We start from the raw sequence: 230,686 nt of genomic DNA, 5'->3' as shown, positions 1-230,686 counted from the left end.
TCCACAACCGGTCAATGATGAGGGGATTCTCTGGTTAGGAATTATTGCGATTACTATCAATGTGCTAGCGAGTCTCGTCATTCGCAAAGGACAAACCAAGAACGAATCCATTCTCAGCCTGCACTTTCTGGAAGATACCTTGGGTTGGGTGACTGTCATCCTGATGGGCATTGTTCTTCGATTTACCGATTGGTATATCTTGGATCCGCTCTTGTCTCTTGTTATTTCCTTCTTTATTCTGTCAAAAGCCCTTCCACGTTTTTGGAGAACGCTCAAGATATTCCTCGATGCAGTGCCAGAAGGAGTAGATATCCAGAAGATCAAGACGGATTTAGCAGAATTGGACCATGTCGCTAGTATCAATCAGCTTAATCTCTGGACTATGGATGGTTTGGAAAAAAATGCCATTGTCCATGTTTGTTTAAAAGAGATGGAGCATATGGAAACTTGTAAAGAATCTATTCGAATTTTCCTCAAAGATTGTGGCTTTCAAAATATTACCATTGAAGTTGATGCAGACCTAGAAAGTCACCAAGCACATAAGCGAAAGGTGTGAGTTGGAGCGGAATCATAGAGATTATTAGAGAAACAGCCTTGCTAAAGGTCGTTTTGTAATTCTAATCATTTTTTGTACTCTCTCTTAAAGTCAGTCTGGTTCCCAACATGGTCAGGCTAGGTATTTTGCGACCGTGGAGTACTTCCTTGTTAAGAATATCCATACCTGCTCGGCCCATTTCTTCAGTATAAACCGTGATGCTAGAAAGGGGAGGATAGACCTGCTTGGTTAGACTAGTGTCGTTAAAGGAAATGAGGCTGACGCGGTCTGGCAGGCTGATTCCAGCTTCTTGGAGGGCACGGAGGGCACCGATGGCTAAACTATCGCTGGCTGCAAAAAAGGCAGGTGGCAGTTGGTCTCCCAAACTCTGAATAGCCTCTTTCATTAAGTCATAGCCAGACTGGGCAGTAAAGCTTCCTTGAAAGACTAATTCATCATGATAGATTCCCTTCGCTTGACTGTAGTTTCTGAAATTTTCCAGCCGCTTGTCCTCAATGATTTCTTCTTGGTCGGTTGTTTCTTCAAGACCTGTTAGAATCCCAATGCGGTCCATCCCTTGACTGAGAAAATAATCGACAACCTGTTTCATGGCAGTGTAAAAATCCGTGATAATACAGGTATGCCCCAGGGAAAGTGTATCACTGTCTAGAAAGACAAGAGGCTTTTGGTATTCCTCAAAGGCAGAAATCTGAGCTCGGCTAAATTTTCCGATGCAGAGAATCCCAATGACTTCCTCGCTCAGAGTAAAAGGATGGTCGTTGAAATAGCGCAAGATATCATAGTCCAACTCTTGGGCTCTTTTTTCTATGCCTAGGCGAATCTGGTAGTAGTAGAGGTCGTCCAGCTCCCCTTGTTCGCTGACCCATTGGATAATGGCAATCTTTTGCTTGGGTTTGTGGGACTCGCCTGTCTTGAGGTGCTTGGTGTAGCCCAGCTCTTCAGCAACGGTTAAAATACGGTGTCTGGTTTCTTCTGTAACAGATAGGCTCTGGTCGCGGTTGAGGACACGGGATACGGTCGCGATAGAGACAGAGGCTAGCTGTGCAATGTCTTTTAAGGTAGCCATAAATCCTCCTCCTTTTAGGTTAGTATATCATATTTTTCTTCTTTTTACCGATTGTTTAGTAAAACTTTAGTAAAAAGGATTGACCTTGGTAAAAGCCTTGGATACAATAGAAGAAAACGATTACACGTTAAGGTGGCTTAACGGACAGTCAAAGGAGAATTCATATGACACAACATCTTACTGCTGAAGCCCTTCGTAAAGACTTTCTTGCCGTTTTTGGTCAAGAAGCAGACCAAACCTTCTTTTCACCAGGTCGTATCAATTTGATTGGTGAACACACGGACTACAATGGCGGGCACGTTTTTCCTGCTGCTATTTCCTTGGGAACTTACGGTGCAGCGCGCAAGCGTGACGACCAAGTCTTGCGTTTCTACTCAGCTAACTTTGAGGACAAAGGCATCATCGAAGTTCCTCTTGCTGATCTCAAGTTTGAAAAAGAGCACAGCTGGACTAACTATCCAAAAGGGGTTCTTCATTTCTTGCAAGAAGCTGGGCACGTGATTGATAAAGGTTTTGATTTTTATGTTTATGGGAATATCCCAAATGGTGCTGGTTTGTCTTCTTCAGCATCCTTGGAACTCTTGACAGGGGTCGTGGCAGAGCATCTCTTTGATTTAAAATTAGAGCGTCTCGATTTGGTTAAAATCGGAAAACAAACAGAAAACAACTTTATCGGAGTCAACTCTGGCATTATGGACCAATTTGCTATTGGTATGGGAGCTGACCAACGTGCAATTTACCTAGATACCAATACTTTAGAATACGACTTGGTGCCACTTGATTTGAAGGACAATGTCGTTGTTATCATGAACACTAACAAACGCCGTGAATTGGCGGACTCTAAATACAATGAACGCCGTGCTGAGTGTGAAAAGGCAGTGGAAGAATTGCAAGCAGCTTTAGATATTCAGACCTTGGGTGAATTGGATGAGTGGGCCTTTGACCAATACAGCTATCTGATTAAAGATGAAAATCGTTTGAAACGTGCTCGCCATGCTGTGCTTGAAAACCAACGTACCCTTAAAGCTCAATCAGCCCTTCAAGCAGGAGATTTGGAAACATTTGGTCGCTTGATGAATGCGTCTCACATTTCTCTGGAGCATGATTATGAAGTAACTGGTTTGGAATTGGATACTCTTGTTCACACAGCTTGGGCACAAGAAGGTGTTCTCGGTGCTCGTATGACAGGGGCAGGTTTTGGCGGATGTGCCATTGCTTTGGTGCAAAAAGATGCTGTTGATGCCTTTAAAGAAGCTGTAGGCAAGCATTACGAAGAAGTAGTTGGCTACGCTCCAAGCTTCTATATCGCTGAAGTTGCAGGTGGCACTCGCGTCCTTGACTAGTCAAAAGGAGGCTCTATAGTGACCTTAGTAGATAAATTTGTAACACACGTTATTGCTGAAAGTTCATTTGAGGAAATGGATCGAATCTATCTGACCAATCGTGTTTTGGCTCGAGTGGGAGAAGGTGTTTTGGAAGTTGAGACCAATCTGGATAAATTGATTGACCTCAAGGACCAGCTGGTTGAGGAAGCCGTTCGATTAGAGACGATTGAGGATAGTCAGACTGCGCGTGAAATCCTTGGTGCTGAACTGATGGACTTGGTGACCCCTTGTCCAAGTCAGGTCAATCGTGACTTTTGGGCAACCTATGCCCAGTCACCAGAGCAGGCGATAGAGGATTTTTACCAACTCAGTCAGAAAAATGACTACATTAAACTTAAGGCCATTGCAAAAAATATTGCTTATCGTGTTCCATCTGATTACGGTGAACTTGAAATTACCATCAACCTCTCTAAGCCTGAAAAGGATCCCAAAGAGATTGCGGCAGCCAAGTTGGTGCAAGCTAGTAATTATCCTCAGTGTCAACTTTGTTTAGAGAATGAGGGTTACCATGGTCGGGTCAACCACCCAGCTCGCAGCAATCACCGTATTATCCGTTTTGAAATGGCTGGTCAGGAGTGGGGGTTCCAGTATTCGCCCTATGCTTATTTTAATGAGCATTGTATCTTTTTAGATGGCCAGCATCGTCCCATGGCCATTAGTCGTCAGAGCTTTGAACGCCTGCTGGCTATCGTAGAGCAGTTTCCAGGATATTTTGCTGGATCTAATGCCGACCTGCCGATTGTGGGGGGCTCTATTCTAACTCATGATCACTATCAGGGAGGTCGTCACGTATTTCCTATGGAATTGGCTCCCTTGCAAAAGACTTTCTCTTTTACTGGTTTTGAGCAGGTCAAGGCTGGGATTGTCAAGTGGCCAATGTCAGTGTTGCGTTTGACTTCGGATTCCAAAGAGGATTTGATCAACTTGGCTGATAAGATTTTGCAGGAATGGCGTCAGTATTCAGATCTTGCAGTGCAGATTTTGGCAGAAACAGACGGGACACCGCATCATACCATCACACCTATAGCCCGTAAACGCGATGGCCAGTTTGAGTTGGACTTGGTTTTACGAGATAATCAAACATCACCAGAACATCCTGATGGCATCTATCATCCTCACAAGGATGTCCAACATATCAAGAAGGAAAATATCGGCTTGATTGAGGTCATGGGCTTGGCAATCTTGCCACCACGTTTGAAAGAAGAAGTAGAGCAAGTCGCTAGCTATCTTGTGGGAGAAGCTGTTACAGTTGCTGATTATCATCAGGAATGGGCAGACCAACTTAGAGCTCAATATCCAGACCTAACAGATAAAGAAAAAGCCCTTAAAATCGTCAAGGACTCTGTTGGGGCTATCTTTGCACGTGTGCTTGAGGATGCAGGAGTCTATAAGCAGACAGAACAAGGACAGACAGCCTTTATGCGCTTTGTGGAGCAGGTCGGAATTTTACCAGACTAGGAGCTTTCTCCTTGCACAGTCCTATAAAAAGTAGTATCATAGTGTCGTTTGAAATATCAGGAGGAAACGATGAAAGATTTTCATTTTGACGCTATATCTGCCTTTGAAAATTACGAAATTGAACAAATGAGAGATGGTCACGTTGTGGTGACGACGAAAGTAGTGAACTCGTCGCTCAACTACTATGGCTATGCCCATGGTGGCTATCTCTTTACCCTTTGCGACCAGATTAGTGGTTTGGTGCTCATATCTCTGGGACTTGATGGAGTGACACTCCAATCTTCTATCAACTACCTCAAGGCAGGAAAACTTGATGATGTATTGACAATAAAAGGAGAATGTGTCCATCAAGGTCGCACAACTTGTGTCGTGGATGTCGATATCACTAATCAAGATGGCAGAAATGTCTGTAAAGCAACCTTTACCATGTTTGTCACAGGCCAGAGGTCAGAAGAAAGACAGGTGAGGATATAGAGAGTAATTTAATAGAGTGAGGTTAATTTTGGAATTTATAAAATTTGCCTTACTCATTTTTTGGTATTGATATGATTTAATTCTAAAATAGAAAATTTAGTAATGTGGTAGAAAATACAAGAGTTGTGTTTTAATTTCTATGGTATAATTAAAAGCATGAAGATAAAAGAAATGAAGGAAGTTGCTTTACAACCGTTCACGAAATGGACAGGGGGTAAAAGACAATTATTGCCTGTTATTAGAGAATTAATGCCTAAAAAATATAACCGGTATTTTGAACCTTTTGTTGGAGGCGGAGCTTTATTTTTTGATTTAGCTCCTAAAGATGCAGTTATTAATGATTTTAACGCTGAACTAATAAATTGCTATCAACAAATTAAGGACAATCCTCAAGAATTGATTGAAATTTTGAAAGTTCATCAGGAATATAATTCAAAAGAATATTATTTAGATTTACGTTCTGCTGATCGTGATGAAAGAATAGATATGATGTCTGAAGTACAAAGGGCAGCACGTATACTCTATATGTTGAGAGTAGACTTTAATGGTTTATATCGTGTGAATTCTAAGAATCAGTTTAATGTACCTTATGGTCGTTATAAAAATCCTAAAATTGTTGATGAGAATTTGGTATCTGCTATTTCAACTTATCTGAATAATAATCAAATAGAAATTAAAAAAGGAGATTTTGAAAAGGCTGTTTTGGATGTTCAACCAGGGGATTTTGTATATTTTGATCCCCCGTATATTCCATTGTCAGAGACAAGTGCCTTTACTTCCTACACTCATGAGGGGTTTTCATATGATGATCAAGTAAGATTAAGAGATACCTTCAAGAAATTGAGTGATGCAGGGGCTTATGTTATGTTGTCAAACTCCTCTAGTTTTTTGGTAGAGGAGTTGTATCGAGATTTTAATATCCATTATGTTGAAGCTACCCGAACTAATGGAGCAAAATCTTCGAGTCGAGGAAAAATTTCTGAAATTATAGTCACAAATTATGAAAAATAACGAATATAAGTATGGAGGTGTTTTAATGACAAAACCATACTATAATAAAGATAAAATGATTCTTGTTCATGCAGATACGTTTAAGTTATTATCGAAAATGAAACCAGAAAGCATGGACATGATTTTTGCTGATCCTCCATATTTTTTGAGTAACGGTGGTATATCAAATTCTGGGGGACAGGTTGTATCTGTAGATAAAGGTGACTGGGATAAGATTTCTTCCTTTGAGGAAAAGCACGAATTCAATCGTAAATGGATTCGTTTAGCAAAAGAAGTTTTGAAGCCTAATGGGACTATTTGGATTTCAGGGAGTTTGCACAACATATACTCAGTTGGAATGGCATTAGAGCAAGAAGGTTTTAAAATTCTGAATAATATTACTTGGCAGAAAACAAACCCTGCCCCCAATTTATCTTGTCGTTATTTTACCCATTCTACTGAAACCATTTTATGGGCCAGAAAAAATGATAAAAAAGCTCGTCATTATTACAATTATGATTTAATGAAAGAATTGAATGATGGAAAACAAATGAAAGATGTCTGGACCGGTTCTTTAACAAAGAAAGTTGAAAAATGGGCTGGGAAACATCCAACTCAAAAACCAGAGTATTTGTTAGAACGCATTATTTTAGCCTCCACTAAAGAGGGTGACTATATTCTAGACCCATTTGTCGGTAGTGGCACTACGGGTGTTGTTGCGAAGCGATTAGGTAGAAGATTTATAGGTATCGATGCTGAAAAAGAATATTTGAAGATAGCTAGAAGAAGATTAGAGGAGGAAAACTATGGCTAGAAAACCAAATAAACATGGAGGAGGAGCCAAAACGACAACTAATGGTTTGAAATTTGAAAGAGATACTGATTTTTCGGAATTAGTAGATTCCCTTCCAGGATATGAAGTTAAAGAAATAGATTTCAAAGATAGAAAAGCAACAAAAGGCTTTGAAGTTTTTAGAGTTGGGGAAGAAGAAATCATTGGTAAAATTATGCCTCAATATAGATTTTATGATTTTTTGAAAGAATTGGGTATTAAGAATACCAATTCTAAACAATGGAAACCAGATGAAGTATTTATAAATTTTGAAAATCATACAGTTTATATAGTTGAGAAAAAATGGCAGGAAAGCGAAGGAAGTGTTGATGAAAAACTACTGGGCTTTGGCAATAAAAGACGTATTTATCAACGTTTGTTAGATAGTGTGCAAGAGGGTGAACCATTTTCTGTGCAATTCATATTTGTTGGAAATAAAAGTTTTTTTGGTCAAGATAAATATCGTGATACTTTTGAAATGTTACGAGGGGATGGCATCAAAATAATGCTTGATGAATACGACATGACATTTTTTGGTTTATTTTAATTACAAGGTGAATTATGGATTTTAATAGTTACATTTCTTCATCATCAGAAGATAGATTACAAAATTTTTTAAATACTCTCTCAATTACCAACAGAACTCCTGAGTATTATGTAAATTGGGAGAAAGTTGATCGTGAGACAAAGAAGTATGAACTAGAGTTGAATACTTTAAACTACTTAATTGGTAAAGATGATATCTATTCAGATGCATTATACCTATTCACTAAACAACCTAATTTGTTAAAAGCAATTCCTAGCTTGATTGCAAGTCGTGATAAAGTTTTAGATGTTTTAACAATAGATGAAAACGATAATATGTCTTTTGAACAATTGGATTTCAAAACGATAGACACTAGTAGAATAGATGATTACATGAAATTTATTGAGCAATCCGGCTTATTAAATTTTTTACAACAACATGCTAATCGTTCATTAGTTGATTATGTTTATGGAGTGGAGACTGGATTAGATAGCAATGCACGAAAAAACCGAAGTGGAACAACGATGGAGGGGATTTTAGAGAGACATGTAGCAAAAATTTCTCAGGAACAAAGATTAGAATGGAAAGCTCAAGCTACAGCTCAATATATTAAAGATAAGTGGGGGATTAAAGTACCTGTTGATAAGTCTGAAAGAAGATTTGATGTTGCAGTTTATTCCCGAGAAAAACATAAGGTTTGGTTGATTGAAACAAATTATTATGGCGGCGGAGGAAGTAAATTAAAAGCGGTTGCTGGAGAGTTTACTGAACTCAGTCAATTTGTTGTTACTTCAGATGACAATGTTGAATTTGTTTGGGTTACTGATGGTCAAGGATGGAAAACAGCACACTTACCACTAGCAGAAGCATTTAGTCACATTACGAATGTATTCAATTTAGAGATGTTAAGAGAAGGATTTTTAGCTGATTTATTTTTACAATAATTGTTCATTAGCTATAAACAAAAAAGAGGCTCACACCTCTTTTTCTTATTTCTTTTTATGATTTAATACTGCATTGAGAACAATGGCAAGTAGGCTGGCTACGACGATTCCGTTTGAGAAGAACATTTGGAAGGCTGTCGGCATGCTGACAAAGAGATTACTGTTATTTAGACCGACACCTGCAGCGATGGAGACTGCTGCGATAAGGAAGTTATGTTCATTGTTAGCAAAGTCAACACGGGCGAGGATTTGCATCCCTTGAATAGATACAAAACCAAACATCACCAGCATGGCACCACCGAGGACAGGGCTTGGAATGATTTGAGCAAGGGCGCCAAACTTAGGAAGGAGTCCAAGGAGAACCAGGAAACCAGCAGCGTAGTAGATTGGCAGGCGAGTCTTGATACCTGACAGTTTAACCAAACCAACGTTTTGTGAAAATCCTGTGTAAGGGAAGGTGTTAAAGATTCCTCCGAGAAGTACGGCCAAACCTTCTGCGCGGTAACCGTTGCGCAGGCGTGTGCTGTCGATCGGATCTTTTGTGATGTCAGACAAGGCTAGATAAACACCAGTAGACTCAACCATAGACACTGTTGCGATGATACACATCATGACAATAGATGAGATTTCAAAGGTTGGCATCCCAAAGTAGAGTGGAGTTGGGACATGGACAAGTGGTGCTGCCGCAACTGGAGAGAAGTCAACCAAGCCCATGCTAGCAGCAATGGCAGTTCCAACAACCAGACCAATCAAAATAGAGATAGACTTGATAAATCCTTTGGTAAAGATGTTAATCAAGAGGATAATCACAACGGTAATAGCGGCAAGCAAGAGACTTTGACCAGTTGGCTCTGGAACGTTATTTCCCATATTTCCAATAGCGACAGGAATCAAGGTTAAACCAATCGTGGTAATTACAGAACCTGTTACGATAGATGGGAAGAGATTGGCCACTTTTGAAAAGATGCCTGAAACAAGAACCACGTAAATACCAGATGCGATAAGGGCACCAAACATAGCGCCACTACCATGGCTTTGCCCAATCATAATCAAGGGAGCGACCGACTGGAAAGCAACTCCTAGAACGACTGGGAGTCCAATACCAAAGTATTTGTTGAGTTGGAGTTGTAGGAAGGTTGCCACCCCACACATGAAGATATCTGTAGAAATCAGGTAGGTCAACTGCTCAGCTGAATAGCCAAGGGCTGTCGCAATCATGATGGGAACCAGGATGGATCCTGAGTACATGGCTAGTAAGTGTTGCAAGCCAAGAACGGCTGCTTGCGAATGTTTTTCTTGAGTTTGCATTAGAGATCTGCCTCCTTAAATACGACTTGACCATTTTCAAAACGATCCAAACGAGCGAGTGATAGAACAGGGTAGCCTGCTTTTTCAAGCAAATCACGGCCATCTTGGAAGGATTTTTCAATCACAATACCGATAGCTTCGACTGTGGCTCCAGCTTGTTCGATGATTTGAATCAAGCCTTTAGCAGCTTGGCCATTAGCAAGGAAATCGTCGATAATCAAGACCTTGTCCTCTGGTGAGAGGAATTTTCCAGCGATAGAAACAGTGCTGGTCACTTGCTTGGTAAAGGAGTAAACTTGGGCAGTTAAGATACCTTCGTTCATAGTGATGTTTTTAGCTTTTTTAGCGAAAATCATGGGAACGTTTAAGGCTTCAGCTGTAAAAACGGCTGGAGCAATACCTGACGCTTCAATGGTTACGACCTTGGTAATGCCAGCAGCAGCGAATTTTTCCGCAAAAACCTTACCAATCTCTCGCATCAAGCTAAAGTCAACTTGGTGGGTTAAGAAGGAATCCACCTTTAGGATGTTATCACCCAAGATATGCCCATCCTTGAGGATGCGCTCTTCTAATAATTTCATAAGACCTCCTAAAGTCTAAAAGCCAATCCATTTGCTTGTTTATAGTTTCTAGCAAGAAATAGAAAAAGGACCTACTTAATCTCTAAGTAAGTCCCCAAAATAGGCATGGCAAAAACGACCATACCTCACTGCTGACTTACTTATTGTTAGGTGTTCCGGCACCTTGTAGAAACGTCGTGCCAATTCACGACATAAACAAGTAAAATGATATTCAATTTCAAATAGGCTTGAGCCAATGTTTTTATTTTACACTAAATAACTTTAGAAATCAAATATTTTATCAGTGTTTTGAAATAAAAAAACGAACAAAATGAAGAAAAATGGACGAATTCTCAATTATAAGCTAACCTTTAGAAGGTTTTTCCATCATAAAAGGCATATTATCAAGATTTTTCAAGATCTGCCAATATACCTTTCTCTAACTTTAAAGACTTTTTCCCAATCTTTATTATTCTACTCGCTAAATCTTAAAAAATAGCCATCTGGATCCAAAATCGCAAATTCATGAGGATAGATATAGTGATCCCCAACACGAAACTTTCTTTTGGTTAAGGGACGGTAAATAGGATAGTTTGCCTCCATCACTTTTTGATAGAGTTTTGGAACATCCTTTATGCCAAAGGAAATATTGACACCACGGCCGAAAGGATAGGTCAGCTGAGCTAATTCTTCTGCGCTGCCTTCTTCTAGCATAAGCTGGCAATCTTCAAGTGAGAGGAAGAGAAATTTCTCCTCTGGACGCTCGTATTCGACAGAAAATCCCAGCAAGTCGCAGTAGAAGTGGCGTGACTTTTCGAGGTCAGATACTACAAATTCAGGAATGACAGATTGATAGTCCATTAGCTTTCTCCTTAGAGCTCAATCTCCATGACAATCGGTGTATGGTCTTGGCGAGCTCCTGAGTCAATCATATCAGATTTAGTGACCTTGTCTGCGAGACGGTTACTTGTGAGCCAGTAGTCGATTCTCCAGCCTGTATTGTTGATTTTAGAAGTCTTGCTGCGCTGTGCCCACCAAGTGTAGTGTTCTGGAACATCGCCATGAATATGGCGGAAGGTGTCGGTAAATCCAGTTGCCAAAAGGTTGGTAAATCCAGCACGTTCTTCGTCGGTAAATCCAGGTGAACGGCGGTTGCTAGCAGGATTTGCAAGGTCGATTTCATTGTGGGCTACGTTGTAGTCACCGGTCGCAAGGACTGGTTTTTCTTTGTCTAGTTCAGCCAAATACTCCGCATATTTGACATCCCAGACTTGACGTTCTTCCAAGCGTTTGAGGCCGTCGCCAGCGTTTGGAGTGTAAACTTGGGTCACGAAAAATTTATCAAATTCCAAGGTGATGATGCGGCCTTCCAAGTCCATGGTAGAAGGGGCACCGATTTCTGGGAAAGTGACAGTGGGTGTGAGTTCTTTCTTATATAGGAACATGGTTCCAGCATAGCCTTTACGGGCAGGTTCTTGGGAAGAGCGCCACGTATTTTCGTAGCCTGGGAAGAGTTCTTCTAAAATTTCCAAGTGTTTCTTTGTAGGCCCCTTGGTAGAAAGTTTGGTTTCTTGGATAGCAATGATATCAGCATTTTCAGCGACCAAGGTTTGTAGGACTTCTTGGGACAATTTCGCGCGAGCTGAGTCACTAGTTAGGGCAGCATTGAGGGAATCAATATTCCATGAGATAAGTTTCATAAAGTTACCTTTTTCATTCAGATTATAGATTTTATTATACCAAAAAAAGGTCTATTTCCCCAACGTATGGTTTGAAAAATCACTCTTTAGACTTTATCATGAGAAAATAAAAATCCCCCAAACTATTTAGAAAAAAATCTAAATAGTTCTTGTGTTTAGAATAGAAAGGTGTATAATGTTATTTAGAAAAACATCTAAATAGAAAGTGAAGTTACATATATGTCAAATAAGAGAACAATCCTTCTTTTTGTGGTCTTGGCTTATGCCCTTGCTTGGATAATATGGTTGGCACTATGGATAGGTGGTGTTGGTCTAAATTCTCCATGGAGTCAACTTGCTAGTATTGTAGCCATGTGGATGCCTGCACTTGCAGTCTTTATTTTAGGGAAAATCACGAATCAACCTAGTGGAATCAAATCTAAATTAGTCGTGAATCTCAAGAGCAACTGGCGCTTTTACTTACTAGCTATCTGGTTACCAGCAGTCATCAGTTTTTTAGGAGCGGGACTTTATTTTCTTGTATTCCCTAGTAATTTCAGCCTTGGTTTTGAATCTATTCAAGCTATTTTACAAGAAAAAGGAGTCCTTCAATCAGCCATTCCCTTATCTTTCTTGGCTTTGATTCAAATCCTATCTAGTTTGACCTACGCTCCTTTTCTTAATAGTTTCTTTGCATTGGGAGAGGAAATTGGTTGGCGTGGCTATCTTTACCCAGTGCTAAGAGAACGCTTTTCACTAGTCCAGACTCATGTCTTACTTGCTCTCATTTGGAGTCTATGGCATTTACCAATCAATTTGCAAGGATATAATTATGGCCTTACTTATTTTGCTTATCCCGTTTTGGGAGTTGTTGCTATGTTTCTATCTTGTTTTAGCCTAGGAATATTGTTGAGCTGGTTGTTGGAAAAGACAGGTTCTATCTGGGCTTCTGCCCTATTTCATGGGGCAATCAATGCAACTGCAGGTATTGGGTTACTCTTCCAATTACCAGGAGAAAAAGTTTCAAGCCTCTTGATTTTAGGCCCATCACCGACCGGAATGCTATCAGTTCTACCTTGCTTATTCCTAGCCCTACTAATATTACAAAGGGAAAGGAGTCATTATGAGTTTTGCAAATAGTTTTAAAGCCTTATCTCATCCAGTTAGGAGAGAGATTTTGAATTTACTCAAAACAGGTAGATTATCTGCAGGAGAAATTGCCAGTTATTTCGAGTTGACAGGTGCAACGATTTCACACCATCTCACGATTTTGAAAGCAGCGGATTTAATTCATGAAATGAAAGAAAAAAACTTTATTTATTATGAGTTAAATACATCGGTTTTAGAGGATATAATGGTTTGGTTAGCAGAACTGAAAGGAGATCATTTTGATGAAGATAAAAATCAATAAGAAATTGGTATTATTTACGAGCATTCTCATCCTACTACCTTCCCTTGTAGGTTGTGTTTTCTGGAATCAATTACCAGAGGAGATACCCACTCATTTTAATCTACTGGGTCAAGCAGATGGCTACAATCATAAAATGTCTGCTATCTTTGGATTACCGACTCTCATGCTTTTGATGCATTGGTTGCTTCTATTTTTAATGATTAAGGATCCTAAATCTAGCAATATCAGTTCAAAAATACAAGTTTTGATTTACTGGATTATTCCTTTTGTATCTTGTCTATCAATGATTTCTATATACGGAGAATCTTTGGGTTATTCCATGATGAGTGGGCTACTAGCTCAGATTTTTATGGGAATCGTGATGATCGTAATTGGAAATTATCTACCAAAAACACACCGAAATTATATAATCGGTATTCGACTTCCGTGGACCTTGGAGAATGATGGAAACTGGAGAAAAACGCATCGCCTAGCTGGAAAAATTTGGGTATTAGGAGGATTGTTATTGTTTCTAAATTCCTTTGTGCAACTGTATGTTTACTGGGTATTCTTCTTGACACTTTTCTTTGTAGTGATAATTCCTAGTGTCTATTCTTATCAATTATCAAAATCAGAATCAGAATCTTGAAATAGCTACTGGAGTCATTAGTTTGAGAAGTTGGTCTGATATGTCTATTTCCCCAACGTATGGTTTGAAAAATCACCCTTTTTCGTTTATAATGAAGAATGATTTTATGAAAGGGAGTGGAAATAAATGAAATTTTACTCATATGACTATGTGCTAAGCCAAATCAGTCAGCAAAATGGCATCATGATTGGCTTTGGGATTGTTCTCCTAGCTATCACAGGTTTTTTTGCTTTTAAGGCTTATCGTGATAAAAAGGGGACTAAGTTTCGGGAATTGGTCATGATTTTGGCCTTGACCTTGGTAGCCATGCTTTTGGTGACAATTTCAAAATACCAGACCAATCAAGCCTCTAACAATCAATTTCAAACCTCCCTTCATTTTATAGAGGTTGTTTCCAAAGACTTGGGAGTAGATAAATCAGAAGTTTATGTCAATACTTCTGCAGCCACTGATGGAGCGCTAATCAAGGTAGGTTCAAATTTCTATCGCGCTTTGAACGGGAGCCAACCAGACAAGTATCTTTTAGAAAAATTAGAATTCAATCAAACAGACGCTATTGAATTGGTGGAGGTAAACAAATGACACTCAACTATATGGAAATTTTAATCAAACTGGCCTTGGGTCTTTTCTCGCTTGTTTTTGTTATCAATGTGACAGGAAAGGGAAATCTGGCGCCTAACTCTGCGACAGACCAAATTCAGAACTATGTTCTCGGTGGTATTCTCGGTGGGGTGATTTACAATAGTTCTATTAGCATTCTCCAGTACGCAGTGATTTTGATGATGTGGACGATTTTGGTTTTGACCCTCAAATGGCTTAATAACAATGTTCGTTTTGTCAAACACTTGATTGATGGAAAACCGACTCTCCTCATCAAAAATGGGCAGATTGATCCAGAAGCCTGTCGTTCAGTTGGTTTGTCTGCAGCGGATGTAGCCCTCAAGCTTCGTAGTCAAGGGATTTTCCAGATGAAGCAGGTCAAACGCGCTGTGCAGGAGCAAAATGGCCAACTCATCGTGGTACAAATAGGAGATGAAAATCCTAAGTATCCAGTTGTGACTGACGGTGTGATCCAAGTGGACGTCTTGGAATCGATTGGTCGTAGCGAAGAATGGCTGCTTGATAACCTCAGCAAACAAGGGCATGACAATGTAGCCAATATCTTTATCGCTGAGTATGACAAGGGTGCTGTTACAGTTGTAACCTATGAATAAGAAAAACCTGGGGTCTTGTACTCTTCGAAAATCTCTTCAAACCGCGTTAACGTCGCCTTGCCGTATGTATGGTTACTGACTTCGTCAGTTCTATCTGCAACCTCAAAACAGTGTTTTGAGCTGACTTCGTCAGTTCTATCTACAACCTCAAAGCAGTGCTTTGAGCAACCTGCGGCTAGTTTCCTGGTTTGATCTTTGATTTTCATTGAGTATTGGCCTCAGGTTTCCATTTGCAACCAGAAAGGGATTTTATGTCCATTATTCAAAAACTTTGGTGTTTTTTCAAGTTAGAAAAACGCCGTTATCTAGTCGGGATTGTGGCCTTGGTCTTGGTTTCCGTCCTCAATCTTATTCCACCTATGGTTATGGGGCGGGTCATTGATGCCATCACATCGGAGCAATTAACCCAGCAGGACCTTCTTCTTGACCTATTTTACTTGCTACTTGCGGCCTTTGGGATGTATTATCTGCGTTATGTTTGGCGCATGTATATCCTCGGGACTTCCTACCGTTTGGGACAGATTATGCGTTCTCGCTTGTTTGAGCATTTCACAAAAATGTCTCCAGCCTTTTATCAAACCTATCGGACGGGGGACTTGATGGCACACGCAACCAACGATATCAACGCCTTAACTCGTCTGGCAGGGGGCGGTGTTATGTCTGCGGTGGATGCTTCTATCACGGCGCTGGTGACCTTGCTGACCATGCTCTTTAGCATCTCATGGCAAATGACCTTGGTTGCTATTTTGCCCCTGCCTTTCATGGCTTATGCGACCAGTCGTCTAGGGAGAAAGACCCACAAGGCCTTTGGCGAATCCCAAGCTGCTTTTTCTGAACTCAATAACAAGGTGCAGGAGTCGGTATCGGGTATCAAAGTGACCAAGTCTTTCGGTTACCAGGCAGACGAGTTGAAGTCTTTTCAGGCAGTCAATGAATTAACCTTCCAAAAGAATCTCCAAACCATGAAATACGATAGTCTCTTTGACCCCATGGTTCTCTTATTTGTTGGTTCAGCCTATGTTCTAACGCTTTTGGTAGGCTCTTTGATGGTTCAGAAAGGGCAAATCACCGTTGGGAATCTAGTCACCTTTATCAGCTACTTGGATATGTTGGTCTGGCCTCTTATGGCTATTGGTTTCCTTTTTAATATCACTCAGCGAGGGAAGGTTTCTTACCAACGGATTGAGGAACTTTTATCTCAGGAATCACCTGTACAAGATCCAGAGTTTCCTTTAGAGGGTATTGAAAATGGGCGTTTGGAATATGCCATTGACAGCTTTGCCTTTGAAAATGAGAAAACACTGACAAATGTTCACTTTAGTTTGGAAAAAGGGCAAACATTGGGCTTGGTTGGTCAAACAGGCTCTGGAAAAACGTCCTTGATTAAACTCCTCTTGCGTGAATACGATGTAGATAAGGGAGCCATTTATCTGAATGACCACAATATTCGTGACTATCGTCTGACAGATCTTCGTAGTCTTATGGGCTATGTTCCTCAGGACCAGTTCCTCTTTGCGACTTCAATCTTAGACAATATCCGCTTTGGAAATCCTGATTTGCCTCTTTCAGCAGTAGAGGAGGCAACGAAGTTAGCCCAAGTTTACCAAGACATTCTAGCCATGCCCCAAGGATTTGATACGTTGATTGGTGAAAAGGGAGTCAGTCTTTCTGGTGGTCAAAAGCAGCGTCTAGCTATGAGTCGGGCTATGATTTTAGACCCTGATATCTTGATTTTGGATGATTCTTTGTCAGCCGTGGATGCCAAGACAGAGTATGCAATTATCGACAACCTCAAGGAGACGCGAAAGGAAAAGACAACCATTATTACGGCCCATCGCCTCAGTGCAGTTGTCCATGCAGATTTGATTTTGGTTCTGCAAAATGGTCAAATCATCGAACGAGGCAGGCACGAAGACCTGCTAGCTTTGAATGGCTGGTATGCCCAAACCTACCAGTCTCAGCAGTTGGAAATGAAAGGAGAAGAAGATGCAGAATAAACAAGAACAATGGGCTGTATTGAAGCGCTTGATGTCCTATCTCAAGCCTTATGGACTCCTTACCTTTTTGGCACTCAGTTTTCTCCTAGCGACGACGGTCATCAAAAGTGTCATTCCCCTTGTCGCTTCCCACTTTATTGACCAGTATCTCAGCAATCTCAACCAACTCGCTGTGACCGTTTTGCTGGTCTACTATGGTCTTTATATCATTCAAACTCTAGTTCAGTATGTCGGCAATCTTCTCTTTGCGCGCGTGTCTTACAGTATTGTTAGGGATATTCGTCGGGATGCCTTTGCCAATATGGAAAAGCTGGGCATGTCTTATTTTGACAAGACGCCAGCAGGCTCTATCGTCTCTCGTTTGACCAATGATACTGAGACCATCAGTGAGATGTTTTCGGGGATTCTCTCCAGCTTTATCTCAGCAGTTTTCATTTTTCTGACAACCCTTTATACCATGTTGGTGTTGGATTTTCGTTTGACAGCTTTGGTCTTGCTCTTTCTCCCCTTGATTTTCCTTTTGGTCAATCTCTATCGAAAAAAATCAGTGAAAATCATTGAGAAAACCAGAAGTCTCTTGTCCGATATCAATAGCAAGCTGGCTGAAAACATCGAGGGAATCAGAATAATCCAGGCCTTTAATCAAGAGAAGCGCCTGCAAGCGGAATTTGATGAGATCAACCGAGAACACTTGATCTATGCCAACCGTTCTGTAGCCTTGGATGCCCTCTTTTTGCGTCCTGCCATGAGTTTGCTGAAACTTCTAGGCTATGCTGTCTTGATGGCCTATTTTGGCTACCGTGGGCTTTATCTGGGAATAACGGCAGGAACCATGTATGCCTTTATCCAGTATATCAATCGTCTTTTTGACCCTTTGATTGAAGTAACGCAAAACTTTTCAACCCTTCAAACTTCCATGGTGTCTGCAGGCCGTGTCTTTGCCTTGATTGACGAGACGACCTATGAGCCCCTTCAAGAAAATGGCCAGTCTGAGGTCAAAGAAGGCAATATCCGTTTTGAACATGTGTGCTTCTCATATGATGGCAAACACCCGATTCTGGATGACATTTCTTTCTCCGTTAATAAGGGTGAAACCATTGCCTTTGTTGGTCATACAGGTTCTGGGAAATCTTCGATTATCAATGTTCTCATGCGCTTTTATGAATTCCAGTCAGGGCGAGTTCTCTTAGATGGTGTGGATATTAGGGCCTACAGTCAGGAAGAACTGAGAAAAAATATCGGGCTGGTCTTGCAGGAGCCCTTCCTCTATCATGGAACCATCAAGTCCAATATCGCCATGTACCAAGAAATCAGTGATGAGCAGGTTCAGGCTGCGGCAGCCTTCGTGGATGCAGATTCCTTTATTCAAGAACTTCCTTTAGGCTATGATGCACCCGTTTCCGAGCGTGGTTCGAGCTTTTCTACTGGTCAGCGTCAACTTCTTGCCTTTGCTAGAACAGTCGCCAGTCAGCCTAAAATCTTGATTTTGGATGAAGCGACAGCCAATATTGACTCTGAAACAGAAAGTCTGGTTCAAGCTTCTCTGGCTAAGATGAGACAGGGACGAACAACCATTGCCATCGCTCACCGCCTTTCTACCATCCAAGACGCCAACTGTATCTACGTATTGGACAAGGGGCGCATTATCGAGAGCGGAACCCATGAGGAACTCTTGGCCCTAGGAGGAACCTATCATAAGATGTATAGCTTGCAGGCAGGGGCCATGTCTTAATGATCTTTGATTTTCGTTGAGCATAAGAAGGAAATCCTTCAAATTACAGATTTCTTTCACCGCCTTTTCTATTTTGTGGTATAATGAAAAATGTTGACAAATAGTATAATAAAAACAAAGGAGAAACAGCATGCTGAAATGGGAAGACTTGCCCGTGGGAATGAAATCAAGCGAGGTTGAGTCTTACTACCAGCTTGTCTCTAAAAGGAAGGGTTCGCTGATTTTCAAGCGTTGTTTGGACTGGGTTTTGGCCTTGGTTGTACTGGTTCTGACCTCTCCCATCTTTCTCATTTTGAGCATTTGGATCAAGTTGGATAGCAAGGGGCCAGTGATTTACAAGCAAGAGCGCGTGACCCAGTACAATCGACCTTTCAAGATTTGGAAGTTCCGTACCATGGTGACGGATGCAGACAAAAAAGGAAGTTTGGTGACTTCTGCTAACGATAGTCGCATTACCAAGGTTGGCAATTTTATCCGCCGTGTCCGTTTGGATGAACTGCCTCAGCTGGTCAATGTCCTGAAAGGCGAAATGTCCTTTGTCGGTACGCGACCTGAAGTGCCTCGTTACACAGAGCAGTATAGCCCTGAAATGATGGCGACCTTGCTCTTACCAGCAGGGATTACCTCTCCAGCCAGCATCAACTACAAGGATGAGGACACCATCATCAGTCAAATGACGGAGAAAGGTCTGTCAGTTGACCAGGCCTATGTCGAACATGTCCTTCCTGAAAAGATGCGCTATAACCTCGCCTATCTCCGAGAGTTTAGTTTCCTTGGAGACATCAAAATCATGTTTCAAACCGTGTTTGAAGTGCTAAAATAAAGTAGTCATGAGAAAATGAGTACAGATAAAAGGAGCAAATCAATGCCAAATTACAATATTCCATTTTCACCACCCGATATTACAGAAGCAGAAATTGCTGAAGTAGCGGATACCCTGCGTTCTGGTTGGATCACAACAGGTCCTAAGACAAAAGAACTGGAGCGTCGCTTGTCTCAATATACACAGACGCCTAAGACTGTCTGTCTTAACTCTGCAACTGCCGCTCTTGAGTTGATTTTGCGTGTTTTGGAAGTGGGTCCTGGAGATGAAGTCATCGTTCCAGCCATGACTTACACAGCTTCATGTAGTGTCATCACGCACGTAGGAGCAACCTCTGTCATGGTGGATATCCAAGCAGATACGTTTGAGATGGACTATGACCTGCTTGAGCAAGCTATCACTGAAAAAACCAAGGTGATCATCCCAGTAGAGCTTGCAGGGATTGTTTGTGACTATGACCGTTTGTTCCAAGTTGTGGAAAAGAAACGTGACCTCTTTACTGCTTCAAGCAAGTGGCAAAAAGCCTTTAACCGTATCGTGATTGTTTCTGATAGTGCTCATGCTTTGGGGTCTACTTATAAAGGACAGCCAGCTGGTTCTATTGCTGACTTTACTTCCTTCTCATTCCACGCCGTTAAGAACTTTACAACGGCCGAAGGTGGGAGTGCGACTTGGAAAGCCAATCCAGCGATTGACGACGAAGAAATGTACAAGGAATTCCAAATTCTTTCCCTTCACGGGCAAACTAAGGATGCCCTTGCCAAGATGCAACTGGGGTCATGGGAATACGATATCGTTACACCAGCCTACAAGTGCAATATGACAGATATCATGGCTTCACTTGGTTTGGTACAATTGGACCGCTATCCAAGTTTGTTGCAACGTCGTAAGGACATCGTGGACCGCTATGATCGTGGTTTTGCAGGTTCTCGTATCCATCCATTGGCACACAAGAATGAAACTGTCGAATCTTCACGCCACCTCTACATCACCCATGTAGAAGGAGCGAGCTTAGAAGAACGCAATCTTATTATCCAAGAATTAGCTAAAGCAGGAATTGCCAGTAACGTCCACTACAAACCACTTCCTCTTTTGACAGCCTATAAGAATCTTGGTTTTGATATGGCGAACTATCCTAAGGCCTATGCCTTCTTTGAAAATGAAATTACACTCCCTCTTCACACTAAATTAAGCGATGAAGAAGTGGACTATATCATTGAGACTTTCAAAACAGTTTCTGAAAAAGTACTAGCTTCATCAAAAAAATTGTAAAAAAGTCTTGACAAAGAAAAAACAAAGTATTAAAATAAGTTCAACAAATCAGAAAAGTAACTATTTTTGATCTTCAGGGAGCCTGTGGTGATTGTGAACAGGTGGTTGGAAGTAGTGAAAGTGGGCTGATTTTAAAAATGAATTTGAAACAATGAAAATTCGGTGCGCACACCTTACAGTGCAACTTGTTGTTAGACAAGGCAGAGATGTAAAGGGGAATAGTCCCTTTATAATTGAGGTGGCACCGCGTTACCAACGCCCTCACATGGAAGTTTATTCTGTGTGTGGGCTTTTTTCTATCCGTCATTTTGTTTATCTTTTATTAGGGCGTTAAGTCGCTTTGATGAACTTATACTCAATGAAAATCAAAGAGCAAACTAGGAAACTAGCCGCAGGTTGCTCAAAACACTGTTTTGAGGTTGTGGATAGAACTGACGAAGTCAGTAACCGCACTACGATAAGGCGACGTTGACGCGGTTTGAAGAGATTTTCGAAGAGTATGAAGGTGTACCGAAATGAACATCTCATCATCAATGTCTCTGGTCGTGGAGACAAGGACGTAGCTGCGATTGCAGACTACCTAGAAGCTAAAAAATAAAAGATGGAAAAATTACAGTCCTTTCTCTCACAGAGAGCTTGTGGTTGCTGGAAACAAGCAGAGAAAGCTGTAAGGTTGGGTCCATCTGAAACGAGAGAAGAAAACATAATTCTCAAGGGAGTGCCCTTTATCGCACAGCCTGTTACAGGAGGTATCTGAGACAGGAATGAGAGATAGGAGAAATCCTATAATTGAGGTGGCACCGCGAATCTCGTCCTCACGCAAGTTGTTTTGCGTGGGGATTTTTATATGTTTATTATAGGTTCAGCTGTTTAGTTTTAAATTATTGCTCATTATTAAATAGATTGCTACAAAAAATTTGCGAACGAAGTGAGCTTTTAAAAGATATTTCCCGCATAGTGGTATCCTATGGAAGCAAATATGCTTCTATAGGATGGAATTTTTGAGAGTAAAATAGTTCGGGGAACTATTTTAGCCTGAGCCTAGAAATGAATGAGCGAGGAGCTCAAAAATTAGGTCTTTCATTTCTTGGATTGCTAAAATCATCCACTGGATAATTTTACCTCCCGTCCGCACTATTTAAGGGAAATAGAAAAAAATAATAAATTAACACTAAAAGTCTATAAAGAAAAGAATCGAAAGGGAAATTACAATGGAACGAATCATTCATGGAGATGTCTTATCACCAATCTTGGCTTATATGCGCCTAAAGGGGCAACACAAGGTTATCTTAGAGAGTATTCCGAGAGACAAGGAAACAGCTCGTTTTTCTATCTTAGCCTATAATCCAGTTTTTGAGATTAAGTTTGAAAATGGAGTCCTTTATCAAAATGGTCAAGTGATTGATCGGGATCCCTTGGATTTCCTTTATGAAGTGACTCATAAGAGCCAGCACCATTCAGATCTACCTTTTGGTGGTGGGGCAATTGGTTTTGTTGGTTACGATATGATTTCGCTTTATGAAGAAATTGGTCAAATCCCTCAAGATACGATTGGAACGCCAGACATGCATTTCTTCGTCTATGAGAGTTACATGGTCTTTGATCACAAGAAGGAAAAAATCCATGTCATCGAGGATGCTCTCTATAGTGAGCGTAGTCAAGAAGACTTGGAGGAAGCCTTGAACCAAGTGCTTGAGGAATTACGCATTCCTGCTCCAAATGAATTTGAAGATTTGGATTTATCACCACTTGACTTCAAACCCCATATCGCTCCTCAGAAGTTTGAGGAAATGGTGGAAACCGCTCGTGATTTGATTCGTAATGGAGATATGTTCCAATGCGTGCTCAGTCAGCGCTTCTCAGCAGAAGTTACTGGAAATCCATTTGATTTCTACAGAAATCTCCGCGTGACTAATCCTTCTAATTACCTTTATTTCTATGATTTTGGTGATTATCAAATCATCGGTGCCAGTCCAGAAAGTTTGGTTTCTGTCAAAAATGGCATCGTAACAACCAATCCGATTGCAGGGACACGACCAAGAGGAGCTACGGATGAAGAAGACAAGGCTTTGGCGACAGACCTGCTTTCGGATGAGAAGGAAACAGCAGAGCATCGAATGTTAGTAGACTTGGGTCGTAATGATATTGGCCGCATCTCTGAAACGGCCAGTGTCCAAGTCACCAAGTATATGGAAGTGGAGCTCTTCCGTTATGTTATGCATTTGACCAGTGTGGTCAAGGGGCGTTTGCTTCCAGAACTCACTGCTATGGATGCCTTGAAAGCAACACTTCCTGCTGGAACTGTTTCTGGAGCACCAAAAATTCGCGCGATGAGACGCATCTATGAACTGGAAACGGAAAAACGGGGCGTATACGCAGGAGCAATCGGCTACTTGTCTGCGACGGGTGATATGGATTTCGCCATTGCCATCCGAACCATGATTCTCAAAAATCAAACAGCCTATGTGCAGGCTGGGGCAGGGATTGTCTACGATTCTATCGCCCAAAACGAATACCAAGAAACCATTAATAAGGCTAAATCTATGACTAGAATTGGAGAACTAAGACCATGATTTTATTGATTGACAACTATGATTCTTTTACCTATAACTTGGCCCAATACATTGGGAATTTTGCAGAAGTACAGGTCTTGAGAAATGATGTTCCCAAGCTGTATGAAGAAGCTGACAAAGCAGATGGTCTGGTCTTTTCTCCTGGTCCTGGTTGGCCAGTTGATGCTGGAAAGATGGAAGACATGATTCGTGATTTTGCAGGTAAGAAGCCGATTTTAGGGATTTGTTTGGGCCACCAAGCCATTGCAGAAGTCTTTGGTGGTAAGTTAGGTTTGGCTCCAAAAGTCATGCATGGGAAACAGAGCAATATCCGCTTTGAAGCGCCATCTGTTCTCTATCAAGGTATTGAGGACGGCCGTGCGGTCATGCGTTACCACAGTATTTTAATTGAAGAAATGCCAGAAAACTTTGAAGTGACAGCTCGTTCGACTGATGACCAAGTCATCATGGGGATTCAACACAAAACACTTCCAATTTATGGCTTCCAGTACCATCCAGAGAGTATCGGAACGCCAGACGGCTTGTCTTCTATTCGGAATTTTATCGAGAAGGTTGTAAAGTGAGGAAACTAGGATGAAAGAGATTATTGAAAAACTGGCAAAATTTGAAAATTTATCAGGTGTGGAAATGACGGACGTCATTGAGCGTATCGTAACTGGGCGTGTAACGGAGGCGCAGATTGCTTCTCTCCTTTTAGCTCTTAAGATGAAGGGGGAAACACCTGAAGAACGCACAGCCATTGCCCAAGTTATGAGAGGACATGCCCAACACATTCCAACTGAGATTCATGATGCCATGGACAACTGTGGTACAGGTGGGGACAAGTCTTTCAGCTTTAACATCTCCACAACTGCAGCCTTTGTCTTGGCTGGTGGCGGTGTTCACATGGCCAAGCATGGTAACCGCTCGATTTCTTCTAAATCTGGTTCTGCAGATGTCCTAGAAGCCTTGGGCATCAACCTAGACCTCAAACCAGCTGAACTAGGTAAGGTCTTTGATAAAACTGGCATCGTCTTTCTCTTTGCTAAAAATATGCACCCAGCAATGAAATACATCATGCCAGCTCGTTTGGAATTGGGAATTCCAACGATTATGAACTTGACTGGTCCACTGATTCACCCAATGGCCTTGGAAACACAGCTTCTTGGAATTAGTCGTCCAGAACTGCTAGAAAGTACAGCTCAGGTATTGAAAAATATGGGTCGCAAACGTGCCATCGTGGTTGCTGGGCCAGAAGGATTGGATGAAGCTGGTTTGAATGGAACAACCAAGATAGCTCTTCTTGAAAATGGCGAAATCACCTTGTCAAGCTTTACTCCAGAGGATTTGGGAATGGAGCGCTACGCTATCGAAGATATTCGTGGAGGGAATGCTCAGGAAAATGCAGAAATTTTGCTCAGCGTTCTTAAAAATGAACCAAGTCCATTCTTGGAAACGACAGTTTTAAATGCTGGTCTTGGTTTCTATGCTAATGGTAAGGTTGATAGCATCAAGGAAGGAGTTGCTTTAGCTCGTCAAGTCATTGCTAGTGGCAAGGCCCTTGAAAAACTCAGACTGTTACAGGAGTACCAAAAATGAGTCAGGAATTTTTAGCACGAATTTTGGAGCAGAAGGCGCGTGAGGTTGAGCAGATGGAGCTGGAGGAAATCCAGCCCCTGCGCCAGACCTATCGCTTGGCAGAATTTTTGAAGAATCATCAGGACCGCTTGCAGGTAATCGCTGAGGTCAAGAAGGCTAGCCCTAGTTTGGGAGATATCAATCTCGATGTGGATATTGTGCAACAGGCCCAGACTTATGAAGCGAACGGAGCAGTGATGATTTCTGTTCTGACAGATGAAGTTTTCTTTAAAGGACATTTGGATTATCTACGGGAGATTTCCAGTCAGGTAAACATTCCGACGCTTAACAAGGACTTTATTATCGATGAAAAGCAAATCATCCGCGCTCGCAATGCAGGTGCAACAGTTATCTTACTCATTGTGGCTGCCTTGTCAGAAGAACGTCTTAAGGAACTGTATGACTATGCGACGGAACTTGGTCTGGAAGTTTTAGTGGAGACTCACAATCTTGCTGAACTAGAGGTGGCTCATAGACTTGGTGCGGAGATTATCGGGGTCAACAACCGCAACTTGACAACCTTTGAAGTTGACTTGCAGACCAGTGTAGCTTTGGCTAAACATTTCAAAGATGATTGCTTGTACATTTCTGAATCTGCTATTTTCACAGGGCAGGATGCGGAACGAGTAGCGCCATACTTTAACGGAATTTTAGTAGGGACAGCTCTCATGCAGGCAGAAGATGTGGCCCAGAGAATCAAGGAGTTGCAGATTGACAAAGATTAAAATTTGCGGACTATCTACCAAAGAAGCGGTGGAAACAGCTGTATCAGCAGGAGCAGACTACATCGGTTTTGTCTTCGCACCTAGTAAAAGACAGGTGACTTTGGAAGAGGCTGCTGAGCTGGCAAAGCTTATTCCTGCAGATGTCAAAAAGGTTGGTGTATTTGTTTCACCAAGTCGGGCAGAACTGCTAGAAGCGATTGACAAAGTTGGCTTGGACTTGGTTCAAGTTCACGGTCAGGTGGCAGATGATTTGTTTGAGAATTTGCCTTGTGCCAGTATTCAGGCTGTGCAGGTGGATGGAGAGGGACATGTACCCAATTCTCAGGCAAACTATCTACTCTTTGATGCCCCTGTGGCTGGGAGTGGCCAGACCTTTGACTGGGGCCAACTGGATACGACAGAACTAGCTCAGCCATTTTTCATCGCAGGTGGGCTTGACGAAGACAATGTAGTAAAAGCAATTCAACACTTTACTCCCTATGCAGTAGATGTATCAAGCGGAGTGGAGACAGATGGACAAAAAGATCATGAAAAGATTAGAAGATTTATAGAGAGGGTAAAGAATGGCATATCAAGAACCAAATAAAGATGGATTTTACGGAAAATTCGGCGGACGTTTTGTCCCAGAAACATTGATGACAGCAGTTTTGGAGTTGGAGAAGGCCTACCGTGAAAGTCAGGCTGACCCAAGTTTCCAAGAGGAATTAAACCAACTTTTGCGCCAGTATGTGGGACGTGAAACTCCTCTTTACTACGCAAAAAACTTGACCCAGCATATCGGCGGAGCCAAGATTTATCTCAAACGTGAAGACCTTAACCATACAGGGGCCCACAAGATTAACAATGCCTTGGGACAAGTTCTTCTGGCTAAACGCATGGGCAAAAAGAAAATTATTGCTGAAACAGGTGCTGGTCAGCACGGTGTGGCAACTGCAACTGCTGCATCCCTCTTTAACATGGAATGTACTATCTACATGGGTGAGGAAGATGTTAAACGCCAAGCACTCAATGTGTTCCGTATGGAGCTTTTGGGAGCTAAGGTCGAGGCAGTGACAGACGGTTCGCGCGTGCTCAAGGATGCGGTCAATGCAGCTCTTCGTTCATGGGTGGCAAATATCGACGACACCCACTATATCCTTGGTTCTGCCTTGGGGCCTCATCCATTCCCAGAAATCGTTCGTGACTTCCAAAGTGTCATTGGTCGAGAAGCTAAACAACAGTATCGCGATATGACAGGTCAAGATCTGCCAGATGCCCTAGTAGCTTGTGTTGGTGGTGGGTCGAATGCCATCGGTCTCTTCCATCCCTTTGTAGAAGATGAGTCAGTAGCTATGTATGGAGCTGAAGCAGCAGGACTTGGTGTGGATACAGAGCACCACGCAGCTACCTTGACCAAGGGTCGTCCGGGTGTCCTTCACGGTTCCCTCATGGATGTGCTCCAAGATGCCCATGGTCAAATTCTTGAAGCCTTCTCTATCTCAGCAGGTTTGGACTATCCTGGTATCGGTCCAGAACATTCTCACTACCACGATATTAAACGTGCCAGCTATGTCCCTGTGACAGACGAAGAAGCCTTGGAAGGATTCCAACTCTTGTCTCGTGTGGAAGGGATTATCCCAGCCTTGGAATCTAGCCACGCTATTACCTTTGCGGTGAAATTGGCCAAAGAACTTGGACCAGACAAGTCCATGATTGTCTGCCTATCGGGTCGTGGGGACAAGGATGTGGTTCAAGTCAAGGACCGCTTGGAAGCAGATGCAGCAAAGAAGGGAGAAGCTCATGCCTAAGACACTAACAGAAAAATTGAATGCTATAAAAGCAACTGGAAAAGGAATTTTCGTTCCCTATATCATGGCTGGAGACCACGAAAAAGGTTTGGATGGACTAGGAGAAACAATCCACTTTTTAGAAGATTTGGGTGTTTCGGCTATTGAAGTGGGTATTCCCTTTTCAGACCCAGTTGCAGATGGGCCTGTTATCGAAGAAGCTGGCTTGCGCAGTTTAGCCCACAGGACCTCTACCCAGGCTTTGGTCGAAACCTTGAAAACCATTGAAACAGAGATCCCGCTGGTCATCATGACCTACTTCAACCCCCTCTTTCAGTACGGTGTTGAGAACTTTGTCAAAGATTTGGCAGATACAGCGGTTAAGGGTTTGATTATTCCAGACCTGCCTCATGAGCATGTCAACTTTGTGGAGCCATTTTTGGCAGATACAGACATTGCTTTGATTCCTCTAGTTAGTTTGACAACAGGCCTTGACCGCCAAAAAGAGTTGATCAAGGGAGCAGAAGGCTTCGTCTATGCCGTTGCCATCAATGGGGTGACAGGGAAGTCAGGCAATTACCGTGCAGACTTGGACAAGCACTTGGCACAACTTCATCAAGTGGCTGACATTCCAGTCTTGACAGGATTTGGCGTATCTAGTCAAGACGATGTAGAACGTTTCAATGCGGTATCAGATGGCGTTATCGTTGGTTCGAAAATTGTAAAAGCTCTCCACCAAGGAGAGCAGATTGAGGACTTTATCAAACAAGCAGTAGCTTACCAAAAATAATCACACAAGTAGCGAGTAAGAGGAAAGGCACGAAAGGAAGTCTTTCCTTTTTCTTTTGCAGGAGAAAGGCTAGAATTCCCGTTGCAGAAGCAAACTGAATCAAGATGAGTAATTCGGTTGCGCTAAAGACGAGAGAGCAGGAAGCTAAAAAGAGAAAATCCCCTGCGCCCATGCGGATATCGATAAAATGAGCCACAATTCCAAGAGCAAGGAAGAAGACCATGACTAGATTCCAGCCAGAGGAAGCCATGAGGATTAGGTGGAAAGTCATCCAGACCAGTAAGGGATATTCCTGATGGCGAAAGTCGTAGATGCCCAAGGTCAAACCAGCGGTGATTAGGACGACTTGCCCCAAGGAAAGCAATTCCCAAGACCAAGCCAGAAAGAGGAGCCCTAAGCCTAGTTCCAAAAGGGCATACCAGACTGGATAAGGAGACTTGCAGTAGCGACAGCGAAAGCGATTAAAAACCTGCGAGAGAATCGGAATCAAATCTAAGGAGCGCAAGCGAGTCTGACAGGAATCGCAGTGACTAGCAGGTTGGATAATGGATTGCTCTGGAAAACGGTCAATGACTAAACCAAGAAAGGAAGCGAGAATGCTCCCAACAAGAAAAAAATAAAAATCAATCATACTTATCTATTCGTAAAAAATGGGAGAAGTAGTATAATGGAGAAACATAGATAAGATGGTGAGGCAAAGATGATAATTCGTTTTGAAGAAAAGGTGAGCACAGAAAACGCTCGGCTTGTATGCCAATGGTCCAACTCCCTTGGCAAATCCTTTCAAGAACAATGGATGGGACCAAGGATTTCTTTTCCCTTGACCATTCAAGTTTTGCAAGAGTTGGAAGGGATCTTTTCAATCTTTGAAGGACAAGAGTTTGTGGGGCTTATCCAGAAAATCAGGCTAGAAGACAGTAATCTTCATATTGGAAGATTTTTTATCAACCCCCAGAAACAGGGGCAAGGCTTAGGTAGCCAGGCTTTAAGGAAATTTATTAGTTTGGTCTTTGAAAATGGAGACATAGATAGTATTTCTTTAAAGGTCTTCGAGGCAAATCAAAGAGCTCAGAATCTTTACCAAAAAGAAGGATTTGAGATCGTTCAAACCATTGATGAACCAGAACGAAAATACATCATGAAAAAGAGGAGATAGAAAGCAAACAAAGTCTTTTCCTGTGGTTGGTAGATTCCTATATATGAAATTGATGGGATTTTAGAAAGCCGATTGGAGTGATTTTATTCATGATAGGAAAAAGGATCTGGACAAAAATGATTGAGAAATAGTTGCTTAAAAAGCGTTTGCATGATACTATATATTGAAAGGAGGTGATAATATGGTAGAACAAAGAAAATCAATTACCATGAAAGATGTTGCTTTAGAAGCAGGAGTTAGTGTTGGAACAGTTTCACGTGTGATTAATAAAGAAAAAGGCATTAAAGAAGTAACTTTGAAAAAAGTGGAACAAGCGATTAAAACTTTGAATTACATTCCAGATTACTATGCTAGAGGAATGAAAAAAAATCGAACAGAAACGATTGCAATCATTGTACCAAGTATCTGGCATCCTTTTTTTTCAGAATTTGCTATGCATGTGGAAAATGAAGTCTATAAGAGAAATAACAAATTACTCTTATGTTCTATAAATGGTACAAATAGAGAGCAAGACTACCTGGATATGTTGCGTCATAATAAAGTTGATGGAGTGGTTGCCATTACCTATAGTCCAATTGAACATTACTTGACGTCAGGAATTCCCTTTGTCAGTATTGACCGTACATACTCAGATATTGCCATTCCTTGTGTTTCATCAGATAATGATGCAGGTGGAAGAGAAGCAGCTAAACAATTAATTAGTAAAGGATGTCAGCATTTAGCCTTTGTGGGCGGACATAATACAACCATTAATGAAACCAAACGTCGTAGAATTTCCTTTGAAAAGTATGTCCAAGAGCATAAAATACCTCTTAGTATTTTTGATTTGGATGAGACAGTTACTGACTATCATGGAAAGCTAGAGAGTTTCTTGGAAGAAAATCCTTCTATAGATGGAATTTTTACAATTAACGACTTTGCAGCTTTAGATGTTATTGATATACTAGAAAAAAATGGCAAACATATTCCTCATGATGTCCAAATTATTGGATACGATGGAATTAAAATGGCTGGAGATAGAGATTATCTACTTTCAACAATTGAGCAACCCCTGGAGGAAATGGCTAGAGAAGCTGTACGAATCCTATTTGATATCATAGAAGGAAAGGCTGTTAATTTGCAGACAATCCTACCAGTAAAATTTGTTGAAGGAAAAACAACAAAAAATGAAAATAAGTCTTGACAGAAAACGCTAACAATGTTAGAATGAATTCAGATAAAAAAAGATTTATTTTTTTAAAACAAAAATGAAACGTTTCAAAAATAAAATAAATAGACAGCGCCAAGCGCTATCTTTTCCAAGCAAAAATGAAACGTTTCAAAAAAAGGAGGTTGCTATGAATAGCAAAGCGAAGCAAGTTTCTCTTTGGGAAAGAATCAAGAAACAAAAACTCTTGTTATTGATGACTGTCCCTGGTTTAGTTTTAACCTTTATCTTTAAATATATCCCTATGTATGGGGTTTTAATCGCATTTAAAGATTATAATCCCTTAAAAGGAATTTTGGGGAGTGATTGGATTGGTTTTTCTGAGTTTACAAAATTCATATCCTCTCCCAACTTTGGTATCTTGTTAGCCAATACCTTAAAATTAAGTATCTATGGTTTATTGCTTGGCTTTTTACCACCAATCATTCTTGCTATTATGCTCAATCAACTCTTGAGTGAAAAAGTCAAAAAACGAATTCAGCTCATTTTATACGCACCAAACTTTATCTCAGTCGTTGTTATTGTCGGTATGATTTTCCTCTTCTTTTCAGTGGGAGGACCAATTAACAATTTTCTCTCTATGTTTGGAATGAAGGCTGACTTCTTGACAAATCCAGACTTCTTTAGACCTTTATACATCTTTAGTGGTATCTGGCAAGGAATGGGCTGGGCTTCAACGCTCTACACAGCAACATTGGTAAATGTAGATCCAGCCTTAGTAGAAGCAGCCCGATTGGATGGAGCTAATATCTTCCAACGAATCTGGCACATTGATATTCCAGCTCTTAAGCCTATTATGGTTATCCAATTTGTTTTAGCTGCAGGTGGAATTATGAATGTCGGATATGAAAAAGCATTCTTGATGCAGACATCGTTGAACTTGCCAACGTCTGAAATTATCTCTACATATGTCTATAAAGTTGGTCTTGTATCAGGAGACTATTCTTACTCAACAGCGGTTGGTTTGTTTAATGCAGTGATTAACGTAGTATTGCTTGTTGCAGTTAACCAAATCGTTAAACGCATGAATAATGGTGAAGGAATTTAAGGAGGAAAGTATGAAAAATTCGATTATGGATACAAAATTTGATAGACGTATCTTACTCTTAAATAAAATCATTATTGTCTTTATCGTTTTGATAACCTTACTTCCTTTACTTTATATCGTCGTAGCATCCTTTATGGATCCTAAAGTTCTAGTTAGTAGAGGGATTAGCTTTAATCCAGCCGATTGGACGGTAGAAGGTTACCAGCGTGTATTCAGTGACCAATCTATTCTAAGAGGCTTTATCAATTCTCTACTATACTCTTTTGGCTTTGCGGCTTTAACAGTATTGCTATCTGTGTTTACAGCTTATCCTCTTTCTAAGAAAGACTTGGTAGGGCGCCGTTGGATTAACTACTTCTTGATTGTAACCATGTTCTTTGGTGGTGGTTTAGTCCCAACTTACTTGCTGGTAAAAGATTTGGGAATGCTGAATACTCCATGGGCAATCATCGTTCCAGGTGCTGTCAATGTTTGGAATATTATTCTTGCTAGGGCCTATTTCCAAGGATTGCCTGAAGAATTGGTAGAAGCAGCCGTCATTGATGGTGCAAATGATTTGCAGATTTTCTTCAAAATCATGCTTCCTCTTGCAAAACCAATTATGTTTGTTCTCTTTCTCTATGCTTTTGTAGGACAGTGGAACTCATACTTTGATGCAATGATTTATATCAAGGATCCAAACTTGGAACCATTGCAACTTGTACTTCGTAAAATTCTCATTCAGAGCCAACCAGGTCAAGACATGATTGGAGCACAAGCGGCTATGAATGAAATGAAACGTTTAGCTGAATTGATTAAATACGCAACTATCGTCATTTCCAGCTTGCCATTGATTGTTATGTATCCATTCTTCCAAAAATACTTTGATAAAGGAATTATGGCTGGTTCACTTAAAGGATAAAAAAAGAAAAAATAAAAGGAGTTTTCTCATGAAATTCAAAACATTCACAAAATCAGCAGTTTTGTTGACAGCTAGTTTAGCAGTACTTGCAGCCTGTGGCTCAAAAAATACAGCTTCAAGTCCAGATTATAAGTTGGAAGGTGTAACATTCCCGCTTCAAGAAAAGAAAACATTGAAGTTTATGACAGCCAGTTCACCGTTAGCACCCAAAGACCCAAATGAAAAATTGATTTTGCAACGTTTGGAGAAGGAAACTGGCGTTCATATTGACTGGACCAACTACCAATCCGACTTTGCAGAAAAACGTAACTTGGATATTTCTAGTGGTGATTTACCAGATGCTATCCACAACGACGGAGCTTCAGATGTGGACTTGATGAACTGGGCTAAAAAAGGTGTTATCATTCCAGTTGAAGATTTGATTGATAAATACATGCCAAATCTTAAGAAAATTTTGGATGAGAAACCAGAATACAAGGCCTTGATGACAGCACCTGATGGACACATCTATTCATTCCCATGGATTGAGGAGCTTGGAGAAGGCAAAGAATCTATCCATAGTGTCAACGATATGGCTTGGATTAACAAAGATTGGCTTAAGAAACTTGGTCTTGAAATGCCAAAAACTACTGATGATCTGATTAAAGTCCTAGAAGCTTTCAAAAACGGGGATCCAAATGGAAATGGAGAGGCTGATGAAATTCCATTTACATTTATTAGTGGTAACGGAAACGAAGATTTTAAATTCCTATTTGCTGCATTTGGTATAGGGGATAACGATGATCATTTAGTAGTTGGAAATGATGGCAAAGTTGACTTCACAGCAGATAATGATAACTATAAAGAAGGTGTCAAATTTATCCGTCAATTGCAAGAAAAAGGCTTGATTGATAAAGAAGCTTTCGAACATGATTGGAATAGTTACATTGCTAAAGGTCATGATCAGAAATTTGGTGTTTACTTTACATGGGATAAGAGTAATGTTACTGGAAGTAATGAAAGTTATGATGTTTTACCAGTACTTGCTGGGCCAAGTGGTCAAAAACACGTAGCTCGTACAAACGGTATGGGATTTGCGCGTGACAAGATGGTTATTACTAGTGTAAACAAAAACCTAGAATTGACAGCTAAATGGATTGATGCACAATACGCTCCACTCCAATCTGTGCAAAATAACTGGGGAACTTACGGAGATGACAAACAACAAAACATCTTTGAATTTGACCAAGCAACTAACAGCCTCAAACACTTACCACTAAACGGAACTGCACCAGCAGAACTTCGTCAAAAGACTGAAGTAGGAGGACCACTAGCTATCCTAGATTCATACTATGGTAAAGTGACAACTATGCCTGACGATGCCAAATGGCGTTTGGATCTTATCAAAGAATATTATGTTCCTTACATGAGCAATGACAATAACTATCCAAGAGTCTTTATGACACAGGAAGATTTGGACAAGATTGCCCATATCGAGGCAGATATGAATGACTATATCTACCGTAAACGTGCTGAATGGATTGTAAATGGCAATATTGATGCTGAGTGGGATGATTACAAGAAAGAGCTTGAAAAATACGGACTTTCAGATTACCTCGCTATTAAACAAAAATATTACGACCAATACCAAGCAAACAAAAACTAGAGGTTGATTATGGGAGATAAGAAATACACAGTAGAAAAAGCCAATCGTTTTATAGCAGAAAATAAACATCTCGTAAATACTCAATATAAGCCTAAAGAACATTTTTCAGCTGAGATTGGTTGGATCAATGATCCAAATGGATTTGTCTATTTTCGTGGAGAATACCATCTCTTTTATCAATTCTATCCATATGATAGTGTTTGGGGGCCTATGCACTGGGGTCATGCTAAAAGTAAGGACTTGGTGACTTGGGAGCACTTGCCTGTGGCACTTGCTCCTGACCAAGACTACGACCGCAATGGTTGCTTCTCAGGATCAGCTATCGTCAAAGACGATCGCCTCTGGCTCATGTATACTGGGCATATCGAAGAAGAAACCGGTGTTCGTCAAGTGCAAAATATAGCATTTTCAGACGACGGGATTCACTTTGAAAAGATTGAACAAAATCCAGTTGCAACTGGAGCAGACTTGCCAGATGAGTTGATTGCTGCTGATTTCCGTGATCCAAAACTCTTTGAAAAAGATGGACGCTATTACTCCGTAGTAGCTGCCAAACACAAGGATAATGTAGGCTGTATCGTTCTACTAGGGTCCGATAACCTAGTAGAATGGCAGTTCGAATCCATCTTTTTAAAAGGGGTAGAACACCAAGGCTTTATGTGGGAATGCCCAGATTACTTTGAGTTAGATGGGAAGGATTGCCTTATTATGTCACCCATGCGTTATCAGCGTGAGGGAGACTCATATCATAACATCAACTCATCGGTTTTGTTCACGGGTAAGGTAGATTGGGGAGAAAAACGTTTTATCCCAGAATCAGTTCAAGAAATTGATCATGGACAAGACTTCTATGCGCCTCAAACATTGTTGGACGATCAAAATCGTCGTATCCTGATTGCTTGGATGCAGACATGGGGGCGTACCCTTCCAACCCATGACCAAGAACACAAGTGGGCATGTGCCATGACTTTACCTAGAATTCTAAGGTTGGAAGATGGCAAACTAAGACAATTCCCTGTTAAAAAAGGCCAATATCACATCCAAATAGATAAAGATTGTCATTACCATTTAGGAAATGATACAGATTATCTTGAATTTGGTTATGACAGTAATGCGCAGCAAGTTTACATTGATCGTAGCCATCTTGTTCAAAAAATTCTAGGTGAAGAAGAACAGGACACTAGTCGACGGTATGTAGATATTGAAGCTAAAGAATTGGATGTTATTTTAGATAAAAATTCCATCGAGATTTTTGTCAATCAAGGTGAAGCAAGCTTGACGGCAACTTATTACTTAACGGTGCCAGCTGAGCTATCACGAATCGATTAAAAATTAAGTTATTTCTCCTAAAGAAAAAGTTCTCTTTCTAGCAAAATGGAAAGAGAACTTTTTTCTAATTAAGCAGAGCAGATTTCTGTTTGAATAACTTAATTTTATCATTACAGTAAGTGATTAAATCTCGAGCTTTCTCAAAAGTATAGGCTTTTTCAGATACAGATTTCACTTTCTTCTCATCAAAATAGTAGCCAGTCAAACCAGTGATTTCTTCTGATAAGGTGAGGTAGTAGCCTGTTTTAATTCCCTCGTTTAAATTCTTAGAGAGTGACTTCATCAAGCGTCCGAAGAGAGACTTTTTCGCCTTTTCATCACTGGAATCATTCCCTAAGTTGGTTGAAATCAAACCTGGATGATAGGCATTGATGGTGATGCTTGAATCTTTTAGAAAGAATTCTCTGGCCAGATAGCGTGTCATCCAAATAGTGTAAAGTTTGGAATTATTGTAGGCCAATCCTGGATTATAGCTGTTCTCAAATCCAAAGTCTAAATCCTTAACCTTGGCAAAATGATGCATATAGGAAGAAGTATTGATAACACGGCCGTCAGCCGCTTTTTCTAACAAGGAACTTAGCTCAGTTGTTAATATATAGGGAACGAGAACGGATAACATAAAAGTCAACTCGACATTTTCAGCACTCGCTTTTCGTTCTTTTCCAGCATACAGGCCTGCATTGTTAAATAAGACATCGATACTTTGAAAGTCTCGCTTGATTTCCTCTACAAATCGATAAACATCGTCTAATTTGGAAAAATCGGCAAGGTAGTTAGAAACTCTGCCTATCAAGGAAACTGCCCGAACCTCTTGAAGCGCCAGCTCAAGTTTTTGAGGATTGCGACCATGGAGGATGACATGATGCCCTTCACTGGCCAATTTCTTTGCCAAATGTTTACCGATACCGTCAGTAGCACCTGTAATCAGAATGGTTTTGACCATATTAGTCCTCCAAGAAAGCTATTAGTTCTGTTGAAAATTCGTCTGCATATTGGAAGATCGAACCGTGGCCAGCATTTGGATAGATAATCAGTTTACTATCTTTTATTTTTTCATGCATATCATAAGAATTTTCCGTTGGAACCTGCATATCCTTATCCCCGTTGACGATTAAGGTTGGTTGAGTGATAAATCTTAGGTCGTCCTGAGGATCTTTCCCCCACCGTTTAATAGCTTTGAGTTGAGTTAGGAATCCTGATAGGTTCATGTCTTTATCCGCAAATTCCTTTGTTCTCATCCCCATTCGTCCTAGGACTTTCAAGGCTTCAATTTTCCCTTGTTTATCATGATTATAGAAGATATAGCGTTTAGGATCGATGAGCTCGAGTCCCGCTTTAAACATATAGTTAAAGGTTTTCCCTGTTACCTTATCGACCTCTTTTCCACCTCGAGGTCCTGTTCCAGCCAAGATCAAACGATTGACTAGAGTAGGATTTATTCGGATGATTTCTTGGGCAATCATACCTCCCATAGAAAGGCCAAGAAGATTGATTTTATCGTAACCAAGCGCTTTTACAAAGTCAATTGTCTGCTCAGCCATTCCAGGAATAGTCGGAGCAACTTTGCCCTGACTAGCTCCAACACCAGGAAGATCGACTACAATGATATGGTGCTTTTCAGTAATCAGGTCTAAGAGTTTAGGATCCCAGTTATCGAGAGTTGCTGCCAAATGGACTAGCATCAGAAGAGGTAGTTTTGATTTGCCTTTACTAAGTTCGCGATAAGAGATTTTGTTCCCGTCGACTGTGATGTATTGATTTTTTGTTGTAATATATGACATGATTTTTTCCTTTTTTATTTCTTAAAGCTGAGAACTGTTTTACCACGAGAGCGACCGTTAGCAACCTTGTCCAAAGCGCTATTTACCTCTTCAAATGGATAAACTGTATCGATAGAGGGTTTGATTTCTAATTTGCTAAAGAGGTCAGCTACCTCTTGTAATTGAGCGCCATTGCTTCCTACAAAGATAAAATGGTAGTGGACGCCATATTTTTTCGCTATTTTATCAAATTTGCGACCTGCTAAGCCAAGAATCATCTGTTTCCATTTTGGTAGATTCATGCGTTTGGCAAAGGCACCGTTTGGCATAGCACGAAGGGAAACAAGCTGACCATCTTTTTTCATGATAGACATTTGTTTTTCAGTTTCAGCTCCACCGAGAGTATCGAGAACATAATCAACCTGGCTAACGGTTTTTGTGTAATCCTCTGTTTTGTAATCGATAAATCTATCTGCTCCTAGTTTCAAGACACGCTCAGCGTTATCTCCAGCTCCATTGGTGATGACCTTCAAACCTTTGGCCTTGGCAATCGGAATGGCCATTCCACCGACACCTCCAGTACCACCAGAAATAAAGATCGTTTTCCCAGCTTGAGCGCCCATGAGGTCAAGAGCCTGCATGATAGTCAAGGCAGTAAGAGGAACAGCAGCTGCTTCCTCGTCTGATAGATAGTCTGGAACCTTGGCTAAGGCTTGGCTATTGACAGCTACGTATTCTGCAAAGGCGCCGATATGATCAAGTGGCAGACGGCCAAAGACACGATCTCCTACCTGAAAGTTGTTAACTTTCTTGCCAATGCTTTCAACGATACCAACCACTTCGTTACCTGCAGTTTGAGGAAGTTTGCAGGGAACAATCATCTTAACCTCACCACGAGAGATCATGTTATCGAGAGGATTAACACCAGCTGCGGTGACTTTAACTAAAACTTCTTTGTCTGTAATACTTGGTTTAGCGATTTCTGTGATGTTCAGTGTGATATTATTTTTGTTATAAGTAGTGTGTTGTGCGGCTTTCATTGTCTTATCTTTTCTTTTTTAATACGACTATGTATACTTGAATTAGATACAAGTACATGTTGTTTTTAGTAAAAACTGATTTGTAAGCAAATCAGTTTCGGACTTGTTTGGCTTGTTTATATAGATTGTCAATGACATCTTCTAAAGTTTGATTTGCTAATTCCTTCTCTAATTGAGATTCGGCACTAGCGAAAAGCGGCGAAACTGCTCCTTGGATATGTTTTCCAACGGGACAATCGGGATTACTATTTTGATGAACAGGGAATAAACTAATGTGATTGATTTCTTGAGTAGCATAGTAGATCTCTAGTAAAGTCATTTTCTTTGGAGACTTACTGAGTTGATAGCCTGTTTTTCCTTGCTGGGAATGAATCAAATCTGCATTTTTCAACAAGGCGATCACTTTTCGAATGTAACTAGCATTGGTCCCGACACTAGTAGCTAGTGCTTGAGAACTTAAGGTTTCCTTGCTTTCACTAATCATTGTTAAGATATGCAAAGCAACTGAGAATTTTGTATCCATCTGAACTCCTCTTTTGATAAACTTGTATCAGGCGCAAGAACAAGTATAGCATAAATTAAAAGAAAAGCAAGACTTTTGTTTTAAATTTTTTAAAATTTTAAGTGCAATCAGATTAGAGCTATCTGGAAAGGGTGTTTACAAAATTATATCTTTAATATCCATTGGTTGACCAAAAGTAGAACAGATACGAAAAAAAGCCTTTACTCAAGGCTTTTCCTGTTGTATGTAGATGCCCCCTACAGGGATCGAACCTGTGACCCACGGATTAAGAGTCCGCTGCTCTGCCAGCTGAGCTAAGGAGGCAAATAAAAAAGCTGTATTGGTGCCGAAACTTCACGGTTTGTATTGAACCCGCGCAATTAAGCAGGTGGGCAACTCGCTCTAACTGAAGCTGTTTCCGTGTGAGACGGCCTACATGCTGTTAGAAGACTTTTGTTTCCCTAATAATACAAAAAATAGTCGGTCAACACTTAAGTGTGAAGTCGTACACCACAGCGTTTCTATGTTTATATGATACCACTTTTTCAAAAAAAATCAAGAGGAAAGTGCAATTTTTTGAAAAGGATTTCAGATTTTTCGCAAACGGTCGATAGCTTCCTTTCTTTGAGACAAAGCCCGTTCATATTTACCAGTATCTTCTGCTTGGAAATAGTGATGATTACGAATTTTTTCTGGCAGATAGTCTTGCTTGACCCAATTTCCAGGATAGTTGTGTGGATAGAGATAGTCTTGGGCATTCCCCAGTTCCTTGCTACCGCTGTAGTGCCCATCACGCAGGTGTCGCGGAATAGGCAAGTGCCCTGATGTTTTGAGGTCAGCAAGTGCCTTGTCCATAGCTACATAGGCTGAGTTGGATTTCGGAGAAAGGGCTAAATCAATGACGACATTGGCAATGAGAATGCGGGCTTCTGGGAAACCAATCTTTTGAGCAGCATCCAGAGCAGTCATGGTATGAATCTGGGCTTCAGGATTGGCCAAACCGATATCTTCATAAGCGATAACAGTCAAACGACGAGCGAGACTTGGCAAATCACCAGCCTCAATCAAGCGAGCAGCATAGTGAAGACTGGCATCGACATCCGAACCTCGTATGGACTTTTGCAGGGCTGAGAGTACGTCATAATGTCCATCCCCATCCTTATCCATGGTAATGTAGCTCCTCTGCAGGCTATTTTCCATGATGTCTAGAGTGATATGGCGGATGCCCTCGTCATTCTCAGGGGTAGAAAGAACAGCCAAGTCCAGTGAGTTAAAGGCAGAGCGAAGGTCTCCGTTTGTAGAGGTAGCAATGAAATCCAGCGCATCCTCATCTAGTTCTACTGGAAAATCAAAACCACGCTCAGGGTTATTTAGAGCTATCTGAAGAGCCTCTTTGACGTCTTGGTTAGACAGAGGTTCCAACTCAAAAATTTGAACACGGCTACGAATGGCAGGAGTGACAGAAAAGAAAGGATTTTCAGTCGTTGCTCCAATCATGATGACCAGTCCACTTTCCAAGAGTGGCAAGAGGAAGTCTTGTTTAGTCTTGTCAAGACGATGAATCTCGTCTAGCAATAGGACGAGACCACCAGAAAATTTAGCCTCTTCCGCGATTTCTTGCAGTCGTTTTTTACTATCTACTGTCGCATTGAAAGTTCGAAAGGCATACTTGGTCGTCCCTGCGATGGCAGAGGCAATACTGGTTTTGCCGATTCCAGGAGGGCCATAGAGAATCATGGAGGACAGGCGGTTGGCTTCCACCATGCGGCGGATGATTTTTCCTTGTCCGACCAGATGTTCCTGACCAATGACCTGGTCGATGGTTTTAGGGCGCATACGAAGCGCGAGATTGTCTGGCATAGCAGTCCTTTCTAGCGTGGATTTTCTGATGTATATGTGGTAAGATGGTAGTATCTATTTTAGCATATTTCCGAGCAATCGGGGCGATTTAAGAGTCGCATAGAAAGAGGACAAAATGGCAACATATGGATTTTTAGATGTTTTAGAGGAAGAGTTGGAGAAGAATTTTCCCTTTGACTTTGAGATTAGTTGGGACAAGCGCAATCACGCGGTAGAAGTGAGTTTTCTATTGGAAGCGCAAAATGCTGCAGGTGTGGAGATGGTGGATGAAGATGGAGAGGTTTCATCAGATGACATTCTCTTTGAAGAAGCAGTGCTTTTTTACAATCCTGCCAAATCAACAGTCAATGCAGAAGACTATTTGACGGTCATTCCTTACCTACCTAAAAAAGGATTTTCTCGTGAGTTTTTAGCTTATTTTGCGCTATTCCTCAAAGATACTGCTGAGGTTGGACTAGACGCCCTTATGGACTTTTTGGAAGACCCAGAAGCAGAAGAGTTCGTCATGGAATGGAACCAAGAAGTCTTTGAAGAAGGAAAAGTAGGCTTGGAAGAGGGAGAGTTTTATCCTTATCCGAGATACTAGGAGTTGAATGGAGATTTTATGAAGAAAATTGGGATTTATTTGGTTTATGTGCTAGCTGTTGTCTTTATTATACTGGCTTGTGCTTGTGGAACAATCGCATTTGCAGAGTTGGGGTATTCTGCAGTTTTAGTCTTTACTTTTGGTTATGCCTTCGCTCTTCTAAGTATGTATTTAATCTTGATTCTTCATGAGCTGGGACATGCTTTTTGTGGCTACTTGACAGGCTATCGGCTGGTGGCTTTTGGGTTAGGACATTTTATTTTGACCAAAAAGTCAGGCAGGTTTCATCTTAGTAGAACAGCCATTCTGAAAAATGTTGGTGCTCAATACATTGGTTTAAAAGAGGATGAAAGCGATCAAAGAATCATCCTGATGCTTTCAGGAGGCTTGATGGTTCATCTCAGCTTGATATTATTGGCGATAGTGTTTGGATTTTTGACAAGAAGCTGGTATTTTGCAGGGACTTGGATTTTTCTTAATTTGTCTTTCTTCCTAAATAACATTTTGCCAGTCGGCATCACCGATGGAGCAAAAATTTGGGAATTGCTACAACACCCTGAAAATACGAAATACGCCTACCTGATGTTGAGGCATTCTGCCCAGACCTTGCTAGCTCCTCAAGAATATGATTTAAAAGACTTTATCATGCCTGTTGATGAGGAGGCGAGAGGGAGTTTTGCAGAAAGTGTTCAGACTCTTCAGGGGTTGGTATTCATATTGGATGATAATATAGAACTTGCAAAGCAACAGTTTCAGTCTGTGCTAGAGAAAACAGATAATCCAATGTCTAAAACTAGTTCTCAATTATACCTTCTTCAAATTGCTCTGATGGAAGGAGATAATAAGAAAGCGGAAGAATATGCAAGTATTCGAGGGGTCAAATCCTTTTTATCTCTAAAAACAGCAGATATGCAGGTCATTCAAGCTTGGTATCAATTTAAGGTAAAGAAAGATGTAGTTCAAACTCACAAGGCTATGAAGATTGCTAGACAGAAAATGAATAGCAGCCGGATGTTACGGGATGAGAAAAGCTATTATCAAAACTGGTTATCCGAGCTGGAAAAGGAATTAACCGAAGGAGTCTAACATGGAAGTAGAGATTTCTGATTTCACAGGCTGCAAGATTGCTTTGTTTTGTGGAAATAAGCTCTTGACTATCTTACGCGATGATAAGGCAAGCATTCCCTGGCCCAATATGTGGGAACTGTCCGGTGGTGGACGTGAAGGCGATGAAAGTCCTTTTGAGTGTGTGGCGCGTGAAGTTTATGAAGAACTGGGCATTCATCTGACAGAGGATTGTCTGCTTTGGGCGAAGGTTTATCCAAGCATGCTTTTTGCGGATAAACAATCTGTATTTCTAGTCGGTCAGTTGACACAGGAGCAGTTTGACAGTATCGTATTTGGTGATGAAGGACAGGGTTATCAGCTCATGAATGTGGAGGAGTTTCTTAGTTCCAGTCAAGTTGTACCTCAGTTGCAAGAGAGACTAAAAGATTATTTAAAAGTAAGTGATTAGAAAGGATGGTTCGGTTAAATTTTTAAACTGAACCCGCCCTAAACACTGTGCCAAAAAGATAAACTTCTCTTAGACACAAGCGTCTTCAGAGAATTTCCTATTTTGGATTTGTGTTTTACGGGCTTGGTATCTTAAATATGGAAACATGGCAAGAGTTAAAAGTTACAGTTAAGCGTGAGGGAGAGGAGTTGGTTTCCAATCTCTTGATCGAGCTGGGAGCGCAAGGCGTTGCGATTGAAGACAGTATGGATTATGTGGGAAATGTGGATCGCTTCGGTGAAATTTTCCCAGAGGTCGAACAACAAGAAGAAATCGTAGTGACAGCCTACTACCCTGATACGGTTGATATAGCAACGGTTGAGGCAAATTTGCAGGCTCGCTTAGCAGAATTGACAGATTTTATGGATTTGGGAGAGGTCAAAATGGGGACGACTGCCTTGGCTGAGGAAGACTGGGCAGACAACTGGAAGAAATACTATGAGCCAGCTCGTATTACACATGACTTGACCATCGTGCCGTCTTGGACAGACTATGAGGCGACTGCGGGAGAAAAAATTATCAAGCTAGACCCTGGTATGGCCTTTGGAACGGGAACCCATCCAACCACTAAGATGAGCCTCTTTGCCTTGGAACAGGTCCTTCGTGGTGGCGAAACGGTGCTGGATGTGGGTACTGGATCAGGCGTCCTCTCCATTGCTAGCTCGCTACTTGGAGCTAAGGAAATTTTCGCCTATGACCTAGATGATGTGGCGGTTCGTGTTGCTCAGGAAAATATTGAGCTCAACCCTGGTATGGAAAATATCCATGTTGCTGCTGGAGACTTGCTTAAGGGAGTTGAGATTGAGGCAGATGTGATTGTGGCTAATATCTTGGCGGATATTCTCATTCATCTGACGGATGATGCTTATCGCTTGGTCAAGGATGAAGGCTACCTCATCATGAGTGGCATTATCAAGGACAAGTGGGATATGGTGCGCGAGTCGGCTGAGTCAGCTGGATTTTTCCTCGAAACTCACATGGTTCAAGGGGAATGGAATGCCTGTGTCTTTAAGAAAACCAAGGATATTTCAGGGGTGATTGGAGGCTAGCATGCAGCAGTATTTTGTAAAAGGCAGTGCTATCTCTCCTGTCACCATCGAGGACAAGGAAACCAGCAAGCATATGTTTCAGGTTATGCGCTTGAAAGAAGACGATGAGGTGACTTTAGTCTTTGATGATGGCATTAAACGTTTGGCGCGCGTGCTGGATGTGGAAACTCGTCAGTTTGAGTTGGTCCAAGAATTAACTGACAATGTAGAACTACCAATCCAAGTGACCATAGCATCAGGTTTTCCCAAGGGAGACAAGCTGGAGTTTATTACTCAGAAAGTAACAGAACTAGGCGCTAGCCAAATCTGGGCCTTTCCTGCCGATTGGTCCGTTGCTAAGTGGGATGGCAAGAAATTGGGTAAAAAGGTTGAAAAACTAGAAAAAATTGCCCTTGGAGCAGCAGAACAAAGCAAGCGTAATGTTGTTCCAAGTATCAAGCTTTTCGAGAAAAAATCAGACTTTCTAGTCCAACTAGACCAATTTGACTCTATCATAGTAGCCTATGAAGAGTCGGCCAAAGAAGGAGAAACTGCTGCGCTCTTACAAGCGGTCTCTGGTCTTGAAAAAGGAGCCAAACTGCTCTTTATCTTTGGTCCAGAAGGTGGTCTGTCACCTGCAGAAATTGAGAGTTTTGAAGCTAAGGGAGCAGTCTTGGCAGGACTTGGCCCTCGTATCTTGCGAGCAGAAACAGCACCACTTTACGCCTTATCAGCCCTTAGTGTTTTATTAGAATTAGAGAAAATAAGAGGAAGAAAATGGAACAAAAACACCGTTCAGAATTTCCAGAGAAGGAACTTTGGGATTTAACGGCCCTATACCAAGATCGTGAAGATTTCTTGCGTGCGATCGAGAAGGCTCGAGAAGACATCAATCAATTTAGCCGTGATCACAAGGGTAATCTTCATACTTTTGAGGATTTTGAAAAAGCCTTTGCGGAATTGGAACAAATCTACATTCAGATGAGCCATATTGGAAACTATGGCTTTATGCCTCAGACGACAGATTATAGCAATGACGAATTTGCTAATATCGCCCAAGCTGGGATGGAATTTGAAACAGATGCCAGTGTAGCTCTTACCTTCTTTGACGATGCCTTGGTGGCAGCAGATGAGGAAGTCTTGGATCGTTTGGGTGAGCTGCCACATTTGACTGCAGCCATTCGTCAGGCAAAAATCAAAAAAGCCCACTATCTAGGGGCTGATGTGGAGAAGTCCTTGACCAATCTTGGTGAAGTTTTCTACAGTCCGCAGGATATTTACACTAAGATGCGAGCTGGGGATTTCGAAATGGCTGACTTTGAAGCTCATGGCAAGACCTACAAAAACAGCTTTGTGACCTATGAGAATTTCTACCAAAACCATGAGGACGCTGAGGTTCGTGAGAAATCTTTCCGTTCCTTCTCAGAAGGTCTTCGTAAGCACCAAAATACGGCTGCAGCAGCCTATCTAGCCCAAGTCAAGTCTGAAAAACTACTGGCAGATATGAAGGGTTACGACTCAGTCTTTGATTATCTTCTGGCTGAACAAGAAGTGGACCGTGCCATGTTTGACCGCCAGATTGACCTCATCATGAAGGATTTTGCGCCCGTTGCTCAGAGATACCTCAAGCATGTTGCCAAGGTAAATGGTCTTGAAAAGATGACCTTTGCAGACTGGAAATTGGATTTGGATAGTGCCCTCAATCCTGAAGTGACCATTGACGACGCCTATGATTTGGTCATGAAGTCAGTAGAACCTTTGGGGCAAGAATATTGTCAGGAAGTTGCTCGCTATCAAGAAGAGCGCTGGGTGGACTTTGCTGCCAATAGTGGTAAGGATTCTGGTGGTTATGCGGCGGACCCATATCGCGTGCATCCTTATGTCCTCATGAGCTGGACAGGTCGTTTGAGCGATGTCTATACCTTGATTCATGAAATCGGTCATTCTGGTCAATTCATCTTTTCAGATAATCACCAGAGCTACTTTAATGCCCACATGTCGACCTACTATGTTGAAGCGCCTTCGACCTTCAATGAATTGCTTCTCAGTGATTACTTGGAGCACCAGTCTGACGACCCTCGTCAAAAACGCTTCGCTCTTGCTCACCGCTTGACAGACACCTACTTCCATAACTTTATCACTCACCTTTTGGAAGCAGCCTTCCAGCGTAAGGTTTATACATTGATTGAAGAAGGAGAAACCTTTGGGGCAAGCAAACTCAACAGCATTATGAAGGAAGTTTTGACGGATTTCTGGGGAGATGCTATTGAAATCGACGACGATGCAGCTCTGACTTGGATGCGCCAAGCTCACTACTACATGGGCTTGTATAGTTACACTTACTCAGCAGGACTAGTTATCTCGACAGCTGGTTACCTCCATCTTAAAAACTCTGAGAATGGAGCTGAAGACTGGCTCAATCTCCTCAAATCAGGTGGTAGCAAGACACCGCTTGAGTCAGCCATGATTATCGGAGCCGATATTTCAACAGACAAACCACTCCGTGATACCATTCAATTCTTGTCAGACACGGTTGACCAGATTATCGCCTACAGTGCCCAGTTGGGAGAGTAAATTAAAAGAGTCTGGGACAAAAGTTTAACTTTAAATATAAAAAGCGAACAAAACGAGTTATCTGACACTCAGAATTCTGTCTTGTTAGCTTTTTTTCTAATCTATCGATTTTAAAAATTTATAATAAAGAATTCCTAAAATCAAAATTTTTTGTCCTGGCCTCTTTAATTATCCCCAAAAGCTATCTTCTTCAGCTTGATCTGAAGAGAAGAGCCAAACTTCTTTGATTTTTCCGTCTTCAATACGGAAGAGGTCAATCCCGTTCATATTGAGTTCAGTACCATCAGCACGTGTTCCAAGAAAAGTAACATTAGCTGCGACAAAATCCTTATTGTCAGAAACCCAATTTGTTACCACCTTAAAGGTTCCATTAGTTTTCTCAGCAAATGTAGCCAAGTGAGGTCCTAGCTTGTCCTTACCAACAACTGTACCAGATATACTATGAGTACCAGGTTGATGCCAGATAATATCGTCTGCCATCGTTTCAAAGACACCAGGAAAGTCACCAGCAATTAAAGCTTGGTTATAAGCGTTGAAAATTTCTAAGTTTGTTGACATATCTATTCTCCATTTCTTTTTTATGATATAATTGTAACAGTTACAATCTAAAAAACAAGTAGACACTTTTTCGATAGCTAGTATCAAAAGTGGTACTTTTATTGATACTAAAAGATAAATTTTTTAAAAAAATAGAAAGAAGATATTTTATGACAAATAAAGTGAGTGAGTATGGTATTTGTCCATTTGCGACAACGCAGAGGGTTTTAACGGGGAAATGGGCACTGGTAATCATTTATCAGTTGAGTACGGGTACTAAACGATTTAAAGAATTGCAGAGATTATTGCCTGGGATTACTCAAACTATTTTGACCCGTCATCTCCGTCAATTAGAAAAGGATAAGATTGTTCAACGAAAGGTCTATGCCGAAGTTCCCCCACGAGTTGAGTACAGCTTAACTGAAATGGGGCAGGAATTCAGAATTGTTTTAGATGCTGTCGAGAAATGGGGTCTAGATTATATCAAGTTGCTAGAAATGTAGAGGTATTGACCATGTATCAAGAGTTACTTAGAAAAATAGCAGAAGAAAAACCAAGTTATCATCAGGAGGAAATCCAGTGGTTACTTGATTATTTGGGAGATCCTTCTCCAGAAATTCGTGATGACCTTGTTTTTACAACCTTTGCTAGGGGGATTCAGGAAGAGCTATTTACACAGGAACAATTTCATTTCATTGCTGAGGTTGTCTTAGCTGATGGAGGACTAGACAAAGAGATTGATAAGGTAGGCTTGTCAACACTTGAACGTTCTTTTAGGGCGCTTATTTATGCAAATCTCTTGTCTGCAGATGCCAACCAGCAATCGATTTTCTATCAGAGACTAAAAGCAGAAATTCGTAATGTCCTTTTAAATCAAGGTTTGTACTATCTTTCAAAAGAAAAGGACACGACAGGTTTTTCAAGTCAGTATGGTTGGGTTCACTCTTTTGCACATGGAGCTGATTTACTGACAGAGGTAGTTTGTCATCCAGACTTTCCTAAAAACAGAATTCATGAAGTATTTGAGATACTTGGCCAACTATTTAAAAGAATTTCGATTCGCTTTACAGATGATGAGGATTGGCGTTTAGCCAGAGTGATCTATGAACCTATTTTACAAGGGAAGTTGGAGCAAGCGACACTAGCCTCTTGGATAAAGTCACTTGATTTCCCGATAGAAGAAAGAGAAGATTTTTATAAACTTTCCAACTTCAGATCCTGTCTGTTGGAAGTCTATGTCCAACTTGACCAGAGAAATAGTTTACAAGATGACTTGAAAGAAGCTATCCAGTCTTTTCAATACTAGGGATAAGCTAATATTGCCTATTGAGAGAGTTTCTATTGTATCCTTCTAACTAATAATGAAGACTAATAAAAGAGGTTGAATCATTTTCCAACCTCTTTTTGTGTATCTTAATGGAATTGCATACCACCATCAACGATAATGGTTTGTCCTGTAATGTAGTTTGAATCTGGTCCTGCAAGGAAGCTGACAGCAGCAGCCACATCTTCTGGTTCAGATAGACGTTTTAGAGTAATATCTTTTGCAAATGTCTGCATACCCCACTCGTCATCTTTTCCTGCATTTTTACCAACTTCATGAGCGATGTCGTACATCATTGGTGTTTTCACAATACCTGGTGCGTAGGCGTTAACAGTGATTCCTGAGTCTGCTAGATCACGTGCTAATGTTTGCGTAATTCCACGAACAGCAAATTTGGTTCCACCATAAACAGTTAGATTTGGATTGCCGACTACACCGGCTTGAGAAGTTGCGTTGATAATTTTACCTCCGTGGCCAAGTGCTTTAAATTGCGCTTGTGCAGCTTGTGAACCCCAAATGACACCACCAACGTTGATACCGAAAGTGCGTGTAAATTGTTCCTCAGTAATTGTATCAAGAGGAGTAGTTGGAGCAACACCAGCGTTATTTACGACAACATTCAAATCACCAAAATGGTCAACAACCTTTTGAAATGCTTGTGAAACTTCGGCCTGTTTCGAAACATCGGCCACGACAGCGAAGGCATTTTCAGCTGATAATTCTGCAACAGCTTTTTCAGCTGTTTCTGGATTGTAGTCTAAGACTCCTACCTTAAATCCATCTTGAACCAATCGTTTTGCGATTGCAAAACCGATTCCTTGACCTGCACCTGTGACAATAGCAACTTTAGACATATGATTCCTCCTTGGTATCCACGATACCATTCAAACGTTCATAAAAGAACAGCAAAGTTGTAAAAATTAGTTCAAATTAGGGACTGAATAACATATCTGAACTATGTTAATAGTATATACCTTTAGAAAAAATGTTTCAAATAAACACTACCGTTTTTATAGAATTTTATCCTGAAAATTTCCAAACAATTTTCTTGAAACCCTTTCCTTCTTTTGATAGACTAGTATCTAGTTTTTAAAAAAGGAGAAAGAAAATGAAAAAATTTGTTGCTGAGTTAATCGGTACTTTCATGCTTGTGTTCGTTGGGACTGGAGCTGTTGTTTTTGGAAATGGTCTTGAAGGTCTTGGTCACCTTGGAATTGCCTTTGCCTTTGGTCTGGCAATCGTAGTTGCAGCCTACTCAATCGGAACTGTTTCAGGTGCTCACTTGAACCCAGCGGTTTCGATTGCTATGTTTGTAAACAAACGTTTGTCATCTTCAGAGCTTGTAAACTACATCCTTGGACAAGTAGTTGGAGCTTTCATCGCTTCTGGTGCTGTCTTCTTCCTCTTGGCTAATTCAGGTATGTCAACTGCTAGTCTTGGTGAAAATGCCTTGGCAAACGGTGTCACTGTCTTTGGTGGATTCTTGTTTGAAGTCATCGCAACTTTCTTGTTTGTCTTGGTTATCATGACTGTGACTTCAGCAAGCAAGGGAAATGGCGCGATTGCTGGTTTGGTAATCGGTTTGTCCTTGATGGCTATGATTCTTGTTGGATTGAACATTACTGGACTTTCAGTAAACCCAGCTCGTAGCTTGGCACCAGCTGTCTTGGTAGGTGGCGCAGCCCTTCAACAAGTTTGGATTTTCATCCTTGCGCCCATCGTTGGTGGTGTTCTTGCAGCTCTTGTTGCGAAAAACTTCCTTGGAACAGAAGAATAATTGAAACTCAAAAAGCCTTGCTCCTCATCTCGAGGAACAGGGCTTTTTTCGTATTATACTCTTCGAAAATCTCTTCAAACCACGTCAGCTTCCATCTGAAACCTCAAAATAGTATTTTGAGCTGACTTCGTCGGTCTTATCTACAACCTCAAAGCAGTGCTTTGAGCAGCCTGCAGCTAGCTTCCTAGTTTGCTTTTTGATTTTCATTGAGTATGAGTTTAACGGTTGTCAATTTTCTCTGGATAAAGGTCGTGTTGGAAGAGGCGTTGTTCTGCCAAGCCTTCATACTTAGTTCCAGGCTTACCGTAGTTGTAGTAGGGATCGATTGAGATGCCACCGCGCGGAGTGAATTTTCCCCAGACCTCTAAATAGCGAGGGTCTAGCAAGTTGACCAAGTCTTTCCCGATGGTGTTGATACAGTTTTCGTGGAAATCTCCGTGGTTTCGGTAACTAAAGAGGTAGAGTTTGAGGGATTTTGACTCGACACAGAGCTTGTCAGGTATGTAGGAAATATAGATAGTTGCAAAGTCTGGCTGAGCAGTGATTGGGCAAAGTGAGGTAAATTCAGGACAGTTAAATTTGATGAAATAGTCATTTTCCACATGACGATTGTCAAAGGATTCGAGGACTTCTGGTTGATACTCGAAAATGTAGTTGGTTTCTTTGTTGCCGAGGAGGCTTAGGTTTTTCATTTCTTCTTGTTGTGACATGATTTTTTCTTTCTAATCTTAAACACCACGTTGATTATCGTAGAGGAGGGTATGGAGTTGAGGAAGGACGCGGACATTGCCCCAGCTATCGTCAGTAGCGATGCGTTCCCAGAGTTCTTTGAGGCGGTCCAGTTGGTCTTGGACAATATTGCCTCTAGCCTTGGGCTCAGGATTTCCAGCTGATAAGAAAAGGACATCTGGTTGGTAGCGTTCTTGAATCCCTTTGGCAAAGGCCAAATCGGCATCATCAAAGACAGGGATTTTAAAGGTGACCTTATCTGGATCCAGTTGAGAAACGATAAAGTCCAAGGTCTCAAAGTTGACTTCCATCTTGGATGAAGGAGGTTTTGGACTCAGAGTAACCTGGTCGATGTCTTTTAACCAATTTTGCCAGCGGGAGCCTTGGGTTTCAACAGCTAGAGTGACACCGCGTTCCTTGAGTTTGGTGACCAGTTCAGCCATGTTGGCTGCTAGGATAGCAGGATTTCCCCCAGATAGGGTTACATAATCGTAGCTCCCTAATTTATCCAAGGCAGCAATGACTTCGTCAGCAGTCATACGAGTTGGCTTTTCAGAACCATCCCAAGTAAAGGCAGAATCGCACCAGTCGCAGTGGTAGTCGCAACCAGCAGTGCGGACAAACATGGTTTTCTGCCCAATAGCACGACCTTCACCTTGAAAGGTCGGACCAAAAATTTCCAGAACTGGTAGTTTAAGGACACGTTCCCTAGTCATCTAACCACTCCCGTCTAAACTCCGCAAAGGCAGTCGGAGTCTCATAGAGGCGAACGTATTCCAAACGGAGACCGCGTTCGTCTGGCAACTCTTGGTTCATGGTTTGGAAAATCCAGTAAACCATATTTTCAGCAGTCGTATTCATATAGGGCAGGGTCTCATTGAGATAGCGATGATCCAAGTGGGGCTCTAAGTAGTTCTTGTAGATAGCTTTGATGTCTCCAAAATCGTAGGTCATGCCACGTTCATCTAAAAATCCACTGACAGCAATCTGCAGATGATAGGTGTGGCCATGAAGGGATTTGCATTTTCCCTCGTAGTGAAAAAGGTGGTGGGCAGCGTCAAAGGTAAATTCTTTTGATACCAAGGTTCTGTGAGGATTGTAGACAAGAGACTCCCCGGTTTCCTGTTTGATTTCTTTGGGTGCAAAAAACATTAGTCCCCTCCTTTCTGTGAGAGATAAACATCTAGGCCATGTTGACGTAGGTGGCAGGCTGGGCAATCTCCACAGCCGCTTCCGATAATTCCATTGTAGCAGGTTAAGGTCTTCTCACGAACATAGTCAAAGGCACCGAGTTGGTCGGCTAATTCCCAAGTTTCAGCCTTGTCCAGCCACATGAGAGGTGTTTGGATAACGAAGTCGTAATCCATGGCAAGGTTGAGGGTAACATTAAGGGATTTGACAAAGACATCTCGACAATCGGGGTAGCCTGAGAAGTCTGTCTCGCAGACACCTGTCACGATATCTTTAATACCTCGTTGCTTAGCAAGGACTGCCGCAAAGGATAGAAAGAGGTGGTTGCGACCGTCAACAAAGGTATTAGGCACCTCTCCCTCTTTTTGCTCAATCTCTAGATCAGAAGTCAAGGCATTTTCAGTGATTTGCCCCAGCAGAGACATATCTAGTATATGATGACGAATCCCCTGTTCCTTAGCGATTTCTCTAGCAACTTGAATTTCGATATGGTGGCGTTGGCCGTAGGCAAAGGTGACAGCTTCGACTGTTTCATAGTGTTCTTTAGCCCAAAAGAGGCAGGTTGTAGAATCTTGACCGCCACTAAAGACGACCAAGGCTGATTGACGTTTCATAGTACTCCTTCCAAAATGGGAAATGTTCAGAGCACGCAAAAAGCTCCCATGAGGGAGCTAAAAAATACCAAATCGAGGTTTTTTTTAGCGATGGCATGTCCCAAACATCGTAATATTCTACTTACAGTCTAGCATATTTTTTGAAAAATGGCAAAGGCCAAGAAAAAAGAGACCAAAGTAAATACTTGGTCTCTAGTGTGATTAGCTCAATTCAGCAACGATGGCCTTGATTTGTTCTGCTGTGTGAACACCAGCAACTTGTTTGACTACTTGGCCGTCTTTTTTGAAGAGAAGAGTTGGGATAGACATGATTCCAAAAGCACGAGCTGTGTTTGGATTTTCATCAACGTCCATTTTAACGATTTTCAAAACATCTTCTGAAAGTTCTTCAGACAATTTGTCCAAGATTGGACCTTGCATACGACATGGACCACACCAAGTTGCCCAGAAGTCTACTAAGACCAAACCGTCTTTTGTTTCTTGTTCGAATGTTGCATCTGTAATTGCTTTTGCCATTGTATTTCTCCTTTTTTAGTTATATTGGCTTAAATCTTGTTTCATGAGATAGAAAAAGACATCTCCATAAGTCCCATGGTAGTCCAAATCATGACCATTGTAGGTTAATTTTTGGACGGGGTAGTAGTCTGCGACGCCGATAAGGCAAGCTTGTTGTGAACGATCAAAGTCTTCATAAGATTCGAAAGTTACAGTTCTTTCGTTCTTGCTGGCATCTAGATAGGTAATTTCAATCATGTTTAAAACTCCTTTGTTTAATGATGACTTTATTTTACTCCTTGTAAAAGAGAATGTCAAGAAAAATGATTGCGCACGCAACTTTTTTAAAAAATCATCTTAAATCAAGAAATCCAAACTAGTTTCCAAGCTTTCTTCGACAGCTTTCTGTAGAGAGGCCAGTGTCTTTTGCCCATCACCTGTCAGGCAGATAAAACTAGAGCGTCTATCTTGATCACAACACCTGCGACTAAGTAGACCGCAATTTTTGGCTTCCAAGCGAGCCACCATCCGAGAAACAGCGCTCGGACTCAGGTGAAGTTTATCTGGCAGATCAATCTGGCGTAGAGATTTTTCTTGGGCCAAGTCCAGATAGTAGAGCAGGTAGAACTCTTTCAAGGTCAGACTTTGCTCGCTCTGCTGGGCAATAGTCTCTTCCAAGCGAGTCTCGATTTCTTTCTGACGCCGATTGAAGTCAAACCATTTTTCCAAATAGGTCATAGTATCTCCTTTCTTTTTAGAGTTGTAAATAGAAGAAAGTCCATTTACGGACAGTCTCTGCATCACAAGATGATTGCGCATGCAATAATTATACTACTTTTAAATCAAGCTGGCAAGAAGGACGCTGGAATATTTTATCCTAAATCATGCCTGTTTTCACAAGTCAAGAATTGTTTGTATCCCCTTTCCATATCTAATTTTCATTATCCCTTGTGCATTTCCTTGAAATTTTCTGAAAAAAGAGTAAACTGGTATGCAAGAAGTCTATTTCGTGGAGTATAGGATGAAATTATATGTTCAATTAATGATTCTCTTTGTGATTTCTCTAATCGGAGAGGGGATCTCTAGTTTCTTTCATTTGCCCATACCAGGCAGTATTATCGGTTTGATTATTCTTTTTCTAGCCCTACAATTCAAGTGGCTGAGAACTAGGCATGTCAACATGGTTGGGAATTTCTTGCTGGCCAATATGACCATTCTCTTTTTGCCGCCAGCAGTGGGAATTATGGAGAAGTTTGATGTGATTGCTCCCTATCTTTTGCCAATTGTTTTGATTATCTTTTTTGCAGCTGTTATCAATATTATCCTCATAGCCTTGGTAGTTCAGTTTATCAAACGACGGTTTGAGGGAGATTATGAGAAAGGAGATGCCAAATGAGTGAATTTGTTTCCAATCCCCTGTTTGGACTTGCCCTATCAATCCTAGCTTATCTAGTAGGAATGCTGATTTACAGACGTTTTCCCCATCCATTGACAACGCCCTTGCTTTTGTCAGCTGTTTTCATTATCATCTTTCTAAAAGTGACGGGTATTTCTTACCAAGATTACTACCAAGGTGGGGTTTATCTGAACAACTTGATTGTCCCATCGACCGTGGCTCTAGGGATTCCGCTTTATAAGAGTTTTCACTTGATGAAGCACCATGCTCGGAGTATTCTCTTTGGTAGTTTGTTAGCGGTAGTGGTCAATACATCTTTCACGGCCCTTGTGGCGAAAATATTTGGCATGGACTTTTTCCTAGCCATTTCTCTCTTTCCTAAGTCAGTGACAACCGCCATGGCAGTAGGAATTACAGAAAAATTGCAAGGTCTGACCACTGTGACCTTGGTGGTAGTAGTGGCAACTGGGATTTTAACCAGTGTCATCGGACCAACACTTTTGAAGTGGTTGAAAATAGATGATCCAGTAGCTGTTGGTCTTTCTCTTGGAGGAACAGGCCACGCAGTCGGAACGGGAACAGCCTTTCGATATGGCTCTGTAGCAGGAGCCATGGGTGGTTTGGCTATCGGTGTCACCGGTATTCTCTATGTCTTTGTCAGCCCTATTGTAGCCAGTTTAATATTGAGTTAATACTCTTCGAAAATCTCTTCAAACCGCGTCAACTTCCATCTGCAACCTCAAAACAGTATTTTGAGCTGACTTCGTCAGTTCTATCCACAACCTCAAAACTCTGTTTTGAGCAACCTGCGGCTAGTTTTCTAGTTTGCTCTTTGATTTTCATTGAGTATAAAAAGCAAGGAATTCGGGTTCCTTGCTTTTTCAAATCGTATGTTATAGACTATCACTTTTCTTTGCTTAAGTGAATGACTTGGTCATAGTGTTTTAAGTCTTCTTCCGTGTAGTGGTGAATGACTTCAATGACTGTTTGAGGTAGGGAGAAGAGCAAGTCGCTAATTTTTCTGCTATTTTCCAAGTCAAGATTGGCCTTAATCTCATCGGCTAAGATGAGTTGGCTATCATGGTAGAGGGCGCGAGCGATTTCTAGGCGTTGTTTCTCGCCACCAGACAGACTATCATTGCTGAGCGTTCGATTTTTCAAATGTTCTAATCCTGTTTTTTTGAGGATATGATTTAAAGTATCTGGATTTTTATCCAGTCCTAGAAGGATATTGTCGTCCAGAGATAGCGTGTCAAAGTAATGGCTATCTTGGAGGATATAGGAACTAAAGCTTGTGATTTCTTGACGTGACAGGTTTTGACCAGCAAAGCTAATCTGTCCACTTGTTGGTGTCTCTTCTCCATGGATGATATTGAGCAGGGTTGTTTTACCAGAGCCACTTTCCCCGATAATGGCGATTTTTTCTCCTTGCTTGATGTGTATGGAAATCGGAGATAAGAGGATATTCCCATCTTTTTCTAAGGAGATGCTGTTAAGTTGGATAGGGAAAATGTTTTCTATACTTCTAGGCGAGATGGAGTCAGACTGGTTCAGGAGTTTTTGGTATTTGTTGAGAAGAGTTCGATTCGCTTTTCGGGTGTTGGTAAAGTAAGCCAACTCTTGGAATTGATAGCCGATATTATGGGAAACTAGATAGATGGCCACAAAACTCGCCGCATCTAAATAATTATAGTAGGTCATAAAGCCACCGATGACGATTGGTGTGACAGAACAAAAGGCATCGATGCTATTGATCAAGAGACTGTTTAAAGTTCGTTGTTTTTCATAGTTGATTTCGGCATCCAAACTGGTTTGTAATTGCTTTTGATAGCGAGCAAAAAAGTAGTCTTGCCCCTGATAATGGCGAATTTGTTGGCTACCGCCAATAAAATTTGTCAAGCTTGCTAAGTAGTTTTGGTTAACAGTGGACCGCTTTTCAGAAAGTGAGTCCAAACGCTTTGATCCGATAGCACTACAGAGGACAGGAAAGGAGTAGAAGATGATGAAAATCAAGCCCAGGTAAAAATTGGTCCATAAGGCATAGAGAATGGACACAGTTGTGAAGCCAAGAGAAGAAATGATGATGACCGTTGGCTCAATATAGCTTTCTTCTACTTGCTTGACGTCGTTTTCTAGGTCAGACAAAATATCCTTTTCATCAATCTCATAACTGTTTAAAAATCGCTTGAAAATAGCACTCTTGATTCCATATTTGAAATCAGTAATCAAACGAGCGTAGTAATAGCGTTTCCCAGCCAAGCCTAGTAAGAGGATAAGATTACCAAGGATTCCTAGAATCAATACTTTCCAAAGAAGGCCTAGTTCTTGATTGGTAAAACTGGCAACAATATTCTGAACAAGGGCTGGCGTGATAATTGCTTCCAGCCAAGTAATGGTAATAGAAAAGAAGTAAAGTACGAGGTGCTTCTTGGTAACAAATCTTCTCAGCATAAAGAGTTGCCCTCCTTATCGATATACATGTAATTAGTTTTAAAGTCATTATACTCCTTTTTATTAAATACTTCATATAAAAATGTAAGTCCTGAGAACGAAAAAAGTCTAGCGAGTTATTGTCGCTAGACTTTAAAACTATTGCAAATTAACCTTGTTTCTCAAGATGTAGTAGGTTCCGAGGTAAAAGATAGCTATGAAAATGAGTTCTTCAACAATGGCTATACCTGCTCCCATATAGAAATGGTCATTGAGTCCTACAAGTGAATTGACATAGAAATTAGAACTAAGATTGAAGAAAAGTTCAATAAATCCAATGACGATTTGGATACCAATGTAGGCTGCAACAGCGAGTGCTGTACGGTATTCATTGAAAAGCTGTCCAATGGAAATAGCCAAGTAGATGCAGAGGATACTGGAAATGGTATTTAGTAGGAAGGATATACCTGTAAGAAAGATCTGAGGGAGATGTGTTTCTACAAATGTAATCACATAAGAAAGAGGGATCCATTCTGGAACCGTTATGGTCACAATAATAACAGCACTTAGAGCTAGGACAGCAGTGCTAATCATCGACCAGATAAAGGCACCGACTAGTTTGGCTGTGATGATATGGTGTTCAGAAACTGGCAAGGTCAAAGTCAGATAGCCTTGGCGGTCATAGACACTACCTTTGAAGCGTTTAATGATTAAGAAAAGAGTTGAAATCCCAAGTGTAATCATCAAACCACCAAAGACAGTAGCTAGAAAAACAAGTAAAACAGGTTGACTTTCTTTGACAGGTAGATTGTTATAGGTCTGTGCTTGAAGCCCGATAAGGGCAGAAAGGAAGAGCACGGCAGCGTAAAGGGCTAAATACCACTTGTTAACATTTTTAAATTCGTAGCGAACTAAATTCCAAAACATAAATAATCTCCTTTGCTTAAGCCTTAAATTCCTGACGGAAGAGTTGGTCAATGGATTCACCCGACTCATAGCGAATATCGTCTACATTGCCTTGACGAACGACTTTTCCGTCTTTGAGGAAGACAATTTCATCCAAGATTGGCTCGATATCTGAAATCAAGTGGGTAGAAATCAAAACGGTAGAAGTTGGGGAGTAGTTGTTGATAATGGTATTGAGGATATAATCACGGGCTGCTGGATCCACCCCACCAATGGGTTCGTCTAAAACGTAGAGACGAGCATCACGGCTCATAACCAAAATCAGTTGTACCTTTTCTTTGTTCCCTTTTGATAGTTTCTTGAGACGGCTATTTTCATCAATGCCCAGGTCTGCAAGTAGATGATGGGCGCGTTCAAGATTGAAATCTTTATAGAAGGTCTTGAAGTAGGTTAGGGCTTCTTTGACCTTCATTTGCTCATTGAGATAGGTCGTATCTGGCAAATAAGCTACGATGGCCTTGGTTGCTGGGCTTGGGTCCATATCGTTGATAAGGACGCGTCCTTGATCTGGTTGCAAGAGGCCATTGATTAGTTTAATCAGGGTTGTTTTCCCTGAGCCGTTTGGACCAAGAAGACCAACGATTTTTCCAGCTGGGATCTCAAGGGAAACATTTTCAAGGGCTGGTGTTGCTCCATATGATTTGGATACATTTTCAAATGCTAGTAATGACATAGGCTTAAACTCCTTTAATATAATCGCCGACTACGCCTGGTAGTTCTTCTTTTTCATAGCCAAAATGGGTCATGGAGGAAACGAAGTGTTCCAATTCTTCTTCGGATAATTGTTTGCGTGATTGGGCGATTAGCTCCTTATCCTCAGTCACAAATCGTCCAGTTGTGCGCTTACTGTAGACAAATCCTTCTCGTTCGAGGTCTGACAAGGCTCTTTGGATGGTGTTTGGATTGACCCCCGCCTCGCTAGCCAGCTCTCGCACGGTTGGAAGTTGTTGATTGGCTTCCAGTGTATGGGAAACAATCTGAAGCTTGATTTTCTCCATAATCTGTAAATAGATGGGTTTTTTGTTGTCAAATGTCCAGGACATCTTGTTCTCCTTTCTTTTATCTTTTTGTCTTAATTAAATAATACAACAAAACAAAAAACTTGTCAAGCAAAAAGAAGAATTGTTTTGGGAATCGTTTAAAAAATGGTATAATGAAAAGAAAACGATAAGGAGGGAAAGGATGCGTTGTCCAAAATGTGGGGCTACCAAGTCAAGTGTTATCGATAGTCGCCAAGCAGAAGAAGGGAACACCATTCGTAGAAGACGTGAGTGCGACGAATGCCAACACCGTTTTACAACCTACGAACGAGTAGAAGAAAGAACCTTAGTGGTTGTTAAAAAAGATGGCACACGGGAACAGTTCTCCAGAGATAAAATCTTTAATGGGATTATCCGCTCAGCCCAGAAACGTCCTGTGTCAAGTGATGAAATCAACATGGTAGTCAATCGTATCGAACAGAAACTCCGTGGTCGAAATGAAAATGAAATTCAAAGTGAGGACATTGGTTCACTCGTCATGGAGGAGTTAGCTGAGTTAGATGAGATTACTTATGTACGTTTTGCCAGTGTCTATCGTAGTTTTAAGGATGTGAGTGAGTTAGAGAGCCTGCTCCAACAAATCACCCAGTCCTCTAAAAAGAAAAAGGAAAGATAAATGAAGCCAATTGACCGTTTTTCTTATCTAAAGAATAATCGGGTGTCGCAAGATACCTCATCTCTGGTACAGTGCTACCTCCCGATTATCGGTCAGGAGGCACTGAGCCTTTATCTTTATACAATTAGTTTTTGGGATAATGGTAGAAAGGAATATCTTTTTTCAAGCATTCTTAACCATCTCAACTTTGGGATGGATAGACTGATAAAATCCCTGAAAATCCTATCTGCTTTCAATCTTTTGACTCTCTATCAAAAGGGGGATGTTTATCAGATAGTTATCCATGCTCCTCTTTCAAGTCAAGATTTCTTGAAGCATCCTGTTTATCGCAGACTTTTGGAGAAAAAGATTGGCGATGCAGCGGTGGAGGATTTGAAAGTTGAGAGTGCTGAGGGAGAAGAAATACCTGTCTCACTCAATCAAGTCTTTCCAGACTTGGCAGAACTAGGAAGTCAAGAAGACCTTGGTCTCAAGAAGAAAGTGGCCAACGATTTTGACTTAGACCATTTTCGTCAGCTTATGGCTCGAGATGGGCTTCGCTTTGCGGATGAGCAGTCCGATGTCTTAGACCTTTTTGTCATTGCTGGGGAGAAGAAATGGACTTGGTTTGAAACTTATCAATTGGCCAAGTCAACAGCCGTTTCCCAGGTTATTTCAACCAAACGCATGCGGGAAAAAATTGCTCAAAAACCTGTTTCCTCTGACTTTAGTCCTAAGGAAGCAACCATTATCAAAGAAGCTAAAAGTAAAACTGCTCTGCAGTTCTTGGCAGAAATCAAGCAGACACGCAAGGGAACTATTACCCAAACAGAAAGAGAACTCTTGCAACAGATGGCTGGCTTGGGCTTGCTGGACGAAGTCATCAATATCATTCTCTTGTTGACCTTTAATAAGGTGGATTCGGCAAACATCAATGAGAAATATGCCATGAAGGTGGCTAATGACTATGCCTATCAAAAGATACATTCAGCAGAAGAGGCAGTCTTGCGCATTCGTGAGCGTGGACAGAAGAATCAGACTCAAAAAAGCAGTAAACCCAGTCCTACCAAGTCCAATGTACCCAAGTGGAGTAACCCAGATTATAAGAATGAAACCAGCGAGGAAACTCGTCTGGAACTAGAACGTAAGAAACAAGAACTATTAGCTCGATTAGAAAAAGGAGGAGATTAGATGGAAAGTGTCGGAGACGTACTCAAACGTCAACCTAGCCGTTTTCATTATCAAGACTTGGTCCAGAAAATCATGAAGGATCCTGATGTTGCGGCTTTTATCCAGCAAGAATCCTTGACCCCAGAGGAATTAAATCGCAGTATCTCCAAGTTTAATCAGTACATCACCGAGCGTGACAAGTTTCTTCGTGGTGATACGGATTATATTGCCAAAGGCTACAAGCCGATTTTGGTTATGAATCATGGCTATGCGGATGTCTCATATGAAGAAACTCCTGAACTAATCGCAGCTGAAAAAGAAGCGGCTATTAAGAACCGCCTCAAGTTAATCAATCTGCCAGCTACTCTCAAGAAAGCTAGTTTAGCTCAAGTAGATTTGGATGATTTGGGGCGCTTGCCAGTTTTTGAAAAGCTATTAGCCTTCGTGGAGCAATATCCAGCTATTCAAAAAGGTCTTTACTTGTATGGAGACTTTGGTGTGGGTAAAAGTTTCATGGTGGCTGCCTTAGCCCATGATTTATCAGAAAAACGTGGTGTTTCATCCACTCTTCTCCACTATCCTAGCTTTGTCATTGATGTCAAAAATGCTATCGGTGATGGTAATGTCAAGACCTTGGTGGATGAGATTAAACTGTCTGAAGTTCTGATTTTAGATGACATTGGTGCCGAGCAATCAACAGCTTGGGTACGTGATGAAATCCTGCAGGTCATTCTTCAATATCGGATGCAGGAAAATTTACCGACCTTTTTTACCTCCAACTTCAACTTTGAAGAATTGGAACAGCATTTCGCTAAAGGGAAACATGGAAATGACGAAACCTGGGAAGCTAGACGGGTCATGGAACGCATCCGTTATTTGGCTGAGGAGACTCGTTTAGAAGGAGTAAACCGTCGATGACAGAAACGATTAAACTGATGAAAGCTCATAAGTCTGTTCGAAGATTTAAGGAACAAGTCCTTCCTCAAGAAGACTTGACTGAAATCCTGACAGCAGCCCAGATGGCCTCGTCTTGGAAGAATTTCCAATCCTACTCTGTGATTGTGGTACGAAGTCAAGAGAAGAAAGATGCCTTGTATGAATTGGTGCCTCAAGAAGCCATTCGCCAGTCAGCTGTTTTTCTTCTCTTTGTCGGGGATTTGAACCGAGCAGAAAAGGGAGCACGACTCCATACGGATACCTTCCAACCTCAAGGTGTAGAAGGTCTCTTGATTAGTTCGGTCGATGCGGCCCTTGCAGGTCAAAATGCCCTGCTTGCAGCTGAGAGCTTGGGCTATGGTGGTGTCATTATTGGCTTGGTGCGGTACAAGTCAGAAGAAGTAGCAGAACTCTTTAATTTGCCTGACTACACCTATCCTGTCTTTGGGATGGCACTAGGATTACCAAATGAAGAACATGAAGTCAAACCTCGCTTGCCATTGAATCAAGTGGTGTTTGAGGAAGAATATCAAGAACAGTCAACTGATGCAATCGAAGCTTATGACCGTGTACAGGCGGACTATGCTGGAGCGCGTGCAACCACAAGCTGGAGTCAGCGTCTAGCAGAACAGTTTGGTCAAGCAGAACCAAGCTCAACTAGAAAAAATCTTGAACAGAAGAAGTTATTGTAGAAAGTGAGAAATTATGGCCCTACCAACTATTGCCATTGTAGGACGTCCCAATGTTGGGAAATCAACCCTATTTAATCGGATCGCTGGTGAGCGAATCTCCATTGTAGAGGATGTCGAAGGCGTGACACGTGACCGTATCTATGCAACGGGTGAGTGGCTCAATCGTTCTTTTAGCATGATTGATACAGGAGGAATCGATGATGTCGATGCTCCTTTTATGGAACAAATCAAGCACCAGGCAGAAATTGCCATGGAAGAAGCAGATGTTATCGTCTTTGTCGTGTCTGGTAAGGAAGGGATTACCGATGCAGACGAATACGTAGCCCGCAAGCTTTATAAGACCCACAAACCAGTTATCCTCGCAGTCAACAAGGTGGACAACCCTGAGATGCGAAATGATATCTATGATTTCTATGCCCTCGGTTTGGGTGAACCACTGCCTATCTCATCTGTCCATGGTATCGGTACAGGGGATGTGCTAGATGCCATCGTAGAAAATCTTCCAAATGAATATGAAGAAGAAAATCCAGATGTCATTAAGTTTAGCTTGATTGGTCGTCCCAACGTTGGAAAATCAAGCTTGATTAACGCTATTTTGGGCGAAGACCGTGTCATTGCTAGTCCTGTTGCTGGAACAACGCGTGACGCTATTGATACCCACTTTACAGATACAGATGGTCAAGAGTTTACCATGATTGATACGGCTGGTATGCGTAAATCTGGTAAGGTTTATGAAAATACCGAGAAATACTCTGTCATGCGTGCCATGCGTGCTATTGACCGTTCAGATGTGGTCTTAATGGTCATCAATGCGGAAGAAGGAATCCGTGAATACGACAAGCGTATCGCAGGATTTGCCCATGAAGCTGGTAAAGGGATGATTATCGTGGTCAACAAGTGGGATACTCTTGAAAAAGACAACCATACTATGAAAAACTGGGAAGAAGATATTCGTGAGCAGTTCCAATACCTGCCTTACGCACCGATTATCTTTGTATCTGCTTTGACCAAGCAACGTCTCCACAAACTTCCTGAGATGATCAAGCAAATCAGCGAAAGTCAAAATACACGTATTCCATCAGCTGTCTTGAACGATGTGATTATGGATGCTATTGCTATCAACCCAACACCGACAGACAAAGGAAAACGCCTTAAGATTTTCTACGCGACCCAAGTGGCAACCAAACCACCAACCTTTGTCATCTTTGTCAATGAAGAAGAACTCATGCACTTTTCTTACCTACGTTTCTTGGAAAATCAAATCCGCAAGGCCTTTGTCTTTGAAGGAACACCAATCCATCTCATCGCAAGAAAGCGTAAATAAAGAAGTAGAATCTGGAATGACATTTCCAGATTTTTTTGATATAATAAAATAATAGAAAACGCTATCAAAAAGGAGGTGTCGATGAAACATTTGTTTAAATTTATAATCTTATTGCCCTGGTTTTACTTTTTCAGCTGGATTGAAAAGGATAATAGAGAAAGTAAATTTTTCCCAATTTTTTACTATTTTTACTGGTTTTACATTCCCCTCTATGCTCTTTTTAGCCTTGCTTGGACAGTTATTTCAGTTCTGTTTTTCAATATCGTCTTGAGAAATGTGACAGATATCAAGTTATGGGGCATTTGGTTTCTTTTTATTCTGCTAGCTATTGGTCTGAATGGGTTAACTTATTCCTGTTTCAAAAAAATGCTTAGACTAAGAAAGGAGTTAGGAAAGTCTAAGGGTGGAAGGCATTGATTTATATCGGTTTTTATTTGTAGGAGGTGGCTTATGGCATATCTAAAATCATTTATTACACGCTATTCTAAGGTCTATATTGGTTTAGTTCTGTTGATCTGGATTGCTTTCTTCTTTCTTCCTTGGGGCAGTCCGATTCTGGGGGGAAAGATTGACCTCTTCAGCATACAGAAAGTCTTGCTAGTTTTTGGTATTCTGTCTATTTTGATGGCCTTGCTGTCCAAGAAAGTCAGTCTCTTTGTTTTTGGATTGATCTGCTGTTTTTCTCTTTGGATAAATCTATTTATCCTATTTGCGATTTTGCCGATTTTTGTTGGCAATTAAAGCATCATAAAAGTCAGAGAGGTTAGCTTGGAAACTAGCCTCTTTTTCCTTTTCAAAATGGGGATTCTTCCTTGAAAATAATCAGTAATTGTGCTAAAATTAAAAGAACATTCTAAAATATTCGGAATTTAAAGTAAGGAAAAACATGGCTAATATTTTAAAAACAATTATCGAAAATGATAAAGGAGAAATCCGTCGTCTGGAAAAGATGGCTGACAAGGTTTTCAAATACGAAGACCAAATGGCTGCTTTGACTGACGACCAACTAAAAGCAAAAACAGTTGAATTTAAAGAACGTTATCAAAATGGAGAATCACTGGATTCATTGCTTTATGAAGCATTTGCGGTTGTCCGTGAGGGTGCCAAACGTGTCCTAGGTCTCTTCCCATATAAGGTTCAGGTCATGGGGGGAATCGTTCTTCACCATGGTGACGTGCCAGAGATGCGTACAGGGGAAGGGAAAACCTTGACTGCGACTATGCCGGTATACCTCAATGCCCTTTCAGGTAAAGGGGTTCACGTAGTTACGGTCAATGAATATCTATCAGAACGTGACGCGACTGAGATGGGTGAATTGTACTCATGGCTTGGCTTGTCAGTAGGAATCAACTTGGCTGCCAAATCTCCAATGGAGAAAAAAGAAGCCTATGAGTGTGATATTACCTACTCAACTAACTCAGAAATCGGATTTGACTACCTACGTGATAACATGGTCGTTCGTGCTGAAAACATGGTACAACGTCCGCTCAACTATGCCTTGGTCGATGAGGTTGACTCTATCTTGATTGACGAGGCTCGTACACCTTTGATCGTATCAGGTGCTAACGCGGTTGAAACCAGTCAGCTCTACCACATGGCAGACCACTATGTAAAATCTTTGGACAAAGACGACTACATTATCGATGTGCAGTCTAAAACTATTGGTTTGTCTGATTCAGGTATTGACAAGGCTGAAAGCTACTTCAAACTTGAAAACCTCTATGACATCGAAAACGTGGCTTTGACTCACTTTATCGATAACGCCCTTCGTGCCAACTACATCATGCTTCTTGATATTGACTATGTGGTGAGCGAAGAGCAAGAAATCTTGATCGTTGACCAATTTACAGGTCGTACCATGGAAGGTCGTCGTTATTCTGATGGATTGCACCAAGCTATTGAAGCTAAAGAAGGTGTGCCAATCCAGGATGAAACCAAGACATCTGCCTCAATCACTTACCAAAACCTTTTCCGTATGTACAAGAAATTGTCAGGTATGACGGGTACAGGTAAGACTGAGGAAGAAGAATTCCGTGAAATCTACAACATTCGTGTTATTCCAATCCCAACAAACCGCCCTGTTCAACGTATTGACCACTCAGACCTTCTTTATGCAAGTATCGAGGCCAAGTTTAAGGCGGTTGTCGAAGACGTTAAGGCTCGTTACCAAAAAGGTCAGCCTGTCTTGGTTGGTACAGTAGCGGTTGAAACTAGTGACTACATTTCTAAGAAATTAGTCGCAGCTGGCGTTCCTCACGAAGTCTTGAATGCCAAAAACCACTATAGAGAAGCCCAAATCATCATGAATGCTGGTCAACGTGGTGCTGTTACTATCGCAACCAACATGGCCGGTCGTGGTACCGACATCAAGCTTGGTGAAGGGGTTCGCGAATTAGGTGGACTTTGTGTGATTGGTACAGAACGTCATGAAAGTCGTCGTATCGATAACCAGCTTCGTGGACGTTCAGGTCGTCAAGGAGACCCAGGTGAGTCACAATTCTACCTCTCTCTTGAAGATGACTTGATGAAACGTTTTGGTTCTGAACGCTTGAAGGGAATCTTTGAACGTCTCAACATGTCTGAAGAGGCGATTGAGTCTCGTATGTTGACGCGTCAGGTTGAAGCAGCGCAAAAACGTGTCGAAGGAAATAACTACGATACCCGTAAACAAGTCCTTCAATACGATGACGTCATGCGTGAACAACGTGAGATTATCTATGCTCAACGTTACGATGTCATTACTGCAGACCGTGACTTGGCACCTGAAATTCAGTCTATGATCAAACGCACGATTGAACGTGTCGTTGATGGTCATGCGCGTGCCAAACAAGATGAAAAACTAGAAGCGATTTTGAACTTTGCTAAGTACAACTTGCTTCCAGAAGATTCTATTACGATGGAAGACTTGTCAGGTTTGTCTGATAAGGCTATTAAGGAAGAGCTTTTCCAACGTGCCTTGCAAGTTTACGATAGTCAGGTTTCAAAACTACGTGATGAAGAAGCAGTCAAAGAATTCCAAAAAGTCTTGATTCTACGAGTGGTAGATAACAAGTGGACAGATCATATCGATGCCCTCGATCAATTGCGTAATGCGGTTGGACTTCGTGGCTATGCTCAGAACAATCCTGTTGTTGAGTATCAGGCAGAAGGTTTCCGTATGTTTAATGACATGATTGGTTCGATTGAGTTTGATGTGACACGCTTGATGATGAAAGCACAAATTCATGAACAAGAAAGACCACAGGCAGAACGCCATATCAGTACAACAGCGACTCGTAATATTGCTGCCCACCAAGCAAGTATGCCAGAAGATTTGGATTTGAGCCAGATTGGACGCAATGAACTTTGCCCATGTGGTTCTGGTAAGAAGTTTAAAAACTGTCACGGTAAAAGACAATAAAATGAGATAGTTTAGAGGCGGATACCTTGTGAAAAGTAAATTTTTACTTGGTATCCGTTTGCTTTATAAGGAGATGAGTTATGGTATTTACAGCAAAAAGTCCTAAAATCAATATTGAAGAAGTTCGTGCCTTATCAAAATTAGAAGGTCGGGCTTTGGAGAGAAAATCACAGCGTGATCAAGAACTAGAAGCCATTATACGTGGAGAAGACCAGCGAATTCTCTTGGTAATCGGACCATGCTCATCTGACAATGAAGAAGCTGTCCTTGAATACGCTAAGCGTTTGGCAGTCCTACAAGAAGAAGTAGCAGACCGTATCTTTATGGTTATGCGTGTTTACACTGCCAAACCTCGTACCAACGGAGATGGTTACAAGGGCTTGATTCACCAGCCTAACGCGACAGAAGCGCCTAGTCTTATCAACGGAATCAAAGCTGTTCGCCATCTTCACTATCGTGTTATCACAGAAACAGGTATGACAACAGCTGATGAAATGCTTTATCCTGAAAATCTTCCTCTTGTGGATGATTTGATTTCTTACATGGCAGTTGGTGCCCGTTCAGTTGAAGACCAGCAACACCGCTTTGTGGCCAGTGGGGCAGATTTCGCAACTGGTTTTAAAAATCCAACCTCTGGAAATCTCAATGTCATGTTTAATGGGATTTATGCTGCTCAAAACAAACAAAGCTTCCTTTTCCTAGGAAAAGAAGTGGAAACAACTGGGAACCCGCTTTCACACGCCATTCTTCGTGGTGCTCTTAATGAGTATGGTAAGAATATTCCCAACTACTATTATGACAATTTAATTGACACCATTGCCCAGTATGAGAAAATGGGCTTGGAAAATCCTTTTATCATCATTGATACCAATCATGACAACTCTGGTAAGCAATACATGGACCAGATTCGAATTGTCCGCCAGACCTTGATTAACCGTGCTTGGAATGAAAAAATCAAGCAGTTCGTTCGTGGTTTTATGATTGAGTCTTATCTGGAAGATGGTCGACAAAATGAGCCAGAAGTATTTGGCAAGTCTATCACAGACCCTTGCCTGGGTTGGGATAACACAGAAACCCTTGTCAGAGAAATTTACAAAACGTTAGGAGAATAAGATGGCATTTATTGAAAAAGGTCAAGAAATCGATATGGAAGTCATCAAGGCTGAAACCCAATTGTCTGCGGAAGCCTTGCGACTTAAGGAAAGCCGTGATAGAGAATTGGCAGACATTATTTCAGGGGAAGATGACCGTATTCTCTTGGTAATTGGTCCTTGCTCTTCTGATAATGAAGAAGCGGTCTTGGAATATGCTCGCCGTTTATCCGCCTTGCAAAAGAAGGTAGCGGACAAGATTTTCATGGTTATGCGCGTTTATACTGCTAAGCCTCGTACCAACGGAGACGGCTATAAAGGGTTGGTTCACCAGCCAGACACTTCTAAGGCTCCAAGCCTGATTAACGGTTTGCAGGCTGTGCGCCAGTTGCACTACCGCGTGATTACAGAGACTGGTTTGACGACGGCAGATGAGATGCTTTATCCGTCAAATCTCATCTTGGTGGATGACTTGGTTAGCTACCATGCCGTTGGAGCTCGTTCTGTGGAAGACCAAGAGCACCGCTTTGTGGCTTCTGGGATTGATGCACCAGTAGGGATGAAAAATCCAACCTCAGGAAATTTGGGTGTTATGTTTAACGCCATCTATGCTGCTCAAAACAAGCAAACCTTCCTTTATCATGGGCAGGAAGTTGAGACTTCAGGTAATCCTTTGTCCCATGTCATCCTCCGTGGAGCAGTTAACGAGTATGGCAATTATATGCCGAATTACTACTATGAAAACTTACTCCAAGCCATTGAACGCTATGAAACCATGGGACTTGAAAATCCTTTTATCCTCATTGACACCAACCATGATAACTCAGGCAAGCAATATATGGAGCAGATTCGAATTGTTCGCCAGACCTTGCAAAATCGTGATTGGAATGAGAAGATTAAAAAGACGGTTCGAGGCTTTATGATTGAATCCTACCTAGCAGATGGTCGTCAAAACCAACCAGAGGTCTTTGGTTGCTCCATTACCGATCCTTGTCTAGGTTGGGAAAATACAGAGGCCTTGGTAGAAGAAATTTATGCTACCTTGACAAAATAAGTGAAAAGGATGGAGTTGGGGAATCTCAACTCCTTTTGATGAGAATGATAGTTGGACACGGAATTGACATCGAAGAATTGGCTTCGATAGAAAGCGCAGTTACACGACATGAAGGTTTTGCTAAGCGCGTGCTGACCGCTAAGGAAATGGAACGGTTTAACAGTCTTAAAGGGCGCAGGCAAATAGAATATTTGGCTGGTCGCTGGTCGGCTAAAGAAGCCTTTTCCAAGGCCATGGGAACTGGTATTGGCAAGCTCGGTTTTCAGGATTTGGAAGTCTTGAATAATGAACGTGGGGCGCCTTATTTTAGTCAGTCACCATTTTCAGGAAAGATTTGGCTGTCTATCAGCCACACAGATCAGTTTGTGACAGCCAGTGTCATTTTGGAGGAAAATCATGAAAGCTAGTCCGCATAGACCAACCAAGGCTCTGATTCATCTGGGAGCTATTCGACAAAATATTCAGCAAATGGGGGCTCATATCCCTGAAGGAACGCTCAAGTGGGCTGTGGTCAAGGCCAATGCCTATGGTCATGGGGCTGTTGCCGTTGCCAAGGCAATTCAAGATGATGTTGATGGCTTTTGCGTTTCCAATATTGATGAAGCTATTGAACTTCGTCAGGCTGGAGTTGGCAAGAAAATCCTTATCTTAGGAGTGTCTGAAATAGAAGCTATTGGCCTAGCTAAAGAATACGACATCACCTTGACTGTGGCTGGACTGGAGTGGCTTCAAGCACTCTTAGATAAGGAAGCGGACCTAACTGGATTGACAGTTCACCTCAAGATTGACTCAGGAATGGGACGGATTGGTTTTAGAGAGGCCAGTGAGGCTAATCAGGCTCAAGACTTGCTCCAACAACACGGTGTGCATGTTGAAGGGATTTTTACCCATTTTGCTACTGCTGATGAGGAATCAGATGACTATTTTAATGCCCAGTTAGAACGGTTTAAAACTATTTTGGCCAGTATGAAAGGTCTTCCAGACTTGGTTCATGCTAGCAATTCTGCAACGACTCTTTGGCATGCAGAGACTATTTTCAATGCGGTTCGTATGGGAGATGCTATGTATGGTCTTAATCCTAGTGGAGAGGCCTTGGATTTACCCTATGACTTGACACCAGCCTTGACCTTGGAGTCTGCTCTGGTCCATGTCAAGACAGTTCCAGCTGGAACTTGCATGGGCTATGGAGCGACCTATCAGGCGGATAGCGAGCAAGTCATCGCGACTGTTCCAATCGGCTATGCGGATGGTTGGACACGAGATATGCAGAATTTCTCCGTCTTGGTAGATGGGCAAGCTTGCCCAATCGTTGGACGAGTATCTATGGATCAAATCACCATTCGTCTGCCTAAGGTTTATCCGCTGGGAACAAAAGTCACACTAATTGGTATTAACGGAGATAAGGAAATCACAGCAACTCAGGTAGCGACCTACCGTGGGACTATTAACTATGAGGTGGTTTGTCTCCTTAGCGACCGCATTCCGAGAGAATATTATTAGAAAAGAAAGGAGTGGAGCATGAATCTACATCAACCCTTGCATGTCTTACCTGGTGTGGGACCAAAGTCAGCAGAGAAGTACGCCAAACTAGGAATTGAAAACTTGCAAGATCTCTTGCTCTACTTTCCTTTCCGTTATGAAGACTTCAAAACTAAGCAAGTGCTGGAACTGGAAGACGGGGAGAAGGCAGTCCTATCTGGTCAAGTCGTGACTCCTGCTAGTGTCCAGTATTATGGTTTCAAGCGCAATCGCCTGCGCTTTAGCCTCAAGCAGGGAGAAGTCGTTTTTGCGGTGAATTTCTTTAACCAGCCCTATCTGGCTGATAAGATAGAGTTGGGAGCAACTCTTGCTGTCTTTGGAAAATGGGACCGCGCTAAGGCTAGTCTGACTGGGATGAAGGTTCTGGCTCAGGTGGAAGATGACCTCCAACCTGTCTATCGCTTGGCTCAGGGAATCAGTCAGGTCAGTCTGGTCAAGGTTATCAAGACGGTCTTTGATCAGGGACTGGACCTCTTGATAGAGGAAAATCTTCCCCAGTCCTTGCTGGACAAATACAAACTCATGTCCCGTTGTCAGGCAGTCCGAGCTATGCATTTTCCAAAGGATTTGGCGGAATACAAGCAGGCCCTTCGCCGTATCAAATTTGAGGAACTCTTTTACTTCCAAATACAATTGCAGACGCTCAAGTCTGAAAATAGAGTTCAGGGAAGTGGTCTGGTTCTGAATTGGTCTCAGGAAAAAGTGACAGCTGTCGAAGAAAGACTGCCTTTTGCCCTGACCCCTGCTCAGGAAAAGAGTTTGCAGGAAATTTTGACCGACATGAGGTCGGACCACCACATGAATCGTCTCCTGCAAGGGGATGTGGGGAGCGGAAAAACGGTGGTTGCTGGCTTGGCCATGTTTGCGGCAGTGACAGCTGGCTACCAAGCAGCCCTCATGGTACCAACAGAAATCCTTGCAGAGCAACATTTTGAGAGTCTACAGAGTCTCTTCCCAGACCTAAAACTGGCTCTTTTGACAGGTTCCTTGAAAGCTGCAGAAAAGAGAGAAGTCTTGGAGACCATTGCCAAGGGTGAGGCTGATTTGATTATCGGAACCCATGCTCTGATACAGGATGGGGTGGATTATGATCGCCTTGGCTTGATTATCATCGATGAGCAGCACCGTTTTGGTGTGGGGCAAAGGCGTATTCTAAGGGAAAAAGGCGACAATCCTGACGTTCTCATGATGACAGCGACTCCCATTCCACGGACGCTGGCCATCACAGCCTTTGGCGATATGGATGTTTCCATTATTGACCAGATGCCAGCAGGGCGGAAGCCTATTGTGACTCGCTGGATCAAACATGAGCAACTACCTCAGGTCTTGACTTGGTTAGAGGGGGAAATCCAAAAAGGTTCTCAAGCCTATGTCATCTCTCCCTTGATTGAAGAATCAGAAGCTCTGGATTTGAAAAATGCCATTGCCTTATCAGAGGAGTTGACGGCTCATTTTGCAGGCAAGGCAGAGGTGGCTCTTCTGCATGGTAAGATGAAGAGTGACGAAAAAGACCAGATTATGCAGGAGTTCAAAGAGAGAAAAACGGATATTCTGGTTTCGACGACAGTTATCGAAGTCGGGGTCAACGTTCCAAATGCGACTGTCATGATTATCATGGATGCTGATCGTTTCGGTCTCAGCCAGCTTCACCAGCTTAGAGGTCGTGTCGGTCGGGGGGACAAGCAGTCTTATGCAGTTCTCGTTGCTAATCCTAAGACGGATTCTGGGAAAGATCGCATGCGCATCATGACAGAAACGACCAACGGATTTGTCCTTGCGGAGGAAGATTTGAAAATGCGTGGTTCAGGTGAAATTTTTGGAACCAGACAGTCAGGACTTCCAGAATTCCAAGTGGCTGATATTATCGAAGATTTTCCGATTTTAGAAGAAGCCAGAAAGGTTGCTAGCTACATTAGTTCGATAGAAGCTTGGCAAGAGGATCCAGAGTGGCGCATGATTGCCCTTCATTTGGAAAAGAAAGAACATTTAGATTAAGCTTTCTCTAAGGAAATCTTAAGCTAGCTTTCAGGTTTGGCCCTTATACTAGAGTCATCAAAAAGAAACGAGGACTCTCACATGACAGTAACGATTAAAGTAAATTACCAAACCACTTTCCAAAAGAAGGAAGCAACAAAATAAGATTGAAGAGAAGGAAGAAAGAGCGAAATGCTCTTTTTTCGTTAGCCATACTATGTACATAGAAGCTTGGCAAGAGGATCCAGAGTGGCGGATGATTGCCCTTCATTTGAAAAAGAAAGAACATTTAGCTTAAGCTTTCTCTAAGGAAAACTTAAGCTAGTTTTTAGGTTTGGCCCTTATACTAGAGTCATCAAAAAGAAACGAGGACTCTCACATGACAGTAACGATTAAAGTAAATTACCAAACCACTTTCCAAAAGAAGGAAGCAAAAAACTAGTATAAACAGAAGAAAGAGCGAAAATGCTCTTTTTTCGTTTCTAAAACTACTTTCAGTCAATAGGCTTGAAGGAAGAAAAGCTAAATTCACTTTCTATTTACCCTTCTTTCTTGCATTGCTTCCCTAGATATGCTACAGTTGTGGTAGCGATTACAAAAAAAGGAGCATGTTATGAAAAATTTAGATTTGTTAGAAGAGATTAAGACTTATCTAGGAAGGGATGAGGTTCCAGAGGACTTTGATGCTTTCTGGGATGAGGAAGTGAAAAAAGTTTCCACGCTTCCAGCCTACCAATTGGAGGAAAGAGATTTCCACATTCCGCAAGTCAAGTGCTATGAGTTAACGTTTGAAGGAACTAATGAAGGCAAGGTCTATGCACGAGTCGTTCTTCCAAAGAGTGAGAAGAAGGTTCCGATAATCTTCCATTTTCATGGTTATATGGGACGTGGTTGGGACTGGGCTGACATGCTGGCCTTCACCGTAGCTGGTTACGGTGTTGTTTCCATGGACGTTCGAGGTCAGTCGGGCTATTCACAAGACGGCTTGCGTTCCCCTCTTGGAAATACCGTTAAGGGACATATCATCCGTGGTGCTGTGGAAGGTCGTGACCACCTCTTTTATAAGGATGTCTATCTGGATATTTACCAGTTGGTTGAAATTGTTGCTAGTCTGTCTCAGGTTGATGAGAAGCATCTTTCTAGCTATGGTGCTTCACAAGGAGGGGCTCTAGCTCTAGTTGCGGCAGCGCTCAATCCTCGGATTCAGAAAACAGTTGCCATCTATCCCTTCTTGTCAGACTTCAGACGAGTGCTTGAGATTGGCAATACCAGTGAGGCTTACGACGAACTTTTCCGTTATTTCAAGTTTCACGATCCCTTCCATGAAACTGAGGAGGACATCATGGCGACCCTGGCCTATATCGATGTGAAAAATCTTGCCCATCGTATCAAGGGTGAGGTTAAGATGATTACGGGCTTGGACGACGATGTTTGCTATCCCATTACCCAGTTTGCGATTTACAACCGTCTGACCTGCGATAAGGCCTATCGCATCATGCCAGAGTATGCCCACGAAGCCATGAATGTATTTGTCAATGACCAAGTCTACAACTGGCTTTGTGGTAGTGAGATTCCTTTTAAATATCTAAAATAAGGAGTTGACTCTAAACACAAAATCTTAAAAATCACAAACACGCATAGTATCAGGTGTTGAATAAGCTTGATACTATGCGTTTTATAGTGCATTGAATCTATATTAGGACACTACAATTCTTAAATCATTATTAGAAATTGGTTTGAATTTGCCAATCAATTTGCTCAATTTTCATATTATACTGTTATATCACAAGATTATTTCCTTCATTTTCTCCTAAAATTGACTTTCTTGTTTTCTTATCTTGTCCACTCGAAACAGGTCTTGCAAGAAACCTGCTTATTTTTGAAAGTACTTTTAATGTAGTTGATATAGTTAAAAAGATTTGAAACTAAATTCCAAATTAGAAAAAGACTTGAAATGCTAAAAAAAAAAAGTATACTCTAATTGAAAACGGTAACAAAACTAATTTAGAGTATTTCTCTCTTAAAAGTTCTTGGTGAAACGAGATGTAGAAAGGAGATTTAGCCAAAGAGTCTATTAGTGCTAGAATAATAGATTAGAATTATTTTAGAAAAACTAATACTCAATGAAAATCAAAGAGCAAACTAGGAAACTAGCCGCAGGCTGTACTTGAGTACGGCAAGGCGACGTTGACGCAGTTTGAATTTGATTTTCGAAGAGTATAAGTGAGCAGCTTATAAATTCAATTTCCCAAATAGATTCATACTAGTATCTTTTGCAAAAAATAAAGGGCGACTTCCTTCATGAATATCAATTTCATCTATAAGGAAGGTAGCTAATTGAACTAACTCATTTATTCTGTTTGTCGCTAGAAAAATCAGATCTCCTTGTGAAGGTTGAGGAGATACTGAATGAAAATCAAAGAAGAAACTAGCAAGCTAGTAGCAGATTGCCCAAAACACCGCTTTGAGATTGTAGATAAGACTGACCTATATAATCCAAGGTGAAGCGACTGTGGTTTGAGGAGATTTTCAAAGAGTATAGGCTAGAGAGTGTTGTGTTTTTATGTCCTTCTAGTAGAAAATGCTAGACAGAAGAATGGGGAACTTGGATAGGAAAAAGAGATTGAGAAAGGAGGTTAGAAGAGATGATTATTACAAAAATTAGCCGTTTAGGAACTTATGTGGGAGTAAATCCACATTTTGCAACATTGATAGATTTTCTAGAAAAAACAGGACTAGAAAATTTAACAGAAGGTCCGATTGCTATCGATGGAGATCGATTGTTTGGGAATTGCTTTACTTATCTAGCAGATGGTCAAGCAGGGGCTTTCTTTGAAACACACCAAAAATATTTGGATATTCATTTAGTTTTGGAAAACGAAGAAGCCATGGCTGTTACGTCGCCGGAAAATGTAAGCGTTACCCAAGAGTATGATGAAGAGAAGGATATTGAATTATACACAGGGAAAGTGGAACAGTTGGTTCATTTGAGAGCTGGCGAATGTCTCATCACTTTTCCAGAAGATTTACATCAACCCAAGGTTCGTATAAATGATGAACCTGTGAAAAAAGTTGTCTTTAAAGTTGCGATTTCTTAATGTAGAAAGGGAAGAACGATGAAAAAAATGAGAAAGTTTTTATGTCTAGCTGGAGTTGCGCTAGCAGCCGTTGCCTTGGTAGCTTGTTCAGGAAAAAAAGAAGCTACAACTAGTACTGAACCACCGACAGAATTATCTGGTGAGATTACAATGTGGCACTCCTTTACTCAAGGACCCCGTTTAGAAAGTATTCAAAAATCAGCAGATGCCTTCATGCAAAAGCATCCGAAAACGAAAATTAAGATTGAAACATTCTCTTGGAATGACTTCTATACTAAATGGACTACAGGTTTAGCAAATGGGAATGTGCCAGATATCAGTACGGCTCTTCCTAACCAAGTAATGGAAATGGTCAACTCAGATGCTTTGGTTCCGTTAAACGATTCTATCAAGCGTATTGGACAGGATAAATTTAACGAAACTGCCTTAAATGAAGCAAAAATCGGAGATGATTACTACTCTGTTCCTCTTTATTCACATGCACAAGTCATGTGGGTTAGAACAGATTTGTTAAAAGAACATAATATTGAGGTTCCTAAAACTTGGGATCAACTCTATGAAGCTTCTAAAAAATTGAAAGAAGCTGGAGTTTATGGCTTGTCTGTTCCGTTTGGAACAAATGACTTGATGGCAACACGTTTCTTGAACTTCTACGTACGTAGTGGTGGAGGAAGCCTCTTGACAAAAGATCTTAAAGCAGATTTGACAAGTCAACTTGCTCAAGATGGTATTAAATACTGGGTTAAAATGTATAAAGAAATCTCACCTCAAGATTCTTTGAACTTTAATGTCCTTCAACAAGCTACCTTGTTCTATCAAGGAAAAACAGCATTTGACTTTAACTCTGGCTTCCATATTGGAGGAATCAATGCCAACAGTCCTCAATTGATTGATTCAATTGATGCTTATCCTATTCCAAAAATCAAAGAGTCTGATAAAGATCAAGGAATTGAAACCTCAAACATTCCAATGGTTGTTTGGAAAAATTCAAAACACCCAGAAGTTGCTAAAGCATTCTTAGAATCACTTTATAATGAAGAAGACTACGTTAAATTCCTTGATTCAACTCCAGTAGGTATGTTGCCAACTATTAAGGGGATTAGCGATTCTGCAGCCTATAAAGAAAATGAAACTCGTAAGAAATTTAAACATGCTGAAGAAGTGATTACTGAAGCTGTTAAAAAAGGTACTGCTATTGGTTATGAAAATGGACCAAGTGTACAAGCTGGTATGTTGACTAACCAACACATTATTGAACAGATGTTCCAAGATATCATTACAAATGGAACAGACCCTATGAAAGCTGCAAAAGAAGCAGAAAAACAATTAAACGATTTATTTGAGGCTGTTCAGTAGGTGTAAAAGACTAGAAAATAGGTGGGCTAGTGAGCTGAAAAGCCCTAGCCCAATCTTGTAAAAGAAGGGAGAAGGAGAATGGTTAAAGAACGTAATTTAACTCGCTGGATATTTGTTTTGCCAGCTATGATTATCGTAGGATTACTCTTTGTTTATCCGTTTTTCTCGAGTATTTTTTATAGCTTTACCAATAAGCATTTGATTATACCCAATTATAAATTTGTTGGTTTAGCTAACTATAAAGCTGTGCTATCAGATCCCAACTTCTTTAATGCGTTCTTTAATTCAATTAAGTGGACCATTTTCTCATTAGTTGGTCAAGTTTTAGTAGGGTTTGTATTGGCTTTAGCTCTTCACAGAGTACGCCACTTTAAGAAATTATATAGGACCTTATTGATTGTTCCTTGGGCATTTCCTACAATCGTTATTGCCTTCTCTTGGCAATGGATTCTAAACGGGGTTTATGGCTATTTACCGAATCTAATCGTAAAATTAGGTTTAATGGAACATACACCTGCATTTTTGACAGATAGTACATGGGCATTCCTATGTTTGGTGTTTATCAACATTTGGTTTGGAGCGCCGATGATTATGGTCAATGTGCTTTCAGCTTTGCAAACAGTACCAGAAGAACAATTTGAGGCTGCTAAGATAGATGGTGCTTCAAGTTGGCAGGTGTTCAAGTTTATCGTCTTTCCACATATTAAAGTGGTTGTAGGACTTCTAGTTGTTTTGAGAACTGTATGGATCTTTAATAACTTTGATATCATCTACCTTATTACTGGTGGTGGACCGGCTAATGCTACAACGACGCTTCCAATTTTTGCTTACAACCTGGGTTGGGGAACTAAATTGTTGGGTCGTGCTTCAGCAGTCACAGTATTGCTCTTTATCTTCTTGGTGGCGATTTGCTTTATCTACTTTGCTATCATCAGTAAGTGGGAAAAGGAGGGTAGAAAATAATGAAGAAGAAATCCGGTATTTATTTAGATATTCTCTCACATGTACTCTTGATTGGTGCGACCATTGTTGCAATTTTCCCATTGGTATGGATTATCATATCTTCTGTCAAGGGTAAAGGGGAATTAACTCAGTATCCAACACGATTTTGGCCTGAACAGTTTACATTAGATTATTTTACTCATGTTATCAACGATTTGCACTTTATTGATAACATTCGAAATAGTTTAATCATTGCCTTAGCTACAACTGTTATTGCGATTATTATTTCTGCTATGGCAGCCTACGGTATTGTTCGATTCTTCCCTAAATTGGGAGCAATCATGTCAAGATTACTCGTCATTACCTACATTTTCCCACCAATTTTGTTAGCAATTCCCTATTCAATTGCCATTGCTAAAGTTGGATTAACAAATAGTTTATTTGGCTTGATGATGGTTTATCTATCTTTTAGTGTTCCATATGCAGTTTGGCTCTTAGTTGGATTTTTCCAAACAGTGCCAATTGGAATTGAAGAAGCAGCTCGAATTGATGGTGCGAATAAATTTGTTACGTTTTATAAAGTTGTGCTACCGATTGTAGCACCAGGTATTGTAGCAACAGCTATTTATACATTTATCAATGCTTGGAATGAATTCTTGTATGCCTTGATTTTGATTAACAATACAGGAAAGATGACAGTAGCAGTAGCCCTTCGATCACTTAATGGTTCAGAAATCTTAGACTGGGGAGATATGATGGCAGCATCTGTTATTGTAGTTCTTCCATCAATCATTTTCTTCTCTATCATCCAAAATAAAATTGCAAGTGGATTATCAGAAGGATCTGTGAAGTAATACTCAATGAAAATCAAAGAGCAAACTAGGAAACTAGCCGCAGGCTGCTCAAAGTACAGCTTTGAGGTTGCAGATAAAACCGACGAAGTCAGCTCAAAACACGTTTTTGAGGTTGTAGATGAAACTGACGAAGTCAGCTCAAAACACGTTTTTGAGGGTTGTAGATGAAGCTGACGAAGTTAGCTCAAAACATGTTTTTGAGGCTGTAGATGAAGCGACGTTGACGCGGTTTGAAGAGAAGTATAAGTTAAAATTAGAAAGTTTATTCAATAATAAAGGAGAAAAAACATGGTTAAATACGGTGTTGTTGGAACAGGGTATTTTGGAGCTGAATTGGCTCGCTATATGCAAAAGAATGATGGAGCAGAGATTACTCTTCTCTATGACCCAGATAATGCAGAGGCGATTGCAGAAGAATTGGGAGCAAAAGTAGCAAGTTCCCTAGATGAGTTGGTTTCTAGCGATGAAGTAGATTGTGTTATCGTCGCAACTCCAAATAATCTTCATAAGGAACCGGTTATTAAGGCTGCACAACATGGTAAAAATGTTTTCTGTGAAAAACCAATTGCGCTTTCTTATCAAGATTGTCGCGAGATGGTAGATGCATGTAAAGAAAACAATGTAACCTTTATGGCAGGACATATTATGAACTTCTTCAATGGTGTCCATCATGCAAAAGAACTAATTAATCAAGGAGTTATCGGAGACGTTCTATATTGTCACACAGCTCGTAATGGTTGGGAAGAACAACAGCCGTCAGTATCATGGAAAAAAATTCGTGAAAAATCAGGTGGTCACTTGTATCACCATATTCATGAATTGGATTGTGTCCAATTCCTTATGGGTGGCATGCCTGAAACTGTAACCATGACGGGTGGAAATGTAGCCCATGAAGGTGAACATTTCGGTGATGAAGATGATATGATTTTTGTCAATATGGAATTTTCTAATAAGCGTTTTGCCTTGTTAGAATGGGGGTCAGCTTATCGTTGGGGTGAACATTATGTCTTAATCCAAGGAACGAAAGGCGCTATCCGCCTAGACTTATTCAACTGTAAAGGAACTCTTAAGCTAGATGGGCAAGAAAGCTATTTCTTGATTCATGAATCGCAAGAAGAAGATGATGATCGTACTCGTATCTATCATAGTACAGAGATGGACGGAGCAATTGCTTATGGTAAACCAGGTAAACGTACTCCATTATGGTTATCATCTGTGATTGACAAAGAAATGCGATATCTGCATGAGATTATGCAAGGAGCTCCAGTATCAGAAGAATTTGCAAAACTATTGACTGGTGAAGCTGCTCTAGAAGCAATTGCTACTGCAGATGCTTGTACCCAATCTATATTTGAAGATCGCAAAGTAAAATTGTCAGAAATTGTAAACTAAATTTTGGTATTCTCCTATTATAGGTCGACTTGCTCCTCTGAAAGTACTTTTAGAGGAGCTGTTTGACTTGGCTAGTTTTTGAAACTGAAATCTATTGTACTACAAACTCTTGAAAGCGTTTTATTTTTAAGGTATAATAATCTTATAGAAACAAAGAAAAAGGAAAAGGAGGTAAGAGGATGCCACATATTAGCAAAGAAGCCTTGATTGAGCAAATCAAAGATGGAATCATCGTTTCTTGTCAGGCTCTTCCTCATGAACCGCTTTATACAGAAGCGGGAGGGGTGATTCCCTTGCTGGTCAAAGCGGCTGAGCAAGGTGGAGCAGTCGGTATCCGAGCCAATAGTGTTCGCGATATCAAGGAAATCAAGGAAGTCACCAAACTTCCGATTATTGGAATAATCAAACGAGATTATCCGCCACAAGAACCCTTCATCACGGCTACAATGAAAGAAGTTGATGAATTGGCAGAACTGGACATCGAGGTGATTGCTCTGGATTGTACCAAGCGTGAACGATACGATGGCTTGGAAATTCAAGAGTTCATTCGTCAGGTTAAGGAGAAATATCCTAAACAGCTCTTGATGGCAGACACCAGTACTTTTGAAGAAGGATTGGCAGCGGTCGAAGCAGGAATTGACTTTGTCGGAACAACCTTATCAGGCTACACATCCTACAGTCCAAAAGTAGACGGCCCAGATTTTGAACTCATCAAAAAACTCTGCGATGCCGGTGTAGATGTCATTGCAGAAGGGAAAATTCATACACCAGAACAAGCCAAACAAATCCTTGAATATGGAGTGCGAGGTATCGTTGTTGGTGGCGCTATTACTAGACCAAAAGAGATTACAGAACGCTTTGTTGCTGGTCTCAAATAACACAATCTTAAAACAGAGGAGAGTGGTGGATGAGTAGGATGGAATGAAATCGCATACAAGAAATAAAGAACTCATTATCCAAGTTGGATACGCTTATTACATAGGAGAATACAGATGAAATTTAGAAAATTAGCTTGTACAGTACTTGCGAGTGCTGCGGTTCTTGGTCTTGCTGCTTGTGGCAATTCTGGCGGAAGTAAAGATGCTGGCAAATCAGGTGGTGACAGTGCCAAAACAGAAATCACTTGGTGGGCATTCCCAGTATTTACCCAAGAAAAAACTGGTGACGGTGTTGGAACTTATGAAAAATCAATCATCGAAGCTTTTGAAAAAGCCAATCCAGATGTAAAAGTGAAATTGGAAACCATCGACTTCAAGTCAGGTCCTGAAAAAATCACAACAGCTATCGAAGCTGGAACAGCTCCAGACGTACTCTTTGATGCACCAGGACGTATCATCCAATACGGTAAAAACGGTAAATTGGCTGAGTTGAACGATCTTTTCACAGATGAATTTGTTAAAGATGTCAACAATGAAAACATCGTACAAGCAAGTAAAGCTGGAGACAAGGCTTACATGTATCCAATTAGTTCTGCTCCATTCTACATGGCAATGAACAAGAAAATGTTAGAAGATGCTGGAGTGGCAAACCTTGTAAAAGAAGGTTGGACAACTGATGATTTTGAAAAAGTATTGAAAGCACTCAAAGACAAGGGTTACACACCAGGTTCATTGTTCAGTTCTGGTCAAGGGGGAGACCAAGGAACACGTGCCTTTATCTCTAACCTTTATAGTGGTTCTGTAACAGATGAAAAAGTTAGCAAATATACAACTGATGATCCTAAATTCGTCAAAGGTCTTGAAAAAGCAACTAGCTGGATTAAAGACAATTTGCTCAATAATGGTTCACAATTTGACGGTGGAGCAGATATCCAAAACTTTGCCAACGGTCAAACATCTTACACAATCCTTTGGGCACCAGCTCAAAATGGTATCCAAGCTAAACTGTTAGAAGCAAGTAAGGTAGAAGTAGTAGAAGTACCATTCCCATCAGACGAAGGTAAACCAGCTCTTGAATACCTTGTAAACGGATTTGCAGTATTCAACAATAAAGACGACAAGAAAGTCGCTGCATCTAAGAAATTCATCCAATTTATCGCAGATGACAAAGAGTGGGGTCCAAAAGACGTAGTTCGTACAGGTGCCTTCCCAGTTCGTACATCATTTGGCAAACTTTATGATGACAAACGCATGGAAACAATCAGCAGCTGGACTCAATACTACTCACCATACTACAACACTATTGATGGATTTGCTGAAATGAGAACACTTTGGTTCCCAATGTTGCAATCTGTATCAAATGGTGACGAAAAACCAGCGGACGCTTTGAAAGCCTTCACTGAAAAAGCGAACGAAACAATTAAAAAAGCTATGAAACAATAGTCCTTAGTTATTCTATAAAAAGTAGTTTTTTAAAGAACCTAAGAGTGTATACCCCCTTTTCCCTCTACACAGATAGTGTAAGAAAAGGGGGGCTTTTGTTTAAAATGTAAGAAATTGTCACGAAATTAAAATGAAGTTCTTACATAAGCGAATCATAAAAAATTTCATTTTGATTTTAAAACAGTTCAAGAAAGTCAAAAAATATTCTATTTGAAAGAGAGGTGCCGACTGTGAAAGTCAATAAAATCCGTATGAGGGAAACAGTGATTTCCTATGCTTTCCTAGCACCAGTGTTGTTCTTCTTTGTCATCTTTGTATTGGCTCCAATGATTATGGGCTTTATTACAAGTTTCTTTAACTACTCTATGACTAGCTTTGAATTTGTGGGCTTAGATAACTATATCCGTATGTTTAAAGATCCTGTCTTTACAAAATCTCTGATTAACACAGTTATTTTGGTTATTGGGTCTGTGCCAGTTGTTGTTCTCTTCTCACTCTTTGTAGCATCACAGACCTACCATCAAAATGCTATCGCTAGATCATTCTATCGTTTCGTATTCTTCCTTCCAGTTGTTACAGGTAGTGTTGCCGTAACAGTTGTATGGAAATGGATTTATGATCCACTATCAGGTATCTTGAACTTTGTGCTTAAATCAAGTCATATCATTACTCAAAACATTTCATGGCTTGGTGATAAGCACTGGGCTTTGATGGCGATTATGATTATCCTTTTGACAACTTCAGTTGGTCAGCCGATTATCCTTTATATCGCTGCCATGGGGAATATTGACAATTCATTGGTTGAAGCAGCGCGTGTTGACGGTGCAACTGAGTTTCAAGTTTTCTGGAAGATTAAATGGCCAAGCCTTCTTCCAACAACTCTTTATATTGCAATCATCACAACAATTAACTCATTCCAGTGTTTCGCTTTGATTCAGCTTTTGACATCTGGTGGTCCAAACTACTCAACAAGTACACTTATGTACTACCTTTACGAAAAAGCCTTCCAATTGACAGAGTATGGCTATGCCAACACCATTGGTGTCTTCTTGGCAGTTATGATTGCTATCGTAAGTTTTGTTCAATTTAAAGTACTTGGAAACGACGTAGAATACTAAAGAAAGGAGACAGCTATGCAATCTACAGAAAAAAAACCATTAACAGCCTTTACTGTTATTTCAACAATCATTTTGCTCTTGTTGACTGTGCTGTTCATCTTTCCATTCTACTGGATTTTGACAGGGGCATTCAAATCACAACCTGATACAATCGTTATTCCTCCTCAGTGGTTCCCTAAAATGCCAACCATGGAAAACTTCCAACAACTCATGGTGCAGAACCCTGCCTTACAATGGATGTGGAACTCAGTATTTATCTCATTGGTAACCATGTTCTTAGTCTGTGCAACCTCATCTCTAGCAGGTTATGTATTGGCTAAAAAACGTTTCTATGGTCAACGCATTCTATTTGCTATCTTTATCGCTGCCATGGCGCTTCCAAAACAAGTTGTCCTTGTACCATTGGTACGTATCGTCAACTTCATGGGAATTCATGACACTCTTTGGGCAGTTATCTTACCTTTGATTGGATGGCCATTTGGGGTCTTCCTCATGAAACAGTTCAGTGAAAATATCCCTACAGAATTGCTCGAATCAGCTAAGATTGACGGTTGTGGTGAGATTCGTACTTTCTGGAGCGTAGCCTTCCCAATTGTAAAACCAGGGTTTGCGGCTCTTGCAATCTTCACCTTCATCAATACTTGGAATGACTACTTCATGCAATTGGTAATGTTGACTTCACGTCAAAATTTGACCATCTCACTTGGGGTTGCGACCATGCAGGCTGAAATGGCAACCAACTATGGTTTGATCATGGCAGGTGCTGCTCTTGCTGCTGTTCCAATCGTAACAGTCTTCCTAGTCTTCCAAAAATCCTTCACACAGGGTATTACTATGGGAGCTGTCAAAGGATAAGAAACGATTTCTTTTACAGTATCAATTGGCTATTGCTAGCACTATCTAAAAGCCTCCGACAGTAAATGATACTGTTGGAGGTGTTAGTTTTAATCGCTTAATGACGATTTTTAAAGGAGAAAATAATGATTTTTGACGATTTGAAAAATATTAGCTTCTATAAAGGGATTCATCCCAATCTTGACAAGGCAATTGATTATCTTTATGAACATCGTAAAGATTCATTCGAGTTAGGAAAATATGATATTGATGGTGATAAGGTCTTTCTAGTTGTTCAAGAAAATGTCCTAAATAAAGCTGAAAATGACCAGTTTGAACATCACAAGACCTATGCAGACTTGCATTTGTTGGTAGAAGGGCATGAATATTCGAGCTACGGTTCACGTATCAAAGATGAAGCAGTAGCATTTGACGAAGCAAGTGACATTGGTTTTGTCCATTGTCATGAACACTACCCACTCTTGTTGGGTTATCACAATTTTGCGATTTTCTTCCCAGGAGAGCCACATCAACCAAATGGTTATGCAGGTATGGAAGATCAAGTTCGCAAGTATTTGTTTAAAGTTTTAATTGATTAGAATGATCAGCAGAGATAGCTGATGACTATCTTATTAAGTACTTTTGAAAATTGAGTTTAAGAGTTGAATCTTATCACTTGCTAAATCGGAATGATTTAGCAAGTGATAGAAATGAAATTATAGGGGGAGCAAAGATGTCACAAAAAGGAAGAAGTCTCATCAAGGCTGCATTTGATACAGATAATTTTCTAATGCGAATTAGTGAGAAGGTTTTAGATATTGTAACAGTCAATCTTCTCTTTGTAGTAACTTGTTTGCCAATCGTAACGATTGGAGTGGCTAAAATCAGCCTCTACGAGACCATGTTCGAAGTTAAGAAGAGCAGACGTGTTCCAGTTTTTAGAACCTATCTAAGAGTTTTCAGGCAAAATCTGAAACTAGGTTTTCAGTTGGGGATGTTAGAATTAGGAATTGTATTTCTAACTCTTTCAGATCTCTATCTTTTCTGGGGTCAAACAGCTTTGCCCTTCCAATTGGTTAAAGCTATTTGTCTAGGTATTCTGATTTTCCTTACCATTGTGATGCTGGCTAGCTATCCCATCGCTGCACGTTATGACCTATCTTGGAAAGAAATTCTTCAAAAAGGATTGATGTTGGCTAGTTTTAATGCTCCTTGGTTTATCTTGATGATTGCAATTATCTTTTTGATTTTGATGATTCTATATCTATCAGCCTTTACCCTGCTATTGGGAGGATCAGCTTTTATTCTCTTTGGTTTTGGACTTCTTGCTTTTTTACAAGTGGGAGTGATGGAAAAGCTATTTGCTAAGTATGAGTAAGGGGTGCAATTATTTCTGAAACTACTTTCAAACGCTCCAAACGCTATTCTATAAGCGAGAAACTAAAATCTAAGTGTCTATAAGATATTGAAAGCCTTTTCGGTAAAGTGTATACTAAAGAAGTAAAGAAAGAATCTGCTTTAGCAGAAAATAAAAATAATAGGAGAAAATCTATGTCAGATTTGAAAAAATACGAAGGTGTCATTCCAGCCTTCTACGCATGTTATGATGATCAAGGAGAAGTAAGTCCAGAGCGTACGCGTGCCTTGGTGCAATACTTCATTGATAAAGGTGTTCAAGGTCTTTATGTCAATGGTTCTTCTGGTGAATGTATCTACCAAAGCGTTGAAGACCGCAAGTTAATCTTGGAAGAAGTCATGGCAGTTGCCAAAGGGAAATTAACCATCATTGCTCACGTAGCTTGCAACAATACCAAGGATAGCATGGAACTTGCTCGCCATGCTGAAAGCTTGGGAGTAGATGCTATTGCGACGATTCCGCCAATTTATTTCCGTTTGCCAGAATACTCAGTTGCTAAATACTGGAATGATATCAGTTCTGCAGCTCCAAACACAGACTACGTGATTTACAACATTCCTCAATTGGCAGGTGTTGCCTTGACTCCAAGCCTTTACACAGAAATGTTGAAAAATCCTCGTGTTATCGGTGTGAAGAACTCTTCAATGCCAGTTCAAGATATCCAAACTTTTGTGAGCCTTGGTGGCGAAGACCATATCGTCTTTAACGGTCCAGATGAACAGTTCCTAGGTGGCCGTCTCATGGGTGCTAAGGCTGGTATCGGTGGTACTTATGGTGCGATGCCAGAACTCTTCTTGAAACTCAATCAATTGATTGCGGATAAAGATTTAGAAACAGCGCGTGAATTACAATACGCTATCAATGCTATCATTGGTAAACTCACTGCTGCACATGGAAATATGTACGGTGTGATTAAGGAAGTCTTGAAGATAAATGAAGGTTTGAATATTGGTTCTGTTCGTTCACCATTGACACCAGTGACTGAAGAAGATCGTCCAGTTGTAGAAGCAGCTGCAGCCTTGATTCGTGAAACCAAGGAGCGCTTCCTCTAATCCATAAGGAGGTATTTATGACATACTACGTTGCAATTGATATCGGTGGAACCAACATCAAATATGGTTTGATCGACCAAGAAGGCCAACTTGTTGAATCGTATGAAATGCCAACAGAGGCGCATAAAGGTGGACCTCATATCTTACAAAAGACCAAAGATATTGTAGCCAGCTATTTAGAAAAAGGCCCAGTAGCAGGTGTTGCCATTTCTTCTGCTGGGATGGTGGATCCTGACAAGGGTGAGATTTTCTATGCTGGACCTCAGATTCCAAATTATGCAGGAACCAAGTTCAAGAAGGAAATCGAGACTAGCTTTGCGATTCCTTGTGAGATTGAAAATGATGTCAACTGTGCAGGTCTGGCTGAGGCAGTATCTGGTTCAGGCAAGGGAGCGAGTGTGACCCTTTGCTTGACCATTGGAACAGGTATCGGTGGTTGCTTGATTATGGATGGGAAAGTCTTCCATGGATTTAGCAATTCAGCCTGTGAAGTTGGGTATATGCATATGCAGGATGGAGCTTTCCAAGACTTGGCCTCTACGACAGCTTTAGTGAAATATGTAGCTGAAGCACATGGAGATCCAGTTGACCAGTGGAATGGCCGACGCATTTTCAAGGAAGCCACTGAGGGCAATAAACTCTGCATGGAAGGTATTGACCGTATGGTAGACTATCTAGGAAAAGGTCTGGCAAATATTTGCTATGTGGCCAATCCAGAAGTAGTCATTCTCGGGGGTGGTATCATGGGGCAAGAGGCGATTCTCAAACCGAAAATCCGCACAGCCTTGAAAGATGCTTTGGTACCAAGTCTAGCTGAAAAAACACGATTAGAATTTGCCCATCACCAGAATACAGCAGGTATGCTTGGTGCATATTATCATTTTAAGACAAAACAATCCTAGTTTGGCTCAGCCAAACTAGGATTTTCTAATCAAATTCCCTTGACTTTCTTTATAATTGTGAGATAATAAATAAAATATATAAAGGAATTATATAAAATGACTATAGCGAATTCAAGTAAGATTGTGACCTTCCAAGCTAATAGAGAATTAGTAAATGATGCCATGGAAGTGTTAAAAGAAAAAAATCTTTCTCTTTCATCGGCACTTAGATTATTTTTAAAGAATGTTGCCGTAACAAATGAAGTAGATTTACTGAGTGAAGAGGAATTAGAGAAGGAGTATTTGTTTAGACAATTGCAAGCAGAAGTTCAAGAAAGTTATGCCAAGATTGAGGCTGGAAATTACTTGACAGATGAGGATGTCGTGACACGCTATGGATTATAAAAAATATAGGATTTTGTATTCTCCTAGAGTGATTGATAGTCTGGATAAAATATATCAGTATATAGCGGAGGAAATCGGTTCTGTAGAGGCTGCTAGACGAAAAGTAGCCAATATTAGAAAAGATATTAATCGGCTAGAAATTTTCCCCCAAGCTGGATTTGATGCCGATGAAAAATTTGGTAAGAAATTAGATCCTCACTACCAAACGCGAGGATTGACCTTGAGTAAGGATTACATCGTATTATATACAATTGTTGAGGATACCGTCAGACTTGCTTATTTACTCCCTTCAAAAAGTGATTACATGAAATTATTCAAGACTAAGTCAAGATATGACTAATGCATAATCTTGAAGAGGTATGTTTGGTGATGAATAACAATCCTAGTTTGGCTTAGCCAAACTAGGATTTTCTGATACGTTTTTGTCTACGATATCCGTTGAGTTTTTTATTTTCCCAGTAGCTATTAAAGATTTTCTCCTTGCTTTCGCGATTGATTTCCAAAAAGTAGGCATAAATCAAATCGATAAAGAAGAGCATAGGAAGTTGAGCGGATATTCGTTGGATGTAGGAAGGCTGGCTGTGGGTGGCTACAAGAACAGTCTCTGTGTAGGTCTGGCTATCTTTATTGGGAACACTTGTAAAGAGTACAGTCTTTGCCCCCATCTCCTTGGCATCTAATAGACTATCTAAAATAGAAGGTGTTGTGCCAGAAAGTGAGAAACCAAGTACGAGACAATTTTCATCCATAATACTGGTTGTCCAGGCAAAGCCGTCTTGATCGGTCAAGGCCTCGCAGACTACACCCAGACGCATGAACCGCAATTTCATTTCACGGGCAACAAGACCAGAACTCCCTGTTCCGAAGAAGTAGATACGCTCAGCATCTTCGATTAGCTGGGCAATTCGTTCTAGTTGGATTTCGTCAATCAAGTCCTGTGTTTGTTCCCTCATATTGCTATAACTTCTGAGGACTCGTTTGGTCAGTGGACTGTGCTTGGAGACTTGGTTGGCTTGATTTTCTGCCTGATGTTGGTATTGGAAAATAAATTCTCGGTAGCCAGTAAAGCCACATTTTTTAGCAAAACGGGTCAAAGCAGCTTGAGAAATATGTAATTTTTGGGTGACTTGTTGAGAAGATAAATCATCTGTAATCGTTTCAGCTTGCAAAAAATAGCGAGCGATTTCTTGCTCTAGGTCTGTCATTTCTTCAAAATGTGAATCAATGACAGTTGCGATATCTGGTTTGTCCATAGGGAAGGCTCCTTTAAATGAGTCGTATTGGAAAAAGACTAGATTATTGAACTTTTACATTCATTATAACATATAATATAGGGATGGATAAATAAAAACGTATCTTACTGTAAAAACGAAAAAAGCTTCTTTCTTTTCCATAATTTTCTGCTCAAATTATGGTACAATTAAGAGTAAGATTTTAAGTTAGAAATGAGACTGATTTGTATGAGAAAATTTAACAGCCATTCGATTCCGATTCGGCTTAATTTATTGTTTTCAATCGTCATTTTACTCTTTATGACCATTATTGGTCGTTTGTTGTATATGCAGGTTTTGAACAAGGATTTTTACGAAAAAAAGCTAGCCTCAGCTAGTCAGACCAAGGTCACAACCAGTTCTGCCCGTGGGGAAATCTATGATGCTAGTGGAAAACCTTTGGTAGAAAATACGTTAAAACAGGTTGTTTCCTTTACGCGTAGCAATAAAATGACGGCTACAGACTTAAAAGAAATAGCTAAAAAGTTACTGACTTATGTGAGCATCAGTTCGCCAAATTTGACAGAACGCCAGCTGGCTGATTACTATTTGGCTGATCCTGAAATCTATAAAAAAACAGTGGAAGCTCTCCCAAGTGAGAAACGCTTGGATTCAGATGGCAATCGTCTATCCGAATCAGAACTGTATAACAATGCGGTCGATAGTGTCCCAACAAGTCAACTAAACTATACAGAGGATGAAAAGAAAGAAATCTATCTTTTTAGTCAGTTAAATGCTGTTGGAAACTTTGCGACAGGAACCATTGCGACAGATCCTCTAAATGATTCTCAGGTGGCTGTTATTGCCTCTATTTCAAAGGAGATGCCTGGCATTAGTATTTCTACTTCTTGGGATCGAAAGATTTTGGAAACTTCCCTTTCTTCTATAGTAGGGAGTGTATCCAGTGAAAAAGCTGGTCTCCCAGCGGAAGAAGCAGATGCTTATCTTAAAAAAGGCTATTCTCTAAATGACCGTGTTGGAACCTCCTATTTGGAAAAGCAATATGAAGAGACCTTACAAGGAAAACGCTCGGTAAAAGAAATCCATCTGGATAAATATGGCAATATGGAAAGCGTGGATACAATTGAGGAAGGTAGTAAGGGAAACAATATCAAGCTGACCATTGATTTGGCCTTCCAAGATAGCGTGGATGCTTTGCTGAAAAGTTATTTCAATTCCGAGCTAGGAAATGGTGGAGCCAAGTATTCTGAGGGTGTGTATGCAGTCGCCCTTAACCCCAAAACAGGTGCTGTTTTGTCTATGTCAGGACTCAAACATGACCTGAAAACGGGAGAGTTGACTCCTGATTCCTTGGGAACGGTAACCAATGTCTTTGTCCCAGGTTCGGTTGTTAAGGCCGCTACCATCAGCTCAGGTTGGGAAAATGGTGTTTTATCAGGAAACCAAACCTTAACAGATCAGCCTATTGTTTTCCAAGGTTCAGCTCCAATTTATTCTTGGTATAAATTGGCATATGGATCTTTTCCTATTACAGCTGTGGAAGCCTTGGAGTATTCATCCAATGCTTACATGGTTCAAACCGCTCTTGGAATCATGGGCCAGACCTATCAACCAAATATGTTTGTTGGAACCAGCAATTTGGAAACAGCTATGGGAAAACTTCGTGCGACCTTTGGCGAATATGGCTTGGGGTCTGCGACTGGGATTGACCTACCAGATGAATCTACTGGATTTATTCCTAAAGAGTATAACTTTGCCAATTTCATTACCAATTCCTTTGGGCAGTTTGATAACTATACGCCGATGCAGTTGGCTCAGTATGTAGCAACTATTGCAAATGATGGTGTTCGTGTGGCTCCTCGTATTGTTGAAGGCATTTATGGTAATAATGATAAGGGAGGACTGGGCGACTTGATTCAGCAACTGCAACCGACAGAGATGAATAAGGTCAATATATCCGACTCCGATATGAGTATCTTGCACCAAGGTTTTTATCAGGTTGCTCATGGGACTAGTGGATTGACAACTGGACGTGCCTTTTCAAATGGTGCCTTGGTATCCATTAGCGGAAAAACGGGTACAGCCGAAAGCTATGTGGCAGATGGTCAGCAAGCAACCAATACCAATGCGGTGGCTTATGCCCCATCTGATAATCCCCAAATCGCTGTTGCAGTGGTCTTTCCTCATAATACCAATCTAACAAATGGTGTAGGACCTTCCATTGCGCGTGATATTATCAATCTGTATCAAAAATACCATCCAATGAACTAGAAAGGAAATTATGCTTTATCCAACACCTATTGCCAAGCTGATTGACAGTTATTCTAAGTTACCAGGTATCGGGATTAAGACGGCTACGCGTTTGGCCTTTTATACGATTGGGATGTCTGATGACGATGTCAATGAATTTGCTAAAAATCTCCTTTCTGCTAAGAGAGAATTGACCTACTGTTCTATTTGTGGTCGTTTGACAGATGATGATCCTTGCTCCATTTGTACCGATCCGACTCGTGACCAGACAACGATTTTGGTGCTAGAGGATAGTCGGGATGTGGCAGCCATGGAAAATATCCAAGAATACCATGGACTCTATCATGTCCTACATGGCCTCATTTCCCCTATGAATGGTATCAGTCCAGACGATATCAATCTCAAGAGTCTCATGACTCGTCTTATGGATAGTGAGGTTTCAGAAGTAATCGTAGCAACCAATGCCACAGCAGATGGGGAAGCGACTTCCATGTATCTTTCCCGCTTACTCAAGCCAGCTGGGATCAAGGTTACGCGCCTGGCGCGAGGCCTCGCTGTGGGAGCGGACATTGAGTATGCGGACGAAGTGACACTCTTACGAGCGATTGAAAATCGGACAGAGTTGTAAGTGTAGGCAAATTTACGAACTCCATTCATTTATAAAAAATCAAGGAGGCTGAAAATCGTACCTATCGGCCTCTTTTTGTGTAGTGTGATGAGTAAGGATTAGGTTCAAGTTTTAAAAAAACAAGCAAATATGATATACTAAAGAGCGAGTATTCTAGTAGAATTAGGACAAGTAATATGAAACAAACGATTATTCTTTTATACGGTGGACGGAGTGCGGAACGCGAAGTCTCTGTCCTTTCAGCTGAAAGTGTCATGCGTGCGGTTAATTACGACCGTTTCACAGTTAAGACTTTCTTTATCAGCCAGTCAGGTGACTTTATTAAAACGCAAGAATTTAGCCAGACTCCGGGGCAAGAGGACCGTCTTATGACCAATGAAACTATTGATTGGGATAAGAAAGTTGCACCAAGTGCTATCTACGAAGACGGTGCAGTAGTCTTCCCAGTTCTTCATGGTCCGATGGGAGAAGATGGCTCTGTTCAAGGATTCCTTGAAGTTTTGAAAATGCCGTATGTCGGCTGTAACATCTTGTCATCTAGTCTTGCCATGGATAAAATCACGACCAAGCGTGTGTTAGAATCTGCTGGTATTGCCCAAGTTCCTTATGTGGCTATCGTTGAAGGGGATGATGTGACTGCTAAAATCGCTGAAGTGGAAGAAAAATTGACTTATCCAGTCTTCACAAAACCATCAAACATGGGTTCAAGTGTCGGTATTTCTAAATCTGAAAACCAAGAAGAACTCCGTCAAGCTTTGAAACTTGCCTTCCAATATGACAGCCGTGTCTTGGTAGAGCAAGGGGTGAATGCTCGTGAAATCGAGGTTGGTCTCTTGGGCAACTACGATGTCAAAAGCACCCTACCAGGAGAAGTTGTCAAGGATGTTGCCTTTTATGACTACGATGCCAAGTATATTGATAACAAGATTACCATGGATATCCCAGCTAAAATCAGTGATGATGTGGTAGCTGTCATGCGTCAGAATGCAGAAACGGCCTTCCGTGCTATTGGTGGTCTCGGTCTATCTCGTTGCGATTTCTTCTATACAGATAAGGGAGAGGTTTTCCTAAACGAGCTCAATACCATGCCAGGTTTTACCCAGTGGTCAATGTACCCACTGCTTTGGGACAATATGGGAATCAGCTACCCAGAACTAATCGAGCGTTTGGTGGAACTTGCCAAGGAAAGTTTTGACAAGCGCGAAGCGCATTTGCTATAAGAATGAAAAGAGAGGGTAGAAGCCAGAACCATCACTGCAAGATGATCAGAGTTCTCGGACTTCGACCCTTTTTAAAGGAGTAGAAATGAAATTAACAATTCATGAAGTGGCCCAAGTTGTCGGAGCTAAAAATGATGTTAGCATCTTTGAGGACACCCAGTTAGAAAAGGCTGAGTTTGATAGTCGTTTGATTGGGACTGGAGATTTATTTATGCCACTCAAAGGTGCGCGTGATGGCCATGACTTTATCGAAAGAGCCTTTGAAAATGGCGCTGCTGTAACCTTGTCTGAGAAAAAGGTCGCAAATCATCCCTACATTCTAGTAGATGATGTTTTGACTGCCTTTCAAACCCTAGTTGCCTACTATCTTGAGAAAACGGCTGTAGATGTCTTTGCTGTTACAGGTTCAAATGGCAAGACGACGACCAAGGATATGCTGGCGCATTTACTGTCAACAAGATACAAGGCCTACAAAACACAAGGCAATTACAATAACGAGATTGGCCTTCCTTACACAGTTCTCCATATGCCTGAAGGGACAGAAAAGTTGGTCTTGGAAATGGGGCAGGATCACTTGGGAGATATTCATCTCTTGTCTGAATTGGCCCATCCAAAAACAGCAATCGTGACCTTGGTTGGAGAGGCTCATTTGGCCTTTTTCAAAGACCGTTCTGAGATTGCTAAAGGGAAAATGCAAATTGCAGATGGCATGGCTGAAGGTTCTTTGCTTTTGGCACCAGCTGACTCGATTGTAGAGGCCTACTTGCCAACTGATAAAAAGTTGGTCCGTTTTGGGCAAGGAGCAGAGCTGGAAGTTACCGATTTGGTTGAGCGCAAGGATAGTCTGACCTTTAAGGCTAATTTCTTGGAACAATCCCTTGATTTGCCAGTGACTGGTAAGTACAATGCCACTAATGCTATGATTGCGTCCTATGTTGCCCTACAAGAAGGAGTTTCAGAGGAGCAGATTCGTCAGGCCTTCCAAGATCTTGAATTGACGCGTAACCGTACCGAGTGGAAGAAAGCAACCAATGGAGCAGATATACTATCAGATGTTTACAATGCCAATCCAACTGCTATGAAGCTGATTTTAGAGACTTTCTCTGCCATTCCAGCCAATGAAGGTGGCAAAAAAATCGCTGTCTTGGCGGATATGAAGGAACTTGGTGACCAGTCTGTTCAACTTCATAACCAGATGATTTTGAGCCTTTCGCCAGATGTGCTGGATACCGTGATTTTCTATGGAGAAGACATTGCTGAATTGGCCCAATTGGCTAGTCAAATGTTCCCAATCGGCCACGTTTACTATTTCAAGAAAACAGAAGACCAAGACCAATTTGAAAACCTAGTCAAGCAGGTCAAAGAAAGCCTTGGAGTCAATGACCAAATCCTACTCAAAGGCTCTAACTCTATGAATCTAGCCAAGCTGGTAGAATGTTTAGAAAATGAAGCCAAGTGATTTTGTCAAGTATTTGCAAAGAATGATTGCCATTACAGATACTGGATTAACCTTTACAAAAGATCCGTTTGACCGTGAGCGCTACGAAGACTTGCGAGACCTTTTATCTGAAATGTTGAATCAAGCATCAGACCTTGATTCCGAAGAAGTGGCAGAAGTCTTGAAGCCAACTTCTGCTTATGCAACTCCGTTAATGGACGTCCGTGCTTGGATTGTTGAGGACGAAAAGATTTGTCTGGTTAGGGGACAAGGAGAGGATAGTTGGGCTTTGCCAGGTGGCTTTGGTGAGGTTGGCTATTCTCCAACAGAAAATATTCTCAAGGAAATTGAAGAAGAAACCGGTTTTAAAGCCAAAGTTGAAAGACTACTAGCTGTTTTTGATACCAATCGTTTCCAACTACAGAGTAAACAATATGCAAAGTTTGTTTTTGAATGTAAGTTTCTCGATGGACAATTCCAAGAAAATCAAGAAATTGCAGACCTTCAATTTTTTGCCATTGATCAACTGCCAGCCTTATCTGAAAAACGCATTACCAAGGAGCAAATAGAGATTCTTTGGCAGGTTTATCAAGGTCATAGGGGGCAATATCTTGACTAAGAAGATGATTATCGTATTTCTAAATCCATTTTTGACAAATAGCATGGTATAATAATATGCAGGAAAATTTTGAATTATGAGGAAGACTAGATGAATTTATGGGATATTTTCTTTACGACTCAGGCAAGCGAGCCACCCAAGTTTGATCTTTTTTGGTATGTTAGCCTATTTACGCTCTTAGCCTTGACCTTTTATACAGCCTATCGCTATCGTGAAAAGAAGGCCTACCAACGATTTTTCCAAATCTTGCAGGCAGTTCAGTTGATCCTCCTTTATGGCTGGTATTGGGTCAATCATATGCCACTGTCAGAAAGTTTACCCTTTTACCATTGCCGTATGGCTATGTTTGTGGTGCTCTTGCTTCCTGGTCAGTCTAAATATAGGCAGTATTTTGCATTGCTAGGAACATTTGGGACATTAGCAGCCTTTGTTTATCCAGTGCCAGATGCCTATCCTTTCCCCCATATTGCGATTTTGTCCTTTATCTTTGGGCATTTAGCACTCTTGGGGAACTCTCTAGTTTATCTATTGAGACAGTATAATGCGCGATTGCTGGATGTGAAGGGAATTTTTCTCATGACCTTTGGACTAAATGCCTTGATTTTTGTGGTCAATTTAGTAACAGGTGGAGATTACGGATTCCTGACAAAACCACCATTGGTTGGAGATCATGGCTTAGTAGCTAATTATTTAATCGTTTCTCTGGCTTTGTCGGCAGCCATTACGTTGACAAAGAAAATCTTGGAACTATTTTTAGAACAAGAAGCAGAAAAAATGATTGCAAAGAAAGCTTAGAAATGAGCTTTCTTTTTTCATAAATCTGATTTTTTATAATTTGTTTGGAAAATAAAAAAAGTTGATGAGCAAAAGTGAAAAAATAGCAAGTAAATTTAGGAAAAAACTAAGCACAATTAGATTTTTTGTGTTATAATATTCTGTGAATAGCTATGCCTATGTTTAGCTATGGAATAATACGAAGTGCGAAACTTGGAAGATAGAGAGGATGCGATGTAATGGCTAGAGAAGGCTTTTTTACAGGTCTAGATATTGGAACAAGCTCTGTCAAGGTGCTTGTAGCCGAGCAGAGAAATGGTGAATTAAATGTAATTGGCGTGAGTAATGCCAAAAGTAAAGGTGTAAAGGATGGAATTATTGTTGATATTGATGCAGCAGCAACTGCTATCAAATCAGCTATTTCCCAAGCAGAAGAAAAGGCAGGCATTTCGATTAAGTCAGTGAATGTCGGCTTGCCTGGTAATCTTCTGCAGGTAGAACCAACTCAAGGGATGATTCCAGTAACATCTGATACCAAGGAAATTACGGATCAAGATATTGAAAATGTTGTCAAATCAGCTTTGACAAAAAGTATGACACCTGACCGTGAAGTCATTACCTTTATTCCTGAAGAATTTATTGTGGATGGTTTCCAAGGGATTCGTGACCCACGTGGCATGATGGGGGTTCGCCTTGAAATGCGTGGCTTGCTTTATACAGGTCCTCGTACTATCTTGCATAATTTGCGTAAGACGGTTGAGCGTGCAGGTGTTCAGGTTGAAAATATTATTATTTCGCCACTAGCAATGGTTCAATCAGTTTTGAATGAAGGTGAACGTGAATTTGGTGCTACAGTGATTGATATGGGGGCAGGTCAAACGACTGTCGCTACAATCCGTAACCAAGAACTTCAGTTCACCAATATTCTTCAAGAAGGCGGAGATTATGTAACTAAGGATATCTCTAAAGTCTTGAAAACTTCTCAGAAGTTGGCTGAAGGTTTGAAATTAAACTATGGAGAGGCTTACCCTCCTCTTGCAAGCAAAGAAACCTTCCAAGTAGAAGTTATTGGAGAAGTAGAAGCAGTCGAAGTGACGGAAGCCTACTTGTCAGAAATTATTTCTGCACGAATCAAGCACATCCTTGAACAAATTAAGCAAGAATTAGATAGAAGACGTCTATTGGACCTCCCTGGTGGCATTGTCTTGATCGGTGGAAATGCTATTTTACCGGGTATGGTAGAATTGGCTCAAGAAGTCTTTGGCGTTCGTGTCAAACTCTATGTTCCAAACCAAGTTGGTATTCGCAATCCAGCCTTTGCGCATGTGATTAGTCTATCGGAATTCGCTGGACAATTGACAGAAGTCAATCTTTTGGCTCAAAGAGCAGTCAAGGGTGAGGTTGCTCTGACTCATCAACCAATTAGTTTTGGAGGAATGATTCAGAAAACAGCACAGTTTGTACAATCAACGCCTGTTCAACCAGCTCCTGCTCCAGAAGTAGAGCCGGTGGCGCCTACAGAACCAATGGCGGATTTCCAACAAGCTTCACAAAATAAACCGAAATTAGCAGATCGTTTCCGTGGCTTGATCGGAAGCATGTTTGACGAATAAAGAGGAAAAATAAATTATGACATTTTCATTTGATACAGCTGCTGCTCAAGGTGCAGTGATTAAAGTAATTGGTGTCGGTGGAGGCGGTGGCAATGCCATCAACCGCATGGTCGACGAAGGTGTTACAGGCGTAGAATTTATCGCAGCAAACACAGATGTACAAGCATTGAGCAGTACAAAAGCTGAGACTGTTATTCAGTTAGGCCCTAAATTGACTCGCGGTTTGGGTGCAGGAGGTCAACCTGAGGTTGGTCGTAAAGCTGCTGAAGAAAGCGAAGAAACACTGACGGAAGCTATCAGTGGTGCAGATATGGTCTTCATCACTGCTGGTATGGGAGGAGGCTCTGGAACTGGAGCTGCTCCTGTTATTGCTCGTATCGCCAAAGATTTGGGTGCTCTTACAGTTGGTGTTGTAACACGTCCCTTTGGTTTTGAAGGAAGTAAGCGTGGACAATTTGCTGTTGAAGGAATCAACCAACTTCGTGAGCATGTAGATACTCTATTGATTATTTCAAACAACAACTTGCTTGAAATTGTTGATAAGAAAACACCGCTCTTGGAGGCTCTTAGCGAAGCAGATAACGTTCTTCGTCAAGGTGTTCAAGGAATTACCGATTTGATTACCAATCCAGGATTGATTAACCTTGACTTTGCCGATGTGAAAACGGTGATGGCAAATAAAGGAAATGCTCTTATGGGGATTGGTATCGGTAGTGGAGAAGAACGTGTTGTTGAAGCAGCGCGTAAGGCAATTTACTCTCCACTTCTTGAAACAACAATTGATGGAGCAGAAGATGTGATTGTCAACGTAACTGGTGGTCTCGACTTAACCTTGATTGAGGCAGAAGAGGCTTCACAAATTGTGAATCAAGCAGCAGGTCAAGGAGTGAACATCTGGCTCGGTACTTCAATTGATGAAAGTATGCGTGATGAAATTCGTGTAACAGTTGTTGCAACGGGTGTTCGTCAAGACCGCGTAGAGAAGGTTGTTGCTCCACAAGCTAGACCGACTACTAACTACCGTGAGACAGTGAAACCAGCTCATTCACATGGCTTTGATCGTCATTTTGATATGGCAGAAACAGCTGAATTGCCAAAACAAAATCCACGTCGTTTGGAACCAACTCAAGCATCTGCTTTTGGTGATTGGGATCTTCGCCGTGAATCGATTGTTCGTACAACAGATTCAGTTGTTTCTCCAGTCGAACGCTTTGAAGCCCCAACATCACAAGATGAAGATGAATTGGATACACCTCCATTTTTCAAAAATCGTTAAGTAAATGAATGTAAAAGAAAATACAGAACTTGTTTTTCGAGAAGTTGCAGAGGCTAGTCTGAATGCTCATCGAGAGAGTGGTTCAGTCTCTGTCATTGCAGTTACCAAGTATGTAGATGTACCGACAGCGGAAGCCTTGCTTCCGCTAGGTGTTCATCATATCGGTGAAAATCGTGTAGATAAGTTTCTGGAAAAATATGAAGCTTTAAAAGATCGAGATGTGACTTGGCATTTGATTGGTACCTTGCAAAGACGTAAGGTGAAAGATGTCATACAATTTGTCGATTATTTCCATGCCTTGGATTCCGTCAAGCTAGCAGAGGAAATACAAAAAAGAAGTGACCGAGTCATCAAGTGTTTCCTTCAAGTAAATATTTCTAAAGAAGAAAGTAAACACGGATTTTCGAGAGAGGAACTGCTGGAAATCTTGCCAGAGTTAGCCAGACTAGATAAGATTGAATATGTTGGTTTAATGACGATGGCACCTTTTGAGGCTAGCAGTGAGCAGTTGAAAGAGATTTTCAAGGCGACTCAAGATTTGCAAAGAGAAATTCAAGAGAAACAAATTCCAAATATGCCTATGACCGAGTTAAGTATGGGAATGAGTCGTGATTATAAAGAAGCGATTCAATTCGGTTCCACCTTTGTTCGTATAGGTACAGCATTTTTTAAGTAGGAGAGAACCATGTCTTTAAAAGATAGATTCGATAGATTTATAGATTATTTTACGGAGGATGAGGATTCAACGATTCCTTATGAAAAAGGAAATGAACCCGTGTTTACTCCAGTAAATTCTTCACAGGAACCGACTCTCCCAATGAATCAACCTTCACAGTCTGCTGGTGCAAAAGATAGCAATATCACCAGACTGCATACACGACAACAGGAATTGGCAAATCAGAGTCAGCGTGCAACGGATAAGGTCATTATAGATGTTCGTTATCCTAGAAAATATGAAGACGCAACAGAAATTGTTGATTTATTGGCAGGAAACGAAAGTATTTTAATTGATTTTCAGTATATGACAGAGGTGCAGGCTCGTCGTTGTTTGGATTACCTGGATGGGGCTTGCCATGTTCTAGCTGGAAATCTGAAAAAAGTAGCTTCTACCATGTATCTGTTGACACCAGTGAATGTTATTGTCAATGTAGAAGATATTCGTTTACCAGATGAAGAACAAAATGGTGAGTTTGGCTTTGATATGAAGCGAAATAGAGTACGATAATGATTTTTTTAATTCGTATGATTTATAATGCAGTGGATATTTACTCCCTGATTTTGGTGGCCTTTGCTGTCATGTCTTGGTTTCCAGGCGCCTACGAATCAAGTTTGGGGCGTTGGATTGTAGCATTGGTAAAACCAGTGCTTGCTCCCTTGCAACGCCTGCCTTTACAGATAGCGGGTCTTGATTTATCTGTTTGGGTTGCGATTGTTTTGGTTCGATTTTTAGGAGAAAACCTAGTGCGTTTTCTGGCGATGATAGGATGAATAAAGGGATTTATCAGCATTTCTCCATAGAAGATCGTCCATTTCTTGACAAGGGAATGGAATGGATAAAGAAGGTAGAAGATAGCTATGCTCCTTTTTTAACTCCTTTTATCAATCCTCATCAGGAGAAGCTATTAAAGATTTTGGCCAAAACTTATGGTCTTGCTTGTAGCAGTAGTGGGGAATTCGTCTCGAGTGAGTATGTTCGGATTTTATTATACCCAGATTATTTCCAACCAGAATTTTCAGATTTTGAAATATCTCTCCAGGAAATTGTGTATTCCAATAAATTTGAACAGTTGACGCATGCTAAAATTTTAGGTACAGTCATCAATCAATTAGGGATTGAACGGAAACTTTTTGGAGATATCCTAGTAGATGAAGAACGGGCGCAGATTATGGTCAATCAGCAATTTCTTCTTCTCTTTCAAGATGGATTAAAGAAAATTGGCCGTATACCCGTTTCGCTGGAGGAACGTCCTTTCACCGAGAAAATAGATAAGATAGAGCAGTACCGAGAGCTGGATTTATCTGTGTCTAGTTTTCGATTAGATGTTCTTTTATCAAATGTTTTGAAACTATCTAGGAATCAAGCAAACCAGTTGATTGAGAAGAAACTTGTCCAAGTAAATTATCATGTGGTAGACAAATCAGATTACACTGTTCAAGTTGGAGACTTGATTAGTGTGAGAAAATTTGGTCGCTTGAGATTACTTCAAGATAAGGGACAAACGAAAAAAGAGAAGAAAAAAATAACCGTCCAGTTATTATTAAGTAAGTGAGGAATAGAATGCCAATTACATCATTAGAAATAAAGGACAAAACCTTTGGAACTCGATTCAGAGGCTTTGATCCAGAAGAAGTCGATGAATTTTTAGATATTGTGGTTCGTGATTACGAAGATCTTGTTCGTGCGAATCATGATAAAGATTTGCGTATTAAGAGTTTAGAAGAGCGTTTGTCTTACTTTGACGAAATGAAAGATTCATTGAGTCAGTCTGTATTGATTGCCCAAGACACAGCTGAGCGAGTGAAACAAGCGGCACATGAACGTTCAAACAATATCGTTCACCAAGCAGAGCAGGATGCCCAACGCTTGTTGGAAGAAGCTAAATATAAGGCAAACGAGATTCTTCGTCAAGCAACAGATAATGCTAAGAAAGTTGCTGTTGAAACAGAAGAATTGAAGAACAAGAGCCGTGTCTTCCACCAACGTCTCAAATCTACAATTGAGAGTCAGTTGGCTATTGTTGAGTCTTCAGATTGGGAAGACATTCTCCGTCCAACAGCTACTTATCTTCAAACCAGTGATGAAGCTTTTAAAGAAGTGGTTAGCGAAGTACTTGGAGAACCGATTCCAGCTCCAATTGAGGAAGAACCAATTGATATGACACGTCAGTTCTCTCAAGCAGAAATGGCAGAGTTACAAGCTCGTATTGAGGCAGCCAATAAAGAATTGGCTGAATTTGAAGCTCAGGCTAAACAGGAAGTGGAAAATCCAACTCCTGTAGTGAGTCCTCAAATGGAAGAAGAGCCTGCTCATCCAGTTGGTCCAATGTACGAAGAACCAGAAGTAGCTCCAGTACATCCTTTGGCTCCAACACCAGCTACAGAAACGTTTGATTCAGCACCAGGATTTGAAGCACCGCAAGAATCCGTTACAATTTTATAAGAAATATTCTGAGAACAATATCTTATCCTTATATTTCCAGCGAGCAGGAGATGGTGTGAGTCCTGTAATCCCTATTGATAAGATTATCCTCTCAAAAACTCAAGTCTGAAGCTAGTAAGATTTGACGTTCCCCACGTTACGGGATAAGAGGAAAAAAGCTGAGTCTTTTTTCGAATAAAGGTGGTACCACGATTTTCGTCCTTTTTGGCAGTCGTGGTTTTTAATTTGTTATTATTTATAAAGGAGATACCATGAAACTCAAAGATACCCTTAATCTTGGGAAAACAGCTTTCCCAATGCGTGCAGGCCTTCCGACCAAAGAGCCAGTTTGGCAAAAGGAATGGGAAGATGCAAAACTTTACCAACGTCGTCAAGAATTGAACCAAGGAAAACCTCATTTCACCTTGCATGATGGCCCTCCATACGCTAACGGAAATATCCACGTTGGACATGCTATGAACAAGATTTCAAAAGATATTATTGTTCGCTCAAAATCTATGTCAGGTTTTTACGCACCATTTATCCCGGGTTGGGACACTCATGGTCTGCCAATCGAGCAAGTTTTGGCAAAACAAGGTGTCAAACGTAAAGAAATGGACTTGGTTGAGTACTTGAAACTTTGCCGTGAATACGCTCTTTCTCAAGTAGATAAACAACGTGAAGACTTTAAACGTTTGGGGGTTTCTGGTGACTGGGAAAATCCATATGTGACTTTGACTCCTGATTATGAAGCAGCCCAAATCCGTGTATTTGGTGAGATGGCTAATAAAGGTTATATCTACCGTGGTGCCAAGCCAGTTTACTGGTCATGGTCATCTGAGTCTGCCCTTGCTGAAGCAGAGATTGAATACCATGACTTGGTTTCAACTTCCCTTTACTATGCCAACAAGGTAAAAGACGGAAAAGGTGTCCTAGATACAGATACTTATATCGTTGTCTGGACAACGACTCCATTTACTATCACAGCTTCTCGTGGTTTGACTGTTGGTGCAGATATTGATTACGTTTTGGTTCAACCTGCTGGTGAAGCCCGTAAGTTTGTGGTTGCTGCAGAATTATTGACTAGCTTGTCTGAGAAATTTGCCTGGGCTGATGTTCAAGTTTTGGCAACTTACCGTGGTCAAGAACTCAACCACATCGTAACAGAACACCCATGGGATACAGCTGTAGATGAATTGGTGATCCTTGGTGACCACGTTACCACTGACTCTGGTACAGGTATTGTCCATACAGCCCCTGGTTTTGGTGAGGACGACTACAATGTCGGTATTGCTAATGGTCTTGAAGTCGCAGTGACTGTTGACGAACGTGGTATCATGATGAAGAATGCTGGTCCTGAGTTTGAAGGTCAATTCTACGATAAGGTTGTACCAACTGTTATCGAGAAACTTGGCAACCTCCTTCTTGCCCAAGAAGAAATCTCTCACTCATACCCATTTGACTGGCGTACCAAGAAACCAATCATCTGGCGTGCAGTACCACAATGGTTTGCCTCAGTTTCAAAATTCCGTCAAGATATTTTAGATGAAATCGAAAAAGTGAAATTCCACTCAGAATGGGGTAAAGTTCGTCTTTACAACATGATTCGTGACCGTGGTGACTGGGTTATCTCTCGTCAACGTGCTTGGGGTGTTCCACTTCCTATCTTCTACGCTGAAGACGGTACAGCAATCATGACTGCTGAAACGATTGAGCATGTAGCTCAACTCTTTGAGGAACATGGTTCAAGCATTTGGTGGGAACGTGATGCTAAGGACCTTTTGCCAGAAGGATTTACTCATCCAGGTTCACCAAATGGTGAGTTCAAGAAAGAAACAGATATCATGGACGTTTGGTTTGACTCAGGTTCATCATGGAATGGAGTTGTGGTAAACCGTCCTGAGTTGACTTATCCAGCAGACCTTTACCTAGAAGGTTCTGATCAATACCGTGGTTGGTTCAACTCATCACTCATCACATCAGTTGCCAACCATGGCGTAGCACCTTACAAACAAATCTTGTCACAAGGTTTTGCCCTTGACGGTAAAGGTGAGAAGATGTCTAAATCTCTTGGAAATACCATTGCTCCAAGCGATGTTGAAAAACAATTCGGTGCTGAAATCTTGCGTCTCTGGGTAACAAGTGTTGACTCAAGCAATGACGTGCGTATCTCTATGGATATCTTGAGCCAAGTATCTGAAACTTACCGTAAGATCCGTAACACCCTTCGTTTCTTGATTGCCAATACATCTGACTTTAACCCAGCTCAAGATTCAGTAGTTTACGATGAGCTTCGTTCAGTTGATAAGTATATGACGATTCGCTTTAACCAGCTTGTCAAGACCATTCGTGATGCTTATGCAAACTTTGAATTCTTGACAATCTATAAGGCATTGGTGAACTTTATCAACGTTGACTTGTCAGCCTTCTACCTTGATTTTGCCAAAGATGTTGTTTACATCGAAGGTGCTAAATCATTGGAACGCCGTCAAATGCAGACTGTTTTCTATGACATTCTTGTGAAAATCACTAAACTCTTGACACCAATCCTTCCTCACACTGCGGAAGAAATCTGGTCATATCTTGAGTTTGAAGCTGAAGACTTTGTTCAATTGTCAGAATTGCCAGAAGCAGAAACATTTGCTAATCAAGAAGAAATCTTGGATACATGGGCAGCCTTCATGGACTTCCGTGGACAAGCTCAAAAAGCCTTGGAAGAAGCGCGTAATGCAAAAGTTATCGGTAAATCACTCGAAGCACACTTGACAGTTTACCCAAATGAAGTTGTGAAAACTCTACTCGAAGCAGTAAACAGCAATGTAGCACAACTTTTGATCGTGTCTGAATTGACCATCGCAGAAGGACCAGCTCCAGAAGTTGCCGTTAGCTTCGAAGATGTAGCCTTCACAGTTGAACGCGCTGCAGGCCAAGTATGTGACCGTTGCCGTCGTATCGACCCAACAACAGCAGAACGCAGCTACCATGCCGTCATTTGTGACCACTGTGCAAGTATCGTAGAAGAAAACTTCGCGGACGCAGTCGCAGAAGGATTTGAAGAGAAATAAGGTTGAAAAGTCTAGGAAAAACTCAATTTGAGAAGAAAAGACAACTAATTTTATAATCTATAAAACGCATTGTATCACGTTTTTGAACACCTGATACGATGCGTTTTTATTTATTTTGAAAATTTGTGAGGTGTGACTTTTTATAGTAGATTGAAATAAGATATGAACAAATTGGCTAGGAAAGTTAAATTAATTTCTAAAAATGTTTTAGCAGCTGTAGTGTACTGTTTTAGTTTCAATCCACTATACTTAACACAAATCAAAGAGAAAGTTAGCAAGATAACAGCAGTAAGATAAAATACGAATTTGATATTTCGGATAGGATTGGTAAATTTTGTAACATTTTTACAACAATAAATTTCTAGAGTGGTTTTTAATTTCTGAACAGTATTATATTTTATTTCATATTATACAAATTTTTATTTTATAAAATCAGAAAATACTTTTTTTAGCAAATATGATACAATTTTATTTGAAAAAAAATAAAAAGGAGATTTTATTATGAAATCAAAAGCTTTAGCACTTTATAGTGGTATTGTTGGTTTAGTAGGTGGACTCTACTTGCTTATTGCCCCATTTCTTTTACTAGCAGTATTTGTGAGTACAGCTGCTACAGCAACAGCTACACAGAGTCCTGAATTAACTGCATCTACAACAGTTGCAGGAGTTTTACTTCCAACCGTTTTAAAAATTGCTATTTTAGTTTTAGGAATTGTTGCGATTGTATACTATAAGGGAGAAAGTCGTGTTGGTTCAGCTCCTTCTGTCCTATTAATCGTAGGCGGCGCGGTAGGTTTGATTCCAGTATTAGGATGGGTAAGAGGAATCCTAGCAATTATCGGTGGTTCACTATTTTTAGGAAGTCTCAAAAAATTCAAAGTTGAAGGATAAAAAATAAGGAAAAGGATTGCCAAACAGTCCTTTCCTTTTGGGTTTTGACTAGCTTTTTTGTGAAAAATTGTGTAAAATAGAATAGATAAACGAGGGGAAACCTCGGAAAATTTAAAGGAGAATCCATCTAATGGTAAAATTGGTTTTTGCTCGCCACGGTGAGTCTGAATGGAACAAAGCTAACCTTTTCACTGGTTGGGCTGATGTTGATTTGTCTGAAAAAGGTACACAACAAGCGATTGATGCTGGTAAATTGATTAAAGAAGCTGGTATCGAATTTGACCAAGCTTACACTTCAGTATTGAAACGTGCTATCAAAACAACTAACTTGGCTCTTGAAGCTTCTGACCAATTGTGGGTTCCAGTTGAAAAATCATGGCGCTTGAACGAACGTCACTACGGTGGTTTGACTGGTAAAAACAAAGCTGAAGCTGCTGAACAATTTGGTGATGAACAAGTTCACATCTGGCGTCGTTCATACGATGTATTGCCTCCAAACATGGACCGTGATGATGAGCATTCAGCTCACACTGATCGTCGTTACGCTTCACTTGACGATTCAGTTATTCCAGATGCTGAAAACTTGAAAGTGACTTTGGAACGTGCCCTTCCATTCTGGGAAGATAAAATCGCTCCAGCTCTTAAAGATGGTAAAAACGTATTCGTAGGAGCTCACGGTAACTCAATCCGTGCCCTTGTAAAACACATCAAAGGTTTGTCAGATGACGAGATCATGGACGTGGAAATCCCTAACTTCCCACCATTGGTATTCGAATTCGACGAAAAATTGAACGTCGTTTCTGAATATTACCTTGGAAAATAAAAAATTATAAGCCTAGGATTGATTTCTAGGCTTTTTGTTTTTGTTCCCAGTTTCCAACTAGTTGAAAAAGCGTTATAATGGTAGTAGGAAGTAATTTGTTTGAGAGAGGGTGGGTCTGATGGCTTATATTGAGATGAAACACTGTTACAAGCGTTATCAGATTGGGGACACGGAGATTGTGGCCAATCGTGATGTGAATTTTGAGATTGAAAAGGGTGAATTGGTTATTATTCTAGGTGCGTCTGGTGCAGGCAAGTCAACGGTTCTTAACCTTCTTGGGGGAATGGATACCAATGACGAGGGGGAAATCTGGATTGATGGGGTCAATATTGCAGACTATAGTTCCCACCAGAGGACCAATTACCGCCGCAATGATGTCGGTTTTGTTTTTCAGTTTTACAATCTAGTTTCCAATCTAACTGCTAAGGAAAATGTGGAACTGGCTTCTGAAATCGTGACGGATGCCTTGGATCCTGAGCAAGTCTTGACAGATGTAGGTCTGACTCATCGTCTTAATAACTTTCCAGCCCAGCTGTCTGGAGGGGAGCAACAGCGAGTCTCCATTGCACGCGCGGTAGCCAAAAATCCTAAAATCCTCCTTTGTGATGAACCGACTGGAGCCTTGGATTATCAGACGGGCAAGCAGGTTTTGAAAATTCTCCAAGATATGTCTCGTCAAAAGGGAGCGACGGTGATCATCGTGACTCATAATGGAGCTTTGGCGCCCATTGCTGATCGCGTGATTCATATGCACGATGCCAGTGTTAAGGATGTGGTGCTCAACCAGCATCCTCAGGATATCGACAGTTTGGAGTACTAGCATGATCAAGCGAAAAACCTATTGGAAGGACTTAATTCAGTCCTTTACAGGCTCTAAGGGGCGTTTTTTATCCATCTTGACCTTGATGATGTTGGGATCTTTAGCCTTAGTCGGTCTCAAAGTGACTAGCCCCAACATGGAGGCGACAGCTAATGCTTATTTAACAACTGCTCAAACCTTGGATTTGGCAGTTATGTCTAATTATGGTTTGGATCAAACAGATCAAGAAGAACTAGAACAGATAGAGGGCGCAGAGGTTGAGTTTGGCTATTTGACAGATGTGACTATGGAGAATGGGCAGGATGCCATTCGGCTGTACTCCAAATCAGAGCGAATTTCAACCTTTCAGCTAAGAGAGGGACGACTTCCTCAGTCAGACAAGGAAATCGCCTTGGCAAGTCATTTGCAAGGCCAATATCGTGTGGGACAGGAGATTAGCTTTAAAGAAAAAGAAGGTGGTCATTCCTCTTTAAAAAATCATACATATACCATTACTGGTTTTGTGGATTCAGCTGAAATCCTCTCCCAGCGAGATATGGGCTACGCAGCAAGTGGAAGTGGGACTCTGACAGCCTATGGGGTGATTTTACCTAGTCAGTTTGATCAGAAAGTCTACAGTATAGCTCGTTTGAAATATCAAGATTTAGCAGGTTTAAATGCTTTCTCAGCAGCTTATGAAGAGAAATCCAAGCAACATCAGGAAGATCTAGAACAAGCTTTGTCAGATAATGGCAAGGCACGTCTGCAACTCTTGAAAAAAGAAGGACAAGAGTCTCTAAACAAAGGTCAAGAGACCCTTGACAAGGCTGAGACTAATTTGCAGGAAGGCAAGCGTCGTTTAGTAGCTGCTCAAGCTCGTATACAGGCTCAAGAAAGTCAACTAGCCTTGCTGCCTCAAGCCCAAAGAGAGCAGGCCCGTGCTCAACTTACCCAAGCCAAGCAGGAATTGAGTAAGGAAGAGGACAAACTAAAGCAGGCTGAACAAAATTTAGCCCAAGAAAAGGAAAAGTTAGAAAAACATCAGCAAGTCTTGGATGATTTGGTTGAGCCCAAGTATCAAGTCTATAATCGTCAGACCATGCCAGGTGGTCAGGGCTACCTCATGTACAGCAATGCTTCAGCTAGTATTCGGGCAGTGGGCAATATCTTTCCTGTAGTGCTTTATGCCGTAGCGGCTATGGTGACCTTTACCACCATGACTCGTTTTGTGGATGAAGAGCGAACTCATGCAGGGATTTTTAAGGCTTTGGGTTATCGTAGTAAGGATATTATCGCTAAATTTCTCCTCTACGGTCTAGTGACTGGGACTGTCGGAACAGCTCTAGGTAGTATACTTGGCCATTATTTACTAGCCAGTGTGATTTCAAGTGTCATTACAAAAGGCATGGTGGTGGGAGAAACCCAGATTCAGTTCTATTGGACCTATAGCTTACTGGCTCTTGTCTTGAGTTGGTTGGCGAGTGTGTTACCAGCCTACTTGGTAGCTAGTAGAGAACTTCATGACGAAGCAGCCCAGCTTTTACTGCTTAAACCTCCTGTTAAAGGAGCTAAAATCTTACTGGAGCGTCTCAGTTTTATCTGGCGCCGTCTCAGTTTTACTCATAAGGTAACAGCTCGAAATATCTTCCGTTATAAGCAGCGGATGTTGATGACAATCTTTGGTGTGGCAGGTTCTGTAGCTCTGCTCTTTGCAGGTTTGGGAATCCAATCCTCTGTAGCAGGAGTTCCGTCTAGACAGTTTCAACAAATCCAACAGTATCAAATGATTGTCTCTGAAAATCTTAGTGCGACCAATCAGGACAAGGCAAATCTAGAAGAAGTCTTGAAAGGGCAGGATATCCAAGCCTACCAGAAAATCTATTCTAAAACGCTAGACAAGGATTTCAAAGGTAAGGCTGGTCTTCAAACTATTACCCTTATGATGACAGAGAAGGAGGATTTGACGCCCTTTATCCATCTGCAACATCATCAGCAAGAACTGACATTAAAAGATGGCGTCGTTATTACAGCTAAACTTGCCCAGCTGGCAGGTGTCAAGGTTGGGCAGACTTTAGAAATTGAAGGTAAGGAACTAAAGGTCGCTGCTATTACTGAGAACTACGTTGGTCACTTTATTTATATGAGTCAGGCTAGCTATGAGCAAGTTTACGGACAGGTGCCGCAAGCTAATACTTATCTGGTTAGGCTAAAGGATTCTAGTGCGCCTAGTATTGAAAGACTGGCCGGCTTGCTTATGAATCAAGCTGCGGTGTCCAGCGTTGTCCAAAATGCTTCAGCCATTCGACTCTTTGACTCGGTCGCAAGTTCACTCAATCAGACCATGACCATCTTGGTCATCGTATCGGTTCTGTTGGCTATTGTTATCCTCTACAATTTGACCAATATCAACGTGGCTGAGAGAATCCGTGAACTCTCCACTATCAAGGTTCTCGGTTTTCATAATAATGAAGTCACCCTCTACATTTACCGTGAGACGATTGTGCTGTCCCTTGTGGGAATCGTACTTGGTTTGGTATCTGGTTTCTATTTACACCAATTTTTGATTCAAATGATTTCGCCTGCGACTATTCTCTTTTATCCACAGGTAGGCTGGGAAGTCTATGTAATCCCAGTGGCAGCAGTGAGCACCATTTTGACCTTGCTTGGTTTCTTTGTCAATTATCATCTGAGAAAGATTGATATGCTTGAAGCCTTGAAATCTGTAGAGTAAGGTAGTTGTTTTTATCAGATTGGACTTGTATTTACTGGTAATCAAAAATCCTCCGTTTCAAAGAGCAGGGAACTCTTTGTGACAGAGGATTTTTTTTATAGGGCTTTAGCAGCTGCAATTGCGGCTTCGAAGTTTGGCTCAGAATTGATATTGTCCACGTATTCAACGTAGCGAATAGTATTGTCGGTATCGAGGACAAAAACTGCGCGTGCCAATAGGTGCCATTCATTGATTAAGAGGGCATAGTCACGTCCAAAGGACTGGTCGAAATAGTCTGAGAGCATGATGGCATTTTCAATACCTTCAGCACCGCACCAACGTTTTTGGGCAAAAGGTAGGTCCATAGAAACAGTCAAGACGACTGTATTATCCAGTCCAGCCAGTTCTTGGTTAAAACGACGCGTTTGAGTTGAGCAGATACCTGTATCGATAGAAGGCACGACACTCAAGACTTTTTTCTTACCGTCAAAATCAGCTAGAGATTTTTTAGAAAGATCAGTTGCAGTGAGAGAAAAATCAAGTGCCTTGTCGCCGACTTGTAGTTGTTTACCTGTAAAGCTCACAGGATTTCCGAGAAAAGTTACCATAGGATACTCCAATCTTTTTTTCTTCCATTTTAGTTGAAACGGTCAGAATTTTCCAATGATTTGACCGGAAATATGGGCATAGAAAAAACGTCGATTCAAGAAGAATGACGTTTTGAAATCTATTATTTAGCTAAACCTTCAGCAATCTTATCAAGGTTGTATTTCATCATGTTGTAGTAGCTGTCGCCTTCTTTACCTTGTTCTGCGATAGAGTCAGTAAAGATTTGTGCATAGATTGGGATATTTGTGTCTTGAGAAACAGTTTTCATTGGACGGTCATCCACACTTGATTCTACAAAGAGTGAAGGAGTTTTTGTTTGGCGAAGTTTTTCAACCAAGGTCTTGATTTGATCAGGTGTTCCTTCTTCTTCAGTGTTGATTTCCCAGATGTAGGCACTTGGGACACCGTAGGCTTTAGAGAAGTATTTGAAGCATCCTTCGCTGGTTACGATGAGTTTTTTCTCAGCAGGGATGTTGTTAAATTTCTCTTTAGCTTCCTTGTCAAGCTTGTCTAGTTTTTCAGTATATTCTTTGAGATTTTTTTCGTAGAATTCCTTGTTGCTAGGGTCTTTAGCGCTCAATTGTTTTGCGATATTTTTAGCAAAGATCATACCGTTTTCAAGGTTAAGCCAAGCGTGTGGGTCTTCTTTGCCTTTTTCGTTTTGGCCTTCAAGGTAGATAACATCAACGCCTTCGCTGACTGCAAAGTAGTCTTTGTTTTCAGTTTTCTTAGCATTTTCTACCAATTTTGTAAACCAAGCATTGCCACCTGTTTCAAGGTTGATCCCGTTATAGAAAATCAAATCAGCTTGAGAAGTTTTCTTAACGTCTTCAGGAAGTGGTTCGTATTCGTGTGGGTCTTGACCAACAGGAACGATACTGTGAAGATCAATCTTGTCACCAGCAATATTTTTAGTAATATCAGCGATGATTGAGTTTGTAGCAACAACTTTTAGTTTTTGACCAGAAGCTGCATCTTTTTTTCCACTAGCACATGCTACAAGAGCGATGACGGAAAGAAAGAGAACAAGTAATGTACCTAATTTTTTCATTAGATCCTCCAATTTATTGGGGTTTTGCCCCTTATTTTAACAAATGTTTATTTTTCAGTTTCAAATATCGTTGTTTTGGAGCGATAAAGAAGCTAATGAGAAAGAAACTAGCAGCTGTGAGCACGATACTAGAACCTGCCGCAACGTTAAAGCTATAGCCGATAAAGAGTCCCAAAACTGAAGCAGTAGCTCCAAAGGTTGAGGAAAGGAAAATCATGCTTTTCAGGCTATTAGCATACAGATAAGCAGTTGCAGCTGGGGTAATCAGCATGGCTACAATCAGGATAGTTCCGACACTTTGCATGGCTGTCACAGACACGAGAGTCAGGAGTACCATGAGAAGGTAGTGATAGAAATTGACAGGCATTCCCATGGCTTTGGCCAAGAGTTCATCAAAGGAAGTTATCAAGAGTTGCTTGAAGAAAATCCAGATTAACAAGAGAATGACTGCTCCCACACCCATAGTAATAAACATATCCGTATCTTGGACGGCCAGGATATTACCAAAAAGGATATGGAAAAGGTCAGTTGAACTTTTAGCGACACTAATCAAGATGATACCGAGGGCTAAGAAAGAAGAAAAGGTAATGCCGATGGCGGTATCGCTTTTGATAATCGAGTTTCCCTTGATGTAGGTAATGATGATGGCAGCTAGCAGTCCAAAGACAATGGCTCCGATAAAGAAGTCAAGGCCCAAGATGAAGGAGAGGGCTACACCTGGTAAGACAGCATGTGAAATGGCATCTCCCATGAGTGACATCCCGCGTAGAATGATGAAACATCCTACAGCTCCAGCTACGACCCCTACGACAATGGCTGTTATCAAGGCATTTTGTAAGAAATGGAATTTTTGCAATCCATCGATAAATTCTGCAATCATAGGTCACCTCCATTGAAAAAGAGTCGATTACCGTAAGCTTCTTTGAGATTGGCTTCGGTAAAGGTTTCTTTGGTTGGACCAAAGGCAATCACTTCTCGATTGACAAGCAAGACTTGATCGAAGTAGTGGGGAACCTTGCTGAGGTCGTGGTGGACGATGAGAACCGTCTTCCCAGCTTTTTTCAGATCTCTCAGCGTATTCATGATGATTTCCTCACTGACAGAGTCAATCCCAACAAAGGGTTCATCCAAGAGGATATAGTCGGCTTCCTGTACCAAACATCTGGCAATCAAGACCCGCTGGAATTGACCTCCAGACAGTTGACTGATTTGCCGTTCAGCGTAGTCAGCTAGACCGACGATTTCAAGGGCTTCTTGCACTTTCTTCCAATGTTTAGCCTTTAAACTGCGAAAGAGAGGGATAGAGGGAAAGAGTCCTAACGAGACACATTCCTTGACCTTGATGGGAAAGTTGTAGTCGATATTGATTTTTTGTTCGACATAGGCAATTCGGTGTAAGGATTTTTTAACTTCCTTGTCATCGAGAAATGCCTGACCTTGATGTGGGATAATTCCCAGCATCCCTTTTAATAATGTTGATTTTCCAGCACCGTTAGGACCAATGATTCCGGTAATTGTTGGTCCTTGGAGCACTAGTGAAATATCCTTAAGTGCCAACGTTTCTTTGTAGGAGACACTGAGGTTTTCGATACGTATCATAAACTTGTATTCCTCCTAACTCTTAATATACCTTAAAAAAAAAATTAAGTCAAGTTAATTTTTGAAAAAATTAAAATAATAACTGAAAAATCTTTACCAAAATCTTTACACATTACGCAAGGAAATCAATATATAGTGGATTGAATCTGGAATAGTCCACCGAGTTTTTTAAAACATTGTTAGAAATTGGTTTGAATTTCCTAATCAATTTATCCTGTTTTTAGTTTATTTTGATATATATTTAGTAGGAGGTCTAATAAAACGCATAATCTCAAGGTTTACACACTGATATTATGCGTTTTTATGATTTTAAAGATTCTTTAATTAGATTTAGTATCTGTACTTCAAAAAGTATTTTAATCTATCTATGGAGAAGCCCTTAGTTTACTCTTTGATTTTTATTGAGTATGAGCGATTCTTTGATGAATTATTTTGAATAAGTATATCACACTTTAAACATCAATAGTTTTTACTTTTGGTTAATGGACTAAAGTAACTAAATCCCCCTGCAAGAAATCTTATAGTACCTGCTAATATTAGAATACTTATGATAGTTAAGTTATGTGAAACAAGTATTCCTCCAATGTATGCTCCTAAGGGGATAGAAGCAAATGAGATCATTCTAGTAATACTAACAACACGTCCCAACATTTCTTTTTTGACAACTTTTTGTCGTAACGTAAAATATGTAATGGCATTGATATTGCCAAACATATTACTCAAACCTAAGAATACTCCCATATATATATAGTTTGTGTTAATTGATAGCAACATAGTAGATAGACCAGCTAGCATTGTACTGATGGAGAGGATTTTTCCATATCTAAACTTTTTAATTAATTCAGGGGCAAGAATAGCACCTAATATAGCTCCTACACCAGCTATTGAGAGTATTAATCCATAGTGAAAGGAGGTATAGCCTAGAACATCTGTAATATAGTAAACTAAGTTGGCCTGAAATATATGAATGGCAAAGTTTGTTCCAAAAAAAAGAATAGCTCCACTTAGGATGATTTTATCATTTTTTACATAGTGCAAACCAATAGATATTGTTTTAGAAAGACTCTCTTTTTTAGAGATATTTACTAGTGTATTTTCTGGAGTTTTTATGAAGAGAATTAATACGCTGGCAATTAAAAAGGTAAGAGCATTGACCCATAAAACTTTAGCTGGATTAATAAGTAATAGAACAGATCCACTAATCATAGGACCAATAAGATTTAATGTATTGTCAATAAGTTGGATTCCTGAATTGGCTTTTGATAGCTGATTGTCTGTCACAATCTGTGGTAACAAGCTTTGAAATGCTGGGTGGACTAATGGCTCTGTAGAAGAGAGCAGGAAGGTTAAAATATAAATTAAGAGTAAGAGTATATTATCATTTTTAAAAGATATTATTAGCAAACTTAGAATGACTAATGAGATTAAATGACATATTGAGATGATATATACTTTTTTGAATTTATCTGCTAATATACCTCCTACTAGAGAAAATAAAATCCATGGTAAAAATGAAATACCGTATAGAGTAGCCATATGAAATGGAGATCCTGTTTTCTCAAATACTAGCAAAGGTAGAGCTAATTTTCTTAGCCAATCACCAAAGTTGGATACAAGAAATGTTAGCCACAATATTTTGTAATTTCTATTCAATAATATTACCTCCACGACAGGTTATACAATTGGGATCTATATGCCAATGCTCGGCTATTTTTGTAGTCATTGTATTCATATCTATGGATTTTAATTGGCCTACAGTAGTTAATTCACCGATACCAGTGATATATTTTGTAACTTCTGAACAAATGATACCAGTTGCTACAGATACTAGAGGAGCTATGGCAGTATTGTCACCAACTAAGTTTAAACGAGTTCTTTCTTCAAGGATTAGGTGAGAAATAGGGTGTTCTTTTTGGATAGTATTTCTCCAACAATCAATGCATCCAGATATTTTGGGAATAATAGTATATTGCAAGGCTCGTTGTGCTTCTAAACCTGCACAAAATAAAGGAATATTCAGCTTTACTATAGCTTCATTTACCCATCTTGCTAGTTTGACTTTAGGTCTATCCGCAACTAGTATTAAGCAATCAAATCCACGGAATGATTCAACAACATCTTCAGATGAATTGATTTTCTTTTCCTCAACAGTAAATTTTATTTGAGGATTAAATTCATAGATGCGTTGTTTTGCTATACTTGCTTTACTCTTTCCTATATCATCAAAGTTATATAAAATTTGTCTATTTAAATTAGATATATCAACGACATCAAACTCAACAGCTTTTATTTCTCCTATACCTAAGCCAGCTAAGTCATATATAATGTGAGAGCCTAATCCGCCTAATCCAATAATTCCAATTTTTGAATCAATTAATTTTTTTTGAGAAATATATTTATTTTCACTTAAAGTTGCGTAAGATGAAAAAAAGTTGATGTTTCTGTGATAACGTTCTAATTCATACTTGGATAATATTTTAGAACCAGTAAGATTTAAATCCTCGATAAATCGTTCTTTACTGATTTCATCAATAGCTTCCATTACATCAGATGGTGATAGTTCACTGTAGGTTTCTGAAACTTCTCTTATGATTTTTTCGACGGTATTAATTCCATCCATTTTTTTGAGCATGTATTCAATAGCTCCGCTAGGGTCTTCATATTCTGTAATTTCTCCAAACCCACCTATATAGACCGATCCGTCTTTATATACTACTGGGTAAGCCTTTTTTAGTTTTGGACGAGCTTTTAGTAGATCCATTATATCTCCTTATATCAATTAAAAGAAAAGGTAACTAGAGAAAGTCTAGTTACCAGCCTCGGTGAAGAAAGTATTACTATCCTTCTACTGCGATTCCTGCAATACTTGCAGAATGAACACGTTTTTGCTTAAGCATAAAATCTACCTCCTAATATTTAAATTTCAAGTAGCAAAGCTACGAGATAGATAAAATTTTATCATTTTATATATTTTTTGTCAATTCATTTTTCAGACAATTAATTTTTTTGTGAATTTTTAAAAAATTAAAATAATAACTGAAAAATGATGGAAAGAGAAAGTTCATTTTTAATTGCATTCCTAGGTAATTTTTGTTAAGCTAAAAGCAAGTACAAATGAAAGCGAGAACACGATGACACGTTATCAAGATGATTTTTATGATGCTATCAATGGAGAATGGCAACAGACAGCTGAAATCCCAGCAGATAAGTCTCAAACAGGAGGTTTTGTTGATTTAGACCAGGAAATTGAAGATCTGATGCTGGCGACAACAGACAAGTGGTTGGCAGGAGAAGAGGTGCCTGAGGATGCTATCTTGGCAAACTTTGTCAAATATCACCGCCTAGTTCGTGATTTTGACAAGAGAGAAGCTGACGGTATCACACCTGTCTTACCACTTCTTAAAGAATTCCAAGAATTGGAGACTTTTGCGGATTTTACAGCTAAACTAGCAGAGTTTGAGCTTGCAGGAAAACCAAACTTCCTTCCTTTTGGTGTATCGCCAGACTTTATGGATGCTAGAATCAATGTTCTATGGGCTAGCGCTCCAAGCACGATCCTTCCAGATACGACCTACTATGCTGAAGACCATCCTCAGCGTGAAGAGCTTTTGACTCTTTGGAAAGAAAGCAGCGTAAATCTTCTCAAGGCTTATGATTTCTCTGATGCAGAAATTGAAGACTTGCTAGAGAAAAGATTAGAATTGGACCGCCGAGTTGCGGCAGTGGTGCTCTCTAATGAAGAAAGTTCAGAATATGCTAAACTTTACCATCCATACGCTTACGAAGATTTCAAGAAATTTGCACCTGCCTTACCTTTGGATGACTTCTTCCAAGCCGTTCTTGGACAAGTACCAGACAAGGTTATCGTAGACGAGGAACGTTTCTGGCAAGCAGCAGATCAATTCTATAGTGAAGAGGCATGGTCTCTTCTTAAGGCAACCTTAATTTTAAGTGTTGTGAATCTCTCGACCAGCTATTTAACAGAAGAAATCCGTGTCTTGTCAGGTGCCTACAGCCGTGCGCTTTCAGGAGTTCCAGAAGCCAAAGACAAGGTCAAGGCAGCTTATCAACTAGCACAAGGTCCTTTCAAACAAGCCTTGGGGCTCTGGTATGCCCATGAAAAATTCTCCCCAGAAGCCAAGGCAGATGTGGAGAAAAAAGTGGCAACCATGATTGATGTCTATAAGGAACGCTTGGCCAAGAATGACTGGCTGACTCCAGAAACTCGTGACAAGGCTATCGTCAAACTCAATGTCATCAAGCCTTATATCGGTTACCCAGAAGAATTGCCTGAACGCTATAAGGACAAGGTAGTGGATGAGACTGCTAGTCTTTTTGACAATGCTCTAGCCTTTGCGCGTGTGGAAATCAAACACAGTTGGAGCAAGTGGAACCAACCTGTTGACTACAAGGAATGGGGCATGCCTGCTCATATGGTCAATGCTTATTACAATCCACAGAAGAACTTAATTGTCTTCCCAGCAGCTATTTTACAGGCACCTTTCTATGATTTGCATCAGTCATCTTCTGCTAACTACGGTGGGATTGGGGCAGTTATTGCCCATGAAATTTCCCACGCCTTTGATACCAACGGAGCTTCCTTTGACGAAAATGGTAGCCTCAAGGATTGGTGGACAGAGAGCGACTATGCTGCCTTCAAGGAGAAAACACAAAAAGTTATCGATCAATTTGATGGACAGGATTCTTATGGTGCAACCATCAACGGTAAATTGACTGTATCAGAAAACGTGGCTGACTTGGGAGGAATCGCTGCAGCGCTTGAAGCAGCTAAGAGAGAACCAGACTTCTCAGCAGAAGAATTCTTCTACAACTTCGGTCGCATCTGGCGCATGAAAGGTCGTCCAGAATTTATGAAACTTTTGGCTAGCGTCGATGTGCACGCACCAGCCAAACTCCGTGTCAATGTACAAGTACCAAACTTCGATGATTTCTTTACAACCTATGATGTCAAAGAAGGCGACGGTATGTGGCGTTCGCCAGAAGAGCGCGTGATTATTTGGTAATGCAAAAAATCTAGTTATCAGAAAAAAGGCATCCAATCAGGTGTGAAAACCTTGGCTGGATGCCTTTTGTAATAGAAAGATTTGCTGGATAGTGTACTTAAAATGCGATAGACATTGTCATCATTTTACTAGAAAAAAGGATTGAAAGTTTTTTCGTGAGCGATAGTAGTAGCTGGACCATGCCCTGGATAGACGTCGTAGTTTGGTAGGGTCAAAAGTTGGGTTTTGATACTATGGAGGAGTTGCTCCATGCTACCAGTCGGAAGGTCCGTTCGTCCGATTGTTTCACGGAACAGGGCATCACCTGTCAAGACCAAATGAGCATCAGGAAAGACGATAGAAACACCGCCGATAGAGTGACCTGGTGTTGGCAAGACAGTGAAACGAAATTCCTCCAGTTGGTATTCTTCGTGAAAGATAAAAGTGTGTTCTGCAGGTTTTGCGACCACATCTGCCATATCATCGTGGCGGGGAAGCCCAGAGAGATTATCGACAGGAGTATAGAGCCAGCTAGCTTCGCTCTCTGCGATATAGACAGGAGGATTGCCAAAAGTCTCGCGAACCAAGTCCAGACTCATGATATGGTCATAATGGGCGTGGGTCAATAGAATAGCGCAGATTGGTTTGTTGATTTTCTCTATTGTCTGACGAATAGCGTCCCAATGGCTCCCGGGATCGACAACGATGAGGTGCTTTTCACCTTCTAGGTAATAGGTGTTTTCATAGGCAACAGGATTCACAGTTTTATGGATTTTCATATTAGCTCCAATCTCAAAGAATGTACTAAGATAAGTATAGCACAGTTGGGGAAAATAGGTAAGGATTTAGGATGAACTTAAAAACCAGCATGACTAGATGAAGACAGGCTGGTTATCAATTTATCAATATTGGAGAGGTGTCAATTGCCCTTCATAGGTTGCATAAACTCCGTCATTAGCTTGTTTGATAGACGTGATGTTTAGAGTGCCACCGTAGTTGGCTTCTCGTTTATCACTATATTCACTATAAGTTATCCTATTGGGCAGGTTCTGGTCGTTAGCATAATATTGAACGACTGTTTTTTTATAGCTTTGTTGGCTGAATAGGAACAGGCAGCTAACTCCTAACACTAGGAGAGCAAAGATAGAAATAGCAGTTTTTTTCATAGGTGTTCTCCTTATAAACTAAAGGATAAAAGAAAGCATCTTGAGGATTTTTAATTCCAAAATCCAGTCAAGGTACCAGTGTATGTGACACGAGTTCCATCGTTTATCTTTCGTATCTTCAATGGAATTGGGGAAGTCAGAAAGTCTTTGGGTTACAATATGGTTTCCGTTCTTCTATCTCTCCTTCTATCACCTAAGTTTAAAATCTAACTTCGTAATATATTATAGACTAATAATTCAGAATTATCAAGCAATTCTGAATTATTTTTTTCTTATTCTGTTCCAATCTAGTTTTCATATTCTTAAAAAAGTGATAAAATGGTAGGAAGAATTGGAGAGTAGAAATGCCAAAAGAAGTGAATTTAACAGGCGAAGAAGTTGTCGCTTTAACCAAAGAATATTTAACGGAAGAGGATGTTCATTTTGTCCATAAGGCCTTGGTCTATGCGGTGGATTGTCATAGTGGGCAATACCGCAAATCAGGTGAGCCTTATATCATTCACCCCATCCAAGTGGCAGGTATTTTAGCCAAGCTTAAGCTGGATGCCGTAACGGTAGCTTGTGGTTTCTTGCATGATGTGGTGGAAGATACTGATGCGACCTTGGACGATTTGGAAAGAGAGTTTGGTCCTGATGTGCGCGTGATTGTCGATGGGGTTACCAAACTTGGTAAGGTCAAGTACAAGTCTCACGAAGAGCAGTTGGCTGAAAACCACCGCAAGATGCTCATGGCCATGTCTGAGGACATCCGCGTTATCTTGGTTAAACTGTCTGACCGCTTGCACAATATGCGGACCCTGAAACACCTTAGAAAAGACAAACAGGAGCGTATTTCCAAAGAAACCATGGAAATCTATGCACCTCTTGCTCACCGTCTGGGGATTTCCAGTGTCAAATGGGAATTGGAAGACCTGTCTTTCCGTTATCTCAATCCGACAGAGTTTTACAAGATTACCCATATGATGAAGGAAAAGCGTAGAGAGCGTGAAGCCTTGGTGGATGAGGTAGTCACAAAATTAGAGGAATATACGACAGATCGTCACTTGAAAGGGAAGATTTACGGTCGCCCCAAGCATATTTACTCGATTTTCCGCAAAATGCAGGATAAGAGAAAACGGTTTGAGGAAATCTATGATTTGATTGCCATTCGCTGTATTTTGGATACCCAAAGTGATGTTTATGCCATGCTTGGTTATGTTCATGAACTTTGGAAACCCATGCCTGGTCGTTTCAAAGACTATATCGCCAACCGCAAGGCCAATGGTTACCAGTCTATCCATACGACAGTTTATGGGCCAAAAGGACCGATTGAGTTCCAGATTCGAACTAAAGCCATGCACGAGGTGGCTGAGTACGGGGTTGCGGCTCACTGGGCTTATAAGAAAGGAGTTAAGGGGCAGGTTAACAGCAAGGACTCAGCTATTGGGATGAACTGGATCAAGGAGATGATGGAGCTCCAAGACCAGGCTGATGATGCCAAGGAATTTGTGGACTCTGTCAAGGAAAACTATCTGGCTGAGGAGATTTACGTCTTTACTCCAGATGGAGCTGTCCGTTCCCTTCCAAAAGATTCAGGACCGATTGACTTTGCCTATGAAATCCATACCAAGGTCGGTGAAAAAGCGACGGGTGCCAAGGTCAATGGTCGCATGGTTCCACTGACAACCAAGCTCAAGACAGGGGATCAGGTTGAAATTGTCACCAACCCTAATTCTTTTGGACCGAGCCGTGACTGGCTCAACATGGTCAAGACCAGCAAGGCGCGCAATAAGATTCGTCAGTTCTTTAAAAATCAAGATAAGGAATTGTCTGTCAACAAGGGTCGTGAGATGTTGATGGCCCAGTTCCAAGAAAACGGCTATGTGGCCAATAAATTTATGGACAAGCGTCATATGGACCAAGTTCTGCAAAAAACTAGCTATAAAACAGAAGAATCCCTCTTTGCGGCCATTGGTTTTGGAGAAATCGGTGCTATTACCGTCTTTAACCGTCTGACTGAAAAGGAACGCCGTGAGGAAGAACGTGCCAAGGCCAAGGCGGAGGCAGAAGAACTTGTCAAAGGTGGCGAAATCAAGGTTGAAAATAAAGAAACCATCAAGGTCAAGCATGAGGGTGGTGTAGTCATTGAAGGTGCTTCTGGACTCCTCGTGCGGATTGCCAAGTGTTGTAATCCAGTGCCTGGTGACGATATTGTCGGCTACATTACCAAGGGGCGTGGTGTGGCTATTCACCGTGTGGACTGTATGAACCTGCGTGCCCAAGAAAACTACGAGCAACGTCTCCTTGATGTGGAGTGGGAAGACCAGTACTCTAGCTCAAATAAGGAGTATATGGCCCATATCGATATTTACGGCCTCAACCGTACAGGACTGTTGAACGATGTACTGCAAGTTCTTTCAAACACAACCAAGAATATCTCAACAGTCAACGCTCAGCCAACCAAGGATATGAAGTTTGCTAATATCCATGTGTCTTTCGGCATTGCCAACCTCTCGACGCTGACCACGGTCGTGGACAAGATTAAGAGTGTGCCAGAAGTTTACTCTGTCAAACGGACTAACGGTTAATTGCCCTAGCTCTTACTAGAAAGGCTATTATGAAAATCATTATCCAACGGGTTACAAAAGCCCAAGTAAGTATCGAAGGTCAGGTGCAGGGGAAAATCAACCAAGGCCTCTTATTGCTGGTTGGTGTTGGACCAGAGGACCAAGAGGAAGATTTGGACTATGCTGTGAGAAAGCTTGTCAACATGCGGATTTTTTCAGACGCAGAAGGCAAGATGAATCTATCTGTCAAAGATATTGAAGGAGAAATCCTCTCTATTTCTCAGTTTACCCTCTTTGCGGATACTAAGAAAGGTAATCGTCCAGCCTTTACAGGCGCAGCCAAACCTGATATGGCATCAGACTTCTATGACGCTTTCAATCAAAAATTAGCGAAAGAAGTACCCGTTCAGACAGGCATCTTTGGAGCGGATATGCAGGTTGAGCTGGTCAATGACGGACCGGTTACCATTATCCTAGATACTAAAAATAGATAAGAAAGACCAAGCCCGGACGGCTTGGTTTTTCTTATCTATCATAAAATACTCCAAAATGAAATCGGTTCTTGATAGGCTTTTGGGAAGTCTCTTTTCAGGCTTTGGCTTATGCGATAGGAAGAGATGAGATGTCCTAGGATTAGGAGAGCTCCTTGGAGGAAAAGTGAAATACCACTTAAACATATCAAGGAGAGAATCATCAGGATATCCCATAGGAGAATTTGTAAGGCAAAGCGCCAGAATCTCGGTCTAATCTGGGAATAGAGTTGACTAAAGTGGTCACAAAGTTGGTTGGACAGATAGGTCAATAGCACAGGATGAAAGAAAATGAGCCAACCGCTATAAATCAAAATCCAGTCCCAAGTAAGCCCCTCTTTAAATGTCAAAAATGCCAGCATGATTCCATCAATAATAAGGAGCTCAATGGTTTTGATGTATATGATGTTTTTCATGATAAGACCTCCTTTTTTCATCTGTTAGTGACGGAATAGTTTATATATTTATTATACAATATTTAGTCGGAACATGAAAGCGTTTGCTATTATTTTTGATATAAAAAATAGATAAGAAAACCCTGAAAATAAAACTTTCAGGGTTGGTAGGGGACTTGAGAAATTAGTTGATTTTCTCGACATAGAGTTGTTTTGCAATGTCCATATTCACTTGTAAATCCTCGTCTTTACTAAGGATAGTGAAGGTATTGCTGAAGCCATCAAACTGCTTGACTTGGAGCGAATCACCGATGTGAAGTGAGTGCTTGTCCAGATAATGGAGAATGTCAAAACTATCGTGCACCCGAGTTAGGCGATAGGAGCCAGCTTCCTTGATGTCAGCTAGTGGCAGGTTATTGATTTCAACTAGGAGTTCTCCCTTGGCAGGAATGGTTCCTCCGTGGGGGCAGGTTTTGGGGAATCCAAGCAATTTTTCTAATCTCTCCACGAATAGGTCAGAGACAGTATGTTCCAATACCTCAGCTTCTTCGTGAATCTGGTCACTCGTATAGTCTAAATGATGGACTAGAAAAACTTCAATCAAGCGATGCTTACGATAGAGCTCAGAGACCAGTTTGAGGCCGAGGTCAGTCAGTAGATAGCCACATTCTTTGTCCTTGAGGATGAGATTTTCACTCTTCATTCGTTTAATCATTTCAGTTACGGCAGGGGGAGAGACTTGCATGCGGGCAGCAATTTCCTTGTTGGTAATCTTATGCAAATCTATGCTAATTTCATAAATACATTTTAGATAGTCTTCTTTATTCGGGGTCATTCGCTTCCTCTTGTCTAATATCTTTATCTAGTATATCAAAAAAAGCTAGATTTCTCTAGCTGTGACTTTTTATGTTATACTTATTGCAAGAGAAAAAACGAGGAGATGGATATGACGAAAATAGCTCTTCTTTCAGATATTCATGGAAATACCACCGCCTTGGAGGCTGTTTTGGCAGATGCTCGGCAGCTAGGAGTGGATGAATACTGGCTTTTGGGAGACATTCTCATGCCAGGGACAGGGCGTAGAAGGATTTTGGACTTGTTGGCTCAACTACCGATTACAGCTAGAGTTTTGGGAAACTGGGAAGATAGTCTGTGGCATGGTGTCCGCAAGGAACTAGATAGTACTCGTCCCAGTCAACGCTATCTCTTGCGTCAGTGCCAGTATGTTTTAGAGGAAATTTCCCTAGAAGAAATTGAACTGCTCCACAATCAACCACTCCAGATTCATTGTCAGTTTGGTGATTTGACGGTAGGAATTAGCCATCATCTGCCTGATAAGAACTGGGGGCGAGAGTTGATTCATACTGGAGCACAGGAGGATTTTGACCGCTTGGTGACCAATCCGCCTTGTGATATTGCTGTTTATGGTCATATTCACCAGCAGTTGCTTCGTTACGGGACTGGTGGGCAATTGATTGTCAATCCGGGTTCGATTGGGCAACCTTTCTTTTTGGACGCTCAGCTACGGAAGGACTTGAGGGCCCAGTATATGATTTTAGAGTTTGATGGCAAGGGCCTGGTAGATATGGACTTCCGACGGGTAGACTACGATGTGGCAGCTGAATTGCAGCTGGCTAAAGACCTCAAACTTCCCTATTTTGAGGTTTATTATGAAAGTCTGGTTAATGGTATCCATCATACTCACAATCAGGAATTTCTGAGAGAATTGGCCCAGAAAGAGGGCTATGATAGGGAATTAGATGCTTGGTTGAAAAGTGGTAACGATTGACATTACAACTAAAAAGGGTATAATAAAAGAAAAAGAAGAGTAGAGGCAGGGTAGCCTCGTAAAAAGGAGAAGAGGATGCAAATTCCAAGTAGATTTACCATTGCGACTCATATGCTGATAATTATTGCCCTCGAGGGGAAGGAAAGCAAGGTGACCAGTGATTTTCTGGCTGCTAGTGTCGGGGTCAATCCTGTCATTATCAGAAAAACCTTGTCCCAGTTGAAGAAGGCAGAGCTGATTTCAGTAGCGCGTGGAACGGGTGGAACAGAGATTGTCAAAGATCTCAAAGATATTAGTCTTTTAGATGTTTATCAGGCGGTAGAGTGTCTTGGTAAGACAGGTCAGCTCTTTAGTTTCCATGACAATCCAAATCCAAATTGCCCAGTTGGAGCTCATATTCATGATGTTTTGGATCAAAAATTGGAGAGAATCCAGCTGGCTATGGAGGCTGAACTTGGTCAGACCAGTTTAGAACAAGTCGTGGCCGATGCAGAGAGTCAGATCAAGGATTGATTTCTTCTTTAAAACAAAAAAGCTTATGAGAAGGTGCACCTCATCATAAGCTTTTTATATTAGAATGAAGTTAGAACAGTACAACAAAACTTCTAATTCATTTTTAGAAATTGATCTAAATCCCCTAATCGATTTGTTCGTATCTTATTTCATTCTGCTATATCTATTCTTCCAGGCTTGGTAACGGGTATCAATCAATAATTGGGTAAGACGTTCCATGTTTTCCCTTTCTTCTGGAGTGAGGGATTGTGCTTGGACAAAGAGATGATGAATATGTTCGATAGCTCTTAGGGAAGACAGGTCATTGATGGAGCTAATCCCAGCATCGAGAATAGTGCCAAAGAAGAGGTCGAAGTAGAGCTGGAGTTCCTCATCAGGGACTGTGGCCACCCACTCCTTGAAGGTTGTGTCAACTTGTTGGCTATCACTGTTGGTCTTATCCAGTTGAACGAAGTGTTTGTCCTCAATATGCCAACTAAAGGTATCGTGCTGGGCGATACCACCTAAGGCAGTGCTGTGCACGATGATTTGGTGGGCCGGAATTTCCAACATCATACCGATGATGGAACCTTGTGGGATGAAGACCTTGGTTCTATCCATTATCCTTTGATAGCCCTCGGTTTGTGTCAGTTTTTTATGGAGACCAGGCGCATCAAAGGTATAAACAGCTGTGATTTGATTTTGCAAGTTTTGCTCAATTTGACTAGCAGCATAGATGGCTAGATTTCCTCCCTTGGAATGCCCAGCCAGAATGACCTTTTGCTTAGGATGGTGGGCAAAAAAGTTCTTTAAATAGCGGAGGGCGTGCTTTTGAGCAGGAATTTCCTTCATATAGGTCAGGTGAAAATCTTCCTTCCAGCCAATGATACTGTCATCAGTCCCACGAAAGACAATCAGATAGGTGTCGAGAGTGAGGCGGTAGGTCATAGCCGCAAACTGTTTTTGCAGCTCAGGGTCGATGTCGTTGATAAAATGGGAGAATTTGCAATTTTTGAAGCGTTTGTGTTGAGCTAGTTCATCTAATAGCTGGAGACGATTTTTGCTGGTCAACATGTTAGGCTCTCTTGGGACCTGAGGAGCTAGGTCTAAAAGTCGCTGAGGAGTTGTGGAGACCAGATTATCAAAGGAGAGGTAGGTGATTTCTGTTAAGGCTAGAATATCTAATTCATTTAAAGGAAGGTCGTAAAAGGAATCGTGTGCGACATCTTTCAGATAATCAAAAATATTGACCATAATAGCTCCTTTCTTTTTATTTATCTTATCAAATTTCCCTTAAATTAGCTACTAGGATTGCCTCACTATGTTGGCTAAAAACAAGCTATGTCAAATTCAGTTTCAGACCTTCTAGCATGGAAAAATCTGTTATAATAATAGAAAAGGAGGAGCGCATGCACAAGATTTTACTAGTAGAAGATGATCAGGTCATTCGTCAACAAGTCGGGAAAATGCTCTCTGAATGGGGATTTGAAGTGGTTCTGGTAGAAGACTTTATGGAAGTTTTGAGTCTATTTGTTCAATCGGAACCTCATCTGGTCCTCATGGATATTGGACTGCCTTTGTTTAATGGCTATCACTGGTGTCAGGAGATTCGCAAGATTTCCAAGGTACCTATTATGTTTCTGTCTTCGAGAGATCAGGCTATGGATATCGTCATGGCAATCAATATGGGGGCGGATGACTTTGTGACCAAGCCTTTTGACCAGCAGGTTCTTTTAGCCAAGGTTCAGGGCTTGTTGCGCCGTTCCTATGAGTTCGGGCGTGACGAGAGTTTACTGGAATATGCTGGTGTGATTCTTAATACCAAATCCATGGATGTACATTATCAAGGGCAAGTCTTGAATTTGACCAAGAACGAATTTCAGATTTTACGCGTTTTATTTGAGCATGCAGGCAACATCGTAGCGCGTGACGACCTCATGCGGGAACTTTGGAATAGTGATTTTTTCATTGATGATAATACCCTCTCTGTCAATGTGGCTCGTTTGCGTAAAAAGTTGGAAGAGCAGGGCTTGGTAGGATTTATCGAGACCAAGAAAGGAATAGGGTACGGATTGAAGCATGCTTGATTGGAAACAATTTTTTCTAGCCTATCTGCGTTCCCGTAGTCGTCTTTTGGTTTATCTGCTTTCTTTGACGTTTCTGATTTTGCTCTTTCAGTTTTTATTTGCCAGTTTGGGAATTTACTTTCTCTACTTTTTCCTCTTGTGTTGCTTTGTAACCATTTTATTTTTCGCTTGGGACATATTGGTGGAAATGCAGGTCTATCGCCAGGAAATTCTCTATGGGGAGAGGGAAGCCAAATCTCCTTTGGAAATAGCTTTAGCAGAAAAATTAGAAGCGCGTGAGATGGAACTTTATCAGCAGAGGTCAGATTCAGAAAGAAAACTGACGGATTTGCTGGATTACTATACCTTGTGGGTCCATCAGATAAAGACCCCCATTGCAGCTAGTCAACTCTTAGTTGCAGAAGTAGCCGACCGCCAACTGAAGCAGCAATTAGAACAGGAAATTTTCAAGATTGACTCCTATACCAATCTAGTTTTACAATACCTGCGTTTAGAAAGTTTTCATGATGATTTGGTCTTAAAGCAGGTTCAAATTGAGGATTTGGTCAAGGAAATAATTCGTAAATATGCTCTTTTCTTTATTCAAAAAGGCCTAAATGTCAATCTACATGACCTTGATAAAGAAATTGTGACGGATAAGAAGTGGCTGTTAGTGGTCATTGAACAAATCATCTCAAATAGTCTCAAGTACACCAAGGAAGGTGGTCTGGAGATTTATATGGACGGTCAAGAGCTCTGTATCAAGGATACAGGAATCGGGATAAAAAATAGTGATGTTCTCCGAGTCTTTGAACGTGGCTTTTCAGGATACAATGGCCGCCTAACTCAGCAGTCATCTGGACTTGGACTTTACCTATCTAAGAAAATTTCTGAAGAACTGGGTCACCAGATTCACATCGAGTCTGAGGTTGGAGAAGGAACGATAGTGCGGATTCAGTTTGCTCAAGTGAACTTAGTCCTTGAGTGAGCATAGACGAAAAAGCCTCCGGACTGGAGGCTTTTGTGCTAGGTTCTTATTTCTCAACGCGTGATTTGTTGTCGATATCAGCTAGGATAGCTTGAACAAAATCATCTACTGAGACAGTTTGTGTTTCTTTTTGGCCGTAGCGACGAACGTTGACTGTTCCGTCTTCCATTTCCTTGTCCCCAACGATCAATTGGTAAGGAATCTTGCTTGTTTGTGAAGCACGGATCTTGAACTGCATTTTTTCATTGCGCTCATCGACATCAGCACGGACACCACGGTCGCGGAGTTTTTTAGCTACTTCCCATGCGTAGTCCACGTGTTTTTCGTTAGATACTGGGATGAGGGTTACTTGGTGTGGTGCAAGCCATGTTGGGAAGGCACCCTTGTAGTTCTCAATCAAGATAGCTGTGAAGCGTTCCATAGTTGAGATAACTCCACGGTGGATCATAACTGGACGGTGCTCTTCGCCATCAGCTCCGATGTATTTAAGGTCGAAGCGTTCTGGAAGCAAGAAGTCAAGTTGGATAGTAGAAAGAGTTTCTTCTTTTCCAAGAGCGGTCTTAACTTGAATATCCAATTTTGGTCCGTAGAAGGCTGCTTCACCTTCGGCTTCAAAGTAGTCCACACCCATTTCATCAAGAGCTGCACGAAGCATAGTTTGGGCATTTTCCCACATTTCATCGTTATCAAAGTACTTGTGAGTATCTTGAGGGTCACGAAGAGAGAGGCGGAAGCGGTATTCAGTCAAGTTGAAATCTTCATAAACATCGATAATCAACTGAAGGGCACGTTGGAATTCTTCTTGGATTTGTTCTGGAGTAACAAAGAGGTGACCGTCGTTGAGTGACATTTCACGTACACGTTGAAGACCAGTGAGGGCACCAGATTTTTCATAACGGTGCATCATACCAATTTCAGCGATACGGATTGGCAACTCACGGTAAGAGTGAACATGGTGTTTGAAGACTTGGATGTGGTGTGGGCAGTTCATTGGACGAAGGACAAATTCTTCCCCGTCACCCATATCCATAGTTGGGAACATGTCTTCTTGGTAATGATCCCAGTGACCAGAAGTCTTGTAAAGTTCAACAGAAGCAAGAGGTGGAGTGTAGACGTGTTGGTAGCCAGAAGCCAACTCTTTGTCAACGATGTAGCGTTCCAACTCACGACGAATAGTCGCACCATTTGGCAACCAGAATGGCAAACCTTGACCAACCTCTTGAGAAATCATGAAGAGGTCAAGCTCTTTACCAAGTTTACGGTGGTCACGTTCTTTGGCTTCTTCACGCATTTGAAGGTAGTTCTTCAAGTCTTTCTTGTCAAACCAAGCTGTACCGTAGATACGTTGCATCATAGCGTTGTCGCTATTTCCACGCCAGTAAGCACCTGCTACATGGAGAAGGTGGAAGATTTGGATACGGCCTGTTGATGGGACGTGAGGGCCACGGCAAAGGTCTACATATTCACCCTGACGGTAGATAGTCAGACCACCTTCGTCTTCTGAGTGTTCTTCAATCAATTCCAACTTGTAAGGGTCATTTTTGAAGATTTCACGTGCCTCGTCTTTAGTAACTTCTTCACGGATTGATGGGAAGTTTTCTTTGACAATTTTTTGCATTTCTTCTTCGATACGAGGAAGGTCTTCGTTAGAGATTTGACCAGCTGTGTTGTCTGTATCGTAGTAGAAGCCGTCTTCGATGGCTGGACCAACTCCCAAGTGAATGTCTGGGAAAAGACGACGAGCTGCTTGGGCGAACAAGTGAGCAGCTGAGTGACGTAGGATTGGAAGGGCATCTTCGTGATCAGGTGTCACAATTTCGATGCTTCCATCTTCAGTGATAGCACGAGTAGTGTCGATGAGTTTGCCGTTGAATTTACCAGCCAAGGCCTTTTTAGCTAGAGAATTGCTGATAGATTGAGCAATTTCAAAAGTTGTAACGCCAGATTCGAATTCACGAACAGCGCCGTCTGGGAAAGTAATGTTAATCATGATGTTCTCCTTACTTATATTATTGACGAATGTGTTAATCCTATTCTGAAAACAGGGATAGAGAATTGTGAAAGCTAGAAAAACAAAAAGCGACATCCTAGAAAGGACGTCGTAACGTGGTTCCACCTTCATTTATGTACCTCAAAAGAGAGGGACACCTCTGATTGGCTCTAACGTGGCCACCGTTTTATGTTTTCATAAAAACTCAAGAGTAGTATCAGTTTAGACTTCCTATGCGTTTCCAGCAACCACGCACTCTCTAGTAGAAAGGGGCTAAGTGACTTGTCTCTATGGATTATTATAGCATGATTGTGAGATTTTTCAAGGATTTTGTGAAAGTTTTTTGTTTTTCATTTTTGTAGAATATGCTTGATGCCAATACCGGAAACCATGCCCACCAGAGCCAAGGTTTCATAGATTAGCAAGTAAATTAGTATAAACTCACCAAAAGTTATGATAGTAAAGCAAAAGAGCAGTCCGTTACCAATTAACCACCAAAGTGAGAAACGGAAACGGTAGCTATAGAGTAGCGATATAATCAAGATTACCAGAGGTGTAAAGAAGAGAATATTATTTACGTAGAGACTCTTGAGCAAAAGGGGGTCAGAAATGATTAGTGATAACAACTCATAAAGTGGCCAGTAAAAGAAAAAGATGACCAGATAGTAGGGGAGATGGGAATAGAATCTAGGCATGATAATCACCTCGTTTAAAAACAGACAACTTGGATTTCTTACTATGATTATTATAGCATATTTAAAACAAGAAAGTAAATCTGTTGACAAAGAAGTTAGTTATTGGTAGAATAGGGATTGTCGTAAAGACAAATAACTTCTTCTTGGTTACAGGCATGCCAACCTGTCACTCGGATGAAGCCAAATAAAAAGGAGAAACATCATGGCAATCTCAAAAGAGAAAAAAAATGAAATCATCGCACAATATGCACGTCACGAAGGTGATACAGGTTCAGTAGAGGTTCAAGTTGCTGTCCTTACTTGGGAAATCAACCACCTTAACGAACACATCAAACAACACAAAAAAGACCACGCTACTTACCGTGGATTGATGAAGAAAATCGGTCGCCGTCGTAACTTGCTTGCATACTTGCGTAAAAACGACGTTAACCGTTACCGTGAGTTAATCAACTCTCTAGGACTTCGTCGTTAATCTGCTTTATTTTCCACTTACATTGCGTTGTCACCTTACCTCGATATACTCAAGTATAATCTTCGGTTACGGTTCCTAGCACTGTAAGGTAAAATAAACCAGATCTTCTCCCTTCGGGGAGATTTTTTGTTTCACTGAAAGTTTCGTACATTCTTCGCCTCGTCGCCTAGTCTATAAACGGTTTATCCAGCAAGAATTATGATGCTAAGGGCGTAAGAAATCCGTATGAAAATAGGGAAATGACACAGTGTTCGATGAACACAAGGAGTTTCATCTTTTTCACTAGGATTTTAGCCCGGGCTCAAATCAGCTCTCTGACTTCAGAGGGCTCTTTTATTGAGGTTTTATCGGTCACAATTTTGGAGACTACAAAAACCTCAAATGGTATCAGCTAATTACACCATAAGGGTGTGCAGCTACTCGGCTTGAAAAGCCGAGTAACTGTCTGCAAGCCCCCTCGGAGAGCCCACACTTTACGAAGTAAAGTATAGTATGTTATACTTTACATGGAAGTAGTCACCGAATTCCAGTTAGAAATTACTTTGTAACTACATTTTGAGGAGGAGTAAAATGCTTTCCTATGTTCGACATTACCCACTAGCGATAGCTAAATTAATGTGTCTGTGCTCTCCTAAAATCTGCTGATTTATTACTGACCAATACAGGAGGTTTTTTATGGGACAGACAATTATATCTGCTATTGGTGTTTATATTTCCACCAGTATCGATTATTTAATTATTTTATTTATTTTATTTGCACAGCTATCACAGAATAAACAAAAATGGCATATTTATGCGGGGCAATATCTAGGCACAGGCTTACTTGTAGGGGCGAGTTTAGTTGCTGCTTATGTCGTTAATTTCGTGCCTGAAGAATGGATGGTTGGATTGCTTGGTTTAATCCCTATCTATTTAGGGATTCGCTTTGCAATTGTTGGAGAAGGTGAGGAAGAAGAGGAAGAAGAGGAAGAAATTATTGAAAGATTAGAACAAAGCAAGGCAAATCAACTGTTTTGGACAGTTACATTGCTGACAATTGCGTCTGGCGGAGATAATTTAGGTATCTATATACCTTATTTTGCTTCGTTAGATTGGTCACAGACCCTCGTGGCCTTGCTTGTGTTTGTAATCGGCATAATTATCTTATGCGAGATTAGTCGGGTCTTATCCTCTATTCCGTTAATATTCGAGACAATTGAAAAATACGAGCGAATCATTGTGCCCTTAGTATTCATTCTACTTGGACTATACATCATGTATGAAAATGGCACGATAGAGACTTTTCTGACCGTGTAGATTTTTTTGTTTCACTAGGATTTTAGCCCGGGCTCAAATCAGCTCTCTGATTTTCAGAGGGCTTTTTATGTTGTCACCTTACATCGATATACTCAAGTATTATCTTTGCTTATGCTTCCTAACACTGTATGGAAAAATCAACCATAATTTTTCTGATTTTAATTGTATTTTTTCCATAGCTTGTTACACAGTTGAAAATATGGTATACTTTTCATGAGAATTTTCTAAATTTTTAAGATTCTATCAAAGGAGGTTTGCATGCTTTCCAAATTTTCTGGAAGCCGACAAGACCAGCAATTTGTGTTACTTTTAGGTGTTTTGCTAGGTATTTTAGGAATTTCCCTCTTTCTAGCAGTTTCTATGGGATCCGTTGCGATTAATCTAGGAGATACCTATCGGATTATTTTGAGTAGGTTGGGATTTCCTCTTGAGATAGGAGAGGTTTCCAAGTCTACTCTTGCCATTGTATGGAACATGAGATTCCCTCGAGTATTGTTAGGTCTGATAGTAGGAGCAGGCCTTTCTATGTGTGGTAGCGTGATGCAGTCCACAGTGAACAATCCTATCGCTGAGCCCTATGTCTTAGGCATCTCTGCTGGTGCAACTCTAGGTGCAACCTTGAGCATCATTCTTGGTTTAAAAGTGATGATTAGTCTTGGAGCTTTTCTTGGAGCTATTTTGGCAACAATTGCTGTCCTCATCATTGCCTCTATGCAGGGAAGGATGACGACTTCCAGTCTGATTTTATCAGGAACGGTGGTCAATGCTCTCTTTCTGGCTTTTTCAAACTTTATTATCTCAGTCGGCGCTAATGCGGACAGTGTGATGACCATTAAGTTTTGGACCATGGGCTCGCTCGCTGGGACTTCCTGGGCAGACTTGGTCCTGCCAACTATAGTAGTAGGAATAGCCTTTCTATTTTTCTCTACCCAGTATCGTGTTTTTAATGCGATGATGATGGGAGATGAGGCTGCTTTAACTTTGGGGATTCCCTTACGCTTTTATTGGTATCTTTATGTGACCATGGTGGCTGTGCTGACAGCAGTCTTAGTGGCAACCTGTGGGATTATTGGATTTGTTGGTCTGATTACTCCACATTTAGCTCGAGGGTTAGTAGGAACGAATTACAAGAGGCTTTTTCCTGTTGCAACCTTGCTAGGAGCCTTTTTTGTCGTCTGGGCAGATGTACTCTCTCGTGTCATTATTCCAAATGCTGAGTTGCCTATTGGTATTTTCACAGCCTTGGTAGGTGCTCCCTTCTTTATTTACATTGTTGGAGGTAGGCGAAGGGAGGTGAGGGTCTGATATGGATTTGATTTGTCAGGATGTCCACTTTGGACTGGGAGAGAAAAAAATCCTCAAGGGAGTTTCTCTTAAAGTTGAAGGGCATCAATTTCACACGATATTAGGACCAAATGGAAGTGGAAAAACCAGTCTACTTAAACTCCTATATCGTCAGGAAAAGGCGGACAAAGGTTTGATAAGCCTAGATGGAAAGCCTCTGGAACAATGGACGCTCAAAGAAACAGCCAAGCAAATGGCAGTTGTGACCCAGTTTAACCAACTGCAGTTTGATTGTACAGTTGAAGAAATCGTCTTGCTGGGAAGAACTCCCCACCTCTCTTTTTTACAGAAGGAAAAGGAAAGAGATTATACCCTCGTTCAAGATGCCCTCGTCAAGGTGGATATGCTTGAGAAGAAAACTCGTCTCTATTCGTCTCTGTCAGGAGGAGAGAAACAGCGAGTCTTACTAGCCCGCGCCTTGGCGCAAGAACCGACTCTCTTGCTCCTGGACGAACCAACCAATCACCTGGATATCAGGTATCAGCTAGACTTGTTAGCCATTGTGAAGGGGCTCAAGGTCAATGTTCTAGCTGTCCTGCATGATATTCAACTTGCTTGTCTCTATTCAGATTATCTCTATCTGATGAAAGAGGGAGAAATCCTTTACCAAGGGACTCCAAAGGAGACCATCACCCCTGAGTCATTGCAAACTGTATACGGAGTTCAAAGTCAGGTTACTTGGACCGAGGATCAGCAAGCTATGATTCACTATTTATAAGAATGAAAAGGAAAATAAAATGAAAAAAACACTCAGTATTTTACTCGTAACAGTAGCTACCCTAACCATGGTAGCTTGTGGCAATACTACTACAAAAAAAACTACCACACAATCTAGCACAGAAACAAGTCAAAAGGCCAGTACAGAGACGACTTATCCACTAACGGTCCAAACCTATGACGCGAAAGGGAATGAAGTCGAACAAGTCTTTGACAAGGCACCTGAAAAAGTTATCACCAACAATCTTTCAACCACTGAAATCTTATTGGAGTTGGGGTTGAAGGATAAAATTGTTGGCATGCTTAATCCAGACAATGCTGTGACGGACAAATACAAGGACGCGATTGCGACTATTCCTCAAATTGGCGATAAAAAAACAGTCTCACAAGAGACAGTCCTTTCTTATGAGCCAGACGCTGTGATGGGTCGAAACATGATGTTTTCTGAAAAATCCTTGGGGACAGTTAGCACTTGGAATGAAAATAAAACCCCAGTTTATACGCAAAAAGCTTCTCTCTCAACAATTCAACAAGATTTGGGAAATATTGTAGAAGACGTTAAAAATCTTGGAATGATTTTTAATGTTCAGGACAAGGCCAATGAATACGCGGCCCAATTACAAACTAAAATTGACGCTGTTAAGAAAGCAAGCCCAGCAAGCCAAGGTGAAAAGAAAAAGGCTTTGATTATGGTTGCTTATAATGATGAAACTTTTGGTGCCTACAAGTCTGCTTTGCAAGAAAGCCTGCTGAACCAACTTGGTTATACAAACGTTGCTACGGGGACATCAGGCTTGACCTTGGAAAATCTCGTGTCAATGGATCCTGAATTGATTATCTATGTAACCAGCGACCGCAATAAAAAATTGGATGAAAAAGCAGTAGAGCTGATGAAGGCAAATGCTGTTTTGGAAAGCGTTCCTGCTATTAAGAATCAAAAAATTATGACCATCTCTTACGATGAATTGATGGACTATGGTCCAGCAGTGATTGATTCCCTTGAGAAAATCAATGACTTTATCAATAAATAATGAGTTTGATTGGGAAGGAATTCAAGTCAAAATCAGCCTTCCTTCTAACTACGACCTCAATCAAACCTATCCGGCTATTTTATTGAATGATGGAAATTTGGATTTCCTATCGTCCCTTTCCGAATCTGTGATTTTAGTGGGCTTGACCTCTAAAAATCGCCTAGATGATTACACTCCCTGGAAGGCAGCTGCTCTGAGAGATGGAGCTCCAGATTTTGGAGGTCAGGCCAACGTCTATCATGATCATTTATTTGGAGGTCTTTTAGACAAGTTGCAGTTGCTTTATCGACTGGACGAAACTCGTCTTGCCTACGGAGGTTATTCACTAGCTGGTTTGGCGGCAGTCTACAGTCTTTTCAGCTTTGACAAGGTTTCCTGTGTCTTTTCGATCTGCGGTTCCTTTTGGTATCCTGATTTTGTGACTTACTGCAAGGAAGAAAATGTGAAAAATTTGGACTGTTTGCTGTATTTACAGAACGGTCAAACAGAAGGAGCCTATCATACTAATCGCTTGGCTCAAGCACCAGTCTATGCTGAGCAAATCCAGACCAGTCTTCAGAAACGCTATCCGAACGGTCAGTTTGTCTTTGATACTTATGGACACCATGAACAAGTAGCTGAGCGATTCCTAGCTTTTTCCAGCTGGTTGGCCCAAAAATGGAAAATCGAATAAAAGATTTATCCCTTGGCTTTTGCCAAGGGATTGTTGTATTTATTTAACCAAGTTTTTCTCTCTTTTTATCTGGATTCCAGATGAAGCTTGCGATAAAGCTAAAGATGATAGTTAGGATAGCGAGGATAATGGCAAGGATGAGAGCAGGGATGCGGATAAACCACCAGAGTGGATTTGGTTTTTTATTATTGTGCCATTGTTTGGTTTCTTGGTCTAGACGTTGGAATTCTGTTTGGATACGATTGGCGACTGTTTCAATGCCTTCATCATTCATTTTCTTGATATCTGAGATATCAATTGGATTTCCAAAGTTCATATCGACACGTTCACGACTAATCAAGCCTTTCAAAGTCATGGGACCTGTATAGGTAACCGGCATGATACGGACCTTGGCCATTTTGGCAATCAGGGCAACTCCACCCTTGACATCGTTTGAGTGACGGCTTCCACTTGGAAACATGATGAGAGAGCGGTCGCTTTTTTTGAGAACATTGATAGGATATTTGATGGCTGAAGCGTTAGGATTTTCACGGTCAATAGGAAAGGCACCACACATACGAATCCACCATCCAAAGATACGGTTGGTGAAGAGTTCTTTTTTAGCCATAAAGATGAACTGTTTTGGCTTGGTCGCAAAGGCCATGTAAACAGGATCCCACCAGGTACGGTGAGGCGCAACTAAAATATAATTTTCATCTTGATTAGGAATTTTATCAGTATTATGATAGTGGGCATTGCCATTGATGGACCATAGGAGCAAGACAACCAATCCACGTAAATAAGTATAAAACATGCGATCTCCTTCGATTATTTTCTTGTTATTATTATACCTTATCAAAGGAGGGCTGGCAAACTTTTCCCTTGACTAGGTGCATATTTAGGATGAGATTAGAATTCTTTTAGAAAAAATGATATGATAGAATTTATGGATAAAAATAAGATTATGGGATTAACCCAAAGAGAAGTCAAGGAAAGACAGGCTAAGGGCTTGGTCAATGATTTTACCGCATCGGCTAGTACCAGCACTTGGCAAATCGTTAAACGAAATGTCTTTACCCTTTTTAACGCTTTGAACTTTGCCATTGCTTTGGCCCTTGCCTTTGTGCAGGCTTGGAGCAATTTGGTCTTCTTTGCTGTTATCTGCTTTAACGCTTTTTCTGGAATTGTGACCGAGCTACGAGCCAAACACATGGTGGACAAGCTCAATCTCATGACCAAGGAAAAGGTCAAGACTATTCGTGATGGCCAAGAAGTGGCTCTGAATCCTGAAGAATTGGTGTTAGGAGATGTCATTCGTTTGTCTGCTGGAGAGCAAATTCCCAGTGATGCCTTGGTTTTGGAAGGCTTTGCGGAAGTCAATGAAGCCATGTTAACGGGGGAAAGTGATTTGGTGCAAAAGGAAGTTGATGCCTTGCTTTTGTCAGGAAGTTTCTTGGCCAGTGGGTCAGTTTTAGCTCAAGTTCACCATGTAGGTGCAGACAACTATGCTGCCAAACTTATGCTGGAAGCCAAAACAGTGAAACCCATCAACTCCCGTATCATGAAATCTCTGGATAAACTAGCCGGTTTTACTGGGAAGATTATCATTCCCTTTGGTCTAGCTCTCTTGCTAGAAGCCTTGCTTTTAAAAGGCTTGCCTCTTAAGTCATCCGTTGTAAATTCGTCGACAGCCCTTTTGGGGATGTTGCCCAAGGGAATTGCCCTTTTGACCATTACTTCGCTCTTGACTGCAGTGATTAAGTTGGGTTTGAAAAAGGTCTTGGTGCAGGAGATGTACTCTGTTGAGACCTTGGCGCGCGTGGATATGCTCTGTCTGGACAAGACGGGTACCATCACCCAAGGAAAGATGCAGGTGGAGGCTATTCTTCCTTTGACTGAAGAGTATGGAGAGTCAGCGCTTGCCAGCATCCTGACAAGCTATATGGCCCATAGTGAGGATAAAAATCCAACTGCCCAAGCCATTCGCCAGAGATTCCAAGGCCAAGTAGCCTATCCTATGATTTCCAATCTTCCCTTCTCAAGCGACCGCAAGTGGGGAGCAATGGAATTGGAAGGTTTGGGAACAGTTTTCTTAGGTGCACCTGAGATGTTGCTGGATTCTGAGGTCCCTGAAGCCAGAGAGGCCTTGGAGAGAGGTTCACGTGTCTTGGTCCTAGCTATCAGTCAGGAGAAATTAGACCATCACAAGCCGCAGAAACCATCTGATATTCAGGCTCTGGCCTTGCTGGAAATCTTGGACCCCATTCGGGAGGGAGCAGCAGAGACGCTGGACTATCTCCGTTCTCAGGAAGTGGGCCTCAAGATTATCTCTGGTGACAATCCAGTTACGGTATCTAGCATTGCTCAGAAGGCTGGTTTTGCTGACTATGACAGTTATGTAGATTGTTCGAAAATCACGGATGAGGAATTGGTTGCTATGGCTGAGGAGACAGCTATTTTCGGACGGGTTTCCCCTCATCAAAAGAAACTCATCATCCAAACGCTGAAAAAAGCGGGGCATACAACAGCTATGACAGGGGACGGGGTCAATGATATCTTGGCCCTTCGTGAGGCGGATTGTTCCATCGTAATGGCGGAAGGGGATCCAGCGACTCGTCAGATTGCCAATTTGGTTCTCTTGAACTCAGACTTTAATGATGTTCCTGAGATTCTCTTTGAAGGTCGTCGTGTGGTCAATAACATTGCCCATATCGCACCGATTTTCTTGATAAAGACTATCTATTCTTTCTTGCTCGCAGTTATCTGTATTGCCAGTGCTTTATTAGGTCGGTCTGAGTGGATCTTGATTTTCCCTTTCATTCCAATCCAGATTACCATGATTGACCAGTTCGTGGAAGGTTTCCCACCATTCGTTCTGACTTTTGAGCGAAATATCAAACCTGTTGAACCAAACTTCCTCAGAAGATCCATGCTTCGTGCCCTACCAAGCGCTCTCATGGTCGTCTTTAGCGTTCTCTTTGTGAAAATATTTGGAAGTAGCCAAGGTTGGTCTGAGTTAGAAATTTCAACTCTCCTCTATTATCTACTGGGGTCAATTGGTTTCTTATCTGTATTTAGAGCCTGCATGCCATTTACCCTCTGGCGTGTCCTCTTGATTGTTTGGTCAGTAGGAGGCTTCCTAGCTACAGCTCTCTTCCCAAGAATTCAAAAATTGCTTGAAATTTCAAGACTTACAGGACAAACATTACCTATTTATGGTGTCATGATGTTGGTCTTTACCGTGATTTTCATCCTGACTAGTCGCTATCAAGCCAGAAAATAAAGAAAGGCTGCAATCTGTGGATTGCGGTCTTTTTTAGGTGCAAGATTGCTAGCTGAAATGTGGTATAATAAGAGGTAATAGAGTTTTGGAAAGAGAGAGAAGATGATTTCAAAGAGATTAGAGTTGGTGGCGTCTTTTGTGCCGCAGGGAGCCATTTTACTAGATGTGGGAAGTGACCATGCTTATCTGCCTATCGAGTTGGTCGAAAGAGGACAAATTAAAAGTGCTATTGCGGGTGAGGTGGTGGAAGGCCCCTATCAGTCTGCGGTCAAAAATGTTGAGGCTCACGGCCTAAAGGAGAAAATCCAAGTCCGTTTAGCAAATGGCTTGGCAGCCTTTGAAGAGGCAGACCAAGTCTCTGTCATCACCATCGCTGGTATGGGTGGCCGTTTGATTACTAGGATCTTAGAAGAAGGCTTGGACAAGTTAGCTAATGTAGAACGATTGATCCTCCAGCCTAATAATCGTGAAGACGATTTGCGTATCTGGTTACAAGAGAACGGATTTCAGATTGTGGCTGAAAGCATCTTAGAAGAAGCTGGCAAGTTTTATGAGATTTTGGTGGTGGAAGTAGGACAAATGAAGCTATCAGCTAGTGATGTTCGCTTTGGTCCCTTCTTGTCCAAAGAGGTCAGTCTAGTCTTTGTCCAAAAATGGCAAAAAGAAGCTGCTAAGCTAGAGTTCGCCCTCGGACAAATCCCTGAAAAAAATTTGGAAGAACTTCAAGTTCTAGTAGATAAAATTCAAGCCATCAAGGAGGTTCTCCATGCTAGCAAGTGAAGTGATTAAACGCTATGAAGCCTTTTGCCCTCAGGAATTTTCTATGGAGGGAGACAGCCGTGGTCTGCAAATTGGCACTTTGGACAAGGATATCCAAAGGGTCATGGTGACTCTGGATATTCGTGAAGAAACGGTGGCTGAAGCCATTGAAAAGGGTGTGGATTTGATTATCGTCAAGCACGCGCCGATTTTCCGTCCTATCAAGGACTTGGTAGCTAGCCGTCCACAAAATCAGATTTACATTGATCTGATAAAGCATGACATCGCAGTTTATGTCAGCCATACCAATATTGACATCGTTGAAAATGGCCTCAATGATTGGTTCTGCCAGATGCTAGGCATTGAGGAGACGACTTATCTGCAGGAGACAGGTCCTGGACGTGGAATTGGACGTATTGGGAATGTTCAGTCTCAGACATTTGGAGAATTGGCCCAACACGTCAAGCAAGTCTTTGGTTTAGATAGCCTTCGATTGGTGCATTATCAAGAGAATGACTTGCAGAATCCTATTTCAAGAGTGGCCATCTGTGGTGGAAGTGGGCAGTCTTTCTATAAGGATGCTTTAGCCAAAGGAGCGGATGTCTATATCACTGGTGACATTTACTACCACACTGCCCAGGATATGCTGTCTGATGGCTTGTTGGCACTGGATCCAGGACACTATATCGAAGTGCTGTTTGTGGAAAAAATTGCAGAGCTTCTTAATCAATGGAAAGAGGAAAAAGGCTGGACAATCGATATTGTACCTAGTCAAGCATCGACCAATCCTTTCCACCATATCTAGTTAGAAAGTGAAAACAATGAAAAAAGTTGCTATTATCGGAGCAGGAATTGTGGGAGCAACAGCTGCCTACTACCTCTCGAAAGAAAGTGACCTAGAAGTAACCGTCTTTGACCATGAACAAGGTCAGGCTACCAAGGCCGCAGCAGGAATTATCAGTCCTTGGTTTTCCAAACGCCGCAATAAGGCCTGGTACAAAATGGCGCGCTTGGGGGCTGATTTTTATGTGGATTTGTTGGCTGATTTAGAAAAGTCAGGACAAGAAATCGACTTTTACCAGTGTTCGGGAGTCTTTCTCCTGAAAAAGGATGAAACTAAGTTGGAAGAACTGTATCAACTAGCCCTCCAGCGCAGAGAAGAATCTCCCTTGATAGGCCAGTTAGCCATTTTAGACCAAGCATCAGCAAATGAATTATTCCCTGGCTTGCAGGGATTTGACCGCTTGCTCTATGCTTCTGGTGGAGCGAGAGTAGATGGTCAGCTCTTAGTGACTCGTTTGCTGGAAGCCAGTCACGTCAAGCTGGTCAAAGAAAAAGTGACTCTGACACCGTTAGCATCAGGCTACCAGATTGGTGAAGAGGTGTTTGATCAGGTTATTTTGGCGACGGGAGCTTGGTTGGGGGATATGTTAGAACCCTTGGGTTATGCTGTGGATGTTCGTCCCCAAAAAGGACAACTACGAGATTATCAGCTTGGCCAAGACATGGAAGCTTACCCTGTTGTTATGCCAGAAGGGGAGTGGGATTTGATTCCTTTTGCAGGTGGGAAACTATCCTTAGGCGCTACTCATGAAAATGACATGGGGTTTGATTTGACGGTAGATGAAACCTTACTCCAACAAATGGAGGAGGCAGCCCTGCCTTGCTATCCTAGTTTAGTAGAAGCTACCAGAGCTGGTGAGCGTGTGGGAATCCGTGCCTATACCCGTGATTTCTCTCCCTTCTTTGGGCAGGTGCCAGAATTGGCAGGTGTCTATGCTGCTAGTGGACTAGGTTCATCAGGCCTCACAACTGGTCCTATCATTGGTTACCATCTAGCTCAACTGATTCAAGACAAGGAGTTGACTCTGGACCCTGAAAACTACCCAATTGAGAACTATGTCAAACGAGTAAAAAGCGAATAAATATTTTACTGAAATTTTAGCTTAGCTTCTAGGATGGCAAATGACATTCCCTATCAAAAATGGTAAAATAAGAAAAAATCCGAGAATCGAGGAAAGAAGATGCAAGAAAAGATTTTGGTAACGGGTGGGGCAGGTTTTATCGGGACCCACACAGTTATTGAGTTAATCCAAGCAGGTCATCAAGTTGTTGTGGTAGATAACCTTGTCAACAGCAATCGCAAAAGTTTAGAAGTTGTTGAGAGAATTACAGGAGTTGAAGTGCCGTTCTATGAGGCAGATATCCGTGATACAGATACTCTTCGTGACATTTTCAAGCAAGAAGAACCAACAGGGGTCATTCACTTTGCTGGCTTGAAGGCTGTCGGTGAATCTACTCGTATTCCTCTTGCTTATTATGACAATAATATCGCTGGAACTGTTAGCCTTTTGAAAGCCATGGAAGAAAACAACTGTAAAAACATCATTTTCAGTTCTTCTGCGACAGTTTACGGAGATCCGCATACAGTGCCCATCTTGGAAGATTTCCCACTTTCAGTGACCAATCCATACGGTCGTACTAAGCTTATGCTAGAGGAAATTTTGACCGATATCTACAAGGCAGACTCAGAGTGGAATGTAGTCTTGCTTCGTTACTTTAACCCAATCGGAGCCCATGAGAGTGGTGATTTGGGAGAAAATCCAAATGGTATTCCAAACAACCTCTTGCCATATGTGACTCAAGTAGCAGTTGGGAAATTAGAGCAAGTGCAAGTGTTTGGAGACGATTACGATACGGAAGATGGAACCGGTGTTCGTGACTATATCCACGTTGTTGACTTGGCTAAAGGTCACGTTGCAGCTCTGAAAAAAATCCAAAAAGGCTCAGGTCTAAACGTTTATAACCTTGGAACAGGTAAAGGCTACTCAGTTCTTGAAATTATCCAAAACATGGAAAAAGCAGTGGGACGTCCAATTCCTTACCGCATTGTAGACCGTCGCCCAGGGGATATCGCAGCCTGTTATTCAGATCCTGCAAAAGCCAAAGCAGAACTGGGCTGGGAAGCAGAATTAGGTATCACCCAAATGTGTGAAGACGCATGGCGTTGGCAAAGCAAGCATCCAAATGGATTTGAAGACTAAGATGGTGATGTCAATCATTGTCCCCTGTTTAAACGAAGAGGAAGTACTTCCTCTTTTTTATCAGGCTTTGGAAGCTTTACTTCCAGATTTGGAAACAGAAATCGAGTATGTCTTTGTCGATGATGGATCGAGTGATGGGACCTTGGAACTCTTAAAGGCCTATCGGGAGCAAAATTCGGCAGTACATTATATTTCTTTCTCTCGAAATTTTGGAAAAGAAGCAGCCCTCTATGCAGGCTTGCAATATGCGACAGGAGATTTGGTGGTGGTGATGGATGCAGACCTCCAAGATCCTCCTGGTATGTTGCTCGAGATGAAAAACTTACTAGACCAGAATGCAGATTTAGACTGTGTAGGAACACGGAGAACCAGTCGGGAGGGAGAACCAGTTTTACGTAGTCTCTGCGCTAATCTCTTTTATCGCCTTATGAAAAAAATCAGCCCAGTAGCCCTGCCGTCAGGTGTCCGTGATTTTCGCATGATGAGACGGTCTGTAGTCGATGCTATTTTATCCTTGACCGAGTCCAATCGTTTTTCTAAGGGACTCTTTGCCTGGGTCGGCTTTAAAACCCACTATTTGGACTATCCAAATGTCGAAAGGCAGGCTGGCAAGACCAGTTGGAGTTTTAGGCAACTCTTTTTCTACTCCATTGAAGGGATTGTTAATTTTTCAGATTTTCCCTTGATTATAGCCTTTGTGGCTGGTCTCCTATCTTGTTTTATTTCTCTGCTTATGACTTTTTTTGTTGTGGTGCGGACTCTCATTTTGGGCAATCCGACATCAGGTTGGACCTCTCTGATGGCTGTCATTCTCTTTCTTGGAGGCATTCAACTCTTGACCATTGGGATTCTCGGCAAGTACATCAGTAAAATTTATTTGGAGACTAAAAAAAGACCACTTTATCTGATCAAAGAAAAAAGTTATCATAGATCATGAAAAAGTAGGAGTTATCTAGCGCAGTCACTTTTTTGTAATTATAATTCTTTTGGTCTGGAGCTTGAGTGATTTTTAAAAAAAAATTAGGGATTTGACATGATATAAATGAACTATGTGGAATAAATTTACTGCAAAGACGATAACTTAATAAATAAAAAATTCAGGAGGGTTATTTTATGCTAAGTAAAGAGGAGTATATTGAAGAAATCGGGCTAATAAAGAAACAAAATTATGTAGAGGCTGAATTGTATCCTATAGTTGCTGATATAATTAAGCCAACTTTAAAAGATAGTTTATCAAAAAGATATGTCTTCGGAAGACAAAGAAGGGGTTTGGGACAAATTTATTATGGTCTAAGTAATTTTCCTGATATAGTTATTTTAGATAAGACTTATGAAAACAAATCTAGGAAAAGTATAAAAATTGAAGAATGGAAGAAACTTCGAGGATGCATGGAAGTTAAGAATTTAAATTATAGTTTAATTACAGAGGAAAAAATCAAATCAACCATATCGAACAGTTTTGAACATATAACTGGAGAGATGGGACAACTTATTGGAGACCTTTTATGGTATAAAAAAGTAATTTATACAAATGGAATTGAATGGAGATTTCTAAGTTTAGATGACAAGGAAGAGATAGATAATACAATTGTTGAAGTAGTTAACAAAAGAATAGAAACAGAAGAAGCGGGAAATTCTTTTGATTGGTGGAAGAATATTAAAGATTTATCGTTCAATTATACGGATATATGCCTATCTAAAGATTGTAGACAAGAGTGGAATGAATTTGTAAAAAGGGTAAAGGAAATAGAATGGTAGAAGTCTATTCTCATTGAGAAATTTATATTTTAAGTTGCAGTAAAATTTATTTGGAGACTAAAAAAAGACCACTTTATCTCGTTAAAGAAAAAAGTGACCTTCCTGATTTTACAGAAAAAAATAAAGTGAAAAGACTATAATTTTACATGGAAATATGCTAAACTAGAGGGAGTGGGTTATCGCCATTGATTTAGGCTTCCTGGTTTCCAATCAGGGCGCGAGTTGGGCAATTTTTAACAGCCTCTAAGACATCCTGACTAGGAGAAATTTCTTTTTCCAGCTGGTCAGGATCATCGTAAAAACGCACGATTCCATTATCGTGGTAATCAAATAAATCAGAATAAGTTTGGCAAAGTCCACAGGCGATACATCGTTCAGGTATAAGTGTGATTTTCATGTTCATATTTATATTGTAATAAGAAAAGTAAAAAAAAACAAGGAGTAGGGTATGGAAAAAGAACCGTGGCAAGAAGATATTTATGATCAAGAAGAATCAAGAGCAGAGCGTCGTAAGAGAACTCAAGGCAGAGATGTAGTAGCCAATCGTGTCTTGACGATCTTAGCTAGTATTTTTTTTGTAATTGTGGTGGTGATGGTCATCGTTCTCATCTATCTATCATCGGGGGGGAGTAATCGCACAGCAGCCTTAAAAGACTTTCACGATTCAGATGCAAGTGTAGTACAAGTCTCATCTTCAAGCAGTTCCCAGCCTGAGCAGAGTTCAGAGCCAGAATCTACTTCTAGCAGTTCAGAAGAAGCTACTAATCCTGAAGGAACGATTAAAGTTCTCGCAGGAGAAGGGGAAGCAGCTATTGCAGCTCGTGCTGGGATTTCGATTGCTCAGTTAGAGGCCTTGAATCCTGGGCACATGGCTACAGGGTCTTGGTTTGCTAATCCAGGTGATGTTGTTAAAATCAAATAGGAGTTGATATGAAAACAATTCAAATTGCTATTGACGGCCCTGCTTCAAGTGGTAAGAGTACGGTCGCAAAGATTATTGCCAAGGATTTTGGATACACCTACCTAGATACAGGTGCTATGTATCGTGCAGCGACCTATATGGCTCTCAAGAACCAGTTAGGAGTAGAAGAAGTCGAAGCCCTTCTAGCCTTGTTGGACCAGCATCCAATTAGTTTTGGGCGTTCAGAAACTGGGGAACAGCTTGTCTTTGTAGGAGATGTGGATATTACTCATCCTATCCGTGAAAATGAAGTGACCAATCATGTTTCTGCTATTGCAGCAATTCCTCAAGTGCGTGAGAAACTGGTTTCTCTCCAACAAAAAATCGCCCAGCAAGGCGGGATTGTCATGGATGGCCGCGATATTGGAACTGTTGTATTGCCACAAGCAGAATTAAAAATTTTCCTAGTAGCTTCGGTAGATGAAAGAGCAGAGCGTCGTTACAAGGAAAATATTGCCAAGGGAATTGAAACAAACCTTGAAATACTAAAAGAGGAAATTGCTGCGCGTGACTACAAGGATAGTCATCGTGAGACTTCGCCTCTCAAACAAGCAGAGGATGCAGTTTACCTTGATACAACTGGATTGAACATTCAAGAAGTAGTTGAAAAAATCAAAGCAGAAGCTGAAAAAAGAATGTAAATGTAGAAAAGCCGATAGATGGATATCGGTTTTTTCTAAATTTGTCAAAATGCTGATTTTAGGGTATAATAGTTGCTGTTCGAGAAATTTTGATTTTCAAAGAATAGTGAATGATGATAAGGAGAAACCATGAACAACTTACCAAATTGTCCAAAATGTAACTCAGAGTATGTCTACGAAGACGGTGCCCTACTGGTTTGCCCAGAGTGTGCTTATGAGTGGAATCCTGCTGAAGTTGCAGATGTAGAAGAGGGCCTTGTCGCTATCGATGCCAACGGAAATAAATTGGCTGACGGTGATACAGTAACTCTCATCAAGGACTTGAAAGTAAAAGGTGCGCCAAAAGATTTGAAACAAGGGACGCGCGTGAAAAATATCCGCATCGTAGAAGGCGACCACAATATCGACTGTAAGATTGATGGTTTTGGTGCCATGAAACTCAAATCAGAGTTTGTGAAGAAGATTTAAGTATGTCAAAACACTATAAATTTGTATTTTATAGCCGTATCTTCTTGTTTCTAGCGGCTTTTACGGGAGTTTATCTTGAAATTACCAAGCATGGTGGTTTTGGGATGCTTCTCTATTACACGGTTCTGTCCAACCTCTTGGTAACTATTTTTACCCTTTATCTCCTAAAGATGATGAGCCGTGTAGGTGAAAACTGGCAAAGACCAAGTCTCTTGCGTTTAAAAGGTGGGGTCACCATGAGTATCATGATTACCTGTGTGATTTACCATTTCCTCTTAGCGCCCATTGCGACTAATTTCTATACTCTGGAAAATTTCCTTTGCCACTATATCGTTCCCCTCTGGTTTTTCGCAGATACCCTCTTTTTTGACAAACAGGGTCAATACAAGATTTGGGATCCAATTGTGTGGACGATTTTACCCTTGCTGTATATGATGTTTGCTCTTTTTAATGGCTTGGTTCTAAAACTCAATATTCCAAATGCCAAGGATAATCCTTTCCCTTACTTCTTTTTGAATGTAAACAAGGGTTGGGATGTTGTGTTCAAGTGGTGTCTGATTATCTTTGTTGCCTATATGGTAGCAGGATTTATCTTCTACTTTATTAAGCAATTCAAGAGAAAGTCATCCTAAGACACAAGGGATTCATTTTCGAGTTTAAGAAGGAGTCTGTACACTAAAGAGGCTTCTTCTTTTCTTGCTTGTTTGATAACTATCAAAAAATTAGAAGATTAAGAGAAATATAGAAAGAGATTTCATGAAACAATTTTTAGAACGGGCCAGTATTTTGGCTCTCTCCCTCGTTTTGATTACGTCCTTTTCCATCTCGAGTGCCCTGCCAGCCATGTTTGACTATTATCAAGGTTATCCTAAGGAACAAATTGAACTCTTGGCGAGCTTGCCTTCCTTTGGAATCATGATGATGTTATTACTAAATGGTTTCTTAGAAAAAATATTTCCTGAGCGATTACAGATTAGTTTGGGCTTGCTGATTTTATCATTGAGCGGGACGGCTCCCTTTTGGTATCAAGCTTATCCTTTTGTCTTTGGAACACGGATTCTCTTTGGTTTGGGTCTTGGGATGATCAATGCCAAGGCTATTTCTATTATTAGTGAACGCTATCAAGGAAAAACGCGAATTCAGATGTTAGGGCTACGCGGTTCTGCAGAGGTCGTTGGGGCTTCTCTCATTACCTTGGCAGTCGGCCAGTTGTTGGCCTTTGGTTGGACAGCTACCTTCCTAGTCTATAGTGCTGGATTTTTGGTGCTGACTCTTTATCTGCTCTTTGTCCCTTATGGAAAAGAAAAGAAAGAAGTCAAGAAAAAAGCGAAGGAAGCAAGTCGTTTAACTCGAGAAATGAAAGGCTTGATTTTTACCCTAGCTATTGAAGCAGCGGTTGTAGTTTGTACCAATACGGCTATTACCATCCGTATTCCAAGTTTGATGGTAGAAAGAGGACTTGGAGATGCCCAGTTATCTAGTTTTGTCCTTAGTGTCATGCAGTTGATCGGGATTGTGGCTGGTGTGAGTTTTTCTTTCTTGATTTCTATCTTTAAAGAGAAACTGCTCCTCTGGTCCGGTGTTACCTTCGGCTTAGGGCAAATCGTGATTGCTCTCTCTCCATCCTTGTGGGTGGTAGTGGCAGGGAGTATTATGGCTGGTTTTGCCTACAGTGTAGCCTTGACGACGGTCTTTCAACTTGTCTCTGAACGAATTCCAGCTAAACTACTCAATCAAGCAACTTCATTTGCAGTTTTAGGCTGTAGTTTCGGAGCCTTTACGACTCCATTCGTTCTAGGTGCAATTGGCTTACTAACTCACAATGGGATGTTGGTCTTTGCTATCTTAGGATCTTGGTTAATTGTAACCTCTATCTTTGTCATGTACCTACTTCAAAAGAGAGCTTAGGATTGGTTTCCTAAGTTTTTCTTTTTAGGATTTTTGTACCCGGACAATATTTGTTTTAGGACCTTGTCTACAAACTAATTTCTTGATAAAATAGAGATTATGACGAGATATAAAGCAACTGTTTCCTATGATGGTTACGCCTTTGCTGGCTTTCAGCGCCAGCCCCATGCGCGGAGCGTTCAGGAAGAAATTGAAAAAACCTTGACAAGATTGAATAAGGGGCAAGCCATCACTGTTCACGGTGCTGGTAGGACAGATAGTGGGGTTCATGCTTTGGGACAGGTGATTCATTTTGACCTACCCTATCAAATGGATGAGGAAAAGCTCCGTTTTGCTTTGGACACCCAGTCCCCTGAAGATATTGATGTGATTTCAATTGAGCTTGTGGCGAATGATTTTCATTGCCGTTATGCCAAGCACAGTAAGACCTATGAGTTTATCGTGGATAGGGGCCGTCCCAAAAATCCCATGCGCCGTCACTATGCGACTCACTTTCCCTATCCGCTTGATGTGGATCGGATGCAGGAGGCCGTCAAAAAGCTAGAAGGAACCCATGATTTCACTGGCTTTACAGCCTCTGGGACTAGTGTAGAGGATAAGGTTCGCACTATTACAGAAGCCAGTCTTAGGGTTGATGAGACAGGCCAGTTTTTGACTTTTACCTTTTCAGGAAATGGTTTCTTGTATAAACAGATTCGCAATATGGTGGGGACACTGCTCAAAATCGGCAACAAGCGTATGCCAGTAGAGCAGATTGACCTCATCTTGGAGAAAAAGGACAGGCAGCTTGCAGGTCCCACTGCAGCACCAAATGGTTTATATTTAAAGGAGATTCGTTATGAAGAATAATCGTATTTTAGCACTTTCTGGAAATGATATTTTTAGTGGTGGTGGTTTGTCAGCTGATTTGGCTACCTATACCTTGAACGGCTTGCATGGCTTTGTAGCAGTGACTTGTTTGACAGCCTTGACAGAAAAAGGATTTGAAGTCTTTCCAACTGATGATACCATTTTTCAACATGAATTAGATAGCTTGCGTGATGTGGAGTTTGGGGGAATTAAGATTGGTCTTCTCCCTACTGTTAGTGTGGCTGAGAAGGCCTTGGACTTTATCAAACAACGCCCAGGAGTGCCTGTGGTTCTGGATCCTGTCTTGGTATGCAAGGAAACGCACGACGTAGCAGTTAGTGAACTCTGCCAAGAGTTGATTCGCTTTTTCCCTTATGTCAGTGTGATTACGCCTAACCTCCCAGAAGCAGAATTATTAGCTGGTCAAGAGATTAAAACCTTGGAAGACATGAAGGCTGCAGCGCAGAAATTATATGCCTTAGGAGTACCAGCAGTCATTATCAAGGGAGGCAATCGCCTTAGTCAGGACAAGGCTGTGGATGTCTTTTATGATGGACAAAACTTTACAGTCCTAGAAAATCCAGTTATCCAAGGCCAAAATGCTGGTGCAGGTTGTACCTTTGCCTCTAGCATTGCCAGTCACTTGGTTAAAGGTGATGAACTTTTACCAGCAGTAGAAAGCTCTAAGGCTTTCGTTTATCGTGCCATTGCACAAGCAGATCAGTATGGAGTGAGACAATATGAAGCAAACCAAAACAACTAAAATCGCCCTTGTATCCCTATTAACCGCCCTCTCTGTGGTCCTAGGCTATTTCTTAAAAATTCCAACACCGACAGGCATTCTAACTCTTTTAGATGCGGGTGTCTTCTTTACGGCCTTCTACTTTGGTAGTCGTGAAGGGGCTGTAGTCGGAGGACTGGCAGGTTTCTTGATTGACCTCTTATCAGGCTATCCTCAGTGGATGTTCTTTAGTTTGGTCAACCATGGCTTGCAGGGATTTTTCGCAGGATTTAAAGGAAAAACTCAGTGGTTAGGCCTTATCTTAGCAACGATTGCCATGGTAGGGGGTTACGCCTTGGGTTCTACATTGATGAATGGCTGGGCTGCAGCCCTACCAGAAATCCTACCAAATTTCATGCAAAATATGGTAGGGATGATTGTAGGATTTATTCTTAGTCAAAGTATCAAGAAGATTAAGTAAAGAGGATGTGGAGAAAGTCCTAAGAATTAGAAAAAACGCATAGTATCAGGTGTTGAAACCTTGATACTATGCGTTTTATTGTGGGAAGATTTTATACTCTTCGAAAATCTCTTCAAATCGCGTCAACGTCGCCTTGCCGTAGATATGGTTACTGACTTCGTCAGTTCTATCCACAACCTCAAAACAGTGTTTTGAGCTGACTTCATCAGTCTTATCTACAACCTCAAAACAGTGTTTTGAGCAACCTGCGGCTAGTTTCCTAGTTTGCTTTTTGATTTTCATTGAGTATTAGATGAATATTAATCAAAATAAAGCAAGTCTTTGCTGGTGCTTGTAAAGAGGTCAAAGCCATCCTTGGTAACAACACCGCAGTCTTCGATACGGACACCGACTTTACCAGGGATATAGATACCTGGTTCAACAGAGAAGCACATGCCTTCTTCGATGACCATGTCGTTTCCTTCCATGATAGATGGGAATTCGTGGACATCCATACCGATACCGTGACCGAGACGGTGGTTGAAGTATTCACCGTAACCAGCTTTTTCGATGACCTCACGGGCAGCCCGGTCCACTTCATGGGCAGTCACACCTGGTTTGATAAAGTCAAGAGCAGCTTGTTGGGCTTCAAGGGTCAAGTTGTAAATGTCTTTCTTGAATTGGTCTGGTTTGCCGACAGCGACTGTACGAGTCATATCTGAAGCATAGCCGTTGACCAGAACACCAAGGTCAAAGAGTAGAAGAGCATCATTTTCAACCTTGTTAGCTGCTGGAATACCGTGTGGATTTGCAGCATTATCACCAGTCAAGACCATGGTATCAAAACTCATTTCATAGCCTTCACGTTTCATAGCAAAGTCAATTTGAGCGATGATATCTGTCTCAGTCTTATCAAGAGAAATATTGTCAAAACCAACCTTAACAGCCTTGTCCGCATAGAGACCTGCAACCATCATTTTTTGCACTTCGTCAGCTGATTTGATGAGGCGCATGCGTTGGATACGAGGAGTGAGGTTGTCAAACTCAGCAGTTTCAAAAACGATTTTTAAACCATGATATTTTGTCAAGATGAGATTGTCAAACTCAACAGCGACACGTTTGAAATCAAGCTGTGGAAGAGCGTGTTTCATTTTTTGCCATGGATTTTCAGAATCCACATAGCCCACAACTGGGAAGGAAACAGTGCTAGTAGCACGCTCAACTTCAAGGGCTGGGACAAAGAGGAGGGGTTCCTGATCCGCTAGGACAAAAAGGAACATTTGGCGTTCATGGGGATCACTGTAAAAGCCAGTGAGGTAATTGATTGTGACGGGGTCAGATACGACAGCGACGTCTAGTTTTTCTGATTCAAGATATGTTACGATTTGTTGTAATTTAGACATATGCTACCTTCTTTCTACCCCTCTATTTTGGCAAAAAAAGAGAGAAAATGCAAGAGAGAAGGGTAAAAGAAGAGACAAAAAAACTCCGACAAGATAACGGAGTTCTTTGATATGGTTTTCCTTGGTTTAAGAAAAGTCAGCCTTGCTTTTCACGTCGCTGTATTCTTCAGCGATTTCTTGGCTGAGAATGTCCTCATAAGCAGGGAGTTGAATGTCCTGACCATATTTCTTCTTGAGGGCGGTAGTGACTAGGCGATAAGCCAGATTGGCATTACGAGAGAGGATAGGTCCGTGGAAGTAGGAACCAAAGACATTCTTATAATGAACCCCTTCACCAATCTTTTCTTCATTGTTTCCATTTCCATAGACTACCTGTCCCAGTGGTTTTTGGTCATCTGAGAGGAAGGTACGGCCCTGGTGATTTTCAAAGCCATAGTAGGTTTCATTGAAATCTTCATTGTGAATCTTGATGTCCCCGATAAAACGGTTATTGGTCTGATTGAGGGTGTAGTGGCCCATGACCCCTAGTCCTTCGATGCGTTTTCCTGAAGCTTCAACATAATACTGACCCAACAGTTGGAAACCACCACAGATAGCGAGAACCACACCGTCGTTTTGGATGTAGTTGTCAATGCTCTCTTTTTTAGCAGGTAGGTCGTCTGCAATGATACTCTGTTCAAAGTCTTGACCACCACCGAAAAAGGCAATGTCGTAGTGATTTTCATCAAAGTCATCATGGAGAGAAACGATGTCAACCGTCACATGGGCTCCCAGCTTTTCAGCCACATACTTGAGCATGAGGATGTTTCCATTGTCCCCGTAGGTATTCATGAGGTTTCCGTAGAGGTGGGCAATGTTGAGCTGATAGGGGTAATTGCCAGCTTTTGAGGAAAGTGAAGTATAAACCATTAGTTCATTTCCTTTCTAACAATCTGACGACTAGCCAGCAGTTCGCGGAACTCAAGCATAGCAGTATAGGTAGCCAGAATATAAGCATGCTTGCAGTCTTGCTTCTCAATGGTCTTAAGAACTTGCTCTAGACTACTTGTTTCAGTAATTTTATCAGCTGGATAGCCTGTTACTCGGAGACGACGTGCAATTTCAGAATGGCGAACACCGCCAGCGTTGATTTCGGGAATGTCCATGTCAGTGATTTGTTCAAAATCAGCATCCCAGATCCAGCTTGTATCAATTCCGTCTGCATAGTTAGCGTTAAGGAGGACAGATAGGCTAAATGGATAAGGAGCCAGTTTAATCATCTCGATAGCTTGAGTTGCACCGACTGGATTTTTAATCAAGACGAGGGTACATTCCTTGTCGCCGATATGGAAGGTTTCTTGGCGTCCAAAGACAGCACGGCTCTTATCAAATCCTTGCTTGATGAGTTGTGAATCTGCACCAAGGAAACGGGCGATGGCAACCGCAGCTAGGGCGTTGTAGATATTGTAGAGACCACCGATTTGAATACCGTATTCTTGTCCGTCAATGACAAAGCGAGAGCGATTGTTGGTCAATTCAACCAGTTTTGTCAAACGATAGTCCAAATCAGGACGTTTACATCCACAGCCTTCACAGATATAGGCACCCAAGTTTGCATAGGTATTGTGCTCGTATTTGAGGATGCCTTGACAGTCAGGGCAGAGGATACCTTCGGTATTATAGTGAGCCAGCTGGGCTGGACCTTTCTCCAAGTCAAAACCAAAATACTGTACAGGATTTGGAATAGCTGGCTTGTAGAAAAGTGGACTGTCTCCATTAAGGAGAACAGTGGCAGTAGGCACCTTACGAATAGCATCCAAAATCATCTTGTAAGTTGTGTAAATCTCACCATAGCGATCCATCTGGTCACGGAAGATATTGGTGATGACAAATAAGCTTGGTTGGATATAGTCACAGATACGAGATAGACTGGCTTCATCAATTTCTAAGACGGCAATATTTTTTCCAGTTTTAGAAGGCTTGGCTGTTAAGAAGGTTGTCGCAATTCCTGTAATCATGTTGGCACCGCTTGGGTTGGTCAGAACTTGACCATAAACCTCTTTTAAAATGCCGACAGTGAGGGCAGTTGTCAAGGTTTTTCCGTTAGTTCCAGTGACCACGACAATCTCGTAGTTCTTAGCTAGGTTTTGTAAAATATCTTTATCAAATTGAAGGGCAAGTTTTCCTGGGAGCGTACTTCCACGGCCAAGACGGCTTAAAATGAAGTGGGAAGAACGCCCAGCTAGGAGGCCCAAAGTAGTTTTTAAGTTCATGTTTCTATTATATCACAAAAGAGGGAAAAGACAGATTTGGTGTTTCGCAGAAGCAAAAACAGCCCAAAGAGGGCTGTCAGTTAAGATGAGATTTCAACTTAAATCGCAAACAAGTCATTCAAGTTCTCAGCCAAGGTTGGGTGAGTGAAGATTTGTTTTGTGAAGTAAGTGTAAGGAATCTTGTTGTCCATAGCAACAGTGATGATGTTGATGATTTCTTGAGAACCTTCTGAGAAGATGCTTGCTCCAAGAATTTCTTTTGTTTCAGTATTGACAACAGCTTTGAAGGCACCGCGAAGGTCTCCATTTACGTGACCACGAGGCATTGCTGCAACGGGGATTTCCTTAACAGCGTATGGAAGTTTCAAATCAGCTGCTTGGCTTTCAGTCAAACCAACTTGTGAAAGTGCAGGTGTGATGAACATAGTATTTGGCACATTGAGACGGTCTTCAAGTGTGTAGCTGCCATCTCCAGCAAGGTAGCTGTAAACAACACGGAAGTCATCAAGTGAAATGTAAGTAAATTGAAGGCCACCGTTGACATCTCCAACTGCAAAGACACCAGGAACGTTTGTTTGACAGTGTTTGTCTACTTTAATAGCACCACGTTCAGTTAGTTCAATATCTGTATTTTCAAGTTGAAGTGGTTCTATATTTGGTTTGCGTCCAGTTGCGTAGAGAAGGGCGTCGAAACGGTAAGTTTCGTCTTCAGTTACGACAAGCACTTGGTCACCATCGTTTTTGATTTCAGTAGTATGGATATTTTGAAGCAATTCAATGCCATCTTCTTCCATGTATTGTTTAGCAAGAGCTGCGATGGAAGGTTCTGCACGAGGAAGGAAAGTATCCAAGGCATCTAGGACTGTGACCTTGCTTCCAAGTTTGTTGTAAAGGCCGGCAAATTCAAGACCGATATTTCCGCCACCAAGGATTCCAAGTTTTTCAGGTAATTTGTCCAAGTTTTGGATACCTGTTGAGTCAAAGATGTTTTTGCTTGTAGCAAGTCCAGGGATTGGCAAGACGTTTGAAACAGCACCAGTGTTGATGACGATTGTTTCAGCAGTCAGTTCTTTCTTTTCATCACCAGCTTGGATTTCGATGACTTTATTTGAAAGGAAGTGAGCTTCCGCATCAAAGATATCTACGCCTGTACCAGCAACAGTCGCATAGTTTTTACCGTTGAGGCGACCAGTGATCGTGTTTTTAGTAGCAATCACTTCTTCAAAAGACAAGTCCTTCTCAGCAGCAACTAGCAAGGTTTTAGTTGGGATACAACCAATGTTGATACAAGTTCCACCGTACATAGCCTTGCTACGTTCAACGAGGGCAACTTTTTTGCCAGCTGAAGCCAATTTACCTGCTAGTGTTTTACCAGCTTTACCAAATCCGATAACGATTAAATCATAAGTTAACATTGAGAGTTCCTCCTATTCGCATTTCATTCTAGCATAAGAAAAAAACTTTTGCACAATTCTGCTACGCTTTAAAAAAGTTTATGAAATAGTGGAAATTTCAGCCTCATTTTCTCAGGGTAACTTGAAATTCGCCGACAAGTATCCCTAGAAGGCTATTTTCATAGGGGAAAATATGGTATAATAAAAAGATAAGGTAAAGGTAAAAATATGGCTAAATTGATTCCGGGGAAAGTCCGTATCGAAGGCGTTGCCCTTTATGAAACTGGTAAGGTTGACATTATCAAGGAAAAGAACAATCGGCTCTACGCTCGCGTTGCAGAAGAAGAACTGCGCTATAGTTTAGAGGATGATTTGGTTTTTTGTGCTTGCGATTTTTTCCAAAAGAGGGGCTACTGTGTGCATTTGGCAGCTCTGGAGCATTTTCTAAAAAATGATGAGCGTGGTCAGGAAATCTTGCAGAGTTTGGAAGAAGGTCACGAAGAAAAAGAGGCCGTTGAAACCAAGGTAACCTTGGGTGGCAAATTTTTGGACCGAATCTTGTCTCCAAAATCAGAACGTGCCTATGAATTATCGGCTGTGGGGCAAGTGGAAGTAGGAACCAATCATATCTTGTGGACCCTGAGAATCGGGCAAATCAATAGCCAAAAATACTACGTCATTCGGGATATTCCACTCTTTTTAAGGATTGTCGAGCAGAGAAAGTCTTATATGATTGGGAAAACCTATGAGGAATCCTTATCTTGGAAATCCTTTGATGAGGCCAGCCAAGAACTTCTGAATTTCTTACGAGGACTGATGGAGGAAGGACAGGCTCCAGACCTCTTTTTCCAAAACCAGGGTCGGCACCTCTTTTTCCCTCTGACTTTTTTTGAGCAGGGTGTGAATTTACTGATGACCTTGCCGCATTTTCAATTTGACCATCAACTGGATAGCTACCAGACTCTGCTTTTTCAGGATATGCATGCTGATGCCAATCTCTTTGCCTTTACAGTAAAAGAATACTCGGATTATTTTGAAATGGAAATCAGTGAGAGTCCAAGGGTCAATGCCTTTTATCAGGGAGCTGTGCTTTTCCATAAAGGACAGGTTTATTTTCTAACAGACCAGCAGATGCGTCTTCTCAAGGAAATCAAAGCGTTGCCTTTGGATCAGCATAGCAAGAAATACCTGCAATTTGATAGCAGTGACCGAGATAAGTTAGCCTCTTGTTTAGCTCTTTTTAGCCAGATGGGGACTGTTTCAGCTCCAGAACGGCTACAAATCAAAACTTTTGCGCCCTCTTTTTACTTTGACAGGGAAGAAGATAATCGGATTCGTTTAGAAATTCAGTTTGATTATGGAGACAGACAGGTATCAAGCCGACAAGAGCTAGAAGAATTACCATTTTCGAGTGACGCTGACTTAGAAGAAAGAGTTTTCCAAGTCTGTTTGGCAGCTGGTTTTGAAGCAGATTTTCAATCTTGGCGTCAGGCCCTAAAAGCGGAGTCTGTTTATCATTTCTTTCACGAAATCATTCCAGTCTTTGAAAAACTCGGTCATGTTGACCTATTAGACAAGCTAGAAGAGCTTTATAGCCTAGCGAGTCCTCAAGTGCAGATTGCTTCCAAGGGAGGTCTCTTGGAAATCCAATTTGATTTTCAAGATATTGCCCAGGAGGAAATCGACCAAGCCATGCAGGCCTTGGTTGCCAATCAAGATTTTTATATCGATTCGTCCAATCAAGTCTACTTTTTCGATGAAGAAACCAAGAAAATTCGCCAAAATCTACAGGAACTGGGGCAATTTGAACTAAAAGATGGCTCCTTGCAGGCTCGGAAATCCTTGGCCTACAGTTTAGCTCATCTTTTTGAAGGGCGAGACCGTGTTTCTTTCTCACAAGAATTCCAGAATCTGGCCCACGACTTGACGCATCCAGAGGACTTTCCTCGACAAGCAACCCAGGTTCAGGCTGACTTGCGAGATTATCAGGAAAAGGGAATCAGCTGGCTGCAAATGCTCCATCATTATGGTTTTGGTGGAATTTTGGCTGATGATATGGGATTGGGTAAAACCCTTCAGACCATTGCTTTTTTGACCAGTCAAGTGACAAAAGAAAGTCGGGTCTTGATTTTAGCTCCGTCAGGTTTGATCTACAACTGGGCAGATGAATTTCAGAAATCTGCCCCACAGTTGGATGTGGCTGTTGTTCATGGTTTGAAAGCTAGTCGTGAAGAGATTCTTGCTGAGAGCCATCAAATCTATGTGACCAGCTATGCTACCTTCCGTCAGGACAGTGATCTTTATCAAGGGATGGCCTTTGACTTCCTTTTCTTAGATGAGGCTCAGGTCATGAAAAATGCCCAGACCAAGATTGCCCAGACCTTGAGACAATTTGTGGTGCCGTCGGTCTTTGCCTTGTCAGGGACTCCTATTGAAAATCATCTGGGGGAGTTGTGGTCTATTTTCCAAATCGTCATGCCAGGACTCCTGCCAAGTAAGAAAGAATTTATGAAATTGCCAGCCGAGCGCGTGGCTCAGTTTATCAAGCCTTTCGTCATGCGGCGAAAGAAAGAAGAAGTTCTGACTGAATTGCCAGACTTAATCGAAGTAGTTTATAAGAATGAACTGGAAGACCAGCAAAAGGCTATTTACCTAGCCCAGTTGCAACAGATGAGAGATCGTCTGGCGCAAGTGTCGGATCAGGAATTTCAGCGAAGTCGAGTTGAAATCTTATCTGGTTTGATGCGCTTGCGTCAAATTTGCGACACGCCTGCCCTCTTTATGGAGGATTATCAGGGTGCCAGTGGTAAACTGGATAGTCTCCGAGACCTGTTGGTACAGGTGGCAGACGGCGGACACCGTGTCTTGATTTTCTCCCAGTTCAAGGGAATGTTGGAGAAAATTGAACAAGAACTGCCAGACTTGGGCTTGACATCCTTTAAAATTACGGGCTCAACCCCAGCTAAGGAAAGACAAGACATGACCAAGGCCTTTAACCAAGGGGAAAGAGATGCCTTTCTAATTTCCCTCAAGGCTGGTGGGGTCGGTCTGAACCTGACAGGTGCTGATACGGTTATCTTGGTTGACCTTTGGTGGAATCCTGCGGTGGAAGCGCAAGCCATTGGCCGTGCCCATCGGATGGGTCAGGAAGAAACGGTTGAGGTCTATCGCTTGGTAACCAAGGGAACCATTGAAGAAAAAATACAGGAACTCCAGGAACAAAAGAAACATTTGGTGTCACAAGTATTGGACGGAACAGAGTCACGTGGCAGTCTGACCCTAGCAGAAATTAGAGAAATTTTGGGAATTTCTGAAGCCAGCACTTGAAAAATCAAGACAATACGCTATAATGAAGTGTTGAAAGGAAATAGAAAATGAAACAAGAACGATTTCCATTGGTGTCAGATGACGAGGTCATGTTGACTGAAATGCCAGTCATGAACTTGTACGATGAGTCTGATCTGATCAGTAATATCAAGGGTGAGTATCGAGATAAAAATTATTTAGAATGGGCTCCTATTACTGAAGAGGCGCCAGTCAAACCGATTGAAAAGCAAGTAGAGAAACCTAAAAAGGCTCCTTTAGGGGTTAAAAAAGAAGGAAAGAGCTATGCGGAGGTAGCGCGTGAAGAAGCGCGTGCGGACTTGAAAAAGAAACGCTCTGCTAACTACCTAACTCAGGATTTCAGCCGTGCGAGACGTCATTCTCAATCTGGCCTCCTTAGACAGGGCAATCAACCGACAGCGCCTTTCCAAAAGGAAAATCCTGGTGAATTGGTGAAATATAGCCAAAAATTGACCCAGTCTCATTATATCTTGGCGGAAGAAGTTCATTCTATCCCTACCAAGAATGAAGAAGTGTCAGCACCTGCTCCAAAGAAAAACAACTATGATTTTCTAAAGAAGAGCCAAATCTACAATAAAAAAAGTAAACAAACAGAACAAGAACGTCGGGTTGCCCAAGAGTTGAATCTGACCAGAATTACAGAATAGGGGAGGAAACATGTCAAAGACATATCATTTTATCGGAATTAAGGGATCAGGGATGAGTGCCTTAGCCTTGATGTTGCACCAAATGGGGCATAAGGTACAGGGATCAGATGTTGAAAAGTACTACTTTACTCAACGTGGTCTTGAGCAGGCAGGCATTACCATTCTTCCTTTTGATGAAAAGAACCTAGACGGTGATATGGAAATTATCGCTGGAAATGCCTTTCGTCCAGATAACAATGTCGAAATTGCCTATGCAGACCAAAATGGTATCAGCTACAAACGTTACCATGAATTTCTAGGTAGCTTTATGCGTGATTTTGTTAGCATGGGAGTAGCTGGAGCGCATGGAAAAACTTCAACGACAGGTATGTTGTCTCATGTCTTGTCTCACATCACAGACACTAGCTTCTTGATTGGGGATGGGACAGGTCGTGGTTCGGCCAATGCCAAATATTTTGTCTTTGAATCTGACGAATATGAGCGTCACTTCATGCCTTATCACCCAGAATACTCTATTATTACCAACATTGACTTTGACCATCCAGACTATTTCACAAGTCTCGAGGATGTTTTCAATGCCTTTAACGACTATGCCAAACAAATTACCAAGGGTCTTTTTGTCTATGGTGAAGATGCAGAATTGCGTAAAATTACGTCTGATGCACCAATTTATTATTATGGTTTTGAAGCAGAAGGTAATGACTTTGTAGCTAGTGAGCTTCTTCGTTCAACAACTGGTTCAACCTTCACCGTTCATTTCCGTGGACAAGACTTGGGGCAATTCCACATTCCAACCTTTGGTCGTCACAATATCATGAATGCGACAGCCGTTATTGGTCTTCTTTACACAGCAGGATTTGATTTGAACTTGGTGCGTGAGCACTTGAAAACATTTGCCGGTGTTAAGCGTCGTTTCACTGAGAAAATTGTCAATGATACAGTTATTATCGATGACTTTGCCCACCATCCAACAGAAATTATTGCGACCTTGGATGCGGCTCGTCAGAAATACCCAAGCAAGGAAATTGTAGCAGTCTTCCAACCGCATACCTTTACAAGAACCATTGCCTTGTTGGACGAATTTGCTCACGCTTTGAACCAAGCGGATGCTGTTTACCTAGCGCAAATCTATGGATCTGCTCGTGAGGTAGACCATGGTGACGTTAAGGTAGAAGACCTAGCCAAAAAAATCAACAAAAAACACCAAGTGATTACTGTTGAAAATGTTTCCCCACTCCTTGACCATGACAATGCTGTCTATGTCTTTATGGGAGCAGGAGACATCCAAACCTATGAATACTCATTTGAGCGTCTCTTGTCTAATTTGACAAGTAATGTTCAATAGGATGCTCCCATGGAAATTCCAATTAAGATCATTCAGGCAAGCAAGTCTGATTTGGCTGAGATAGAGGCGATTCAAACTTTGTCTTTTCCAGCTGAAAAGCAGCTGACTTCCCATATTTTAGAAGAAAGTATCCGTAAGTGTGCGGATACCTTTCTTCTAGCTAGGGATGAAAATCAACTGTTAGGCTATATTCTATCAAGTCCCCAGTCAGACAATCCGCAATGTCTAAAAATACATTCTTTAGTCATTGAGTCTGACCATCAGAGACAGGGCTTGGGAACACTTCTTCTTGCAGCCTTGAAAGAGGTGGCAGTTGAGCTGGATTACAAAGGGATTCGTTTGGAGAGTCCTTCTGAGCTGCTTTCCTATTTTGAAATGAATGGTTTTATTGATGAAGAAACTTCGCTTTATGCAACTAGCCAGGGTTTTAGTATGATTTGGTTTAATCCCTTTTATCTGGAGGCACAATGAAAATCAGACAAGCAAGATTAGAAGATTTGGATCGGATTGTTGAACTTGAACTAGAGAATTTCTCGGTCGAAGAAGCCATTCCTCGCTCCGTCTTTGAAGCGCATTTGCGAGAAATTCAGACTTCGTTTCTGGTTGCAGAAAAAGAGGGCAGGATTATGGGTTATATCGAAGGACCAGTTGGCCCCCACCGCCATCTGCAAGACCAGTCTTTTACAGAAGAAATAAAAGACTATAGTCATGAGACTGGTGGTTATATCTCTGTGACCTGTCTTTCTATTGCCAAGGAAGCACAGGGACTCGGACTGGGTCAGAAATTGCTGACATCCTTGAAAAAACTGTCTCTTGAACACGAAAGAGAAGGCATTAACCTAACCTGTCATGACTATCTCATCGCCTACTATGAAAAACACGGATTTGTCAATGAAGGCTTGTCTCAGTCAACCTTTGCAGGGGAAACTTGGTATGATATGGTCTGGGAAGCTAATACTCTTCGAAAATCAAATTCAAACCACGTCAGCGTCGCCTTACCGTACTCAAGTACAGCTTGCGGCTAGCTTCCTAGTTTGCTCTTTGATTTTCATTGAGTATAAAAAATAAGCTAGGAAAAGTATCATAGGTTGCTTTTCTTGGACTTTTAAGATATAATATTATGGATTGTCAACAAGGAGGAAAAACTTTTGAGTGAAAAGTCAAGAGAAGAAGAGAAATTAAGCTTTAAAGAGCAGATTCTGAGAGATTTAGAAAAAGTAAAAGGCTATGATGAAGTTCTGAAAGAAGATAATGCAGTAGTTCGCACTCCTGCAAATGAACCTTCAGCTGAAGAACTCATGGCTGATTCCTTGTCAACGGTAGAGGAGATTATGAGAAAAGCTCCTGCTGCGCCTACTCACCCAAGTCAAGATGTACCAGCTTCTCCAGCAGATGAGATTCAAAGAGAAACTCTTGGTGTTCCAAGTCACCCAAGTCAAGATGTACCTTCTTCTCCAGCGGAAGAAAGTGGTTCAAGACCAGGACCAGGTCCTGTTAGACCTAAGAAACTTGAAAGAGAATACAATGAAACCCCAACAAGGGTAGCTGTTTCCTATAAGACAGCAGAGAAAAAAGCAGAACAAGCAGGTCCAGAAACACCTACGCCTGCTACAGAAACAGTGGATATCATCAGCGATACACCACGTCGTAGCCGTAGAGAAGGAGCAAAACCCGTTAAGCCTAAGAAAGAGAAGAAGTCACATGTGAAAGCCTTTGTGATTTCATTCCTTGTATTCCTTGCCTTGCTCTCAGCAGGTGGTTACTTTGGTTACCAGTACGTGCTAGATTCTTTGTTACCCATCGATGCTAATTCTAAGAAATATGTGACGGTTCAAATTCCTGACGGTTCAAACGTTCAAGAAATCGGTACGACGCTTGAAAAAGCTGGTTTGGTAAAGCATGGTCTGATTTTTAGCTTTTATGCCAAGTATAAAAATTATACCGACTTGAAAGCAGGTTACTACAATTTGCAAAAGAGTATGAGTACAGAAGACTTACTCAAAGAGTTGCAAAAAGGTGGAACAGATGAACCACAAGAACCTGTCCTTGCGACTTTGACAATTCCAGAAGGTTATACCTTGGATCAGATTGCTCAAGCTGTGGGTCAATTGCAAGGTGACTTCAAAGAGCCTTTGACAGCGGAGGCTTTCCTAGCAAAAGTTCAAGATGAGAACTTTATCAGTCAAGAAGTTGCCAAATATCCGAGTTTACTTGAAAGCTTGCCTACAAAGGAAAGTGGGGCTCGTTATCGTTTGGAAGGATATCTTTTCCCAGCTACTTACTCTATCAAGGAAAGCACAACTGTTGAAAGCTTGATTGATGAGATGTTAGCTGCTATGGATAAGAACCTATCTCCTTACTATAGTACTATCAAATCTAAAAACTTGACTGTCAATGAGTTGTTGACCATTGCTTCCTTGGTCGAAAAAGAAGGTGCCAAGACAGAAGATCGTAAGCTCATTGCCGGTGTATTCTACAATCGTTTGAATCGTGATATGCCACTTCAAAGTAATATTGCAATCTTGTATGCCCAAGGAAAACTGGGGCAAAATATCAGCCTAGCTGAGGATGTTGCGATTGATACCAACATTGATTCACCTTATAATGTTTATAAAAATGTAGGTCTCATGCCTGGTCCAGTCGATAGTCCAAGTCTGGATGCGATTGAGTCAAGCATCAATCAAACTAAGAGCGATAACCTCTACTTTGTAGCAGATGTCACAGAAGGCAAGGTCTACTATGCTAATAATCAAGAAGACCACGACCGCAATGTCGCTGAACATGTCAACAGCAAATTAAACCAAACAAACTAAAATTATGTGATACTTCACATAATTTTCTTTCGAAAATATCATCAGAAGAAAGTTGAGAAAAATGGCAGAAAAAACATATCCTATGACCCTTGAGGAAAAGGAAAAACTTGAAAAAGAATTAGAAGAATTGAAATTGGTTCGCCGACCAGAAGTGGTAGAACGCATTAAGATTGCCCGTTCATACGGTGACCTTTCTGAAAACAGTGAATACGAAGCAGCTAAGGATGAACAAGCCTTTGTCGAAGGACAAATCTCTAGCTTGGAAACAAAAATCCGTTACGCTGAAATCGTCAATAGTGACTCAGTTGCAGATGATGAAGTAGCGATTGGTAAAACAGTCACTATCCAAGAAATTGGTGAGGACGAAGAAGAAGTTTATATTATCGTAGGTTCAGCGGGTGCGGATGCCTTTGCAGGTAAAGTTTCAAATGAAAGCCCAATTGGACAAGCCTTGATTGGCAAGAAAACAGGTGACACAGCAACGATTGAAACACCTGTTGGTAGCTATGATGTAAAAATCTTAAAGGTTGAAAAAACAGCCTAAAAACAAAAAAGGAGTGGGGAGGCTGTGCGCTTCACTCACTCCTTTTTCCATTTTAAATTGAATTGAAATTGGAGACTATATGAGTTCAAAGAAAAAAAACAAGATGGAGCGTGGTCTGACCAATCGTCATGTGCAGGTTATGGCCATCGCTGGAACAATCGGAACAGGACTCTTTTTGGGAGCAGGTCGCTCTATCAGCCTAACAGGTCCGTCCATTGTACTGATTTATATGATTACAGGGGCTTTCATGTTCCTCATGATGCGTGCGGTTGGGGAAATGCTCTATCAAGATCCTGAGCAACATACCTTTATCAACTTTATCACGCGCCATTTGGGTAAGGGCTGGGGCTATTTCTCGGTTTGGTCTTACTGGTTATCTGTTGTCTTTATCGGTATGGCGGAAATCACTGCTATCGCACATTATGTGCAATTTTGGTTCCCAACTTGGCCGAGTTGGATGATTGAGATTGGATTTTTGACCATTCTAGCCTTGGTTAATCTGATTGCGGTGAAGCTCTTTGGGGAAGTTGAGTTTTGGTTTGCGATGGTCAAGATTGTGGCTATTTTAGCTATGATTGCAACAGGAGTCTTTATGGTCTTGACAGGCTTTAAGACACCTCATGGAGTAGCAAGTCTAGCCAATATTGCTGACAATTTCTCCCTCTTCCCAAATGGTGGAGTGAACTTTGTCATGGCCTTCCAGATGGTTTTCTTTGCCTACCTCATGATTGAGTTTATCGGGGTAACGACTTCAGAAACAAAAAATCCACGTCAGGTCTTGCCAAAAGCCGTTAAGGAAATTCCTTTGCGTATCGCCTTTTTCTACGGTGGTGCCCTCTTAGCCATCATGGCTATCATTCCATGGCGTGAGCTTGCTTCTGCGGATTCTCCCTTTGTTACAGTATTTGAATTGGCCGGTGTCAAGTGGGCAGCAGCCTTGATTAACTTCGTCGTTTTGACCTCAGCAGCATCTGCCCTTAACTCAACCCTTTATTCAACAGGGCGCCATTTGTACCAGATTGCTCATGATTCGCCAAATCCATTCTTAAAGGCGATTAAAGCAGATACTCTTTCTCGTCATAACGTGCCACAAAATGCCATCATTGCCTCAGCGGTTTTGATTGCCCTAGCAGCCTTTATCAATGTCTTGCCAGGTGTTTCGGATGCCTTTGCCTTGATTACGGCTTCATCATCTGGTGTCTATATCGCCATTTATATCTTGATTATGGTGGCTCACCTTAAATACCGCAAGTCACAGGACTTTATGGCGGATGGCTATCTCATGCCCCATTATCGTTTCCTAAATCCTTTAACCATGCTCTTCTTTGCCTTTGTCTTTGTAACCCTCTTTTTACAAGAGTCTACATTTGTAGGAGCAATTGGTTCAGCTATCTGGATTATCGGTTTCGGGATTTACAGCCAGTGGAAATTTAGAAAATAGATTAAAGACTCATCAACTCAGGTTGGTGGGTTTTTGTTATATATAGTATTGAAGCTAGAATAGTACACAAGGACTTCTATAGTAGATTGAAACTAGAACAGTACACCTTGGCTTCTAAACATTATTAGAAATTCGTTTGACTTTCTTAATCGTTTTGCTCATATCTTGTTTCAATCCGTTATAAAAGAGTATCCGTATCACTTTGGAGTTAGTAGCTATTTCTTATAAAAATGGAAAGTAAGTAACAAAAATGTAACAAAAACTTAATACAAAAACCCTTGACAAATTTTCGGGGGGGGGGGGGGTAGAATTATTATGTGACTTTATGCACAATAAAACGTAAGAAAAGTATAAGAGAATTTTTAATGAGGAATAAAAAGGACTTCTTACTAGTTTACTTCTAGGGCGGTTTTGCTTTTTATCCTTGCTAATGAAACAAGTGTAGAAGTAAGGATATGAATGATAAAGTGGTAAAGAAGTTGCCTTGGCGCCTAGGAAAGTTAAAATATAGGAAAAATAAGTGAATAAATTAGAAATCATGTAATGTTGCAACGTTATATGTTTTTTCGTACATAGAGCTAAAGTAGAGGAAAGGGACTATGAAATGAAGAAGAAAAAAATCAGTTGGAACTCAAGCTGAGAAGGACTTAGTAAAGTAGGGTAAAGAAATACAAATGTGATAGATTTGAATCCACACTCAGCCGTTGTAAAAGAGGAAAGAAACATGGGAAATATAAGAAGAAGTCTTTTTGGATATAAGAAAAGGGAAGTCGATGATTTGATTAGCCGTTTGGAGGGGGAAAAAGCACACCTCAAACAAGAACTTGAAGGAAAATCAGAAATGATTGAACAGTTGAATGCTCAACTACATAAATTTCGCTCTCAAGAGGAGCTGGTTCGTGAGGCTATCATTGATGCGAAACAATTGTCAAAACGTTTGGTAGAAGAAGCCAAGCAAGAAGCGACAGAGTTGCTCTGTGATGCCAATAAAACAATATCAGATGAATTTGCACGCTTTAATCAATCAATGGAAACTCTAAATGGAATCAAGAATAGAGTGGTTGCGCAGAAAGAGGAGTTGTCTAAAGAGTTACAAGAAACGTTGAGACGATATAAAGAGGCTTTTGAGAATTCGGAGACGGAGGATTTTGTTCGAATAAAAGAAGAGTTGGATGCAGATATCACTCGTTCAGAAGAAGTGGTTGAAAAGTCAAAACAGGTTATCTTTCTCCCAAGTTTTAATAAGTCAAACTGGAACTAAAGTAGAGAAATAGAAAAGGAGCAAGAACAGTGAAAAAAGGAGAACATAAGGAAATATTTTCTATCCGTAAATATAAGGCTTATGGGGCTAATTCGGCTTTGATTGGTTTAGTGGGGCCGGCTGTGTTGATGGGGTCCTTGCTATCCCCTGTACAAGCAGAAGAAAATGCTACTGCCTCTGATTCGAAGCCATTGGATAGGGTGGAGACTAGCGGAGCGAGCACGTCAGATGTTGAAACAGATCACCTTATCGTCACCTCGTCTCAACCAGGGGTGCATCCGACTGAGGAGGCTGACTCAAGGGGAGAAAGGGGGACGAGTGAAGGACTGACTACTCCTAAACGAGCAGTCAGTATCGTCTACAAAGTCCGCTATGTTGACCGTCAACGGAAGACAGTGGTTCATGAGGTGACCAAGACAAAGACTGTTGAGACTAGTGAAGCAAAGGCGAGAGCTACGGTCACAGAAATTGGGGCGGAGCTTGCAAATGATAGCCAATTAGAGAATTATTATGTCCCAGACGGTAATCCAACGACTATGATCAAAGAGATTGTTGAAGGAGAAGACAATGTCTTCGTTTACGAAGTAGAGGGATTCGGAGAAGAAGAAGCTACAAACCGTACGGTCACGCTCAAGTATACAGTTGACTACGTGGATGAAAAATCAGGGCTTGTCCTAGCTAGTGAGGACAAGGAAGAAACGGTTTCTACCTTTGAAGCAGTTGCAAAAAAGGAAGTGACGGTTCAAGCTTCCTTAGACGGACACGAAGCTCTCAAAGGTTGGAGTCTCCCTGCCAATGCTACAGACCATCAAACGCTCACCTTGGTAGAAGGAAGCGTTGGGAAAGTGACGTTTAAAGTCCAGAACTCCGATACGGGAAAACCGAGGAAAAAGAGGAAAGTAGAGTATCCGATCCCTGCTGTCACTGGACAACCCTACCTGACCCTAGAAAATCGAACAGCTGGTTACACAAGTAACGAAAGTATGACTTTTCCTGGAAATGGTCAACACACTTATGAAATAAGGTATAAGGTTGGATTTACAAACATTGAAGCCTCTGACTTAGAAATGACCCAGGGAGCCAAGGGTTTAGGCTTTACTTTGGACTTGGAAGGTGGCTGGTTAACTGCCACCCTGACCCCAACGAGAGCTATGGCAGGAGATTATGAGGTTGGCTTCCAATCCAAGACAAATCCTCAAGTGAAAGTAGCTGGAACCATAAGAATTACAGCAACGACTCACTTTGGATTTATGGTATTAGCATCTTCAAGTGATGACAGAGAAACCTATGTTCCCGTATTTAAGGATAATACTGTTGACAATATTAATAGTGGTTCTTATAGTAGCAGAAGTAACAAATATCCTGACCATACTTCTCCGATTATTAGTTATGGAGATTTGACTGCCGAATATAGAGATTCTTCTGGACCAAAAACAGACATTACGATTGGACTCCGTATGCCAACGACTCCCTTTGGATATTTTATGAGTACGGATAACCAAACTATTGAAAATGCTACTGCAGATACGAAGCGCTACTATGCGATGCTTCCCATCTTTGCTCCAATGGACCGTTCTACAGATTATCCTAACAATAATAAACAAGGCTTATCCATTGCCGATTTTCATGTTTTATCTGCTTCAGCTGGAGTAGAAGTTAAGTTGCTGGACTTAAGAAAAGACAAGGCACCTGATAAGGGATTTTACGGTAATGCTATCGATTTCCAAACAATGCCAGAGTATGCTTTGTCAAGTGGAGAACTGAAAGGTGATTATACTTATATTCTAGATAAAACCCCATACTACCTTCAATTTACAAAATTACCCAAAACGGCAGGAGACTATTCAGTGAAATTTCAAATGACTGATAGTCTGGGCTTGGTCAAAACGATTACATTGAATTTTACAACGTATGAAAATTCTATTTCTGCTTATAGAAATCTTGATGGAACAACTCGCACTTATGCGCTAACCAATGCGGATGCTCTTTTTGAACCGAATGAAGACTATATAGATAAAACGACCGATAAGGTTTCACTTCCGATTTCTGATAAGGAACAAATCCTAGGAAAAGTCACGCTTAATAAAGACAATGCCTATATAAAAGCAGATAGTTTTCCAGCAGGGGTTGAGTTGAGAGCAGTTCCTGGAAAGGTGGATACGGAAGGACATCCAACAGAAGCCTATGTGGTCAAAACAGCAGGCACGAAAGTTGCCATGGGGAAATATTCATTTTCAGTGAAGGCACATGATGGTCACTATCAGACGGGTGCTCCGCGGACATTTGAGTTTGAGATTGTAGATGCTATCAATCCGATCCCAAATCAGCATTGGCGCGAGGGAACAGTTCCAAGCCCGATACCAGTTTCGATGGAAAACAACTCCAAAATTACAGGAATTCGTGTGGAGCCAAGCGGGGGTTATGCTCTTTTTGAAGGGAACACCAGTGACTCGAACGCCACCATCTCTATTTACGGGTTGAAATCTACTCCATCCCAACAAAAGGCACGTGTCTATGTGACATTTATAGATGGTAATGGGGAAAAGCACGAAACCTTTACAGAGTTTTATTATGACATAGATCCTAATCCAGTAGCAGATTTGACGATTTCTGTTACCAATGATAACCAAGAAATTTTTGAAGGTGAAGAGTGGAAAGAAATGGTTATCACAACAACTCCAAGTGAAGGGGTGACCATTAAGGTTGATAAGACAAAGCTTCCCAAAGGAACTCGACTTGAGGGTAACAAAATTATAGGGAAGGGTCTTTATGAAGGGAAATATGTGATTCCAATTCTTGCTATTAAGGATGGAGTTTTTAAGTCGACTGTTGTGCATCTAACTGTGAAGGAGAAAGAATTTGTCGTTCCTCCAGAAACTGTAGAAGTTCCGGTATTATCGGAGGTATCTGGTCTTGGCTTACAAAATGCGCCTGATGATGCAAATGTAACCTATCGTACGGATGATTCCTATGATTTCTATACGGGTTATGGAGGGGTATATCGAAAAGGTTTTTTAGTTTCTGGTCTAAAAATTAGCAAGGATGGAACGCAAATTACAGGAATCCCGAATAAAGTTGGTAGCTATGAGCTCACTGCAACAATTAGTAGAAGAGGGTCAAATGGAATTTTTCGTACTACAACCACTACCTATACCATTAATGTAACAGGATTTACCCCAAGCCTGACAATCAGTTCGCCAACACAACCAACGGATGCCTATACTTCTAACAAAACTCGTCTGTTAGCGCCTGTTGGGACGGAAATTTTACCGATTACAATCAAGCATGATTCGCATTCAACATTGAACATTGATCCAAGTGATTTACCAGAGGGTTTGAGCTTTTCATATGATGAAGCGACACATACAGGAACCATTGCAGGAACTCCAAGTAAATTGAAATATGGTGAAGCCTATGTCTATGAAATTCCAGTTTCTGTCACAATGCCGGACGACTATGCGGATAGGAACGCTTCCAGAACTATTGAGAAGACAATTTATATTGTAGTACTACCTGCTATATCAGAACTCACTATTGACCATGAAAATCAGACATTTGCTGCGAACGAAAGGATGACTCCAATTACGGTATCGGATTTTGATTCACGTGCAAAAATTTATTTAGAATATGCACCAGATGGGGTGAGTTATGATTCATCAACTCACCAAATTACAGGATCTCCAACAGCAGGGGTAGGTACCTATAGATTTAATGTTCGGGCGATTATGCCAGATACACTTGGAGGGCGAGTAACAAGTAAGCAAGTTACTCTTACAGTAACTAAACTAGAACCGATCTTGACGGCTACACCTTCTTCGGTTACAGTAACAGCTACAAATCCTATACCCGAGATTACCATTATTAAGGATGCACTTTCTACACTTGCCGTACCAACTGTAACAATCAAAGGGCAGTACTATCCTAAAGCCTTATCAGAACTTGGCTTATCTTATGATGCAACTTCAGGAAAGATAACAGGAACACCTACAGTTGTAGGACATCATACCATTCATCTGAGCACAACACTGTCTAAAACATATACGGGAGTTTATGGAGGTGTTGCAAAAACACTCGATATCCCATTGACAGTTACTGCTAAGGAATTTGATTTTATAGAAGACCAAGAACGAACAACGACTGTTTTATCCCCAATTGAACCTGTAGACTTGACTGCAGCAGAGGGGATAGATGTAGAGGTTGGGAGTAGATTGCCATCTGGTGTAACATATAATGCAGTACATAAAAGAATTGAAGGAACTCCTACTGAAGTTGGTGACTATTCAGTCACAGTGACAGCAAGACTAAGCGGAGTAAGTGGCAACGATAAAAGAGCGACTATACGTTTTCATGTAACGAAACTTCCAGCCACAATTGAAATTACTCCTAGAGAGCAAAATGTTCAAGTTGGAACTCCAATAGCTGAGGTAACTGTAAAGCCAAACGAACATGCTAGTGTTTATGGAACAGACGCCCTTATCAATGCAGTTAGTGGATATGATTATGGAATTGTCGAATCCAATATTGCTAATTATTTCCTAGGAGCTTATGGCTTAACTTATAATCCTACAAATCGTACAATTACAGGAACACCAACAAAAACGGGGCGTATTGTGTTTACCTTTATCGCACGAAATGATGATTCATTAGGCGGTGCTGAAGCCAGAGAAACCCTTGTCTTGAATGTAGTAGATTCTCTTTCTAAAATTCCAGTTATCACAGAGGCTCAAGAGGGAACGAATGTGATTAAGGGAAGTGGTGTTGCTGGCGCAACAGTGACCGTTACCCTTCCAGATGGAGTTGAGAAGACAGCTGAAGTTGCAGTAGATGGAACATGGACAGTAGCTACGACAGCACCGCTCGTAAAAGGGCAAAGTATTTCTGCTCGACAAAAAGAAGAAAACAAAACGCTTAGTAACGATATCAGTGCCACTGTTATTGCAAAAGAGGGATTAGTTCCATCTAAGGAAGCAGGGGTAGATGCCATTATAGAAGGCGCTACAACCATTACAGGTAAAGGGATAAACGGTTCGACGATTAACATTACCCTTCCAGATGGTACAGTTAAAACCGCTACAGTTTCGGAAGGAACCTGGTCAGTTACCATAGATACAGCTGTAGTAAAAGGTGAAAATATCCGTGTAACACAAACAGAACCAAATAAAGCTACAAGTCCAATAGTTACAGCAACTGTAGTTCCTAAAATTACGAAAGGTGATAAAGGGGAAACAGGAGCAAATGGTACCAACGGGAAAGACGGTTTTACACCAGAAGTAAGTGTAGAGGAAACTCCAGATGGAAGTTATACAATCACGGTTACTCAACCAGAGGGTAAAAAACCAATTACTGTCACTGTGAAAAATGGAACGAACGGCCGAGATGGTCGTACACCAAAAGTGGCATTAACACCAATTTATGAAAATCCAGCTCAACCTAGAACTAGAAGAGCAAGAAGTGTGGATGAAACTCAACCAACACGAAAACAAATTGGAGTTCATATTACGGTTTATTATGATAATAACAATAATGGAATCTATGATGAAGGCATTGATGAAAAAATTACCGAAGAGGATATCTACGACGGAGTAGACGGAAACGATGGACGAGATGGACGCGACGGAAAAGATATCTTAAACGGAACAGAAAACCCAAGTGAAACTCAGGGTAAAGATGGTGACACCTTCGTTAATACTGCAACGGGTGACGTTTTCGTAAAAGAAAATGGCACATGGAAACCAGCAGGTAACATCAGAGGACCAAAAGGCGCAGATGGAAAAGATATCTTAAATGGTAAAACAGATCCGACACCAGACACAGGAAAAGACGGAGATACCTTCGTTAATACCGCAACTGGCGATGTCTTCGTAAAAGAAAATGGTATATGGAAGCCAGCAGGTAACATCAAAGGATTGCAAGGAGATGCCGGAGCAACTGGAGCAAACGGAGCTGATGGTCATGATGGAGCAGCTGGACGAGATGGAAAAGATATCTTGAACGGCACAGCAACCCCAGATGAAACTCAGGGTAAAGATGGAGATACCTTCGTTAATACTGCAACGGGTGACGTTTTCGTAAAAGAAAATGGCACATGGAAACCAGCAGGTAACATCAGAGGACCAAAAGGTGCAGATGGAAAAGATATCTTAAATGGTAAAACAGATCCGACACCAGACACAGGAAAAGACGGTGATACCTTCGTTAATACCGCAACAGGCGATGTATTCGTAAAAGAAAATGGCGCATGGAAGCCAGCAGGTAACATCAAAGGATTGCAAGGAGATGCCGGAGCAACTGGAGCAAACGGAGCTGATGGTCGTGATGGAGCAGCTGGACGCGACGGAAAAGATATCTTGAACGGAACAGAAAACCCAAGTGAAACTCAGGGTAAAGATGGTGACACCTTCGTTAATACTGCAACCGGCGACGTTTTCGTAAAAGAAAATGGCACATGGAAACCAGCAGGTAACATCAGAGGACCAAAAGGTGCAGATGGAAAAGATATCTTAAATGGTAAAACAGATCCGACACCAGACACAGGAAAAGACGGCGATACCTTCGTTAATACCGCAACAGGCGATGTATTCGTAAAAGAAAATGGCGCATGGAAGCCAGCAGGTAACATCAAAGGACTGAAAGGTGACAAAGGCGAAAATGGTACAAACGGAACCGATGGAGCTGCCGGAGCGACTGGGGCAACCGGAGCAGCAGGTCGTGATGGAAAAGACGGCTTTACGCCGAAAGTAACAGTAACAGACAATCCGGATGGCAGTCACACAATCACGATTACTCAACCAGATAACCAACCACCATTAACAACAACTGTTAGAAATGGAGTAAATGGACTAAACGGCAAATCACTAGTTGCTAAAAAAGATGGCAATGAAACGAAAATTTATGTAGAAGATCCAGCAAATCCGGGGCAACCATTAGATCCTACAAAACCTCTTGCTACAATCCTTGACGGGCTAAAAGGCGACAACGGAGCAGATGGAAAATCTCCAACCGTTACGGTAACAGATAATGGAGATGGAACTCATACGATTACTGTCCATAATCCTGATGGTTCTGAATCAACCACTAAAATTAAAGATGGTGAAAACGGTAAGACATCAACGATTGTCACAACGGAAAATCCAGATGGAACATATACGATTACTGTAACAAACCCAGATGGAACATCTAAAAAAACGATTATTAGAGACGGTAAAGATGGAAAAACTCCAAAAGTTGAAGTAACGGATAATAACGATGGCACTCATACAGTTAAAGTGACAGATGGAGACGGTAATGTTAGAAATACTATCATCAAAGATGGGAAGGATGGTAAAGCAGCAACAGCAACAATTGCTGAAACCAATGATGGAAATCATACTGTAACCATTACAAATCCAGATGGAACCGAGACTACATTTGTTGTGAAGAACGGTCGAGATGGAGTAGATGGACGTACTCCAACTGCATCTGTTCGTGATAATGGAGATGGAAGCCATACTATTGTTATTACAAATCCAGAAGGTGTAACGACTGAAACAACAGTCTATGATGGTAAATCTCCAACCGTAAGCGTTACTGACGAACATAATGGAACGCATAAAATCACTGTTGTGAATGGAGATGGAACAACTACTGAAACAATCATTAAAGATGGTAAATCCCCAGTAGCAACTGTTAAAGATAATAAAGACGGTACTTACACGATTCGTGTAGAAAACGGTAATGGCACGGTTTCTGAAACAACTGTCCATGATGGCAAATCTCCAACGGCTAGAGTAGTCGATAATGGAGATGGCACTCACACAGTAACAATTGTGAACTCTGATGGTACAACTTCAACGACAACAGTCCGTGACGGCAAATCTCCAAAATTAGAAGTTATTAATAACAATAATGGTTCATACACTGTTAAAGTAACAGGTACAGATGGTAAAGAAACCAGTACGACAATCTTTGACGGTAAATCTCCGACAGCTAAAATTATTGATAATGGAGATGGCACTCATACTGTGACAATCATTGATTCTGATGGTCATTCATATACATCTACTATTAAAGACGGCAAAGATGGACAATCTCCAACAGCTTCTGTTCGTAACAATAATGATGGTACACACACGGTTACAATTATCAATCCAGACGGCAGTAAAACAGAAACAGTAATTAAAGATGGAAAAGATGGTAAATCTCCAACTGTTAATGTTAAAGATAATGGAGACGGTACTCATACAATTACAATTGTCAATACTGATGGTGGTGTAATAACAACCGTAATTAGAGATGGTAAATGTGGTTGTAACAACCAACCAGGAGGTTCAACGGGACCAAAACCAGACTCGCCGAAACCAGAAGGTTCAACGGGACCAAAACCGGACTCACCAAAACCAGAAGGTTCAACGGGACCAAAACCAGACTCGCCGAAACCAGAAGGTTCAACGGGACCAAAACCAGACTCACCGAAACCAGAAGGTTCAACGGGACCAAAACCGGACTCGCCGAAACCAGAAGGTTCAACAGGACCAAAACCGGACTCACCGAAACCAGGTGGTTCAAGATTTGAAATACCAGAGCCGCCAGTTCATGAAATACCAGAGTATATTGGTGTTGTACCAGTAGAACCGACACCAGTAGGATCAACTCCAAGTGCACCGACACCAGCAGAACCGGTAGAACCAACTCCAAATGAACCGGCACCAGAAATGCCAATACCATCCGCAAATACGAACCCAATAGTACCAACTCTAGTTTTTGAAAATCATGAGAATAGGTTACCTGAAACGGGAACTCAATCAGATTACCTTTTCCTTCTTCTAGGCAGTGGTATCCTATTGAGTTTATATGTAGGTAGAAGAAAAGAAGATTAATACTCTTCGAAAATCAAATTCAAACCACGTCAGCGTCACCTTGCCGTACTCAAGTACAGCCTGTGGCTAGCTTCCTAGTTTGCTCTTTGATTTTCATTGAGTATAAACATAAAAAGTTGTTTTGTTTAAACTTTTGTAAGTATCTCGTGATATTTGACATACAAGTGCTTTGAAGTTTGCAAATATATCCTGCTGATTATTTCTTACTTGAAAGGATAGATAGGTTTCCTGCGTAACGATTAGTATTTTATACTTGTTATGCAGGAGGTCTATGATATCAAATAAAGAGGATATTAAGAATAATCAATTGTGAAAATGAAGACAATTTAATACCGAACTTATTGATTGATAGTCTTTTAGTGGAAAAATGGTCTAAAAATAGGTTTCAGTCTATCATTTAAAAAATTTGAGATGATAGGTAATATACTTGGGGTACAGGTGGAGTCACTTAATATAAATGAGTGACTTGGTAAATGGTATTGGTCATTACTCTTAAATTGAGGAGCTAGATTAGATGAAAGATAATTTTTCGAACAAGCATAGAAAATTTTCAATAAGAAAATTAAAAATTGGGATAGCGTCAGTTGTGGTAGGGTTAGCTTTCACAGATGCTTTGATAGGTGTAAATCATGTAGAGGCATCAATGTCTGTAGAGGATGCTAATTATGTGAATCAAACTGCTGTTGATAATGCTTCCTTAGTGGAATATATCCATCAGGCTTTAGAAACAATTGCTAAGGGAGCAAAGTCAACGGTTTTGCCAACCAGTATACAGAACTTAAAAAATAAAGTACAAGCACTGTCTACTAAACAAGAATCTGATTATGAAGCATCTGCGTGGCAAGAATTTCAAGAAAAACTGACAACAGCAAAATCAAAACTAGAAGAGGTAGAAAATACCTATAATGAAGCTGTAAAAATCAATTCGAATGCGCAGGCCTATGACACAACAATAAAAGAGCTGATTGCTTCTTATCCAGAATACAACACGGTTGTTATCACAGTTAGAGATGGAGAAACAGAGGATACTGCAGGGGTTAGACATATATCTAATCTAAGAAGGATTAATGAAGTCTTGACTGCTAAGTATGCAGAGTTAAGGCAGATTGCTAGTTCAATGAAGTCTGTATTACCTCCAGTTGGGGAAGATTTGGCTGCTCAACAATTAAAAAAATTAGAGTCAGCAGAGACTATTTTAGAAGTTAATAAAAAGACAGCAACGGTTGCTGAATCGGAACACCAAGATTTAATGGCTGGTTTGTTTGAGAATAACAAGGTGGTATTGTCTGATTTTTCAACATTAAGAGGTGAAATTACTCCTGCAGATCAAACTAAGATTACTACTTTTTTGAAGAGCCATGTCCCGTCTCTTGGGGAAACTGCTGTTTTTCAAACATATGCGGGAGCCTTGCAATACCGATTTAATAATGATGGTACATTGACAATTACTTATACAGATGATTGGTCATCTGATACAGTCCCACTTAGCATTTTTGCAAAAGGTGGAGCGATACAATCGGATAGCCCAGCTACAACCTATAGCGTGACTTATCACTACGTTAGTGGCACAGAAGGCAAATCATTACCAAGCAACATTACAGCTCCAGAAGCAGTGAGCGCCAAACACCCAGGAGAAGTCGTAGCAAGCCCAACAGGGCAAACAGATGTGGAAGATACAGCCAACAAAGGTGTATGGCACTTCGCATCATGGGATAAAGCCAGTGTAACGGTAGGAACGGCTGATGAAACTGTGGCAGGAACATGGATTTTCACAGCAACGCCAGAAAGCACACCGGACACAACCCCAGTAGCAACGTATAGCGTAATGTACCGCTATATCAGTGGCACAGAAAGCAAGCTATTACCGAGCAATATCACAGCTCCAGCAACAGTGAGCGACAAACACCCAGGAGAAGTAGTAGCAAGTCCAACAGGTCAAACAGATGTGGAAGATACAGCCAACAAAGGTGTATGGCACTTCGCATCATGGGATAAAGCCAGTGTAACGGTAGGAACGGCTGATGAAACTGTGACAGGAACATGGACCTTCACAGCAACGTCAGAAAGCACGACGGGCACAACTCCAGCAACAACGTATAGCGTAACGTACCGCTATATCAGTGGTACAGAAGGTAAGCTATTACCGAGCAATATCACAGCAGGTTGGATTAAAAAAGATGGCCGTTGGTGGTATCAGCATGCAGATGGTTCCTATACTACAAACGGTTGGGAACGAATCAAGGGCATATGGTATCATTTTGATCAGTCAGGCTGGATGCAGACTGGTTGGATAAAAACAGGGGAGTCATGGTATTACTTGAATAAATCAGGTTCGATGGCTATAGGATGGGTCAAAGACAATGGCATATGGTATTATCTAAACAATTCAGGAGCTATGAAAACTGGTTGGTTTAAAGATAACACTACCTGGTATTATCTTGACAACTCAGGGGCTATGAAGACTGGATGGTTCAAGGTATCAGGAAAATGGTATTATGCCTACAGTTCAGGTGCTTTAGCAATTGACACAATAACACCAGATGGTTACAAGGTTAGTGCTAACGGTGAGTGGGTGGAGGATAGATAAAGTAAGAGATAGGATATCCATTCTGCTATTTTGTACTATCCGTTCCACAAAATAATAGTTGAAATAACCAAGCGAACAAGATAGAATTCTGGAAATCAGAACACTAATTTTGTTCGCTTTTTATATTCTTCTAAAATAAAAAAGAAATATAGTGAACTGAATATAGAAAAGTACACTACGACTTCTAAGACATTACCAGAAAGTGAATTGAATTTCCTAATCGATTTGTTCAGATTTTATTTCATTTTAATATGGAAAAAGTTTGAACAAGACATGGATGAACTGGAGAGTGGAGAATAGCTTGTTACTCTTTTCTCAATCCGGCTAAAATGTGATATAATAGTACTAATTTATTGGAATACATGAAAGTTTTTGAAAATTTTCATATATTTCTAGTTAAGGAAGTAGGAAAAGTATGTATCCAGATGATAGTTTGACATTGCACACGGACTTGTACCAGATCAACATGATGCAGGTTTACTTTGACCAAGGAATTCACAATAAAAAGGCGGTCTTTGAGGTTTATTTCCGCCAACAGCCTTTTAAGAATGGCTATGCGGTTTTTGCTGGTTTGGAAAGAATTGTGAGTTATCTTGTTGGTGGGTTTTTTCTAGTTTGACAGTCTATTGAAATAGGACTATAATACAAGTTGTATCAGTTTTCGAGGAGGTTTGGATGTACTTTAGATTGGAAAATAAGGAATCCCAGAAGGCGCAAGAAATTGGTAATTTGATTCGTGCTTATAACCGTTCCAAAAGAGAAGAGGCTGAAAGTGAGCCATTGAATCTTTATGTTGAAGATGAAAAGAGCAATCACCTTGCAGGTTTGATAGCAGAGACTTTTGGAAATTGGCTAGAAATCGAGTATTTATTTGTAAAAGAGGAACTGAGAGGGCAAGGAATCGGTTCAAAACTATTGAAGCAAGCAGAAACTGAAGCTAAGAATCGAAACTGTCGTTTTGCTTTTGTCAATACTTACCAGTTTCAGGCGCCAGATTTTTATCAGAAACATGGCTACAAGGAAGTCTTTGCTTTGCAAGACTATCCCTACACAGGGCAAAGATTTTATTACCAAAAGGATTTGTAAGTAGAATATGAAAGCATAAGGCAAAGAGGGGGTCTTGACATAAGTATGAAGGGGCTTCTCGATAAATACCAGTTAAATCCTACAAATTATGTCTTTTTAGACGATATGGAGGACAATACAATCGCAGTTGAGAAATTGGGAATCAAGTCCTATCAGGTTAAGAAAAGAAGTGATGTCGTCGATATTTTGAAATCCTATATTTAAACGTAACACTCTCTATGTTTTATGGTAGAGAGTTTTTTTGTTAATAAAATTTTACAAAATGACATTTATATATTGCATTACGTTAAATATATGATACAATAATGTTGAAAAGAGGCGCAACTTTTTAAAACTATAAGGAGGACGCAGGTGTCTAAAAATTTAAAATTAAAATTAGCTCGGGTAGAGCTTGATTTAACTCAAGGTCAATTGGCAGAGGCTGTGGGGGTGACGCGCCAGACTATTGGTTTGATAGAGGCTGGGAAATACAATCCCAGTCTCTCGCTCTGCCAGTCCATTTGCAGATGTTTAGGGAAAACCCTAGACCAACTATTTTGGGAGGAAGAAGATGGTAAATAAATTTATTCATTATCAATTACTTGACGAAAGAGAAGAACAACTAATCAATAAAGCTGGGGCAGAGTCTTTTTCACTCTTTATTGGGCTTGTACTTCTAAGCTATTTGGTGGCAGTGTTGGCTCCATCTCTTTTTAATCCGAATTTTCTAGTCTATACCCTGATAGTAGGAATTTTCTTCTTTTTCAATCGTGCCCGTTATTTGGGAGTGACCTATTATAGTCGTTTTCATTTTACGATTTTGGGTTGTTTTTTCTTAACATTGGCTATTACAACTCTCTTGATGTTGCAGAATTATCAATTCAACATAGAAATTTATCAGCACAATCCTTTGAACGTTAAATACCTGTCTGCTTGGGTCATTACTTATGTCATTTACCTTCCTTGGGTTTTTATTGGTAATCTTGGTCTAAAGAGTTATGGCGAATGGGCCCAGAAAAAATTTGAACAAGACATGGATGAACTGGAGAGTGGAGAATAGCTTGTTACTCTTTTCTCAATCCAGCTAAAATGTGATATAATAGTACTAATTTATTGGAATACATGAAAGTTCTTGAAAATTTTCATGGGTTTCTAGCTAAGGAAGTAGGAAAAGTATGTATCCAGATGATAGTTTGACATTGCACACGGACTTGTACCAGATCAACATGATGCAGGTTTACTTTGACCAAGGAATTCACAATAAGAAGGCGGTCTTTGAGGTTTATTTCCGACAACAGCCTTTTAAGAACGGCTATGCGGTTTTTGCTGGTTTGGAAAGAATTGTGAGTTATCTTGAAGACCTGCGTTTTTCAGATAGTGATATTGCCTATTTGGAGTCGCTTGGTTATCATGGGGCGTTCTTGGATTACCTCCGCAATTTCAAGTTGGAGTTAACCGTTCGTTCTGCCCAAGAAGGGGACTTGGTTTTTGCTAATGAACCGATTGTGCAAGTTGAAGGCTCTCTAGCCCAATGTCAGTTGGTCGAAACGGCTCTTTTGAACATCGTCAACTACCAGACCTTGGTGGCGACTAAGGCAGCTCGTATTCGTTCGGTTATTGAAGATGAACCCTTGATGGAGTTTGGGACACGTCGGGCGCAAGAGATGGATGCGGCTATCTGGGGAACACGCGCAGCGGTGATTGGTGGTGCCAATGGAACTAGCAACGTGCGTGCTGGTAAACTCTTTGACATTCCTGTCTTGGGGACCCATGCCCATTCCTTGGTGCAGGTTTATGGCAATGATTATGAGGCTTTCAAGGCTTATGCTGCGACCCACAAAAATTGCGTTTTTCTTGTGGATACCTATGACACCCTTCGTATTGGTGTGCCAGCTGCCATTCAAGTGGCGCGTGAGCTGGGTGACCAGATTAACTTTATGGGTGTGCGGATTGACTCAGGGGATATTGCCTACATTTCCAAGAAAGTTCGTCAGCAACTGGACGAGGCTGGATTTACAGAGGCTAAGATTTATGCTTCTAATGATTTGGACGAAAATACTATCCTCAACCTCAAGATGCAAAAGGCCAAGATTGATGTCTGGGGTGTGGGAACCAAGCTGATTACAGCCTATGATCAGCCAGCTCTTGGGGCAGTTTATAAGATTGTTGCGATCGAAGATGAAAATGGGAACATGCGCAATACGATTAAGCTGTCTAATAATGCGGAAAAAGTGTCTACGCCAGGTAAGAAGCAGGTGTGGCGCATTACCAGTCGTGAAAAAGGAAAGTCAGAAGGCGATTATATCACTTATGATGGTGTAGATGTTGCCAGCATGACAGAAATCAAGATGTTCCATCCGACCTATACTTACATCAAGAAGACGGTTCGTAATTTTGACGCTGTTCCTCTCTTAGTGGATATCTTCAAAGACGGGAAATTGATTTACAACCTGCCTAGTTTGACTGAGATTCAGGCTTATGCCCGTAAGGAATTTGACAAGTTGTGGGATGAGTACAAGCGCGTGCTCAATCCGCAGCACTATCCAGTGGATTTGGCGCGTGATGTATGGCAAGATAAGATGGACTTGATTGATAAGATGCGCAAGGAAGCCCTTGGTGAAGGAGAAGAAGAATGAGTTTGCAAGAAACGATTATCCAAGAGCTGGGTGTCAAACCAGTGATTGATGCCCAGGAAGAAATCCGTCGTTCCATTGATTTCTTAAAGAGATACCTGAAAAAACATCCCTTTCTTAAAACTTTTGTGCTAGGGATTTCTGGGGGACAAGACTCGACCTTGGCAGGTCGATTAGCTCAATTAGCTATGGAAGAACTGCGAGCTGAAACGGGAGATGACAGCTACAAATTTATCGCTATCCGCCTGCCATACGGAGTGCAAGCTGATGAAGCAGATGCTCAAAAAGCTCTTGCTTTCATCCAACCAGATATCAGCTTGGTTGTGAATATCAAGGAATCAGCTGATGCCATGACGGCAGCAGTTGAAGCGACAGGTAGCCCTGTTTCAGACTTCAACAAGGGCAATATCAAGGCTCGTTGCCGTATGATTGCTCAGTATGCCCTTGCTGGTGCCCATAGCGGAGCGGTTATTGGAACAGACCATGCTGCGGAAAATATCACAGGTTTCTTTACCAAGTTTGGTGACGGTGGTGCGGATATTCTCCCTCTTTATCGCCTCAATAAACGCCAAGGAAAACAACTCTTACAGGAACTTGGTGCAGACCCAGCCCTTTATGAAAAAATCCCAACGGCAGACCTGGAAGAAGACAAACCAGGCCTAGCTGACGAAGTAGCCCTCGGAGTCACTTATGAAGAGATTGACGACTACCTAGAAGGCAAAACAATCAGCCCAGAAGCCCAAGCGACCATTGAAAACTGGTGGCATAAAGGCCAACACAAACGCCACCTACCCATCACCGTCTTTGATGACTTTTGGGAGTGAAAACCTCCAGTGGAGGTTTTCAGCCCGAGTCTAAAAATAGGAAAGTGAGACAGGAATCGGTAACTCGAAGAGTTCGATTCCGTTGTCTCACCCCCGCAACGATGACTAGGTTTGAAAAAGCTTGCTAGAGCGCATTTCAAACCAGACAGCGACTGCGTCAAGGAACTAGATGAAAAACTTGTTTTTTAGTTATTATTGAGTTTAGTCTTTTTACCCTGAGCCTAGAAATAAGTGAGCGAGGAAGGTCCGGGGGACCTTTTTAGCTTATTATCTTGAAATTTAAAAGCAAATTAAATTTAAATTGAGCTTGGGCAGAGAATCACTTATCAGAAAGTGAGGTGGAATCATGAAAGCTATCGGTATGCAAACATTACAGACAGACCGTTTGATCTTGAGAAGATTTGTGGAGAGTGATGCAGAAGCTATGTTTCAAAATTGGGCTTCGTCTGCTGAGAATCTAACCTACGTCACTTGGGATCCCCATCCTGATGTCGAGGTCACTCGAAACTCCATTCGAAATTGGGTTGCCTCCTATACCAATCCTAACTATTACAAATGGGCCATTTGTCTCAAAGAGAACCCAGAGCAAGTGATAGGAGATATCAGCATCGTTGCAATAGATGAGAACAATTCTTCTTGTGAAATTGGCTATGTGTTAGGCAAGAAGTACTGGGGTCATGGTATGATGACGGAGGCCTTGAAAGCTGTCTTGGACTTCTGTTTTACTCAAGCAGGTTTTCAAAAAGTTAGAGCTCGATATGCCAGTCTCAATCCAGCTTCAGGTCGTGTCATGGAGAAGGCTGGAATGTCCTATCTAAAGACTATTAGCAATGGTGTAGAGAGAAAAGGCTATCTTGCGGACCTTATTTATTATCAGATAAGTAGGGAAGACAGGTGATTTTCTTTTCTGTATCTATCAAAGTCAGACCTTGTCTGACTTTTTTTTGCAACATTTTTTACATAACCTGATTAAATTCCTATTTTTCCCTATCATTGTCCCTGTTTTTTCGAAAATGGAAGGAGTATAATAAATCTATCAATAAAATGATAGGAGGAACTTTATGGGTCATATTTTCTTTTTTCTAAGTGTCTTTTTGGCAGGGATTCTATCCTTCTTTTCTCCTTGTATCTTACCTTTGTTACCGGTCTATGCAGGGGTGTTACTAGATGATAAGGATGGTGCTCAGGCTTCTAGTGGCAAATTTTCCATCTCAGTTACTAGTTTATTGCGAACGCTGGCCTTTATAGCAGGAATTTCCTTTATTTTTATCTTACTAGGTTATGGAGCTGGTTTTTTAGGCGATTTGCTTTATGCTTCTTGGTTCCAATATGTGACGGGTGCGGTTATCATTCTCTTAGGCTTGCACCAGATGGAGATTCTACACTTTAAGGGGCTTTATAAGGAAAAGAGGTTACAACTGCAAGGACAGGGGCAAAATGGTAAGGGCTATAGTCAGGCATTTTTATTGGGTTTGACCTTTAGTTTTGCTTGGACACCTTGTGTGGGGCCGGTTCTGGGGTCTGTTTTAGCCTTGGCGGCTTCAGGTGGTTCAGGTGCTTGGCAGGGAGCGGGTCTCATGTTAATCTATACGCTGGGTCTAGCGCTACCATTCTTGCTCCTAGCTCTGGCCTCTAGTTATGTTTTGAAACATTTTCGAAAACTCCATCCTTACCTCGGAATCCTCAAAAAAGTGGGTGGGTTTCTCATTATTGTGATGGGACTCTTGGTTCTGTTTGGAAATGCTTCAATTTTAAGTCAATTATTTGAATAAAATGGAAAGGAATATCAGTATGAAAAAATGGCAAACATGTGTTCTTGGAGCAGGTTCGCTCCTTTGTTTGACGGCTTGTTCAGGCAAGTCCATGACCAGTGAACACCAAATGAAAGATGAAATGAAGATGGAGCAGACAGCTAGTACAACAAGCACGGCTAAAGGGAAAGAAGTGGCTGATTTTGAGCTAACTGGAGTAGATGGCAAGACCTATCGCTTGTCTGATTACAAGGGCAAGAAAGTCTATCTCAAATTCTGGGCTTCTTGGTGTTCCATCTGTCTGGCTAGTCTTCCAGATACGGATGAAATTGCTAAAGAAGCTGGCGACGACTATGTGGTCTTGACAGTAGTGTCACCAGGACATAAGGGAGAGCAATCTGAAGCGGACTTTAAGAATTGGTATAAGGGATTGGATTATAAAAATTTCCCAGTCCTAGTTGACCCATCAGGCAAACTTTTGGAAACTTATGGTGTTCGTTCCTACCCAACTCAAGCCTTTATAGATGGTGAAGGAAAATTGGTCAAAACCCAACCAGGTTTTATGGAAAAAGATGCGATTTTGCAAACTTTGAAGGAATTAGCCTAGGAGGTGTCCTATGAATGATAAGCTAAAAATCATCTTGTTGCTAGGAGTATTTTTCCTAGCCATAACCGGTTTCTATTTTCTATTGATGCGAAATGCAGGGCAGACAGATGCCTCGCAAATTGAGAAAGCGGCAGTCAGCCAAGGAGGAAAAACAGTGAAAAAAACAGAAATTAGTAAAGACGCAGACTTGCACGAAATTTATCTAGCTGGAGGTTGTTTCTGGGGAGTGGAGGAATACTTCTCCCGCGTTCCCGGAGTGACAGATGCCGTTTCAGGCTATGCAAATGGTAGAGGGGAAACAACTAAGTACGAATTGATTAACCAAACAGGACATGCGGAGACTGTCCATGTTACTTATGATGCCAATCAAATTTCCCTCAAGGAAATCCTGCTTCACTATTTCCGCATTATCAATCCAACCAGCAAAAATAAACAAGGAAATGACGTGGGGACCCAGTACCGTACCGGTGTTTATTACACAGATGACAAGGATTTGGAGGTAATCAACCAAGTCTTTGATGAGGTGGCTAAGAAATACGATCAACCTCTAGCAGTTGAAAAGGAGGTCTTGCAGAATTTCGTGGTGGCTGAGGATTACCACCAAGACTATCTCAAGAAAAATCCAAATGGCTACTGCCATATCAATGTCAATCAGGCTGCCTACCCTGTCATCGATGCCAGCAAATACCCAAAACCAAGTGATGAGGAATTGAAAAAGACCCTGTCACCTGAGGAGTATGCAGTTACCCAGAAAAATCAAACCGAACGAGCTTTCTCAAACCGCTACTGGGATAAATTTGAATCTGGTATCTATGTGGATGTAGCAACTGGCGAACCCCTCTTTTCATCAAAGGACAAGTTTGAATCTGGTTGTGGTTGGCCTAGTTTTACCCAACCAATCAGTCCAGATGTTGCCACTTACAAGGAAGATAAGTCCTACAATATGACACGCATGGAAGTGCGGAGCCGAGTAGGAGATTCTCACCTTGGCCATGTCTTTACGGACGGTCCACAGGACAAAGGTGGCTTGCGCTACTGTATCAATAGCCTCTCTATCCGCTTTATTCCCAAAGACCAAATGGAAGAAAAAGGCTACGCTTATTTATTAGATTATGTTGATTAATACTCTTCGAAAATCGCTTTAAACCACGTCAGCGTCGCCTTACCGTGGGTAGGGTTGAGACTGGGCAAAAACTCAATTTGAGGAGAAAATAAAGCAAATTTTCTAACAATAAAACACATAATATCAAGTATTTTAACACCTGATACTATGCGTTTTCTAATTTAAAAGACTTTTGCCCAGTCTCTCTATCCACAACCTCAAAACAGTGTTTTGAGCTGACTTCGTCAGTTTTATCTGCAATCCAAAAGCTGCACTTTGAGCTGACTTCGTCAGTTTTATCTGCAACCCAAAAGCTGCACTTTGAGCTGATTTCGTCAGTTTCATCTACAACCTCAAAGCTGTACTTTGAGCAACCTGTGGCTAGCTTCCTAGTTTACTTTTTGATTTTCATTGAGTATAAGAAGTCTTTCCTAAGCAGTTAAAGGAGAATTTTGCTATACTGATACTAGTAAGTGATAAAGGAGAGAAGCATGACCTACACAATCTTAATCGTAGAAGATGAATATCTGGTAAGACAAGGCTTGACCAAGCTGGTCAATGTAGCAGCCTACGATATGGAAATCATCGGTCAAGCTGAAAATGGAAGACAGGCTTGGGAATTGATACAAAAGCAGGTGCCAGATATCATTCTAACCGATATCAACATGCCTCAGCTAAATGGCATCCAGTTAGCCAGTCTGGTCCGAGAAACCTATCCTCAGGTTCATTTGGTCTTTTTGACTGGCTACGATGATTTTGATTATGCCCTGTCTGCTGTCAAACTCGGTGTGGATGACTACCTGCTCAAGCCCTTTTCTCGTCAGGATATTGAGGAAATGTTGGGGAAAATCAAGCAAAAGTTGGACAAGGAAGAGAAAGAAGAGCAGTTACAAGATTTATTGACCGATAAGTTTGAAGGAAATATGGCCCAGAAAATCCAGTCCCATCTGTCTGATAGCCAGTTTAGTTTAAAGTCTTTAGCCAGTGACTTGGGTTTTAGCCCTACTTATCTGAGTTCTTTGATTAAGAAAGAGTTAGGTTTGCCTTTTCAGGATTACCTGGTGCGAGAACGTGTCAAACAAGCCAAGCTCTTGCTTCTGACCACAGATTTAAAGATTTACGAGATAGCTGAAAAGGTTGGTTTTGAAGATATGAACTATTTTACCCAACGTTTTAAACAGATTGCAGGTGTGACACCTCGTCAGTTTAAGAAGGGAGAAGGCCGATGAAGCGTTCTTCTCTTTTAGTTAGAATGGTTATTTCCATCTTTCTGGTCTTTCTCATTCTCCTAGCTCTGGTTGGAACTTTCTACTATCAATCAAGTTCTTCAGCCATTGAGGCCACCATTGAGGGCAACAGCCAAACGACCATCAGCCAGACTAGCCACTTTATTCAGTCTTATATTAAAAAATTAGAAACCACCTCGACCGGTTTGACCCAGCAGACGGATGTCCTAGCCTATGCTGAGAATCCCAGTCAAGACAAGATCAAGGGAATTCGAGATCTGTTTTTGACCATCTTAAAGGCAGATCAGGACTTGAAAACTGTTGTGCTGGTGACCAAATCCGGTCAGGTCATTTCTACAGATGACAGTGTGCAAATGAAAACTTCCTCAGATATGATGGCTGAGGATTGGTACCAAAAGGCCATTCATCAGGGAGCCATGCCCGTTTTGACTCCAGCTCGTAAATCAGATAGTCAGTGGGTCATTTCTGTCACTCAAGAACTTGTTGATGCAAAGGGAGCCAATCTGGGTGTACTTCGTTTGGATATTTCTTATGAAACTCTGGAAGCATATCTCAACCAGCTACAGTTGGGTCAGCAGGGATTTGCTTTTATCATCAATGAAAATCATGAATTTGTTTATCATCCTAAACATACAGTCTATAGCTCATCTAGCGAAATGGAGGCCATGAAACCCTATATTGAGACAGGGCAGGGCTATACTCCAGATCACAAATCCTACGTCAGTCAGGAAAGGATTGCTGGAACTGATTGGACGGTGCTTGGTGTGTCTTCGTTGGAGAAGTTAGACCAGGTTCGGAATCAACTCTTGTGGACCTTGCTTGGGGCTAGTATCACATCTCTTCTTGTCTGTCTCTGCTTGGTGTGGCTTAGTCTTAAACGCTGGATTGCTCCTTTGAAGGATTTGAGAGAAACCATGCTGGAAATTGCTTCTGGTAATCAGAATCTTCGTGCCAGGGAAACTGGTGCCTATGAACTGAGAGAAGTGTCTCGTCAGTTTAATGCCATGTTGGATCAGGTTGATCAGCTGATGGCAGATATTCGCAGGCAGGAAGAAACGACCCGTCAGTACCAACTTCAAGCTCTATCAAGTCAGATTAACCCACATTTCCTCTATAACACCTTGGACACCATCATCTGGATGGCTGAATTTCAGGATAGTCAGCGAGTGGTTCAGGTGACCAAGTCTTTGGCAACCTATTTCCGCCTAGCGCTCAATCAAGGCAAGGATTTGATTTGTCTCTCTGACGAAATCAATCATGTCCGCCAGTATCTCTTTATCCAGAAACAGCGTTATGGAGATAAACTGGAATATGCAATTGAGGAAAATCCTGCCTTTGATAATCTAGTATTGCCCAAGTTGGTGTTACAACCCTTGGTGGAAAATGCTCTTTACCATGGCATCAAGGAGAAGGAAGGCCAGGGACATATTAGAGTTTCTGTACAGAAACAGGATAGAGGACTAGTCATCCGCATTGAGGATGATGGAGTTGGCTTCCAAACTGCTGGCGATAGTAGTCAGAGTAACCTCAAACGTGGGGGAGTTGGTCTTCAAAATGTTGACCAACGGCTCAAACTTCATTTTGGAGCCAATTACCAGATGAAGATCGATTCTGCCCCTTTAAAGGGTACGACAGTTGAAATATACATAAATAGAATATAAACTAGCTAACTCCCAGTCAATTCTGGGAGTTTTATGCGTAATTGGGCAAGCTTTCTAGGTTGTCTATCTTGCTAAAAACAAGAAAAAACGGTATGATAGATAGTGACAAAAGAGGTGGCAGAGATGAACGAGACACAGATTCAAAGAGAAACACGTCAGATATTAGAAGATGTTTTAGAGAAGGCCAATTTAAAGCAGGGGGCCCTTTTTGTTTTAGGTCTATCTTCTAGTGAGGTGATAGGTGGTCAGATTGGGAAAGAATCCAGTCAAGAGATTGGTGAGCTGATAGTGGAGACTATCTTGGGTATTCTAGGTAGTAGAGGTATCCATTTAGCCGTTCAAGGTTGTGAACATGTCAATCGAGCCCTCGTTGTTGAACGTCAGGTGGCAGAGCAGTTTGGTCTGGAAATGGTCAGTGTCCTTCCTACTCTCCATGCAGGAGGTTCAGGTCAATTGGCAGCCTTCAAGTTTATGCAGGATCCAGTCGAGGTTGAATTTATCAAGGCTCATGCTGGATTGGATATCGGAGATACTGCAATTGGCATGCATGTTAAGCATGTTCAGGTTCCAATTCGTCCTCTTTTGAGAGAGATTGGTCATGCCCATGTAACGGCACTGGCTAGTCGTCCAAAATTAATCGGAGGTGCGCGTGCGCACTATCCACAAGATTCTATTAGAAAGTCGTGAGAATGAATAAAGGAGATGAAAGTGTTTAAAAAAGACCGTTTTTCAATTCGTAAGATTAAGGGAGTTGTAGGTTCTGTATTTCTTGGAAGCCTTTTGATGGCTCCTTCTGTAGTGGACGCAGCTACCTATCACTATGTAGATAAAGAAGTTATTTCACAAGAAGCTAAAGATTTAATTCAGACAGGAAAGCCTGATGGGAATGAAGTTGTATATGGTTTGGTGTATCAAAAAGACCAGCTGCCACAAACAGGGACAGAAGCATCTGTTTTGACAGCTTTTGGTTTGCTGACTGTTGGGAGCTTGCTTTTAATCTACAAGAGAAAGAAAATTGCTAGCGCCTTTCTAGTTGGAGCTATGGGATTGGTAGTTCTTCCTAGTGCAGGGGCTGTAGACCCAGTTGCGACCCTAGCACCGGCTAGTCGAGAGGGTGTTGTTGAAATGGAGGGCTATCGCTATGTTGGTTATCTATCAGGTGACATCCTCAAAACGCTTGGCTTGGACACTGTTTTAGAAGAAGCCTCAGCTAAACCTGGAGAGGTGACTGTAGTCGAAGCTGAGAATCCCCAAGTAACAAGTAGTCAAGCACAACCTAGGGTAGAAATCCAAGCAGGAGTAGAGGAAGTTTCAGTAGAAGAAGCACCTAAAACAGAAGAAAGTCCAAAGGAAGAACTAAAATCGGAGGTAAAACCTACTGACAAGCCCCTCCCTAAAGGAAAAGATGATAAAGAAGCTTCAGCAGAACTAGCTCCAGTTGAAGAAGTAAGTGGAGTAGTTGATTCAAAAACAGATGAACAAACACCAGTCAAACCGGAAAGTCAACCATCAGACAAACCAGCTGAGGAATCAAAAGTTGAACCACCAGTAGAACAAGCAAAAGTCCCAGAACAACCCGTGCAACCTACACAACCGGAGCAGCCAAGGATACCAAAAGAATCATCACAACCAGAAGATCCTAAAGAGAATAAGGTATCGGAAGAGACACCGAAACAAGAAGATACACAGCCAGAAGTAGTAAAAACAAAAGATGAGGCTGCTAATCAACCTGTTGAAGAACCAAAAGTTGCAACGCCTGCTGTAGAAAAACAAACGGAACCAGCTGAGGAACCAAAAGTTGAACAAGTAGGTGAACCAGCACCAGTCTCTCCAGAAAAGCAACCAGAAGCTCCTGAAGAAGAGAAGACTGCGGAAGAAACACCGAAACAAGAAGAGTCAACTCCAGATACCAAGGCTGAAGAAACTGTAGAACCAAAAGAGGAGACCAAAACAGCTAAAGGGACGCAAGAAGAAGGCAAAGAAGGTCAAGCACCAGTACAAGAAGTAAACCCAGAATATAAAGTAACAACAGGTACAGTTGAGAAGTCTACCGAAAGTGAATTAGATTTCACAACAGAAGTAGTTCCGGATGACACAAAATATGTGGATGAAGAAGTAGTTGAAACCCCTGGTTCTAAAGGTATCCAAGTTACGAAAATAACTTACGAAACAGTGGAAGGTGTGGAAACAGATAAAGTTCTTTCTACAACTACAGAAGTGAAAACGCCTGCCGTTTCTAAAGTCGTTAAAAAAGGAACAAAACCAGTTGAAGGAACAACAATTGAAACAAGAGAAGAAGTCATTCCTTTCGCTACAAAAACAGAAGATGATGACACTTTAAAACGTGGAACAACTAAAGTTGCTCAAGAAGGTGTAGATGGCAAGAAACAAATTACTAAGACGTATAAAACGATTCGTGGAGAAAAAACAAAAGATGCTCCAACAGTAGAAGAAAAAGTTATCTTACAACCTCAAGATAAAATTATCAAACAAGGAACAAAAGGTTTAGAAAAACCAACATTACAGTGGAATACAACAGATAAAGATGTCTTGAAGAAGAGTGCTACCGCTAGTTATACATTGACTAAGCCAGCTGGAGTAGAAATTAAATCCATCAAATTAGCATTAAAAGATAAAGATGGACAACTTGTTAAAGAAGTAACGGTAGCTGAAAATAATTTAAACGCTACTTTAGACAAATTGAAATATTATCAAGGTTACACCCTATCTACTACAATGGTTTATGATCGTGGAGAAGGTGAAGAAACTGAGAAATTAGAAGATAAACAAATTCAATTAGATCTTAAAAAAGTTGAAATCAAAGATATTCGAAGAACTGATTTAATTAAATATGATCAAGAAACAGAAACGGATGAATCTAGATTAAAATCAATCCCAGAGGATAAGAGTAAATACTACTTAAAAGTTACTTCACATGATCAAAAATCAACATTATTAGCAGTGAAAAATATTGAAGAAGTAACCGTTGATGGAAAACAAATGTATAAAGTAACTGCAACAGCAGATAATTTAGTTGGGCGTCAAAAAGATCAAACATTTGAATCTGAATATACTCATTACATTGAAAAATCAGTTGCAGCTAACGGAAATGTTTATTATGATTTTGAAGATTTAGTTTCAGCAATGCAAAAAGATCCAGCAGGAGAATACCGATTAGGTCAAAGTATGAGTGCTAGAAATGCATCTGCGAATGGAAAATCGTATATCACGAGTGAATTTACAGGAAAATTATTAAGTGAAGACGGAAAACGTTATGCTATTACAGAGTTAGAACGACCTTTATTCAATGTTATTAAGAATGCTACTATAAAAAATATTAATTTTGAAGATGTCGATATCGATCGTAAAAATGATGATGGTGTTGCTACAATAGCAAATACAATGAATGGCACTTCTGTCATTGAAGATGTTAAAATTACAGGTTCTGTTATTGGACGTAATAATGTAGCGGGTGTTGTTAATAATATGAACGATGGAACTCGCATTGAAAATGTTGCATTCATCGGAAAATTACATGCAAATGGTTCTATGTTAGGTGGTATTGCTGATAAAAATTATCGAGGCATTGTAACGAGAACTTATGTAGATGCAACATTAACAGGTAATAACGTAAGAGCAAGCTCACTAATTCCATATGTTGAATACGGAATGGTAGGCGATTATTTAACTGGAACTAAAGGAAACTTGACCAAATCTGTTGCCAAAGGAATGATTAATGTAGTTACGCCAGTACAAACTGGAGCGTTTGCAAGTAAGACATGGCCTTTTGGTACAGTAAAAGATAATGTTAGTTATGTAAAAGTGAAAAATGCAGAAATGTTATTTGGTTCAAATGATATTGATGATGATTATGCACATCCACAAATTGATAAATTATACAGTGTAGCTGGATATAGTGAAGGTAAAAAGTCATACACTAAATATCCTAATAAACAAATTGAATTGACAAAAGAAGAAGCTGATGAAAAAGTAGCTAGCTATAATATTACTGCTAATACTTTTGAAAGCGAAAAATCACTAGTGGCTACATTAAACGCAACAGTGTCTCAAAATTCTGCTTATGATCAAATCCAAGATTATAACGATGAATATAAATTAGCATATAAGAATTTTGAAAAATTACAACCATTCTATAATAAAGAATATATTGTACATCAAGCTAATAAATTGGATAAATCACATAACTTAAATACGAAAGAAGTTCTTTCTGTAACACCAATGCATGATACAAAATTCGTTACAAATTTAGAAGAAGTGAATAAAATTATGATTCACTATGCGGATGGAACAAAAGAATACTTAAATCTATCTGGCAGTACAGAAGGATTAAGTAATGTTAAAGAATACACTGTAACAGATTTAGGAGTTAAATATACATTAAATATTGTTCAAAAAAATTATGATGGTTTAGTGAATGGAATTGTTTCAAAATTAAGTCCGATTGAATTACAATCAGATGTTATTTATAAACACTTTAACCGACTGGGATCAGGAAGATTTGATGCAGTAAAAAATCTTTACTTAGAAGAAAGCTTTGATTATGTGAAGAATAACTTAACAGAACTAGTGACTAAGTTAGTTCAAAATGAAAATCATCAATTAAATGATTCTCTAGTAGCACAACAAATGATTTTAGATAAAGTTGAAAAGAATAAAGCGGCTTTAATTCTTGGATTAACGTATCTACATCGTTATTACGGAGTAAAATTTGGAGAGGTAAATATTAAAGAATTAATGTTATTCAAACCAGATTTCTATGGTAAAAACGTAAGTGTATTGGATCGATTGATTGAGATTGGTTCAAAAGAGAATAACCTCAAAGGGAACCGTACGCAAGATGCATTCCGTGAAGTCTTAGCGAAGGATACATTGTCTGGTAATTTACATCAATTCTTAGATTATAATCGTAAATTATTTACAAATATTGATAATATGAATGATTGGTTTATTGATGCAACGAGAGATCATGTATATGTTTCGGAACCAGAGACAACGACGGAAGATTTTAAAGATAAGAAACATCGTGCTTACGATGGATTGAATAATGGTACCCATGCTAAGATGATTTTACCGCTTCTAAACGTAAAGAATGCGCATATGTTCTTAATTTCAACTTATAATACATTAGCCTTTAGTTCATTTGAGAAATATGGCAAGATGACGGAAGAAGAAAGAAATGCATTTAAACCGGAAATTGATAAGGTGGCTACAGCTCAACAAGCGTACTTAGACTTCTGGTCTCGATTAGCGTTACCAAATGTTCGAGAACGTCTGTTGAAGAGTAAAAATATAGTACCAACTCCGGTCTGGGATAATCAATTATATCCAGGTGTATCTGCAAATCGTCTAGGGTATTCAAATCAAGGAACAGCAATTGCACCGATTCGGGAAGTGTTCGGACCGACAGGAACATATCATAATACTGATACACGTATGGGGGCAATGGCATCTATCTATGATGATCCGAATAGACCTGAAGCATCAGTATTCTTTATGCTTACCAATATGATTAGTCCGTTTGGGATTTCAGCTTTTACGCATGAAACGACACACGTTAACGACCGTATGGCTTACTTAGGTGGATGGAGACATCGTCCGGGAACTAATGTTGAAGCGTTTGCGCAAGGAATGCTACAATCGCCTTCTGAAATTGGGCACCAAGGAGAATATGGAGCGTTAGGATTGAATATGGCTTACGTTCGTCCAAACAATGGAAATCAATGGTATAATACAAATCCAAACGAATTAAGATCACGTGAGGAAATTGATCATTATATGAAAGGCTATAATGATACGTTAATGCTCTTAGATTATTTAGAAGGGGATACGGTTGTTAAACAACAGGATACAGCATTAAAATACAAATGGTTCAAGAAGATGGACAAACAACTTCGAAATCCAGCTAACTCTAAAGATCAATGGGACAATGTTCGTCCGTTGAATGATACTGATAAACAAGTACCGCTAAATTCTGTCGATGATTTAATTACGAACAATTTCATTACAAATCGAGATTTCCATGGTTTATATAAACCGGAAGACTTCCAAACAGCATATGTCAATGTTCGAATTACCGGAGGAATCTATGGAGGAAATACGAGTGAAGGTTCTCCAGGAGCATTATCATTTAAACACAATACATTCCGTCTGTGGGGATACTATGGATATGAAAAAGGGTTTGTCGGTTATGCATCAAATAAATATAGTGCAGAAGCTCGAAAAGAAAATAAAGTATTAAGTGATAGTTATATTATTGAAAAAATTTCTGAAGGTGAATTCCATACTTTAGAAGATTGGAAGAAGGCATATTTCAAAAAAGTTGTAGCCCAAGCTAAAGATGGGATACATGAATTTGAGATAGACGGAAAAACCATTTCATCATATGCGCAATTGGAAACACTATTCCAAGAAGCAGTTCAAAAAGATAAAGAAGAAATGGCTAGAACAAGCAAAGAATCATATACAAACACAGTTTCACTGAAAGAAAAAGTCTTTAAAAAATTATTACAAGCTACAAATAGTTTTAAAGAAGAAGTTTTTACAAAATAAAATTTTAGTGTTAAGGAGTTTAGGTGAAAGCCTAGCTCCTTTTTGTGGCTCTGCTAATTTCCAACGTTTGCTCCTAATATATATTTTTGGTATACTACAGAAAGCAATGTGATTGCTAATTTTAAGAAAAGGAAAATTGCGATCGTAACGGATAGTACTGCGTATTTGACATCAGAAGAACGCCGTGAGTGGGATATTCATGTATTGCCACTATCAGTTATTTTTGGACAAGAAAGTTATCGTAAAGAACAAGATTTGACAACTGCCGATTTCTATGAAAAAGTAAAAAATCAGAGGTATTTCCAACGAGTTCACAATCAGCAGTTGGTGAAACAATTGAATTATTCCGTGAATTATCCCATCATTATGATGCTATTATTCCAATTCTTTTATCCAGTGGGATTAGCGGAACTTATCAAACAGTTGCACTCAAAGAAAAAGTTTACAAACAACTCTTGCAGAAATCAGATGGATTCTCAGGAAATCTTTTTAAAGCATAGATTGTATTAAATAGATGAGTAAAAAGGTAGATTAAGTTTTTCTTGATCTGCCTTTTTATGCTATACTTGAAATATGCATAGAAAAACAGTGATTGATTTTAGGGCTTTTGGGGAGAGATACACCTTTACTCAGCCTATCAAAGAGTTAAAAACCAGAGATTTAACAGAAGTAACAGCCTTGCTGGCACAAGTGGAAAGCTACCAAGAGCAAGGCTATTATGTGGTGGGTTATGTCAGCTACGAGGCTGCACCTGCTTTTGAGGAGAAGTTTGCAGTTCACAAGGCTCCTCTACTGGCAGAGTATCTACTGTATTTTACTGTTCACGATAGGGTAGAAACTTCCCCTATTCCTCTGACTTATGATGAGGTTGATTTGCCTTCAAATTGGCAGGAAGTAACGTCTGAAACAGACTATGAAAAGGCTATTGCACAGATACATCATCATTTGCGGCAGGGAGACACCTATCAGGTCAACTACACCGTCCAACTCAAGCAGGAGTTGTCTGCCAATCCTTTTGCCATCTACAATCGTATGGTGGTAGAGCAGGAGGCGGGCTACAATGCCTATGTTGAACATGATGAGATGGCAGTGATTTCTATGAGTCCAGAGCTCTTTTTTGAGCAAAATGACCGAGAATTAACGACTCGTCCAATGAAGGGAACAACCCAGCGGGGAGTGACTGACCAAGAAGACTTGGAGCAGGCCAGTTGGCTGGAGCAGGACCCCAAAAATCGTTCTGAAAATATGATGATTGTGGATCTCTTGCGAAATGATATGAACCGTATTTCTGAAGTAGGAAGTGAGCACGTGAAGCGTCTGTGTCAGGTAGAGCAGTATTCAACTGTTTGGCAGATGACTTCGACCATCAAGAGTCGGTTGCGAGCAGATGTTGATTTAGTTACAATTTTTCGCTCTCTCTTTCCTTGTGGATCCATAACGGGCGCTCCCAAAATTGCGACAATGGAGATTATCAAGGACTTGGAGCCACAACCGCGTGGAGTCTACTGTGGAACGATTGGTCTCTTGCTTCCAAATGGACGACGGATTTTTAATGTGGCCATTAGGACCATTCAACTGCATCAAGGGAAAGCCATCTATGGAGTGGGTGGTGGCATTACTTGGGATAGCACTTGGGAATCTGAATATCGAGAGGTTCATCAAAAGGCAGCAGTTCTTTATCGTAAACAAGCTCGTTTTCAGCTGATTACTACAGGGAAAATCAGCCAGAAGAGCTTGCTATTTGAAAATCAACATATAGAAAGACTGAAAAAAGCAAGTCGATATTTTGCCTTTCCTTTTGATGCAGAAGACTTAAGACAAAAGATAGAGGAAGAGTGTCAGGCTTGTGATGCTAATCAAGATTACCGCTTGCGAATTAGCTTTAGCAAATCTGGAGAGATAGAAGTCGATCGTCAAGTATTGGAACCTCTCAGTCCAAGCTTCTGTCAAGCTCAACTTTGCCTACAGGAAGTAGATTTGGAGCAGCCATTCATATATTTCAAAACGACTCACCGACCGCATTTGAGCCTAGGGAAACAAGAGAAGATTTACCACAATAAGTCAGGAGAACTGCTTGAAACCTCTATAGGAAATTTGGTTCTGAAAATCGCTGGAAAACTCTACACACCGCCTATTGAACTTGGAATCTTGCCAGGAATTTATCGTCAGCACTTGCTGGAAACAGGACAGGTAGAAGAGAAAGTCTTGACCTTGGCAGATTTAGCCCAAGCAGAAGCTATTTACGGCTGTAATGCAGTGAGAGGCTTTTATGAATTAAGCCTAGAGGAGAACTAGATGAAACTGGTATTTTTACACGGTTTAGGGCAGTCAGCAGAGTCTTGGAAAGAAGTTCGGAATCTACTGACAGATTATCCTTCTGAGGCTATCGAGTTATTTCCTTCTGGAATTAGCAGCTATCAAAAAGCCAAGGAGCGAGTTTATCAACACCTAGCTCAAGAGACAGAACCTTTTGTTTTGATTGGATTGTCCTTAGGTGCTGCCCTGGCATTAGAACTATCTAGTTACGATTTACCAAATCTTCGAGCTTTGGTTCTATCAGGATGTCCACTTAAACTGTCCGGTAATATCTTATTTTATCTTCAGTTGCTGATTTTTAAACTACTTCCCAAAAGGGTATTTGAAAAACAGGGAGCAGATAAGACTCTTATAGTCGGAGTTTCTGAGGAGTTGAAGACACTTGATTTAACGGATATAGCAGGGGCTTGCCCCTATCCAACCTTACTAATTTGTGGTATCAAAGATAAACCGAATCTTAGTTCTATGAGAAGTCTTCATAAACTAATATCAGAATCCCAATTTCAGATTATCCCAGACGGTCCTCATGTCTTGAATAAGGAAAAACCAAAGGAGTTTGTAGAAAATACCAGAAGTTTCCTTGAATTGCTGAAATAAGTTTGATAAAATAATAGTGAAATCGATAACATCGTTAGAGGAGAACCAAATGGACAAACGTCTATTTTTAAAAATGAGTCTGGCTGCCTTGCCAGTTTTAGCCTTGTTTTCACAACCTGTGTTAGCAGAAGAAAACATTCATTTTTCTAGTTGTAAAGAAGCTTGGACGAATGGATACGCAGATATTCACGAGGGAGAACCTGGGTATTCTGCCAAGTTAGACCGCGATCATGATGGTGTGGCTTGTGAATTGAAAAATGCCCCTAAGGGTGCCTTTAAAGCAAAACAAGAGACTATAACCCAAACTGATACAAGTTCAGCAACAACAAGTGGCTGGCTTAAGCAGGATGGTACTTGGTATTACTTTGATGAAAATGGCAATCCAGTGAAAAATGCATGGCAGGGAAGCTATTACCTGAAAGAAGATGGTCAAATGGCACAGAGCGAATGGATTTATGATTCTTCCTATCAAGCTTGGTATTATTTGAAATCAGATGGATCTTATGCAAAGAATGCATGGCAAGGAGCTTACTACCTTAAGTCAAACGGTAAAATGGCACAAGGTGAGTGGGTTTATGACTCTTCTTATCAAGCCTGGTATTACTTGAAATCAGATGGTTCATACGCTCGCAATGCATGGCAAGGAAATTACTATTTGAAATCAGATGGTAAAATGGCTAAGAATGAGCGAGTTGATGGAGGCCGCTACTATGTAGATGCCTCAGGTCTCTGGAAACCATAAATCAGATAAAATTTAGAAAGTTAATGCAAACCTTTGCATAAGTAAATGAATTTTGTTATACTAGTGCTGTAAGCATTTTCAATTACTATACAATGAAAAAGGAGAATATGATGAGTCAAAAGATTATTGGGATTGACCTTGGTGGAACTTCTATCAAATTTGCAATCTTAACAACAGCAGGAGAAATCCAAGAAAAATGGTCTATCAAGACTAACATTTTGGATGAGGGAAGTCATATCGTAGATGATATGATTGAGTCTATTCAACACCGTTTGGACTTGCTTGGATTGGTAGCAGCGGACTTCCAAGGTATTGGAATGGGATCACCAGGTGTGGTTGACCGTGAAAACGGGACTGTTATTGGTGCCTACAATTTGAACTGGAAAACCCTTCAACCAATTAAAGAGAAAATTGAAAAAGCCTTGGGTATCCCATTCTTCATCGATAATGATGCCAACGTGGCAGCTCTTGGTGAGCGCTGGATGGGTGCTGGTGATAACCAACCAGACGTTGTCTTTATGACACTTGGTACAGGTGTTGGTGGCGGTATCGTCGCAGAAGGCAAATTGCTTCACGGTGTGGCTGGTGCAGCAGGTGAGCTTGGCCACATCACTGTTGACTTTGACCAACCAATTGCATGTACTTGTGGTAAAAAAGGCTGTCTTGAGACAGTTGCTTCAGCAACAGGGATTGTCAACTTGACTCGTCGCTATGCCGATGAATACGAAGGCGATGCAGCCTTGAAACGCTTGATTGATAACGGAGAAGAAGTAACTGCTAAGACTGTCTTTGACCTTGCAAAAGAAGGAGACGACCTTGCTTTGATTGTTTACCGTAACTTCTCACGTTACTTGGGAATCGCTTGTGCTAACATTGGATCAATCCTAAACCCATCAACAATCGTTATCGGTGGTGGTGTTTCAGCTGCAGGAGAATTCCTTCTACAAGGTGTTCAAAAAGTCTACGACGAAAATACCTTCCCACAAGTACGCACATCTACTAAATTGGCTCTTGCAACTCTAGGAAATGACGCTGGGGTTATCGGAGCAGCATCACTTGTATTGCAATAAGATAATGAGAGAGGAAAAATGCTAACCTAGAGTTAGTAATGTTCCTCTTTTCTTTTTTATGCTATACTAGTTAGGAAATAAATGAGGTGAGAGTAAATGACAAAAGCAGATACGATTTTTAAAGAGAATATTGAACGCATTCTAAAGGAAGGTGTTTTCTCAGAGCAGGCTCGTCCTAAGTACAAGGATGGGACTGTTGCCAACTCCAAGTATGTAACGGGTGCATTTGCCGAGTATGATTTGGCTAAGGGCGAATTTCCCATCACAACCTTGCGTCCCATTGCAATTAAATCCGCCATCAAGGAAGTACTTTGGATTTACCAAGACCAGTCTAATAGCCTAGAAGTGCTTAATGATAAGTACAATGTTCACTATTGGAATGACTGGGAAGTGGGAGATACAGGAACCATTGGTGAGCGCTATGGTGCTGTTGTTAAGAAACACGACATCATCAATAAGATTCTCAAGCAGTTAGAAGCCAACCCTTGGAACCGTCGAAACATTATCTCCCTTTGGGATTACCAAGCTTTCGAAGAAACAGATGGGTTGCTCCCATGTGCCTTTCAGACTATGTTTGATGTCCGCCGTGTAGATGGAGAAATCTATCTGGATGCGACCTTGACCCAGCGCTCCAATGATATGCTGGTGGCCCACCACATCAATGCGATGCAGTACGTGGCTCTTCAAATGATGATTGCCAAGCATTTTGGCTGGAATGTTGGGAAGTTCTTCTACTTCATCAACAACCTCCATATCTATGACAATCAATTTGAACAAGCTCAGGAATTGCTTCGTCGGGAGCCGTCAAACTGCCAACCACGTTTGGTCTTGAATGTGCCAGATAAGACCAATTTCTTTGATATTAAAGCAGAGGACTTTGAGTTGGTGGATTATGACCCGGTCAAGCCACAGTTGAAGTTTGACCTAGCTATTTAATACTCTTCGAAAATCTCTTCAAACCACGTCAGCGTCGCTTCGTCTACAACCTCAAAACAGTGTTTTGAGCTGACTTCATCAGTCTTATCTACAACCTCAAAGCAGTGCTTTGAGCAACCTGCGGCTAGCTTCCTAGTTGCTCTTTGATTTTCATTGAGTATAAAAGAATAGAAAAAAGAAGTTGAGAATAATCCCAACTTCTTTTGTTTCTTAACGTGATACGCGGCGGCGAGCTGCTTTTTTACGGTTTTCTTCGATGAAAGCTGCTTTTTGCTCTTCTGGTTCGATCACTTTCTTTTTAAATGCGTATACTGCACCTGCAACGGCAGCGACAGTTCCTGCGACACCTGTTACAAGACCTTTAGCGAATCCTTTAGCCATGAGTCTTCCTCCTTTATATTCTCAATCAGTCAGCCTCCTCAAGAGGTCACATTTTTCTGACTGACCTTTTTGTGTTATAATAATAGTAACGAAAAAATGGGAATTTTTCAAGGAAAAAAGATGAAAACAAAAATAATTGTGATTGTTGGACCGACTGCAGTTGGAAAGACGGCTCTAGCCATTGAAGTGGCCAAGCGTTTTAATGGCGAAGTGGTTAGTGGAGATAGCCAGCAAGTCTATCGAGGACTTGATATTGGGACGGCTAAGGCTAGTCCAGAAGAGCAGGCAGCTGTTCCTCATCATTTGATTGATGTTAGAGAGGTAACCGAGTCTTACTCGGCTTTTGATTTTGTTTCAGAAGCTAAGATGGCTATTGAGGATATTCACAGCCGTGGCAAGCTTGCCATTATCGCTGGTGGAACAGGGCTTTACATACAGAGTCTACTAGAAGGATATCATCTCGGTGGAGAGACACCACATGAGGAAATTTTAGCTTACCGAGCTAGTTTAGAACCTTTTTCAGATGAGGAGTTAGCCCATTTGGTAGAGCAAGCAGGTCTTGAAATTCCCCAGTTTAATCGTCGTCGTGCTATGCGTGCCTTGGAAATCGCCCATTTTGGTCAGGGTTTGGAAAATCAAGAGACCTTGTATGAACCGCTGATTATCTGCTTGGATGATGAGCGCAGTCAATTATATGAACGTATCAATCGCCGCGTGGATTTGATGTTTGAGGCTGGGCTTTTGGATGAGGCCAAGTGGCTCTTTGACCATTATCCAGATGTGCAGGCAGCCAAGGGCATTGGCTACAAGGAACTCTTTCCGTATTTTCGTGGGGAGCAGACTTTGGAGGAAGCTAGTGAGAGTCTCAAACAGGCGACCCGCCGTTTTGCTAAACGTCAGTTGACCTGGTTCCGTAATCGAATGCAGGTCACCTTTTATCAGATTGGAGAGCCTGGCGTGCAGGACCGCATTTTAAGCCAGATAGAGGAGTTTTTAGATGATTGAAACGGAGAAAAAAGAGGAACGCGTCCTTCTCATCGGTGTGGAATTACAGGGCATGGACAATTTTGACCTCTCCATGGAAGAGTTGGCCAGTCTGGCTAAGACAGCTGGGGCAGTCGTAGTCGATAGCTACAGGCAAAAACGTGAAAAATATGATTCCAAGACCTTCGTCGGCTCTGGTAAGTTAGAAGAAATTGCGCTCATGGTGGATGCAGAAGAAATTACCACTGTTATCGTCAACAACCGTTTGACCCCACGGCAAAATGTCAATCTGGAGGAAGTTCTGGGTGTCAAGGTCATTGACCGTATGCAGTTGATTTTGGATATCTTTGCCATGCGGGCTCGAAGCCATGAAGGGAAACTCCAAGTCCACCTAGCCCAGCTCAAATATCTCTTGCCTCGCTTGGTTGGTCAGGGAATTATGCTCAGCCGTCAGGCTGGGGGAATTGGTTCCCGTGGACCTGGTGAAAGCCAGCTGGAGCTGAATCGTCGTAGCGTTCGCAACCAAATCACGGATATCGAGCGCCAGCTCAAGGTGGTTGAGAAAAATCGGGCGACAGTTCGAGAAAAACGTCTGGAGTCTAGCACCTTTAAGATTGGTTTGATTGGTTATACCAATGCTGGGAAATCAACCATCATGAACACCTTGACCAGCAAAACCCAGTATGAGGCTGATGAGCTCTTTGCAACTCTGGATGCGACGACTAAGAGTATCCATCTGGGGGGCAATCTTCAAGTAACTTTGACAGATACCGTGGGCTTTATCCAAGATTTGCCGACAGAGTTGGTATCCAGTTTCAAGTCGACCTTGGAAGAAAGCAAGCATGTGGACCTTCTGGTTCATGTTATTGATGCCAGCAATCCTTACCACGAGGAGCATGAAAAAACAGTCCTGTCCATCATGAAAGACTTGGACATGGAGGATATTCCTCGTCTGACCCTTTATAATAAAGCAGATTTGGTGGAGGATTTTACGCCTACCCAAACGCCTTATGCCCTCATTTCTGCCAAGTCTGAGGATAGTCGTGAGAATTTGCAGGCACTATTTTTAGAGAAAATCAAGGATATTTTTGAATCTTTTACCCTGCGCGTGCCTTTTTCAAAGTCCTACAAGATTCATGATTTAGAAAGTGTTGCGATTTTGGAAGAACGCGATTATCAAGATGATGGAGAAGTGATTACAGGCTATATTTCTGAGAAAAACAAATGGAGGTTAGAAGAATTTTATGACTGATATCAAAACATTAGCTCTAAAATATGGGGGCTATACAAGTCTGGACAAGGTCTATCTGGATCAACTTCTAGCTGGTAAAACAGAGCAAGAGCAGTTGGCACTAATCACTCCTCCGCCTAGCGTGGTCAATGCTTACTTTGCAGAACTATATCAAAAAAAGAGTCCTCAAGCTGCGACGGATTATTTTGCAGAACTCAGTCAGGAACTGAATCTTTACAATGATGAACCAAGTTTCGCCTTAGAAAGCAAGCCCTTTGTTCGGCTTAATCTGTCTGGTAAATCCTTTGGTTTCTGCTATGAGAGTGAGGGTCTTGGTCGAATTTTCTCTGAAAATGAGGAGAAGATTTCAGATGACTTGCTCTTTGAAATTGCGCAAATTTTTCCCCATCAGCTAGTCTTTGAGGAGTCTGGCAAGATTTATATGAAGGCTGTCGGGGACGAGGAAGTTGTTAGCATGGAGAGACTCACAGCTTTAACTGATTTAGAAAGCTTGGCTGACGGTCGCAAGCGTCTTAAAGGTTACAGTCAAGAGGAGTTATTACAAGAAGCTGTTGCTTTTTCTGGCAAGCGCTATTTCCGATCGGAAAACCGCACAGCCATGTTATATATTGATTAATTAGAAAGTATCGAATGGATATTCAATTTTTAGGAACGGGGGCTGGTCAGCCCTCTAAAGCCCGCAATGTCTCCAGTCTCGCCCTGAAACTTTTGGACGAGATTAATGAAGTCTGGCTCTTTGACTGTGGAGAAGGTACGCAAAATCGCATTCTGGAAACCACGATTCGACCGCGTAAGGTTAGCAAAATCTTTATCACCCACCTGCATGGAGACCACATCTTTGGCTTGCCAGGTTTCCTATCTAGCCGTGCCTTTCAGGCCAATGAAGAGCAGACAGATTTGGAAATCTATGGACCGCAAGGTATCAAGTCATTTGTCTTAACTAGTCTTCGTGTGTCAGGTTCTCGTCTGCCTTACCGTATTCATTTTCATGAGTTTGACCAAGATTCTCTAGGAAAAATCCTTGAGAGCGATAAATTCACTGTGTACGCGGAAGAATTGGATCACACTATTTTCTGTGTTGGTTACCGTGTCATGCAAAAGGATTTGGAAGGAACGCTGGATGCTGAAAAACTCAAGGCGGCAGGTGTCCCATTTGGCCCACTTTTTGGAAAAATTAAAAACGGTCAGGACGTTGTTTTGGAAGATGGTACTGAAATAAAGGCAGTAGACTATATCTCAGCGCCACGTCCAGGTAAAATTATCACTATTCTTGGTGATACTCGTAAAACTAGTGCCAGTGTGCGTCTGGCTGTCAATGCTGATGTCCTAGTCCATGAATCGACTTATGGCAAGGGCGATGAAATAATTGCTCGTAATCATGGTCACTCTACTAACATGCAAGCTGCACAAGTAGCGGTAGAAGCAGGTGCCAAACGACTCTTGCTCAACCATATCAGTGCCCGATTCCTTTCAAAAGATATTAGTCAGCTCAAGAAAGATGCGGCAACGATTTTTGAAAACGTCCATGTGGTTAAGGATTTGGAAGAAGTGGAAATCTAAAAGATTGAGAAAGGATAAGTATGCCTACTATTCTCATTACCGGAGCTAGCGGTGGTCTAGCCCAAGAAATGGTTAAACTTTTACCTGAAGACCAACTCATCTTGCTTGGTAGAAATAAGGAAAAAATGTCGGAGCTATATGGAAATCATCCACAAGCAGAATTGATTGAAATTGATATTACCGATGACTTAGCCTTAGAATCTCTGGTAACTGACCTCTATCTCCGCTATGGCAAGATTGATGTTTTAATAAACAACGCTGGTTACGGGATTTTTGAGGAATTTGACCAGATTTCCGACCAAGATATTCACCAGATGTTTGAGGTCAATACCTTTGCTCTGATGAATCTTTCTCGTCGCCTTGCGGCTCGAATGAAGGAAAGTCGAAAAGGCCATATCATCAATATCGTCAGCATGGCAGGTTTGATCGCTACTGGCAAGTCTAGTCTCTACTCAGCGACCAAGTTTGCGGCTATTGGTTTTTCAAATGCTCTGCGCCTCGAACTTATGCCCTATGGAGTCTATGTGACAACAGTCAATCCAGGACCAATCCGTACAGGATTTTTTGACCAAGCGGACCCAGATGGAACTTATCTCAAGTCGGTTGAACGCTTCCTGCTAGAGTCAGATGCAGTGGCTAAAAAGATTGTCAAGATTATAGGAAAAAACAAACGAGAACTCAATCTACCGATGTTGTTGAACCTAGCCCATAAGTTTTATACTCTCTTTCCCAAGCTAGCTGATAAGTTGGCAGGGGAAACTTTTAATTATAAGTAAAAAGAACCAATGTGCAGGTTGTTGCTAGCCTACATATTGGTTCTTATTATTTCTCAACTATCAAACTGGACTTCTTCTAGGAGATAGTCGATAAAGCGTTCGCCCATCTTAGATAGGCTGGTTTTCTCATGCTGGATATAGACCAGCTCAATGGGGTCATCAATATCCAGTGGGATAGAAACGATATTGTCTCCGTTGAGGTTGCTGTTCAAAATTCCTGTTGCGATGGTATATCCATCCAAACCAATCAAGAGATTAAAGAGGGTAGCACGGTCGCTGACTACGATAGATTTCTTGTGGTGTTCTTGGGAAAGAATTTCTTCTGAAAAGTAGAAGGAGTTGTGCGTCCCTTGGTCATAGCTCAGATAAGGGAAGTTTTCTAAATCAGAGAGTTTCACCTTGTCTTTTTTTGCCAGAGGATTGGTCTTGCTGACAAAGATATGCGGTTGCGCTGTGAAGAGATGGTGAGCCAGCAGGTGATTGTCATCCAGCATCTTGGTTAAAACATCACGGTTGTAGCTGTTCAAAAATAGGACACCGACCTCACTACGGAAGTTCTTGACGTCGTCGATAATCTCCCAAGTCCGCGTTTCACGAAGGAAGAGCTCGTATTTTTCCATATCGCTTTTCTTGAGTAGCGATACAAAGGCATTGACCACAAAGGCATAGTGTTGAGACGAAACGCTAAAGAGTTCGCGGTGGGCAACAGGATTTTTATAACGTTCCTCCAGAAGCTGGGTTTGCTCGACAACCTGACGGGCGTAAGAGAGGAACTCCATCCCATCACGGGTCAAGGTAATACCCTTGGGATTGCGGATAAAGATTTCAATGCCCATTTCATTTTCCAAATCTCTCACAGCATTGGAAAGACTAGGCTGAGTGATAAAGAGTTGCTTGGCTGCCTCATTCATGGAGCCGGTTTCGACGATTTTGATAATATAGTGTAATTGTTGAATTCTCATGTTTTTATTGTACCACACTTGCGTCAGAATCGCCAAAGAAGATAGGAAAATCAGGGGGAGTGTGTGAGTCTCTGTAAAGTAGTTAAGAAGAAACATCTAAATCATTTAGTAAATAAGATTAAAAATTTTTCTCGAAAATAAGAAACTTGCACGATTTACTCATTACTTATCCAATACTAGAGTTTATACTAGTTACTGTAAAGATGATCGTCTAAAAGAAGGAAGGAGGCAACCTTATGGCTAAAAATACAAATCGTTCAGAGATTGATTCTCTAAGTTTCGAGGTTGAAAACCAAGAACTTTCCGGGAAATCAGGAGCTGGTGGTACACAGCTTTTAAAATGACACTAGCAGGTCTCTGTGGATTGTGTTTCACCTATTCCTATGAGTGTACGAGAAATAATGTTCGTTGTTAGATAAAACAAAAGGAAAACTCTAGTGTTTTATTACAAAACATTGACAACATTTTGATTTGGTGTTATATTTACGGGGAGAAATACAAATAAAACGAGATAACTTTGAGATTGATTCTTTGGATTATGGAAATTGATAGCCAAGAATTGGATGGTAAATCTGATGCTGGGTAGGGTATGGCTGTTAGATTAACAGCACAGGGACGCTGTGCTTGGTGATTGACATATTCTTATGAATGTATTTCGCCAAACGTGCGCTGTGGGTAAAACTCTCTATTTTTTGACAGGAGGATAAAATGGAAGGAATTATTGGAACACTAGAATTCTATGCACCTGTACTGGTCTTAGGAGTTGTTGTCATAGGGATTGTTTACTTTATGAAAAAAAGAAACGATCGCAAATAATCAACATCGACCGATACCTGAAAAAGGCATCGGTTTTTTATAACTTGAATATATTGCACAAAATACTCATGGCAAACCTTGAAAGAAACCGTATAATGAGAGCGTAATAAAGAAACGGAGGAATGAAATGATGAAACAGCTTATCGTGACAGGATTAACGAAAACATTTGGTCAAGGGGATAATATCGTTCATGCTTTATTAGATGTGAATTTGTCCGTTGAAAAAGGTGAATTTCTGGCAATTATGGGGGCCAGTGGTAGTGGAAAAACAACACTCCTCAACTGTATTTCAACGATTGATAAACCAACATCAGGTGAGATTCGATTTGAAGATTTTGACATCATCCATGCCAAGGAAAATGAACTAGCTGACTATCGTGCTAAAAACATTTCCTATATTTTCCAAGCTTACAACTTAGTAGAAACCTTGACAGTTTATGAAAATATCGTCCTACCTCTTCAAATTCAGGGGAAAAATATCAAAAAACATCAGGATAAGATTGAGGAAATTTTGGATAAGTTGGCCATCCAAAACTTAAAAGATAAGTTTCCTAATCAGTTATCAGGTGGTCAGCGACAACGTGTGGCAACTGCTAGAGCCTTGATTGATGATTCTAAACTGATTATCGCAGATGAGCCGACAGGAGCCTTGGACTCTGCCAATTCTGAAAAACTGATGGCGCTTTTGCAGGAAATCAATAAAAGTTTTGGTATTACCATTTTACTGGTTACGCATGACCCTGCTGCAGCAAAGTACTCTTCACGGATGGTGCTACTTAGCGATGGAAAGATTATGGATGATTTGGAACGTCACAGCTTATCTAATGAACAGTATTTGCAAGAGATTTACAGCCGTACCAGATAGGAGGGGGAGAGTATGTATCCAAAATTGATTTTACGAAATGTATTTCGAAATTTACAGACCTATACCATCTATTTTTTCAGTCTGACCTTGATTTATAGCTTGCTCTACGCTTTTAATGCTTTACCAAGCCATCTAGTGATGCAAAGTTTATCAGGAGCAAAGGAAATGTTGACGACGGTGATGAGTCAGTACATGGGCTTGCTTTCCTATCTGATTCTATCGGCGATTGCCTTTCTCGTCGTTTATTCCACAAACTTTGTCCTGGGACGGCGTAAGAAAGAGCTGGGACTTTATGCAACGCTGGGAATGAAGAAGAAGCAGATTATCGGTACCCTGTTCTTTGAAACCATGCTGGTCAATATCTTTTCCTTGATTCTAGGTTTCTTGCTTGGATTGATTTTACTGGTCATTCTAGCTAAGATTGCATCTGAGTTTTTTATGGCCAATTACTTTGGTAGTCTGCTTTTCTTTGATAGCAAGTCTGTCATCTTACTAGTTTATTCCTATTTGGTAACCAGTCTTATTGTTGGTGTCATGGACATTCTTACCTTTAGAACGCAAAATATCATTGCACTCATTCAAGAAAATGGGGTCAAGAAATCTGTCTTGGCAAAAGGCAAGCCAGTTCTTCAAGCACTTCTCTTTATTCTTTCGACAGCTGTTATCGGTTTTGGTGCTCTCTATTTTTCAGACTATCACCATCTATCACTCTTGAAAAGTTGGGGTATCTTGCTGGTATCTGTCTTCGTGATTTTTGTGATTTTATTTTACAATACCTTGAGCCATTTTATCTTGGTCTCCCTTAGAAAACTGCCTCAAACCTACTATAACAAACTAAACACTTTTAAAATCCGTCAATTTTCAAAACAAGCTGATAGTAATTCGGTCACGTTGGCTGTCTTATCCTTGACCTTGACACTGGCTCTCAGCTTACTAGTTTTTAGTGGTAGTGCCTATACGACTATGAACCGAGAGCTGAACAAATACTCACCTTATGATGTAACTGTCAATCTCTACCGTGGTAAAGAGTTTCAATTTTCTCAGGAATCTGTCAAAGACAGATTGAAAGCCGATGGCTTTGACTTTAATTTCATCAAAGAAGAGTACAGCTATCCTATCTATTCTAGTGATTTAACCTATAAAGATTTGATTGATACTAGCAATCTCTGGGCGCATGATAAGGAACTTCCTGAATCAAAAGTACCGATTTTAGGAATTTCTGCCTACAATTATCTCCGCAAACTGCAAGGTGAAAGAGAGGTTGACTTGGCAGATAACCAATTTCTGGTCAATGCTAACTATAAAGGAACTGCCAAGCAGATTCAGGACTTTCTATCAAGGACTAAAACCCTCATGATTAACGGTTATTCTCTTAATCTTGCGTCTTCAAAGCCACTTGAAACAGTTTACTTTTTATCGTCAGTGGGTACAAATGACACAGGAACCTTAATTGTACCAGATACGGTAGTAGTTGGATTGACGGAAGACCACACGACCTATGTTGCCAATTTCAAAGAAAATATCGACAAACGGAAAGTAGAAACATTCTTAAGTCAGTGGATAGAAAAATACTACTTCACCCGTGATGGAGCAGAGTTGAATTCGTTCACCTATCAAACGAAAGGAAGAATTTTTGAGATTTATCTTGGATTTATGGGCGTCATCGTCTTTGTCATGATTTTTGTCAGTGTTATTTTTATCATTATTTCCCTCAGTATCTTGTCACTTCAAACTTCTACAAGTGCTTTGGATAGTGTCAATGATTATCAAATCTTATACCTTCTCGGGAATAAGAGAAAGCAAAATCGATCTATTCTTTTGCAACAGATTCTAAGTTATTTCTTGGTTCCGCTGGTCATCGCAGGTCCGCTAGCATTTGCCTTGAGTACCGCTCTTTTGGGCTATTTTGAGAATTTCGCTAATACCAGCATTTCTATTGATATCACCTATCTGGGAGTAGCGGTCTTACTATTTGTCCTTTACCTGCTAGTGACTTACAGAGTAAGTTGGCAAATGATTGAAAATTAAGTCAAATACCAGAGTTGCCTATCCGACAATTCTGGTATTGTGTTATAATGATATTAAAGTAGTTCAGGAAGTGGATACATATGAAACAGTTTGTCAAATTGATCTCGAAAAACTCACTTTTATTGTGGTGGTTGACGATTTTTAATCATCTAACTTTGATGATTTATATTTATTATAGGATTCCTCTGGAGTTTTCGACAGATTTTTCCTTACAGATGGTTTTATTGCTGATTATTGCTTTAATTGTATTTAGCTATATTTGTAATATTGTGACCTTTCGGTATAGTGAGTTGAAACTTTGGTTGCTCCTGATGATGTTTCTCATTAGCTGGCAATCCATCTTTAATCAAGGAGTTGCGAACACCCTGTTGCACTTTTTTGATATTCTTCATCCGCTCAACTCTTTTTTATTGGTGTATAGTTCTCTGTCTATTATCTTTCTGGGAGAGAAAATAGGAGAAGAACTGTTGAGTGTGTCCTTTGTGTTGACACTAATCACCATTAGTTCGTATCTGTTAAGTCCTTCAATTTTTCTATTTCTGTCCTTGTTTGCGTCTTTCTTTTTAAACCTTGTTCCCTTGATTTTACTGATTTTATATCATAAAGAGTTGAAAAGTAAACTCAAGTATCAGAGACGAAATTTGTGGATATTAGCTTTGATATTGCCTCTTTCTTATTTCTTTTTGTATATCAATACGACGGGCTCAGGAGTGATGAACCTAGTCTGGTATCTGGAAATTCTTGGCATTTTAGCTTTTTTACACTTCAAAACGATTATCAGCTCTCTTCAAAAAAAGGTATCAGAGTTAAAATTGTCCTATATAAAAGCTTTTTCACACTTATTTTTACTAGTTATGTTTTTGTTAGTAGGTATTTTCATCATCTTTCGTCTAAACTTAAACACGAGCTTTTTGGTCTTGAATATCATGTTACTATTGTTCGGGATTTGTTCGGAAGAATTGATTCGCCTCTTTCGTTCTGCTGATATGCTAGATGCTAGGGATTATGTAAAAGTTCTCTTTTTAAAGCGTAACCGTATGGTGAAAAGTCTGCTGGCAAATGAAGACACAGAACAACAGTTCTCCGAATTTCTTCACAATGAAATCCTGCAAAATGTGATGGCAATAAAAAATTTCAATCAATATAGTAGCAATAAAGCTTTTGGTGAACAGATCAATCTGGTGACAGAGGAGTTGGTTCAGCGGATTCGTGAGCGGATGGATTATTATCAGCCAATGGTAGAAACAGACGAGCAGTTAGACATCCAGTATCAAGGGCTGATTAATCGGATTGTCAAGCGCTATCACGCAGAAAATGAATTTGTCACACAGTTTCCTGCCCACTTTAGACTTTTATCTCCTTACGATAAAATTACCTATCGTCTGGTTGAGGAGTTGGCGACCAATGCAGTTAAGTACGCTAGTGGTGGAACGATTTCTTTGAAGATTGATGTGCATGATGACGCTATTTTTATCATTTCTGAAAATGACTGCCTTCAAACAGAAAAATCCTTAGGTTATGGCTTGAAAAATATGTCTAATAAAATTAGTGTTTTAGGTGGTCAGATGCAGATTTTTGAAAATAATAAGAGATTTCGTGTAGAAATTACTCTCCCGATTGATAAGGAGTTGTGCTATGAAAATTTTGTTAATTGATGATCATAAATTATTTAGCCAAAGTATCAAGATGATTTTAGAGTTATCGGAAAACATAAAAAAGGTCCAGTTAGTGGATAATTTTTCGACTATTTCGGAGATTGCTTTTAATAACTACGACATTATTTTGATTGACATCAACCTGACGAGTCTGTATCAAGATGATGGGCTGACCTTGGCACAAGATATTATCGACAATGGTTGTTCTAGTAAGATTGTAATTTTGACGGGATACAGCAAAAAGATGTATGAACACCGAGCTAAAGCTATGGGAGCTTATGGCTTTCTAGATAAAAGTATGGATCCAGATGAGTTGGTGAAAAAACTGGAAAAGATTTATCTAGGAGGTAAGGTCTTTTCAGATGAAGTGATGGTAGAGGTGCTAACACCACGAGAAATCGAGATACTAGAACTGGTTAGAAATGGCTTGACCATTGATGATGTCTGTGACAAGGTCTATGTGAGTAAACGTACAGTTTCTAATCACTTGGCCAATATCTTTTCAAAATTAGGAGTGGCTAACAGGCAGGAGGCGATTCATATCGCTGAGCAGTTGGGCTATTTTCCACCAGATTAAAAAGTTGCAGAAGATGCAGCTTTTTTAATTTGTGTGATACTTCTTGTATGGTCTCTTCTTGAAAAAAACACAAAATTTTGCTAGAATGAGTCTTATGAAAACATTCTATGATGTGCAGCAATTCCTCAAACGATTTGGTATTATTGTTTACATGGGAAAACGTTTATATGATATTGAACTGATGAAGTTGGAACTCTCTCGGATTTACGATGCAGGGTTGATGGACAAATTAGACTATCTGGAAGCAGAAGCGGTTCTTCGCAGAGAGCACAAGGTAGAATTGGATTATATTGAGAAAAATGGAGAAAAGAACTAATGGTTACTTGGATTTTGTGGGCACTTATACTGGCAATGTTGGCGTGGATGGGCTTTAACTATCTTCGTATTCGCCGTGCGGCTAAAATTGTGGACAATGAGGAATTTGAAGCCTTGATTCGTACGGGTCAATTGATTGATTTGCGCGACCCAGCTGAATTCCACAGAAAACATATTCTTGGTGCCCGCAATATTCCTTCAAGTCAGTTGAAGACTAGTCTTGCAGCCCTTCGTAAGGATAAACCTGTCCTTCTCTACGAAAACCAACGTGCGCAGCGTGTCACAAATGCAGCCCTTTATTTGAAAAAACAAGGTTTTTCTGAGATTTATATCCTTTCTTATGGACTGGATTCTTGGAAAGGGAAAGTCAAAGTTGAGAAATAAGAAAACGAGCTTGGATGTTTCCGAGCTCATTTTTTAACCACTTTTTCTGAGAAATTCACGAATGCTTGTCAGCTCTTCTGAGTTGAGGGAGCGATAGTCTCCCTCTTGCAGGTTTTCATCCAAGCTCCAAGGGCCAAAATGGGTGCGTTTGAGGGAGGTCACCTTGACACCAACCGAGAGAAACATTTTCTTAACCTGATGAAATTTTCCTTCTGAAATGGTGATGGAGGCTTGACTGAAGGAAGGACTTGCAGATAGAATCTCTAGTCTTGCAGCTTTACAGACAGTGCCATCTAAAAAGACAATTCCCTTTTGAAATGCTTGGATATGGTCAGGTGTTAGAAGTCCATTAACCTCAACTTGATAAGTCTTATTCACATGATATTGGGGATGGAGGAGCTGAAAGCCCAAGGGACCGTTATCGGTCAAGAGGAGGAGTCCTGTCGTATCTCGGTCCAGTCGGCCGACGGCATAGAGCTTGTCAGACTGGATGTCAGGCGGAAGGAGATCCATGACTGTTGGAAGTTTCTTGTCTTTGTTGGCTGTAACGACACCAGCAGGCTTATGAAGCATAAGGTAGGTGTGCTCATAGCCTTGAATGATTCGGTCCTGATAAAGGAGTTCTTGTAGTCCTGTATCGATGTTTTGGGCTAAGGAGCGGGCTGGGCAAGCATCGACTAAAATTTCTCCTTTTAGTAAGGCTTGTTTCATGGCCTTTCGACTGATTTTTTCTTGGGCTAATAAATTATCTAAACGCATACTGTGCCTATCTTATCATAAGTCGCTTGCTTTGAAAAGGCTTGATGTGAAAAGAAAAGCATAGTGAAAACATTTACACTTGCTTGAGTTATGTTATTTACCTGAAATTATGGTATAATCGTTCAGTTAGAAAATAAATTTTGAATATTATAGAGGAAATCATGACAAAACTTAGAGAAGATATCCGTAACATTGCGATTATCGCCCACGTTGACCACGGTAAAACAACCCTTGTTGATGAATTATTGAAACAATCAGAGACTCTTGATGCACGTACTGAATTGGCTGAGCGTGCTATGGACTCAAACGATATCGAAAAAGAGCGTGGAATTACCATCCTTGCTAAAAATACAGCCGTTGCCTACAACGGAACTCGTATTAACATCATGGACACACCAGGACACGCGGACTTCGGTGGAGAAGTTGAGCGTATCATGAAAATGGTTGACGGTGTTGTCTTGGTCGTAGATGCCTACGAAGGAACAATGCCACAAACTCGTTTCGTATTGAAAAAAGCCTTGGAACAAGACCTTGTCCCAATCGTGGTTGTCAATAAAATCGATAAGCCATCAGCTCGTCCAGCAGAAGTAGTGGATGAAGTCTTGGAACTTTTCATTGAGCTTGGTGCAGATGACGACCAGCTTGATTTCCCAGTGGTGTATGCTTCAGCGATCAACGGAACTTCTTCATTGTCAGATGATCCAGCTGACCAAGAAGCTACTATGGCACCAATCTTTGACACGATTATCGACCATATCCCAGCTCCAGTAGATAACTCAGATGAGCCTTTGCAGTTCCAAGTATCACTTTTGGACTACAACGACTTCGTTGGCCGTATCGGTATCGGTCGTGTCTTCCGTGGTACTGTTAAGGTTGGGGACCAAGTTACCCTTTCTAAACTTGACGGCACAACTAAAAACTTCCGTGTTACAAAACTCTTCGGTTTCTTTGGTTTGGAACGTCGTGAAATCCAAGAAGCTAAAGCGGGTGATTTGATTGCCGTTTCAGGTATGGAAGATATCTTTGTCGGTGAAACCATTACTCCGACAGATGCAGTTGAAGCTCTTCCAATCCTACACATCGATGAGCCAACTCTTCAAATGACTTTCTTGGTCAACAACTCACCATTTGCTGGTAAAGAAGGTAAATGGGTGACTTCTCGTAAGGTGGAAGAACGTTTGCAGGCAGAATTGCAAACAGACGTTTCCCTTCGTGTCGACCCAACTGACTCTCCAGATAAATGGACTGTTTCAGGACGTGGAGAATTGCACTTGTCAATCCTTATCGAAACAATGCGTCGTGAGGGCTATGAACTTCAAGTATCTCGTCCAGAAGTTATCGTAAAAGAAATCGACGGTGTTAAATGTGAGCCATTTGAGCGTGTACAAATCGATACTCCAGAAGAATATCAAGGATCTGTTATCCAAAGCCTTTCTGAACGTAAGGGTGAAATGTTGGATATGATTTCAACTGGTAATGGTCAAACTCGTTTGGTCTTTCTTGTTCCAGCGCGTGGGTTGATCGGTTACTCAACTGAGTTCTTGTCAATGACTCGTGGTTACGGTATCATGAACCATACCTTCGACCAATACTTGCCATTGATTCCAGGTGAAATTGGTGGACGTCACCGTGGTGCCCTTGTTTCTATCGATGCTGGTAAGGCTACAACTTACTCAATCATGTCTATCGAAGAACGCGGTACTATCTTTGTCAACCCAGGTACTGAGGTTTATGAAGGAATGATCATCGGTGAAAACTCTCGTGAAAATGACTTGACAGTTAACATCACTAAGGCGAAACAAATGACCAACGTTCGTTCAGCTACTAAGGACCAAACAGCTGTTATCAAGACACCTCGTATCTTGACACTTGAAGAGTCTCTTGAGTTCTTGAACGACGATGAGTACATGGAAGTAACGCCTGAGTCTATCCGTTTGCGTAAACAAATCCTTAACAAGGCAGAGCGTGAGAAAGCTAACAAGAAGAAAAAATCAGCTGAATAAGAGCTAGAAAGAGAGAAAGATGGTCTATTTAGTCCTAGGAATTTTACTGCTCCTACTCTATGTATTTGCGACACCAGAAAGTATTAAAGGGACAGTCAATATCGTCGCTATGGTATGTATTTTAGTGGCACTTTTGGTTTTGTTGGCTCTATCTTTTTTGAAAATTTTTCAATTACCAACAGAAATATTCCTAGCAATAGCCATGTTAATCCTAGCTTACTTTAGTGTGAGAGACATCACACTCATGCCAGTCAAAAAAAGTAAAAGAAGATAAAAAAGAGAGTTTCGGCTCTCTTTTTTGCTTGTTAGAATGCTGAATCTGAGCATTTTCATTTAGAATTATTTCCATAAAAATGGTAAAATAGTAAGAGTAGAAATGGAGTTTGAGACATGAAAGTAATAGATCAATTTAAAAATAAGAAAGTCCTTGTTTTAGGTTTGGCCAAGTCTGGTGAATCTGCAGCTCGTTTGTTGGACAAGCTAGGTGCCATTGTAACGGTAAATGATGGGAAGCCTTTCGAGGACAATCCAGCTGCGCAAAGTTTGCTGGAAGAAGGAATCAAGGTCATCACAGGCGGTCATCCTTTGGAACTCTTGGATGAAGAGTTTGCTCTGATGGTGAAAAATCCAGGCATCCCATACAGCAATCCCATGATTGAAAAGGCTTTGGCAAAGGGAATTCCAGTCTTGACTGAGGTGGAATTGGCTTACTTGATTTCAGAGGCGCCAATTATCGGTATCACAGGTTCAAATGGAAAAACAACCACAACGACCATGATTGGGGAAGTTTTGACTGCTGCTGGACAACATGGCCTTTTATCAGGGAATATCGGCTATCCAGCTAGTCAAGTGGCCCAAACTGCGACAGATGAGGACACGCTTGTTATGGAACTTTCTTCTTTCCAACTCATGGGTGTTCAAGAATTCCATCCTGAGATTGCGGTTATTACCAACCTCATGCCAACTCATATCGATTATCATGGTTCTTTTGAGGAATATGTAGCAGCCAAGTGGAATATCCAGAACAAGATGACAGCGGCTGATTTCCTTGTCTTGAACTTTAACCAAGACTTGGCAAAAGAATTGGCTACTAAAACACAAGCTACAGTTGTACCATTCTCAACACTTGAAAAGGTTGATGGAGCTTATCTGGAAGATGGTCAACTCTACTTCCGTGGGGAAGTGGTCATGGCAGCGAATGAAATCGGTGTTCCAGGTAGCCACAATGTGGAAAATGCCCTTGCGACTATTGCTGTAGCCAAGCTCCGTGGTGTAGACAATCAAACTATTAAAGAAACTCTTTCAGCCTTTGGTGGTGTCAAACACCGTCTCCAATTTGTGGATGAAATCAAGGGTGTCAAATTCTATAATGATAGTAAGTCAACCAATATCTTGGCAACTCAAAAAGCCTTATCAGGATTTGACAACAGCAAGGTCGTTTTGATTGCAGGTGGTTTGGACCGTGGGAATGAGTTTGACGAATTGGTGCCAGACATTACTGGACTCAAGAAGATGGTCATCCTCGGTCAGTCTGCCGAACGTGTCAAACGGGCAGCAGACAAGGCTGGTGTAGCATATGTGGATGCAACTGACATTGCAGATGCGGCCCGCAAAGCCTATGAACTTGCGACTCAAGGAGATGTGGTTCTTCTCAGTCCTGCCAATGCCAGCTGGGATATGTATGCTAACTTTGAAGTACGTGGCGACCTCTTTATCGACACAGTAGCGGAGTTAAAGGAATAATATGAAAAAAATTGTCTTTACAGGTGGGGGGACGGTGGGACACGTTACCCTCAATCTTTTGTTAATGCCCAAGTTCATCGAAGATGGTTGGGAAGTCCACTATATCGGGGACAAGCGTGGTATTGAACACCAAGAAATCCTCAAGTCAGGCTTGGATGTCACTTTCCACCCCATTGCGACTGGAAAATTACGTCGTTATTTCTCTTGGCAAAATATGCTGGATGTCTTTAAAGTTGGTTGGGGAATTGTCCAATCGCTCTTTATCATGTTACGAATTCGTCCACAGGCCCTTTTTTCAAAGGGAGGTTTTGTCTCTGTGCCGCCAGTTATCGCTGCGCGTGTGTCAGGAGTGCTTGTCTTTATTCACGAATCTGACCTATCTATGGGCTTGGCCAATAAAATCGCCTATAAATTTGCGACGAAAATGTATTCAACTTTTGAACAGGCTTCAAGTTTGGCTAAGGTCGAGCATGTGGGAGCAGTGACCAAGGTTTCAGACCAAAAAAGTCCAGAACCCGATGAATTGGTGGATATTCAAACCCACTTTAATCCTAAATTGCCAACTGTATTGTTTGTCGGTGGTTCTGCAGGCGCTCGTGTCTTTAACCAATTGGTGACAGACCATAAGAAAGAACTGACAGAGCGCTACAATATTATCAATCTAACTGGAGATTCTAGTCTGAACGAGTTGAGCCAAAATCTCTTTCGTGTTGACTATGTAACCAATCTCTATCAACCCTTGATGGAATTGGCTGATATTGTTGTGACACGTGGTGGTGCCAATACGATTTTTGAGCTCTTGGCCATGGCAAAATTACATATCATTGTGCCACTTGGTCGTGAAGCTAGTCGTGGTGACCAGATTGAAAATGCGGCTTACTTTGTAAAAAAAGGCTATGCAGAAGAGCTTCAAGAAAGCGATTTGACCTTGGATAGTTTGGAAGAGAAGCTTTCTCACTTACTAAGCCACAAGGAAGACTATCAAGCCAAGATGAAGGCTTCAAAGGAATTGAAATCTCTAGCAGATTTTTATCAATTGTTGAAAAAAGATTTATCATAAGGAAAGTAAATGTCAAAAGATAAGAAAAATGAGGGCAAAGAAATCCTCGAAGAATTGAAAGAGTTATCAGAATGGCAGAAACGAAACCAAGAATACCTAAAAAAGAAGGCTGAAGAAGAAGCAGCCCTAGCTGAGGAGAAGGAAAAGGAAAGACAAGCTCGAATGGCTTCAAAATCTGAAGAGTCAGATGCGACCGAGGACCAAGATAGTGAATCTGATTCAAAAGACTCAGAATCAGCTAAGGAAGAGTCTGAAGAAAAAGTAGCATCCTCAGAGGCTGACAAAGAGGAAGAAGAGATAGGAGAATCAGGTTCTAAAGAGAAGGAGGAACAGGATAAAAATCTTGCTAAAAAGGAAAAACCAGCCAAAGCAAAGATTCCTGGCCTCCATATCTTGCGAGCTCTAACGATTTTATTTCCAAGTCTGCTTTTATTGATTATCTCTGCTTACTTACTCAGTCCTTATGCGACCATGAAGGATATTCGTGTTGAGGGAACGGTGCAAACTACGGCTGATGATATTCGACAGGCTTCAGGCATTCAGGATTCGGATTATACGATTAACCTTTTGCTAGACAAGGCAAAATATGAAGAGCAGATCAAGTCTAACTATTGGGTAGAATCAGCTCAGCTTGTTTATCAATTTCCAACCAAGTTCACTATCAAGGTCAAGGAATACGATATTGTTGCCTACTATGTTTCTGGTGAAAACCATTATCCGATTCTTTCCAGTGGTCAGCTTGAGACTAGTTCGGTGAGTTTGGTGAGTCTGCCAGAAACTTATATATCAGTTCTCTTTAATGACAGCGAACAAATCAAGACCTTTACCTCAGAACTTTCTCAAATTAGCCCCGAACTCAAATCTGCTATCCAAAAGGTGGAACTAGCCCCAAGCAAGGTCACATCAGATTTAATTCGATTGACTATGAATGATTCGGATGAAGTTTTGGTTCCCCTTTCTGAAATGAGTAAGAAATTGCCTTACTACAGTAAGATTAAGCCACAATTGTCAGAACCGAGTGTGATTGACATGGAAGCTGGAATTTACAGCTACACTGTGGCGGATAAATTAATTATGGAGGCTGAGGAAAAAGCCAAACAAGAGGCTAAGGAAGCTGAGAAAAAACAGGAAGAAGAACAGAAAAAACAAGAGGAAGAGAGCAATCGAAACCAAACGACCCAGCGCTCATCGCGTCGCTAGATTTACCTTTCCTCTTATAGCTCTTTAGTGACCGGAGATGATTTCCAGTTGACGTAGACTTAAAAAAACGTTATAATAAGAAAGTTGAGAATTGATTTTCAATTGTCTTAGTCCAGAGAAATGGCGGTGCTGCGAGCCATCTAAGCTAGAAAGTCATGCTACTCAATCATACAATTGCATAAGAATAAGAGAATGACAAGTTCATTGAATGAAGGTGGTACCGCGGTTTTTCGCCCTTCGTGATATGAGCTTGTCTTTTGATTTTTGGAGGTGTTGATGAAAACATTTCTTGTCAAACAAAAGTTTCGTCTTGGAGGCGAACGCTTCGCTATCAAGGATGACAGGGGAGAAATCGTCTATCAGGTAGAGGGATCATTTTTTAAGATTCCTAAAACCTTTACCATCTATGATGCGACTGGTGAACAGGTCAGTCAGATCAGTAAAGAAATCTTGACCTTGCTTCCTCGTTTTGAGATTCAGCTTCGGGATGGCTCGAGTTTTGTCATTCGTAAGAAGTTGACCTTCTGGCGAGATAAGTATGAGTTTGATAATCTAGGTCTTCGTATCGAAGGCAATATCTGGGATTTGAATTTCAAATTGCTGGATGATCGCGATCAGCTGATTGCGGAAATTAAGAAGGAACTCTTCCATCTGACCTCTACCTATACCGTAACGGTTCTTGAGGACGCTTATGCAGACCTAGTCATTTCCCTCTGTGTCGCGATTGACTATGTGGAAATGCTGGAGAGCCAATCACATTAAACAAGTAAATAAGGAGACAATATGAAACAACTATCTAGTGCACAAGTACGCCAAATGTGGCTTGATTTCTGGGCGACCAAAGGTCACTCTGTAGAACCATCAGTGAGCTTGGTTCCTGTAAATGACCCAACACTTTTGTGGATCAACTCTGGGGTAGCAACGCTTAAGAAATACTTTGACGGGACCATTATCCCTGAAAATCCACGTATTACCAATGCCCAAAAGGCTATTCGTACTAACGATATCGAGAACGTAGGGAAGACTGCACGTCACCATACCATGTTTGAAATGTTGGGGAACTTCTCTATCGGAGATTACTTCCGTGACGAAGCCATCACTTGGGCTTATGAGCTTTTGACAAGCCCTGAATGGTTTGACTTCCCAGCTGAAAAACTTTACATGACTTACTACCCAGATGATAAAGATTCTTATAACCGCTGGATTGAAGTGGGAGTGGATCCAAGTCACTTGATTCCTATTGAGGACAACTTCTGGGAAATCGGTGCAGGACCTTCTGGACCAGATACAGAGATTTTCTTTGACCGTGGAGAAGCCTTTGACCCAGAAAATATTGGTATTCGTCTTCTTGCAGAAGATATCGAAAACGACCGTTACATAGAAATCTGGAATATCGTTTTGTCACAATTTAACGCAGACCCTGCTGTTCCTCGTAGCGAGTACAAGGAATTGCCACACAAGAACATTGATACGGGCGCAGGTTTGGAGCGTTTGGTTGCAGTTATCCAAGGGGCTAAGACTAACTTTGAAACAGACCTCTTCATGCCAATCATTCGTGAAGTGGAGAAATTATCTGGTAAGGTTTATGACCAAGATGGCGACAACATGAGCTTCAAGGTCATCGCTGACCACATCCGTTCCCTTTCATTTGCCATCGGTGATGGTGCCCTTCCTGGAAATGAAGGTCGTGGTTACGTCCTTCGCCGTCTTCTCCGTCGTGCTTCTATGCATGGTCAAAAATTGGGTATCAACGAGCCTTTCCTTTACAAACTCGTTCCAACTGTTGGAAAAATCATGGAAAGCTACTATCCAGAAGTGCTTGAAAAACGTGATTTTATCGAAAAAATCGTTAAGAGCGAAGAAGAATCATTTGCCCGTACCCTTCACTCAGGTCAACACTTTGCCCAAGGCATTGTAGCTGACTTGAAAGAAAAAGGTCAATCTGTCATTGCTGGTTCAGATGTATTTAAACTTTACGACACTTATGGATTCCCAGTTGAACTGACTGAAGAAATCGCTGAAGAAGCTGGTATGACTGTAGACCGTGAAGGTTTTGAAGCAGCTATGAAAGAACAGCAAGAACGTGCGCGTGCGTCAGCTGTTAAGGGTGGCTCAATGGGGATGCAAAATGAAACCCTTCAAAACATCACTGTAGAAAGTGTCTTCAACTACAATGCTAGCCAATTGTCTTCTAAATTGGTGGCTATCGTGGCTGACAATGCAGAAGTAGAAGCTGTGTCAGAAGGAACTGCCTCTCTTATCTTTGCGGAAACGCCATTCTACGCTGAAATGGGTGGACAGGTCGCTGACCACGGACAAATCTTGGATGAGTCAGGTAAGGTTGTGGCTACTGTGACAAATGTTCAAAAAGCTCCGAACGGACAGGCTCTTCACACGGTTGAAGTCCTTGCACCGCTTGCCTTGAACCAAGAATATACGCTGGCAATCGATACAAATCGTCGTCACCGTGTCATGAAAAACCACACTGCTACTCACTTGCTCCATGCGGCTCTTCACAATATCCTTGGAAACCACGCAACACAAGCAGGATCTCTTAACGAAGTTGAATTCCTTCGCTTTGACTTTACCCACTTCCAAGCAGTGACTGCTGAAGAATTGCGTGCCATTGAACAGCAAGTCAACGAGAAAATCTGGGAAGCTCTTGAAGTGAAGACAGTTGAAACGGATATTGACACTGCTAAAGAAATGGGAGCTATGGCTCTCTTTGGTGAGAAATACGGCAAGGAAGTCCGTGTTGTTACTATCGGTGACTACTCTATCGAGCTTTGTGGTGGTACCCATGTTGGCAACACTTCTGAAATTGGCCTATTCAAGATTGTCAAAGAAGAAGGTATCGGATCAGGAACTCGCCGTATCTTGGCAGTGACTGGTAAGGAAGCCTTTGAAGCCTACCGTGAACAAGAAGACGCTCTTAAAGCTGTCGCAGCAACCTTGAAAGCACCTCAAGTCAAGGAAGTACCTCACAAGGTAGAAGGACTTCAAGAACAACTTCGTCAACTTCAAAAAGAAAATGCTGAGTTGAAAGAAAAAGCCGCAGCTGCAGCCGCGGGCGATATTTTCAAAGACGTTAAGGAAGTCAATGGCCACCGTTACATTGCTAGTCAAGTGTCTGTATCAGATGCCGGTGCCCTTCGTACCTTTGCAGATAACTGGAAACAAAAAGACTACTCTGATCTTCTTGTCCTAGTTGCTGCTATCGGTGACAAAGTCAATGTCCTTGTAGCCAGCAAGACAAAAGACCTTCATGCAGGAAACCTTGTCAAAGAATTAGCACCAATCGTCGATGGACGTGGTGGTGGTAAACCAGACATGGCCATGGCAGGAGGAAGCAACCAAGCTAAGATCCGAGAATTGTTGGATGCCGTAGCAGGTAAATTGTAATCAAGTAAAGATCTATCCATTTGGGTAGGTCTTTGTTTTCTAAAGGAAATTTTCTAAAATTCTTTGTCAATCATTTTATGCTTTTCGAAAATCTCTTCAAACCACGTCAGCGTTGCCTTGGATTTTATATGTGACTGACTTCGTCAGTCTTATCTACAACCTCAAAGCAGTGCTTTGAGCAACCTGCGGCTAGCTTCCTAGTTTGCTCTTTGATTTTCATTGAGTTTAAAGATCTATCCATTTGGGTAGGTCTTTTTCATACCAAAAAAGCCAAATCCGATTGGACCCGGCTTGATAATTATTGACTATTAGATTGTATTGGCTGCCCAGACACTTACGGATCTAGCTGAGACTGGGAATTGTCCATAACCTTCCTCATCGATTGTAACTTGACCTTGGTGGTTGCCAAGTAAATCTACAAAGGTTTGGTTAGCCCATTCTTGGCCGACAAACATTGACTTGCTGTTTTCTTGGTCATTTGAGATAAGGACTGCGATTGGGGATTGATGTTCAGCACCTGAACGGACCCAACCGATACAGTTAGCATCATCAAAGTAGTCATTTTGTTCTCCATAAGCCAAATCTTTTCGGATGGCTAGGAGGCGGTCAAGAACTTCTTTGAAATCTTCTTGAGCATACTGCCCTGAAATTCCATAGTAGTCGCCGTAAAAGACACATGGAAGGCCATTTTGGCGTAATAGAATGAGGGCATAGGCTGCTGGTTTGAACCATTCTTCAACAGTAGACTCAAGAGCCTGTCCTCGTTGGGTATCGTGGTTGTCGACAAAGGTTACAGCCTTGTCAGGTTTGAGTTCAACCAGGCTATCTGTGAAAATGCCACGAAGGTCATAGTTGGAACCTGCTCGGCTAGCATCAAAGAGATTCTGGTGGAGACGAACATCGACAAGGTCAAAGCGTTCTTCCGTTTTTTCGAGATAGTCCAGATTGGCTTCTTTGTCTGGGTTCCAAAATTCACCAAAAACATAGAAATCCTCACCGTATTTTTCCTTCATATCGCGGATAAAATTGCGCATAAAGAAAGAGTCAATGTGTTTGACGGCATCCAAGCGGAAACCAGCTACACCAGTCGTTTCCATGAACCAATCAGCCCAGTCATAGATATTTTGGATGACTTCAGGATGTTTAAAGTCTAGGTCGGCATACATGAGGTAGTCATAGTTACCGTTTTCATTATCGACCAATTCCTCATTTGCCCAACCCTTGTTGTCCCCTTGGATGAGATAAATCCCAGACTTGCGACGTTTGGCATCGTAGTCTGTACCGGTGAAGTGGTACCAGTGCCAGTGGAAGTCATTATAGGTATCTTGGCGACCATCGAAGGTAAAGCTAGTCCAGCCATTGATGGTGAAAGGTTCTCCGAGTTCAACCGTACGGTCTACAGGATCCACTTCGATGACCTGAAAGGCTTCCCTGTGATCGGCTGCAGCCTTGTGATTGAGCACCACATCGGCCATTGGTTGAATTCCCTGTGCTTTTAGGGCTTGAATGGCTTGAAGATAGTCTTCTTTGAAACCATACTTGGTGCGGACAGTTCCTTTTTGGTTAAATTCTCCAAGGTCAAATAAGTCATAGACCCCATAGCCTACGTCTTTTTCATTGGTAGCTTTGAAAGCTGGTGGCATCCAGACGTGACTGATCCCCAGATGAGCTAGGTGTGGAGCATCTTCAGCCAGACGCGCCCAGTGCTGGCCGTCGTGGGGCAGATACCATTCAAAGTATTGCATGAGTGTTTGATTTTGCATGATGTTTCCTCTTACTTGTCAATCTTGTTCTTTATTCTATCATAAAGTATTGGTTAGAGCAAACGTTTGCGTAAAAGAAGAAAACTATTTTAATGATTTAAAATAAAGTATTGATTTTTTTGTATCAAAGTGCTAGTATAATAGTATGTGATATAGATAAAGATAGGAGTCATCCCATGATTGAATTTCAAAATGTTAGTAAGTTGTATGGTGATAAAGAGGCCTTGAGCAATCTCAATTTGCAGATTAAAAATGGGGAGATTATGGGCTTGATTGGCCATAACGGTGCTGGAAAATCGACTACCATAAAATCCCTAGTCAGTATCATTTCGCCCAGCAGTGGTCGTATTTTGGTAGATGGTCAGGATTTATCGGAAAATCGCTTGGCTATTAAACGAAAGATTGGCTACGTAGCAGACTCGCCTGACTTATTTTTACGCTTAACAGCCAATGAATTTTGGGAATTGATTGCCTCATCCTATGATCTGAGCAACTCTGACTTGGAGGCTAGTCTAGCTAGGCTATTGAAAATTTTTGATTTTGCTGAAAACCGCTATCAGGTCATTGAAACTCTTTCTCACGGAATGCGTCAGAAAGTCTTTGTCATCGGGGCACTCTTGTCTGATCCTGATATTTGGGTCTTGGACGAACCCTTGACTGGTTTGGATCCCCAGGCTGCCTTTGATTTGAAGCAGATGATGAAGGAACATGCGCAAAAAGGGAAGACGGTCTTGTTTTCAACCCATGTCCTAGAGGTAGCTGAGCAAGTCTGTGATCGGATTGCCATTTTAAAAAAGGGGCATTTGATCTATTGTGGTAGCGTAGAGGACTTGAGGAAAGACCATCCAGACCAGTCTTTGGAAAGTATCTACCTTAGCCTTGCTGGTAGAAAAGAGGAGGTTTCAGATGCGTCTCAAGGTCATTAAAAAATTAGTGGATATCAATATTCTCTATTCATCTCAAGAAGCTAATCTGGCTAACCTACGAAAGAAGCAAGCTAAAAATCCTGGAAAAAAAGTAAATGTTTCCGCTAGAGTCCTAAGTTCTTACATTTTTTCCAGTCTCTTGATGCTCATCATGTTTATAAATATAGCTATTCATTTTCCTTTTGAGGAAATACCAAGTTTTTTTAGTAGCATGGTTGCTATTTTACTGGTGCTTGCCTTTTCAACTTCTTTCACTGCCTTTTACAATGTCTTTTATGAGAGTAAGGATTTGGTATCGTATAGGCCCTATGCCTTTAAAGAATCAGAGATTATAATCGCTAAAGGACTGTCTGTCCTCTTGCCAGCTCTGCCTGGAATTGTACCAATCCTAGCTTATTTTCTAGTCCTCTATATTAGGCTAGCACCTTCTCTTTGGCTGGGCTTGCCTTTGATGCTGCTGTCCTTGGCCTTATTATTTGTCTCTGTGACTTTAGTGATGATAGTGGCAGTACATTTCTTGGCTCAGACTACGGTCTTCAGAAAGTATCAGTCTATTTTTGCCAATGTGATGATTGGGATAGGAGTTCTCATACCTTTAATATTTGTCCTCTTTCTACAGTCGACTTTTGGAAGTATTGTTGACAAAGTTAGAGACATTCCATTTCTCCTTTATCCTCTTCATATCTTTTACAAAATAGCAGTGGAGCCTTTTTCGACAGAAGCCATACTGGGTCTGCTCGCTTGGATAGCTTTAACTGTTTTCTTGCTTTACCTGACCAAAAAGAAGGTTCTTCCTCATTTTTATGACGTGATTCTGCTTAACAGTGAGGAGAAGGTCAAGAAAGAACGTCGCAATAAGGAGAGAATTTCAACTACTAAAAAGGGATTTTTCCGTATGGTTTTACGCTACCACTTCACCCTCTTGGGACAGGGAACTGGCGTGATTACAGTGCTTTTTACAAGTGCTTTCCTTCCTTATCTCATGATGATCGGTCTGATTTCCAAAATTCGAGATTCTCAGATAGTTCCAGATATTCATCCTCCATACTGGTTACCCTTGTTTTTTATAGGATTGTTTATATCAGTTGTCAATAACAATATCACCAGCCTGCATTCAATTGCTTTATCCTTGGAGAGGGAAAATGTTGATTTTCTTAAGAGTTTACCCTTTGACTTTGCTCGTTATGTGAAAGTGAAATTTTGGATTATATTTGCTGTCCAGTCCTTTTTACCAGTTCTGACTTTACTTGGCCTTTCTCTATATCTAGGCTTGCCCATCCTTTCGATGATTTACCTCCTTGTGGCATGGATCCTTGCCAGTGTCATCCTTTCTTGCCACCATTACCTTAAGGACGTGAAAAATCTGTCAACCAATTGGAGTAGCATTACGGACCTGGTGAACCGTTCAAATCGTATAGTAGCAATTGTTTTGATTTTTATTTATAGTGCAATCTTAATGGCCCTTGTAATAGGGAGCTTATTCTTGGTTCGGTCTCTCTCCCCTATCCTTGCCATCAGCTTGGGAGTAGGAGTTCTTATCCTCTTGCTTGCTCTTGCTATTTTTGGCTATCATTACTACCTGTCACGCATATTGGCAGAAATAGAAAAAAGATGAGCTAGTTGTCGCTTGCTTGATAAATTCAATTCGACAAACGCTTTTATAGTTTGTTAGAATGTAGTTATAAATGATTAAGATTGGTAATCAAAAATATAGGGAGGAATGTTTTGAATAAGAAATATAATCTAGTTCTATTATTGTTGTTTATAGTTTATTTATTTGGATATTTTTCAATTTCAAAAACTTTCATTCCTATAATGTGTGTGATCCAAGTATTTTTGATAGAACATATATTTAAAGTTCGAAATAGAATGATGCAAATAGGTGAAATTTTAATTATTCTTGCTTCTATAATATTATTTATTGATAGTATATTGAGTTTGTAACAAAAGGCTTTTCTATAATATCAAATTTTCCAGATACCTGCTGAAGCTGATTTATATCCTAATATTTCTTCTACTATCTTCGTCACTAAACTTGACAGACAT

At 41.0% G+C, this 230,686-nt stretch carries 221 protein-coding genes, 1 tRNA gene, 8 pseudogenes and 1 riboswitch (1 of these 231 only partly in view); of the genes and pseudogenes, 174 read left to right on the top strand and 56 right to left on the bottom strand.

The window, feature by feature from the left end:
• Nucleotides 1-556, top strand: the 3' portion of a protein-coding gene (locus PCY12_RS01755) for a cation diffusion facilitator family transporter (RefSeq protein WP_173213145.1). It extends 302 nt beyond the left edge of the window; only the last 556 of its 858 coding nucleotides appear in the window; the start codon falls outside the window, past its left edge; its stop codon occupies nucleotides 554-556.
• 61 nt (nucleotides 557-617) lie between these two features.
• Here PCY12_RS01755 and galR read toward each other — a convergent pair whose 3' ends face one another.
• Nucleotides 618-1,622: a DNA-binding transcriptional regulator GalR gene (gene galR / locus PCY12_RS01750; RefSeq protein WP_301351229.1), complete on the bottom strand. Its 1,005-nt coding sequence runs from the start codon at nucleotides 1,620-1,622 to the stop codon at nucleotides 618-620.
• Nucleotides 1,623-1,786: 164 nt separating this feature from the next.
• Here galR and PCY12_RS01745 point away from each other — a divergent pair, with 164 nt between their 5' ends.
• The 7 genes from PCY12_RS01745 (at nucleotide 1,787) to PCY12_RS01715 (ending at nucleotide 8,231) form a co-directional block, all read left to right on the top strand.
• Entirely contained in the window at nucleotides 1,787-2,965 is a 1,179-nt protein-coding gene (locus PCY12_RS01745) for a galactokinase (RefSeq protein WP_301351228.1), read from the top strand.
• A gap of 18 nt (nucleotides 2,966-2,983) precedes the next feature.
• Entirely contained in the window at nucleotides 2,984-4,465 is a 1,482-nt protein-coding gene (locus PCY12_RS01740; RefSeq protein ID WP_301351227.1) for a UDP-glucose--hexose-1-phosphate uridylyltransferase, read from the top strand.
• A 69-nt stretch (nucleotides 4,466-4,534) separates the two neighbouring features.
• Nucleotides 4,535-4,939, top strand: coding sequence for a PaaI family thioesterase (locus PCY12_RS01735; RefSeq protein ID WP_301351226.1), 405 nt, complete (start codon nucleotides 4,535-4,537; stop codon nucleotides 4,937-4,939).
• 156 nt (nucleotides 4,940-5,095) lie between these two features.
• Entirely contained in the window at nucleotides 5,096-5,950 is an 855-nt protein-coding gene (locus PCY12_RS01730; RefSeq protein WP_301351225.1) for a DNA adenine methylase, read from the top strand.
• Between the two features lie 25 nt (nucleotides 5,951-5,975).
• Nucleotides 5,976-6,743 (top strand): site-specific DNA-methyltransferase, encoded by a 768-nt coding sequence (locus PCY12_RS01725; RefSeq protein ID WP_301351224.1) that lies wholly within the window; start codon nucleotides 5,976-5,978, stop codon nucleotides 6,741-6,743.
• Nucleotides 6,736-7,308, top strand: a complete 573-nt coding sequence (locus PCY12_RS01720; RefSeq protein ID WP_049488228.1) for a PD-(D/E)XK nuclease superfamily protein — start codon at nucleotides 6,736-6,738, stop codon at nucleotides 7,306-7,308. The genes PCY12_RS01725 and PCY12_RS01720 overlap by 8 nt, the downstream gene beginning before the upstream one ends.
• Nucleotides 7,309-7,322: 14 nt before the next feature.
• Nucleotides 7,323-8,231 (top strand): type II restriction endonuclease, encoded by a 909-nt coding sequence (locus PCY12_RS01715; RefSeq protein WP_301351223.1) that lies wholly within the window; start codon nucleotides 7,323-7,325, stop codon nucleotides 8,229-8,231.
• Nucleotides 8,232-8,276: 45 nt separating this feature from the next.
• Here the strand turns inward: PCY12_RS01715 and PCY12_RS01710 are convergent, their stop codons facing one another.
• The 4 genes from PCY12_RS01710 to PCY12_RS01695 form a co-directional block, all read right to left on the bottom strand.
• Nucleotides 8,277-9,539, bottom strand: a complete 1,263-nt coding sequence (locus tag PCY12_RS01710) for a nucleobase:cation symporter-2 family protein (RefSeq protein ID WP_261040903.1) — start codon at nucleotides 9,537-9,539, stop codon at nucleotides 8,277-8,279.
• The gene (locus PCY12_RS01705; RefSeq protein WP_301351222.1) at nucleotides 9,539-10,120 is read right to left on the bottom strand and encodes a xanthine phosphoribosyltransferase; all 582 of its coding nucleotides are present in this window, start codon (nucleotides 10,118-10,120) and stop codon (nucleotides 9,539-9,541) included. Before PCY12_RS01705 ends, PCY12_RS01710 begins: the two co-directional genes overlap by 1 nt.
• A gap of 123 nt (nucleotides 10,121-10,243) precedes the next feature.
• Nucleotides 10,244-10,339: riboswitch (purine riboswitch) on the bottom strand.
• Nucleotides 10,340-10,573: 234 nt separating this feature from the next.
• A complete protein-coding gene (locus tag PCY12_RS01700) occupies nucleotides 10,574-10,960 on the bottom strand; it encodes a VOC family protein (RefSeq protein ID WP_301351221.1) in 387 nt (128 codons plus the stop codon).
• An 11-nt stretch (nucleotides 10,961-10,971) separates the two neighbouring features.
• A complete protein-coding gene (locus PCY12_RS01695) occupies nucleotides 10,972-11,799 on the bottom strand; it encodes an exodeoxyribonuclease III (RefSeq protein ID WP_301351220.1) in 828 nt (275 codons plus the stop codon).
• A gap of 219 nt (nucleotides 11,800-12,018) precedes the next feature.
• Here PCY12_RS01695 and PCY12_RS01690 point away from each other — a divergent pair, with 219 nt between their 5' ends.
• From PCY12_RS01690 to PCY12_RS01670, 5 genes are all read left to right on the top strand, one after another.
• On the top strand, nucleotides 12,019-12,918 hold the full coding sequence (locus tag PCY12_RS01690) for a type II CAAX endopeptidase family protein (protein ID WP_301351219.1): 900 nt from the start codon (nucleotides 12,019-12,021) through the stop codon (nucleotides 12,916-12,918).
• Complete coding sequence (locus PCY12_RS01685) at nucleotides 12,902-13,189, top strand: autorepressor SdpR family transcription factor (protein WP_049511512.1); 288 nt, start codon at nucleotides 12,902-12,904, stop codon at nucleotides 13,187-13,189. The genes PCY12_RS01690 and PCY12_RS01685 overlap by 17 nt, the downstream gene beginning before the upstream one ends.
• Nucleotides 13,170-13,817 carry an SdpI family protein gene (locus PCY12_RS01680; RefSeq protein ID WP_301351218.1) on the top strand — a complete coding sequence of 216 codons (648 nt, stop codon included), beginning with the start codon at nucleotides 13,170-13,172 and terminating at the stop codon, nucleotides 13,815-13,817. The genes PCY12_RS01685 and PCY12_RS01680 overlap by 20 nt, the downstream gene beginning before the upstream one ends.
• Nucleotides 13,818-13,943: 126 nt before the next feature.
• Nucleotides 13,944-14,399: a DUF3290 family protein gene (locus PCY12_RS01675; RefSeq protein ID WP_061439772.1), complete on the top strand. Its 456-nt coding sequence runs from the start codon at nucleotides 13,944-13,946 to the stop codon at nucleotides 14,397-14,399.
• Nucleotides 14,396-15,031 carry a DUF421 domain-containing protein gene (locus PCY12_RS01670; protein ID WP_084890058.1) on the top strand — a complete coding sequence of 212 codons (636 nt, stop codon included), beginning with the start codon at nucleotides 14,396-14,398 and terminating at the stop codon, nucleotides 15,029-15,031. Before PCY12_RS01675 ends, PCY12_RS01670 begins: the two co-directional genes overlap by 4 nt.
• Here the strand turns inward: PCY12_RS01670 and PCY12_RS01665 are convergent.
• Nucleotides 15,022-15,237: a hypothetical protein gene (locus PCY12_RS01665; RefSeq protein WP_301351217.1), complete on the bottom strand. Its 216-nt coding sequence runs from the start codon at nucleotides 15,235-15,237 to the stop codon at nucleotides 15,022-15,024. The two genes, PCY12_RS01670 and PCY12_RS01665, sit on opposite strands and share 10 nt — an antisense overlap.
• Nucleotides 15,238-15,282: 45 nt before the next feature.
• Between PCY12_RS01665 and PCY12_RS01660 the strand changes: the two genes are divergently transcribed.
• From PCY12_RS01660 to trpA, 11 genes are all read left to right on the top strand, one after another.
• Entirely contained in the window at nucleotides 15,283-17,028 is a 1,746-nt protein-coding gene (locus PCY12_RS01660) for an ABC transporter transmembrane domain-containing protein (protein WP_301351216.1), read from the top strand.
• Nucleotides 17,018-18,760 (top strand): ABC transporter ATP-binding protein, encoded by a 1,743-nt coding sequence (locus tag PCY12_RS01655; protein WP_301351215.1) that lies wholly within the window; start codon nucleotides 17,018-17,020, stop codon nucleotides 18,758-18,760. Before PCY12_RS01660 ends, PCY12_RS01655 begins: the two co-directional genes overlap by 11 nt.
• A gap of 130 nt (nucleotides 18,761-18,890) precedes the next feature.
• Nucleotides 18,891-19,583, top strand: a complete 693-nt coding sequence (locus PCY12_RS01650) for a sugar transferase (RefSeq protein WP_301351214.1) — start codon at nucleotides 18,891-18,893, stop codon at nucleotides 19,581-19,583.
• 42 nt (nucleotides 19,584-19,625) lie between these two features.
• Nucleotides 19,626-20,855 carry a DegT/DnrJ/EryC1/StrS aminotransferase family protein gene (locus tag PCY12_RS01645; protein WP_301351213.1) on the top strand — a complete coding sequence of 410 codons (1,230 nt, stop codon included), beginning with the start codon at nucleotides 19,626-19,628 and terminating at the stop codon, nucleotides 20,853-20,855.
• Between the two features lie 1,211 nt (nucleotides 20,856-22,066).
• Nucleotides 22,067-23,428 (top strand): anthranilate synthase component I, encoded by a 1,362-nt coding sequence (trpE, locus tag PCY12_RS01640; protein ID WP_301351212.1) that lies wholly within the window; start codon nucleotides 22,067-22,069, stop codon nucleotides 23,426-23,428.
• Nucleotides 23,425-23,991, top strand: coding sequence for an aminodeoxychorismate/anthranilate synthase component II (locus PCY12_RS01635; protein WP_301351211.1), 567 nt, complete (start codon nucleotides 23,425-23,427; stop codon nucleotides 23,989-23,991). Before trpE ends, PCY12_RS01635 begins: the two co-directional genes overlap by 4 nt.
• 10 nt (nucleotides 23,992-24,001) lie before the next feature.
• Nucleotides 24,002-25,006, top strand: a complete 1,005-nt coding sequence (trpD, locus tag PCY12_RS01630; RefSeq protein ID WP_045605814.1) for an anthranilate phosphoribosyltransferase — start codon at nucleotides 24,002-24,004, stop codon at nucleotides 25,004-25,006.
• Nucleotides 25,003-25,770, top strand: coding sequence for an indole-3-glycerol phosphate synthase TrpC (gene trpC, locus PCY12_RS01625; RefSeq protein WP_301351210.1), 768 nt, complete (start codon nucleotides 25,003-25,005; stop codon nucleotides 25,768-25,770). The genes trpD and trpC overlap by 4 nt, the downstream gene beginning before the upstream one ends.
• Nucleotides 25,757-26,356, top strand: a complete 600-nt coding sequence (locus PCY12_RS01620) for a phosphoribosylanthranilate isomerase (protein WP_301351209.1) — start codon at nucleotides 25,757-25,759, stop codon at nucleotides 26,354-26,356. The genes trpC and PCY12_RS01620 overlap by 14 nt, the downstream gene beginning before the upstream one ends.
• Complete coding sequence (trpB, locus tag PCY12_RS01615; RefSeq protein ID WP_301351208.1) at nucleotides 26,334-27,557, top strand: tryptophan synthase subunit beta; 1,224 nt, start codon at nucleotides 26,334-26,336, stop codon at nucleotides 27,555-27,557. Before PCY12_RS01620 ends, trpB begins: the two co-directional genes overlap by 23 nt.
• A complete protein-coding gene (gene trpA / locus PCY12_RS01610; RefSeq protein ID WP_301351207.1) occupies nucleotides 27,550-28,326 on the top strand; it encodes a tryptophan synthase subunit alpha in 777 nt (258 codons plus the stop codon). The genes trpB and trpA overlap by 8 nt, the downstream gene beginning before the upstream one ends.
• On the opposite strand, the gene PCY12_RS01605 is transcribed toward trpA, so the two are convergent.
• On the bottom strand, nucleotides 28,298-28,957 hold the full coding sequence (locus PCY12_RS01605) for an A24 family peptidase (protein WP_301351206.1): 660 nt from the start codon (nucleotides 28,955-28,957) through the stop codon (nucleotides 28,298-28,300). The genes trpA and PCY12_RS01605 overlap by 29 nt on opposite strands.
• Before the next feature lie 69 nt (nucleotides 28,958-29,026).
• On the opposite strand from PCY12_RS01605, the gene PCY12_RS01600 reads away from it, so the two are divergent.
• The 6 genes from PCY12_RS01600 to PCY12_RS01575 all read left to right on the top strand — a co-directional run bounded on the left by PCY12_RS01600 (nucleotide 29,027) and on the right by PCY12_RS01575 (nucleotide 35,612).
• A complete protein-coding gene (locus PCY12_RS01600) occupies nucleotides 29,027-29,482 on the top strand; it encodes a GNAT family N-acetyltransferase (protein ID WP_301351205.1) in 456 nt (151 codons plus the stop codon).
• Between the two features lie 181 nt (nucleotides 29,483-29,663).
• Entirely contained in the window at nucleotides 29,664-30,665 is a 1,002-nt protein-coding gene (locus PCY12_RS01595; protein WP_301351204.1) for a LacI family DNA-binding transcriptional regulator, read from the top strand.
• Nucleotides 30,666-30,819: 154 nt separating this feature from the next.
• Nucleotides 30,820-31,737, top strand: coding sequence for a sugar ABC transporter permease (locus tag PCY12_RS01590; RefSeq protein ID WP_001084979.1), 918 nt, complete (start codon nucleotides 30,820-30,822; stop codon nucleotides 31,735-31,737).
• A gap of 10 nt (nucleotides 31,738-31,747) precedes the next feature.
• On the top strand, nucleotides 31,748-32,638 hold the full coding sequence (locus PCY12_RS01585; RefSeq protein WP_000797956.1) for a carbohydrate ABC transporter permease: 891 nt from the start codon (nucleotides 31,748-31,750) through the stop codon (nucleotides 32,636-32,638).
• Nucleotides 32,639-32,666: 28 nt separating this feature from the next.
• Entirely contained in the window at nucleotides 32,667-34,283 is a 1,617-nt protein-coding gene (locus PCY12_RS01580) for an ABC transporter substrate-binding protein (RefSeq protein WP_301351203.1), read from the top strand.
• A 9-nt stretch (nucleotides 34,284-34,292) separates the two neighbouring features.
• Nucleotides 34,293-35,612, top strand: coding sequence for a glycoside hydrolase family 32 protein (locus PCY12_RS01575; protein ID WP_301351202.1), 1,320 nt, complete (start codon nucleotides 34,293-34,295; stop codon nucleotides 35,610-35,612).
• A gap of 64 nt (nucleotides 35,613-35,676) precedes the next feature.
• Here PCY12_RS01575 and PCY12_RS01570 read toward each other — a convergent pair whose 3' ends face one another.
• The 6 genes from PCY12_RS01570 to PCY12_RS01545 form a co-directional block, all read right to left on the bottom strand.
• Nucleotides 35,677-36,555, bottom strand: a complete 879-nt coding sequence (locus PCY12_RS01570) for an SDR family NAD(P)-dependent oxidoreductase (protein WP_301351201.1) — start codon at nucleotides 36,553-36,555, stop codon at nucleotides 35,677-35,679.
• 1 nt (nucleotide 36,556) lies between these two features.
• The gene (locus tag PCY12_RS01565; RefSeq protein WP_301351200.1) at nucleotides 36,557-37,393 is read right to left on the bottom strand and encodes an alpha/beta hydrolase; all 837 of its coding nucleotides are present in this window, start codon (nucleotides 37,391-37,393) and stop codon (nucleotides 36,557-36,559) included.
• Nucleotides 37,394-37,407: 14 nt separating this feature from the next.
• Complete coding sequence (locus tag PCY12_RS01560) at nucleotides 37,408-38,412, bottom strand: NADP-dependent oxidoreductase (protein ID WP_301351199.1); 1,005 nt, start codon at nucleotides 38,410-38,412, stop codon at nucleotides 37,408-37,410.
• A gap of 91 nt (nucleotides 38,413-38,503) precedes the next feature.
• Nucleotides 38,504-38,935, bottom strand: coding sequence for an Rrf2 family transcriptional regulator (locus PCY12_RS01555; RefSeq protein ID WP_261443565.1), 432 nt, complete (start codon nucleotides 38,933-38,935; stop codon nucleotides 38,504-38,506).
• 230 nt (nucleotides 38,936-39,165) lie between these two features.
• A tRNA-Lys gene (locus PCY12_RS01550) sits at nucleotides 39,166-39,238 on the bottom strand.
• Nucleotides 39,239-39,502: 264 nt separating this feature from the next.
• The gene (locus PCY12_RS01545) at nucleotides 39,503-40,774 is read right to left on the bottom strand and encodes a replication-associated recombination protein A (protein WP_301351198.1); all 1,272 of its coding nucleotides are present in this window, start codon (nucleotides 40,772-40,774) and stop codon (nucleotides 39,503-39,505) included.
• Between the two features lie 115 nt (nucleotides 40,775-40,889).
• Between PCY12_RS01545 and PCY12_RS01540 the strand changes: the two genes are divergently transcribed.
• The 6 genes from PCY12_RS01540 (at nucleotide 40,890) to pepF (ending at nucleotide 46,517) form a co-directional block, all read left to right on the top strand.
• Nucleotides 40,890-41,360, top strand: coding sequence for a DUF3013 family protein (locus PCY12_RS01540; RefSeq protein WP_049531867.1), 471 nt, complete (start codon nucleotides 40,890-40,892; stop codon nucleotides 41,358-41,360).
• Between the two features lie 18 nt (nucleotides 41,361-41,378).
• Nucleotides 41,379-42,446 carry a M50 family metallopeptidase gene (locus tag PCY12_RS01535; RefSeq protein WP_301351197.1) on the top strand — a complete coding sequence of 356 codons (1,068 nt, stop codon included), beginning with the start codon at nucleotides 41,379-41,381 and terminating at the stop codon, nucleotides 42,444-42,446.
• A 1-nt stretch (nucleotide 42,447) separates the two neighbouring features.
• Nucleotides 42,448-42,876, top strand: coding sequence for an NUDIX hydrolase (locus PCY12_RS01530; RefSeq protein ID WP_301351196.1), 429 nt, complete (start codon nucleotides 42,448-42,450; stop codon nucleotides 42,874-42,876).
• 137 nt (nucleotides 42,877-43,013) lie between these two features.
• Entirely contained in the window at nucleotides 43,014-43,964 is a 951-nt protein-coding gene (gene prmA, locus PCY12_RS01525; protein WP_173213187.1) for a 50S ribosomal protein L11 methyltransferase, read from the top strand.
• A 1-nt stretch (nucleotide 43,965) separates the two neighbouring features.
• The gene (locus PCY12_RS01520) at nucleotides 43,966-44,772 is read left to right on the top strand and encodes a 16S rRNA (uracil(1498)-N(3))-methyltransferase (RefSeq protein WP_301351195.1); all 807 of its coding nucleotides are present in this window, start codon (nucleotides 43,966-43,968) and stop codon (nucleotides 44,770-44,772) included.
• The gene (gene pepF / locus PCY12_RS01515) at nucleotides 44,721-46,517 is read left to right on the top strand and encodes an oligoendopeptidase F (protein WP_301351194.1); all 1,797 of its coding nucleotides are present in this window, start codon (nucleotides 44,721-44,723) and stop codon (nucleotides 46,515-46,517) included. The genes PCY12_RS01520 and pepF overlap by 52 nt, the downstream gene beginning before the upstream one ends.
• Before the next feature lie 168 nt (nucleotides 46,518-46,685).
• Here the strand turns inward: pepF and PCY12_RS01510 are convergent, their stop codons facing one another.
• Complete coding sequence (locus PCY12_RS01510) at nucleotides 46,686-47,075, bottom strand: nuclear transport factor 2 family protein (RefSeq protein WP_261024958.1); 390 nt, start codon at nucleotides 47,073-47,075, stop codon at nucleotides 46,686-46,688.
• A 149-nt stretch (nucleotides 47,076-47,224) separates the two neighbouring features.
• Here PCY12_RS01510 and PCY12_RS01505 point away from each other — a divergent pair, with 149 nt between their 5' ends.
• Complete coding sequence (locus PCY12_RS01505) at nucleotides 47,225-47,557, top strand: helix-turn-helix domain-containing protein (RefSeq protein ID WP_301351193.1); 333 nt, start codon at nucleotides 47,225-47,227, stop codon at nucleotides 47,555-47,557.
• Between the two features lie 11 nt (nucleotides 47,558-47,568).
• Nucleotides 47,569-48,360, top strand: a complete 792-nt coding sequence (locus tag PCY12_RS01500) for a DUF2785 domain-containing protein (RefSeq protein WP_301351265.1) — start codon at nucleotides 47,569-47,571, stop codon at nucleotides 48,358-48,360.
• 107 nt (nucleotides 48,361-48,467) lie between these two features.
• Here PCY12_RS01500 and PCY12_RS01495 read toward each other — a convergent pair whose 3' ends face one another.
• Nucleotides 48,468-49,232, bottom strand: a complete 765-nt coding sequence (locus tag PCY12_RS01495; protein ID WP_267240727.1) for a (S)-acetoin forming diacetyl reductase — start codon at nucleotides 49,230-49,232, stop codon at nucleotides 48,468-48,470.
• Between the two features lie 254 nt (nucleotides 49,233-49,486).
• Between PCY12_RS01495 and PCY12_RS01490 the strand changes: the two genes are divergently transcribed.
• Nucleotides 49,487-50,155: an aquaporin gene (locus tag PCY12_RS01490; RefSeq protein WP_301351192.1), complete on the top strand. Its 669-nt coding sequence runs from the start codon at nucleotides 49,487-49,489 to the stop codon at nucleotides 50,153-50,155.
• 84 nt (nucleotides 50,156-50,239) lie between these two features.
• On the opposite strand, the gene PCY12_RS01485 is transcribed toward PCY12_RS01490, so the two are convergent.
• The 8 genes from PCY12_RS01485 to PCY12_RS01450 form a co-directional block, all read right to left on the bottom strand.
• A complete protein-coding gene (locus PCY12_RS01485) occupies nucleotides 50,240-50,362 on the bottom strand; it encodes a hypothetical protein (protein WP_301351191.1) in 123 nt (40 codons plus the stop codon).
• Nucleotides 50,363-50,373: 11 nt separating this feature from the next.
• Entirely contained in the window at nucleotides 50,374-50,865 is a 492-nt protein-coding gene (queF, locus tag PCY12_RS01480) for a preQ(1) synthase (protein ID WP_000082587.1), read from the bottom strand.
• Nucleotides 50,866-50,883: 18 nt separating this feature from the next.
• The gene (gene queE, locus PCY12_RS01475) at nucleotides 50,884-51,600 is read right to left on the bottom strand and encodes a 7-carboxy-7-deazaguanine synthase QueE (RefSeq protein WP_301351190.1); all 717 of its coding nucleotides are present in this window, start codon (nucleotides 51,598-51,600) and stop codon (nucleotides 50,884-50,886) included.
• Nucleotides 51,593-52,036, bottom strand: coding sequence for a 6-carboxytetrahydropterin synthase QueD (queD, locus tag PCY12_RS01470; RefSeq protein ID WP_000464573.1), 444 nt, complete (start codon nucleotides 52,034-52,036; stop codon nucleotides 51,593-51,595). The genes queE and queD overlap by 8 nt, the downstream gene beginning before the upstream one ends.
• The gene (queC, locus tag PCY12_RS01465; protein WP_301351189.1) at nucleotides 52,036-52,689 is read right to left on the bottom strand and encodes a 7-cyano-7-deazaguanine synthase QueC; all 654 of its coding nucleotides are present in this window, start codon (nucleotides 52,687-52,689) and stop codon (nucleotides 52,036-52,038) included. The genes queD and queC overlap by 1 nt, the downstream gene beginning before the upstream one ends.
• A 201-nt stretch (nucleotides 52,690-52,890) precedes the next feature.
• Nucleotides 52,891-53,205, bottom strand: a complete 315-nt coding sequence (gene trxA, locus PCY12_RS01460; protein WP_001029581.1) for a thioredoxin — start codon at nucleotides 53,203-53,205, stop codon at nucleotides 52,891-52,893.
• A gap of 15 nt (nucleotides 53,206-53,220) precedes the next feature.
• Nucleotides 53,221-53,442: a DUF4649 family protein gene (locus PCY12_RS01455; RefSeq protein WP_000570256.1), complete on the bottom strand. Its 222-nt coding sequence runs from the start codon at nucleotides 53,440-53,442 to the stop codon at nucleotides 53,221-53,223.
• Nucleotides 53,443-53,541: 99 nt separating this feature from the next.
• A complete protein-coding gene (locus PCY12_RS01450; RefSeq protein WP_301351188.1) occupies nucleotides 53,542-53,922 on the bottom strand; it encodes a MarR family transcriptional regulator in 381 nt (126 codons plus the stop codon).
• A 283-nt stretch (nucleotides 53,923-54,205) separates the two neighbouring features.
• Here PCY12_RS01450 and PCY12_RS01445 point away from each other — a divergent pair, with 283 nt between their 5' ends.
• Together PCY12_RS01445 and PCY12_RS01440 are read left to right on the top strand one after the other, a co-directional pair.
• Nucleotides 54,206-54,580 (top strand): CidA/LrgA family protein, encoded by a 375-nt coding sequence (locus tag PCY12_RS01445; RefSeq protein ID WP_000781322.1) that lies wholly within the window; start codon nucleotides 54,206-54,208, stop codon nucleotides 54,578-54,580.
• The gene (locus tag PCY12_RS01440) at nucleotides 54,577-55,272 is read left to right on the top strand and encodes an LrgB family protein (RefSeq protein ID WP_001288952.1); all 696 of its coding nucleotides are present in this window, start codon (nucleotides 54,577-54,579) and stop codon (nucleotides 55,270-55,272) included. Before PCY12_RS01445 ends, PCY12_RS01440 begins: the two co-directional genes overlap by 4 nt.
• 28 nt (nucleotides 55,273-55,300) lie before the next feature.
• On the opposite strand, the gene PCY12_RS01435 is transcribed toward PCY12_RS01440, so the two are convergent.
• From PCY12_RS01435 to PCY12_RS01415, 5 genes are all read right to left on the bottom strand, one after another.
• Nucleotides 55,301-55,423, bottom strand: a complete 123-nt coding sequence (locus PCY12_RS01435) for a chlorohydrolase (protein WP_261196725.1) — start codon at nucleotides 55,421-55,423, stop codon at nucleotides 55,301-55,303.
• A gap of 60 nt (nucleotides 55,424-55,483) precedes the next feature.
• The gene (locus tag PCY12_RS01430) at nucleotides 55,484-57,031 is read right to left on the bottom strand and encodes an ABC transporter ATP-binding protein (protein ID WP_301351187.1); all 1,548 of its coding nucleotides are present in this window, start codon (nucleotides 57,029-57,031) and stop codon (nucleotides 55,484-55,486) included.
• 138 nt (nucleotides 57,032-57,169) lie between these two features.
• A complete protein-coding gene (locus PCY12_RS01425; protein WP_301351186.1) occupies nucleotides 57,170-57,937 on the bottom strand; it encodes a hypothetical protein in 768 nt (255 codons plus the stop codon).
• 16 nt (nucleotides 57,938-57,953) lie between these two features.
• Entirely contained in the window at nucleotides 57,954-58,649 is a 696-nt protein-coding gene (locus PCY12_RS01420) for an ABC transporter ATP-binding protein (RefSeq protein ID WP_050073389.1), read from the bottom strand.
• Nucleotides 58,650-58,653: 4 nt separating this feature from the next.
• A complete protein-coding gene (locus tag PCY12_RS01415) occupies nucleotides 58,654-59,019 on the bottom strand; it encodes a GntR family transcriptional regulator (RefSeq protein ID WP_000119147.1) in 366 nt (121 codons plus the stop codon).
• A gap of 139 nt (nucleotides 59,020-59,158) precedes the next feature.
• Between PCY12_RS01415 and nrdR the strand changes: the two genes are divergently transcribed.
• The 30 genes from nrdR to PCY12_RS01265 all read left to right on the top strand — a co-directional run bounded on the left by nrdR (nucleotide 59,159) and on the right by PCY12_RS01265 (nucleotide 88,801).
• Nucleotides 59,159-59,632, top strand: a complete 474-nt coding sequence (nrdR, locus tag PCY12_RS01410; RefSeq protein ID WP_001203672.1) for a transcriptional regulator NrdR — start codon at nucleotides 59,159-59,161, stop codon at nucleotides 59,630-59,632.
• Nucleotides 59,633-60,802 (top strand): replication initiation and membrane attachment family protein, encoded by a 1,170-nt coding sequence (locus tag PCY12_RS01405; RefSeq protein ID WP_301351185.1) that lies wholly within the window; start codon nucleotides 59,633-59,635, stop codon nucleotides 60,800-60,802.
• Complete coding sequence (gene dnaI, locus PCY12_RS01400; RefSeq protein ID WP_301351184.1) at nucleotides 60,803-61,699, top strand: primosomal protein DnaI; 897 nt, start codon at nucleotides 60,803-60,805, stop codon at nucleotides 61,697-61,699.
• The gene (locus tag PCY12_RS01395; protein WP_301351183.1) at nucleotides 61,696-62,409 is read left to right on the top strand and encodes an NADPH-dependent oxidoreductase; all 714 of its coding nucleotides are present in this window, start codon (nucleotides 61,696-61,698) and stop codon (nucleotides 62,407-62,409) included. Before dnaI ends, PCY12_RS01395 begins: the two co-directional genes overlap by 4 nt.
• Nucleotides 62,410-62,422: 13 nt before the next feature.
• Nucleotides 62,423-63,733, top strand: a complete 1,311-nt coding sequence (gene der / locus PCY12_RS01390) for a ribosome biogenesis GTPase Der (protein ID WP_001207696.1) — start codon at nucleotides 62,423-62,425, stop codon at nucleotides 63,731-63,733.
• Between the two features lie 81 nt (nucleotides 63,734-63,814).
• Nucleotides 63,815-64,150, top strand: a complete 336-nt coding sequence (locus PCY12_RS01385; protein WP_301351182.1) for a hypothetical protein — start codon at nucleotides 63,815-63,817, stop codon at nucleotides 64,148-64,150.
• 33 nt (nucleotides 64,151-64,183) lie between these two features.
• Nucleotides 64,184-64,474, top strand: coding sequence for a hypothetical protein (locus tag PCY12_RS01380; protein ID WP_301351181.1), 291 nt, complete (start codon nucleotides 64,184-64,186; stop codon nucleotides 64,472-64,474).
• A gap of 145 nt (nucleotides 64,475-64,619) precedes the next feature.
• Nucleotides 64,620-67,133: a preprotein translocase subunit SecA gene (secA, locus tag PCY12_RS01375; RefSeq protein ID WP_050251536.1), complete on the top strand. Its 2,514-nt coding sequence runs from the start codon at nucleotides 64,620-64,622 to the stop codon at nucleotides 67,131-67,133.
• An 80-nt stretch (nucleotides 67,134-67,213) separates the two neighbouring features.
• A complete protein-coding gene (locus PCY12_RS01370) occupies nucleotides 67,214-68,245 on the top strand; it encodes a 3-deoxy-7-phosphoheptulonate synthase (protein ID WP_301351180.1) in 1,032 nt (343 codons plus the stop codon).
• 1 nt (nucleotide 68,246) lies between these two features.
• On the top strand, nucleotides 68,247-69,278 hold the full coding sequence (locus PCY12_RS01365; RefSeq protein ID WP_050091698.1) for a 3-deoxy-7-phosphoheptulonate synthase: 1,032 nt from the start codon (nucleotides 68,247-68,249) through the stop codon (nucleotides 69,276-69,278).
• Nucleotides 69,279-69,322: 44 nt separating this feature from the next.
• A complete protein-coding gene (gene acpS, locus PCY12_RS01360; protein WP_033681488.1) occupies nucleotides 69,323-69,685 on the top strand; it encodes a holo-ACP synthase in 363 nt (120 codons plus the stop codon).
• On the top strand, nucleotides 69,675-70,778 hold the full coding sequence (gene alr / locus PCY12_RS01355) for an alanine racemase (protein WP_301351179.1): 1,104 nt from the start codon (nucleotides 69,675-69,677) through the stop codon (nucleotides 70,776-70,778). Before acpS ends, alr begins: the two co-directional genes overlap by 11 nt.
• 18 nt (nucleotides 70,779-70,796) lie before the next feature.
• Entirely contained in the window at nucleotides 70,797-72,812 is a 2,016-nt protein-coding gene (recG, locus tag PCY12_RS01350; protein ID WP_301351178.1) for an ATP-dependent DNA helicase RecG, read from the top strand.
• Nucleotides 72,813-73,404: 592 nt separating this feature from the next.
• On the top strand, nucleotides 73,405-74,385 hold the full coding sequence (locus PCY12_RS01345) for an acetylxylan esterase (RefSeq protein WP_301351177.1): 981 nt from the start codon (nucleotides 73,405-73,407) through the stop codon (nucleotides 74,383-74,385).
• Nucleotides 74,386-75,436: 1,051 nt separating this feature from the next.
• Complete coding sequence (locus PCY12_RS01340) at nucleotides 75,437-75,889, top strand: YhcH/YjgK/YiaL family protein (RefSeq protein ID WP_049512399.1); 453 nt, start codon at nucleotides 75,437-75,439, stop codon at nucleotides 75,887-75,889.
• A gap of 18 nt (nucleotides 75,890-75,907) precedes the next feature.
• Entirely contained in the window at nucleotides 75,908-77,245 is a 1,338-nt protein-coding gene (locus PCY12_RS01335; RefSeq protein ID WP_000738775.1) for an ABC transporter substrate-binding protein, read from the top strand.
• 78 nt (nucleotides 77,246-77,323) lie between these two features.
• Nucleotides 77,324-78,208 carry a carbohydrate ABC transporter permease gene (locus PCY12_RS01330; protein ID WP_301351176.1) on the top strand — a complete coding sequence of 295 codons (885 nt, stop codon included), beginning with the start codon at nucleotides 77,324-77,326 and terminating at the stop codon, nucleotides 78,206-78,208.
• A complete protein-coding gene (locus PCY12_RS01325) occupies nucleotides 78,208-79,041 on the top strand; it encodes a carbohydrate ABC transporter permease (protein WP_000730332.1) in 834 nt (277 codons plus the stop codon). Before PCY12_RS01330 ends, PCY12_RS01325 begins: the two co-directional genes overlap by 1 nt.
• Nucleotides 79,042-79,047: 6 nt before the next feature.
• Complete coding sequence (locus PCY12_RS01320; RefSeq protein ID WP_301351175.1) at nucleotides 79,048-79,209, top strand: hypothetical protein; 162 nt, start codon at nucleotides 79,048-79,050, stop codon at nucleotides 79,207-79,209.
• A 120-nt stretch (nucleotides 79,210-79,329) separates the two neighbouring features.
• The gene (locus tag PCY12_RS01315; RefSeq protein ID WP_173274691.1) at nucleotides 79,330-80,433 is read left to right on the top strand and encodes a Gfo/Idh/MocA family protein; all 1,104 of its coding nucleotides are present in this window, start codon (nucleotides 79,330-79,332) and stop codon (nucleotides 80,431-80,433) included.
• A gap of 179 nt (nucleotides 80,434-80,612) precedes the next feature.
• Nucleotides 80,613-81,311: an N-acetylmannosamine-6-phosphate 2-epimerase gene (locus PCY12_RS01310; RefSeq protein ID WP_173274690.1), complete on the top strand. Its 699-nt coding sequence runs from the start codon at nucleotides 80,613-80,615 to the stop codon at nucleotides 81,309-81,311.
• Between the two features lie 114 nt (nucleotides 81,312-81,425).
• Nucleotides 81,426-82,754 (top strand): ABC transporter substrate-binding protein, encoded by a 1,329-nt coding sequence (locus PCY12_RS01305; protein WP_173261624.1) that lies wholly within the window; start codon nucleotides 81,426-81,428, stop codon nucleotides 82,752-82,754.
• 251 nt (nucleotides 82,755-83,005) lie between these two features.
• Nucleotides 83,006-83,872: a carbohydrate ABC transporter permease gene (locus PCY12_RS01300; protein ID WP_161800615.1), complete on the top strand. Its 867-nt coding sequence runs from the start codon at nucleotides 83,006-83,008 to the stop codon at nucleotides 83,870-83,872.
• Between the two features lie 15 nt (nucleotides 83,873-83,887).
• Nucleotides 83,888-84,727 carry a carbohydrate ABC transporter permease gene (locus PCY12_RS01295; RefSeq protein WP_001192008.1) on the top strand — a complete coding sequence of 280 codons (840 nt, stop codon included), beginning with the start codon at nucleotides 83,888-83,890 and terminating at the stop codon, nucleotides 84,725-84,727.
• Nucleotides 84,728-84,852: 125 nt separating this feature from the next.
• Nucleotides 84,853-85,305, top strand: a complete 453-nt coding sequence (locus PCY12_RS01290) for a YhcH/YjgK/YiaL family protein (protein ID WP_301351174.1) — start codon at nucleotides 84,853-84,855, stop codon at nucleotides 85,303-85,305.
• Nucleotides 85,306-85,439: 134 nt separating this feature from the next.
• Complete coding sequence (locus PCY12_RS01285) at nucleotides 85,440-86,084, top strand: YesL family protein (RefSeq protein WP_173228769.1); 645 nt, start codon at nucleotides 85,440-85,442, stop codon at nucleotides 86,082-86,084.
• Between the two features lie 173 nt (nucleotides 86,085-86,257).
• Nucleotides 86,258-87,175, top strand: coding sequence for a dihydrodipicolinate synthase family protein (locus PCY12_RS01280; protein WP_001281495.1), 918 nt, complete (start codon nucleotides 86,258-86,260; stop codon nucleotides 87,173-87,175).
• 17 nt (nucleotides 87,176-87,192) lie between these two features.
• Nucleotides 87,193-88,077 carry an ROK family protein gene (locus PCY12_RS01275; protein ID WP_301351173.1) on the top strand — a complete coding sequence of 295 codons (885 nt, stop codon included), beginning with the start codon at nucleotides 87,193-87,195 and terminating at the stop codon, nucleotides 88,075-88,077.
• A gap of 96 nt (nucleotides 88,078-88,173) precedes the next feature.
• Nucleotides 88,174-88,461, top strand: coding sequence for a hypothetical protein (locus PCY12_RS01270; protein WP_000150673.1), 288 nt, complete (start codon nucleotides 88,174-88,176; stop codon nucleotides 88,459-88,461).
• Nucleotides 88,451-88,801, top strand: a complete 351-nt coding sequence (locus tag PCY12_RS01265; protein WP_033676577.1) for a type II toxin-antitoxin system RelE/ParE family toxin — start codon at nucleotides 88,451-88,453, stop codon at nucleotides 88,799-88,801. Before PCY12_RS01270 ends, PCY12_RS01265 begins: the two co-directional genes overlap by 11 nt.
• Nucleotides 88,802-88,862: 61 nt before the next feature.
• Here PCY12_RS01265 and PCY12_RS01260 read toward each other — a convergent pair whose 3' ends face one another.
• Nucleotides 88,863-89,714 (bottom strand): MurR/RpiR family transcriptional regulator, encoded by an 852-nt coding sequence (locus PCY12_RS01260; protein WP_301351172.1) that lies wholly within the window; start codon nucleotides 89,712-89,714, stop codon nucleotides 88,863-88,865.
• Nucleotides 89,715-89,906: 192 nt separating this feature from the next.
• Here PCY12_RS01260 and pbp2b point away from each other — a divergent pair, with 192 nt between their 5' ends.
• The 18 genes from pbp2b to PCY12_RS01170 all read left to right on the top strand — a co-directional run bounded on the left by pbp2b (nucleotide 89,907) and on the right by PCY12_RS01170 (nucleotide 110,959).
• Complete coding sequence (gene pbp2b, locus PCY12_RS01255; protein ID WP_301351171.1) at nucleotides 89,907-91,964, top strand: penicillin-binding protein 2B; 2,058 nt, start codon at nucleotides 89,907-89,909, stop codon at nucleotides 91,962-91,964.
• 10 nt (nucleotides 91,965-91,974) lie between these two features.
• The gene (recR, locus tag PCY12_RS01250) at nucleotides 91,975-92,571 is read left to right on the top strand and encodes a recombination mediator RecR (RefSeq protein ID WP_000966754.1); all 597 of its coding nucleotides are present in this window, start codon (nucleotides 91,975-91,977) and stop codon (nucleotides 92,569-92,571) included.
• Between the two features lie 176 nt (nucleotides 92,572-92,747).
• Nucleotides 92,748-93,791, top strand: coding sequence for a D-alanine--D-alanine ligase (locus PCY12_RS01245; protein ID WP_301351170.1), 1,044 nt, complete (start codon nucleotides 92,748-92,750; stop codon nucleotides 93,789-93,791).
• An 85-nt stretch (nucleotides 93,792-93,876) separates the two neighbouring features.
• Nucleotides 93,877-95,250, top strand: a complete 1,374-nt coding sequence (gene murF, locus PCY12_RS01240) for a UDP-N-acetylmuramoyl-tripeptide--D-alanyl-D-alanine ligase (protein WP_301351169.1) — start codon at nucleotides 93,877-93,879, stop codon at nucleotides 95,248-95,250.
• Complete coding sequence (locus tag PCY12_RS01235; RefSeq protein ID WP_301351168.1) at nucleotides 95,237-95,848, top strand: NUDIX hydrolase; 612 nt, start codon at nucleotides 95,237-95,239, stop codon at nucleotides 95,846-95,848. Before murF ends, PCY12_RS01235 begins: the two co-directional genes overlap by 14 nt.
• Nucleotides 95,849-95,938: 90 nt before the next feature.
• Nucleotides 95,939-96,643, top strand: a complete 705-nt coding sequence (locus PCY12_RS01230) for a TIGR02206 family membrane protein (RefSeq protein WP_301351167.1) — start codon at nucleotides 95,939-95,941, stop codon at nucleotides 96,641-96,643.
• Between the two features lie 218 nt (nucleotides 96,644-96,861).
• Nucleotides 96,862-98,235 carry a cell division protein FtsA gene (gene ftsA, locus PCY12_RS01225; RefSeq protein ID WP_301351166.1) on the top strand — a complete coding sequence of 458 codons (1,374 nt, stop codon included), beginning with the start codon at nucleotides 96,862-96,864 and terminating at the stop codon, nucleotides 98,233-98,235.
• A 16-nt stretch (nucleotides 98,236-98,251) separates the two neighbouring features.
• Nucleotides 98,252-99,511 (top strand): cell division protein FtsZ, encoded by a 1,260-nt coding sequence (gene ftsZ / locus PCY12_RS01220; protein WP_000144272.1) that lies wholly within the window; start codon nucleotides 98,252-98,254, stop codon nucleotides 99,509-99,511.
• A 4-nt stretch (nucleotides 99,512-99,515) separates the two neighbouring features.
• On the top strand, nucleotides 99,516-100,187 hold the full coding sequence (locus tag PCY12_RS01215; protein ID WP_261149205.1) for a YggS family pyridoxal phosphate-dependent enzyme: 672 nt from the start codon (nucleotides 99,516-99,518) through the stop codon (nucleotides 100,185-100,187).
• A 9-nt stretch (nucleotides 100,188-100,196) separates the two neighbouring features.
• The gene (locus PCY12_RS01210) at nucleotides 100,197-100,736 is read left to right on the top strand and encodes a cell division protein SepF (RefSeq protein WP_301351165.1); all 540 of its coding nucleotides are present in this window, start codon (nucleotides 100,197-100,199) and stop codon (nucleotides 100,734-100,736) included.
• Nucleotides 100,736-100,999: a YggT family protein gene (locus tag PCY12_RS01205; protein ID WP_000576513.1), complete on the top strand. Its 264-nt coding sequence runs from the start codon at nucleotides 100,736-100,738 to the stop codon at nucleotides 100,997-100,999. Before PCY12_RS01210 ends, PCY12_RS01205 begins: the two co-directional genes overlap by 1 nt.
• Nucleotides 100,996-101,781: an RNA-binding protein gene (locus tag PCY12_RS01200; protein WP_301351164.1), complete on the top strand. Its 786-nt coding sequence runs from the start codon at nucleotides 100,996-100,998 to the stop codon at nucleotides 101,779-101,781. The genes PCY12_RS01205 and PCY12_RS01200 overlap by 4 nt, the downstream gene beginning before the upstream one ends.
• Before the next feature lie 8 nt (nucleotides 101,782-101,789).
• Nucleotides 101,790-102,671 carry a DivIVA domain-containing protein gene (locus PCY12_RS01195; protein ID WP_367316697.1) on the top strand — a complete coding sequence of 294 codons (882 nt, stop codon included), beginning with the start codon at nucleotides 101,790-101,792 and terminating at the stop codon, nucleotides 102,669-102,671.
• A gap of 251 nt (nucleotides 102,672-102,922) precedes the next feature.
• Nucleotides 102,923-105,715 carry an isoleucine--tRNA ligase gene (ileS, locus tag PCY12_RS01190; RefSeq protein WP_301351163.1) on the top strand — a complete coding sequence of 931 codons (2,793 nt, stop codon included), beginning with the start codon at nucleotides 102,923-102,925 and terminating at the stop codon, nucleotides 105,713-105,715.
• A gap of 501 nt (nucleotides 105,716-106,216) precedes the next feature.
• Nucleotides 106,217-106,606: a hypothetical protein gene (locus tag PCY12_RS01185; protein WP_301351162.1), complete on the top strand. Its 390-nt coding sequence runs from the start codon at nucleotides 106,217-106,219 to the stop codon at nucleotides 106,604-106,606.
• Between the two features lie 130 nt (nucleotides 106,607-106,736).
• Nucleotides 106,737-107,429: a phosphoglycerate mutase gene (locus PCY12_RS01180; protein WP_000240129.1), complete on the top strand. Its 693-nt coding sequence runs from the start codon at nucleotides 106,737-106,739 to the stop codon at nucleotides 107,427-107,429.
• A 118-nt stretch (nucleotides 107,430-107,547) separates the two neighbouring features.
• Complete coding sequence (locus PCY12_RS01175) at nucleotides 107,548-108,249, top strand: ABC transporter ATP-binding protein (RefSeq protein ID WP_301351161.1); 702 nt, start codon at nucleotides 107,548-107,550, stop codon at nucleotides 108,247-108,249.
• A 1-nt stretch (nucleotide 108,250) separates the two neighbouring features.
• Nucleotides 108,251-110,959: an FtsX-like permease family protein gene (locus PCY12_RS01170; RefSeq protein WP_301351160.1), complete on the top strand. Its 2,709-nt coding sequence runs from the start codon at nucleotides 108,251-108,253 to the stop codon at nucleotides 110,957-110,959.
• A gap of 95 nt (nucleotides 110,960-111,054) precedes the next feature.
• On the opposite strand, the gene tpx is transcribed toward PCY12_RS01170, so the two are convergent.
• From tpx to PCY12_RS01140, 6 genes are all read right to left on the bottom strand, one after another.
• Nucleotides 111,055-111,546, bottom strand: a complete 492-nt coding sequence (gene tpx, locus PCY12_RS01165) for a thiol peroxidase (RefSeq protein WP_301351159.1) — start codon at nucleotides 111,544-111,546, stop codon at nucleotides 111,055-111,057.
• Nucleotides 111,547-111,668: 122 nt separating this feature from the next.
• Nucleotides 111,669-112,598 carry a metal ABC transporter substrate-binding lipoprotein/adhesin PsaA gene (gene psaA / locus PCY12_RS01160; RefSeq protein ID WP_000733078.1) on the bottom strand — a complete coding sequence of 310 codons (930 nt, stop codon included), beginning with the start codon at nucleotides 112,596-112,598 and terminating at the stop codon, nucleotides 111,669-111,671.
• A gap of 31 nt (nucleotides 112,599-112,629) precedes the next feature.
• Nucleotides 112,630-113,478, bottom strand: coding sequence for a metal ABC transporter permease (locus tag PCY12_RS01155; RefSeq protein ID WP_000559787.1), 849 nt, complete (start codon nucleotides 113,476-113,478; stop codon nucleotides 112,630-112,632).
• Nucleotides 113,475-114,197, bottom strand: coding sequence for a metal ABC transporter ATP-binding protein (locus tag PCY12_RS01150; RefSeq protein WP_070842407.1), 723 nt, complete (start codon nucleotides 114,195-114,197; stop codon nucleotides 113,475-113,477). Before PCY12_RS01150 ends, PCY12_RS01155 begins: the two co-directional genes overlap by 4 nt.
• Before the next feature lie 459 nt (nucleotides 114,198-114,656).
• The gene (locus PCY12_RS01145) at nucleotides 114,657-115,850 is read right to left on the bottom strand and encodes an MFS transporter (protein WP_301351158.1); all 1,194 of its coding nucleotides are present in this window, start codon (nucleotides 115,848-115,850) and stop codon (nucleotides 114,657-114,659) included.
• Entirely contained in the window at nucleotides 115,843-116,958 is a 1,116-nt protein-coding gene (locus tag PCY12_RS01140) for a ThiF family adenylyltransferase (RefSeq protein ID WP_112443925.1), read from the bottom strand. The genes PCY12_RS01145 and PCY12_RS01140 overlap by 8 nt, the downstream gene beginning before the upstream one ends.
• Nucleotides 116,959-117,328: 370 nt before the next feature.
• Here PCY12_RS01140 and pepO point away from each other — a divergent pair, with 370 nt between their 5' ends.
• Nucleotides 117,329-119,221, top strand: coding sequence for an endopeptidase PepO (pepO, locus tag PCY12_RS01135; RefSeq protein ID WP_301351157.1), 1,893 nt, complete (start codon nucleotides 117,329-117,331; stop codon nucleotides 119,219-119,221).
• Nucleotides 119,222-119,349: 128 nt separating this feature from the next.
• Here pepO and PCY12_RS01130 read toward each other — a convergent pair whose 3' ends face one another.
• Both PCY12_RS01130 and PCY12_RS01125 read right to left on the bottom strand, forming a co-directional pair.
• Entirely contained in the window at nucleotides 119,350-119,979 is a 630-nt protein-coding gene (locus tag PCY12_RS01130; protein ID WP_301351156.1) for an MBL fold metallo-hydrolase, read from the bottom strand.
• Between the two features lie 123 nt (nucleotides 119,980-120,102).
• A complete protein-coding gene (locus tag PCY12_RS01125) occupies nucleotides 120,103-120,366 on the bottom strand; it encodes a hypothetical protein (protein ID WP_000750447.1) in 264 nt (87 codons plus the stop codon).
• Nucleotides 120,367-120,710: 344 nt separating this feature from the next.
• Here PCY12_RS01125 and PCY12_RS01120 point away from each other — a divergent pair, with 344 nt between their 5' ends.
• Together PCY12_RS01120 and dtd are read left to right on the top strand one after the other, a co-directional pair.
• Nucleotides 120,711-122,933 carry a bifunctional (p)ppGpp synthetase/guanosine-3',5'-bis(diphosphate) 3'-pyrophosphohydrolase gene (locus tag PCY12_RS01120; RefSeq protein ID WP_301351155.1) on the top strand — a complete coding sequence of 741 codons (2,223 nt, stop codon included), beginning with the start codon at nucleotides 120,711-120,713 and terminating at the stop codon, nucleotides 122,931-122,933.
• 29 nt (nucleotides 122,934-122,962) lie between these two features.
• A complete protein-coding gene (gene dtd, locus PCY12_RS01115) occupies nucleotides 122,963-123,406 on the top strand; it encodes a D-aminoacyl-tRNA deacylase (RefSeq protein WP_301351154.1) in 444 nt (147 codons plus the stop codon).
• Between the two features lie 38 nt (nucleotides 123,407-123,444).
• Here dtd and PCY12_RS01110 read toward each other — a convergent pair whose 3' ends face one another.
• On the bottom strand, nucleotides 123,445-123,858 hold the full coding sequence (locus PCY12_RS01110; protein ID WP_301351153.1) for a hypothetical protein: 414 nt from the start codon (nucleotides 123,856-123,858) through the stop codon (nucleotides 123,445-123,447).
• Nucleotides 123,859-124,021: 163 nt separating this feature from the next.
• On the bottom strand, nucleotides 124,022-124,672 hold the full coding sequence (locus tag PCY12_RS01105) for a metal-dependent transcriptional regulator (protein ID WP_301351152.1): 651 nt from the start codon (nucleotides 124,670-124,672) through the stop codon (nucleotides 124,022-124,024).
• 111 nt (nucleotides 124,673-124,783) lie between these two features.
• Between PCY12_RS01105 and PCY12_RS01100 the strand changes: the two genes are divergently transcribed.
• Entirely contained in the window at nucleotides 124,784-125,626 is an 843-nt protein-coding gene (locus PCY12_RS01100) for a metallophosphoesterase family protein (protein ID WP_301351151.1), read from the top strand.
• Between the two features lie 75 nt (nucleotides 125,627-125,701).
• The gene (locus PCY12_RS01095) at nucleotides 125,702-126,139 is read left to right on the top strand and encodes an Rrf2 family transcriptional regulator (protein WP_301351150.1); all 438 of its coding nucleotides are present in this window, start codon (nucleotides 125,702-125,704) and stop codon (nucleotides 126,137-126,139) included.
• A 144-nt stretch (nucleotides 126,140-126,283) separates the two neighbouring features.
• Here PCY12_RS01095 and PCY12_RS01090 read toward each other — a convergent pair whose 3' ends face one another.
• Nucleotides 126,284-127,372 (bottom strand): DUF2974 domain-containing protein, encoded by a 1,089-nt coding sequence (locus tag PCY12_RS01090; RefSeq protein WP_301351149.1) that lies wholly within the window; start codon nucleotides 127,370-127,372, stop codon nucleotides 126,284-126,286.
• Nucleotides 127,373-127,527: 155 nt separating this feature from the next.
• On the opposite strand from PCY12_RS01090, the gene PCY12_RS01085 reads away from it, so the two are divergent.
• Entirely contained in the window at nucleotides 127,528-128,205 is a 678-nt protein-coding gene (locus PCY12_RS01085) for a response regulator transcription factor (protein ID WP_000548993.1), read from the top strand.
• Nucleotides 128,198-129,172, top strand: a complete 975-nt coding sequence (locus tag PCY12_RS01080) for a sensor histidine kinase (RefSeq protein ID WP_301351148.1) — start codon at nucleotides 128,198-128,200, stop codon at nucleotides 129,170-129,172. Before PCY12_RS01085 ends, PCY12_RS01080 begins: the two co-directional genes overlap by 8 nt.
• A gap of 46 nt (nucleotides 129,173-129,218) precedes the next feature.
• Here the strand turns inward: PCY12_RS01080 and thrS are convergent, their stop codons facing one another.
• A complete protein-coding gene (thrS, locus tag PCY12_RS01075) occupies nucleotides 129,219-131,162 on the bottom strand; it encodes a threonine--tRNA ligase (protein WP_301351147.1) in 1,944 nt (647 codons plus the stop codon).
• Nucleotides 131,163-131,512: 350 nt separating this feature from the next.
• Complete coding sequence (locus tag PCY12_RS01070) at nucleotides 131,513-131,857, bottom strand: hypothetical protein (RefSeq protein ID WP_301351146.1); 345 nt, start codon at nucleotides 131,855-131,857, stop codon at nucleotides 131,513-131,515.
• 202 nt (nucleotides 131,858-132,059) lie between these two features.
• On the opposite strand from PCY12_RS01070, the gene rpsO reads away from it, so the two are divergent.
• The 6 genes from rpsO to PCY12_RS01040 all read left to right on the top strand — a co-directional run bounded on the left by rpsO (nucleotide 132,060) and on the right by PCY12_RS01040 (nucleotide 137,390).
• Nucleotides 132,060-132,329, top strand: a complete 270-nt coding sequence (gene rpsO, locus PCY12_RS01065; RefSeq protein WP_001018251.1) for a 30S ribosomal protein S15 — start codon at nucleotides 132,060-132,062, stop codon at nucleotides 132,327-132,329.
• A 675-nt stretch (nucleotides 132,330-133,004) separates the two neighbouring features.
• A complete protein-coding gene (locus tag PCY12_RS01060; RefSeq protein WP_000531713.1) occupies nucleotides 133,005-133,625 on the top strand; it encodes a CadD family cadmium resistance transporter in 621 nt (206 codons plus the stop codon).
• A 258-nt stretch (nucleotides 133,626-133,883) separates the two neighbouring features.
• A complete protein-coding gene (locus tag PCY12_RS01055) occupies nucleotides 133,884-134,930 on the top strand; it encodes an iron ABC transporter permease (protein WP_301351145.1) in 1,047 nt (348 codons plus the stop codon).
• Nucleotide 134,931: 1 nt separating this feature from the next.
• Entirely contained in the window at nucleotides 134,932-135,687 is a 756-nt protein-coding gene (locus PCY12_RS01050) for an ABC transporter ATP-binding protein (protein WP_301351144.1), read from the top strand.
• A gap of 19 nt (nucleotides 135,688-135,706) precedes the next feature.
• The gene (locus PCY12_RS01045) at nucleotides 135,707-136,717 is read left to right on the top strand and encodes an ABC transporter substrate-binding protein (RefSeq protein ID WP_301351143.1); all 1,011 of its coding nucleotides are present in this window, start codon (nucleotides 135,707-135,709) and stop codon (nucleotides 136,715-136,717) included.
• A complete protein-coding gene (locus PCY12_RS01040; RefSeq protein ID WP_301351142.1) occupies nucleotides 136,698-137,390 on the top strand; it encodes an alpha/beta hydrolase-fold protein in 693 nt (230 codons plus the stop codon). The genes PCY12_RS01045 and PCY12_RS01040 overlap by 20 nt, the downstream gene beginning before the upstream one ends.
• Before the next feature lie 43 nt (nucleotides 137,391-137,433).
• Here the strand turns inward: PCY12_RS01040 and PCY12_RS01035 are convergent, their stop codons facing one another.
• Nucleotides 137,434-138,183, bottom strand: coding sequence for a 1-acyl-sn-glycerol-3-phosphate acyltransferase (locus PCY12_RS01035; protein ID WP_173277464.1), 750 nt, complete (start codon nucleotides 138,181-138,183; stop codon nucleotides 137,434-137,436).
• A 132-nt stretch (nucleotides 138,184-138,315) separates the two neighbouring features.
• Here PCY12_RS01035 and PCY12_RS01030 point away from each other — a divergent pair, with 132 nt between their 5' ends.
• The 9 genes and pseudogenes from PCY12_RS01030 to PCY12_RS00995 form a co-directional block, all read left to right on the top strand.
• Nucleotides 138,316-140,652 carry a cation-translocating P-type ATPase gene (locus tag PCY12_RS01030; RefSeq protein ID WP_301351263.1) on the top strand — a complete coding sequence of 779 codons (2,337 nt, stop codon included), beginning with the start codon at nucleotides 138,316-138,318 and terminating at the stop codon, nucleotides 140,650-140,652.
• A gap of 102 nt (nucleotides 140,653-140,754) precedes the next feature.
• Complete coding sequence (locus PCY12_RS01025) at nucleotides 140,755-141,432, top strand: tRNA (adenine(22)-N(1))-methyltransferase TrmK (protein ID WP_301351141.1); 678 nt, start codon at nucleotides 140,755-140,757, stop codon at nucleotides 141,430-141,432.
• Complete coding sequence (locus PCY12_RS01020) at nucleotides 141,419-142,216, top strand: Nif3-like dinuclear metal center hexameric protein (protein WP_301351140.1); 798 nt, start codon at nucleotides 141,419-141,421, stop codon at nucleotides 142,214-142,216. The genes PCY12_RS01025 and PCY12_RS01020 overlap by 14 nt, the downstream gene beginning before the upstream one ends.
• Before the next feature lie 16 nt (nucleotides 142,217-142,232).
• Nucleotides 142,233-143,336: an FAD-dependent oxidoreductase gene (locus PCY12_RS01015; RefSeq protein WP_301351139.1), complete on the top strand. Its 1,104-nt coding sequence runs from the start codon at nucleotides 142,233-142,235 to the stop codon at nucleotides 143,334-143,336.
• A gap of 99 nt (nucleotides 143,337-143,435) precedes the next feature.
• Nucleotides 143,436-144,455 carry a UDP-glucose 4-epimerase GalE gene (gene galE / locus PCY12_RS01010; protein WP_001156552.1) on the top strand — a complete coding sequence of 340 codons (1,020 nt, stop codon included), beginning with the start codon at nucleotides 143,436-143,438 and terminating at the stop codon, nucleotides 144,453-144,455.
• Nucleotides 144,439-145,017: pseudogene (locus PCY12_RS10300) on the top strand (glycosyltransferase family 2 protein); the annotation flags it as partial. The gene galE and the pseudogene PCY12_RS10300, both read left to right, overlap by 17 nt.
• 186 nt (nucleotides 145,018-145,203) lie before the next feature.
• Nucleotides 145,204-145,392, top strand: a pseudogene (locus PCY12_RS10295) (glycosyltransferase); the annotation flags it as partial.
• A gap of 176 nt (nucleotides 145,393-145,568) precedes the next feature.
• Nucleotides 145,569-146,213 carry a hypothetical protein gene (locus PCY12_RS01000; RefSeq protein ID WP_050238782.1) on the top strand — a complete coding sequence of 215 codons (645 nt, stop codon included), beginning with the start codon at nucleotides 145,569-145,571 and terminating at the stop codon, nucleotides 146,211-146,213.
• A gap of 38 nt (nucleotides 146,214-146,251) precedes the next feature.
• Nucleotides 146,252-146,353: pseudogene (locus PCY12_RS00995) on the top strand (group 2 glycosyl transferase); the annotation flags it as partial.
• 50 nt (nucleotides 146,354-146,403) lie between these two features.
• Here the strand turns inward: PCY12_RS00995 and PCY12_RS00990 are convergent.
• Nucleotides 146,404-146,610, bottom strand: a complete 207-nt coding sequence (locus tag PCY12_RS00990) for a ferredoxin (RefSeq protein WP_000705155.1) — start codon at nucleotides 146,608-146,610, stop codon at nucleotides 146,404-146,406.
• A 51-nt stretch (nucleotides 146,611-146,661) separates the two neighbouring features.
• On the opposite strand from PCY12_RS00990, the gene PCY12_RS00985 reads away from it, so the two are divergent.
• The 8 genes from PCY12_RS00985 (at nucleotide 146,662) to PCY12_RS00950 (ending at nucleotide 152,242) form a co-directional block, all read left to right on the top strand.
• A complete protein-coding gene (locus PCY12_RS00985) occupies nucleotides 146,662-147,135 on the top strand; it encodes an SAG1386/EF1546 family surface-associated protein (RefSeq protein ID WP_301351137.1) in 474 nt (157 codons plus the stop codon).
• 8 nt (nucleotides 147,136-147,143) lie between these two features.
• Nucleotides 147,144-147,815, top strand: coding sequence for a (d)CMP kinase (gene cmk / locus PCY12_RS00980; RefSeq protein WP_173282514.1), 672 nt, complete (start codon nucleotides 147,144-147,146; stop codon nucleotides 147,813-147,815).
• A gap of 129 nt (nucleotides 147,816-147,944) precedes the next feature.
• Complete coding sequence (locus tag PCY12_RS00975) at nucleotides 147,945-148,283, top strand: zinc ribbon domain-containing protein YjdM (protein ID WP_001061596.1); 339 nt, start codon at nucleotides 147,945-147,947, stop codon at nucleotides 148,281-148,283.
• Nucleotides 148,284-148,285: 2 nt separating this feature from the next.
• A complete protein-coding gene (locus PCY12_RS00970) occupies nucleotides 148,286-148,915 on the top strand; it encodes a Pr6Pr family membrane protein (protein WP_301351136.1) in 630 nt (209 codons plus the stop codon).
• A 124-nt stretch (nucleotides 148,916-149,039) separates the two neighbouring features.
• Nucleotides 149,040-150,191 carry an MFS transporter gene (locus tag PCY12_RS00965; protein WP_301351135.1) on the top strand — a complete coding sequence of 384 codons (1,152 nt, stop codon included), beginning with the start codon at nucleotides 149,040-149,042 and terminating at the stop codon, nucleotides 150,189-150,191.
• A 99-nt stretch (nucleotides 150,192-150,290) separates the two neighbouring features.
• Complete coding sequence (gene truA, locus PCY12_RS00960) at nucleotides 150,291-151,040, top strand: tRNA pseudouridine(38-40) synthase TruA (RefSeq protein WP_301351134.1); 750 nt, start codon at nucleotides 150,291-150,293, stop codon at nucleotides 151,038-151,040.
• Nucleotides 151,030-151,803, top strand: coding sequence for a bifunctional hydroxymethylpyrimidine kinase/phosphomethylpyrimidine kinase (locus PCY12_RS00955; protein WP_301351133.1), 774 nt, complete (start codon nucleotides 151,030-151,032; stop codon nucleotides 151,801-151,803). The genes truA and PCY12_RS00955 overlap by 11 nt, the downstream gene beginning before the upstream one ends.
• A complete protein-coding gene (locus tag PCY12_RS00950) occupies nucleotides 151,781-152,242 on the top strand; it encodes an ECF transporter S component (RefSeq protein WP_000814989.1) in 462 nt (153 codons plus the stop codon). Before PCY12_RS00955 ends, PCY12_RS00950 begins: the two co-directional genes overlap by 23 nt.
• Nucleotides 152,243-152,317: 75 nt before the next feature.
• On the opposite strand, the gene PCY12_RS00945 is transcribed toward PCY12_RS00950, so the two are convergent.
• The 5 genes from PCY12_RS00945 to PCY12_RS00925 form a co-directional block, all read right to left on the bottom strand.
• Nucleotides 152,318-152,524: a hypothetical protein gene (locus PCY12_RS00945; protein WP_240155851.1), complete on the bottom strand. Its 207-nt coding sequence runs from the start codon at nucleotides 152,522-152,524 to the stop codon at nucleotides 152,318-152,320.
• Between the two features lie 17 nt (nucleotides 152,525-152,541).
• Nucleotides 152,542-153,624, bottom strand: a complete 1,083-nt coding sequence (locus PCY12_RS00940) for a Xaa-Pro peptidase family protein (protein WP_166731568.1) — start codon at nucleotides 153,622-153,624, stop codon at nucleotides 152,542-152,544.
• Between the two features lie 126 nt (nucleotides 153,625-153,750).
• Nucleotides 153,751-154,533: a lipid II isoglutaminyl synthase subunit GatD gene (gene gatD, locus PCY12_RS00935; protein WP_301351132.1), complete on the bottom strand. Its 783-nt coding sequence runs from the start codon at nucleotides 154,531-154,533 to the stop codon at nucleotides 153,751-153,753.
• A complete protein-coding gene (gene murT, locus PCY12_RS00930; protein WP_301351131.1) occupies nucleotides 154,533-155,876 on the bottom strand; it encodes a lipid II isoglutaminyl synthase subunit MurT in 1,344 nt (447 codons plus the stop codon). Before murT ends, gatD begins: the two co-directional genes overlap by 1 nt.
• A 98-nt stretch (nucleotides 155,877-155,974) precedes the next feature.
• Nucleotides 155,975-157,291, bottom strand: a complete 1,317-nt coding sequence (locus PCY12_RS00925) for an FAD-containing oxidoreductase (protein WP_301351130.1) — start codon at nucleotides 157,289-157,291, stop codon at nucleotides 155,975-155,977.
• A gap of 207 nt (nucleotides 157,292-157,498) precedes the next feature.
• On the opposite strand from PCY12_RS00925, the gene PCY12_RS00920 reads away from it, so the two are divergent.
• The 23 genes and pseudogenes from PCY12_RS00920 (at nucleotide 157,499) to msrB (ending at nucleotide 188,111) form a co-directional block, all read left to right on the top strand.
• The gene (locus PCY12_RS00920) at nucleotides 157,499-160,597 is read left to right on the top strand and encodes a DEAD/DEAH box helicase (RefSeq protein ID WP_301351129.1); all 3,099 of its coding nucleotides are present in this window, start codon (nucleotides 157,499-157,501) and stop codon (nucleotides 160,595-160,597) included.
• A 47-nt stretch (nucleotides 160,598-160,644) separates the two neighbouring features.
• A complete protein-coding gene (locus tag PCY12_RS00915) occupies nucleotides 160,645-161,262 on the top strand; it encodes a cystathionine gamma-synthase (protein WP_301351128.1) in 618 nt (205 codons plus the stop codon).
• A gap of 10 nt (nucleotides 161,263-161,272) precedes the next feature.
• On the top strand, nucleotides 161,273-162,607 hold the full coding sequence (murC, locus tag PCY12_RS00910; protein WP_301351127.1) for a UDP-N-acetylmuramate--L-alanine ligase: 1,335 nt from the start codon (nucleotides 161,273-161,275) through the stop codon (nucleotides 162,605-162,607).
• A gap of 9 nt (nucleotides 162,608-162,616) precedes the next feature.
• Nucleotides 162,617-163,078 carry a GNAT family N-acetyltransferase gene (locus tag PCY12_RS00905; RefSeq protein ID WP_301351126.1) on the top strand — a complete coding sequence of 154 codons (462 nt, stop codon included), beginning with the start codon at nucleotides 162,617-162,619 and terminating at the stop codon, nucleotides 163,076-163,078.
• The gene (locus PCY12_RS00900) at nucleotides 163,075-163,632 is read left to right on the top strand and encodes a GNAT family N-acetyltransferase (protein ID WP_049512241.1); all 558 of its coding nucleotides are present in this window, start codon (nucleotides 163,075-163,077) and stop codon (nucleotides 163,630-163,632) included. Before PCY12_RS00905 ends, PCY12_RS00900 begins: the two co-directional genes overlap by 4 nt.
• 123 nt (nucleotides 163,633-163,755) lie before the next feature.
• Entirely contained in the window at nucleotides 163,756-165,420 is a 1,665-nt protein-coding gene (gene mltG / locus PCY12_RS00895; RefSeq protein WP_049512238.1) for an endolytic transglycosylase MltG, read from the top strand.
• Nucleotides 165,421-165,481: 61 nt separating this feature from the next.
• Nucleotides 165,482-165,964 (top strand): transcription elongation factor GreA, encoded by a 483-nt coding sequence (gene greA / locus PCY12_RS00890; RefSeq protein WP_000818767.1) that lies wholly within the window; start codon nucleotides 165,482-165,484, stop codon nucleotides 165,962-165,964.
• Between the two features lie 79 nt (nucleotides 165,965-166,043).
• The gene (locus PCY12_RS00885; RefSeq protein ID WP_301351125.1) at nucleotides 166,044-167,405 is read left to right on the top strand and encodes an amino acid permease; all 1,362 of its coding nucleotides are present in this window, start codon (nucleotides 166,044-166,046) and stop codon (nucleotides 167,403-167,405) included.
• 724 nt (nucleotides 167,406-168,129) lie between these two features.
• Nucleotides 168,130-168,666 (top strand): DivIVA domain-containing protein, encoded by a 537-nt coding sequence (locus PCY12_RS00880; protein WP_049512152.1) that lies wholly within the window; start codon nucleotides 168,130-168,132, stop codon nucleotides 168,664-168,666.
• A 128-nt stretch (nucleotides 168,667-168,794) separates the two neighbouring features.
• Nucleotides 168,795-173,846: pseudogene (locus PCY12_RS10290) on the top strand (Ig-like domain-containing protein); the annotation flags it as partial.
• 45 nt (nucleotides 173,847-173,891) lie between these two features.
• A pseudogene (locus PCY12_RS00870) lies at nucleotides 173,892-177,521 on the top strand (LPXTG cell wall anchor domain-containing protein); the annotation flags it as partial.
• A gap of 514 nt (nucleotides 177,522-178,035) precedes the next feature.
• Nucleotides 178,036-180,108, top strand: coding sequence for an SHIRT domain-containing protein (locus PCY12_RS00865; protein ID WP_301351124.1), 2,073 nt, complete (start codon nucleotides 178,036-178,038; stop codon nucleotides 180,106-180,108).
• Between the two features lie 415 nt (nucleotides 180,109-180,523).
• Nucleotides 180,524-180,703: pseudogene (locus PCY12_RS00860) on the top strand (nicotinate phosphoribosyltransferase); the annotation flags it as partial.
• An 80-nt stretch (nucleotides 180,704-180,783) separates the two neighbouring features.
• Entirely contained in the window at nucleotides 180,784-181,194 is a 411-nt protein-coding gene (locus PCY12_RS00855; protein ID WP_301351123.1) for a GNAT family N-acetyltransferase, read from the top strand.
• A 45-nt stretch (nucleotides 181,195-181,239) separates the two neighbouring features.
• Nucleotides 181,240-181,398, top strand: a complete 159-nt coding sequence (locus PCY12_RS00850; protein ID WP_301351122.1) for a hypothetical protein — start codon at nucleotides 181,240-181,242, stop codon at nucleotides 181,396-181,398.
• Between the two features lie 147 nt (nucleotides 181,399-181,545).
• Entirely contained in the window at nucleotides 181,546-181,755 is a 210-nt protein-coding gene (locus PCY12_RS00845; protein WP_301351121.1) for a helix-turn-helix transcriptional regulator, read from the top strand.
• Nucleotides 181,745-182,233 carry a DUF6773 family protein gene (locus PCY12_RS00840; protein WP_301351120.1) on the top strand — a complete coding sequence of 163 codons (489 nt, stop codon included), beginning with the start codon at nucleotides 181,745-181,747 and terminating at the stop codon, nucleotides 182,231-182,233. Before PCY12_RS00845 ends, PCY12_RS00840 begins: the two co-directional genes overlap by 11 nt.
• Nucleotides 182,234-182,348: 115 nt before the next feature.
• On the top strand, nucleotides 182,349-183,809 hold the full coding sequence (locus PCY12_RS00835) for a nicotinate phosphoribosyltransferase (protein ID WP_301351119.1): 1,461 nt from the start codon (nucleotides 182,349-182,351) through the stop codon (nucleotides 183,807-183,809).
• Entirely contained in the window at nucleotides 183,806-184,630 is an 825-nt protein-coding gene (gene nadE, locus PCY12_RS00830) for an ammonia-dependent NAD(+) synthetase (protein WP_173233308.1), read from the top strand. Before PCY12_RS00835 ends, nadE begins: the two co-directional genes overlap by 4 nt.
• Before the next feature lie 346 nt (nucleotides 184,631-184,976).
• On the top strand, nucleotides 184,977-185,528 hold the full coding sequence (locus tag PCY12_RS00825) for a GNAT family N-acetyltransferase (RefSeq protein ID WP_301351118.1): 552 nt from the start codon (nucleotides 184,977-184,979) through the stop codon (nucleotides 185,526-185,528).
• Between the two features lie 163 nt (nucleotides 185,529-185,691).
• Nucleotides 185,692-186,402 carry a thiol-disulfide oxidoreductase-associated membrane protein CcdA2 gene (ccdA2, locus tag PCY12_RS00820; protein WP_301351117.1) on the top strand — a complete coding sequence of 237 codons (711 nt, stop codon included), beginning with the start codon at nucleotides 185,692-185,694 and terminating at the stop codon, nucleotides 186,400-186,402.
• Between the two features lie 19 nt (nucleotides 186,403-186,421).
• Nucleotides 186,422-186,988 (top strand): redoxin family protein, encoded by a 567-nt coding sequence (locus PCY12_RS00815; RefSeq protein WP_301351116.1) that lies wholly within the window; start codon nucleotides 186,422-186,424, stop codon nucleotides 186,986-186,988.
• Between the two features lie 10 nt (nucleotides 186,989-186,998).
• Complete coding sequence (gene msrB / locus PCY12_RS00810) at nucleotides 186,999-188,111, top strand: peptide-methionine (R)-S-oxide reductase MsrB (protein ID WP_301351115.1); 1,113 nt, start codon at nucleotides 186,999-187,001, stop codon at nucleotides 188,109-188,111.
• Nucleotides 188,112-188,267: 156 nt separating this feature from the next.
• Here msrB and PCY12_RS00805 read toward each other — a convergent pair whose 3' ends face one another.
• Nucleotides 188,268-188,435 (bottom strand): hypothetical protein, encoded by a 168-nt coding sequence (locus PCY12_RS00805; RefSeq protein WP_301351114.1) that lies wholly within the window; start codon nucleotides 188,433-188,435, stop codon nucleotides 188,268-188,270.
• Between the two features lie 146 nt (nucleotides 188,436-188,581).
• On the opposite strand from PCY12_RS00805, the gene PCY12_RS00800 reads away from it, so the two are divergent.
• The 10 genes and pseudogenes from PCY12_RS00800 to PCY12_RS00750 all read left to right on the top strand — a co-directional run bounded on the left by PCY12_RS00800 (nucleotide 188,582) and on the right by PCY12_RS00750 (nucleotide 203,229).
• Nucleotides 188,582-189,319 carry a response regulator transcription factor gene (locus tag PCY12_RS00800; protein WP_301351113.1) on the top strand — a complete coding sequence of 246 codons (738 nt, stop codon included), beginning with the start codon at nucleotides 188,582-188,584 and terminating at the stop codon, nucleotides 189,317-189,319.
• The gene (locus PCY12_RS00795; protein ID WP_301351112.1) at nucleotides 189,316-190,998 is read left to right on the top strand and encodes a sensor histidine kinase; all 1,683 of its coding nucleotides are present in this window, start codon (nucleotides 189,316-189,318) and stop codon (nucleotides 190,996-190,998) included. Before PCY12_RS00800 ends, PCY12_RS00795 begins: the two co-directional genes overlap by 4 nt.
• Before the next feature lie 123 nt (nucleotides 190,999-191,121).
• Entirely contained in the window at nucleotides 191,122-191,685 is a 564-nt protein-coding gene (locus PCY12_RS00790; protein WP_301351111.1) for a TIGR01440 family protein, read from the top strand.
• Nucleotides 191,686-191,706: 21 nt separating this feature from the next.
• A complete protein-coding gene (locus PCY12_RS00785; RefSeq protein ID WP_301351110.1) occupies nucleotides 191,707-197,568 on the top strand; it encodes a ZmpA/ZmpB/ZmpC family metallo-endopeptidase in 5,862 nt (1,953 codons plus the stop codon).
• Nucleotides 197,569-197,676: 108 nt separating this feature from the next.
• Nucleotides 197,677-198,068: pseudogene (locus tag PCY12_RS10285) on the top strand (DegV family protein).
• A 73-nt stretch (nucleotides 198,069-198,141) separates the two neighbouring features.
• Entirely contained in the window at nucleotides 198,142-199,863 is a 1,722-nt protein-coding gene (gene pabB / locus PCY12_RS00770) for an aminodeoxychorismate synthase component I (protein WP_301351109.1), read from the top strand.
• Nucleotides 199,864-200,481: an alpha/beta hydrolase gene (locus PCY12_RS00765; protein WP_301351108.1), complete on the top strand. Its 618-nt coding sequence runs from the start codon at nucleotides 199,864-199,866 to the stop codon at nucleotides 200,479-200,481.
• 49 nt (nucleotides 200,482-200,530) lie between these two features.
• Nucleotides 200,531-201,223, top strand: a complete 693-nt coding sequence (locus PCY12_RS00760; RefSeq protein WP_301351107.1) for an excalibur calcium-binding domain-containing protein — start codon at nucleotides 200,531-200,533, stop codon at nucleotides 201,221-201,223.
• A gap of 110 nt (nucleotides 201,224-201,333) precedes the next feature.
• A complete protein-coding gene (locus tag PCY12_RS00755) occupies nucleotides 201,334-202,293 on the top strand; it encodes an ROK family glucokinase (RefSeq protein WP_261121262.1) in 960 nt (319 codons plus the stop codon).
• Nucleotides 202,294-202,389: 96 nt separating this feature from the next.
• The gene (locus tag PCY12_RS00750) at nucleotides 202,390-203,229 is read left to right on the top strand and encodes a thymidylate synthase (RefSeq protein WP_301351106.1); all 840 of its coding nucleotides are present in this window, start codon (nucleotides 202,390-202,392) and stop codon (nucleotides 203,227-203,229) included.
• Here the strand turns inward: PCY12_RS00750 and PCY12_RS00745 are convergent.
• The gene (locus tag PCY12_RS00745) at nucleotides 203,226-203,426 is read right to left on the bottom strand and encodes a hypothetical protein (protein ID WP_301351105.1); all 201 of its coding nucleotides are present in this window, start codon (nucleotides 203,424-203,426) and stop codon (nucleotides 203,226-203,228) included. The two genes, PCY12_RS00750 and PCY12_RS00745, sit on opposite strands and share 4 nt — an antisense overlap.
• Before the next feature lie 13 nt (nucleotides 203,427-203,439).
• Complete coding sequence (locus PCY12_RS00740) at nucleotides 203,440-203,610, bottom strand: DUF3042 family protein (RefSeq protein ID WP_001051780.1); 171 nt, start codon at nucleotides 203,608-203,610, stop codon at nucleotides 203,440-203,442.
• A gap of 120 nt (nucleotides 203,611-203,730) precedes the next feature.
• Here PCY12_RS00740 and miaA point away from each other — a divergent pair, with 120 nt between their 5' ends.
• Genes miaA through PCY12_RS00715 form a run of 5 tightly spaced genes read left to right on the top strand, consistent with a single transcriptional unit; the run spans nucleotide 203,731 to nucleotide 208,182 of the window.
• Nucleotides 203,731-204,615: a tRNA (adenosine(37)-N6)-dimethylallyltransferase MiaA gene (miaA, locus tag PCY12_RS00735; protein ID WP_301351104.1), complete on the top strand. Its 885-nt coding sequence runs from the start codon at nucleotides 203,731-203,733 to the stop codon at nucleotides 204,613-204,615.
• Complete coding sequence (hflX, locus tag PCY12_RS00730; protein ID WP_261100355.1) at nucleotides 204,608-205,846, top strand: GTPase HflX; 1,239 nt, start codon at nucleotides 204,608-204,610, stop codon at nucleotides 205,844-205,846. Before miaA ends, hflX begins: the two co-directional genes overlap by 8 nt.
• Nucleotides 205,839-206,462: a cystathionine beta-lyase gene (locus tag PCY12_RS00725; RefSeq protein ID WP_301351103.1), complete on the top strand. Its 624-nt coding sequence runs from the start codon at nucleotides 205,839-205,841 to the stop codon at nucleotides 206,460-206,462. The genes hflX and PCY12_RS00725 overlap by 8 nt, the downstream gene beginning before the upstream one ends.
• A 14-nt stretch (nucleotides 206,463-206,476) precedes the next feature.
• The gene (gene rnz / locus PCY12_RS00720) at nucleotides 206,477-207,406 is read left to right on the top strand and encodes a ribonuclease Z (protein WP_301351102.1); all 930 of its coding nucleotides are present in this window, start codon (nucleotides 206,477-206,479) and stop codon (nucleotides 207,404-207,406) included.
• 20 nt (nucleotides 207,407-207,426) lie between these two features.
• Nucleotides 207,427-208,182, top strand: coding sequence for an SDR family oxidoreductase (locus tag PCY12_RS00715; RefSeq protein ID WP_301351101.1), 756 nt, complete (start codon nucleotides 207,427-207,429; stop codon nucleotides 208,180-208,182).
• A 53-nt stretch (nucleotides 208,183-208,235) separates the two neighbouring features.
• Here PCY12_RS00715 and PCY12_RS00710 read toward each other — a convergent pair whose 3' ends face one another.
• Entirely contained in the window at nucleotides 208,236-209,144 is a 909-nt protein-coding gene (locus PCY12_RS00710; protein ID WP_001222592.1) for a LysR family transcriptional regulator, read from the bottom strand.
• 236 nt (nucleotides 209,145-209,380) lie between these two features.
• Between PCY12_RS00710 and slmA the strand changes: the two are divergent.
• The 4 genes and pseudogenes from slmA to PCY12_RS00690 all read left to right on the top strand — a co-directional run bounded on the left by slmA (nucleotide 209,381) and on the right by PCY12_RS00690 (nucleotide 212,853).
• A pseudogene (slmA, locus tag PCY12_RS00705) lies at nucleotides 209,381-209,559 on the top strand (salivaricin M family lantibiotic).
• A gap of 293 nt (nucleotides 209,560-209,852) precedes the next feature.
• Nucleotides 209,853-209,960: a QVPTGV class sortase B protein-sorting domain-containing protein gene (locus PCY12_RS00700; RefSeq protein WP_004256158.1), complete on the top strand. Its 108-nt coding sequence runs from the start codon at nucleotides 209,853-209,855 to the stop codon at nucleotides 209,958-209,960.
• 130 nt (nucleotides 209,961-210,090) lie between these two features.
• Entirely contained in the window at nucleotides 210,091-210,825 is a 735-nt protein-coding gene (locus PCY12_RS00695; protein WP_301351259.1) for an ABC transporter ATP-binding protein, read from the top strand.
• A gap of 12 nt (nucleotides 210,826-210,837) precedes the next feature.
• A complete protein-coding gene (locus tag PCY12_RS00690; RefSeq protein WP_301351100.1) occupies nucleotides 210,838-212,853 on the top strand; it encodes an FtsX-like permease family protein in 2,016 nt (671 codons plus the stop codon).
• 239 nt (nucleotides 212,854-213,092) lie between these two features.
• Here PCY12_RS00690 and PCY12_RS00685 read toward each other — a convergent pair whose 3' ends face one another.
• Entirely contained in the window at nucleotides 213,093-213,245 is a 153-nt protein-coding gene (locus tag PCY12_RS00685) for a hypothetical protein (RefSeq protein WP_226946464.1), read from the bottom strand.
• Nucleotides 213,246-213,779: 534 nt separating this feature from the next.
• Between PCY12_RS00685 and PCY12_RS00680 the strand changes: the two genes are divergently transcribed.
• From PCY12_RS00680 to PCY12_RS00665, 4 genes are all read left to right on the top strand, one after another.
• Complete coding sequence (locus PCY12_RS00680) at nucleotides 213,780-214,508, top strand: ATP-binding protein (RefSeq protein WP_240155818.1); 729 nt, start codon at nucleotides 213,780-213,782, stop codon at nucleotides 214,506-214,508.
• Nucleotides 214,489-215,085 (top strand): response regulator transcription factor, encoded by a 597-nt coding sequence (locus PCY12_RS00675; RefSeq protein WP_173253634.1) that lies wholly within the window; start codon nucleotides 214,489-214,491, stop codon nucleotides 215,083-215,085. The genes PCY12_RS00680 and PCY12_RS00675 overlap by 20 nt, the downstream gene beginning before the upstream one ends.
• Before the next feature lie 85 nt (nucleotides 215,086-215,170).
• Nucleotides 215,171-215,401: a YqgQ family protein gene (locus PCY12_RS00670; RefSeq protein WP_001808324.1), complete on the top strand. Its 231-nt coding sequence runs from the start codon at nucleotides 215,171-215,173 to the stop codon at nucleotides 215,399-215,401.
• A complete protein-coding gene (locus PCY12_RS00665; protein WP_000259257.1) occupies nucleotides 215,401-215,784 on the top strand; it encodes a rhodanese-like domain-containing protein in 384 nt (127 codons plus the stop codon). The genes PCY12_RS00670 and PCY12_RS00665 overlap by 1 nt, the downstream gene beginning before the upstream one ends.
• 33 nt (nucleotides 215,785-215,817) lie before the next feature.
• Here PCY12_RS00665 and PCY12_RS00660 read toward each other — a convergent pair whose 3' ends face one another.
• Entirely contained in the window at nucleotides 215,818-216,543 is a 726-nt protein-coding gene (locus PCY12_RS00660) for a 16S rRNA pseudouridine(516) synthase (RefSeq protein ID WP_173213805.1), read from the bottom strand.
• A 161-nt stretch (nucleotides 216,544-216,704) separates the two neighbouring features.
• On the opposite strand from PCY12_RS00660, the gene typA reads away from it, so the two are divergent.
• The 7 genes from typA to alaS all read left to right on the top strand — a co-directional run bounded on the left by typA (nucleotide 216,705) and on the right by alaS (nucleotide 225,951).
• Nucleotides 216,705-218,546 (top strand): translational GTPase TypA, encoded by a 1,842-nt coding sequence (gene typA, locus PCY12_RS00655; RefSeq protein WP_000164111.1) that lies wholly within the window; start codon nucleotides 216,705-216,707, stop codon nucleotides 218,544-218,546.
• A gap of 19 nt (nucleotides 218,547-218,565) precedes the next feature.
• The gene (locus PCY12_RS00650; RefSeq protein ID WP_000262803.1) at nucleotides 218,566-218,820 is read left to right on the top strand and encodes a DUF3165 family protein; all 255 of its coding nucleotides are present in this window, start codon (nucleotides 218,566-218,568) and stop codon (nucleotides 218,818-218,820) included.
• Nucleotides 218,821-218,936: 116 nt separating this feature from the next.
• Entirely contained in the window at nucleotides 218,937-220,289 is a 1,353-nt protein-coding gene (gene murD / locus PCY12_RS00645; RefSeq protein WP_301351099.1) for a UDP-N-acetylmuramoyl-L-alanine--D-glutamate ligase, read from the top strand.
• A 1-nt stretch (nucleotide 220,290) separates the two neighbouring features.
• Nucleotides 220,291-221,349, top strand: a complete 1,059-nt coding sequence (locus PCY12_RS00640) for a UDP-N-acetylglucosamine--N-acetylmuramyl-(pentapeptide) pyrophosphoryl-undecaprenol N-acetylglucosamine transferase (protein ID WP_173213800.1) — start codon at nucleotides 220,291-220,293, stop codon at nucleotides 221,347-221,349.
• Between the two features lie 9 nt (nucleotides 221,350-221,358).
• Nucleotides 221,359-222,549, top strand: a complete 1,191-nt coding sequence (locus PCY12_RS00635; protein ID WP_301351098.1) for a cell division protein FtsQ/DivIB — start codon at nucleotides 221,359-221,361, stop codon at nucleotides 222,547-222,549.
• Nucleotides 222,550-222,825: 276 nt separating this feature from the next.
• Nucleotides 222,826-223,311 (top strand): LURP-one-related/scramblase family protein, encoded by a 486-nt coding sequence (locus PCY12_RS00630; RefSeq protein ID WP_301351097.1) that lies wholly within the window; start codon nucleotides 222,826-222,828, stop codon nucleotides 223,309-223,311.
• 21 nt (nucleotides 223,312-223,332) lie between these two features.
• Nucleotides 223,333-225,951 (top strand): alanine--tRNA ligase, encoded by a 2,619-nt coding sequence (gene alaS / locus PCY12_RS00625; protein ID WP_301351096.1) that lies wholly within the window; start codon nucleotides 223,333-223,335, stop codon nucleotides 225,949-225,951.
• A 308-nt stretch (nucleotides 225,952-226,259) separates the two neighbouring features.
• Here the strand turns inward: alaS and PCY12_RS00620 are convergent, their stop codons facing one another.
• A complete protein-coding gene (locus PCY12_RS00620; protein WP_301351095.1) occupies nucleotides 226,260-227,714 on the bottom strand; it encodes an alpha-amylase in 1,455 nt (484 codons plus the stop codon).
• A gap of 176 nt (nucleotides 227,715-227,890) precedes the next feature.
• On the opposite strand from PCY12_RS00620, the gene PCY12_RS00615 reads away from it, so the two are divergent.
• Nucleotides 227,891-228,640 carry an ABC transporter ATP-binding protein gene (locus tag PCY12_RS00615; protein ID WP_301351094.1) on the top strand — a complete coding sequence of 250 codons (750 nt, stop codon included), beginning with the start codon at nucleotides 227,891-227,893 and terminating at the stop codon, nucleotides 228,638-228,640.
• Nucleotides 228,621-230,255: a hypothetical protein gene (locus tag PCY12_RS00610; protein WP_301351093.1), complete on the top strand. Its 1,635-nt coding sequence runs from the start codon at nucleotides 228,621-228,623 to the stop codon at nucleotides 230,253-230,255. The genes PCY12_RS00615 and PCY12_RS00610 overlap by 20 nt, the downstream gene beginning before the upstream one ends.
• Nucleotides 230,256-230,686: the final 431 nt, after the last annotated feature.

The sequence above is a fragment of the Streptococcus sp. SPS1 genome (assembly GCF_030439915.1).
Classification (GTDB): domain Bacteria; phylum Bacillota; class Bacilli; order Lactobacillales; family Streptococcaceae; genus Streptococcus.
This window is presented reverse-complemented; position numbering and strand designations above follow the sequence as displayed.

Bases quoted from the DNA above. Each gene is read 5' to 3' on its own strand.
- queE (WP_301351190.1), bottom strand. From the start codon at position 51,600: ATGACTAGGGAACGTGTCCTTAAACTACCAGTTCTGGAAATTTTTGGT.
- PCY12_RS01430 (WP_301351187.1), bottom strand. From the start codon at position 57,031: ATGCTGAGAAGATTTGTTACCAAGAAGCACCTCGTACTTTACTTCTTT.
- PCY12_RS01090 (WP_301351149.1), bottom strand. From the start codon at position 127,372: ATGGTCAATATTTTTGATTATCTGAAAGATGTCGCACACGATTCCTTT.
- PCY12_RS01000 (WP_050238782.1), top strand. From the start codon at position 145,569: ATGCTAAGTAAAGAGGAGTATATTGAAGAAATCGGGCTAATAAAGAAA.
- hflX (WP_261100355.1), top strand. From the start codon at position 204,608: ATGATTGAAACGGAGAAAAAAGAGGAACGCGTCCTTCTCATCGGTGTG.
- PCY12_RS01085 (WP_000548993.1), top strand. From the start codon at position 127,528: ATGCACAAGATTTTACTAGTAGAAGATGATCAGGTCATTCGTCAACAA.
- PCY12_RS01015 (WP_301351139.1), top strand. From the start codon at position 142,233: ATGAAAAAAGTTGCTATTATCGGAGCAGGAATTGTGGGAGCAACAGCT.
- PCY12_RS00635 (WP_301351098.1), top strand. From the start codon at position 221,359: ATGTCAAAAGATAAGAAAAATGAGGGCAAAGAAATCCTCGAAGAATTG.
- PCY12_RS01020 (WP_301351140.1), top strand. From the start codon at position 141,419: ATGCTAGCAAGTGAAGTGATTAAACGCTATGAAGCCTTTTGCCCTCAG.
- PCY12_RS01280 (WP_001281495.1), top strand. From the start codon at position 86,258: ATGTCAGATTTGAAAAAATACGAAGGTGTCATTCCAGCCTTCTACGCA.
- PCY12_RS00835 (WP_301351119.1), top strand. From the start codon at position 182,349: ATGTATCCAGATGATAGTTTGACATTGCACACGGACTTGTACCAGATC.
- PCY12_RS01205 (WP_000576513.1), top strand. From the start codon at position 100,736: ATGATTTTTTTAATTCGTATGATTTATAATGCAGTGGATATTTACTCC.
- PCY12_RS01210 (WP_301351165.1), top strand. From the start codon at position 100,197: ATGTCTTTAAAAGATAGATTCGATAGATTTATAGATTATTTTACGGAG.
- PCY12_RS01080 (WP_301351148.1), top strand. From the start codon at position 128,198: ATGCTTGATTGGAAACAATTTTTTCTAGCCTATCTGCGTTCCCGTAGT.
- murT (WP_301351131.1), bottom strand. From the start codon at position 155,876: ATGAACTTAAAAACTACTTTGGGCCTCCTAGCTGGGCGTTCTTCCCAC.
- PCY12_RS01725 (WP_301351224.1), top strand. From the start codon at position 5,976: ATGACAAAACCATACTATAATAAAGATAAAATGATTCTTGTTCATGCA.
- PCY12_RS01290 (WP_301351174.1), top strand. From the start codon at position 84,853: ATGATTTTTGACGATTTGAAAAATATTAGCTTCTATAAAGGGATTCAT.
- PCY12_RS00925 (WP_301351130.1), bottom strand. From the start codon at position 157,291: ATGTTAACTTATGATTTAATCGTTATCGGATTTGGTAAAGCTGGTAAA.
- recG (WP_301351178.1), top strand. From the start codon at position 70,797: ATGAATCTACATCAACCCTTGCATGTCTTACCTGGTGTGGGACCAAAG.
- PCY12_RS00975 (WP_001061596.1), top strand. From the start codon at position 147,945: ATGAACAACTTACCAAATTGTCCAAAATGTAACTCAGAGTATGTCTAC.
- PCY12_RS01710 (WP_261040903.1), bottom strand. From the start codon at position 9,539: ATGCAAACTCAAGAAAAACATTCGCAAGCAGCCGTTCTTGGCTTGCAA.
- PCY12_RS01705 (WP_301351222.1), bottom strand. From the start codon at position 10,120: ATGAAATTATTAGAAGAGCGCATCCTCAAGGATGGGCATATCTTGGGT.
- PCY12_RS00815 (WP_301351116.1), top strand. From the start codon at position 186,422: ATGAAAAAATGGCAAACATGTGTTCTTGGAGCAGGTTCGCTCCTTTGT.
- PCY12_RS01720 (WP_049488228.1), top strand. From the start codon at position 6,736: ATGGCTAGAAAACCAAATAAACATGGAGGAGGAGCCAAAACGACAACT.
- PCY12_RS01650 (WP_301351214.1), top strand. From the start codon at position 18,891: ATGCTGAAATGGGAAGACTTGCCCGTGGGAATGAAATCAAGCGAGGTT.
- murD (WP_301351099.1), top strand. From the start codon at position 218,937: ATGAAAGTAATAGATCAATTTAAAAATAAGAAAGTCCTTGTTTTAGGT.
- msrB (WP_301351115.1), top strand. From the start codon at position 186,999: ATGAATGATAAGCTAAAAATCATCTTGTTGCTAGGAGTATTTTTCCTA.
- PCY12_RS01285 (WP_173228769.1), top strand. From the start codon at position 85,440: ATGTCACAAAAAGGAAGAAGTCTCATCAAGGCTGCATTTGATACAGAT.
- PCY12_RS01060 (WP_000531713.1), top strand. From the start codon at position 133,005: ATGGGACAGACAATTATATCTGCTATTGGTGTTTATATTTCCACCAGT.
- PCY12_RS01035 (WP_173277464.1), bottom strand. From the start codon at position 138,183: ATGTTTTATACTTATTTACGTGGATTGGTTGTCTTGCTCCTATGGTCC.
- PCY12_RS01730 (WP_301351225.1), top strand. From the start codon at position 5,096: ATGAAGATAAAAGAAATGAAGGAAGTTGCTTTACAACCGTTCACGAAA.
- PCY12_RS01490 (WP_301351192.1), top strand. From the start codon at position 49,487: ATGAAAAAATTTGTTGCTGAGTTAATCGGTACTTTCATGCTTGTGTTC.
- PCY12_RS01655 (WP_301351215.1), top strand. From the start codon at position 17,018: ATGCAGAATAAACAAGAACAATGGGCTGTATTGAAGCGCTTGATGTCC.
- PCY12_RS01140 (WP_112443925.1), bottom strand. From the start codon at position 116,958: ATGGATCTACTAAAAGCTCGTCCAAAACTAAAAAAGGCTTACCCAGTA.
- PCY12_RS01295 (WP_001192008.1), top strand. From the start codon at position 83,888: ATGCAATCTACAGAAAAAAAACCATTAACAGCCTTTACTGTTATTTCA.
- PCY12_RS00940 (WP_166731568.1), bottom strand. From the start codon at position 153,624: ATGTCTAAATTACAACAAATCGTAACATATCTTGAATCAGAAAAACTA.
- PCY12_RS01580 (WP_301351203.1), top strand. From the start codon at position 32,667: ATGAAATTCAAAACATTCACAAAATCAGCAGTTTTGTTGACAGCTAGT.
- PCY12_RS00680 (WP_240155818.1), top strand. From the start codon at position 213,780: ATGTTACTATTGTTCGGGATTTGTTCGGAAGAATTGATTCGCCTCTTT.
- cmk (WP_173282514.1), top strand. From the start codon at position 147,144: ATGAAAACAATTCAAATTGCTATTGACGGCCCTGCTTCAAGTGGTAAG.
- pbp2b (WP_301351171.1), top strand. From the start codon at position 89,907: ATGAGACTGATTTGTATGAGAAAATTTAACAGCCATTCGATTCCGATT.
- PCY12_RS01520 (WP_301351195.1), top strand. From the start codon at position 43,966: ATGCAGCAGTATTTTGTAAAAGGCAGTGCTATCTCTCCTGTCACCATC.
- PCY12_RS00790 (WP_301351111.1), top strand. From the start codon at position 191,122: ATGAACGAGACACAGATTCAAAGAGAAACACGTCAGATATTAGAAGAT.
- thrS (WP_301351147.1), bottom strand. From the start codon at position 131,162: ATGATTAACATTACTTTCCCAGACGGCGCTGTTCGTGAATTCGAATCT.
- PCY12_RS01575 (WP_301351202.1), top strand. From the start codon at position 34,293: ATGGGAGATAAGAAATACACAGTAGAAAAAGCCAATCGTTTTATAGCA.
- trpC (WP_301351210.1), top strand. From the start codon at position 25,003: ATGAGTCAGGAATTTTTAGCACGAATTTTGGAGCAGAAGGCGCGTGAG.
- PCY12_RS00990 (WP_000705155.1), bottom strand. From the start codon at position 146,610: ATGAAAATCACACTTATACCTGAACGATGTATCGCCTGTGGACTTTGC.
- PCY12_RS00685 (WP_226946464.1), bottom strand. From the start codon at position 213,245: ATGAAGAATATCAAAAAAGTGCAACAGGGTGTTCGCAACTCCTTGATT.
- PCY12_RS00740 (WP_001051780.1), bottom strand. From the start codon at position 203,610: ATGGCTAAAGGATTCGCTAAAGGTCTTGTAACAGGTGTCGCAGGAACT.
- typA (WP_000164111.1), top strand. From the start codon at position 216,705: ATGACAAAACTTAGAGAAGATATCCGTAACATTGCGATTATCGCCCAC.
- trpB (WP_301351208.1), top strand. From the start codon at position 26,334: ATGGCATATCAAGAACCAAATAAAGATGGATTTTACGGAAAATTCGGC.
- PCY12_RS00695 (WP_301351259.1), top strand. From the start codon at position 210,091: ATGAAACAGCTTATCGTGACAGGATTAACGAAAACATTTGGTCAAGGG.
- PCY12_RS01330 (WP_301351176.1), top strand. From the start codon at position 77,324: ATGGTTAAAGAACGTAATTTAACTCGCTGGATATTTGTTTTGCCAGCT.
- PCY12_RS01435 (WP_261196725.1), bottom strand. From the start codon at position 55,423: ATGAAAATCAAAGAGCAAACTAGAAAACTAGCCGCAGGTTGCTCAAAA.
- PCY12_RS01450 (WP_301351188.1), bottom strand. From the start codon at position 53,922: ATGACCTATTTGGAAAAATGGTTTGACTTCAATCGGCGTCAGAAAGAA.
- PCY12_RS00700 (WP_004256158.1), top strand. From the start codon at position 209,853: ATGGAAGGAATTATTGGAACACTAGAATTCTATGCACCTGTACTGGTC.
- PCY12_RS01485 (WP_301351191.1), bottom strand. From the start codon at position 50,362: ATGAAAATCAAAAAGCAAACTAGGAAGCTAGCTGCAGGCTGCTCAAAG.
- PCY12_RS01645 (WP_301351213.1), top strand. From the start codon at position 19,626: ATGCCAAATTACAATATTCCATTTTCACCACCCGATATTACAGAAGCA.
- PCY12_RS01120 (WP_301351155.1), top strand. From the start codon at position 120,711: ATGCCAAAAGAAGTGAATTTAACAGGCGAAGAAGTTGTCGCTTTAACC.
- PCY12_RS01110 (WP_301351153.1), bottom strand. From the start codon at position 123,858: ATGAAAAACATCATATACATCAAAACCATTGAGCTCCTTATTATTGAT.
- PCY12_RS01560 (WP_301351199.1), bottom strand. From the start codon at position 38,412: ATGAAAGCCGCACAACACACTACTTATAACAAAAATAATATCACACTG.
- PCY12_RS01230 (WP_301351167.1), top strand. From the start codon at position 95,939: ATGAATTTATGGGATATTTTCTTTACGACTCAGGCAAGCGAGCCACCC.
- PCY12_RS01030 (WP_301351263.1), top strand. From the start codon at position 138,316: ATGGATAAAAATAAGATTATGGGATTAACCCAAAGAGAAGTCAAGGAA.
- PCY12_RS00615 (WP_301351094.1), top strand. From the start codon at position 227,891: ATGATTGAATTTCAAAATGTTAGTAAGTTGTATGGTGATAAAGAGGCC.
- PCY12_RS01510 (WP_261024958.1), bottom strand. From the start codon at position 47,075: ATGTCAACAAACTTAGAAATTTTCAACGCTTATAACCAAGCTTTAATT.
- gatD (WP_301351132.1), bottom strand. From the start codon at position 154,533: ATGGTTTATACTTCACTTTCCTCAAAAGCTGGCAATTACCCCTATCAG.
- PCY12_RS01175 (WP_301351161.1), top strand. From the start codon at position 107,548: ATGGCTTATATTGAGATGAAACACTGTTACAAGCGTTATCAGATTGGG.
- PCY12_RS00760 (WP_301351107.1), top strand. From the start codon at position 200,531: ATGGACAAACGTCTATTTTTAAAAATGAGTCTGGCTGCCTTGCCAGTT.
- greA (WP_000818767.1), top strand. From the start codon at position 165,482: ATGGCAGAAAAAACATATCCTATGACCCTTGAGGAAAAGGAAAAACTT.
- PCY12_RS01305 (WP_173261624.1), top strand. From the start codon at position 81,426: ATGAAATTTAGAAAATTAGCTTGTACAGTACTTGCGAGTGCTGCGGTT.
- dnaI (WP_301351184.1), top strand. From the start codon at position 60,803: ATGGAAAGTGTCGGAGACGTACTCAAACGTCAACCTAGCCGTTTTCAT.
- miaA (WP_301351104.1), top strand. From the start codon at position 203,731: ATGAAAACAAAAATAATTGTGATTGTTGGACCGACTGCAGTTGGAAAG.
- PCY12_RS01095 (WP_301351150.1), top strand. From the start codon at position 125,702: ATGCAAATTCCAAGTAGATTTACCATTGCGACTCATATGCTGATAATT.
- PCY12_RS01270 (WP_000150673.1), top strand. From the start codon at position 88,174: ATGACTATAGCGAATTCAAGTAAGATTGTGACCTTCCAAGCTAATAGA.
- PCY12_RS01690 (WP_301351219.1), top strand. From the start codon at position 12,019: ATGTCAAATAAGAGAACAATCCTTCTTTTTGTGGTCTTGGCTTATGCC.
- PCY12_RS01455 (WP_000570256.1), bottom strand. From the start codon at position 53,442: ATGATTGAAATTACCTATCTAGATGCCAGCAAGAACGAAAGAACTGTA.
- PCY12_RS00905 (WP_301351126.1), top strand. From the start codon at position 162,617: ATGGAAATTCCAATTAAGATCATTCAGGCAAGCAAGTCTGATTTGGCT.
- PCY12_RS01045 (WP_301351143.1), top strand. From the start codon at position 135,707: ATGAAAAAAACACTCAGTATTTTACTCGTAACAGTAGCTACCCTAACC.
- PCY12_RS01320 (WP_301351175.1), top strand. From the start codon at position 79,048: ATGAAAATCAAAGAGCAAACTAGGAAACTAGCCGCAGGCTGCTCAAAG.
- tpx (WP_301351159.1), bottom strand. From the start codon at position 111,546: ATGGTAACTTTTCTCGGAAATCCTGTGAGCTTTACAGGTAAACAACTA.
- recR (WP_000966754.1), top strand. From the start codon at position 91,975: ATGCTTTATCCAACACCTATTGCCAAGCTGATTGACAGTTATTCTAAG.
- PCY12_RS00670 (WP_001808324.1), top strand. From the start codon at position 215,171: ATGAGTCTTATGAAAACATTCTATGATGTGCAGCAATTCCTCAAACGA.
- PCY12_RS01735 (WP_301351226.1), top strand. From the start codon at position 4,535: ATGAAAGATTTTCATTTTGACGCTATATCTGCCTTTGAAAATTACGAA.
- alaS (WP_301351096.1), top strand. From the start codon at position 223,333: ATGAAACAACTATCTAGTGCACAAGTACGCCAAATGTGGCTTGATTTC.
- alr (WP_301351179.1), top strand. From the start codon at position 69,675: ATGAAAGCTAGTCCGCATAGACCAACCAAGGCTCTGATTCATCTGGGA.
- PCY12_RS00840 (WP_301351120.1), top strand. From the start codon at position 181,745: ATGGTAAATAAATTTATTCATTATCAATTACTTGACGAAAGAGAAGAA.
- secA (WP_050251536.1), top strand. From the start codon at position 64,620: ATGGCTAATATTTTAAAAACAATTATCGAAAATGATAAAGGAGAAATC.
- PCY12_RS01055 (WP_301351145.1), top strand. From the start codon at position 133,884: ATGCTTTCCAAATTTTCTGGAAGCCGACAAGACCAGCAATTTGTGTTA.
- PCY12_RS01370 (WP_301351180.1), top strand. From the start codon at position 67,214: ATGGTATTTACAGCAAAAAGTCCTAAAATCAATATTGAAGAAGTTCGT.
- trpE (WP_301351212.1), top strand. From the start codon at position 22,067: ATGGAACGAATCATTCATGGAGATGTCTTATCACCAATCTTGGCTTAT.
- PCY12_RS01310 (WP_173274690.1), top strand. From the start codon at position 80,613: ATGCCACATATTAGCAAAGAAGCCTTGATTGAGCAAATCAAAGATGGA.
- PCY12_RS00620 (WP_301351095.1), bottom strand. From the start codon at position 227,714: ATGCAAAATCAAACACTCATGCAATACTTTGAATGGTATCTGCCCCAC.
- PCY12_RS01180 (WP_000240129.1), top strand. From the start codon at position 106,737: ATGGTAAAATTGGTTTTTGCTCGCCACGGTGAGTCTGAATGGAACAAA.
- trxA (WP_001029581.1), bottom strand. From the start codon at position 53,205: ATGGCAAAAGCAATTACAGATGCAACATTCGAACAAGAAACAAAAGAC.
- PCY12_RS01695 (WP_301351220.1), bottom strand. From the start codon at position 11,799: ATGAAACTTATCTCATGGAATATTGATTCCCTCAATGCTGCCCTAACT.
- PCY12_RS00795 (WP_301351112.1), top strand. From the start codon at position 189,316: ATGAAGCGTTCTTCTCTTTTAGTTAGAATGGTTATTTCCATCTTTCTG.
- PCY12_RS00665 (WP_000259257.1), top strand. From the start codon at position 215,401: ATGGTTACTTGGATTTTGTGGGCACTTATACTGGCAATGTTGGCGTGG.
- PCY12_RS01505 (WP_301351193.1), top strand. From the start codon at position 47,225: ATGACAAATAAAGTGAGTGAGTATGGTATTTGTCCATTTGCGACAACG.
- nrdR (WP_001203672.1), top strand. From the start codon at position 59,159: ATGCGTTGTCCAAAATGTGGGGCTACCAAGTCAAGTGTTATCGATAGT.
- psaA (WP_000733078.1), bottom strand. From the start codon at position 112,598: ATGAAAAAATTAGGTACATTACTTGTTCTCTTTCTTTCCGTCATCGCT.
- PCY12_RS00865 (WP_301351124.1), top strand. From the start codon at position 178,036: ATGAAAGATAATTTTTCGAACAAGCATAGAAAATTTTCAATAAGAAAA.
- PCY12_RS00825 (WP_301351118.1), top strand. From the start codon at position 184,977: ATGAAAGCTATCGGTATGCAAACATTACAGACAGACCGTTTGATCTTG.
- PCY12_RS01325 (WP_000730332.1), top strand. From the start codon at position 78,208: ATGAAGAAGAAATCCGGTATTTATTTAGATATTCTCTCACATGTACTC.
- PCY12_RS01440 (WP_001288952.1), top strand. From the start codon at position 54,577: ATGAGTGAATTTGTTTCCAATCCCCTGTTTGGACTTGCCCTATCAATC.
- PCY12_RS01425 (WP_301351186.1), bottom strand. From the start codon at position 57,937: ATGTTTTGGAATTTAGTTCGCTACGAATTTAAAAATGTTAACAAGTGG.
- PCY12_RS00850 (WP_301351122.1), top strand. From the start codon at position 181,240: ATGAAGGGGCTTCTCGATAAATACCAGTTAAATCCTACAAATTATGTC.
- PCY12_RS01395 (WP_301351183.1), top strand. From the start codon at position 61,696: ATGACAGAAACGATTAAACTGATGAAAGCTCATAAGTCTGTTCGAAGA.
- PCY12_RS01680 (WP_301351218.1), top strand. From the start codon at position 13,170: ATGAAGATAAAAATCAATAAGAAATTGGTATTATTTACGAGCATTCTC.
- queD (WP_000464573.1), bottom strand. From the start codon at position 52,036: ATGTTTTTTGCACCCAAAGAAATCAAACAGGAAACCGGGGAGTCTCTT.
- PCY12_RS01715 (WP_301351223.1), top strand. From the start codon at position 7,323: ATGGATTTTAATAGTTACATTTCTTCATCATCAGAAGATAGATTACAA.
- PCY12_RS00725 (WP_301351103.1), top strand. From the start codon at position 205,839: ATGACTGATATCAAAACATTAGCTCTAAAATATGGGGGCTATACAAGT.
- der (WP_001207696.1), top strand. From the start codon at position 62,423: ATGGCCCTACCAACTATTGCCATTGTAGGACGTCCCAATGTTGGGAAA.
- PCY12_RS01500 (WP_301351265.1), top strand. From the start codon at position 47,569: ATGTATCAAGAGTTACTTAGAAAAATAGCAGAAGAAAAACCAAGTTAT.
- pepO (WP_301351157.1), top strand. From the start codon at position 117,329: ATGACACGTTATCAAGATGATTTTTATGATGCTATCAATGGAGAATGG.
- PCY12_RS01125 (WP_000750447.1), bottom strand. From the start codon at position 120,366: ATGAAAAAAACTGCTATTTCTATCTTTGCTCTCCTAGTGTTAGGAGTT.
- PCY12_RS00660 (WP_173213805.1), bottom strand. From the start codon at position 216,543: ATGCGTTTAGATAATTTATTAGCCCAAGAAAAAATCAGTCGAAAGGCC.
- truA (WP_301351134.1), top strand. From the start codon at position 150,291: ATGACGAGATATAAAGCAACTGTTTCCTATGATGGTTACGCCTTTGCT.
- PCY12_RS00900 (WP_049512241.1), top strand. From the start codon at position 163,075: ATGAAAATCAGACAAGCAAGATTAGAAGATTTGGATCGGATTGTTGAA.
- PCY12_RS01200 (WP_301351164.1), top strand. From the start codon at position 100,996: ATGAATAAAGGGATTTATCAGCATTTCTCCATAGAAGATCGTCCATTT.
- PCY12_RS00970 (WP_301351136.1), top strand. From the start codon at position 148,286: ATGTCAAAACACTATAAATTTGTATTTTATAGCCGTATCTTCTTGTTT.
- galR (WP_301351229.1), bottom strand. From the start codon at position 1,622: ATGGCTACCTTAAAAGACATTGCACAGCTAGCCTCTGTCTCTATCGCG.
- PCY12_RS01540 (WP_049531867.1), top strand. From the start codon at position 40,890: ATGGCAACATATGGATTTTTAGATGTTTTAGAGGAAGAGTTGGAGAAG.
- PCY12_RS01675 (WP_061439772.1), top strand. From the start codon at position 13,944: ATGAAATTTTACTCATATGACTATGTGCTAAGCCAAATCAGTCAGCAA.
- PCY12_RS00610 (WP_301351093.1), top strand. From the start codon at position 228,621: ATGCGTCTCAAGGTCATTAAAAAATTAGTGGATATCAATATTCTCTAT.
- PCY12_RS01565 (WP_301351200.1), bottom strand. From the start codon at position 37,393: ATGTCATATATTACAACAAAAAATCAATACATCACAGTCGACGGGAAC.
- PCY12_RS01585 (WP_000797956.1), top strand. From the start codon at position 31,748: ATGAAAAATTCGATTATGGATACAAAATTTGATAGACGTATCTTACTC.
- PCY12_RS00800 (WP_301351113.1), top strand. From the start codon at position 188,582: ATGACCTACACAATCTTAATCGTAGAAGATGAATATCTGGTAAGACAA.
- PCY12_RS00880 (WP_049512152.1), top strand. From the start codon at position 168,130: ATGGGAAATATAAGAAGAAGTCTTTTTGGATATAAGAAAAGGGAAGTC.
- galE (WP_001156552.1), top strand. From the start codon at position 143,436: ATGCAAGAAAAGATTTTGGTAACGGGTGGGGCAGGTTTTATCGGGACC.
- pepF (WP_301351194.1), top strand. From the start codon at position 44,721: ATGGAACAAAAACACCGTTCAGAATTTCCAGAGAAGGAACTTTGGGAT.
- acpS (WP_033681488.1), top strand. From the start codon at position 69,323: ATGATAGTTGGACACGGAATTGACATCGAAGAATTGGCTTCGATAGAA.
- PCY12_RS01590 (WP_001084979.1), top strand. From the start codon at position 30,820: ATGAATAGCAAAGCGAAGCAAGTTTCTCTTTGGGAAAGAATCAAGAAA.
- PCY12_RS01170 (WP_301351160.1), top strand. From the start codon at position 108,251: ATGATCAAGCGAAAAACCTATTGGAAGGACTTAATTCAGTCCTTTACA.
- PCY12_RS01660 (WP_301351216.1), top strand. From the start codon at position 15,283: ATGTCCATTATTCAAAAACTTTGGTGTTTTTTCAAGTTAGAAAAACGC.
- PCY12_RS00885 (WP_301351125.1), top strand. From the start codon at position 166,044: ATGAGTTCAAAGAAAAAAAACAAGATGGAGCGTGGTCTGACCAATCGT.
- PCY12_RS00945 (WP_240155851.1), bottom strand. From the start codon at position 152,524: ATGAAAATCAAAAAGCAAACTAGGAAACTAGCCGCAGGTTGCTCAAAA.
- PCY12_RS01345 (WP_301351177.1), top strand. From the start codon at position 73,405: ATGAAAAATTTAGATTTGTTAGAAGAGATTAAGACTTATCTAGGAAGG.
- PCY12_RS01570 (WP_301351201.1), bottom strand. From the start codon at position 36,555: ATGGTCAAAACCATTCTGATTACAGGTGCTACTGACGGTATCGGTAAA.
- PCY12_RS01385 (WP_301351182.1), top strand. From the start codon at position 63,815: ATGAAACATTTGTTTAAATTTATAATCTTATTGCCCTGGTTTTACTTT.
- ftsA (WP_301351166.1), top strand. From the start codon at position 96,862: ATGGCTAGAGAAGGCTTTTTTACAGGTCTAGATATTGGAACAAGCTCT.
- PCY12_RS00855 (WP_301351123.1), top strand. From the start codon at position 180,784: ATGTACTTTAGATTGGAAAATAAGGAATCCCAGAAGGCGCAAGAAATT.
- PCY12_RS00950 (WP_000814989.1), top strand. From the start codon at position 151,781: ATGAAGCAAACCAAAACAACTAAAATCGCCCTTGTATCCCTATTAACC.
- prmA (WP_173213187.1), top strand. From the start codon at position 43,014: ATGGAAACATGGCAAGAGTTAAAAGTTACAGTTAAGCGTGAGGGAGAG.
- PCY12_RS00985 (WP_301351137.1), top strand. From the start codon at position 146,662: ATGGAAAAAGAACCGTGGCAAGAAGATATTTATGATCAAGAAGAATCA.
- PCY12_RS01215 (WP_261149205.1), top strand. From the start codon at position 99,516: ATGAATGTAAAAGAAAATACAGAACTTGTTTTTCGAGAAGTTGCAGAG.
- pabB (WP_301351109.1), top strand. From the start codon at position 198,142: ATGCATAGAAAAACAGTGATTGATTTTAGGGCTTTTGGGGAGAGATAC.
- PCY12_RS01495 (WP_267240727.1), bottom strand. From the start codon at position 49,232: ATGTCTAAAGTTGCTATTGTCACAGGTGCAGGTCAAGGAATCGGTTTT.
- PCY12_RS00915 (WP_301351128.1), top strand. From the start codon at position 160,645: ATGAAACAAGAACGATTTCCATTGGTGTCAGATGACGAGGTCATGTTG.
- PCY12_RS00715 (WP_301351101.1), top strand. From the start codon at position 207,427: ATGCCTACTATTCTCATTACCGGAGCTAGCGGTGGTCTAGCCCAAGAA.
- PCY12_RS00710 (WP_001222592.1), bottom strand. From the start codon at position 209,144: ATGAGAATTCAACAATTACACTATATTATCAAAATCGTCGAAACCGGC.
- PCY12_RS00805 (WP_301351114.1), bottom strand. From the start codon at position 188,435: ATGAAACTGACGAAATCAGCTCAAAGTGCAGCTTTTGGGTTGCAGATA.
- PCY12_RS01235 (WP_301351168.1), top strand. From the start codon at position 95,237: ATGAAGCCAAGTGATTTTGTCAAGTATTTGCAAAGAATGATTGCCATT.
- PCY12_RS01595 (WP_301351204.1), top strand. From the start codon at position 29,664: ATGGTAGAACAAAGAAAATCAATTACCATGAAAGATGTTGCTTTAGAA.
- rpsO (WP_001018251.1), top strand. From the start codon at position 132,060: ATGGCAATCTCAAAAGAGAAAAAAAATGAAATCATCGCACAATATGCA.
- PCY12_RS01605 (WP_301351206.1), bottom strand. From the start codon at position 28,957: ATGATTGATTTTTATTTTTTTCTTGTTGGGAGCATTCTCGCTTCCTTT.
- PCY12_RS00765 (WP_301351108.1), top strand. From the start codon at position 199,864: ATGAAACTGGTATTTTTACACGGTTTAGGGCAGTCAGCAGAGTCTTGG.
- PCY12_RS00650 (WP_000262803.1), top strand. From the start codon at position 218,566: ATGGTCTATTTAGTCCTAGGAATTTTACTGCTCCTACTCTATGTATTT.
- PCY12_RS01600 (WP_301351205.1), top strand. From the start codon at position 29,027: ATGATAATTCGTTTTGAAGAAAAGGTGAGCACAGAAAACGCTCGGCTT.
- PCY12_RS01040 (WP_301351142.1), top strand. From the start codon at position 136,698: ATGACTTTATCAATAAATAATGAGTTTGATTGGGAAGGAATTCAAGTC.
- PCY12_RS01535 (WP_301351197.1), top strand. From the start codon at position 41,379: ATGAAGAAAATTGGGATTTATTTGGTTTATGTGCTAGCTGTTGTCTTT.
- PCY12_RS01100 (WP_301351151.1), top strand. From the start codon at position 124,784: ATGACGAAAATAGCTCTTCTTTCAGATATTCATGGAAATACCACCGCC.
- queC (WP_301351189.1), bottom strand. From the start codon at position 52,689: ATGAAACGTCAATCAGCCTTGGTCGTCTTTAGTGGCGGTCAAGATTCT.
- PCY12_RS01445 (WP_000781322.1), top strand. From the start codon at position 54,206: ATGAAATTATATGTTCAATTAATGATTCTCTTTGTGATTTCTCTAATC.
- PCY12_RS00640 (WP_173213800.1), top strand. From the start codon at position 220,291: ATGAAAAAAATTGTCTTTACAGGTGGGGGGACGGTGGGACACGTTACC.
- PCY12_RS00920 (WP_301351129.1), top strand. From the start codon at position 157,499: ATGGCTAAATTGATTCCGGGGAAAGTCCGTATCGAAGGCGTTGCCCTT.
- PCY12_RS01260 (WP_301351172.1), bottom strand. From the start codon at position 89,714: ATGGACAAACCAGATATCGCAACTGTCATTGATTCACATTTTGAAGAA.
- rnz (WP_301351102.1), top strand. From the start codon at position 206,477: ATGGATATTCAATTTTTAGGAACGGGGGCTGGTCAGCCCTCTAAAGCC.
- nadE (WP_173233308.1), top strand. From the start codon at position 183,806: ATGAGTTTGCAAGAAACGATTATCCAAGAGCTGGGTGTCAAACCAGTG.
- trpA (WP_301351207.1), top strand. From the start codon at position 27,550: ATGCCTAAGACACTAACAGAAAAATTGAATGCTATAAAAGCAACTGGA.
- PCY12_RS01195 (WP_367316697.1), top strand. From the start codon at position 101,790: ATGCCAATTACATCATTAGAAATAAAGGACAAAACCTTTGGAACTCGA.
- PCY12_RS01275 (WP_301351173.1), top strand. From the start codon at position 87,193: ATGACATACTACGTTGCAATTGATATCGGTGGAACCAACATCAAATAT.
- trpD (WP_045605814.1), top strand. From the start codon at position 24,002: ATGAAAGAGATTATTGAAAAACTGGCAAAATTTGAAAATTTATCAGGT.
- PCY12_RS01105 (WP_301351152.1), bottom strand. From the start codon at position 124,672: ATGACCCCGAATAAAGAAGACTATCTAAAATGTATTTATGAAATTAGC.
- PCY12_RS01155 (WP_000559787.1), bottom strand. From the start codon at position 113,478: ATGATTGCAGAATTTATCGATGGATTGCAAAAATTCCATTTCTTACAA.
- PCY12_RS00755 (WP_261121262.1), top strand. From the start codon at position 201,334: ATGAGTCAAAAGATTATTGGGATTGACCTTGGTGGAACTTCTATCAAA.
- PCY12_RS01380 (WP_301351181.1), top strand. From the start codon at position 64,184: ATGGCATATCTAAAATCATTTATTACACGCTATTCTAAGGTCTATATT.
- PCY12_RS01665 (WP_301351217.1), bottom strand. From the start codon at position 15,237: ATGAAAATCAAAGATCAAACCAGGAAACTAGCCGCAGGTTGCTCAAAG.
- PCY12_RS01365 (WP_050091698.1), top strand. From the start codon at position 68,247: ATGGCATTTATTGAAAAAGGTCAAGAAATCGATATGGAAGTCATCAAG.
- PCY12_RS01050 (WP_301351144.1), top strand. From the start codon at position 134,932: ATGGATTTGATTTGTCAGGATGTCCACTTTGGACTGGGAGAGAAAAAA.
- PCY12_RS01070 (WP_301351146.1), bottom strand. From the start codon at position 131,857: ATGCCTAGATTCTATTCCCATCTCCCCTACTATCTGGTCATCTTTTTC.
- PCY12_RS01670 (WP_084890058.1), top strand. From the start codon at position 14,396: ATGACACTCAACTATATGGAAATTTTAATCAAACTGGCCTTGGGTCTT.
- PCY12_RS00630 (WP_301351097.1), top strand. From the start codon at position 222,826: ATGAAAACATTTCTTGTCAAACAAAAGTTTCGTCTTGGAGGCGAACGC.
- PCY12_RS01530 (WP_301351196.1), top strand. From the start codon at position 42,448: ATGGAAGTAGAGATTTCTGATTTCACAGGCTGCAAGATTGCTTTGTTT.
- PCY12_RS01245 (WP_301351170.1), top strand. From the start codon at position 92,748: ATGAAACAAACGATTATTCTTTTATACGGTGGACGGAGTGCGGAACGC.
- PCY12_RS01420 (WP_050073389.1), bottom strand. From the start codon at position 58,649: ATGTCATTACTAGCATTTGAAAATGTATCCAAATCATATGGAGCAACA.
- PCY12_RS00955 (WP_301351133.1), top strand. From the start codon at position 151,030: ATGAAGAATAATCGTATTTTAGCACTTTCTGGAAATGATATTTTTAGT.
- PCY12_RS01150 (WP_070842407.1), bottom strand. From the start codon at position 114,197: ATGATACGTATCGAAAACCTCAGTGTCTCCTACAAAGAAACGTTGGCA.
- PCY12_RS00675 (WP_173253634.1), top strand. From the start codon at position 214,489: ATGAAAATTTTGTTAATTGATGATCATAAATTATTTAGCCAAAGTATC.
- ccdA2 (WP_301351117.1), top strand. From the start codon at position 185,692: ATGGGTCATATTTTCTTTTTTCTAAGTGTCTTTTTGGCAGGGATTCTA.
- PCY12_RS01635 (WP_301351211.1), top strand. From the start codon at position 23,425: ATGATTTTATTGATTGACAACTATGATTCTTTTACCTATAACTTGGCC.
- queF (WP_000082587.1), bottom strand. From the start codon at position 50,865: ATGTCACAACAAGAAGAAATGAAAAACCTAAGCCTCCTCGGCAACAAA.
- PCY12_RS01700 (WP_301351221.1), bottom strand. From the start codon at position 10,960: ATGGACTATCAATCTGTCATTCCTGAATTTGTAGTATCTGACCTCGAA.
- ileS (WP_301351163.1), top strand. From the start codon at position 102,923: ATGAAACTCAAAGATACCCTTAATCTTGGGAAAACAGCTTTCCCAATG.
- PCY12_RS01405 (WP_301351185.1), top strand. From the start codon at position 59,633: ATGAAGCCAATTGACCGTTTTTCTTATCTAAAGAATAATCGGGTGTCG.
- PCY12_RS01300 (WP_161800615.1), top strand. From the start codon at position 83,006: ATGAGGGAAACAGTGATTTCCTATGCTTTCCTAGCACCAGTGTTGTTC.
- PCY12_RS01315 (WP_173274691.1), top strand. From the start codon at position 79,330: ATGGTTAAATACGGTGTTGTTGGAACAGGGTATTTTGGAGCTGAATTG.
- PCY12_RS01340 (WP_049512399.1), top strand. From the start codon at position 75,437: ATGATTATTACAAAAATTAGCCGTTTAGGAACTTATGTGGGAGTAAAT.
- murF (WP_301351169.1), top strand. From the start codon at position 93,877: ATGAAATTAACAATTCATGAAGTGGCCCAAGTTGTCGGAGCTAAAAAT.
- PCY12_RS01025 (WP_301351141.1), top strand. From the start codon at position 140,755: ATGATTTCAAAGAGATTAGAGTTGGTGGCGTCTTTTGTGCCGCAGGGA.
- murC (WP_301351127.1), top strand. From the start codon at position 161,273: ATGTCAAAGACATATCATTTTATCGGAATTAAGGGATCAGGGATGAGT.
- PCY12_RS01265 (WP_033676577.1), top strand. From the start codon at position 88,451: ATGGATTATAAAAAATATAGGATTTTGTATTCTCCTAGAGTGATTGAT.
- PCY12_RS01335 (WP_000738775.1), top strand. From the start codon at position 75,908: ATGAAAAAAATGAGAAAGTTTTTATGTCTAGCTGGAGTTGCGCTAGCA.
- PCY12_RS01130 (WP_301351156.1), bottom strand. From the start codon at position 119,979: ATGAAAATCCATAAAACTGTGAATCCTGTTGCCTATGAAAACACCTAT.
- PCY12_RS01745 (WP_301351228.1), top strand. From the start codon at position 1,787: ATGACACAACATCTTACTGCTGAAGCCCTTCGTAAAGACTTTCTTGCC.
- PCY12_RS01185 (WP_301351162.1), top strand. From the start codon at position 106,217: ATGAAATCAAAAGCTTTAGCACTTTATAGTGGTATTGTTGGTTTAGTA.
- PCY12_RS01685 (WP_049511512.1), top strand. From the start codon at position 12,902: ATGAGTTTTGCAAATAGTTTTAAAGCCTTATCTCATCCAGTTAGGAGA.
- PCY12_RS01555 (WP_261443565.1), bottom strand. From the start codon at position 38,935: ATGGATACAAAATTCTCAGTTGCTTTGCATATCTTAACAATGATTAGT.
- PCY12_RS00750 (WP_301351106.1), top strand. From the start codon at position 202,390: ATGACAAAAGCAGATACGATTTTTAAAGAGAATATTGAACGCATTCTA.
- dtd (WP_301351154.1), top strand. From the start codon at position 122,963: ATGAAAATCATTATCCAACGGGTTACAAAAGCCCAAGTAAGTATCGAA.
- PCY12_RS00690 (WP_301351100.1), top strand. From the start codon at position 210,838: ATGTATCCAAAATTGATTTTACGAAATGTATTTCGAAATTTACAGACC.
- PCY12_RS01545 (WP_301351198.1), bottom strand. From the start codon at position 40,774: ATGCCAGACAATCTCGCGCTTCGTATGCGCCCTAAAACCATCGACCAG.
- PCY12_RS01415 (WP_000119147.1), bottom strand. From the start codon at position 59,019: ATGTCCTGGACATTTGACAACAAAAAACCCATCTATTTACAGATTATG.
- ftsZ (WP_000144272.1), top strand. From the start codon at position 98,252: ATGACATTTTCATTTGATACAGCTGCTGCTCAAGGTGCAGTGATTAAA.
- PCY12_RS00965 (WP_301351135.1), top strand. From the start codon at position 149,040: ATGAAACAATTTTTAGAACGGGCCAGTATTTTGGCTCTCTCCCTCGTT.